Genomic DNA, 222,821 nt, shown 5'->3' with positions numbered 1-222,821 from the left:
AGGGGAAAATATTTGTAAAGGGGGATTTTGGGTTAAGTTTCGGCGGATTGGCCAGACATGAAGTTTTTGTTAAGAATGTAGGACGGGCACCAGTTGTTCACAATTTGTTCATGATTGTTGGGACGGGTTGAGATATGGTATAACTAGGTATACTATGTGGACAGCAGGCAATGAGGAATGCCAATACGCCGAGAGACGTTGGGAGATTTGAAGGAGGAACCGCAATGAAAAAATTCTGGAAAAAACAAGTGCCGGCCCTGGTTTTAGCCTTGATCATGGTGGCCGGCATGATACCCGCCGCTTTGGCGACGGGGGAGGGCGAAGGTGGCAGTGGAACTGGTGGAGAAGATTCCCCCCCCCCACATACTCACACCGCTAAAGCCGTCTGGTCTTTTAATTCCGAAGGGCATTATCATGAATGTACTGGCTGTGAGGATAAACTTGATTTTGCAGGACATACTTCATCCAAGTGGGCGGTAGTCGACGAGGAGATGCATGAGAAAAAATGTACTGTGTGTGGATATGTAATAGAAACAGGAACGCACAACATTTCTCAAACTGTTAGTGATAAAGATGATGCTACATGTTACCAAGCTGGCAAGGAATATTACGCCTGTACAGATGGCTGTGGATACAGAAAAGAGAAGACTATTCCTGCAACAGGGGCACATGTGGCTGCTGATGTTTGGACCTCTGATAATTCGCATCACTGGCATCCCTGTACAACGGCGGGCTGCACATACAAGGAATTTGGAAAAGCAGAGCACAGTTTTCCCAAAGGTATTTATGTAACGAGCGGAACAGAACATTGGCAGGTTTGCTCTATTTGTGATGGAACTTCTGCAAAGTCTCCGCATACACCTGACTCCACTGGCAAATGTACAGTTTGCAAACAACAGGTTTCTGGCGCTGTTTATACTGTAACATTTTACTATCCCACTTCCAGCTATCGCAGTACTTACAGCACTGTTAAAGCTGGCACGAATGGCTACCTGACATCTTCCGCTGTGAATGGTATTCCTCGGCCTTCCAGCTTTAAATATGATGGAAAGACTTATGAGTTCTATGGCTGGACGGATACTTACACTGATGATTTTATCTATACAGGCCGTCAGAGCAAGAAGTCCCCGACCAGCATTAAGATTACAAACAACAGCGTTGAGTTCTATGCCCTGTATACCACTGATGATGAAACGCAGATCACCTACACTGTGGACCCAGGCAAAGAGACCAGCTTTGACGAGGACGATTTCGAGAAGGTCTACAAGAGCCAGTACAGCGGAAGCCTGGAATATGTCGAATTTGACAGCATCAGCAGCAGTACTTATAAAAATTTCTCCGGCTCTATCTATTACGGCAGCAGCGAGTTGAGCCGGAGCGATTTGACGAGCAATAAATTTTATACTCAGGCAAAAGCCGGGCGGAACGACTACGAGATCGATGAGCTGTCTCTGGTCGCAGCCAAAGGCGCGGACGATGATGAAATCACGGTTTCTTTTACTGTTGAAGGCACAAGAGGGTCTGTGGACGGAACCCTGAAGCTGGTGGTCGGCGACAAGAAGGGCGACGGCGAGATCGTCTACAAGGTCGCGCCCGGCGGCACGGTGGACTTTGACGCGGACGATTTCAACGAGGCGTATCAGGACCTTTCCGGCAGCTCCAGCGACATCAAATATGTCAAATTCACCGCCACGAAGTCCTACACCAGCTTTGACGGCGCCATCAGCTGCGGCTCCAAGGACTTTGACAGGGATGACCTGAACGACGCTAAGTTCTATTACAGCAGCAAGTCCTATGGGGATTACGACCTGGATAAGCTGTCCTTCACGGCGGACAAAAAAGCTGACGACGGCGATTCCCTGAGCATCAGCTTCCGGGCCTACCGGAGCAGCGGCGACTATGAGGACGGCACGCTGAAGATCGTCATCGACGATGACGCCTCCGGCAGCGGCGACATCACCTACAAGGTGGCCGCGGGCAAGGAAGTGGACTTTGACGAGGACGATTTCAACGACTACTACCAGGAGGACGCTGACACCAGCAACGACATCAAGTGGGTCGAGTTCTCCACCACCGATACCCTCAGCAGCAGCGAGGGCACGATCTATTACGACTACGGCTACAGCGACCAGAAGTCCTTCACCAAGAGCACCATCGACGACTATAAGTTCTACTACGGCAGAAGCAGCTCCTCCGGCGACTACGCCCTGGACGATCTGTCCTTCGTGGCGGGCAAGAACGCCTCCGACCACACGGTGGAACTGTCCTTCCGGGCCTATTACAGCAATACCCGCTACGCGGACGGCACCCTGGTCATCCAGGTGGGCGACGGCGAGGATGCGGGCGACGTCACCATCAAGGTGAAGCCCGGCAAGTACACGGACCTGGATAAGACCGACTTCCAGTCCTACCTGCGCAGCAAGTGCGGCGACAAGAAGGCCACGGTGGATTATGTCCGCTTTGACCGGCCCAGCTCCAGCGTGTTCTCCGACCTGACCCTGTACAGCAACTACGGCAAGAGCAGCCAGACCTCCTTCTCCGCCTCCAGCCTCAACGGCTACACCTTCTACTACAATTCCAAGGACGCCACCGGCAGCAAGGAATACGGCCTGGACACCCTGACCTTCGCGGCAGACACCAGCTTCAAGGAATCGGTGAAGCTGACTTTCACCGTCTACGGTGACGATGATGAGGAAGAGGAAGGCACACTGGTGATCCAGCCCGACGGCGCGGCGGCCGGCACCTCCAACTATGTGGGCAGTGTCCGCTATAACATCACTTCCGGCAACCGGGTCCAGATCAACGCCAACGACATTGCCCGCTTCTTCAAGCGGAACGCCGGCACCAACATGCAGTATGTGACCCTTACCGGGGTCCCCTCCACCGGCAGCCTGTATTACAACTATTACAACACCAGCAAATACGGCACTTCCAGCCGGGCGCAGCTCACCGCCTCCAACTGCAGCGGCCAGAACTTCTACGCCAGCCCTACCAGCACCAGCCAGTTTGCGCTGACGGAACTGACTTATGTGCCCAGCGGCAAGAACTACTGCGCCACCATTCCCTTCACCGCTTACGGCGGATCCCGGTCCGTGTCCGGTGCGATTCTGATCAGCGTCACCTCTGCCGCAGTCTCCGAGGTCTACGGCGTGGTGCCCAAGGGCACGGCCATTACCTTCCCGACTTCTGATATCAGCAAGGCAGTCTCCGCCGCCACCGGCACCGCTCCCTCCAGCATCCAGCTGCTGAGCCTGCCCAGCTACACCGCCGGCACGGTGTACGTCGGCAGCGGGACCTCTACCGCCGCTGATACCAGCACCGCCTACGCCATCTTCAATGGGACCCAGTCCCTGCGGTTCGTGCCGTCCTCCAGCTACACCGGCAATGTGGAGATCCCCTATGTGGCGCTGAACAGCAGCGGCGCGGCGCTGGCCTCCGGCACCTTCTCTCTGGGCGTGGTGAAGGCCAAGAAGTCCTTCTCCGATGTGAACAGCTCTACCTGGTGCTACAAGTATGTGGCGGAGCTGTCAGACGCCAGCGTCATCGCTGGCTATGCCAATGGCAGCTTCAAGCCCAACAACACCGTTACCTACGGCGCGGCCCTGAAGCTCATTATGCTGGCGGCGGGATATCCCGAGCAGGCGCCTACCGTGAAGAACAGTCCCTTCAGCGGCTACCTCGCTAAGGCCCGGGCCGACGGCATCGTGACCCGCAGCAACGTGAACCTGTCCGCAACGATAACCCGCCAGCAGGTGGCCCAGCTGGCAGCTGGTGCCATGAAGCTGGATACCAGCAGCCTGTCCACGGTGCAGCCCTTTACTGACACCACGGACACCTCTGTTCGGGCGTTGAACGCCGCCGGTATCGTGGAGGGTTATTTCTCCAACGGCACCAGCACCTTCAAGCCCAACAACACCTTGACCCGCGGCCAGATCTCTGCCATCGTGTGGCGGATGCGGAACTACACCAAGTGATCCGCCGCAGGACAGAGCTTTGTGGATGATGAAAAGCGCGCGCCCTCTCGGGTGCGCGCTTTTCCTGTCATTGTGCCAGGAATTCGTTGGGGTCCACTGCGTCGCCATCCTGAGTCACGGAGAAGTGGAGGTGCGGCCCCTGGGCGGCCTCAGCCGCCGCTGTATCGCCCACGGCGCCGATGATCTGTCCGGCGGAGACCGATTCCCCCACCGTCACAGCGGGATCGGACTGCAGGTTGGCGTAAGTGGTCTGAAAACCGTCCGGGTGGTCGATGACCACTGTAGCGCCCATGAGGGCGTCCTCCGTGACTGCCATCACCGTGCCGGAGCAGGCCGCCAGCACCGAGTCGCCCAGGGCGGCGGCAATGTCGATGCCGTCATGGGTCCGCCAGTCCGCCAGAGTTTCGTTATACAGCAGCTCATCCACAGAGAAGGCGGTCACCACCTCCCCCTGCAGCGGCGAGATGACGAGCCGGGGCGCTTCCGCCATCACGGGCGTGTCGTCGATCTCCACCTCTGGCATGGGGGGCACGGCGGGGATCGGTTCCGGGGCGGCGGTCTCCACCACCGGCGGTTCCTCCGGCTCTGTGATCTCCGGCGCGGGGGCGGTCACTGGGGCATCCGGCTCCAGCTCCGGGGCCGGTTCGTCATCGTCCAGCAGCAGGAAATAGCCGCAGATCCCTACCACCAGCAGACAGACGGCCATAGTCACGTAAAATCCGGCACTGCCCAGGATAGTGTTCCATTTGTTGTCCATGTATGGTCCTCCCTCAAATTTGTATACCCGAGACGGCAGGCGCGTGATTCCGCTATTTTCTGGCATTGTCTGCCGGTATTTGGGCACAAGGGAAGTATGGACAGGAAATTCTGGATTTATACGGAACAGCGGACATAAAAGGACCCGGACGGCCAATGGCCGCCCGGGTCTCAGGCGATGGGATCATTTCAGGATCAGAGTCTTGCCGTCCATTTCTTCGGGGCAGGCCAGGCCCATCACGTCCAGCATGGTGGGGGCGATGTCCGCCAGGCGGCCGCCGCTCCGCAGCTCCGTGCCGGCGCCGCAGAGGATGAAGGGCACTAGATTGGTGGTGTGGGCGGTCATGGGGCTGCCGTCAGGCTCCACCATCTGCTCGGCGTTGCCGTGGTCGGCGGTGATCATGGCGATGCCGCCCATCTTCAGGGTCGCGTCCACCACGCGGCCAACGCAGGTGTCCACGGTCTCTACGGCCTTCACGGCGGCATCAAACACGCCAGTGTGGCCCACCATGTCGCAGTTGGCGAAGTTGAGGATGATAACGTCGTAGGAACCGGATTCGATGCGCTCCACGCACCTGTCGGCCACCTCCACGGCGCTCATCTCCGGCTGAAGGTCATAGGTCGCTACCTTGGGGGAGGCCACCAGGACCCGGTCCTCACCGGGGAATTGGGTCTCGCTGCCGCCGTTGAAGAAGAAGGTCACATGGGCGTACTTCTCCGTCTCCGCGATGCGGAGCTGGGTCATGCCCATCTGGCTGAGATACTCTCCCAGGCCGTTGCGGACGGAGCTGCGGGGATAGGCCACCTCCACGTTGGGCATGGTAGCGTCATACTCCGTGTTGCACACGAAAGTGACGGGGAAATACTGGCGGGTAAAGCCGTCAAAGTCCGGGTCCACCAGGGCCCGAGTGATCTCCCGCGCCCGGTCAGGCCGGAAGTTGAAAAAGATGACGCTGTCGTTGTCAGAGATGGTGCCGTCCTGTTCGCAGACCACAGGCTCCACAAACTCGTCGGTGACGCCGGCGGTGTAGGAATCCTTCACCGCCGCCACAGGCACGGGATTGAAGGCAGCGCCTTCACCGTACACCATGGCATCATAGGCCTGTTCCACACGGTCCCAGCGCTTGTCCCGGTCCATGGCATAGTAGCGGCCCATCACAGTCGCGATCTTGCCCACGCCGATCTCCCGGCAGGCTTCCACGGTCCGGGCCACAAAATCGGCGCCGGAGGTGGGGGACACGTCCCGGCCATCCAGAAAGGCGTGGATATAGACTCGCTCCAGGCCCTTTTGTTTCGCCAGCTTCAGCAGGGCAAAGAGGTGCTCCAGGTGGGAGTGGACGCCGCCGTCAGACAGCAGGCCCATCAAATGCAGAGCGGTGCCCTTTTCCAGGCAGGCGTCCATGGCGTGGTTGTAGGCGGGATTGGTGAAAAAGTCGCCGTCGGAGATGGACTTGGTGATGCGGGGAAGATCCTGGAACACTACCCGGCCGGCGCCGATATTGGTGTGGCCTACCTCGCTGTTGCCCATCTGTCCATCGGGAAGCCCTACGTCCAGCCCGGAGGCGGACAGCTCCGTGTGGGCGAATACCTGGAAGAAACCGTCCAACCGAGGCGTTTTGGCGGCGCGGACGGCGTTGCCGGCAGTGCTGCCGGAGAGGCCAAAGCCGTCCATAATGATCAAAGTAGTCGGGGTCTTGTTCATCAGAAAAATACCTCATTTCGCTGGTCAATACCAGCCCATGCAGCGGCTGTCTGAGCGGCAGCCAGGAAATACCCTCTCAGCCGGGACCTATGCGGGGAATGGATGAGCGGGCGGCAGGGAGGTCGAGGGAGAGCCTGCTTCCCCTCGAAGTTTTAGAGTCCGTACGATAGGCGTTGTACGCCGTCCGGGCGGGCCATTTCCTGCCGCGCTGCGTTGTTTCTCCTGAAAACGCACTGAGTATTCCCACGGCGAAACACCTTGATCAGCGGAAAAATCTCTCGCCCATCCGGCATCCCCCTTGCCTATCGGCACAGGTTTTATTCTTGATTTGCGGCGTTGATGATGTCCACGAACTGCTCTGGCTTCAGAGCGGCGCCGCCGATAAGGCCGCCATCGATGTCGGGCTGGGCCAGCAGCTCTGCGGCGTTCTTGGGATTCATAGAGCCGCCGTACTGGATGGTGACGCTGCGGGCGACCCGGGCGCCGTACATGGCGCGGATGGTGGCGCGGATGTTGGAGCACACCTCGCCGGCCTGCTCAGCAGTGGCAGTCTTGCCGGTGCCGATGGCCCAGATCGGCTCATAGGCGATGATGCAGCGGCGCAGCTTGTCGGCGGGAACATCGTGCAGGGCGCTCTTGACCTGCAGGGCGATCCACTCGTCGGTGATGCCGGTCTCCCGCTGCTCCAAGCTCTCGCCCACGCAGATGATGGGATTCATGCCGGCGTTCAGCACGGCGTGGACCTTCTTGTTGACCGTCTGGTCGGTCTCGCAGAAATACTGACGGCGCTCGCTGTGGCCAACGATAACGTACTTCACGCCCAGGTCTTTCAGCATGTTGGCGGACACCTCGCCGGTATAGGCGCCCTTCTCCTCAAAATAGACGTTTTCGGCACCCACGGAGATGCGCAGGTCCTTGAAGGCCTTGGCGGCGGTAGAGATGTTGCAGGCGGGAACGCAGATCAGCGTCTCGCACCACTTGGCGCGGGGCATGATCTTCTTGATGTCCTCGGCGAATTTCTTGGTTTCCGTAGCGGTCATGTTCATTTTCCAGTTGCCGGCGATAACAGTCTTGCGATATCTGCGATTCATGTCGTTCAAACTCCTTTATGTCTATATATGCATATCCATCTGCATTGAAAACTATTATTTTATAACGAAAATTGGGCTATTTGTCAAGCATTTTAGGGGAATTTATGACGCACTAGTAAAAAATCAGCGAAATTCGGACATGCGCCGGGGAAATCACGGCCTCAGGCGTCCAGCAAACAGGCAACGCCGGGCAGTTCCTTGCCCGCGTCGTCGCAAAGTCCGCTGTATTCAAGATGCCCTGTCGGGCATCTTGAACACCGCTTCCTTGCGCCTCCTTTTCAAGCGGCAAACGCTCCGCTGGTTTGCCGCTTGAGTACAGGGGATCATTGATCCAGCAGGCAAGCCACGCCGGGCAGTTCCTTGCCCTCTAAGAACTCCAGGCTTGCGCCGCCTCCGGTAGAGATGTGGGACATCTTGTCAGCGTAGCCCAGCTGCTCCACAGCCGCCGCGCTGTCGCCGCCGCCGATGATGGTGATGGCACTGGTCTTGCTGAGGGCCTCAGCCATAGCCTCGGTCCCCTTGGCAAAAGCAGGGAATTCAAACACGCCCATGGGACCATTCCAGATGACGGTACCGGCATCAGCCACGGCGGAGCAGTACAGGGCCACCGTCTCAGGGCCGATGTCCAAGCCTTCCCAGCCGTCGGGAATTTCGCCGGCTTTCACCACCTGGCTGTTGGCGTCAGGTGCGAACGCGTCGGCGCAGACAGTATCCACCGGCAGCAGCAGCTTTACGCCTTTGCCGGCAGCTTTCTGGATCATCTCTCTGGAGTAGTCGATCCAGTCCTCTTCCAGCAGGCTGTTGCCCACTTTGCCGCCCAGGGCGGCGCAGAAAGTATAGGCCATACCGCCGCCGATGATGATGGTGTCGGCGATCTCCAGCAGATTGTTGATGACGCCGATCTTGCTGCTGACCTTGCTGCCGCCCAGGATGGCTACCAGAGGGCGCTTGGGCTCGGCGATGGCGCCGCCCAGAAAGCTCAGCTCCTTCTGGATCAGGAAGCCGGACACGGCGGGCAGATATTCCGCTACGCCCGCGGTGGAGGCGTGGGCGCGATGGACTGCGCCGAAAGCGTCGGAAACGTAAACGCCGTCTGCTCCGGCCAAGTCGGCCAGGGCCTTGGCGGTGGCGGGGTCGTTCTTGGTCTCGCCCTTCTCCCAGCGGGTGTTTTCCAGCAGCAGGATCTGGCCGGGCTGCAAAGCGGCGGCCTTAGCCTGGGCGTCGGGACCCACCACATCGGCGGCCATGAGGACCTCCCGGCCCAGCAGCTCGCTGAGGCGCTTACCCACGGGGGCCAAGCTCAGCTTTTTCAGGGATTTCTTCCAGGCTTCCTCGGTGAGGGAAGCGGAGTCCTTGCCCTTTTCTGTCTGTTTCTTGACCCACTTTTCAAAGCTGGCCTCCGGCTTGCCCAGATGAGAGCAGGCGATGACGGCGGCGTTTTGGTCCAGCAGATATTGAATGGTGGGCAGGGCCGCCACGATGCGCTTATCGCTGGTGATCTCGCCGGTATCCTTGTCCTGGGGAACATTGAAGTCGCAGCGCAGCAGGACCTTCTTGCCGGCCACATCGATATCGCGGACAGTTTTCTTGTGATAGGTCATATGAAATCCTCCACTCTTTGTTGATTAGGAATTAGGAATGAGGAATTTCCTTTTGCCGGGAAAGCAGCGGCGCTCCAATTCCCTTTTTCCATAGAGGAGCTGCCGCCTGTGAGCGGCTGGATCAAAATTCCGCATTCCTAATTCCCAATTTTACTTGGCCATTTCGCCGGTGCCTTGCAGACCTGGAAAACCGTTCTGGCGCAGGGCTTCGTAGACGCAGACCGCCACGGTGTTGCTGAGGTTCAGGCTTCGAGCCTCGGATACCATAGGGAGCCGGATGCAACGGCTTCGGAACTGTTCCCGAAAGGCCAGGGGCAGACCGGCAGTCTCCTTGCCGAAGAAGAGCCAGCTGTCGGCCGTGAAGCGGGCCTCCTGATAGGAGCGGGGAGCCTTGGTGGTGGTGAGCCACAGGTCATTAACGGCTTCCGGATGGCGGGCGAAGAGCTCGTCCAGACCGGCGTAGTCCGCCACCTCCACCAGATGCCAGTAGTCCAGCCCGGCCCGGCGGACGGCTTTTTCCGAGATATCGAAGCCCAGGGGACGGACCAGATGGAGGCGGCTGCCGGTGGCGGCGCAGGTACGGGCGATGTTGCCGCAATTCTGGGGAATCTCCGGTTCCACTAAGACGATATTCAACATGGAAATCCCCCCATTTCGTGCAAGCGCATACTATTGTAATCCATTACCTGCGCAAATTCAACCATAATATGTGGAGAAATTCTGCTTTTTATTGAAAATTACCGGAGATCTGGCGAAAATTTTGCATAATGCCGAAAAATATATCTGCAGTTTGGGCAGTTCTGTTGCCTGCCACAAAAAAAGCGAAAAAGTGTGAAAGAATTCGGAGAATTTTCCCGGATAATTTCGTGAAAAACACTGGATTTCCGATAAAAATTTGATATAATGAATCTGCTGAACAACATCGACAAAGGAGGGGATGGATATGGTCCGCCCGCTGAGCGCCGTTTTCTTTATGGAGGAGGATCATGAGATCCCCGCTGGGTCCAAACCGCTGATGCTGGAAGCAGTTCTCTCTTGCCCGATCTTATCATGGATGAGCAGTCAGTTGCTGGCCGATGGCGTGCAGCGGTTTTTCATTGTCTGCGGGCCGCGGTTCGCGGAGGAGGCCAGGACCTGCATGCCGCCGGAGGCGGATGTGGTGGTCTCTGAGCAGCAGAGCGATCTGATGGAATTTTTGAACACGCCGGACCAGGTGCTGGTGCTTCCCCGGGCGGCCATGCCCATGGCGGAGGCTGGCCCCGGCTTTGCTTATGCCGCCCCCGGCTATGAGCTGCAGGCAGTGTGGAAAACGCGGATGACCAACGCCATCACTGCCGCGGAACTGGTGCCCGGCTGGCTGCCGGTCTTTGGGCCGGAGACCATTCAGGAGCTGGAGCCGCTGTATCGGGAGCGCTTCGGCGAAGGACCCAGGCACGAATGAATATCTGACATTTAAATAAAAACATGCAGAAAGAGGGCGTTTGGAATGATTTCTCACGGCAAAGATATCAAGGTTTTTTGCGGAAACTCCAATCCCAAGCTGGCACAGGAGATCTGCCAGCTGATGGGTACCAAGCTGGGTGAGTCTGAGGTAGGCACCTTCTCCGACGGCGAGATTTTTTCATCTCTGTATGAGACCGTTCGCGGCAGCGACGTGTTCGTGGTCCAGTCCACCTGCACCCCCGTCAACAACAACCTGATGGAGCTGCTCATTATGATCGACGCGCTGAAGCGCGCCTCCGCCGGACGGATCACCGCCGTGATGCCCTATTTCGGCTATGCGCGGCAGGACCGCAAGGCCAAGGCCCGGGACCCCATCACGGCAAAGCTGGTGGCCAACATGATCACCGCCGCGGGCGCTGACCGCGTGCTGACCATGGACCTCCACGCCGCTCAGATCCAGGGCTTCTTTGATATCCCCGTGGACAACCTGGCCGGCAACCCCATTTTTGTGGACTACTATGCCAAGAAGTTCGGCGACCGCTGCGAGGAGATGGTGGTGGTCTCTCCCGACGTTGGTTCTGTGTCCCGTGCCCGGGCCTTTGCCCAGAAGCTGCACATGCAGCTGGCCATCGTGGACAAGCGCCGCCAGAAGGCCAACCAGTGCGAGGTCATGAATGTTATCGGCGATGTGGCTGGCAAGGACTGCATCCTCTTTGACGATATGGTGGATACCGGCGGATCTTTGTGCAACGCCGCCAAGGCCCTGGTGGAAGTGGGCGGCGCCAAGAGCGTCCACGCCTGCGCATCTCACGGCGTTCTGTCCGGCCCTGCTCTGGAGCGTATCAACAGCAGCAACATCCAGGAGCTGGCGCTGCTGGACACGATTCCTGCCGTTGATGCCGCCAAGTGCCCCAAGATCAAGTACTTGTCTGTGGCACCCATGTTCTGCGAGGCTATTGAGCGCATTTATCAGGAGGTCTCTATCTCCAAGCTGTTCCGCTGAGAAAAGCGGCATTATGACATACTGCAAGGCGGGGAAGGCGACTTTCCCGCCTTTGTGGGCTATAACCGCCACAGTTGAAAAGACTCCAAAGGAGTCTTTTCAATGTAATGCCAGTGCGCAGCATTGCAGCCGTGTATGCGGCTTTCTGTGCCTTGCTTCATGGCAAACACATATGCAATTTGCGCGTCGCCGGACCATTGGTCCGGCGGTTGAAAAAGGGTCCTTACTCCGTTTCAACTATGTTGACGATATCAAGTTCTTTGAGGAGCGTTTTCTATGCTGTTTGGAAAACAGTCTGCCGCCGTAGACTGGCTGATCGTGGGCCTGGGCAATCCAGGCCAAAAATATGAGCATACCCGCCACAACATGGGCTTTCTCACTGTGGACCTGCTGGCGGAAAAAGCGGGTGTGAAACTGAACAAGGTGAAGTTCAAGTCCGCTTATAACATCCTGCGTTTTGCCGGGTGCAGATGTCTGGTAATGAAGCCTCAGACCTATATGAACCTCTCCGGCGAGGCGGTGCGGGAGGCGGCGCAGTTTTACAAGATCCCCGCCGGCCATGTGCTGGTGATCTATGACGACGTGTCGCTGCCTGTGGGCAAGCTGCGGGTGCGGCCCGCTGGCTCCGCTGGAGGCCATAACGGCATCAAGAACATTATTGCTCACCTGGGGACCCAGGAGTTCCCCCGGGTCAAGATCGGCACCGGCGCTCCCGGCGATGGCGGGGATATGATCGACTGGGTCATTGGCGTTCCCTCTCAGGCGGAGCGGAAAGTGCTGGTGGAGAGCTTTGAAAGGGCCATCCAGGCGGCGGAGTGCGTTATCGAGCATGGCTGCCAGCAGGCGATGAATCAATTCAATTAAGAGCCTGCCCATAAATGAGATGTGTGCGGCCTGATTTTTATGGATCAGTTTTAAGCTTGTTTCGGGCATGGGACGCTTTTTCGCGCCATAAACTTCAATATCGGGGAGCCCCGTCCCAGCGGGCGAGGACGCTCCCTTTTTGACATGACATTCCAAATTTTTTACAAGGAACAGCGCCATGGAACAATTCCTACAACAATTGAAAACCATTCCCGAGGTGGCGGAGCTGGTCCGCCGGGTCGAGGACGGCGGCTGCCCGGCGGCGGTAAGCGGTCTGCAGCCGGTGCAGCGGGCCTGTGTGGGCGCCGCCGTGGCGGCGGCTGCGGACCGTCCGGCGGTGTTTGTCTGCGGCGATGAGCGGGAGGCCCGCCAGTTGGCGGGGGACCTGCGGACCCTGACGGGGGTTGAGCCGGTGACGCTGCTGAGCCGGGAGTGGCAGTTCCGTCCCGGAGCCGTCAGCTCCCGGGACTGGGAGCGGAGCCGTCTGGCGGCGCTGTACGCCCTGGCCCAGGGAGAGGCGCGGGCAGTAGTGGCCACCGCTGACGCGCTGATGGCCCGGACGCTGCCGCCGGGGCTTCTGAAAAGCCTGGCCGTGACCCTGGAGGTAGGGGGCCGGACCGATCCGCAGCGGCTGGCGGACAGCCTGCTGGCGGCGGGCTATACCCGCTGCGGCCAAGTGGAGGGCGTGGGCCAGTTCGCCCTGCGGGGCGGCATCCTGGACGTGTTCTCCCCTCTGATGGAGCAGCCGGTGCGGTGCGAGTTCTTTGATGACGAAATCGACTCCATGGGCGTTTTCGACCCCGGGACCCAGCGGCGGACCGCCAATGTGGAGAAGGCCCTGCTGCTGCCCGCCGCCGAGGTACTGCCCCGCAGCGCTCCGGGCGGACTGGCCGGTCTGGGGGAGGCACTGCTGAAGCTGGCGTCAAAGCTGGAGAAAAAAACCCAGACTGGGGCCGCCGCGGCCCGCCTCCAGGAGGACGGCGAGCGGCTGAAAAACGGCGCGGAGCCGGGGGGGATGGACCGGTATCTGGCGGCCATTTACCCGGAGACCACGGCAGGCGTTCACTATCTGCCCGCCGACGCAGTGGTGTTTTTCTGCGAGAGCGGCCGGGTCGATGAGCGAGTGAAAGCCACACTGCTGCAGAACAAGCAGGATGTGGAGGCTCTGCTGGAAGCAGGCTTCATGGCGGGGGAACACGCCAAGCTGCTGCTGTCCGCCGAGGAGCTGTACGCCGCTCTTGAGGATTTCCCCACTGTGATGATGGATTCGCTGCCTACCTCCCGCTATCCTTTGCGGCCCAAGGGCCTGCTGGCAATGAGCGCCCGGCAGCTCAGCTCTTACGGCGGCAGCCTGGAAACGGCGGTTACGGACCTGAAGCATTACCGGGACAGCGGCAGCGCCGTGCTGGTGCTTTGTGCCGGAGAGAGCCGGGGGCGGAATCTCCACCGGCTGCTGGAAGAGCGGGGCATCCCCGCCGTGCTGGACCTGCGGAACGCCGCCATGCCCCAGCCGGGAGAGGTGCGAATTACCGTGGGAGCGCTGTCGGCAGGCTGTGAGTGGCCGTATCTGCGTCTGGCGCTGCTGACGGAGGGCCAGCTCACCACCCTGTCCCAGAAGAGAGCGAGGCTGAAGAAGGAATCCAACCGACAGAAGATCCAGTCCTACACGGATCTGACCCCCGGGGACCTGGTGGTCCACGTTCATCACGGCGTAGGCCGGTTTGCGGGCATCCAGCGGATGCCGGTGGACGGTGTGGAGAAGGATTACATCAAGATCGACTACGCCGGAGGCGACTGCCTGTACGTCCCAGCGACCCAACTGGACCAGGTGAGCAAGTACATCGGCGGCGGAGAGGATCAGGAACGAACCAAACTGAACAAGCTGGGCGGCACCGAGTGGGCCAAGCAAAAGACTCGAGCAAAAAAGGCTGTCAAGGACCTGGCCAAGGGCCTGACGCAGCTGTACGCCGAGCGGCAGCGCCGCCCCGGCTTCGCTTTCTCTCCGGATTCTCCCTGGCAGCGGGAGTTTGAGGAGGCATTTCCCTATGCCGAGACCGACGATCAGCTGCAGGCCATTGAAGAGATCAAGCGCGACATGGAAAAGCCGCGGCCCATGGACCGTCTGCTCTGCGGTGATGTGGGCTATGGCAAGACGGAGGTGGCCCTGCGGGCTGTGATGAAATGCATTCTGGACGGGAAGCAGGCAGCCATTTTGGTGCCTACCACTGTGCTGGCCCAGCAGCATTACGCCACTGCCAGCGGACGGTTCAAGGACTTTCCGGTAAAGATCGAGGTGCTGTCCCGGTTCACCGCCGCCAAGGAGCAAAAGCGCATCCTGGAGGCGGCCCGCACTGGCGGATTGGACCTGCTGATCGGGACCCACAAGCTCTTGCAGAAGGGCGTGGAGTTCCACGACCTGGGGCTGCTCATCATCGACGAAGAGCAGCGCTTCGGCGTGACCCACAAGGAGCGGCTGAAGGAGATGAGCCGTCAGGTGGATGTGCTGACCCTGTCTGCGACTCCCATCCCCCGGACGTTGAACATGGCCCTTTCCGGCCTGCGGGATATGAGCACCATCGAGGAGCCGCCAGCTGACCGTCAGCCAGTGCAGACCTATGTGTTGGAGCATGACTGGACCATTCTGGAGGATGCCATGCGGAAGGAACTGGCTCGGAGCGGGCAGATCTATTATCTTCACAACCGGGTCGAGACCATCGACCTCACCGCCTCCCGCATCCAGAAGCTGCTGGGGCCGGAGGTCCGTATTGTGACGGGCCATGGAAAGATGGGGGAGCAGGAGCTGTCCGGAGTCATGCAGGCCATGGTGGACGGCGAGGCGGACATCCTGGTCTGCACCACCATCATCGAGACCGGTATAGACATCCCCAACGTCAACACCCTCATCATCGAGGACGCGGACCGGATGGGCTTGGCGCAGCTCCATCAGATCCGGGGCCGCATCGGCCGCAGCGCCCGGCGGGCCTATGCCTACCTCACCTTCCGGCGGGGCAAAATTCTCCAGGAGACTGCCGCCAAGCGCCTCTCTGCTATCCGAGAGTATGTGGAGTTCGGCTCCGGCTTCAAGATCGCCATGCGGGATCTGGAGATCCGGGGTGCGGGCAACCTGCTGGGGCCGGAGCAGTCCGGCTACCTCATGAGCGTGGGCTATGACCTGTATCTGAAGCTGCTGGAGGAGGCGGTGCTGGAGGAACAGGGCCAGGAGAAGCAGATCGAAACGGAGTGCTCCGCCGATCTGACGGTCAACGCCAATATCCCGGACCGCTATGTCCCCGCCCCGGAGCAGCGGATGGATCTGTACCGGCGTATCGCCGCCATCCGCACCAACGAGGATGCTTCGGACCTGCTGGATGAGCTGCTGGACCGCTACGGCGAAGCGCCCAAGAGCGTGCTGGCGCTGCTGGATGTGGCTCTGCTCCGGGCCGCCGCCGCTAAGGCGGGGGTGTCGGACATCTCCCAGAAGAAGGATATGCTGAAGCTGACCCTGGGCGTGTTCCGGCCGGAAGCATTGGTGGCCGTGTGCAGCCTGAGCAAGTACAGGGGACGTGTCACCATTGCCGCCGGCGACACCCCGGCCCTGACGCTGAAGCTGAAGCCCGGCGCCGATGTTCTGGAAACGGCCCTGGCCTTGGTGGAGGACCTGAAGCTGGCGGGCGGCAGATCATCGCCAGAAAACTCTTAAAAACTAGGAATTAGGAGGTGGGAATTGCTGTGTTCCGCCTTTGGCGGATATGTTCTTAGAGGTTATCCCCAAATTATTCGCACCCCACTTGCATCACAGATTTCCACAATACTTTGTCGTTTTTCCCGAATAAGGCATAATAATGGACCTGTTGACAAAAAGAAAAACTGGGCAGAGAAAACACTGTCCCAGCCCAGTTTTTCTTTTTGTCGTCAGGCCCAACTTTTAACGATACGATGGTCTCCAGGAGTGCCGCTATGTCCACCTCACTGACCCGCTTCCGGAACGCTGACAGTGTGGACGCTCCGGACGGGCAACACCCATACTCCTTCATTTCTAGGAAATGACATTACAACTGCTCGAATTTATCATTGCGCCACTTGAGGGCAGCCTTTGTTCCGATTGTGTTAACTTTCTCAAAGAACTCACTCAATTCCGGCTCTTTGGCTCGTGACAATGCCCAAATTGCGGCGTCGCCACTTGTCATAATGGCTTCCTTCGCGCCCATATTATCGTAAATACGATTCAGAGTGCGTTTATTCAATTGCGGTGTGCCAAAGGGTAGGGCTGCGATACGCTTGGCCAATTTCAGAGTTTCCTCCTCCAATCTGTCATGCTGTACCACATAGGAAATCAGATTCCAATCCAGCGCCTGTTGTGCTGAGAAGTTCTCGCCGGTCAGCAAAATTCTGCGAACAACGCGCATATTCGTGATATATGGCAACAACAGATACATAGGAACCCCGCCAAATAAATTCTCTGGTTCACCAAATACGCCCTTATCAGAGGAAATAACAATATCGCAGGACATCGTAAAATCGAAGGCCCCTCCTAGGCAATAGCCCTGTACCATGGCAATCACGGGCTTCTCAATTTCCCAAATTGTCCGGAAAGTTTCATTTCCATTGGTAATATGCCCGCGCCATTCCTGTGCGGTAGAATAGGTGGAGACTTCAGGGGACAGATCAAATCCGGCAGAGAACGCACGCCCTGCTCCCTTTAGAATAATGACTCGGATGTTGTCATCTGCATCAGAATCTCTCAACGCTTCTCTAACTTCTCGCAACATCACATCGGTCAATGCGTTTAACTTTTCAGGACGGTTAAGGATAATCGTGGAAACAAATTGTTCTTTCTGATAAATAATTTGTGTAAATTCCATAATGCCCTGCCTCACTTCGTAATATTTTGTTCTTGAATGGTCTTGACCATTAATGGAATAATATCGTACAGATCTCCGCACAAAGCGTAGTTTGCTATTTTCATCATTGAGCAATCCGGATTTTTGTTAATTGCAATGATACACTTGCTACCTGTCATGCCGGCTTGATGCTGAATGGCACCAGAAATACCGCAAGCTATATAAATCATAGGCTTGACAGTTTTTCCGGTCTGACCAACCTGGTGATCATTAGAAATCCATCCGCTGTCCACCGCTGCGCGGGAAGCGCCTACGACACCGCCCAGTGCATTGGCTAGCTGCTGGATAAGCTCAAATCCTTCAGGGCCACCCAGGCCTCGACCACCAGATACAATGATATCCGCATCCACAAGATTCACATTCTTGGAGATATTTTTGATGATCTTCTTTATCTGTACACGAAGATTTTCGGCAGGAAGTTTGACTGGATAGTTTTCTACAATGCCATAACACTCTTTGGGATCAATTTTATTCATAACACCGGGACGAACTGTGGCCATTTGTGGACGATGCGTGGGATTGATGATGGTTGCCATGATATTTCCACCAAAGGCAGGGCGTGTCTGTTGTAGCAGTCGGCTTTCAGGGTCAATGGATAGTGCCGTGCAGTCCGCAGTTAAGCCAGTGTTCAACCGTGCAGCCAACCTAGGTGCCAAATCCCTTCCCACATTGGTGGCACCAAAGAGAAAAATGTCAGGCTTTTTCTCTTTGACAATCTCATCAAGAACGTTTGTGAAAGCATCTGTGGTATATGTCTCCAACAGTTCGTGTTCACAGTTATAAACTACGTCTGCGCCAAATGAGAACAGCAAACTTGTGTACTGAGTCACATCTTTGCCAAGAACAACTGCACACAGTTTCTGTTTTAGATCTGCAGCCAGCATTTTGCCAACGCCCAATAATTCAAGCGAAGTATTCTCAATTTTTTTATCTTTGATCTCAATAAAAACCCACACGTCTTTGCAAAGTTTTATATCAATAGACATTCTCAAGCCCTCCTTTTCAAGATGTGCTCGCCAAGCATATTATCAAATAGCTGCTTGACCATTTCTTCATTGGTACCCTCCAGACGAATACCTGACTTCCGCAGTTCCGGCGGGAAAGTACACTTTACATTAGTAGGAGAACTCTTTAGGCCAATTTTGTTGGCATCGATCTTCAGCTCTTCCTGAGACCAGTTGAGCACCTCAAATACACCACTATACGCTTGGAAAATACGTCTGAAATCGGGATAGCGAATCGGCTCCAAACCATGTACAACGGTAATTAATGCCGGCCCTGTTACTTCGACGATCTGCTGTTCGTCGTCCAACTCACGACACACCTCATAACGACTATCTCCAAGAACCTTGACGCTCCTAGCATAGGTTACCTGAGGGATGTTCAGGCGCTCGGCAATCTGAGGCCCAACTTGCGCAGTATCGCCATCGATCGCCTGACGACCACAGAACACTAAGTCATAATCCATAATCTTCTGAATTGCCGAGGAAATAACGTTGGCTGTCGCCCAGGTATCACTGCCCGCAAATGCACGATCACTGACAATTATGGCACTATCTGCACCCATGGCCAACGCTTCACGTACCGCGGCATCTGCCTGCTTTGGGCCCATGCAAATTACAGTGACCGTGGTTCCTAAATTAGCATCCTTCATCTTCAGAGCTACCTCAAGGGCGGCTCTATCATCGGGGTTAATGATACTGGGAACACCGTCACGAATTAATGTGCCGGTTTTTGGATCAAGCTTAACTTCCGTCGTATCAGGAACTTGCTTGATGCAGACTATTAATTTCATAATCAAACCACCCCTATATTATTTTAAGATCGTTCTAGCCAAAACCATACGTTGGATTTCGCTGGTGCCCTCGTAAATTTCTGTCAGCTTCGCATCACGCATCATACGTTCTACAGGATAGTCATTCATGTAACCATAGCCTCCGTGAATCTGAACGGCTTTTGTTGTGACAAACATTGCTACTTCAGATGCATATACCTTTGCCATTGATGCCTCAAAGGGGAACGATGAACTACCCTTATCCTTAGATACGGCTGCCCGATATACCAGCAATTGTGCGGCATCAATACGCATCTTCATATCAGTCAACATGAACTGAATGGCCTGATTATTACAAATCGGTGCACCAAACTGAACACGCTCCTTGGAATACTTCACAGCTGCTTCATATGCGCCTTCAGCAATACCAAGTGCCACAGAAGCAATGCCTAAACGGCCACAGTCCAGAGATTTCATGGCCAAGCGAAAACCCATGCCCTCTTTACCAATAATTGCTGTTTCAGGAACCACGACATTCTTCATGATCAACTCGCCCACAGGCAAGCCGCGCTGGCCCATCTTCTGTTCCGGTTTTCCTTTTGAGAAGCCTGGAGTATCGCAGTCAACCAGGAATGCAGTGATGCCTTTGGTCCCCAAACTCTTATTGGTAGATGCCATCACAATAGCAAAATCCGCCAGAGGGGCGCCGGTGATAAATGTCTTCGTGCCATTAATGATATAGTTGCTGCCATCTTTTATCGCCGTAGTACACAGACGACCGGGGTCAGATCCCGCTTCCGGCTCAGTTAGGCCGAAACACCCTTCCAACTCACCCTGCAAGAAGGGCTGAAGATATTTTTCCTTTTGCGCTGGAGTGCCGTAGTAATAGAGCATCTCAATAAGAAGGCCAGCCAGTTTAGCGCTCACCAGGGTTGCAGTGGACGTACATGCCTTGGCCACTTCCTCGCAGGCAATAGCATAGCAGACATGATCGCCACCTGCGCCACCCTCTTCGACGGGGATGGCAATGCCGTTGATATGCAACGCGGCAAGCTTTTTTATGTTGTCGTCGACGGTAGCTTCATAGCGATCCACAGCACCTGCTATCGGCCTGATTTCATTCTCTGTGAACCCGCGTATCGTTTTCCTGAACTGCTCCTGCGCTTTTGTCAATTCGAAATCCATGGTATCCCTCCGATATTAGATGTTAAACAGCCATGAGAAAAACTCTAAAAACACAGTAATAGTAAGGGATCCCGGCCATGGCTAAAACCGGAATTCACTCCACATTGTGAAAAGCGGGACCTTTTTTAGTAAAATTGACTCGCGAAAAAACTCAACCAGAAAGGGACTGGCCGCTATCTACCGACAGGAAATTATCCAGGACGTGATTCCGTTCACATCCCGAAGTGCCGCAGTATTCTGCGGCAAGCTGTTTACCGGTCTGAACGCTACGCTCGTTGCCGCGAACACAAAACAGAACAATCCAAGATCCTTTTCCAGGGATAAGTTCAAGTCGGAAAACCACTCCAAAGCCGACCCAGACTGTGCCCTGTACCACAAAACTGGAACAATGGGAAGAAAAACCGGGGCTGAATCCAATACAAAACGATTCCTGATGACTACAGGCTTTCTATTGACCGAGAATGTCCCCGATTCAAGTAGACTTATGCTCCGCGCACGGACTGCGGATGCCACGACTCCCAATTTAAAGCTTCTGGGCAGGAGTGCCTTTGGGCAGCTTTGCTCATCTCTCGATATTAAATGATTCCTTTTTCTCTTAATTCCGCAATCTTCGCCTCGTCCAGGCCGAAGATATCTTTGAATACCTCATCGTTATCACAACCCGCTACACCGCATGACTTATATGTGTCCACCATGCAATCGGATAGTTTTAGCGGGCTCCCTGGGAAAGGATACTTCCCCTCAATGCCAGGGACCTCCATCCATATAATCTGATTGCGAGATTTCACGTAATCGGACTCCAGTAGATCGCCGATGGTATTCAACTTCGAAGTGGGAATTCCTAAAGCTGATACCGCATCTTCCACTTCCTTGGCAGTATGTTTTGCAACCCATTCGCCTACCACAGCTTCTACTTCTTCAAAGTGGTCGCGTCTGTAATTTTGATCCCGGTACTCCGGCCGATTTAGCCGCTCATCACCGATCATATCAGCCAGCAGTATATAATGTGCACTAATACCAGCATGAATATATACGTAGCCGTCGCTGGCTTTGAAAACATTGGCCGGTGCAGAGGTAGGGTCGCCGCCGTTGCGCTTCCCAAAATTTGGAGTTGGGCCGTTTACAAAATATGTCGGGATCATGGATTCCAGATAGGGTACCATACAGTCCGTCATTGCTGTGTCAATATATTGCCCCTTGCCGGTTTTTTCTCTCTGCAACAATGCCATGAGAATAGCGATAAGATTGATGTATGCAGTAGTTACATCGGCCACAGGCGTACCAAAAGGTTTGGGACCCTTGCCGTAGGAAAAATTTTCATACATAACCCCTGCCATGGCAGTGGGAATTCCGTCAAATGCGGCCCGATCTTTTAACGGACCCTTCTGGCCAAAGCCGGAAATACTGGCAACGATCATTCTGGGGTTTAACTCCTGAATTTTTTCAAAGGACAAGCCCATACTGTCCATGATACCGGGCCTGAAATTATTAATAAGGACATCCGCTTTCTTAATCATTTCAATCAGGTATTGCTTGCCTTCCTCAGTTCTCAAATTCAGGGTTATGCATCGTTTATTTCTATTAAATGTCTGTGCATAGATGCTGGTCCCCTCAACGAAGGGGCGCAGACGACGATCTGGTTCTCCACCGGGCTTATCTATGCGGATAACATCCGCTCCCATGTCCGCCATCATCATGGCGCCATAAGGCGCTGCAATATATCGCCCAAGATCAATAACTCTAATTCCTTCTAATGCTTTTGTCATAGTTCCTCCTAGCATGTTGAGTTACGAAAATACAAATTTTGGAAGTAACTCTTTTTTTAATTCAGGTCTGAAAATGTAATCAAGACTTCTGATGATCGTATTTTGAATCTCTTCGTCTGTAAAGCCCAGTACATCCTGTGCAATCTGATACTCATCTTCCAGTGCAATCTCTCCTAAAACAGCAGGGTCGTCGGTATTCATCAAAACGGGAATTCCCATCTTGTATAGTTCGTGCAACGGGTGGTTCTCAATTTTATCAATTGCTCCAGTAAAAATATTGCTTATCAAGCATCCCTCTACCAATACTTGGTGATTCTTTAAGCACTGAAGCGCCTCTGCAGATTGCATGACCCGTGTTGCATGTCCGATGCGGATAGCGTTATTCTGTTCAATCGATTCGATAATGTTGGTGGGTGCGTAAATTTCTGCGGCATGGTTTGTCACGAACAGGGAGGCATTTCTTGCACAATCGAAATAGGGTTTAAATGGTGTCGGAGAATTGGTTTCTGCTCCGGCCAAATCAATGCCGTCAATGCCGTTATGAGCATATTTGACGCAAAATTCAGTCGCCTTTTCGCACAGTTCAGGAGGCATATCTCGGCCGATGATACCGATCATACCAATACGGATATCGTTATGCGCTTCTCCATAGCGAACACCTTCATGCACTGAGGAAATGATATCTTCGTAAGGAATCCCATTTTTCACCAGTGCCCCGGGATTAAAGCGCAGCTCCAGATATTTGATATTCTCTTTTGCCGCATCCTCAATGCATTCGATAATAATTCTGGTGAACGCTTCCTTATCTTTCAACACGGCACGAAGATAGGTAAAAGCGCGGATAAAACCAGAGAAATCCCGAGGCGCATCCTCTCTCAGTTCGATCTCCCGCCGGATAAAATCTTTTTCCCAAGAAGGCATTTCAACGCCGTTTTTTCTGGCAAGCTCAACATAAGTATTCACTCGCATACTGCCTTCAATGTGGCGATGAAGTTCCACCTTCGGCCAATTTGTAAACTTTGACATATTTCCTCCTATTCTGATTAACCAGAAGAGGAGCAGCCGTTTTGCAGATGATCCTCCTCTTGCACCAATATTAAGCCAGTGCTCATTTGGGAGTTGTGGCTTGGCAAGCAAAGGCAACCCAAATAGCCGCAAAAATACTGAAGGAGACTTTGATTTAACCCACACTGCCAGATAGGAAACAGATGTGATGAATTCATTAAAGCTAGGGCAAGTAAAACTCCGATTCGCTCACTGTGCATCACAATATTGCGTATAGCTACCCAAGAAGAAAACGAAGCAGGAAAAATTTCTGGAGATCATCGGCAAAATTATTCCATAAGATGGGTTGGCAAGCGTGATCGAGCTATGCTTGCCCCAAAGGCAGACGCAACCACCTGCCTTTGGGGATTGAAAATATGGCTCTTTTGAGGCATTTTCAGCACAGAGTCTAAAATATAATCACGTTTTCTAATAGCAAAGCCCAGAATGATTGATTGGTCAATGGATGCCTTAAATGCCCAGATAAGCAGTCTGGATATCTTTTCGCGCAAGAAGTTCTTTACCGCCGCCTTCCATCACAATGCGTCCGGTTTCAATGACATAGCCGCGGTGGGCAACACCCAAAGCCTGGACAAGATTCTGCTCAATCAACAAAATAGACAATCCGCTGTCGGCAAGATTCTTAATGATATTGAAAACCTCTTTCACCACGATGGGGGCAAGGCCCATAGACGGTTCATCCATGATAATAATCTTGGGATTCATAATCAATGCTCTGGAAATGGCCAGCATCTGTTGCTCACCGCCACTCAGAGAACCAGCTACCTGATTTTGGCGCTCCTTCAGAATAGGGAATCTCACATAAGCCTCTTCAATTTTTTCGTTGACATTGGCAGCGTTTTTATTTAGCCCACCCAACGCCAAGTTTTCTTTGACAGATAACTTTCTGAGAATACCTCTGCCTTGAGGAATATGTGAAATACCTAGAGACGCACGCTGATAAGGCTTATACTTGGAAAGATCTTCTCCCCGATAGGTAATGGTACCACTCTTGATTTTCTCCAGGCCAGAGATCAAACGCAGAAGCGTTGTTTTTCCTGCGCCGTTTGAGCCAACCAGAGACACAATCTCACCCTCGTTAACATGCAGGTTTACGTCAAAAAGCACCTGCAAATCGCCATAGCCTGCACATAGGTTATCAATACGTAAAATCTCCCCCATCATTCTCCTCCTATGTACGCCTGAATGACTTCGGACTTTGCTAGAATTTCCTCTGGCTTGCCCTCTGCCAGCCATGTGCCTTCGTTCAAAACCAGAACTCTATCACACAGAGATACTATTGCTTTCATCACATGCTCAATAAAGATTATGGTCAGGTTCAGCTCCTTATTGATGCGTCTTATCATTTCCACACTCTCGTTCATTTCCGTGATATTCAGGCCGCTCAAGGCCTCGTCCATCATTACCAGTTTAGGTTCCGTGGCCAAGGTCCTTGCAAAATCCAACCATTTGCGTTGCTCAATAGGCAACTTTGCTCCTAACAAATCCCGAACGCTATTTAACTCAGTGATTTTTAGGATCTCTTCCGTGTGCACTCTTGCTTCTTTAAAGTTGTACTTCTGCAAGGCAATCGCCAGAATATTATCATAGACCGTCATGTGACCGAAAGGCTTTGGCGTTTGGAACGTTCTGCCCAGACCCATACGTGCGCGATCTTTCACGTCCATCTTATTTGTGATAGGTTTCCCGTCAAAGAAAATCTCACCGGAATCCATTTTATAAACGCCGGTAATAAGATTGATTGTGGTGGACTTGCCAGAACCGTTGGGGCCAATCATACCCAAGATTTCGCCTTCATTTACATTAAAGCTGAGATGTTGAACTGCCTTTGTTCCGCCAAACGATATAGATAGATCCTTGATTGTCAAAATCTCACTCATGATACATCACGCTCCTTGTCCTTGTTACAAAGGGTTTTCTTCTTCCTGATATATGGAATGAGATGTTTAGAGAACAAGGATTCAATGCCGCCTGGCAGCACCAGGATAATGATAATCAGACCTAGTCCATAGAACAATTGCGCACCGCCATCAGGGAATACTCTCAATGCCACCTCACTCAAGGGAATCAATACAAACGCACCAATCAGAGGGCCAAAGAAAGTACCTATACCTCCAATAATTACGATAGAGCAGATTTTGATAGACAGATCCATGGAGCAGATGGTGGCCGGCTCAATGTAGGTAAAGAACAGTGCATACACAGCGCCGATTACGGATGTCATAACAGCACTCAACTGAAAGGAGCGAAGTTTAACCCTCATCGCGTCAATGCCTAAGGACTCTGCGGCATCTTGATCGCCCTTGATCGTACGCAGGTAGTAGCCAGATTTGGAGTTGATAAAAAGCCAGCATACAAGCATACAAAGAAGCAATACCACCAAAGCAATGTAATAATACGGAACGTTATTCGGAAATAGCAGGTTCAGTGGGTCTGGTTCGGAATAAGGAATGACCAGTCCCGAAGAACCATTAGTGATATCTTTGAAATACATTAACATGGTTCTAAACAATTCAATAAACACTATAGTGCTGATTGAAAAGAACGGCCCTCTGTATTTCAGAGTAATCCGACCCATGATCGTAGCAAAGATATAGCAGATCAGTATTCCGATTGGCATGGACAAAATCGGAGATATGCCAAAATTGATATACATCAAGAAACACGTGTATGCCCCAATTGCAATGAATCCTGCGTGACAGATGGAGACCATGCCACCATAGCCGGAAATAAGGTTCCAAGCATACCCCATAGAGGCAAACAACAGGCAGTTAATCAGCACGGACATAATGTAAAATGAGTTAAATACCATAGGAAGTAGGAGTGCAACCAGAAAAACAGGAATCAATACAAATAATGTGCTCTTCTTAAAAAACTGCCCTTTCAGAGTATCATTAATCATGCTACACGCTCCCCCCTCCCAAACAGGCCCTGAGGTTTGAATCTCATAACCACCAGGAACAAGATGAATGTTGCGGACTGACCTAACTCAGGAGCAACGAACACGCTGACTAATGCCTCTACAATGCCCAGCGCGATACCGGATATAAATGCGCCCCTGATATCACCCATACCGCCTAAGACAATGGCAATAAGAGCTGTGGATCCAAAAATGCTGCCGACGCCAATTGTAATGTTATACAGCGGGGACATGATTGTTCCTGCGATGCCCGTAAGCACAATACCAATAATCCATGCGGAGATAAATACAAACTTTGCGTTCACACCTAAAATCTGAGCGATCTCCTGACTTTCTGAGGTTGCACGCATGCATCTGCCATAAGAAGTTTTATTGATTACAAGTGCCAGTATAACGGTCAACAGTACTGATGTGCCAAAAGAAATCAGACGAATTGCTTGAGTGGTAATGCCTAAAACCGTATAGAATTTCATACGTAAATCAGAGAAAATGTTTAGAGGAGTTGTGCCAAATATCATAAGAGTGATGTTCTGCAACACGTACATCAAACCGATTGTAACGATAATAACTGACGCTGCATCTCGAAACATTACCTTTTCAATTGCAAGCTTAAAGCTAAGGTAGGCCAATATCGCCAAGACCAAAACAGAGAACGGAAGTGTAACGTATACGCCTGCATGAAACAGATTGCATGCCCACCATGCAACGTACATTCCCAGCATGATGAATGCGCTGCTGGCAAAGTTGATCATACGCATGACACCAAAAATAATTGTCGTTCCGACGGCAAGCAACGCGTATGTACCTCCCATAAGTATGCCATTTACCAAAGATTGAAAAATTGCCCAACCCATCGTCATTTCACCTCTCAAAATTCCCCTAGATAGCCATGGGCAAAGCGCTACAATAATAACAAGGGATTCCGGCCATGGCTAAAACCATAAAGACACTCTAATATTGTAGAAAGCGGGACCCTTTCTGGTAAAATTGACTTGTGAGAAAACTCTACCAGAAAGGGATTGCCACTACCTACCGACAGGAAATTATTCGGGACGTGACACTGTTTACATCCTAAAGTGCCGCTGTGTTCTACGACAAACTGCTTACGTATCTGGACTTCGCACAGCCCAGAGCGGCAACTGGATGGCAGGGCTTTTCGAAAAAAGTGATGGTCTGCGCACGCCTTTTTGCTTGTCTACGCCCCGTCTCATCTGCGGACCCGTCCCCGCTTTTCTTTTGGATGGTTTTGTTTAGCTCTCTTCCTTAGAAAATAGCGGGAGAAGGGTCCTTCCCCTGCTATAATCTTACCGGATAAACTGCTTTATCTGTTCCACTGAATCTCGGCAGATGCCAGGGCTTCAGGATATACGCAGGTAGGCCACAGTTCGCCATTGGCATCATACTGAAACTGAGCCATCTCAGTGGTAGAGTTGGGGCTGGTGCCCTTCTCATCGAAATACTGGATATCTGTGTAGTTGCCATCAGCATCGATTTTCGGGAACAGGGTATGGAATTCCAGTTCTTTCATGGCTTTGTTGTTGACCTGACGGTCATAAGACTTAGTCTCGTTCAGCAACTGGTGTAGCACCTGCATTTGAGAGTAGTAAGAGACCAAGAACTCACCGCCATAGTGACCATATTTATCGTAGCACATCGCTTTCAGTTCCTGGAACATCTCATCGTCTTCTGTGTTGGAAGCGTTGGGGTTGGTATGAGTGCCGGACAGGACCCCTTCCAGGACAGGACCGCAAGCCTCAATGAAAGTGGGGTACATAATGCCGGAACCACCACCGATAACCAAGGGATTGTAATTCATACCTTTGATAGTGGCAAAAAACAATTTGCCATCCTGATCCAAATTGATGGAGTGGAGCAGCTGGACATCCTTGTTTTTCAGAGCAGTAACAATAGAGGACATATCGGCAGTATCTGCAGGATATGCTTCGGAGTAAATCAGCTCATAGCCATCCATCGCACTATATCTTTTTTCAAAAGTTTCCATGTTCATACGGCCATAATCATTGTCAACGGCGACGCAGCCGATTCTGGAAGTATCTACGCCGTACTTTTCGGCCAGATAAGAAACGAACTGGGTTGTAACAGCAGCGGCCTTAGAGGAAACCTGTGCAATACCATAGATGTAGTCGCAACCCTGATCAAAGATGGAGTCAGCCTGAGAAGTGGTCAAAGCGGGACACTGCAGCTTAGACAGAGTGGCGATTGCAGGTGCGGTATAGGTAGAAGCCAGCGGGAACATAGCAAAATTAATTGACTCATCCTCCAGCGCGTTTTCAACAACAGTCTTCATTGCATTAGCATCGCTCATGTTATCGCAATACACTAGTTCGATGGGGGCACCATCCAGACCCTCAATGCCGCCATGATTATTGATTTGCTCAACAGCTAGGTCAAGAGCCTGAATCTGGAAAACAGCAGAGTTTGCGTTTGCGCCAGTTAGTGCGATAAACACAGCGACCCTGAAGGGTTCTACTTCTGTGTTGTACGCAACGTCAGCCGGCTTCTCTGGTTCAGCAACAGGTTCTCCCGCAGGTGCTTTGCCACAAGCGGTCATACTGACTAGCATGAAAAGTGCCAAAATGATAACTAGAAACTTTTTCATCTTCTTTTTCCTCCATTTTATTTATGATAACTACGGTGATTAATCATCGTAGCGATCATTCAACCATTTGAAAGCAGCCTTCATGCCTTGCTCTTCGCCGATTTTATTGAATTCTTGACGAACTTTGGGAACTATCAGCTTTGCCGCTAGGAAGGTATCCCATGACCAGGACCCCATAATTTTCATGCCTTGAATATCGGTAACTTTGTTGAGCATATGCTTGGTCAACTGCATAGTTTCCGTAGGCATCTTTGCTAACTTCTTCGCTATCTTCAAAGCTTCTGTATCCAGCTTGTCCACAGGAAATACTCTGCTGACAACACCCAACCGCAAGGCATCCTGTGCGCTGAACTTTTCTGCCAGCATCATAATTTCTTTTGCATTGCGAAGGCCCAGTAGAAATACATCTCGTGTTCCAGGTGTCAAGCAAAAACGCAGTTCTGTCTCCCCAAACACGGCATCCTCGGAACAGACGACAAAATCACCCAAGCTTGCTAGCTCAAATCCGCCTCCCAGGCAATATCCTTGTACTGCGAAGACAGTCGGTTTTGGGAAATCCCACAAATAATTATGGCACTCATCAGAACGTTTGAATGACAGCCACTGCCCCCATGCGTCGGAGTTTCCGTTTTTTGTGGATTCCCCGATGTCAAATCCAGCGCAGAACGACTTTCCGGCGCCTTTGAATAGAACGGCGTTGACTGTGTCATCCATCTCTATTTTCTTGAGAGCGTCCACAATTTCTTCCCAGGTATAATCGGTCAGTGCATTAAGTTTTTCGGGGTGGTTCAGTTCAATTACCGATACTTGGTCCCCAGCATCATATACTCGGATATCTTTATACTCCATAGCGTTTCCCTCTTTCCTATTGATGTTTTTCCCAATATTAAATTGACATCTTTCCCTCTATACTATGCCATATTTGCCAAGCATTGTCAATCTTTTTTATTATTTTGGTTGGATTTACATCGTTTAGATATGTAAATTGTTGTTATTAACCAAGTATTGTTGACATTTTTCCCACCAAATGGCCTTTTTCCCATTTAATGATGTTTTTCCCAGTCTCTTCCCATTCCATAGGATATATGCTAAAATGAATTAATTAATTAATTGGAAAGGGGCAAAAAAACATTGAAAGTTACTATTGATGATATTGTTAAAGAAACTGGCCTATCTAAGTCCACCATTTCTCGTGCGATTACCAACAAAGGATCTGTTAGCGAAGGTGCACGATTAGAAATCGATAAAGCTATCAGAAAATTGGGGTATAAGTCCAAACATGCGAGCCTCTTTGGATCAAAGGCCGTTGCAGTCATATCCCTGGACCTCTCCATAAGCTATGCACAGGCAACACATGTTCGATATATACAAACATTAACCCGATATTTCAAAGAACTGGGATGTGTTGTGTTTACCCTAGACTGCTGTGGCAGCCGGTCCACCATGGAGTATTATCTGAAAAAACTGACTCACAGTGAATTTTTGGGCATATTTATTTTGAGCTATGTCGGCTATTCGGATTTTAACGATGATATTCGCAACTCCAATTGTCCCATTGTGCTGATAAATCATTATCCTAATACTCTAAATCTAGACGTCGTAAGCATTGACAATTTCACTGCTGGATTGATAGGCGGTAGTCACTTTATCAAAAACGGCCACACTGATATCATGATTCTCAGTGGCACTTATGAATCTGCAACCTCGCGCAATAGAATTTGGGGGATTCGAGAGGCCTATAAAGAGAATGGAATGGTCATTAATGACTGCAACATTCTTCCAACTAACTTCACTTATGATGATGGTTACGAATTTGCTTTGCGTTTTCTACGTGGGGATTATTCCGCAACCGGTGTATTTTGTATGAACAGTACCCTAGCTTCCGGCATCATTGATGCGTTTGTTCTCGGCGGAAAACGAATACCCCAAGATTTAAGTATCATTTGCTCGGACTATCTTCCCGCTCCAAAGAAAAGCGGACTCGCACTTACTACGGTTTGTCTTGATGATGTAGCAATCGCAACCGCAGCAGCCGACCTAATGATGGAGCGAATTAGAAAACCTGACGACCCAAAACGGAACGTGGTTTTTTCGCCTATTCTTAGCGAGGGAAATAGCGTTCGAGATATTTCGAAAGGGAAATAGTGGTGGTTTTAGAATCCATGTATTTACCACATGAATGCTAATCAAGGGTCAAAAGAGTGTAAGAGAACAGTTGCTGGTCGGAATTCTGCGTCGACCACCTGACTTATCAAACCAAGCCGGGTAGTCAGAACAATTTACGTAGGTATGGTTCGCTGTTTGCTAACCGCGCAGATACTTGCCGATAGATTTATTGCAGTTCAGCCTGTAATAGGCAAGTGGTACCCCTTTTAGGTAAATAAACGCCATTTCGCTTTGCGTTATGCGGCGAGATAGAACGGTGCAAACGGCGGGAAAATGACAGATTGAGATGAAAGTTTTCATGATCTAACTGTCCTCTCAGCTCAAATACATTGCGAATGATTTTGGATACTCCTTTTTAAATGATCCCATTTTGAAATACTCTATGATTAAAATGGGAAATCACACCACTGTGCTTCTATATCTCTCCACCCCTGCATATACATGGAGGGACGACCTGGGGGAGAGGAAGTGGAAGCGATGAAATTACGGGCAGCCGCGCTGTGTTTTTTGCTGTGCCTGCTCCTGACCGCCTGCAGCGGGGAGCGGGAAGAAGGCCCGTCCCCTATTTTAGGCCGGGCGGCAGAGATCTCCGAGGAGGAGACGCTGCTGACAGTGGATGGCCGGGCGGTGCCGGGGTGGCGGTATCTGTATTGGCTGGCCTATACCTGCGACCGCATCCGGGATCGTTATCAGGAGACTGGCGGGACCCTGGACTGGCAGACTGCCGTTGCCGGCGGGACGCTGGCGGACTATGCCAAGGATCAGGCCCTGGCGGACACGGCCCTGTATGCCACCGTGGAAAACTGGGCGGATAAGTACGGCTGTACGCTGGCAGAGCCGGATCAGGAGATTCTGACCGCCCAATGGGAGGAACAGGCGGCGGAGCGGGGCGGCGAGGCGGCTTATCTGGCAGATCTTGCGTCTTTGGGCCTGGACCGCCAACGGGCAGAAGAGCTGGCTGGGGTCGGACTGCTGTACGGAAAGCTGTGGGGCCTTTCCGGTGAGGCGGACAGCCCTTTGGCACCGAAACAGGAGGACTTGATCCACTATGGGGAGGAACAGGGCGTTTTGACGGTGGACCGCATCTTGGTGGCTGCCGGGGAAGACAGGGAGGCCGCCCGGCAGCGGGCAGCCAAACTTTTTGCCCAGCTCAACGACGCAACAGACCAGGCAGCTGTGTTCAGTGATTTAGCGGCAGCGGGAGACGATCCTGCCGGTCCCCGTACGCTGCTGCCAGAAGAGAAGCTGTGGTCTGGTACGCTTTTGGATGCGGCCAAAGCGCTGGAGGAGGGGCAGTGTTCCGGCATTTTGGAGTCGGAAGAGGGCTTTTCCATCCTCCGGCGGCTTCCGCTGGATCCAGAGGCGCTGACAGAGGATTACTTCGATCACATGCTGCAGCGGGGAGCGGAGCAGGCGGTGGTGGAGACAGAGGCCGCTTACGGGGACCTGGATGCCGCCGCCTTTTACCAGGCGCTGGCGGATCTCCGCGCCGCAGGACGGAAAAGCTGAACAAAGGTATGTATCCGCTATTTTCGTCAAGGTGACGAAAATAGCGGATATTTTGTCAAATATTTAACAAATTTTATGAAAAAGCCAGATTTGCATTGACGCGGACGGAAAAAACCCCTATAATGAAATTCGCGAGGAGTTGATGGCTACGCAATTGATAAAATTTTGACAATTATGTCAGAGTTTTGACAATCACTGCTCGCTTGATTTTGTATCCGAGGCGGCGTGGACCGCCGTCAATCAAAAATTTAAGGAAAAATGGAGGAACACCCATGAAAGACCTGTACATCGTAAATTGCTGCAGAACCGCTATTGGTTCCTTTGGCGGCTCCCTGAAGAACACCCCCGCTGCCGAGATGGGCGCTATCGTCGTCAAGGAGGCTCTGAATCGTGCCGGTGTTAGCCCTGAGCAGGTGGACGAGCTGATGTTCGGCTGCATCCTGACCGCAGGCCTGGGCCAGAACGTTGCCCGCCAGGTCTCCATCAAGGCTGGTATCCCCTATTCTGTTCCCGCTTACACCGTGGGCATGGTCTGCGGTTCCGGTATGAAGTCCGTCATCGAGGGCGCCCGCTCCATCCTGGCCGGCGATTCCGATATCGTGGTCTGCGGCGGCACCGAGAACATGAGCGCCGCCCCCTATGCCGCTCCCGACGCCCGCTGGGGCGCCCGCATGGGCGACAAGAAGCTGGTGGACACTATGATCAAGGACGGCCTGTGGGACGCTTACAACAACTATCATATGGGCACCACCGCTGAGAACATCAACGACGTCTGGGGCATAACCCGCCAGGAGCAGGACGAGTTTGCCGCTGCCTCCCAGCAGAAAGCTGAGGCCGCCCAGAAGTCCGGCCGCTTCGACGACGAGATCGTGCCGGTGCCTGTGAAGGTCAAGAAGCAGGTCGTGGACTTCAAGGTCGACGAATTCCCCCGCGCCGGTGTTACCGCCGAGGGCATTTCCAAGCTGCGGGGCGCTTTCCCCGTAGGTCCCGAGTCCCCCGCTCCCCAGGTCGTGCACACCTTTGAGCCTACCGGTTGCAAGGAGACCGATGACAAGGGCCAGCAGCGCGTCACCGCTGCCAATGCCTCCGGCATCAACGACGGCGCCGCCGCCATCGTGCTGGCCTCCGGCGAGGCTGTGGAGAAGTACGGCCTGAAGCCCATGGTCAAGCTGATCGGCTGGGGCCAGGGCGGCGTCGATCCCAAGATCATGGGCGTTGGCCCTGTTCCCGCTTCCCGCGCTGCTATGGCCAAGGCCGGCGTCACCATCGACGACATCGACCTGGTGGAGGCCAACGAGGCCTTTGCCGCTCAGTCCATCGCCGTGGCTCGTGAGCTGGGCTTTGACATGAGCAAGGTCAACGTCAACGGCGGCGCCATCTCCCTGGGCCATCCCGTCGGCGCTTCCGGCGCCCGTATCATCGTGACCCTGGTCCACGAGATGATGAAGCGCCCCGAGGTCAAGAAGGGCCTGGCCACGCTGTGCATCGGCGGCGGTATGGGTACCGCTGTGGTCGTGGAGAAGTGCTGAGCTTCTGAAGCGTAATCGTTCAAGAAACGGACAAAACGCCCTGGCTTTCGCCAGGGCGTTTTTTATGGGCGGAGGCATGGAGCAGCCCTGACAAACAGCCGCCGCCTGAGATATCCGAGTCGGGAAAAGGCGAGGCCCGGCGGCTGAAGCCGCCGGGCTTTGTTCAGTCTTTTCGGATGGTAATGGCGTTCACCGGGCAGCCATTGGCGGCATCCCAAACACGGGAGCTCCGGGACGGCTGAGGCTGGGCGATGACGGCAGACGCTCTGCCCACCACCCGGAACACCTCCGGGGCAGCATAGGCGCACATCCCGCAGGCGATGCAGCGGGTTGGGTCGACGGTCACGGTCATAGGGCGGCTCCTTCCTTCTCTGAACTTCCTCTATTGTAATACAGAACGACGATTTCTCCAAGAAGTTTTTCAGGGAAATGCTTTTTCCGCAAAGCCCATTTTTTAAGATTGGAAAATTTGAGAGGAAACACCGGAAATTGTAACACTTTCTTCATTTACTTTGCGGGGAAAATGTGCTATGCTTACTGGTGTTATGTAGACTGAACGGCGTGAAACATATGGAGGTACATCATGAAGCAGCTTTCCCGCAAATTTTTGTCGATCCTGTTGGCTTTGACTCTGCTGGCGTCTCTGACCCTGCCTGCCGCCGCATCCGAGGCGCTGGGTGAGGATCTGACCAGCAAAGACACGCTGCTGAATCAGGAGACCCAGCTCTCCACCAACGTGTTCTGGAGCACGTCCCAGTCTGATCTGCGGACGGAGAACTTCATCACCTACGCCCCCAACGTCGACGTGACCCCCATTGTGACCTACGGCGATGTGCTGACGGACCGGAGCAAGGTCTCCGCCATGGCGAAAACGCTGGAGGAGGCCAAGGGCTACCGGGTGGTAGCGGGCATCAACGGCGACTTTTACAATGTGAACAACGGCCTGCCCATCGGCATCGTGGTGACTGATGGGCAGCTGCGCAGCAGCGATGCCGGGTACTACGCCATCGGCTTCCGGCGGGACGGCTCCGCCGTGCTGGGCAAACCGGGCGTCAAGGTGACCGCGGACCTCGGCTACGGCACCCCCACGGAGGTGATCCGGACCCTGGGCGGCGTGAACAAGGCCCGGGCGGCCACAGGCGGCATTTACCTCTATACGTATGATTTCAATGCCAAGCACACCACCGGCAACACGGAGGCCGGTGTGGACGTGGTCTGCACCGTGGAGGAGGGCCCCCTTGCCATCGGCGGGACCGTGACGCTGACGGTGGACCGGGTGGTGGAAACCACTACTGCCGCCACCGCCATCAACAAGGGTGAAGTGGTGCTGTCCGCCAATCTTCAGTCCAGCAGCTATTATGTGGACGCGCTGCGGAACATCCCTGTGGGCAGCGAGATCACTATTACCGTGGAAGCTGCCAGCAGCGAGTGGGAGGACGTAGAGTATGCCGTGGGCGCTCTGTATTCTCTGGTGGAGAACGGCGCCATAGTCTCCGGGCTTCAGGCCGGGTCCAATCCCCGCACCGCCGTGGGCCAGAAGGCCGACGGGACTCTGATCTTCTACACCATCGACGGCCGGAAGTCCGGCCATTCCATCGGCGCCTCCATGACCCAGGTGGCCCAGCGGATGATCGAGCTGGGCTGCGAGACGGCGCTGTGCCTGGACGGCGGCGGCTCCACCACCCTGGCCATCACGGAGCCGGACGAGACGGAGGCCAAGACCATCAACTCCCCCTCCGACAACGCGGAGCGGGCCGTGTCCAACCAGATCTTCCTGGTGGCGGACTGGGAGCCCAGCGGACGGCTGAGCCATTTCTATGTCAGCGCCGACTACAGCTACGTGCTGGCGGGCAGCAAGGTGAATATCTCCGCTGCCGCTGTAGACACCAATTTCATTCCCATGGAAAAGCGGTATGATCTGTGGGCCAGCGACGGTGACCTGGACGGCAATGTCCTGACCACGCCCAGCCGGGGCGGCGATATCACCGTCACCGCCGAGAGCGGCGGCAAGCAGGGCGTTACCACCGTCCACGCCATCAAGACGCCGGACGATGTAGCCATCCGGGACGCCAGCGGCAAGCTGCTGACTTCCCTGACTGCGGCGCCCGGCACCGTCACATCGCTGACCGCCACGGCGGCTTACAGCCACCTGCCCCTGAAGGCGGACCCGGAGGCCTTTACCTGGACGGTAGACGGCGGCATCGGCACCATTGACCAGTGGGGCCAGTTCTCCGCCACAGCACCCGGCACCGGGACCATCACCGTCTCCGCCGGCGGGCGCAGCGCGTCCATCAGCGTGACGGTCTCCAAGGCCGCGTACCGCACGGTGGAGGACTTTGAGGCGGAGTTCACCGCTTTGGCGGACAGCGGCATCAGTCTGAGCCAGAACCGCAATATGGAGCTGGTCCGCTATGGCAAGGCCTCCGGCAAACTGGACTATGACGCTTCCTCCGGCTTTGTGCAGGTACCGGTATCCTACGCCTTCCCCGGCACCTCCATGGTGACCTTCTGGGTCTACGGCGACAATTCCGGCAACGTGCTGGGCATTGAGACCATGGACGCCGCCGGCAATGTGACGAACACGGATCAGGTCACGCTGGACTTCACCGGCTGGATGCCGGTCCAGAGCGCCATGCCCGCCGGCACCACTGCCATCACCGGCCTGTACGTCCACGGCCCGGCCTATGTGGACGAGAACGGCGAGACCGCCTATCAGCCGGGCACCAGAGGTGCCATTTATCTGGACCAGTTCACAGCGGCATACAGCAGCCTGGACCAGACGGCGCCCGCAGTCACTGCCTCTCTGGATAACCAGAACTGGCAGGTGACGGCCACCGTGGAGGACAACGTGGACGGCCTGCTGCCGAAATCCGCCATTTCCGTATCCTACAATGGCGGTGCCTATGACTTCCTGTATGACCAGGCCACCGGCAGGGTGACGGTGGCCCTGCCCGGCCCCGGCGACAGCCACGCGGCCATGCGGGTCACCATTACCGCCAAGGACGGCTCCGGCAACATCGGCCGGGCATCTGTGGATGTGGAGCCTTACGGCGTGGCCCATCAGTTCACCGACATCAACGATTACTGGGCGGCCACCTATGTGGACCACCTGTACAACGCCGGTGTCACCACCGGCTATGACGACGGCACCTTCCGGCCCAACCAGAACATCACCCGGGCTCAGTTCGCCGTGATGCTGTACCGCTACCTGGGATTGGACGAGAGCAAGTACACCGGCGTGACCCTGCCTTTCGCCGACAATGACAAGATCGCGGCCTACGCCATTCCCGCCATCAAGGCGCTGTATTCCGAAGGGATCATCAACGGTTCCACCGGCAGGGACGGCAGGATGTATTTCAATCCCAACAGCTCCTTGACCCGCGCCCAGGCTGCCACCATGATCGGCCGGACCCAGTCCAAGGGCTATGCCACCGTCAGCCTGACCTTTACGGACACTGCCAAGATCCCCGCTTATGCCACCTACTACATCCAGACCATGGTGGCCCAGGGTATCATCGGCGGCTATACCGACGGCAGCTTCAGGCCCAACAACAACATCACCCGGGGCCAGATGGCGAAGATCCTGTACAATCTGATGTGATGGAACGATGAAAAAAATCCGGCGGCAACTTGCCGCCGGATTTTTTACTGCTTCTCCAAGCCTGTGTGGACCAGCCGGTAAAGGAACAGCAGGACCTGCTCCCGGGTACAGAAGCTCCGATACTGCTTTCGGCCCCGGGTGTCTCCCAGGATGATCCCGCCCAAGTCCGGGCCGCTTGCCCTTCCTCTGTCTGGATGCTGGGGGCCAGCCCGGCCCGGCTTTCCAGCCACGCGTCCGCCAGCTTATTAAAGGCTGCTTGATCCATGTCGTTCTCCTCCTCGTACTCTGGGCGGTAGGCTCCCAGCGTCTGCCAGGGTTCCCTGACCCGTCGCTGGACCTGATCGCCGTTGGCGTCATTTTCCAGGCCTGTGTTTCCCTCGATGGTCCGCAGGCGGCCGTTCGCCAGGACCCCTTCCACCAGACCGATATGCTGGGAAGAGGTCCGTTTCTTATCGAACCGCAGAAAGACCAGGTCGCCAGGAAGATATCCGCCGGCGGTCAGGAGGCTGTGGGCGCTGGCGTAGTCCAGCAGGGCGGCTGCAGCCAGGACCCAGGCTGCGCCATTTACAGTCCCGCACCCGGAGCGCCGGACAGCAGCCACAGCGCCGCCGCCCCGGCTGCGCTCCAAAGCAGCTTATCCACCAGGCTTTCCCAGCGCTTGCCAGGCTGCTGCTCCAGCGCGTCCACCTTGCTGTCGATAACATCCACTTTTTCTGAAATGCCCTTCTGCTGTTCCGCCATCACCGCTACTGAAGCGGCAATGCTGTGCAGGGTCTTTTGATTTTGCTCTACGGCGTCCATACGGTGTTTTAGGGAACGGATCTCATGCAGGTGTCCGTCCAGAGCAACGGCCACTTCCTCGTTCGTCATAGGCTCCCTCCTTTCATGATTTGGGGCGCAAGGGGGGCCTTTTGCATGGAGCTGTGCAAGGGAGCGGCGTTTTTGGCGGATACTGCTTGCTTTGGCTGAAATATTGCGCTATGATACCCTCAGTGGGCAAAGAATGACACGGCTTTCTGGGGCGATTTTGACCGCCGGCGGGCGTACTGTCCAGGGAGGCGGAACGAGGTGGAAAGGAAGGAAAAAGTCTATGCTGTATGGAACGACAAGGCACCTGGAGACCTATCGGGGGATACATCCTGGCGTTATGCGGGGATTGGAGCTTCTGCGGGACACGGATTTTTCCAGGCTGGAGGATGGCCGGTATGAGGTGGACGGAGAAAACTTGTTTTTCTTCATCCAGAGCTATGAGAACAAGCCAGTGAATGAGACCCCGGAATCCCACAGAAAGTACGTGGACATCCAGTACCTGATCTCCGGACAGGAACTGATGGGGATCGCTCCCCTGGAGGACATGACGGAGGTGGTGGAGGCCCGCCCTGAGGGGGACATCTGGCTGCACCACGGCCCTACGGACAAGATTCTGGTAACAGGGGATCGCTTTGTGGCCTTCTGGCCGGAGGATGCCCATGCGCCGGGCATCGCCGTGGACGAGCCGGAGCCTTGCCGCAAGTGCGTGGTGAAGGTGCGGGTCGGCTGAAATAAAAAAAGGACCGTGGAAGATCCCACGGTCCTTTTTTGTTGGAGGATGCCTGACTGTCAGGCCAGGTTTTTCTCAGTTTCCTTGTCAAACAGGTGGATGGATTCAGGACGGAAGGTGAAGTTCATCTGCGTGCCATAGGTGATGCCGCTCCGCAGCTCCTGGGGAAGGTCGCCGGTGGGGACCCGCAGGACCACGTCCTTGCCGTTGCTGGTGACATGCAGATAGTACTCGCTGCCCATCATCTCAGAGACCTCCACGGTACCGGACAGGATGCCGTCGCCGGAATCGGCGGTGAAACGGATGTGCTCCGGGCGAATGCCCAGGACCACGTCCTTGGCCTCGATGCCGGCCAAAGCCTTCTGAGTCTCATCGGTCAAAAGGATCTTGGTGCCAAATACATCGGCGTGGTAGGAACCCTCGCCGTCCTTCACCAGCTTGGCGTCGAAGAAGTTCATCTGCGGCGTGCCGATGAAGCCGGCCACGAAGATGTTAGCGGGATGGTCGAAAACCTCCTGGGGCGTGCCGATCTGCTGGATGTAGCCATCCTTCATGATGACGATGCGGTCCGCCAGGGTCATGGCCTCGGTCTGGTCATGGGTGACGTAGACGAAGGTGGTGTTGATCCGCTGGCGCAGCTTGATGATCTCGGCCCGCATCTCATTGCGGAGCTTGGCATCCAGGTTGGACAGGGGTTCGTCCATCAGCAGCACCTTGGGTTCCCGCACGATGGCGCGGCCAATGGCCACGCGCTGACGCTGGCCGCCGGATAGAGCCTTGGGCTTGCGGTCTAAGTACTGGGTGATGCCCAGGATCTCGGCGGCGTCTTTGACCCGCTTGTCGATCTCGTCCTTGGGTACCTTTTTCAGCTTCAAGGGGAACTCCATATTCTCCTTGACGGTCATGTGGGGGTACAGGGCGTAGCTCTGGAACACCATGGCGATGTCCCGGTCCTTTGGCTCCACATCGTTGACCAGGCGGCCGTCGATATACAGCTCGCCTTCGCTGATCTCCTCCAGACCGGCCACCATCCGCAACGTGGTGGACTTGCCGCAGCCGGAAGGACCCACCAGCACGATAAATTCCTTGTCGGCGATGTCCAGATCGAAATCATGGACAGCGGTGACGGCGTTGTCGTAGATCTTTTTGATGCCCTTCAGATTCACAGTTGACATGGTACATTGGCCGTGACTCCCGCGCCTCCGCGCTGAAGCCTCCCCGCCGCGTGAGCGAACGGGCTTACGGCAGGTCTCCACACTGCCGCACCGCCGGCCGGCGGTTTTTTCCTCCTTTTTGTTGGTGTCCGCCCCTATAAAAATGGAGTAGAGGACGGACCCTGGTTTTTGGGGGGACGCGTATTTGCAAGGTCCCGGCGGAAAGGCTGAGAGAGACACCCTTGACCTACGGCCAACGATTTTTTCACCAGCCAGCCCTCATTGGCTCAAAGAGCGCCGGAGACCACCTTGCCGTGGAAAATAACTGCCTTCAGCTCCAGATGTTTGTCCAAAACGGCGATGTTGGCCGTTTTGCCCACATCCAGGCTGCCGACCCGGTCATAGATTCTTAGGACCTTGGCGGGATTCACTGCTGCAGCGGTTACCGCGTCGGCCAGGGGGATGCCGAAGGAAACTGCCGTTTTGAGGCAGCCCATCAAGTCTGTGACGGAGCCCGCCAGAGTGCTGGGGTCGTGGGCCAGCGTGGCCCGGGGCCCCTTGACGATGATCTCCTGGCCGCCGAAGGGATACTGGCCGTCGGGCATGCCGGTGGCCCGGAGAGAGTCGGAAATCAGCACCATCCGCTCCGCGCCGAAGAGCCGGAAAGCGGCCCGCACCACGCTGGGGTGGATGTGGATGCCGTCGCAGATCAGCTCTGTCCGAACGGCGGGATGGTCAAAGGCTGCGCCCACTACGCCGGGCACCCGATGTGTGAAGGGTGGCATGGCGTTGAACAGGTGGGTGCAGTGGGTGGCGCCGGCGTCCATGGCGGCGCTGGCGGTGTCATAGTTTGCCGTGGTGTGTCCCACGGAGACCGTGATACCGTCCGCTGCGGCACCCTGGATAAACTCCATGGCGCCGGGCCGCTCAGGCGCCACGGTGACCAGCTTCACCAGCCCCTGAGCGGCTGTCTGGAGCCGCCGGAGCATGGGGAGGTCGGGATCGTGGAGCCAGGCGCCGTTCTGGGCGCCCTTTTTGGCTTCGCAGAGGAAGGGACCCTCCAGGTGGATGCCCTCCAAGTCCGCGCCGGGAACGCCCGCCGCCTTATGGGCGGCGGCAGTTTGGCAGATCTTGGTCAGCTGCTCCTCCAGCAGGGTCATGCCGGCGGGGCAGATCTGCGTTACGCCCCGGGACAGCTCATACTGGGCGATCCGTGCCAGGCCCTCGGCGCTGCCGTCAGAGAAGTCCTCGCCTACGCAGCCGTGGAAGTGAAGGTCTGTGAGGCCGGGAATCAAATAACAGCCCCCAGCGCTGACAGCGCCGGCCGCCTCCCGGGCGATCGTCTCCCCCTCGATGCATAGGTCTTTGGATACAAAGCCCTGCTGGGCATCAAATACCCGTGCGCCAGTTATCCGCATACAGCCACCCCCGCAGCCACCAGCTTGCTCAGCGCGGCCTTGTCGCCCACCAGGACCATGTCGTTGTGGAGCTGGAGGATGGAGGCAGGACACGCCGGCGTGATGGGACCGCAAAACGCGTTGTACACGGCGTCGGCCTTGTCGGCGCCGCTGGCGATTAGCAGGACCCGGCGGGCGGCCATGATGCAGCCGATGCCCATGGTCAGTGCCTGGCGGGGCACATCGTCGGCGCTGGCGAAGAACCGGGCGTTGGCGTCGATGGTGCTCTGGGTCAGATCCACCACATGGGTCTCCTTCACATAGCTGCCGCAGGGCTCGTTGAAGCCGATGTGGCCGTTGCGGCCCAGGCCCAGCAGCTGCAGGTCGGCATAGCCCAGGGAGCGGACCAGCTCGTCGTACCGGGCGCACTCAGCGTCAGGATCGGCGGCCAGACCGTCGGGCACATAGGTGTTGGCCACGTCGATGTCGATGTGGTCAAAGAAGTTGGTCTGCATAAAATAGCGGTAGCTCTGGTCATGGGTCGGGGGCAGGCCCTTGTACTCGTCCAGATTGACGGTGCGGACCTCCTTGAAGCTAAAGTCGCCCCGCTGGTTCCAGACGGTCAGCTGCTTGTAGGTGCCGATAGGGGTCGAGCCGGTGGCCAGGCCCAGCACGCAGTCCGGACGGCGGATGACCTCGGCGGAAATGAGGTTGGCGGCACGGCGGCTCATAGCTTCGTAATCCGCCTCCTGATAGATCCTCATAGTGGTTTCTCCTTCTGTTTCGCGATGGATTTCAGCAGTACTTGGCGATGGCGGCGGCGATCATGGCGGCCACCTCGTCCACCACGGCCTCATCGCCGGGGACCAGGGGCGCCAGCGGCAGACGGACAGAGCCGCAGTCGGGCCCGCCCTGCTTGCGGAGGACGGCCTTGATGACGGCGTACATGTTGCCATGGGCGGAGCACATCTTGTAGATGATGCGGCAGGCCTCATTCTGGACCTCCCGGGCTTCTTCCATTTTTCCAGCCAGGAACAGCTCCCGGATCTTCAGGAACAGCTCCGGCATGGCGCCGTAGGTGCCGCCGATGCCGCCGTCAGCGCCCATGGACAGGCCGCCCAGCAGCTGCTCGTCGGGGCCGTTGAACACGACGGCGCCTTCGTCCTTCCACATTTGGATATCCTGCACAGGCATGGAGGAGTTCTTCACGCCGATGACCCGGGGATTCTTCAGCATCTCCTTCAACAGTCCGGTGTTCAGAGCCACGCCGGCCAGCTGGGGGATGTTGTAGATGACGAAATCGGTGTTGGGAGCGGCGTCGGAGATGTCGTTCCAGTACTTGGCGATGGCGTGGTCAGGCAGGTGGAAGTAAATGGGGGGGATGGAGGCAATGGCGTCCACGCCCAGGGATTCGGCGTGAGCGGCCAGCTCCCGGGAGTCAGCGGTGTTGTTGCAGGCCACATGGGCAATGATGGTCAGCTTGCCCTTGGCGACGGCCATCACGTTCTCCAGCACCAGCTTGCGCTCCGCCACGGACTGATAGATGCACTCGCCGGAGGAACCGCCCACATACAATCCCTTGACGCATTTGTCCACGAAATACTGGGTCAGCTCGCGGACCGCCTGGGGATCGATGGCTCCCTCGGCGTCATAGCAGGCATAAAACGCGGGGAAAATGCCCTGATACTTGGCAATGTCTTTCATAGCGATCAAACGCTCCATTCTTTTTCAGTATACCGGGAAATCGCTGTTTGATACGTTTTTCCGATCATCCCTTCACAGCGCCCATGGTGATGCCCTGCGTGAAGTACTTCTGGAAGATCAGGAACACGATGATGATGGGGGCGGCAGCCAGGGCGGCACCGGCCATCAGCAAGCCCATATCCACAGAGGTCTCTGCCTGCATGGTGGCGATGCCCAGGGAAATGGTGTAGTTGGCGTTGCTGCTCAGCATGACCAACTGCATGAAGTAGTCGTTCCAGCTGTTGATGAAGGTGAAGATGGCCAGCGCGCCTACGCCGGGTTTGACCATGGGCAGGACGATGGTGGTGAAGGTGCGGATCTCGCCCGCGCCGTCAACCCGGGCGGCCTCCAGGATCTCGCCGGGAATGCCTTCTGCAAACTGTTTCATCAAAAATACGCCGAAGGGCCAGCCCACTGTGGGGAAGATGACGGCCCACAGGGTGTTCACCAGATGCAGAGCGGACATCTCGCGGATCAGCGGGATCAGGATGACCTGCTTAGGCAGGGCCATGGCGCACACGATCAGAGAAAACAGCAATGTACGGCCCACGAACCGCTTCTTGGCCAGGGCATAGCCGGCCATGGCGGCGGTAAGGCAGGTGAGGATCATGGCCATGACGGACATGAACACGGTGTTTACCAGCCAGCGGATAGCGCCGGGGACAGTGGGCCCCACGGAAAAGTATACAGTTTCGCCGGTGATGGCCCTGGAGAAGGGCACCGCCAGCTCCCACAGAGGCGCAGAGCGCATGCCGAACAGTTTATCGAAATTGGCTTTGGTCCACTCGGAGGGAAACCAAACGGGTTCTGTGGCGTAGATGTCCACGGCGGGTTTGAAAGCGCCAGTAATGATCCAGTACAGCGGGAACAGGAACAGGATTGCCAGCACGATCAGAACGACGACGCTGAGGATACGGTAAGCCTTGGTGCGGCCGGATGTGATCTTCATATCTCTGTCCCCCCCTTACTTTTCTTTCGCCAGCCGGAACTGCAGCGCAGAGAGCAGTCCGATGAAGATGGCCAGGATGACGCCCATGGCGTTGGCATAGCCGAAGTGGCCGGCCTGCTCCGTGAGCTTGAAGGCGGTGTAGTAAATGTAGTACATCACCGTGTTGGTGTCCGAGCCGCCCTGGGTCAGCAGCTGGATCAGGGCGAAGCACTGGAAGGAGTTGATGGTGGTGATGACCAGGATATACAGGGTCGTGGGCATGATCTGGGGCCACTTGATCTTCCAGAACACCTGCATGTTGGTGGCGCCGTCCACCTCGGCAGCCTCCACCAAGGACTGGTCCACGTTGCCCAGCGCGGAGACGTACAGCACGATAGGCTGGCCCACAGAGGTGGTGAACAGGATCAGAATGATGCACCAGATAGCGATCCCTGGCGTACCCAGGAAGTTGATGTTATCCTTGATCACGCCGGAGCCTTTCAGCACGGCATTGAACAGGCCGGTGTAATTGTCGAACATCCACTTCCACACCACGGTGACAGCCACGGAGCCAGTGACCACGGGCAGGTAGAAGATGCAGCGGAAGGCGGACAGGGCGGGGCCCTTCATCTTATAAATCGCGGAGGACACCCAGAGGGAAAATGCGCATACGGTGGGCACACTGACGATCACGATGAGGAAGGTATTCTTCAGCGACATCATAAACGTCTTGTCGTGGAACAGGTCCATAAAGTTCTGGAAGCCCACGAAGCTGCCAGGATCATTCATATTGGCGCTGGTCAGGCTGGTGTAGATGCAGATGAACATGGGGATGATGACGAAGCCAAGGAAGAAGATCAGACTGGGCAGCAGGAACATATAGCCGGAGATGGTCTCGCGCCGCACCAGCGCCCGGCTCATGGTGGATCTAGGCTGTTTTGCCAAAACGAATCTCTCCTCTCTCAAAAGCTGTATGCGGGTGGAGATGCGCATCACAGGCCGGCCATCGGCCGGTCATGCGCATCTCCATCCGGAAGAAAAGGAACGCCCCTCCCCCGTTACGCGCGGGGAAGGGGCGCGCAGCCCTTCTTAATGCGGGAAGTGGTTTTGGATGGATCTATCAGCCTTGGGCGGCGGCGTTGGCATTGGCCATGCGGGCGGCAATGGTCTCGTTGATATCAGCACCGTTGCCGATCTCCTGCAGCATGTTCCACCACTCGGTGCGCTGAGCGGCCCAGCCCTTGATGACGTTGTAGTAGTCGCCCATATTGGGGACCATGAGGGCGGCGTACTCGTTGAGCATCACATTATCGGAGACCTTGCTCAGGTCGGTGCCCTCGGCAGCGGTACGGGCGGGGAAGAAGGTGGAGGTAGACACGGCATCCTTGGTGTGCGCAGAGTCGCACATGAACTTGATAAACTGTTTGGCAGCGTCGATACGGGCGGCATCGCCCTTGTCGAAGATGCCGAAGCCCCAGATGCCGCCGCATAGCTCAGCAGGGCTGCCGTCGGGAGTGGGGAAGTTCATGTAGACGATCTCCTCACCGGTGACGGTCTTGCCCTCGCCGGTGTTGGCGTTGTTAGGATTGATCTGCTGGGCGCTGTTCCAGCAGAAGGCCATCTTCAGAACGCCCTGATAGAACTTGGCGATCTCGTCGCCGCCCTCCAGAGAGGCGTCAAAGGCGATGCCGTCCATGGCCAGCAGTTCCTCAATGGCCTGCACGTTCTTGGGATCGTCCCAGGTGTAGGCGGTGTGGTCGGCGTTGGTGTAGGCGCCGCCGTACATGTTGTTGATCAGAGCACGGGTTCCCTGGTCGCCGCCCTGGCCCTTGCAGTACACAGCGGCCACGGTGCCACCGAAGTGATCGTACAGAGCCGCCACGGCCTTCTTGAAGTTCTCAGTGCTCCAAGTGCGGTTCTCCAGGTCCAGGTACTGGTCAGCGCCGGCCGCCTTGAAGGCGTCCAGGTTGACGGCCATGCAGTGGGCGGTCATGCACATGGGATACTCATACATTTTGCCCTCGGCATTGATGCAGGGAGTCAGGGCGGCCGCGATCAGTTCGCTCTTGTCGGTGTCATCCAGCATGTCGGACAGGTCCACCATGTAGCCCTTGGCACCCCAGTTGGCCACCAGGCGCTCGGGACCTTCCATGATCAGGTCGGGCTGGTTCTTGCCGGTGATGGCGGTGTTGACCTTGTCGTCACCGTCAGCATAGGCCAGGTACTCCACCTTGACCTCGATGCCGGTCTCAGCGGTGAAGGCGTCGGTCAGGGCTTTGACGTTATCCTCCTGGCCCCAGCCGCCCACGGGGTAGACCCACAGGTCGATGGACTGCGTGGCTTCGGCAGGAGCGGGCTCGTCGGTCTCAGCGGGTTTGGTATCCTCTGCGGGGGCCTTGTTGCCGCCGCAGGCGGCCAGGCTCAAGACCATGGCCAGGCTCAGGACAAGTGCAAGAAACTTCTTCATAGATGTACGTCCTCCTTGATAAAATCCGATATCAGTAAATTTTAACTACGATATCATAAGCATTGTATAAAATGTTGTAGATATTGTCAATAGTATCTGGAAAAAATTTTCAAGGAACACAAGATTTAGATAAAAATTTTCAGAAAAAGGACGGATCTTGTCAAATATGCTTGGAGGAAAGGGCGTCAGCGACCCGTTCCCGGACCTGTTTGACAGAGCCCTCGCTCCGGCGGCAGACCTCGGTGAAGAGAATGTCCACCAGGAACAGCTGGGCTATGCGGGCGGGGACGGAGCCAAGCTGCAGCGGATTTTCATTGGCGCCGCACTGCAGGATGACGTCCGCCTGGGCGGCGGCGGGAGAGCGGGGGTAGTGGGTCACCAGGATCACCTTGCAGTGCCGGTCACGGGCCACATCCAGCAGGTCCATCAGATCCCTGGTGGCGCCGGAATAGGAGAAGAACAGGATCGAGTCCTCCTCCGTCAGAGTGGCGGCGGCGATCAGCTGCAAATGGGAGTCGATGATCGCCGTGAATCCCGGCATGGCGGTGGAGAACAGGTGGGCCGCCTCGGCGGCCATGATCATGGAGCCGCCCTGGCCCATGCACAGGACCCGCTTGGACCGGCACAAGATGTCGGCGGCGGCCACCACATTTTCCGGGCGGACCATGGACAGGGTCTGGGCGAGGGCGTCCACCTCCGCGCCGTACAGCTTTTGGCACAGGTCCGGCACCGGATCATCCGGCGAGATCTCGCCGGACAGGAACAGCTCACCAGTGTGCTGGGCTGCGGCGTTGGCCACCGCCAGCTTAAACGCGTTGTAGCCCTTGTATTTCAAGCGGCGGCAGAAACGGGAGACCGTTGCCTCCGCCACGCCGCAGGCCTCTGCCAAGTCCGAAATGGACATGAACTGGGTATCCCGCTGGTGGGCGACCACATAATCCGCCACCTTCCGTTCCGCGGTGGTGAGCTGGTAATACTCGCTGCTGATCCGTTCCTGAAGATTTCGCTGTCCAAAAGGCATGGAAGTGCCTCCTCTTACGTTTGATGTTTGCAAAAACCGGGGGCCGTCAGGCCCGATCCAAGATCTCGCCGATCATGGTGTCCACCATGATGAGCATTCGGGGCAGGTGGAAGGGACCCTTGAAGGTGGAGCCTTTGGTGGAAGGCATTGTGGGCAGGCCGTCCCGCCGCAGGTAGCCGTACCACTCGCCGTACTCCGGATCGGCAAAGTGGGCCTTGCAGTAATCCAAGGTCTTTTTGAACCACTCCAGATACGCTTCGTCGCCGGTGTCCCGATAGATCATCATGGAGGAGATCAGGATCTCGTCGTGGGGCCACCACAGCTTCATGTCGTGCTCATAGGCCTCGGGGGGCTTGCCCAGGCAGTCGGTAAAGTACAGCAGTCCGCCGTACTCCTTGTCCCAGCCAGCCTCAATGGCCCAGTCGAAGATCTGGACCGCTTTTTTCACCAGCTCCCGGTCGCCGGTGCGCTGGGCGTGCTCCAGCAGGAACCAGACGCCCTCAATGTCGTGACCAGGATTGACGGTGCGGCCCTCGGTGTAATACAGGCGGGGAGTGCCGTCCTCGGCCACGTTTTCCAGCACGCACTTCAACTCCGGGTGGACGTGGTATCTAAAGATCTCATCCACACAGGCCTGGGCGCGCTCCTCATACAGGGCCTTCCGCTCCGGGTCGACCCGCAGCATCACGCCAGTGACGTTCAGAATGATCATGGGCGTGCCGAAGGCGCGGCCGGTGCGGGTATCGGAAATGGTTTTGGGCCCCAGGCCCGTGGGGTCCGGCGCGCCGTGGGCCAGATTCCAGTACAGGTCATAGGCCCAGCGGGCGCGCTTTAAATGCTCCGCCTCGCCGGTGACGCCGTAGTACTCGGCGTTGGCCAGGGCGTAAAAGGCTTCGGAGAAATAATAGCGCCGCTGCCGCAGGGGTTGGCCGTCCTCGGTGACGGTGAAATACAGCCGGTTGCCCGCCTGGGGATTGCGGCAGTGGTCCTCCAGAAAGTCGATGCAGCTCTTGGAAGCTGCCAGCCACTCCGGTTTGGGACCGTATACGTGGCACAGATAGGCGAAGATCCATCCGCAGCGGCCCTGCATCCACACGCTTTTGTCAGTGGAGTAGATCTCGCCCTTCCGGTCCAGACAGGTGTAAACGCCGCCATGGGTCTTGTCCATTCCGTTTTTCAGCCAAAAATCCACGCAGGTATCCAGTTGGTCCTGGATCCAGGAACGGCTTTCCTGAAGCAATTGCCTTGTATCCAATGGAACACACCTCATTTCAAAAAATAGTCCGCGGTGCGCCGCGGGAGCACAAATCTATTCTAGCAAATGAGAAAGAAATTTTCAATAAAAATAAATCGTGAAAATAATTATCAATCCATGGTGACAAGCTGTCCGTGGTGTGATATGATACAAGAACATGAAGTGCCCGCTCTGATTTCTGATGTGGAGGTATGGAAGATGAATTGTTATGGAATCGAAGTGAACCCCCGCCATGTGCCTGAGCTGGACCCTGCCTTTGTCCCGCTGCACCAGTTCAACCAGGCGTTTTTGAAGGACGCGAAGAAGCCCCTGGGCCTGGCCGTTGAAAGGGCCGACGGGCAGATGGCCGTGTGCCAGACCTTTATCCACGGCACGGAGGAGCTGGCCCAGGCGGACCGCTACTACGTCAACCGGGTCGTCAAGACCATGCTCTGGATGAAGGGCGGCTTCAAGATCTACGTGTCCGGCGACCAGGGCATTTACGAATATCTGCGGGAGGCGTACAGCGCCGAAGGCTGTCAGGCCTTTGACTGGGACTATATGGCCAATGTCTTTGAGCATCCCTTTGAGGTGGTGCTGGTGGACCAGGTCCCCCAGGCCAAGGATTGCCCCAAGGCCATGGGCGGCCATCTGGAGGGCTGCCGCATCGGCTTTGACGCCGGCGGCAGCGACCGGAAGGTCTCCGCCGTCATCGACGGCGAGAGCGTTTACAGCGAAGAGGTGGTTTGGTTCCCCAAGGTCACGGCGGACCCGGATTACCACTATAACGGCATCGTCTCCGCCCTGAAGTCCGCCGCCGAGCATATGCCCCGGGTTGACGCCGTGGGCGTTTCCTCCGCCGGCGTGTATATCAACAACCGCACCATGAACGCCTCTCTGTTTCTGCAGGTCCCCAAGGACCTGTTCGACGCCAAGGTGAAGGACATCTATATCCGCGCCATCACCGATACCTTCGGCGATGTGCCGTACGCCGTGGTCAACGACGGCGACGTGTCCGCGCTGGCGGGCACCATGAGCCTGGAGGACAACAACGTGCTGGGCATCGCCATGGGGACCAGTGAGGCCGTGGGCTATGTGGACGACCAGGGCCGCATCACCGGCTGGCTCAATGAGTTGGCGTTTGTCCCCGTGGACGCCGCTCCCACCGCCATGCGGGACGAGTGGTCCGGCGACATCGGCTGCGGCGTGAAGTACTTCTCACAGGACGCGGTCATCAAGCTGGCTCCCGCCGCTGGCATCCATCTGGCGGAGGAGCTGTCTCCCGCCGAGAAGCTGAAGGAGGTCCAAAAGCTGATGGAGACCGAGGGCAGCCCCGCCGAGGCCATCTACCGCTCCATCGGCGTGTATCTGGCCCACTCCCTGGCGCTGTATTTCGATCTGTATCGCTTCAAGCATGTGCTGCTGCTGGGCCGGGTCATGTCCGGCCGGGGCGGCGATCTGATCCTCGCCACCTGCAAGAGCGTTTTGGCGGACGAGTATCCGGAGGTGGCCGCCGCCATCGATCCGACCCTGCCGGACGAAAAGTTCCGCCGCGTGGGTCAGTCAGCCGCCGCCGCCAGCCTGCCGGAGATCAAATAAGAAGGTGGAGAGACGCAATGAAAAAGCATATCATCTGCCTGGGCGACTCCAACACCCACGGCTACTGTGCCGACCCTAACGACTGCGCCGACCCCGCTCTGGCTCGCTTCAATGAGAACGAGCGCTGGACCTGCCTGCTGCAAAAGGCGCTGGGGGACGAATATTTGGTGGTGGAGGAGGGCCTCTCCGGCCGCACCACGGTCTTTGAGGACCCTCTGTATGAGGGATTGGACGCGATCCACTACCTATATCCCTGCCTGAAGAGCCACGAGCCGGTGAGTCTGCTCATCATCATGCTGGGCACCAACGATACCAAGGAGCGCTTCGGGGTCAACCCCTTTGCCATCGGGCTTGGGATGCGCCGCCTGATCCAGAAGGCCAAGACCGTGGACTGCTGGGGACCGGCTGGAAAGCCCAATATTCTGGTCATGGCGCCGCCCATTATCAGCGAAGGGGTCCTCACTTCTCCAGTGGCTGATGAAATGGGGACCATGGGGCCCTCCTGTGCGGAGAAATCCCGCCGGGTCCCGGCGGAATTCCGCCGGGTCGCCGCTGAGAATGGCGTCCATTTTCTGGATACCAACGAGGTGGGCTGCGAATTCAACCAGATCGATTTCATGCACCTGACAAAGGCCGGTCATGCCCGCTTGGCGGAAACGCTGGCCAAGCTGGTGCCGGAGCTGGTGTGAGCCGATGGCCTCGCCGTTGTTTGACCCGGAGCGGGGCATATGGCCCTGGCTGTGCCGTCTGGTGGATCTGCTGTCCCTGAGCCTGCTGTGGGCTTTCTGCTCCCTGCCGGTCGTCACGCTGGGTGCCGCCACCGCCGCCCTGTATGACGCGGCGGCCCGTGGGATACGGGGCGGGGACCGCTCTCCCTGGAAGCGCTTTCTGCGCACCTTCCGCCGGGAATTGGGAGTCTCTGCCGTGGTCACGGTGCTCTGGGGCGCGGTACTGGCGGCGCTGCTGGCCATCCTGCAGCTGCTCTGGCGGATGCAGGCGGCGGACGCAAAGGGGGAGGCGGTGCTGCTGGTCGCGTTCTGTGTGGCGTCGCTGCTGCCGCTGGGAGCCATGTGCTGGAGCTTTCCCCTGCTGTCGCGGTTCACCTTCCGCCCGATGGGACTGGTGACAGCGTCCCTGCGGTTTGCCATCGGCTATCTGCCCTATACGCTGGCGGTGGTGGTCGTGGCGGCCCTGGCGGCCGTCTCCATCTGGATGCTGTGGCTGCCGGTGATGGTGATGCCCTGCGCCGCGGCGCTGTTCTGGTCCCTGCCCATGGAGCGGGCGTTTCGCAAGTATATGCCGGAGACCGCTCCGAAGGACGGAGACAGCCTGGAAGGATCATAAGTTCATTCGTCAAAAGAGCGCCCGGACCGAGCTTCGGTCCGGGCGCTCTTGATACAGTCAACGCGGGTGAAAAGAAGAAAGTACTCCTTTTCAACCGACGGACCGCTGGTCCGTCGATGCGCAAAGCGCATATGCGTTTCCCATGAAGTCAGGCACAGAGGACCGCGTATGCGGCTATGCAATGCTGCTGTGCAACATTGCATGGAAAAGACTTTTTTAGGGTCTTTTCAACTGTGCCGACTATAAAAGACCGTAGAGCTGCTGCCCTCCGGCCTTTTGCGGCCTGCGTTACAGCCGGGTCACAACGGGGATGACCATGGGACTGCGCTTGGTGTTTTTGAACAGATAGCTGCTGACGGCAGACTTTACCGCGCCCCGCAGCTCGCCGTCGTCCCGCCCGCGCCGGCGGGAGATGGAATCCGCTGCGTCCATGGCCACGGTCTGCAGGTCCTTCATCAGGTCTCCGGACTCCTTCACATAGATGAAGCCCCGGGTTATGATCTCCGGCGGCGCCAGCAGGTCGCCGTTGTGGGAGGAGATGGGCAGCACGACCACCACCATGCCGTCCTCTGCCAGACGTTTGCGGTCCCGCATCACCACGGCGCCCACGTCGCCCACGCCGCTGCCGTCCACATACACCTCGCCGGAGGGTACGGTGCCGTTGAGCTTCAATGTCTTGGTGGTCATCTCAATGACGGAGCCGTTGTCCGCGATGGCGATGTGGCTGCGGTCCATGCCCATGTCCTGGGCAAGCTGGCTGTGGATCTGCAGCATCCGCTGCTCGCCGTGAAGAGGAATGAAGAACCGGGGCTTCGTCAGCGCGTGAATGATCTTCAGCTCCTCCTGGCAGGCGTGGCCGGAGACATGGAGCATATCGGCCTTGTTGTAGACCACCTTCACGCCCTTGCGGAACAGCTCGTTGACGACCCGGCCCACCGTCACCTCGTTGCCGGGGATAGCGGAGGCGGAGATGATGACCTTGTCTCCCGCGCCCAGCTCCACTTGCTTGTGGGTCGAAAAGGCCATGCGGTACAGGGCGCTCATCTCCTCACCCTGAGAGCCGGTGGTGACGATGACCTGCTTGTTTTTGGGAAGGCTCTTGATCTTGCTGATGTCCATCAGGGTGTTTTTGGGGACCCTCATATAGCCCAGCTCCGTGGAGACCTTCATCATGTTCTCCATGCTGCGGCCGGTGACGGCCACCTTCCGCCCGCACTGGGCGGCGGCGTCCAGCACCTGCTGGATGCGGTGGACGTTGGAGGCGAAAGTGGTGACGATGATGCGCTCATCGCAGTTCTGGAACTGGCGGGCAAAGGTGGCGCCCACCGTCTTTTCCGAGGGGGTGAAGCCGGGGCGCTCCACATTGGTGGAGTCGGCGCACAGCGCCAGGACCCCCTCCTTGCCCAGCTCGCCGAAGCGGGCCAGGTCGATCACCTCGCCGTCGATAGGGGTGGAGTCGATCTTGAAGTCGCCGGTATGGACCACGATGCCCATCTTGGTGTGGATGGCAAAGGCCACGGAGTCGGCGATGGAGTGGTTCACATGGATGAATTCCACGGTGAATTTGCCTGCCCGGACGGATTTGCCCGGGTCCACGGTGATGAGCTTGGTGGATTTCACCAGCTGGTGCTCCTCCAGCTTCAGCCGGATCAGTCCGGCGGTGAAGCGGGTGCAGTAAATGGGGATATTGACCTGCTTGAGCACATAGGGGATGGCTCCCACATGGTCCTCATGGCCGTGGGTTATGAACAGGCCCCGGATGCGGGCGCGGTTCTTGATGAGGTAGGTGACGTCAGGGATGATGGAATCGATGCCGTACATGTCGTCCCCGGGAAAGGCCATGCCGCAGTCCACCACGATGATCTCGCCGCCGTACTCATAGGCGGTCATGTTTTTGCCGATCTCGTTCAGACCGCCCAGGGGAATGATCTTCAGTTTTTCTGCCATAGTGATAGAAATACTCCTTTGTTTTGGATATGTAGAGGAGCCTCCGCAGAAAAAAGCGCATGGAAAAAACAGGCGTCCGTAGCCTGCGCGGCCCCGTTTCGCCGGCAGGGATTCGGTCACGTCATGTCCCGTTTCATATGAGGCTCTGGATCTATTTGACCGGGAGAAGCGCGTCTCACGGTAAAATACGAAAACAGCGGAGACGGATCACGTCTCGACGCTCAGCTGATATAGTATATCACCTTTTGGGGCATTTGTATACCAAAATTTTGGGCTATGTTCACTGTGCCTATAAACAGCGGAAAAGAACTTGACAAATCCTGCAAAAATGCATATGATGTGCACGTTAACATAATGCAGAGGAGGAGGATCATGCGGGCGACCATCAAAATGATCGCAGAGAAGGCGGGGGTCTCCATCGGCACCGTGGATCGGGTCCTTCACGACCGGCCGTACGTCAAGGAGGAGGTGCGGACCCGCATCCTTCAAGTGATGGAGGAGCTGGATTACCATCCCAACCGTATGGCCAGCGCTTTGGCCACCAGCGGCACGCCCCGGCGGCTGGCGGTGATCCAGCCGGAGTGGAAGGTCTACATCGGCGACGCGGTGGGGGCGGGCGTGACCCGCTTCCGGGAGGAGCACCGGGATTACAACGTCAGCGTCAATGTGCGGACCTATCCCCCAGAGGGGGAGGCCTGCCTGAAAATATTGGATGAGGAAGTGGGGAACGGTGCCCAGGCGGTGGCGCTCTGCGCGTCCGACAGCCGGGAGACCCGGGAGAAGCTGGCGGAACTGGCGGACAGGCATATCCCTGTGGTCACCTTCAACTCCGACATTCCCACCGCGCCCCGGCTGTGCTATGTGGGGGAGGACGCCCACCACGCGGGCCGGGTGGCGGGGGAGATCGCCGCCAAATTCCTGCGGCCCGGAGATCCCCTGCTGCTGGTCTACGCCGGCCCCGCCTACGCCGGACACAAGGCCCGGGCCGACGGTTTTCTGGAGCGGCTGGCGGATCTGGGTTTCCGCCGGGAGGATTGCCGGATCGCTGCGACCCATGACGACTATGACGAGACCCTGCGGGCCGTGGAGGCGGCTCTGGCGGAGGACCCGGACCTGGCGTATATCTACATGGCAAACTTCAGCGTCACCGCCTGCGTGGAGGCCATCCGCCGCCAGGGGCGGACGGGCAGGGTCCGCGTCCTGTCCCATGACAACGGGCCGGACATCCAGCGGTTTTTAAAAGAGGGTCTGGTGGACTTTACCATCGGCCAGGACCTGGCCTACCAGAGCTATCAGGCGCTGTCGGTGCTGTTTCGGGCCCTGACGGAGCACAAGCTGCCGGAGCGGGACTGCTTCTACTCCGACAGCCCCATCCTGAACGCCGAGACGCTCTGAGGCTTTTTCCACAGGGAAAGAGGGAAAACCATTATGGAACGGAACCGCGCCGTCACGCGCCCGGCCCTTTTCCGGATCGAACGGTCTAAGGACCGGTGATCCCACGGCGCCGCCCCTGTGGCGGCGCTGGTTTTTTTGGCGTGGCGGACGGTTTTTTTACATTTTCGTTGCACCCAACTTATAAAAATGATATACTATACACCTATTAGTATGCGTAGCATGCGGTATAAGGAGTGTTTGCCTATGAATAATAAAAAACTCTCCCGTCTGCTGGAACCGAATTTGAAGCTGTACTTTCTGTGCTTGGCGCTGTTTGCGGCGGCCGCCGTTCCGGTGAGCCCGGTGCTGGCGGCAGCGGAAGCGGCCGCTACAGTGATCCTGTACTTCTATTTTTCCAAAAGCAACCAGAAACGCCGTCAAAATGTGCTGCAATACATCGACAGCGTTACCGGCAGCGTGGACACCGCCAGCAAATCGACCTTGATCAATTCACCCTTGCCCATTATGGTGTTCCGGCCCGACACCGGGGAGGTCATCTGGAGCAACGAGGACTTCCTGCAGCTGGCGGGGGTGCGGGAGCACCTGTTTGAGATGAAGGTGGAGGACGCGGTGCCGGCCTTCCCTGTACAGTGGCTGCTGGAGGGAAAGCAGGAATGTCCGGAGCGGGTCCTGATGAACAACCGCCGCTTCCGGGTCTACGGCAGCCTGGTCCGGGCTAAGGGCCGCGGCGGAGAGCAGAATCTGGTGGCCACCACCTATTGGGTCGACACCACCGACGACGACCTGCTGCGGGAGACCTATACCGCGACCCGCCCAGTGCTGGCTCTGCTGATGGTGGACAATTACGAGGACCTGATGAAGGCCTGTGCCGACACGGCCCGCAGCGCCGTTTTGGCCCAGATCGACGAAAAACTGAACAACTGGGCGGCGGCAGGCGACGGTCTGCTGCTCAAGACCGAACGGGACCGCTACCTCTTCCTGTTTGAGGAGCAGTATTACGACCACTTCGCCGCAGAAAAGTTTTCCGTGCTGGATGCTATACGGGATATCAAGGTGGGGGAGGGCGTCCACCCCACGCTGTCCATCGGCATCGGCAAGGATGCTGACAGCATCCCAGAGCTGTATAAGAACGCCAATCTGTCTATGGAGATGGCCCTCAGCCGGGGCGGCGACCAGGCGGTAGTCCGGGGCCGTGTGGACTTTGCCTTTTATGGAGGCCGGGCCAAGACCACGGAAAAGCGCACCAAGGTCAAGTCCCGGGTCATGGCCAACGCCCTCAGCGAGCTGGTGGCCGACGCCACGGAGATCTATGTCATGGGCCACAGCTTTGCGGATATGGATGCTGTGGGCGCCGCCGTAGGCATCTGCTGCGCCGCCAGAAGGCAGGGGAAACGGGCGCAGATCGTGATTGATCTGGAGCACAACGCTTCAGAGGCCGTGCTGAAAAAGCTGCGGGCCATGCCAGAATACGCAGATGTGTTCATCTCCGGCAGCGACGCGTTCTTGAAGATGCGCCCCGGAGCTCTGCTGGTGGTGGTGGACACCAACCGGCCGGATATGGTGGAAAACCCCCAGCTTCTGGAGTCCTGCAACCGGGTCGCCGTCATCGATCACCACCGCCGCGCGGCCAAATATATCGAGAACGCGGCATTCAGCTTCCATGAGCCGTATGCCTCCTCCGCCTCCGAACTGGTGACGGAGCTGCTGCAATACATGGTGGAGCCGACGGATCTCCTGCGGGAGGAAGCGGAGGCGCTGCTGGCGGGCATCGTGCTGGACACCAAGCACTTCTCCCTCCGCACTGGCGGCCGCACCTTTGAGGCGGCGGCGTTCCTGCGCCGGGCGGGAGCCGACACGGCGGACGTCCAGCGCCTGTTCCAGAACGACCTGAGCGACATGGTCTCCCGTTACGACATTATCCGCCGGGCGGAGCTGTATCGGGAGGACATCGCCCTGGCGGTGGTGCCTCAGGACGGCGTGGAGCGGGTCACGGCGGCCCAGGCCGCCGACGAGCTGCTGACCCTCAAGGGGGTCAAGGCGTCCTTCGTGCTCTACCGCAGCGGCGAGGATGTGCTGATGTCCGCCCGCTCTCTGGGCGAGATCAACGTCCAGGTGATCCTGGAGGCTCTGGGCGGCGGCGGGAATTCCTCCACCGCCGGAGGCCGTGTCGCCGGCAGCGACGTGCTGGCCGTGCGAAGCCGGCTGACAGATGCCATCGACGCTTATTTCGAGAAATGAGACAGATGCCCATGAAAAAGTTCCTGGGAAATTTTTCGCGTGCATGGTGGTCATCGAAGCAGCCTTCTTTTTCGGCGGGGGACTGCTTTTTGACCTCTCCCGGCACTCTTAAGGCACCGGCGCGGTGATCGTTTTTTATAGCAGCAATTGTAATTTCCGTCTGGCTGAGCCAGGAGGAGCGGCTGGACGCCTTGGAAAAACGGCTGAAAGAATTGGAAGATCCAGAAAATAAGGAGAATGACAAATGAAAGTGATTTTACAGCAGGATGTGAAGGGCCAGGGCAAGAAGGGCCAGCTGGTGGAGGTTTCCGAGGGCTACGCCCGGAATTTCCTCCTGCCCCGGAAGCTGGCCATCGCCGCCACGACTGACGCTATCAACACCATGAACCTGAAGGAAAAGGCCCGGAAGGCTGAGGAAGCCCGCCAGAAGGCGGAGGCCGAGGCCACCGCCGAAAAGCTGAAGGAGTGCATGGTGAAGCTCACCGCCAAGGCCGGCGCAGGCGGCCGCCTGTTCGGGGCTGTGACCACCAAGGAGATCAGCGACGGATTGAAGGCCCAGTACGGCGTGGACATCCCCAAGCAGAAGCTGGTGCTGGAGGACCCCATCAAGGCCTTTGGCAGCTATCAGGTCAAGGCCAAGCTGGGCTTTGAGGTCACCGGCACGGTGTACGTATCCGTGTTCGAGGAGAAGTAAGGACCGGAAAAACGTGCGTGGCCCGCCGCCTGCCGGCGGGCGCCTGGCTGAGAAATTTCCTTTGGAGGTAAACGACAGATGGCCAACGAGGACTTGCTGCTGCGGCAGATGCCCCACTCCCTGGAGGGCGAGCAGGCGGTGCTTGGCTCCATGCTCATCGACGCGGGCTGCGTCAAGGACGTGATGGATAAGCTGCGCCCGGAAGATTTCTATCTGCGGCAGAACCGGGAGATCTTTGAGACCATCTATACCATGTTCTCCTACGCCAAACCCATTGACGGCATCACCGTCTGTGAGGAGATGCAGAAAACCGGCGTTTACGATCCGGATACGACCCGATCCTACCTGGCTCAGCTGATGGAGATCACGCCCACCAGCGCTAATGTGATGGAATATGTGGCCATCGTGCGGGATAAGGCGCTGCTGCGGAGCGTGGCCCAGGCGGCGGCAGAGATCACCGCCCTGGTGCAGGAGGGCATGGGAGAGGCCGGAGAGATCCTGGAGGCCGCCGAGCAGAAGGTGTATGCCATTCGCCGGGGCCAGGGGGCGCAGGCCATGGTGCCTCTGCGGCAGGTGCTGCCGGATGTGCTGGACCGCCTCAGTGAGATGAGCGAGAGCGAGAACCATCTGCCGGGCCTGTCCACGGGCCTTTCCGCCGTGGACCAGAAGATCACCGGATTGAACAAGTCGGACCTGATCCTGCTGGCCGCCCGGCCCGGCATGGGCAAGACCTCCTTTGCCCTGAACATCGCCCTGAACGTGGCCAAGGGAACCAAAAAGACAGTGGCGGTGTTTTCCCTGGAAATGTCCCGGGAGCAGCTGGCGACCCGCCTGCTGTCCTCCGAGGCGCTGGTGGAGAACAACCGGCTCAAGACCGGCAATCTGCGGGAGACCGACTGGGAGAAGATCGCTGGAGCCGCCACGGTGCTGACCAGACTGGACATCCGCATCGACGACAACCCCATGCTGACGGTGGCGGATATGAACGCCAAGTGCCGCCGCCTGGATGACCTGGGCCTGGTGGTCATCGACTATCTGCAGCTGATGTCCTCCGCCGGCGGCAGCAGCCGGGGCAATGAGAACCGCCAGCAGGTGGTCAGCGATATGTCCCGCATGCTGAAGATCATGGCCAAGGAATTGAATGTTCCCGTCATCTGCCTGAGCCAGCTCTCCCGCGCCAATGAGAAGCGGGATGACAAGCGGCCCATGCTGTCGGACCTCCGGGAATCCGGTGCCATCGAGCAGGACGCAGACATCGTGCTGTTCCTGTATCGGGATGACTATTATAATGAAGACTCGGAAAAGCACAACATCGCCGAGTGCATCGTGGCGAAAAACCGCCACGGCGAGACCGGCAAGGTGGAACTGCGCTGGATGCCGGAATACACGACATTCGCCACATTGGACAAACGGTATGATGACGAGGACTGACCTTTTGGAACAGGCCCCGGCGTACTGCCTGCCAGGATCTGGGGAGCGGGCGCTGTGTGCCGTCTCTGGAGGACTGGACTCCATGTGCCTTCTGCATATGTTGAACGCCTGGTGCGCGGAGCGGGGGGGCCAGGTGGTAGCCGCCCATTTCAACCACTGCCTCCGGGGGGAGGCGGCGGACAGGGATGAATCCTTCGTTCGGGAGACCTGCAAAACGTGGGGGATTCCCCTGACCGTGGGACGGGGGGAGGTCCGGGACTTTGCTAAGCAGGAAGGGCTTTCCGTTGAGGAAGCTGCCCGGACCCTGCGCTACGCCTTTTTGACCAAGGCGGCGGAGGCAGAGGGCTGTTCCCTGGTCTGTACTGCCCACCACGCCGATGATAACGCTGAAACGGTGCTGCTGAACCTCATCCGGGGAACGGGTCTGAAGGGCCTTGGCGGGATGGAGCGGCGGCGGGGAATTCTCTGCCGTCCGCTGCTGGATGTGACCAGGGCAGAATTACGGGAGTACGCAACTGCCTGGAGCGTCCCCCATATGGAGGACGAGACCAACGCCGACCCGGATGCCGCCAGCCGGAATTTCCTGCGGATTCAAGTGATGCCGCTTCTGCGGGAACTAAATCCCAAAACGGCAGAGCACATTAACAGAGCCGCTGCCTGGGCAAGGGAGGCAGACCACTATCTGGACGAACAGGCCCGGCGGACGTTTGTGGGGCTGGGTACCGGCCCTGGCTGGGTGTCCTTTCCCTGGGAGGATCTGCGGCTGGCGCCGCAGCCCCTTCGGCCCCGGCTGTTGTTGCTGCTGCTAGACCAGTTGGGGATTGGCCGCAAGGATTTCGGCGCCGTCCACCTCGATGCCATTTTTTCCCTGCAAAACGAGTGTTCCATAGACCTGCCTGGGGGCGTGACAGCCCGGCGGGAGCGGGGACGGCTGTTCCTGACGCGGTGGAAAGCCCTTCCCGGCATAGCGGCTCTGGAATGGGGAGTGCCTTTGACTTGGGGCGGCTATAGGCTGACTCTGCTGGACCGCCGGGAGGGGGAGGGCTTGTCCCTGCGCCTGCCCAGTCCGGAAGAGAGAGGCCGCCTGACCGTGGCCCCGGCCCCGCCGGGTGCGCGGCTGACCCTGCCGGGGGCCAGGGGGAGCCGGAGCGTGAAGCGGCTGTGCCTGGACCAGGGCATTGGCCTGGAAGAGCGAGACCGCCTGCCCGCTGTTTACGCAGACGGAAGACTGGCCGCCGTGTGGCGGCTGGGAGTGGATACGGAATTCCTGCCGGAGGGAGGACCCTGCCGGTTCATTCAAATCCAGAAAAAGACAGAGGAGAACGACCATGAGAAGTGAGATGGAAAACGACATCCTGAAGGTCCTGGTGACAGAAGAGGAGCTGAAAACCCGCATTGCAGAGATGGGCGACGCCCTGTATGATAAGTTCCAGGGGAAAAATCCGCTGTTCCTCAGTGTGCTGAAGGGTTCCTTCGTATTTATGGCGGATCTGGTGCGGGCCTGCCAGCTGAAGAGCGACGTGGAGTTTATTGCCGTCAGCTCCTATGAAAACGCCACTGTTTCCTCCGGCCGGGTCCATATCAACCATGACATCCAGCAGGATATTACCGGCCGGGACCTGATCGTCGTGGAGGACATTCTGGACTCCGGCAATACGTTGGCTTTTCTGAAGGATTACTTTATCACCAAGGGCGCGGCCTCCATCACCATTGTGACGCTGCTGGATAAGCCCTCCCGCCGCACCAAAGCCATCAATGCTGACCTGGCGGGCTTTGTGGTCCCGGACGAGTTCGTGGTGGGCTATGGCCTGGACTACTGCCAGCAATACCGCAACGTACCTTATATCGGCGTTTTAAAGCCGGAGGTCTATTCCGGCTGATGGGCCATAGCCCGCCACGGCCCCGCACAGCGGGGCGCCGGTCACGGCGCACGAGCGTTTCGCGGAGCGAAACCTCGGAACGGGCCGCATTTATTTCGGGCCGTTCCAGTCTGATAAAAGGGCTCCCGCCGGACTGTGTCCGGTGGGAAATGGGCTATGGCCTGGACTACTGCCAGCAATACCGCAATATACCCTATATCGGCGTGCTGAAGCCGGAAGTCTACGCGAAATAAATCCATCGCGATATCCCAAAGGAGGGACCTATTTGACGAAGCAGAATCGCATGTCCAATTTCAGCTTTATCTTTCTGGCGCTGGTCATTTTTCTGTGCATGAGCTGGCTGTGGCAGGCCAACGACCAGTCCGCCCAGCTGGAATACTCTCAGGTCCGGCAGCTGTTTTTGCAGGAGAAGGTGGAGGCATTCACCATCGACAGCGGCAGCAGGCTGACCATGACTCTGCGGGAGGAATTGAACGGCTCCGCCACCGTTCGGTATAAGCTGTATGATTTTCAGCTGTTTTACGACGATCTGAACGACCTGGTCCAGGACCAGTACGCCAAGGGCATTTTGAAGTCCTACGATTACCCGGAGCCTGCCTCCACCAACTGGCTGGAGATCATCCTTCCCTGGGTGCTGACATTGCTGGTCATGGGCGTCATGTTTTATGTTTTCGTCGTTCGTGCGCAGGGCGGCGGTATGGGAGCGGACCGCATGGCAAAGTTCGGTGCCGCCCGGACCCGAACCCTGAATGAGCAGGACAAAAAGGTGACCTTTGACGATGTGGCCGGCGCCGATGAGGAAAAGGAAGAACTTCGAGAGATCGTGGAGTTTTTGAAGGATCCCAAGAAGTATATCGCCCTGGGGGCGCGTATCCCCAAGGGCGTGCTGCTGGTGGGCCCTCCGGGCACCGGCAAGACCCTGCTTGCCAAGGCTGTGGCCGGGGAGGCGGGCGTGGGATTTCTGTCCATCTCCGGTTCCGACTTCGTGGAGCTGTATGTGGGCGTGGGCGCCAGCCGGGTCCGGGATCTGTTCGACCAGGCCAAGCGGACCGCCCCCGCCATCGTCTTTATCGATGAGATCGACGCGGTGGGCCGCCAGCGCGGCACGGGCCTGGGCGGCGGCCATGACGAGCGGGAGCAGACGCTGAACCAGCTTTTGGTGGAGATGGACGGCTTCGCCGCCAACGAGGGCGTGGTGGTGCTGGCAGCCACCAACCGGGCGGATGTACTGGACCCAGCCTTGCTGCGGCCTGGCCGCTTTGACCGGCAGATCTACGTGGGCCTGCCGGACATCAAAGGCCGGGAGGAGATCCTGAAGGTACACGCCAAGGGCAAGCCGCTGGCGGAGGACGTGGATCTAAGAAAGCTGGCCCAGGGCACGGCTGGTTTTACCGGCGCAGATCTGGAGAACCTTATCAACGAGGGCGCGCTGCTGGCGGGCCGCCAGGACCGCCCCATGATCACCATGGCAGATCTACGGGAGGCGGAGATCAAGGTTATTGCCGGCCCAGAGAAGCGGAGCCGGGTCATCCCCCAGCACGAGCGGGAGCTGACGGCCTGGCACGAGGCGGGCCACGCCGTGGTGATGCATGCGCTGCCGGACCAGGATCCTGTGAGCCGCATCACCATCGTGCCCCGGGGGCAGGCGGGCGGCATGACCATCTCCCTGCCGGAGGAGGACCGCTCCTACCTCTCCAAGCGGTATATGGAGGATCAGATCGTCGCCCTGTTGGGCGGTCGGGTCGCCGAAAAGCTGTGCCTGGGGGATATTTCCACCGGTGCCAGCAATGATATCCAGCGAGCCACCGCCATCGCCAGGAAGATGGTGGCCTGCTATGGCATGAGTGAGAGCATGGGGACTGTGGCCTTTGATTCCGGCCATGACGAGGTGTTCATTGGCCGCACCATGAGCCAGGGCCGCAGCTATTCCGAGGCCGTGGCCGCCCAGATCGACGAGGAGATCAAGACTGTGGTAGGCGCTGCCTATCAGCGGTGCGAGACCATTCTGCGGGAGCGGCGGGAAACGCTGGACACCGTGGCCCGGTATCTGCTGGAGCATGAGACCTTGGAGCGAGAGGAGTTCCTGCGGCTGGTGGACGGTGCGGCGGAGCCTGCCACGGGAGCCGGAAATTGACATATCGCACTGAGATCAGCAAGAGGGGCTGCCGGCAGGCAGCCCCTTATTTGGCTTTTTGCGGGCGATACCGCCAGAACGGCTACAAAATTTCACAAAGGATTTCGGCAAAATGACCAAATAAAATGTCTCTGATTCGAGGACAAATGTTTTACAAAAATGGAGAGCCAGTTTTGAAATGTCCATGAGAAAAGGACAAAAACGAAAAAAGCAGTGGAAAAAGTTTTGAAAACTGCGGAAAGGGGGAAATCTTTCTGTATATTATTCATCTTGCAAAGACGGACAGGAACCCATAAAATAGCTTTCATCTGGGAGACAGAAGGCTGTTTCCACTGAAATGGAGGATGAAAAGAATGAAAAAGCTCTTTGCACTTTTGCTGGCGCTGGTCATGACCCTGAGCCTGGCGGCCTGCGGCGGCGACAGCGGTTCCGAAGTCTCCGATGACGGCGCCAAGGTCATTAAGATCGGAATCTATGAGCCCTCTTCCGGCGCCAACGGCGCCGGCGGCAAGAAGGAAGTTCTGGGCATTGAGTACGCCAACTCCGTGACGCCTACCGTCACCATCGGCGGCGAGGAGTACCAGGTAGAGGTCGTGCCCGTGGACAACCAGTCCGAGAACGACAAGGGCGTTTCCGCCGCGCAGCAGCTGGTGAGCGCCGGCGTGGCCGTGGTGCTTGGCTCTTACGGCTCCGGTGTGTCCATGGCGGCGGCTCCCGTGTTTGAAGAGGCCAGCATTCCCGCCATCGGCTGCTCCTGCACCAACCCCGGCGTGACCCTGGGCAACCCCTACTACTTCCGTGTCTGCTATCTGGATCCCTTCCAGGGCAGTGTGCTGGCCAACCTGGCCAAGGACGAGTTTGACGCCAAGGTGGCCTATGTGTTCACCGAACTGGGCGACGACTACTCCGAGGGCCTGGGCGAGTATTTCAGCCAGGAGTGCGGCCGCCTGGGCATTCAGGTGGTAGCCGATAAGAACCCCGCCGGCAATACCGATATGTCCGGCTTCGTCAACGCCGCCAAGAACGCCGGCGCCGACGTGATTTTCGCGCCCACCTCTACCACCGTGGCCTCTCTGCTGATCGATCAGGCTGCCTCTGCTGGTATTCCTCTGATCGCCGGCGACACCTGGGATGACGCCGTTATCCTCCAGGCCGCCAGCAAGTCCGGTGCCGACGTGTATTTCTCCACCTTCTATGATGAAGGCGCTTCCCAGGCCGCCGCGGACTTTATGAGCGGTTTCCAGAGCTGGCTGAACGCCAACAGCGACAAGCTGTCCAACAACGGCGGCACGGATACGGTTTCCGCCGTCTCCGCTTTGGGCTATGACGCTTACATGGTGGCCATCGAGGCCATCAAGGCCGCCGACAGCACGGATTCCGCCACCATCAAGGACGCGCTGGCCAGCGTGACCTATACCGGCGTTACCGGCGACGTGAAGTTTGATGAAGAGGGCGATGTGGATAAGAACATCATCTTCATCAAGGGCGTGGATACAGACAAGGGCGAGTTCTACTCTGTGAAGGAGCAGGGCCTGAACGGCTGATCCGGCTGAAAAACAGCCTTTTGCAGGCAGCGGAGGGAAACTCCCTCCGCTGCCTCATGCGGCTATAAGGCCGCCGGCTTTCCAGGGGGCGGCGCGCGCCCCCGCCCGGTGGAAAACCGGCGCGCGTTCTAAAAGGAAGGAGAGAAGTATGCAAACATTTACCCAAACCATGCTGCCGACGCTGCTGGCGGGTATTTCCGCAGGCGGGCAGTACGCGCTGATCGCCCTGGGCTACACCATGGTCTATGGCATTCTGCGTCTGATCAACTTCGCCCACGGTGACATTTTTACCGTGGCGGGCTTCGTGATGTTTTACGCCATTACCGTTATGCCGGTGTATCTGGCGATTCCCTTTACCATCTTTGTAACAGTGCTGCTGGGCTTCACAGTGGAGCGCCTGGCCTATAAGCCTCTGCGCTCTGCCCCCCGGATGTCCGTGATGATCTCCGCCATCGGCGTCAGCTATCTGCTGCAGAATCTGATGTGGTATATCACCGGCGGCCAGCCGCAGCAGTATCCTGTCATTCCCTGGATCAGCGACAAGGTGGTGATCCTGGGCCAGGAGACCAAGCGGGTCACCGTCATCACACCGATTTTGACGGTGGTGCTGATCCTGATCTTGCTGCTGCTGATCAAGCGGACGAAGATCGGCCTTGCCATGCGGGCCGCTTCCCGGGATTTTGAGACGGCACGGCTCATGGGCGTGAAGATCAACGGCGTCATTTCCATGACCTTCGTCATCGGTTCGTTCCTGGCGGCGGTGGGATCCTTCCTGTTTTTCAGCAATTATTCCACAGTCAGCCCCACCGTGGGCACCATGCCGGGCCTGAAAGCCTTCGTGGCCGCCGTGTTCGGCGGCATCGGCTCCATCCCCGGCGCTGTGGTGGGCGGCTTCATCATCGGCATTTGCGAGAACATCATCCGGGCCCTTGGCTATTCTACCTTCAGCGACGCCTTCACCTTCGCGCTGCTGATCCTGGTGCTGTGCCTGAAGCCCACCGGCCTCTTTGGAGAGAAGCTGGAGGAGAAGGTATGATGAAAACAAAGAACAACAGCGCCAAGACCCTGCTGATGGGACTTGTGGTCATTGCCGTTCTGGCGGTGCTGTCCGTGGGCGCGGAAGCCATTGCCAACAGTGCCAGCAGCCTTTCCATTATGCTGGCGGTGCTGAAAAAAGCCACTGTGTACGCGCTGCTGGCGGTGTCCATGAACCTGTTGAACGGATTTACAGGCCTGTTCTCTCTGGGACAGGCGGGCTTCATGCTGGTGGGCGCATACACCTATGCCATCCTGACCATTCCTGCGGCCAAGCGCGCCGGCGTGTATCAGTATTATGACGGCGGCGTCGTCAAGTTCTCCATCCCGGAAGTTTTTTCCGGCGTTTTGGGCGAGAGCATCGGCCCTGTGGTGGGCATGGTGCTGACCCTGGTGATCTGCGGCCTTCTGGCGGCGTTTTTCGGCTGGCTGATCGGCCTGCCGGTGCTGCGGCTGAAAAGCGACTATCTTGCCATCGCGACCCTGGGCTTTGCGGAGATCATGCGGACGTTCATCCAGTTTGAGGGCTTCGCACCTCTGACCAACGGCTCCAACACCCTGCGGCAGTATACCACTTTCAAGCACCTGTATCCTTATGTCATTGTAGTGGGGATCTGCATTTTGATCCTGGTGCTTTTGATCAACAGCACCTACGGCCGCGCCTTCAAGGCCATTCGGGACGATGAGATCGCCGCCGAGGCCATGGGCATCAACCTGGCAAAGCACAAGATGATGAGTTTTGTCATCAGCTCTTTCTTCGCTGGCGTGGGCGGCGGCCTGATGGCGATGTATATGAGCAGCGTCCAGGCAAAGGGCTTTACCTCCGCCATGACCTATGAGATCCTGCTGATGGTGGTCATCGGCGGCATCGGCTCTATCAGTGGCAGCATCATTGCGTCCTTCCTGTTTATTGGATGCAGCGAGTGGTGGCTGCGGTTCCTGGACGATCCTGCCAACAACATCGGCGGATTGAGCCTGCTGGCTCCCGGCTTCCGCATGGTCGTGTTCTCTGTGTTCATCATGATCGTGGTGCTGTTTTTCCGCCGCGGCCTGATGGGCGACAAGGAGTTTCCGGATCTGTTCCGGCGGGGAAAGCGCCAAAAGAAGGGGGCGGCCGGTAAATGAGTGAGAATATGCTGAAAATCGAAAACGTCACCATGCAGTTCGGCGGCGTGGTGGCTGTGGACAATTTGAACCTGGAGATCAACAAGGGCGAGATCGTGGCCCTCATCGGCCCCAACGGCGCTGGCAAGACCACCGCATTCAATGTGGTAACCGGCGTGTATCAACCCACAAATGGCCGTGTATCCTTTTTGGGAAAAACCATCGTCCGCAACCACCCGCAGGGCAAAATGAAGAAGATCTACAAGGGGGAGCATCCGGAGCTGTACACCGGCAAATACAAGCTGGAGAGGCTGCCGGGAGAGGGTGACGAGGCCCTGGCCAAGCGCCGTGAGGCAGAAAAGGAGCGGGATCCTAATGTGTTCACCAGCCATGTGCTGGCCCCGACCCCGGACAAGATCACTAAGCTGGGCATGGCCCGCACCTTCCAGAACATCCGCCTGTGGAAGTCCCAGACGGTGTTCGACAACGTGCTGATCGCCAAGCACTGCCGCACCACCAGCAATGTGTTCTCGGCGACCTTCCGCATGAACCGGAAGGAGGAGGCGGCCCAGCGGGAGGAGGTCGCGCGCCTGCTGGAGATCGTGGAGCTGGACGACGTGAAGGACGAGCTGGCCACCAGCCTGCCCTACGGCAAGCAGCGGCGGCTGGAGATCGCCCGGGCCTTGGCGGCGGAGCCGAAGCTGCTGCTGCTGGACGAGCCGGCGGCGGGCATGAACCCCCAGGAGACCGACGAGCTGACCGCTTTCATCGGCCAGATCCGGGACCAATTCGATCTCACCGTGTTCCTCATCGAGCACCACATGGATCTGGTCATGGACATCTCCGACCGCATCTACGTCCTGGACTTCGGCAAGCTGATCGCCCAGGGGACCCCGGCGGAGATCCAAAACAATCAGCGTGTCATTGACGCATATTTGGGGGTGGCCGACGATGCTTAAAATTGAAAACCTCCATGTGGCCTACGGCGGTATCCAGGCCCTGCGGGGCATTTCTCTGGAGGTGCCCGACGGCAAGATCGTGACCCTGATCGGCGCCAACGGTGCGGGCAAGTCCACGACTCTGCGGACCATCACCGGTCTGGTGAAGGCCCAGTCCGGCTCCATCCAGTGGAACGGCGCGGAGCTGCTGGGCAAGCCCATTGACCGGATCATCAGCGCCGGTATCGCCATGAGTCCCGAGGGGCGCCGGGTGTTCCCGGACATGACGGTGCTGGAAAATCTGAAGATCGGCGCCTACCTCCGCAAGGACAAGGCGGAGATCGAAAAGGATATCCGGTGGGTCTACAGTCTGTTTCCCCGGCTGGAGGAGCGGTCCTGGCAGCTGGCGGGGACTCTGTCCGGCGGCGAGCAGCAGATGCTGGCCGTGGGCCGGGCGCTGATGTCCCGCCCCAAGCTGATGATGCTGGATGAGCCGTCCTTGGGCCTGGCGCCCCTGGTGGTGCAGGACATTTTCAAGATCATTCAGGAGATCAACCGCCAGGGGGTGACGGTGCTGCTGATCGAGCAGAACGCCAACATGGCCCTGAAGATCGCGGACCTGGCCTACGTGCTGGAGACCGGCAACATCACCATGAGCGGCACTGGCGCGGAGCTGTTGGCGGATGAGCGGGTCAAGGAAGCATATCTGGGCAAGCACAACTGAGCAAACGGCGGGGAGCAAGCGTTCCCCGCCGTTTTTGAGAAATGCCGCCGGTGACATCGTCAATACGTTTCCTGCGCGCCGCAGGCGCGGCGGCGCGGTGCGCCGCAAAAAAACGTTTCAAAGATTTTTATCAGGAAACAGGATTATCCGAAATCGTGGCGGGGCGCGGTATCAAAGCCCCGCTGGGCTACCAGCGCTTCGATCTCCTCAATGCAGTCGAAGTCGGAAGTGTCCTTCCGCAGGCAAGCGGCGATCTGCTCCAGAGTTCGATAGTCCTCGTTTTCTTGCTCCTGCAGCACATTGGCCCAAAAGGCCCGGTCCGGGGCCGGCGGGCAGCGGAACGAGACGCTGATCCGCTCCCGTTCCATCCATTTTGCCAGAGCCTGCAATAGAAGAAGTTGGTTATCCATAGGAAAGCCTCCTGAAAAAACCAGCAGTGCTGGTCAATTTAACCCTTATTATTACATAAAATAGCCTCAATGACAAGCACAACAGGTCAAAAGAGGCGCTTATGTATAAGACGAAAGCTCGAGATGGAAAATTGAATCTCTGTGGGACGAAAGTAGCCAAGCTACGGCTTGCCATGGTGCCCAAGTGTTCGCAGAAGAGCTTGGCGGACAAATTGCAGCTGCAAGGACTGGATTTCAGTAAGAATACAGTTCAATGCATTGAAAGCGGCAACCGCTTTGTAACGGACATTGAGCTGAAAGCGATTGCACAGGTGTTTGGCGTGACAACGGATGCGCTGCTGTCAGACCAATAGGCAGTGAGACAGTGTTATAGGACGCGAGAGATCTCAGATCTCCCGCGTTTTTTGAACCCTTCTTTCAAAAAGATCCGTTTGAACAAATAGACGCACTATAAAACATCCAAGAAGAAGGAAACGACGGTTATGGCCGCCGCCCTGCTGGCGGCGCTGCCCCTGTCCGGCTTCGGCGTCCGGCTGAACGTGATGGCGTTCATGTTCTGAAACAAGCTGAAAGAGGACCAGACACGTTCTGGTCCTCTTTTTTTGCGCGATTTTTCAAATCCGCGCATGAAAGCGGAAAAACCAGAAATCCTATTGGACGAGCGCAAATCATTTCGACCCTGAAAAGGAGTGAGCCTGTTTGAAAACTGGGATCCATAACACCTCCGAGATCGGACGGCTGAAAAAGGTGATGCTGCACCGGCCGGGCATGGAGCTGGAAAATCTGATGCCGGAGTATCTGGAGCGGCTGCTGTTTGATGACATCCCCTATCTGCGGGAGGCCCAGCGGGAGCACGACGCCTTTGCCGAGTGCCTCCGCGGCCAGGGCGTGGAGGTGGTCTATCTCACCGATCTGGTGGTAAATTCCCTGACCAGCGGCGAGGTGCGAAACGACCTCATCCGCCAGTTTCTGGAGGAATCCGGCGTGCAGGATGCCCGGACCCGGGAGATTCTGACGGACTTTCTGGGCAGGATGCCGGACAGGGAGATGGTCTCCACCATGATGGCCGGCGTCCGCAAGGACCAGCTTCGGATACAGAGCGGCAGACTGGGTGACCATCTTTCCGCCGTGGAGGACGGTTATCCCTTCGCCATCGACCCTATGCCCAACCTCTACTTTACGAGAGATCCCTTTGCCACCATCGGCACCGGCGTTTCCATCCATAAGATGCACACCGCGACCCGGAACCGGGAGACGCTGTTCGGTAAATTCATTTTTGAGCACAATCCGGAATATATGCATGCACCCCGCTGGTATGACCGGGGCGAGGCCAGCTCGCTGGAGGGCGGCGATATCCTGGTGCTCTCTCCGGAGGTGCTGGCGGTGGGCATCTCCCAGCGGACGCGGGAGGACTCCATCGATACCCTGGCAGAAGCGGTGCTGAACGGCCCGACGGGCTTCCAAAAGGTGCTGGCCTTCAACATTCCCAAGACCCGCTCCTTCATGCATCTGGACACGGTGTTCACCATGGTGGACCGGGACAAATTTACCGTTCACCCCAATATCCTCTCCAGCATCACGGTGTTCGTCATGGAGCTGGATGAGAATCGGAAGATGAAGATCCGCCAGGAGGATGGGCGGCTGGAGGATATTTTGAAGGAGCACCTGCATTTGGACAAGGTGACTTTGATTCCCTGCGGACAGGGCAGCGAGATCGACGCCGCCCGGGAGCAGTGGAGCGACGGCAGCAACACCCTGGCCATTGGCCCCGGTGAGGTGGTGGTATACTCCCGGAACTATGTCACCAACCGCTCATTGGAAGAGGCAGGCATCCGCATCCACACCATCCCCAGCGCGGAACTGAGCCGGGGCCGGGGCGGACCGAGGTGCATGAGCATGCCATTGTGGAGGGAAACGCCCTAGGAGGGGAGCAGGCTCCCCTCCTAACTACCCCACCACCAGTGATATCGGTCACTGGTGTGTTTGCCCCAAGGGCAAACAGATCGGGGAATTTTCGCCACGTACACGCCGCGGCGAAAATGATTTCAGTTGCTTCTTTTGCTGCTGCGAAAGGAAGAGAGAGGACCCGTGACTGCGCGGGAAGAAATGGGATGCTGGATAAGGATCAAGGGATAAGCGATATTCCGTCCATCCGGGTATTTCTTATCGCACTCCCAATCTAATTTGTAATTGAATGAAGAGGAGAACTGAACTATGGCAGTGAATTTGAAGGGCCGGAGCTTTTTGACGTTGCAGGACTTTACTCCCGCTGAGATCCGCTATCTGCTGGACCTGGGCCACGACCTGAAGGCCAAGCGCCGGGCGGGCATCTGTGAGCCTACCATGAAGGGCAAGCACATCGTGCTGCTGTTTGAAAAGACCTCCACCCGTACCCGCTGCTCCTTTGAGGTGGCGGCGACCCAGGAAGGCGCCCATGTTACCTACCTGGACGCGGGCAGCTCCCAGATGGGCAAAAAGGAATCTCTGGAGGATTCCGCCAAGGTCCTGGGCCGCTTTTTCGACGGCATCGAGTACCGGGGCTACGACCAGAAATGCGTGGAGGACCTGGCCAAGTACTCCGGTGTTCCCGTGTGGAACGGCCTCACCGACGCAGACCACCCGACCCAGATCCTGGCGGACATGATGACCATCGAGGAGCATTGTCACAAGCCCCTGAACCAGATCAAGGTGGTGTTCCCCGGCGATGTGCGGAACAACATGTGTTATGCGTGGATGATCGGCGCGGCCAAAATGGGAATGCATTTCGTGGGCTTGGGACCGGAAAAGCTGGCGAAGGAAATGGACCCGGAGATCGTGAAAACCACCTTCGCCACCGCCCGGGAGACCGGTGCGCTTATCGAGATCACCGACAGCCTGAAGGATCTGAAGGACGCCGACGTCATCTACGGCGACATCTGGGCCTCCATGGGCGAGGAAGCGCTGATCCCCGAGCGGGCGGAGCTGCTGTCTCCCTACCGGGTCACGGAGGAGACGCTGAAAGCCACCGGCAACCCCAATGTGCTGTATATGCACTGCCTGCCCTCCTTCCACGACTTTGAGACGAAGCTTGCCAAGGAGTGGAAGGAAAAGGGCGTGGACATCCGGGAGGTCACCGACGAGGTGTTCCGCTCCAAGCACTCTGTGGTGTTTGACGAGGCGGAGAACCGGATGCACTCCATCAAGGCCGTGCTGGTGGCCACCATCGGGAAGTAATGAGGAATTGGAGATCAGGAATGAGATGAAGAATAAAAGATCAGAGATATCCGGTCAACAGAATATCTCTGATCGCTTCACTCTCTGAAAGAGGTGTTGCGTTTTGAACAAGGCCAAATTTCATATGCCCACGGCCTATACCATCCTGTTCCTGCTGATCGTGCTGGTGGCCATCGCCACCTGGCTGATCCCGGCGGGGGCCTATGACTATGTGGAGGGCGTGCCCCAGGCAGGCACCTACCATGCTGTGGAACCGTCGCCTCAGGGCGTGGGCGCTGTGCTGAAGGCAGCGTTCAGCGGCTTTTACGACGCGGTGGACGTGTGCGTGTTCATCCTGATGGTGGGCGGCTTTCTGGGCGTGGTGATGAAGACCGGCGCGGTGGACGCCGGCGTGGCCGCGATCATCCAGCGGCTGGGCGGCAGAGAGAAGTGGCTCATCCCCATCCTGATGCTGCTCTTCGGCCTGGGCGGCACCACCTACGGCATGTGGGAGGAGACCATGGCCTTCTATCCCCTGCTGATCCCCGTGTTTCTGGCGGCGGGCTATGACGCGGTGGTGGGCATCGCCGTGATCCTGCTGGGAGCCGGAGCCGGCGTCATCAGCTCCACGGTGAACCCCTTTGCCACCGGCATCGCGGCGGGCTTCGCCGGGGTGTCCCTGGGAGAGGGCATTCTGCTGCGAGTGGTCCAGTGGGTCGTGTTCGAGGCCGCCGCCATCTGGTTCGTGATGGCGTATGCCGCCAAGGTGAAGAAAAATCCCTCCAAGTCCGTGGTGGGTGTGGGCGGCGGCAATATCAAGGTGTCCATGGACGAGGCCGTACCCTTCACGCCCAAACGGAAAGTCATCATGGCTCTGTTCACCCTGGCCTTTCTCATCATGGTGTACGGCGTCATCCCCTTTGACGAAATGGGCCTGCCCCTGCCGGTGCTGGGCTGGTGGTTCCCGGAGCTGAGCGCTCTGTTTCTGGTGTTCGGCGTGGTCATCGGCCTTATTGACGGCCAGCGGGAGAGCGAGATCGCCGAGACCTTCGTGGCAGGCTGCGCGGACCTGCTGGGCGTCGCCCTCATCATCGGCATCAGCCGGGGGATCACTGTGCTGATGAACGACGGCCGCATCACCGACACGGTGCTCCACTGGGGCGAGGACGCCCTGGCGGGAGCGGGGCCGGTCAGCTTTGTGCTGCTGGTGTATCTCATTTATCTGCCGCTCACCATCCTGATCCCCTCTTCCTCAGGGCTGGCCACGCTGTCGGTACCCATCATGGCGCCTCTGGGCCGGTTCGCGGGAGTGGGGGGAGACCTGGTGGTCACCGCCTTCCAGTCCGCCAGCGGTCTGGTGAACATCATCACGCCCACGGCGGCGGTGGTGATGGGCGCCCTGGCCCTGGGCCATGTGCCCTATGACAAATGGGTCAAATTCGTCTGGAAGCTGATTTTATACTTCCTGCTGCTGACCCTGGCCTTTTTGGCCGCCGGCGTGGCGCTGGGATAAGAACGCGGACGCATCAGCGTCCGCGTTCCTTCTTGTCAATGGCCCGCAGGGACGATTCCCCAGCGAAGCGGAACAGCGCGTCGGACATGACCTCCTCCGCCGTTTTTCCCACCTGCGCGCCGATCTTGCGGTAAAATTCGTAAAGATAGTCGTCCAGCATTAATTCCGTCTTTTTCATAAAGCATATCCCCCCTTCTATATCTGCAACACAATTATATTATCTATTATCATATAAATCAAGTCTGTTAAGCAATTAACTTTGCCCAATAGCCATGCTACCATATATGGAAAGGGGGCGGTATCGTGCGGAAAGAGAACAAGGAGAGATTTCGGGAACAATACCGCCTTCTGGGATTGCGTATTGCTTATTATCGGCGAAAAAAGGGACTAACGCAGGAGCAGCTGGCTGATATGGTGGACTGCAACACCAGTTTTATTGGGCAGCTGGAATCCAATAATAATGACCGCATTCACGCACCGTCTTTGTACACACTGTTTTGTATTGCGAAAGCGTTGGACATCCCCACCGCCAAGCTGTTTGAAGAATAAAAGGGACCACGCTGGGCCGCTCTCCGTAAGGAAGGCGGCCCAAGATGTTTGTTCAGGGATTTTTTAAGCTGGACTGGGACCGCTTATTGACTGGACCGGGCGCTGCTGTATTTTGCCATCGCCTTCTGCTGCGGCGCAGTGTTCTTTATGCAGCTCCAAGAGGATCGCTCCGCCTGGGAACTGGAGGACTGGCCATGCTGGTCGTGTGCGGCGTGGTGGCCCTGGGTGCGGCGGGCATAACGCTTATGCTGCCGCAAAAAAGCAGGCTGCGCTGTGCATGAAGGGATATTGGCCCAGTCAAAAACGATCATTCAGCCGGAAGGGCGGCACCCCATTGCGGAGCACCGCCCTTCCGGTGTTTTTCATTTTCTGGTCAGTCGTTCTTGTGCGCGTCCTCGTATGTACGCAGCGTGCCCTCCGTCATCAGAGACAGCTTGTGGAGCCGCTCATTCACCATGTCCCACATGCACATGGGCAGGTGGTCCCGGTGGCCCCGGTGCAGTGTGACGCACTCGAAGCAGTTGCCGTGGTGGGGGCAGGCCTCCTTGCAGGGGCAGTGGTCGCCGCTCTCCCGGACCTGCTTCAGAAATTCTTTTTTGATGGCCATGGCCTCCTCGTGGCGGCCCTCCCGATCCAGGTCGTTCTGCAAAATAGCCAGTTCGTTGCCGTCGATCTGCATAGTCCATCCCTCCCTTTCAAATCATTGTAAGGAATTTGTCATGGCCTGTCAAGATCAAAGCACTGCCCGGTTTTCTCCACAGGCACCGTGCAGGATTTGAACTCCGGGAACCGCTCCAAAAACTGTTTCGTAAAGCCAAACTCTCCCCACTGGTGCATGGGCAGGAAGCGGGCGATGTCCGCCAGTTCCAGGAAATATCGGGGCCCCCAGAAGCCCGATTCGCCCAGCCGGGGGTCCAGCGGCAGCATGGCCAGGTCAATGCGCCGCCCCCGCAGAGGCTCCGTGTACCGCTGGAAATTGACCTCCATGTTTCGGTTCCAGGCTTTGTCCTCGCCCTCCCAGTGCCACCAGTTCAGGTCCCCGGCGTGGAACAACGTCCGCCCATCCGCCGTGACCAGAAAGGCCACGCCTTCGTCGGTGGAGGGCAGCGTCTCCACCGAAACGCCAGACAGGGGAGAGACTATGTTGTTCCCACCCAGGGACAGGCATTTCCCGGCGGTCTCTTGGGAAACGCCCCATCGGGCCAGGTTCCGGGGGGACAGCCTGATGTCCTTTCCCAGCAAAAAGAGTATCTCCCGCGGGCCGTCGTTTAGGGCGAAAATGGCGGGCGAGAAGTGGTCCGGGTGGCGGTGGCTGACAAAGACCAGCAGGGGGATCTCCGGCCGCAGGGCCGGAAGCTCCCCCTTCCACCAGTCGAATAGCAGCGTCACTGACGGCAGCTCCACCAGGAAACCGCTGTGCGCTAAAAAGGTGACGCGCATCACAGATATTTTACTGCCGTGCCGTAGGCGATGACCTCAGCGGCTCCCTGCATCACGGCGGACGAGCCGTAGCGGATATTGATGACGGCGTCGGCGCCCAGAGCCGCGGCCTCGTCCACCATCCGCTTGGTGGCGATCTGGCGGGCCTCGTTCAGCATTTCAGTGTAGCCGGTGATCTCACCGCCCACCAGGGTCTTCATACCGGCCATAAAGTCCTTGCCGAAGTTTTTGGATTGGACCACGGTTCCCTTCACGATGCCAAGGGGTTCCAGTTCCTTTCCGGGAATGTAGTCAATATTCAGCAGCAGCATCTTCTTCTCCTCCTTGAATCTCTTCAAAACGTTTTTTTAATGCCAGCAGCGCCGGCAGGATCAACAGTAAACAGAATACGGCCAAGACCAGAAACAGGGCGAACGCCCACCCTGGCAGGTCCGGAATGAAGCAGAGGGACCCAAAACAGACGGCGCAGGCCGCCTGAAGCAGTCCGAACAGTACCACGCCCCGGACAGCGGAGCGCCTGCGGCGTTTCCGGCGCTCCTCAATATTGGCTGGCGTCATCTTCCTCACCTCCGTCGATCTCCCGCAGGCGCTGGCGCAGGGCTTTCAGGATACCCACGATCACCGCGCCGCCCACCACCAGCCAGCACAGCAGGGGGAACATGACGGCCACGCCCTCCCCGTGGTCCAGCAGGCCCATCAGACCAAGGACCATCACCACCAGTGGGACCATGTACAGGAGCACCAGCATCGTTACCACAATGGGCGCGATCTTCTTCCTAGTAGTTTTTCGCATCATCTTCCTCTCCTTTCCCAATCTCCCGGATGCGCTGGATCAGAGCCAGCACCACGCCGCCCGCCACCAGCAGGGGCAGCGCCGCCAGCACCAGCATCAATATCACGGGCGGCGCGCCGGCGGGATCGGCGAGGTATGCCCATAGAAACAGGGCGGCCAGGGCTGCCATCAGGGCCACCGTCAGCACAGCGATGACCACCGGAGCCACATACCGGATGCGGATGTCCTGCCTCTGCTTGTTTTGGAAGGTGGTGCCGGACTGCTCCATGGTCTCCATCTCCGCCAGGACGGCCCCGGCGTCCAGGTCCGCCAGCCGCTCCTGACAGCCTGTGAGGCGGTCACACAGCCGGATGGACTGCTCCAGATTGGCCCGGTCCCGCTCCAGCGTGATGAGATGGCGGCGCATACCGTCCCCCACGGTGTGGGTGCCAGCCTGCATGGCCCGGATCTCCTCCAGGGGCACGCCCAGCTTTCGCAGCAGCTTGATCCGCCGCAGGGCCTCTACTTCTACTTCACCGTAGTCCCGGTAACCGTTCTCGCTGTTCCGCCGTGGGGCCAGCAGGCCCTCTGCCTCGTAAAAGCGGATGTTTTTCTTTGTGATGCCCACCAGGGCTTCCACCTCGTTGATCTTCACGGGTCTCACCTCACTTCTGTGATTGACTATAGCGTATACCTTCCAGAAAGGGGAAGGTCAAGTGTTTTTAAAATTTTTTTCAGAAAGGTGGGAAGCGTTGCCGGGTTGTGGTATGATAATACCATGAAACAACATGAACTGACAACTGAAAATGTGCTCCCCCGCCTGCCGGAGCCGCTGCTGGCCTGGTACCGGGAAAACGCCAGGGACCTGCCCTGGCGGCGCACGAGGGACCCCTACCGCATCTGGGTGTCGGAGATCATGCTTCAGCAGACCCGCGTGGCGGCGGTCCTGGGCTATTATGCCCGTTTTTTGGAGGCGTTCCCCTCGGTGGAGGCTTTGGCTGCCGCCCCAGAGGACCGCTTGATGAAGCTGTGGGAGGGCCTGGGCTATTACAGCCGGGCCAGGAATCTGCAAAAGGCGGCGAGGCTGGTTGCGGAGCGGGGCAGCTTTCCGGACACCTACGAGGGCCTGCTGGCCCTGCCGGGCATCGGGGACTACACCGCCAGCGCCATTGCCTCGGCGGCCTTTGGCCGGCGGGAAGCGGCGGTGGACGGCAATGTTCTGCGGGCCGTGGCCCGGATCACCGACTGCCATGACGACATTCTGGATCCCAAAGTGAAAAAGGCGGTTCGGGACCAGGTGCAGGCCGTCATGCCGGAGGACGGAGAGAGCATCCGCATCTTCAACCAGGCTGCCATGGAGCTGGGGGCCACGGTCTGCGTGCCAAACGGTCCGCCCAGGTGCGGGGACTGCCCCGCCCGGGACTTCTGCCAGGGCCGCATCCGCGGCACGGCGGAGACGCTGCCGGTAAAAAAGCCCAAAAAGGCCCGGCGGGCTGAGGAGAAGACGGTGTTCCTCTTCCTGCGGGATGGAAAGACCGCCCTGCGGAAGCGCCCTGCCGCGGGCCTGCTGGCGGGATTGTGGGAGTTCCCCAACGTGGAGGGGACGCTGACTGAGGCCACCGCCCCGTCGGCAGTGGCCTCCTGGGGACTGGAGCTGAAGGCATGGAAGAACAGGCTGACCGCCAGGCATATCTTCACCCACGTGGAGTGGCACATGACGGGCTATACCCTGGAGGTGGCCGGGGAGGGGCCAGAGGACTTTGTTTGGGCCGACGCGGAAGGATTAAAGGAATACGCGGTGCCGTCGGCGTTCGCCCGGTACTACGCGGAAGCCATGGAACAATTAGGGATGAGGAGTTAGAAATTGTATGCGTGCGTGGATGGATTTTTGGCCTGCCTGCTGGGCTGATATACACGACAAAAAGAGCCGCCGGAGGGGCGGCTGAAAGGAGCGTTTTATGGGACTGCTGGTGGGGCTTCCGCTGAAGCTGTTTCATCTGCTGTTTGTGATCCTTCGGCTTTTATGGCCGCTGCTGCTGATCGCGGTGATCTGGTGGCTGGTCCGCCGCCGTCAGGGCCGCCCCCAGGGGGGCGGGACGGCCTCCGGCGCAAAAGAGCCGGAGTTCAAGGGGCCGGTGTATACTGTGGATTACGAGGAAGTGGACGAAGAGAAAAAGGACGGACAGTGAGATGGAGCTCGTCAATATTCTGCTGACTGCCTTGTTGCTGCTGCTTTTGCGGAAGCTGGTCTGGTGTCTGCGGTGGCTGTGGCGGTACTACCACGGGCAGGAGCCCCCGGCGCCCATCTCCTTTTTCCCCCGCCGGTCCGGCGAGACCTTCCGGGGGCACCTGCCGAAAGACGAAGACGAGGAGGAGTGACGATGCCGTCTTGGAAAAAGAGCGAGGACCCCTGGGACATGGAGCCAGGAAGGCCCGTTTCCACCGTGGAAACGCCGGAACAGGGGGAGTCCGCACCGAATAAGGGGCTGACGGCCTGGTACTGTGAGGATTGCCGGAAGCTGGCGGTGGACGTTCCGGAGACGCCGGAGTTCGGCTGTGCCGGAGAGAGCGCCTCGGAGACACAGCCGGACAGCCGGGAGGAAACGCCCCATGATCTGTAACATCTGTCCCCGCAACTGCGGCGCGGAGCGGACGGGGACGAAGACTGGCGGCTTCTGCCGGATGCCCAGCGTCCCGGTGGCGGCCCGGGCCATGCTCCACCAATGGGAGGAGCCGTGCCTGGTGGGGGACTGGGGCGCGGGCTGTGTGTTCTTCTCCGGGTGTAACCTGCGGTGCCGCTTCTGCCAGAATGGGACTATCTCTCAGGGAAACGTGGGCAAAACTCTGACAGCGAGGCGGCTGCGGGAGATATTTCAGGAGCTGATCGCTCAGGGGGCGGCCTGCCTGGACCTGGTGACCCCAACCCATTTCACCCCTGTCATTCTGGAGGCTTTGGGGAATGAGCCCTGGCCGGTGCCGGTGGTGTGGAACAGCGGCGGATATGAGAAGCCGGAGACGCTGTGGCTGCTGGAGGGGAAGGTACAGGTGTACCTGCCGGACCTGAAATACGCCCTGCCGGGGCCGGCTAAGCGATACTCGGCGGCGGAGGATTATTTTGACTGGGCCAGCGCTGCCATTTTGGAGATGTTCCGCCAGACGGGACCGTACCGCATGGCGAACGGGGCGTTGAAAAGCGGCGTGCTGATCCGCCACCTGATCCTGCCGGGAGAGCTGGAAAACACCCGGCGGGTTATCGACTGGGTGGCGGAGACCTTCCGTCCCGGCGACGTGCTGTTCTCCCTCATGAGCCAGTACACCCCTCAGCCGGGGGCTGCGGGGAACCTTGCCCGCCATGTGACGAAGGCGGAGTACCGGGCGGCGGTGCAGTACATGGAAAACTGTGGTATCGTGGATGGCTATACCCAGGAGCGGACCTCCGCGAAAGAGGAATATACCCCAGAGTTTGATTTGGGAGGCATTTGAATGAAACAGAAAACAGCACATGGAAAAGCGATCTGGGGCGTTGTGCTGGCGGCGGTTCTGCTCATCGCCGCCTGGGTGCTGTGGCCCCGGTCCCTGGCGGGGCTGCTGGATGCCTCCACGGAACTGCGGGTGACGCTCTCATCACAGCACGGGGAGCTTTTGGTGGAACCGGGAACGCCGGAGATGGAGGCCGTTCAGACGGTTCTGGAGCGGTACAGCTACCGGATGCGCTGGAGCGCAATACCCGGGCTTGATGTTTTTTTGGATGAGAGGCTGAGTGAGGGCGGTTTGAATATCACCCTGAAGGACGCCAAGGGAGGCGGCTTCCATTTTGGCGATGCGGGAAGCGAGTTCTGCTGTTTTCCGTCAGCCAGGCTCGCCTGCCTGAAAGGGCAGGCGGCAACAGGCTCTGCACTGCGCGGAGAATTGATGGCGGCATTGGATATCCACTAAAGGAGAATGGACATGGAATATAAAAAGAGACGCCCGTGGGCGTCTCTTTTTCACATTTATTTCCGATCTCCCAGCTTCCGCAGGGTCTCCATGGCCTCCTGAAATTCCTTTGCCATGGCGGAGGGGTTGCCCTGCAAAATGCGCAGGGACCGCTGGTAGGTCTTGGCGGTGCGGGCGCGGACACTGGCCTCCCGCTCCCGAACCCGCTGGATGGCCTCGGTCAGGTCCTGGCGGCGCTCATCCAGCGCTTCCGCCGTCAGGTCGGGGATGTCCGCCAGGTGCTCCCTGCAGACCTCCAGCGCTTCGGAGATGGTATGCAGGACCTCCAGCTTGGCATTGGTGCGGCGGCGGAGAGCGGACTCCAGCAGTTCCTGACGGCGCTGCTTCCGGGCCGTTTGGGCATCCCGGAGCTGGTCCACGCCTTCTTCCAGTCGGAGCTGCCAGACCTGTTTTTCCACCTCCGTCCGTTCCCGGAAGCGGCGGAGGTCATCCTCGGCAAAGGCAGCGGCCACCTCAGCCCGCTTGGCCAGACGGCGCAGATCCTCATTTTCCTCTGTGAGCTTGGTAAGGACCTCACGCAGGTCCAGAGCGGCCTGGACGGAGCGGACCACATCCACGGTAAAGACTACGGTAAGTCCCAGGGCCAGGGGGTCCACCAGCCAGGCAGGCACGTCCGCCAGCAGCCGCCCGATGGGCGGATGGACAAAGCGCACCAGCAGGATGGAGAAAAAGCCCCAGGCGATAGAGCTGGTGAGGCAGATGTGGCCGTTGAGGTTGAACCTTTGGCTGGAATAGTCCCAGTAGCGGACCTTGAAGATCTTCTCCATGGCGGCGCCCACCACATATTCCAGCACGGTGGCGGACAGCATGCCGAACAGCCAGATCAAAGGCAGGCTTCCCGCCACCGGCAGGGTCGTGAACAGGATGATGATAGCACCAGAACCGTAAATGGGCAGCAGAGGCCCCTGCAAAAAGCCCCGATTCACCCAGCGGCGCTGCCGGGCGGAGACATAACAGGACTCCCATATCCAGCCGCAGAAACAGTAGAAGAAAAACAGCAGGACCCATTGGCCCGTGGTGTAGACGTGCATAGTACCCTCCTGACAATTAGGAATGGGATATCAGATAAGCGTAAAAAGATACGAGATAAAAGACATTCTGTCAACCGGCCATCTCTTATCTTTTAAACCCTGTCTCATTTCCAATTCCTTATTTATTACGGTGTGATCCGAAAGTCTCCCTTTGCAGCGGCTTCAGCCCGGCGGCGCTTGTCCTCCGCCAGCACGTCCAGCATTTCACCAATGATTGGGTTGGACACCAGAAAGCCCTGGGGAGTCAGATGCCAGCGGCCATCTTCCTGTACGGCGTAGCCAGCCTCCCGGCACTGGGCCAGGAAGGGCAGAAAGCAGGTGAAGCGGCGGCGAAAGCGGGACTCAAATTCCCGGGGGTCCAGCCCTCGAACGGTCCGCAGACCCAGCATGATCCACTCCGTGTCCCGGTCCAGAGGCGGGATGCGCTCACTCTCCGACAGCAAGGGAGATCCGTTCTTTACGCCCTGGATATAATCCTCCAGATCTTTTTCATAAGCGTACCGCACACCGCCGAAGTCCGAGTGGGCGCCGGGGCCGAAACCGGCGTATTCCTCCAGCAGCCAGTATTTCAGGTTGTGGCGGGATTCCCGGTCCGGCAGGGCGAAATTGGAGATCTCGTATTGCCGATAGCCGTGGCGAGCCAAGTAATCCACTGTATGCAGATACATGGCCGCCTGTTCATCGTCTCCCGGCATGCCTGCGGTCTCCCGGCGGGCAAAGAGGGGCGTACCCTCCTCTACCTTCAGCCCATAGCAGCTCAGGTGCTCCGGGGCCAGCTCCACCGCCGCCGCCAGATTTTCCTGCCAGCGGTCCAGCGTCTGGTGGGGGAGACCGTAGATCAGATCCAGGGACAGGTTGTCGAAACCGGCTCTGCGAGCGGCTTCCACAGCGGCGCGGACCTGCTCCATGGTGTGGATACGGCCGATCTCCGCCAATTCTGCGGCGCAGGCGGACTGCATCCCCAGGGACAGGCGGTTGACTCCCACTTTGTGAAGGGCTTTCAGGATCTTCCAGTCCCCGGCGGAGTCCGGATTGGCCTCCAGCGTGACCTCTGCGTTTTTGGATACGCGATAGGCCTTGAACACCGTTTTCAAAAGCTTCAGGAGCCGTTCTTTTCCCAGATAGCTGGGGGTCCCACCGCCGAAATACACCGTATCCACCGTGTGTCCCGCGGCAAAGGGCGCCGTTTCCAGCAGATGGGCACAGAGGGCGGCGGTATAATCATCCATGCGGCTCTCACTGCCGGCAAGAGAATAGAAATCGCAGTAAGCACACTTTTGCTTGCAAAAGGGAATGTGGATATAAAGCCCCAGGGGCTTGCCAGGCGTTTTCATGCGGATTCCTCCTGAATGAGCTATGAGATAGTGTACCGCGTTTCGCCACCGTTTGCAAGCGGGGAGCGCCTGCAATAGCGGGAAGGGCGGCATCCCATAGGATGCCGCCCGCTTTTATGCCAAAGTTTCGATTTCCGCGCTGTCCGCCGGAGCGTCCTCCGAAGGAGAAGCAGGCGGCAGAGCATCAGCGTTTCCCTCCGGCGGCACTTCCTGTCCGGCATCCAGCGCCAGTTCATTCTCCGCCAGAGCTTCCTCTGGCTGCTCCGGCGGGTCCAGCAGGAACTCCACCAGACCCACCTGGCTGTTCTGGGGATAGGTGTTCACGACCCAGTCCGGGGTCTCGGTAAGGCCCCGCTCCTCCCAGAGCTGGGCCACGGCCTGGGCCACCTTATCGGCGCCGTCCTGTCCCCAGTAGCCGATGCGGACTGCCAGCTCCGTGCGGTCATTGTCCAGGGCGGTCTCCAGCAGGCTGTAAATGCCCTCCGGGCTGGTGGCATTCACCACGGCCTGGATCTGCTCCGCCGTCCGGCGATAGCCGATCTGAAGAACGACTTCATAGTATCCCCGCTGGGCCTGGCTGGAGGAGGTGATGTACGCCACAGCGTAAGCGCCCAGGGGCGTCTCCTGCTGGATCTCCACGGCGGCCCGCTCCAGCGTGTCCGCTACTGTCAGATCATCCTCAAAGTTATAGAGCCGCAGGGTCGCGGCCTCTGTATGCTGGCCGATGAGCAGCAGCAGGTCGTTGACGATATCCTGGTAGTTCTCCGCCCGCAGGGTCCCAGCGGCCTCGCTCTCCCAGAACTTGCTGCTGTGCGGTTCCTCCGTACTGTATTCCCGCTCCAAAAGGGAGGCACAGCCTGTCAGCAGGCACAGCGCCAGCGCCAGAAAAAGCCCCTGCGATATCCGCCGTTTGCCCATGGGCGCGCCTCCTTCCATACCGTCAGTCAGATACTTGGACCGCCGGACCTCACAATCCCAGGTCCTCGTCCACCAGGACGACCTCCGTCTTCATGCCCTCCATGGGAGCCCACAGGGTCACCAGCGCCCGGCAGACGCGGTCCGGGCTTTTGCAGTCATAGCAGCGGTCCAGCTTGACGGCGCAGGGGGTCCGCTTATTGAGCTGCCTGGCCCGCCGGGGTGCGGCTACATTTCGGGCGCGCCAGACGGCCTCGTCATATGTAGCGGCCAGCTTGTTGCGGCCGATCACAAAATAGACCTTTTCGTGGCCGAACATGGTGGCGGCCGCCCGGTTCCCAACACCGTCGATGTTGACGATCTCGCCAGTCTCCGCCAAAGCGTTGGCAGAGGAGAGGTAGATATCCGTCTGCATGGCCGCCCGCCGGGCAGGGCCTGCCTCCTGCTTCCAGTGCCAGATCACGGTGTTGTGCTTTTCCAGCAATTCATACAGACCCAGGGCGTTCAGCGTGGCAGAGCCGCCGAAGCCCACAGTTTTGCCGTCGATTGCCCCATCCAGATAGGCGGCGGCTTCAGCGCCGGTGGCAAAGGCCTGAACGGCAAAGCCCCGTGCGCGCAGGTTTTTCTCGACCGTTGAAAAATCCGTCATGTCAAATATCCTCCTTTTGGTATTCTCCAAAGCCCTCACCTAATACTTCATGGGCGTTGCAGACAATGAAAAAGGCCCGAGGGTCCGTTTCGTGAACAATGCGCTTGATCTGCACGATCTCCCGCTGGCGGAAGGCCACCATCAGCACCTGCTTTTCCGTGTTGGTATAGGCGCCCCGCCCATGTAGGATGGTCACGCCCCGGTCCTGCTCCTCCAGCAGCGCGGCGGTGATCTCCTGCCAGCCGTTAGAGATGATATATGCCACCTTAGCGGTGTTGGGACCGTACAGCACCGCATCCATGACCCGGGAAGAGACGAACAGCCCCACCGCGCCGTATAGCGCTGCGTCGATCCGGCCGAAGGTCAGGGCCGCCAGCGCCAGGACCACGCCATCCGGCACCAGCATCAGTTTTCCCAGCGGGAGCCAGGGGAGCTTTAGCTTCAGCAGCCGCGCCACGATATCCGTGCCGCCGGTGGTGGCCCCCTGGGAGAATACCAGACCGAAGCCCGCGCCCATCATGGCGCCGCCGCACAGGCAGGCCAGCATGGGGTCCATCGGCGCAAAAGTCCAGAAAGCGGCGATGAAGTCGATGGCGACGGAGCTGACCGCCATGGAGAACAGGGAGGACAGCAGCAGATGGAAGCCGATGAGCTTCCATCCCGCCAGAAACAGGGGGATGTTGATGAGAATGGTGAGAAGGCCCACGGAAAGCCAGGGTATCAGGGCGTTGATGACCTGAGCAATGCCGGTGACGCCGCCCATGGCCACCTGATTGGGGGCATAAAACCAGTCAAAAGCCAGAGCGAAGGCCAGGGACCCCGTTGTGATGATGCCGTAGCTTTTTAAAATGTTTTTCATAGCTCAATCCAGCAGGCCCAGCTGCTGCTCCTCGGAATCCTCCTGCCGCAGCAGCGCTCCGGCGGCAGGCACGGCCCGGACCCGGTAGCGGCTCTGGTTCACGATGGAGGTCTCTTCCAGAGGCTTTACCGTGTCCAGACGGTACTTGGGCTTCAGGTTCATCACTGCCACGCCCTGGGTTGTGCGGGTCGCCTTGGGAGCCAGCAGGGCGGTGTGGAAGATCAGGCAGCGAGGCTCTGTGGAGTACACCGCCAACTCCCCGTCTCCATCCAGCCGCCGGATGCAGGCCAGGGGAGATTTATCAGAGTAAGCCCCGGTGAGCTTGCGGCGGTTGGAGGTAGTCTTGTAGGCGGCGATATCCACCCGGGCTGCCTTGCCGTTTTCAAAAAAGAACAGCAGCCCGCCGGAATAGTCGCCCGGCAGCACGGCGTAGACCACGGCTTCCCCGGCATCCATGCCCAGCTTCACCGGCAGATAGTCGCCCAGAACGCTGGCCTTGGCATCGTCGAACTCGCCCAGGCGGGTCTTGTACACCTGGCACTTGTCGGTGAAGAACATGATCTCCGCGTTGGAGGTGGTCTCAAAGCTCTGGCGCAGGCCGTCGCCCTCTTTGTATTTCTGCTCGCTGTTCATCCGCAGGGAAGCGGGGGTTATCTTCTTGAAATAGCCTTCCCGGGAGAGGAAGATGCTGACCGGATATTCCTCGGCAGGCTCCTCCTCCGTATAGACCTCGATCTCATGACTGTATACGATGGAGGTGCGGCGGGGCTCGCCGTATTTTTTGGCAGCCTCATTCAGCTCGTCCACAATGATCTTCTTGACCCGCTGGGGGCTGTTGAGGGTCTCCTCCAGATCGTCGATCTCATCCCGCAGGGCGTCGGTCTCCCGGGTCCGCTTGAGGATGTACTCCTTGTTGATGTTCCGCAGCTTGATCTCCGCCACGTACTCCGCCTGGATCTGGTCGATGCCGAAGCCGATCATCAGATTGGGGATGACCTCGGCCTCCTCCTCTGTCTCCCGGATGATGCGGATGGCCTTGTCGATATCCAGCAGAATGCGCTTCAGGCCCTTTAGGAGGTGCAGCTTGTCCTTCTTTTTGCTCAGCACAAAGTAGAGCCGCCGCCGCACGGACTCCGTCCGCCAGGCAGTCCACTCCTCCAAGATCTGCCGGACCCCCAGGACCTGGGGGCTGCCGGCGATGAGAACGTTGAAATTGCAGGAGAAGGCGTCCTCCAGGGGCGTCTGCTTGTAAAGCTTGGCCATCAGCTTGTCCGGGTCCGTACCCCGCTTCAGGTCAATGGCCAGCTTCAAGCCGGAGAGGTCCGTCTCATCCCGCATGTCGGCGATCTCCTTGGCCTTGCCCGCCTTGATCAGCTCCGCTACCTTGTCCAGAATGGCTTCCACGGTGGTGGAATAGGGGATCTCATAGACCTCGATCAGATTTTCCTCTTTCACATAGCGGTACTTGGCCCGGACCCGCACGCTGCCCCGGCCCGTCTCATAGATGTCCCGGATGGCATTGGGGTCGCAGATCAGCTCGCCGCCGGTGGGGAAGTCCGGGGCCAGCAGGGTCTCCGTCAAATCACAGTTGGGATTTTTCAGGTAGGCCACGGTGGTGTCGCAGACCTCCTTCAAATTGAACCCGCAAAACTGGGAGGCCATGCCCACGGCGATGCCGCTGTTGGCAGACACCAGAATGTTGGGGAAGGTGGTGGGCAGCAGGGCCGGTTCCTTCATGGAGTTATCATAGTTGTCTACGAAGTCCACGGTGTCGCTGTCGATGTCCCGGAACAGCTCCTGGCAGATGGGAGTCAGCTTGGCCTCGGTATACCGGGGCGCGGCGCAGGACATATCCCGGGAATAGGTCTTGCCGAAGTTGCCCTTGGAGTCCACAAAGGGCGTCAGCAGAGCGCCGTAGCCCCGGGAGAGGCGCACCATGGTGTCATAGATGGCGGCGTCGCCATGGGGATTGAGCTTCATGGTCTGCCCCACGATGTTGGCGGACTTGGTCCGCGGCTTCGTCAAAAGCCCCATCAGGTACATGGTGTACAAGAGCTTGCGGTGGGAGGGCTTGAAGCCGTCGATCTCCGGGATGGCCCGGGAGACGATGACGCTCATGGCATAGGGCATATAGTTGGTCTCCAGGGTATCGGTGATGGGCTGCTCCACCACTGCCGCGTGAAGGCCCATGACGTTGGGATTATTCACTTTTGGCCGGTTTTCCTCCGGCTGCTTCTTCTTTGGCATAGTCTCATGATCCTTACTTGCAGATTCGGTTGCCGCGCCTCCGGACGCGGGGGACGTTCAGCCCTCCGGTGCGCTGGCTGTTCCAAAAGCGGCCTCTCCCCGCCCTGGACCCACGCAGATGGCTCGATCGCCGCCGTGAAAAGTGCCGGAGAGCGTATACGCCGCATAGTTTCTCCCTCTTTTTCCATTTCCCCGTGCTCTGTGGGGAATTGTGCATAATAAAAACTGCTCACAAATGGGAACGCTGAGGGAATTCCTGACATTAAAAAAGTCGCATGACGAACAAAAATCCGAACCCCAGACAGTCCAGGGCAACGAAAAAAAGCCCAATTCCCCGGGAAATGCGGCGGCGGTTCGCAGGGGTATCATCCGTTAGCCGGCGGTCTGTCTTGCAGGAATAGATACCGCCATCTTTGCGATAAAAAAACATACCGCACCCCAGGTCCGTGCAGACCATGGCCAGGCCCAGTGCCAGCAGGAAAACAAAGTCAATGCCGCACAGAAGCAAAAACATCAGATCCTCGCCTGCCACAGTTGTCCGCCTCCTTCCCCAGAGTCAGGAAATATCCGCCATTTCTAAATATTTGTAGCCATTTTCCGCGATGTGGTCCTTCCGCCCCTGCAGATTGTCGCCCAGGAGCAGGTCAAAGACGGCGGCGGTGCGCTCCACATCCTCCGGCATGACCCGGATCAGCCGCCGGGTCTCGGGATTCATGGTGGTCAGCCACATCATGTCCGGGTCGTTCTCGCCCAGGCCCTTGGAGCGGTCGATCTTGATCTTCTTCCCCTCCAGGTCCTTCACAATGTCATTTTTCTCCTTGTCGGAGTAGGCAAACCAGGTCTTGTCGCCGCAGTTGATCTCAAAAAGGGGGGTCTCCGCGATGTAGACGTACCCTTCCCGGATCAGCGTCGGCGTCAGGCGGTAGAGCATGGTCAAAATCAGCGTCCGGATCTGGAAGCCGTCCACGTCGCCATCGGTGCAGATGACCACCTTGTTCCACCGCAGGTTCCCCAGGTCGAAGGAGGCCATGTCCTTCACGTGCTTGTTCTGGACCTCCACGCCGCAGCCCAGGACCTTGATGAGGTCTGTAATGATCTCGCTTTTGAAGATACGGGCGTAATCCGCTTTCAGGCAGTTCAAAATTTTGCCCCGCACCGGCATGATGCCCTGGTACTCGGAATCCCGGGCCAGCTTGACGCTGCCCAGAGCGGAGTCGCCCTCCACGATGTAGATCTCCCGCTTGGTCACGTCCTTAGTGCGGCAGTCCACGAACTTCTGGACCCGGTTGGCGATGTCGATATTGCCGGAGAGCTTTTTCTTGATGTTCAGCCGCTGCTTTTCCGCACTCTCCCGGGAGCGCTTGTTGATGAGGACCTGTTCGGCGATCTTCTCCGCGTCAAAGCGGTTCTCGATGAAGTAGATCTCCAAATTGGAGCGCAGGAACTCCGTCATGGCCTCCTGAATGAACTTGTTGGTAATGGCCTTTTTCGTCTGGTTCTCATAGCTGGTCTGGGTGGAGAAGTTGTTGCTGACCAGCACGATGCAGTCCTCGATGTCCGCCCAGGTGATCTTGCTCTCATTCTTCTGATATTTGTTCTGCTCCCGCAGATACTTGTCGATGGCGGAAACGAAGGCGGATTTGGCGGCCTTTTCCGGGCTGCCGCCGTGCTCCAGCCAGCTGGAGTTGTGGTAGTGCTCGATGACATTCACTTTATTGGAAAAGCAGCAGGCCACGCTGAGCTTTACCTTGTACTCCGGCTTGTCCGCCCGGTCCCGGCCTTTCTTCTCCCCCTGCCAGAACACGGGAGAGGTGAGGCTGCCCTCGCCAGCCAGCTCCGCCACGTAGTCCGTGATGCCGTTTTCGTACAGGAACTCCGTCTCTTCGAACTTCCCCGGCTCCGTCTCGTTGCGGAATTTGAAGGTAATGCCTTCGTTCACCACCGCCTGGCGCTTCATCACGTCGGTGAAGTACTCCGCCGGGATGGCGATGTCCGTGAACACATCCAGATCCGGCAGCCAATGGGTGCGGGTGCCAGTCTTTTTGGCCTGGTTTTTGGGCAGGGGGGACTTGTTCAGTTCTCCCACGATCTCACCCCGCTCAAAGTGCAGGGCATATTCCTGGCCGTCCCGCCAGACGGTGACGTCCATGTACCGGGAGGCGTACTGGGTCGCGCAGGCGCCCAGGCCGTTGAGGCCCAGGGAGTATTCATAATTGTCGCCGGAGAGGTTGTCATACTTGCCGCCGGCGTACAGCTCACAGTATACCAGTTCCCAGTTGAACCGCTGCTCCTTCTCGTTCCAGTCCACCGGGCAGCCCCGGCCCATGTCCTCCACTTGGATGGAGCGGTCGGCAAAGCGAGTCACGGTGATGACCCTGCCATGGCCCTCCCGGGCCTCGTCGATGGAGTTGGAGAGGATCTCAAACACCGCGTGCTCGCAGCCGTCCAGCCCGTCGGAGCCAAAAATAACGCCGGGACGCTTTCGAACCCGGTCGGCGCCCTTCAGCGAGGAGATGCTTTCATTGCCGTAATCTTGCTTTTTTGCTGCCATAGTTCCTCCGCACAGGCAAAAACTGCCTGAAAAACAATATTATAAATATTGTATCACGGTTTAAATCCATGTTCAAGTACCGACTTCCGGCAGCGGCCTTTCCCGCCTTTTCCCGGCCATTTTCGGGAAAATGTTGTTGCGCAATATTTTCCATAATTACGATGTCACCTGGAAAAACCTTTATATTTCAGAGTTTTTCACATTCTCCACAGAGTTTTCCACACAGTTATGTCAACTCTAAAAAACGAAAAAAGTAAGTGAGCTGCACATGGAGACACAGCTGGAAAATCGGGAGATCGTGGCCGTGGAAATACTGGCTGCCGCCGCTGGCAGAAGTCGGAAGGACGTTCTGGCAGCGGGCCGCTCACACGCATCAAAACAGCACAGAATGACGCCGGCCCTTTACCGGCGGGCTGGGATGTGGTATCATAAACGAAACACCACATGTAACGGGCGGAGGGAGCCGGACATGAATCTGCAGCAGCTGTACTATTTTCAGAAGATCGCCGAGTGCCAGCAGTATACCCTGGCGGCCCGGGAGCTTCATGTCACGCAGGCCACGCTGAGCTACGCCATCACCAACCTGGAACAGGAGCTGGGGGCCAGACTGTTTGAGCGGAAGGGAAAGACCGTCAGCCTGACGCCCTGTGGGACAGCCTACCTGGACTGTGTGGGGGAAGCCTTACTGGCTCTGGAGCGGGGCAGACAGGCGGTGCGGGACACCGCCCTTGCCGCCAAGGCGATGGTGCGGATCTCCTATCTGGAATCCGTCAAGCATCTGATTCTGCGCCTGATGGCGGACATGTGCGCCGGAGGGGAGGATCCGGACCTTCGCTTTGAGCTGCTGCCCTCCAACGCCTCAGTGATCGAGCAGCAGCTCCTGCGGCGGGAGGCGGATCTGGGTGTCTCGACCCTGCCGGCGGCGGAGGGCATCGCCTCTCGTCTCATTGGCTATCAGGACAATGTGGTGGTCGTGCCGAAGCAGAATCCCTGGGCCTGCTTGGATGCTGTCTCCCTGGCGGACCTTGATCATCAGCGATTCATCGCTTATAACCGGGAGTGCCGGATCCGGGCGTACTACGACGGCATTCTGGACGCTGCCGGGGTCCGCCCCGAGATCTTTGCGGAATCCCGGTTCCACAGCAACATTTTGGATATGGTGTCCCTCGGGATGGGCATCGCCCTGGTCCCCCGGATGAAGCGGCTGAAGGAGCGCTATGACTTGGTGGCCCTGCCGATCCGGGACAGCATTGCGCCCCGGGCGATCTATCTGCTTTGGATCGCGGACACGGAACTGCCGCCGGAGGTGGAGGCTTTCCGGCGAAGCCTGCTGGAGAGCGGCGATCTGGCCCGCTATTTGTGATATGGGCAAGAAAATACCTCCCTGGAGCCATGCGCCAGGGAGGTATTTCATCGATCCGGAAGCGCACCTGCGTTTTCCGCGGGCGGTGGTCAGCGTTTTTTAGCCCCGCACCGCAGCTTTTTGAAAATGCCGGCGGAGGACAGCAGCATGCCCACGATGACGGCCAGCAGGAGCAGGGACATGGGGTGGGTCAGGATATCGCCCAGCAGGGCGGTGAAGCTGCCGCCCACGGTCATCACCGCCCGGCGGAAGTTCAGTTCGATGAGGTCCACCAGGATGATGCCCAGGATGGCGGGGGCCACCGGGAAGTGATACAGCTTCATCAGGTAGCCCAGAATGCCGAAGGCGATCATCCAGTAGACGTCCATCAGGCTGTTGTTGATGGAGAAGGCACCCACCACGGACAAAATGATGATGATAGGCATCAGGATGTACTTGGGGATCTCCACGATCTTGGCGAAGAGTTTGATGCCGGTAAAGCCCAGGATCAGCAAAAACACATTGCCCACGAACATGGCGCCGATGATATACCAGAACACATCAGAGGATTCCTTCATCATCAGGGGGCCAGGATTCAGACCGTGGATGTACATGGCGCCGATCATGATGGCGGTCACCGCGTCGCCGGGGATGCCCAGAGTCAGCATGGGGATGCAGGCGCCGCCGATGGCGGCGTTGTTGGCGGACTCGCAGGCTACCAGCCCCTCGATAGCTCCCTGGCCAAAGGGAGTCTCAGGATTTTTGGTGGACCACTTGGCATGGTCGTAAGCCATCAGAGCGGCAATATCGCCGCCGGTCCCCGGCAAGGCTCCTACAAAGGTACCCAGCAGGGAAGTGCGGATAGACAGCGGCAGGTATTTCAGAATATTTTTCCAGCCGGGGACGATCTTGTCCACCTTCTGCTTCACAGGCTGGACGGTGGGGTCCCGCAGCTGGATCAGCGCCTCGGACATGCCGAAAAGGCCGATCATCACCACCACGTAGTTGACGCCCAGCATCATATAGGTGTGAAAGGAGGAGCCAGAAGGGCCTGCCACGAACCGCAGATGGCCGGTTTGGCTGTCCAGCCCGATAAAGCCCACGAACACGCCCAAAGCGGCGGACATAACGCCCCTGGCCGGAGATTCACTGCCCAGACTGCCCACCAGCAGCAGGCCCATAACAGCCAGAAGGAAGTAGTCTCTGGGGGCGAAAGCCATAGCCACCTTGGCCACCTGAGGCGCGCCCAGAGCTAGAATCACAGTGCCGATAAAGCCACCCAGCACCGACTGCACTACCGTGATGCCGATGGCCTGTCCCGCCAGGCCCTTTTGGGCCAGCGGATAGCCGTCCAGTGCGGTGGCCACGGCGGCGGGAGCGCCGGGGATATTCAGCAAAATGGCGGAGCGTGAGCCGCCGTAGACGCCGCCGATGTAAATGCCGATCATGGCGGCCATGGCGGGCAAAACGTCCCAGGAATAGGTGAAGGAGATCAGCAGCGAGGCGGCCATGGTCACAGACAGGCCTGGCACTGCCCCGATATAGATGCCGAGAAACACGCCCACGCCCAGAAAGAGCAGGAGCTGGGGGTCCAGCAGTGCCCGAAGCATGTAATCCAGATGTTCCATAGATGCCTCCTTACAGCAGCTGGACCTTGAAGATGAACTGGAACAGGACCAGGATGCAGGCCAGCGTAACGGCGGAGATCACCAGGGCGCGGCCCTTACGGGCTTGGTTCAGCGTCATCATGGAGCCGGCCAGAAAGGCGAAGGTGGCGATGGGGAAGCCAACCAGCCCCAGCAGCACCGCGTACAGCAGGCAGTACAGAATGATCAGCCCCACCGCGCTCGGGAACAGGAAATGAAACAGCTCCCGGGCCTTTTGCCCCAGCGCCAGGCCCTTTTCCCAGCCCCGGGGGCAGCCCCGGATCTCAAAGCGGATCATCACGCTCATGGCCAGCAGGATCACCGAGGTGATCAGCGGCATCGTGCCCTCTCCGCTGAGGGTAGGGGCTTTCACAAAGATACGCAGCGAAGCCGCCAGACAGATCAGGCTGAACAAGGCCAGGACCGTCAAAAATCCGTTCTCGCCTTTTTCAAGGGATCTTTTTTTCATGGGAAATTCCCCTGTCAGGGCTTTGCGATGCCGAATTCCTCGGGAGAGACCTGAGCGGCGCCGGAATCAAACAGCAGCCAGGAGGTGACGCTGCGGTACTTCTGGAGGTACGCCGCCGCCTCCTCGCCGGACAGGCCCAGGGGGAAGCAGCCCTTGGAAGCGATCAACTCCAGGAAATCCGGGTCCTCGGCTGCCTGGGCAAAGACTTCGGTCAGCTTGTCCACCACGGCCTGATCGGTTCCATTCTTCACAAACACGCCGTAGAAGGGTCCCCAAGGCAGGTACTTGGAAAAGCCGGGATAGGCGTCCTGTACGGAGGGCACATCCTCATAGCCTGCCACGGGATCCTGGGCCAGCATACCCAGGATCCTGATGTCGCCAGAGGCGTAGAAGCTGGAAGCAGAGCCAAGAGAGGTGATGGTATAGTCAGCATTGCCGCCCATAATGGCGGTCATGCACTCGTTTTCACCGTCAAAGGGAACGATGATGGGATCGATGCCCACCACATCGGCAAACATAGAAGCGCACACCTCCGGCAGGCCGCCAGCGCCTGTGGTGGCCATGACCACCTCTTGAGGCTTCGCCAGAATGGCGTCCATCAGTTCCTCCAGAGTTTGATAGGGGGAGTCCTTGCTGACGGATACAGCAGCGTAGGTGGTGCAATACAGGATGATGGGCGTGAAATCGTCGTAGTCGATCTCGGCGGTCCCCATCACCTTGGCGATCTGGGGATTCTCCGCGCCAAACAGCAGCTCATAGCCGTCGGCGCTCTGGGCGTTGACATAGGTGGTGGAAACAGCACCGCCGGAGCCGGCCCGGTTGGTGAATACGATGTCGGTGCCCAGCAGCTCCTGGGCGGCGGCGCCGATAGAGCGGGCGGTGATGTCGCACACACCGCCGGCGGACCACATGATGGAACCTTGGATATCCTTGGAGGGATAGCTGTCCTCCTTGGCGGAGGGCGTGGTCCCGGTGGAAGAGCAGCCTGTCAGTGCCGCGGCCAGTACACAGACGCAGACGCAGGCGGTGAATACGCGTTTGAGATGTTTCATGGTGAATTGCCTCCTGAAATTTGGGCGTTTTTTGCCCCAATATGCCATAGAATAACAAATGGCGGAGGTCTTGTCCACAAAACTGTTTTTAATGATATATAAATTTCATCTATATTTAAGCAGCCTTTTCTGGTTTTTCTTGGAAAAACCAGCCGTATTTACGTGTGAGAGGCATTTTATACATAAAAAATGTCTATATGTTTTTAACTTTTGTAGAAAACTACTTCTCAATCAAAAGTGTTTCCGCTATAATGGAGAAAATGCACGCCCCAGCTGTCGGGGCAGAAGGAGGCCCTATGGAATCGTTCCGATACAACCCGCGCATTCGCGCTATGCGTCCCTCCGCGTCCATGGCTCTGATGGCCAAAGCCAGAGAGATGCAGAGGACCGACCCCTCCGTTATCGGGCTGGCGGCGGGAGAGCCGGATTTTCCGACCCCAGATCGGATCTGCATGGAGGCGATCCGGGCCATGTCGGAGGGCTATACCCACTATACGCCCGGTCCTGGCCTGCCAGAGCTGCGGCAGGCGATCCGGGACAAGCTGGCCCGGGACAACGACATTCACTGTGAGACGGAGGATATCCTTGTGACCCCTGGCGGAAAAAACGCCATCTTCCTGGCGGTCAACGCATTGCTGAATCCAGGGGACGAAGTTATTCTGTTGGACCCGTCCTGGGTCTCCTACGAGCCGATCGTCCTCTCCGCCGGCGGCGTTCCCGTCCATGTCCGGCTGGATTGGCAGGCATCCTACCGCGTCACTCGGGAGGCTTTGGAGGCGGCAGTGTCCCCCCGCACCCGCCTGCTGATCGTCAACTACCCCAACAACCCCACCGGCCGGGTCCTTACGCCTGCCGAGGCGGACGTTCTGGAGTCGTTTCTTCTGGACAACCCGCAGGTGGCGTTGCTGTCTGATGAGGTGTATGAGAAAATCTTGTTTGATGGGAATGTGACGGTCAGTATGGCCTCCCGGGAGCGTGTCCGGGAACGGGTCATAACAGTCAACGGCTTTTCCAAATGCGCGGCCATGACCGGCTGGAGATTGGGCTATCTGGCGGCGGATAAGCGCTTTATGGAGCCGATCTACAAGCTGCATCAGCACAGCGCCTCCTGTGTCAGCGGCTTTGTCCAGCGGGCTGCCGTTGTAGCCTTGGACTGTCAGCAGGAGATGGAGGAGATGCGCCGCATCTATCAGGAGCGGCGGGACTTGTTTGTGTCCGAGCTGAACGAGATCCCCGGCGTACACTGCGAAAGCCCCGCCGGCGCTTTCTATGCCTGGGCGATTTTTGATTATCCCGGGCTGGATTCCAACGGGATATGCACCTATCTCATGGATCACGCGGGCGTGGTGGGAATGCCGGGCAGCGAGTACGGCGAGCTTCGGGCCAGCAGTATGCGCTTTTCCTTCGCCAACGCCACGGAGGATATGGTGCGGGCCGGAGAGCGGATCAAGTCGGCGCTGCTGGAGCTGCCCAGGTGACACGGCATAGACGGGCTAGAAAAAGGACCGCCCGGGCGCTTAGCCCGGGCGGTCCTTTTTACTGCGTCAGCATTATGAACACGCCATAGATCACACTGGCCATAGTTCCGAATACGATGACTGGTCCCGCCACTAGAAACATCTTGGATGCCATGCCGGTGACGAAGCCCTCGCTTTTGAAATCTATGGCCGGAGACACCACCGCGTTGGCGAAACCGGTGATGGGCACCAGTGTTCCGGCACCGCCGTAGCGGGCCAGCTTGTTATAGAGGTTCAGGCCCGTCAGCAGAGCTGACAGCAGCACCAGGGTGCAGGAGGTAGCAGTGCCTGCATCCTCCTTGTCCAGGCCCGCTCCGGCCCAGCCGTTCTGAATGAGCTGCCCCACAACGCAGATGGCACCGCCGATCACGAAGGCAAAGAAGATGTCCTTAACAAGGGGCGACTTTTTTGCCTTCTGCTTCACATACTGCTGATAGTCCTTGGGCGACATGTCCATATGTGATCCCTCCCAAACGTTTTTCCTAGCCTTTCCGGCTGCGGGGAAATTATGCGGCGAATGACGGGAAAATCAAAAAATTAGGAAAATGGGCTTGACAGCCAGAGGAACCTTTGTTAAAATACACCTTGTTCTTGCGGGCATAGCTCATCTGGTAGAGCGCCACCTTGCCAAGGTGGAGGTAGCGAGTTCGAGCCTCGTTGCCCGCTCCAAAAAGGAAATCCCCATCCAGATAGGATGGGGATTTCCTTTTTGGAGCTTTCCCATTTTTGTCGAAGACAAAAATGGGCCGCTGCGGCGGGCTGATCAAAATCGTGCGGGAAAGAAACCCGCAAAGGCATCCCCTACACACCTCCTTGCGGAACGACAGGCAAACTCAGGCCTTCGCTTATGCGCACGATCAGAGATGGGGCAGGGCCCCGCAAATGCCCCAGGCGTTTGTGAGATGCCGGGAAGCGAGTCTGCGCTATCAGGGGCGCATCTCCTTGTAGCTTTTTTGAATGAGCGTTTTTCGTTCCCAACAGCTGCTCTTAAAGTAGAAAAAGCCTACAATGGCTGGAAAGATCGGTGAAAGCGCCTGCCCATAATAGATCCCTGAAAATCCCATATTGAGCGAAAAGGCAAAAAACCGACTCACGGGCAAACGCACGATGACTGCATCCAGCAGGGCGTTGAGCATGGCGATATTTGCCGCCCCTGCTCCAATGGCAAAGGAATCCAGGGTATACATGGCGGCATAGATCAAGCTGTTGATGCCGCAGCAGATACGAAGGTAGGAAACGCCAGCGTTCACCACTTCCTGGTTGGTACTGCCGAAAAGCAAAATCAGTTGTTCAGCAAAAAGCTGTACGCCAATGACCACAACCAGCGTTACGGCAATATTCATCGCTAAACCCATTTTTACCGTCTTTCGGGCACGCTCGATTTGTCCCGCCCCCATGCATTGGCCGACCATCGCCGTTACTGCCTGCCCGATGGCCCAGCAGTGCATACCGGCAAAGGTGTTGATCTGCAGGCCCACGCCGGAGGCGGCAGAAACAGATGTGCCAAATTGATTGAGCATCCCTGTTACCAGCAGATAAGCCGTGTTGACAACGACCATCTGGACCGCTGTGGGCAGACCGACCTTCAGAATGACGGCTAGCTTATCCCATTGGAACGTAAACGATCTGTGATTTTCCGCAGGAAAAAACACCTTGTGCCGCTTCAGATAGAACAGAGAAATCGCAAAAGAAATTCCTTGCGCCGTAATTGTTGCATAAGCGGCTCCCGCTGTGCCCATTCCAAAGGGCCCCACCCATATGACATCTAAAATGACATTGATGATGGTGGCAATCCCTACGAAACAGAGGGGAGATTTAGAATCCCCTAGCCCCTTGAGCACAGAGCAGACAGCATTGTACCCGAAGATAAACACAGTTCCGCAGCAAATGATTTTCATATAGTCACAGGCATCTTGATATGCGTCTGCCGGAACGTTTAACACCCGAAAAAGCGGCTGGTAGATTGCCAAACTTACAGCGGTTACAAGCAGGGAAGACACCAGCGAGAGCAAGGCCAGCGTTTGAAAGGACTCCGCCTGCCCCTTTTTATCGTCTGCCCCTTTGTATTGAGCGATCAGCACAGCTCCACCCATTGTCATACCAATACAAATTGAGTTGATGATATAACACAGCTTAGAAGCGTTATTGATCGCAGCAAGGCCCGTTTCCCCCACGATCTGGCCGACTACCAGCATATCCACCACATTGTAAAAAGCCTGCAAAATGTTTGCCATAAGCAACGGAAGGGCGAAAACGGCCAGCTTTTTCGGCACACTCCCAGTCAACAAACTATGTTCTTTTATCATTCATTTTTCCTCCAAAAGAGATAAGGGCACACAATATTGTGTACCCTCTGCATCACAGCCCATCATCAACAAGCATAGCAAAAGGCCACAGGTATAAACATTGCCTGTGGCCTAAGCAGTCAAGTACATATCGTTGATCTGATATAATCCATACACTTAAAAACAGCAAAGCTGTTTTTTGAGAGGGCAATGCCCGCTGTGCGCAAAGCGCAAGGTTATGGACTATGAAATCCAAATCAAGGCCGTTAAAAGGCCTGTCACAACGCCTGCGCTGTGACACTTGAAAAGCGGTTTACCACTTTATCAAGTTATTTGATTATAAAAGGGTACAAAAACCAAAGACAGTCTATTTCTGTCTTGGCCTTCTCACTTTATAGATCAACTTTCCGAAAAGGCTCCGCACAATGTTTCACGGTATAAACTTGTGTGGAGCCGGGATCAATGCAAAACTTCCCAAACAGCATTGTGCTCACCTCTCTCGTCAGCAACAAAAATTTTACACAGCGCATGCCTTCTTGTCAAGATAGAGGGCACCTTTTTGTAACATGAGCAGCCATTACTATAAGTTTGCAAGGTCCGACAAGGACCGGCAAACTTATTTTTTTATGCCTGGGAGGTGAAAAAGGTATGGCACGCTGCTATATTACGCGCTCCTACGAGGAGCGGCTGGCGATTCAAAGCCTGTGGGAAGATGGCGTCCAGGTGAAGAAGATTGCGGAGAAGCTGGGTGCCCCGCTGTCCTCCCTCTACTCTGAACTGCGGCGCGGCCAGGACGGAAGCAGGCTGCCGAACCAGCGCCTGCGGTACAGCGCGGACCTGGCGCAAATGCGGATTCAGCAATCCTACGAGCAGAGGGGACGCGGCAACGGCCAGGCACAGAAAGGGGCTGGAAACGGTGGCTAAGAAGTATTATCCCGGCGGGTTCCGGCTGACGCTGGGGACGGCGCGGGCGCTGGCTAACAAGGAGCTGGGAACGGCAAAGGGACTGGCGCAGACCGTCGGGGTGTCGGAGGGATTCTTCTCTATGTGCCTCGGAAAAATGCGGGTGCGCATCCAACCGGATATGCGAAACCTCAGTGGGCGGGTCATGCTGGCCCTGGATATGCAGGGCGCTGGCGGCGAAATCGTGAAGTTCTACGACCGGGAGACGCTGGAGGAGGACTACGACGAGGAGTACATCTACTCAAACAGGCTGGCGCGGGAGACCGTGCGGGACTGGGTTTTCAGCGGGAGCCTGGAGGGATGCCGCCAGCGCGTGGACGAAATCTGGAGCAAGGGTTAAGGAGGGAGCGGAATGTGTGACAAGGATTGCCGCCGCTTCGGGAAGTGTAAGGAGTGCCAGAAGTCCAAGGTGGAGCGGGGGTATCTTATCTGCACCATCGGGGACCGGCGCGGGACCCATGGCCGGTGCTTCACCTGCAAGCGGCTGGAGAAGTGCAAAAAGGCAAAGGAGGCGGCGGAGGCGTGAAGCCGATTCTGTTCAATGCCGAGATGACCCAGGCCGTCCGCGAGGGCAGAAAAACGGAGACGCGGCGGGTAATCAAGGAACTTATCAACATTGGCGATAGAGTGGATGGAAAACCCGCTAACGAACTCAAATTTTGGGTAAGTAAAGGGTCGGGTGCCCTTTATTACGATGACAATAACAGGCAGGTTACCATCAACGGGAAAGTGGTCTATTCGCCGTATGTGGGTTTTGGCGATTTCTATGTGCCGGAGCCGTGGCGCTGCATGGGGATGTTCGGAGAGACCGGGTATGCGGTCGGATTCAAGGACGGGGAAACCGTCCGGTTCATGTTCCGGGACAAGGACCGCGCCGAGAGGTGGGCCAAGTACGGGAATAAGCCGTTTGAACAGTGGCAATCCCCCTACTTCATGCCGCGGGAGGCCGCCCGGATTTTCCTCCGAGTGGAGGACGTGCGACCGGAGCGCCTGCAGAGCATAGAAACCGCGGAGATTGAAGCGGAAGGAATTGGACGGGAACCGCTTGACGAGGTGGGCGAAGAATTTTACCGAGGGATGTTCAGCGACCTGTGGGACAGCACCATCAAGGCGGCGGACCGCGACCTGTACGGCTGGGCGGCCAATCCCTGGGTGTGGGTCATCCAGTTTAAGCGTATCGGAGAGGGGGCGAGCGCGGAATGAAGTGCTATGTGGAGATGACGGAGGAGGAGTACGGCGACTTCCTCCAGTGGAAAACGGACCGGGCGAAGTATGACCGGGTGCTGTCCTCCGTGCAGAAGAAGTTCGAGCTGATGGCGAACAAGGCCACGTGGGCCATTGAGCCGGACCCGAAGAAAGAGGGCCGATGCAAAATCGTGGACCACGACCACGCGACGGAGCTGCTGGAAATGGCGAAGGACGTTCTCGGCGGATAGGGGGTGCGACAGGTGGCGGACCGCAAGAAATGGACCAGCGCGGAGCGGGAGGCGGTGTACCAAAAGACCGGCGGGCGCTGCGCCTACTGCGGGCAAGAAATCACCAGACAGGAAATGCAGCTGGACCACGTAAAGCCGGTGAAGCTCTATGAAGAATTGGACGGCGGCGCGGGGCTGAATGACCTGGAAAACATCCTCCCGGCCTGCCGGTCCTGTAACCACTATAAGCACACGTTCACGCTGGAGAAGTTCCGGGCCGCGCTGGAGCGGATGCCAGAGGTCCTGGAGCGGGACAGCGTGACATATCGGAACGCTGTGCGGTTTGGGCTGGTGCAGCCGACGCCGCACAAGGTCAGATTCTATTTTGAAACGATGAAAGCAGGAGATGGAACGTGATGGTAAAACTGAAACCTTGCCCATTCTGCGGAGGAAAGGCGGAGATAAGGGAATATTCCCAAGGCCACAGCGGGAACGGGGATTATACCGCGAGGTACAAGTGCGGGTGCGATAAGTGCAAGATTTTCTTTGACAAGGAATCACTATTCCGTCTGGTGGATGGTCAGCCAAAGTTTGAGAAAAACGGATTTGAGGATGCTACCAACGCATGGAACAACCGCCCGGAGATAGAGAACAGCGACGCGGAACAGGAGGGGCGGGAATGATGGAGAAAGTCTACATAGCCGGGAAAATCACGGGGGACCCGGAATACCGCATGAAGTTCGGGCGGGCCGCCCGCGCGCTGGAGATGACCGGGAATGTGGTCCTGAATCCGGCGACGCTGCCGAATGGTCTGAACCAGGCGGACTATATGCACATCTGCTTTGCCATGCTCGACTGTGCGGACAGGGCTGTGTTCCTCCCGGACTGGAACGAGAGCGAGGGGGCCATGCTGGAGCAAGCGTACTGTGCCAAGACCGGGAAGCCGGTGGCCTTTTTGGCGGGGGTGTGAAATGAAAATCGAGGAAGCTGTGAGAATCCTTGACCCGGCAACGACCGCCGCGGCCCTGTACGGCCTGCCCCACGACGAGGCCGTGGAGCTGGTGGAGGCCGCCTGCCGCCTGGCCGTTGATAACCTGCGAGAGAACCTGGAGGCAGCGGCGGACGCCTGCAGTCGGGCCGTTTCCTCAATCCGCGACCAGCTGCTGACGGAGGTGGAGCTGGAGCGGTGCCGGGCGTATGGGGTCAGGTGGGTAAGCCGGGACGATGTAGGGAAATGCTTTGTGAAGCTGTGGAAAGGTAAACCTATGTCGAGCGCGGGGTGTTATGTCGGGCGCGAGCAGGTTGCGCTTGTGCATGATGTATCTCTTTTTCCGAGCGTTCAACCGGGCGAATGCGTATGCGCCGAGCGGGCGGAGGAACAGCCGCTCACGCTGGAGGAGCTGCGCGAGATGACGATGCGGTGCGAGGGAATCTATATCGCAAACATCGACGGGAGGCCGCTTTTCCGGGAAAGGAAATACTGCGCCGCCGTCCTGGACATGGTGCCCACATACGGAGGCCCGGCGCATATCCAGGCAATCTATGGCGAAAAGCTCTCACTGTGGGAGGATGACTACGGGAAAACGTGGGTGGCCTATCGCCGCCCGCCGGTGGAGGTACAGCATGACGATGACGATTGAGCAAGCAATCAAATGGTGCGAGAGCCGGTATCAGGGCGCGTCAATGCCGGGCGCGGCGGCGGCGTATAAGATGTGCCTTGCCGCACTCCGCGCCCAGCAGGCGGCGGAGGCGGAGGAACAGCCGCTCACGATGGAGGAGCTGCGGAAGATGGACGGTCAACCTGTCTGGATTGAGTTCATCCCGGACGCGGACGGCGAACAGCTCAAAATGTGGGCGCTTGTGTCGGTGGACGAAAACGACGGGGAGGTATTCCTGCTCAACAGCATAGGCGGTTCGTCCGCCTATGAAGAAGTTTGGGCGGACATCCGCGCTATCTACCGCCGCCCGCCGGTGGAGGCGAGGGATGTTTAGCCCGATGGGGCCGAAGCGGTGCCCCTGCTGCGGCGGAATAGCGGAGATGCACTACACGTTCATCAGGTCATACTACTACATAAAATGCTGCACCTGCGGGTTGAGGACGATGCCGTACAAAGAAATGTATCTGGCGGAATACGCATGGAACCGCAGAGTGCCGGAAAAGAAGGTGGAAACAGGTGAAGGAAGAACAAATGGGACAGAAATGCAACGGGGACGGGATAGCGTGCGGGTCGAAGTCCTGCGAAAACTGCGGGTGGAACCCAAAAGAAGAAAGGATAAGAAAGGCGCTTATCCGCAGCGGGATGCTGGAGCGGGACAAGAACGGGCTGGAACGGCTGGTGCTCAAAAATTAAGGAGGATGTGAAATGCACCCGGAAACGGAGGGACAGGGCTTTGAGGTGTACGCGGACGGCGTGAAAATCGGAGTGGGCAGCCTGCCAGAAGCGACTATCTGCCCGGACGATGACCCGCCGGAGGGCTGGGAACCGCTGATTCTGCCGACGGAGCCGATGACCGTCACCGTGAAATTGAGGAAGGATGCGTTCTGCGCAGGCGGGCGGAAGCGGTTTATCAAGCTGTGCATGGGGGTCCTCGGAATGGACCGGAACAGCGCAACCTATCTGGCCGACTGTGTGGGCCGCATAAACAGAGAACGGAACCAGCTCCCCTATTCGGTCGCTTACCGGCGGCTGTTGTGGAAATGGGCGCTTTGGGGGCTATTCCAGGACGAAAATGGAGGTGTTCATGAGTGAAGCCAATCTATAAACCAAAAGGCGCGGCGGCGGAGTATGGGGAATACGCCGTAAACATCTACACCGGATGCCCGCACCGCTGCTACTACTGCTTCGCGCCGCAGGTCCTCCGCCGCGAGCGGGAGGCTTTTCACTCCCACGTGGAGCCGCGCAGGGACATTGTGGCGGAGGTAGCCCACCAGCTCAACATGGAGCAAATCACGGGGAAAACCATTCACCTGTGCTTTACGTGTGACCCGTACCCGACCGGCTACGACACCACGCCAACGCGGGAGATTATCAAGCTCCTAAAGGAGAGCGGGAACCACGTGCAGATTCTCACCAAGGGAGACGGGAGCCGGGACTTTGACCTGCTGGACGGTGGGGATTGGTACGGCATCACGGTTTCCGGCGGGGAGGCGGAAAGCTACCTGCGCGAGCCGAAAGCAATCAGGCTGTCAAAAAGAATGTCGGCGCTCATTGAAGCGAAAGAGCGCGGGATAAAAACCTGGGTCTCCTTCGAGCCGGTCCTGGTGGAATCCGATGTGCTGGAGATTCTGCGGACCTTCCACGGAAACTTTGACCGCGTGAAAATCGGGAAGCTGAATTACTGGCCGTCGGACATCAACTGGGCGGAGTTCGGGCGAAAGGCGGAGGCGCTGTGCCAGGAGCTGGGCCTGGACTACTACATCAAGGACAAGCTGCGGGCGGAGATGGAAAAAGCATGAGCGGCCCGCGGGCGGACTTCTCCAGGACCTGCGAGGGCTGCGGCCACGTGGTCAGGGAGCCGGAGAAAAGCGGCGAGCTGTGGGCAAGGTGCTTTGCGCCGGGGCCGTGCCGGGGGTACGTCGTCGGCCATGCGCACTATCTCCCCTATGTCCCGGCCTGGTGCCCGCTGATGCGGGGCGAGGCCGGGGCGCGGGCTGATACATTAAATAAATAGGAACGGGGGTGGTACGGGTGAAGCACTTGGGGGACATTACGAAAATCAGCGGGTACGAGGCCCCGGCGGTAGATGTCGTCATCGGCGGCTCACCCTGTTAGCCAGGACCTTAGTATTGCCGGGAAGCGCGCGGGACTGGCCGGGGAAAGGTCTGGCCTGTTCATGGAGCAAATCAGGGTAGTAAAGGAGCTTCGGGATGCGGACAGATTACGAGGGCGAACAGGTCAGCTTATTCGACCGCGATATATGGTGTGGGAGAACGTGCCTGGCGCGTTCAGCTCAAACGGAGGAGAAGATTTCCGGGCGGTCCTCGAAGAAACAATCCGGGTCGCCTGCCCGGACGCCCCCGACATTCCATTTTCTCGCGGGGGGGGGGTGGCCCCTGGCGGACGCCTGGTACGGAAGCGGATGGTCCGTTGCCTACCGAGTTTTCGATGCACAGTTTTGGGGAACGCCCCAGCGCCGCCGTAGAATCGCGCTTGTCGCAGATTTTGGAGGACAATCCGCTCCCGAAATACTCTTTGTCCGGGAAAGCGTGTGCGGGAATACGGCGGCGGGCGGCCACGAAGGGCCGGAAGCTGCCGCAGGAACTGGACGGCGCGCTGGAGAGGCAGGAGAAAATGGCTTGAATGGCCGGATGCTGGTATTTGAGAACCACGGGCAGGACAGCCGGGTGAAGGGACCGCTGGAGGTATCCCCCACCGTCTCGCAGAAATGGGGGACCGGCGGGAACAATGTGCCGCTGGTGATGGCGACGGGACAGGCAAGCGCAGAGATTGGGGAGGATGTGTGCCCAACACTAAACTGCAACCACGAACAGCCCATTGTGGCCGCCGTGGATTGCCGGAACGGGACAGAAAACACCAAAATAAGCGGATGCCTACAGTCGAGAGCGTCAGGCTGTGTTAATGCAAACAACGTGGTGCGGGTCGGGGGAACCGTCCGGCGGATGACGCCGATGGAGTGCGAGCGCCTGCAGGGATTCCCGGACGGATGGACGGACATAGGGGACTGGGTAGACAGCAAGGGCAAGAAGCGCAAGACATCCGACGCGGCGAGATACAGGGCGCTGGGAAACTCTATCGCCCTGCCGCCCTGGAAGTGGGTGCTGAAACGGCTGTGCGCCTGCTACGAGCGGGACGCCACAATGGCGAGCCTGTTTGACGGCATAGGCGGGTTCCCGCTGATATGGGAGCGGCTGAACGGGCCGGGGAGCTGCCTGTGGGCCAGCGAGATTGAGGAGTTCCCTATCGCCGTCACCATGCGGAGATTCGGAGAGGAGGGGTTCCATGAGCAGATGCAGAATGTGCGGCGCTGAAATCGACTGGATTCAGACGCCGGAGGGAAAGTATGTCGCGGTGGACCCGGAACCAGTCGTTGTCGCGGAGAACACGGGGACGGACGTTTTCTACACCGACGAGGGGCGGAAATTCGTGGGGACGGAAAGCGGCCTGCCGTGGAGGCCGGACCTGGAGGTGGGATTCGTCCCACACGTGCGGACCTGCGTTTATTTCAGGACGGGGCGGTGAAGCTGGATGGAAACTGTGCTGCTGGGTGACGCCCTGGAGCAGCTGCGGGGCCTGGAGGCAGAAAGCGCATATACCTGTGTAACCTCCCCTCCCTATTACAACCTGCGGGACTACGGCACGCCGGGGCAAATCGGGATGGAGGCCACGCCGGAGGAGTACATCGAGAAGCTGGTGGAGATTTTCCGCGAGGTGCGGCGGGTCCTCCGCCCGGATGGGACCCTGTGGGTCAACATGGGCGACAGCTACGCCACCAGGTCGGGGAACAATCCGCCGGGGAACACGCGGAACCGGTGCGGCCACACCGAGAAGCGGACGCCGAAGGGCTACAAGTACAAGGACCTGATGGGGATTCCCTGGATGCTGGCCTTTGCCCTGCGGGCGGACGGCTGGTATCTGCGGCAGGACATCATCTGGAGCAAACCGAACTGTATGCCGGAGGCCGTCGTGGACCGATGCACCAAGAGCCACGAATATATTTTCCTCCTGTCCAAGTCCCCGCGATACTACTTTGACGCGGCGGCCCTGCGGGAGCCGTGCGCCAGCCGGAAAGGGAACGCCAAAACCTTCCGCGGCGGCGGGGCCTACACCGGCGGGCGGTCCTTCCAGAACAGCGCGCGGGTGAAAAGGACGAGCCACGGGAACACGGCGAACCGGACCGGGACCAGGAACAAGCGGGATGTGTGGGCCGTCGCCACCGGCGGATTCAAGGGCGCGCACTTTGCCGTGTTCCCGGAAAGGCTGGTCGAGCCGTGCATCCTGGCAGGCTGCCCGGAGGGTGGGACCGTCCTGGACCCGTTCGCCGGGAGCGGGACAACCGGGGTCGTTGCGAAGCGGCTGCGCCGGAACTTCATAGGCGTAGAAATCAACGAGGATTACCGGGAGATGGCCGAAAAAAGAATATCCGCCACGGAGGCGGAATTTGAACAAATGACAATGTGAAAGAAGGGAAAACAATGCAAACGGTGGAAATCGTGATTACTGTTCGCAGGCCGAGGAGCTGGAAGCGGCGGGCGGCCAGGGTGTGGAGAGCCGTGCGGAAGCGCGCGGCCAAGGTCAACTGGGGGGCTGTGGCCTGGTATGGATTCCTGACCGTGGCCGGGGTGGTGCTGTACAAGGTCGGCGCTGCCTACGCCCTGAAAGAGCGCGGCTACTACGCCGTGGGCGGCGAGGCGCTGGCCCTGCTCCTCCCCGTGCTGTGGTACGCGGTGGGAACGACCATCCGGGACTTCATGCGGGACGTGAGAAGCTGGTGGTAAGCGGCGCCGAAGAAAAAGAAACCGCCCGCCAATGCAACGGCCTGGTGTGACCTGCACGACCGGCTGATGAACGATGTCTACATACGGCGGCGGGGGTGCGCCATGCGGCGCTGTAAGCACCTGCGCTGGCTGAATGACGAACGATGGAATCCCGGAAACGGGTCCAAATATCAAAAACGGAGGTTAAAAAATGGTTAGCATCAAGGGATTGGACAAGGCGAAGGTCCTGAAAGCGTTGTACGACAACAGCCACGTCGAGGGGATGGGGTTCGTGCACGCCGCCCCGGAGGGGACCGTCACCGAGGACCGCTGCAGGGAGCTGCTGGAGAAGAACACGGCCTATGACTACCTGTACGGGCGCGTGATGAAGGTGGACCTGGCCGGGGACGAGTTCGACGAGCGCCTGTATGACCGGGACTGTGGAGAGGGTGCAGCCCAGCGGGCGGTGGATTCCATCACGCAGGAGCGGGAGAGCGAGAAACACCAGGCGCAGGAGGACGAGAAGCCCAAGGAGGAAGCCGGGCAGAAGGACGGCGGGGCCAAGAAGGAAAAGAGCGTGGCGGAAAAGACGGAGAGCACCAAAAAGGCCGTCGAGAAAATCCTGGACATCCTGGTGGAGCTGCCGCCGGACGAGTGCGTTGCGGCGGTCATGTTCCTCAAACACTTCGTGCTGGGGCCGCTCACGACGGCGAGGCTGCCCCTGTCGCCGTTGGAGCCGCGGAGGCTGGACTACTCCGCCATGTTCTGGTGAAAAAAGAACGCCCTGCGTCAGCTGTGGGAGGCTGGCGCAGGGCGGACGCCCCGGAGGGCGCATCAAGTTGGACAAGCCTATTTTACCACACTCCGGGGGCACATACAAGAGCGAAAAAATCAACGCGCCGCGGCGCGTTTCGGGCTTGTATGGGGTAGTAATTTAACGACCACACCGGGGGGTGAAAAAGCATGAGGACGGTCTACCGGGAAAAACGGTATTTCTGCGGGGAATATCTGGATGCCTATATCTACCCAGTCTTTGGCCCGGCGGCAAAGGGCGGAAAGAGAATCAGGCGGAAGCCGTCCACCGAGGCACAGAAGAAGCTCAACCAGAGACACCGGGAGGAAAAGCTGGTCCGCCTGCTCCACGCGAATTTTACACCGGCGGACATGGAGATTCACCTGACCTACCGTGTCCAGCCGGAGAGTGACGAGGCGGCCAAGAAGGAGCTGACAAACTTCCTCCGGCGGGTCCGCCGGTACATGAAAAAGAACGGCCTGGGGGAGCTGAAATACATAGCCGTCACCGAGCGGGGGAAGCGCGGCGGGAGATACCACCACCACGTCACCATCGGCGGGGGAATAGACCGGGACACGCTGGAAAGTCTGTGGACCAATGGCTATGCCAACTCCCGGCGGCTGCAGTTCACCGAGGAGGGCCTGGCCGGGCTGGGGCACTACATCGTGAAATCCCCCGTGGGGAAAAAAGCGTGGACGGCCTCAAAGAATCTGGTGGACCCGGAACCGAGGACCAGGGACGGGCGCATATCCGGGAGACGGGCGCGGGAGCTGGCGGACAACATCCAGGACAGCACGCAGTTTGAAGCCCTCTACCCCGGCTATCTGCTGGCAAAGGCGGAGGCTTTCCACAACGACGTGAACGGCGGATGCTACCTTGTGGCCCGGCTCTACAGGCAGGACAGCAGCTTTGCGAAAAAACCGGCCATCCGGCGGCGGAATTAAGGGGGTGAGAGTTTGGGGAGACAGTACAGAGTTTGCCGCTTCTGCGGCGACCGCCTGGACGCGGGAGAAATCTGCGAGTGCAGGCGGGAGACCGAGAAAAAGGAGGAAAACGGAAAACATGAGCAGGTACATGGTGGAGCTGCCCGGCGGCGGGTGTGCCACGGATTCGGAAGCCCTGTCCGCGCTGGCGCGGGAGGCGAGACGGCGTAAAGTCAGCTATGGGATGCTGGTGGCGAACACCACCGAGGCCGAGCGGTATGCCATCATCCGGGACTACTGTCTGGAGAAGCGCCGGAAAGGCAGGCGGGCCGGGAATGGGGATTGATTTGCGGGACCTCTCCCCTGCCTACCAGGTCAAGGCCATGCAGCAGCTGGCGGAGCAAAACCGTCAGCGGGCGGCGGCCAAGGCGGAGCGGGAGCGCAAATATCACAACCAGAAGGACCAGCGGCCCACCGCGTCCGGCGGGGCCGTCCGGTTCGATTCCCGGAAAGAGGCGCGCCGGTATGACGAGCTGATTGCCCTGCTTCACGCCGGGCAAATCCGGGAGCTGCGGTTACAGCCGCAGTTCACCCTGCAGGAAGCGTACACCACGCCGGAGGGGGTCCGGGTCCGGGCCATCCGGTATCAGGCGGACTTCTCCTATCTGCGCCCGGAGCTGCGCCCGTACAGGACGGAGACCGGCGTGGAGGTCTGCGACTGGATTCTGGTGGTGGAGGACGTGAAAAGCCGGGCCACCAAGACGCGCGTGTACGAGATGAAGAAAAAACTCATGCGCGAGCGGTTTCAAATCGAGATTCAGGAGGTTTAAGCATGGAATTTCTGAAATTTATCTTCTCCAGCTTTTGGACCTGGCTGGGATTCCTGATTCTGCTCTCCGCCGCCGCCGGTGCTGTCAAATATGCGCTGGAGGGCCTGGGCGAGCTGGTGAGGGCGTTCAAGCGGAACCGGAAGGTGGAGGCGTGCCGCGTCGGGGAACACTGGAGCGTCAGCGTGGAGAACGCATCGAAAGAGGACGCCATGAACGCGCTCCTGGCCGCCCACGTGGGAGCGGATGACCCGGTGGAAGTGCTGGAGAACGACAAGAAGGGGGCGGCCTGGGAATGAAGCTGAAAAAAGTCGCCGCGCTGTGCAGCAGGCAGGGAGTGTTCCGCCTGTGCGACGAGGTGCGCGAGGGCGGCGAGGTCCGCCAGTGGCTGGGGGACGGCGTGGCCCTCTATCCCCTGGACGGACTGCCGCTGCTGGACGATGACAACCTGTGTACCATGTTCGACATCACCGAGAAGAAGCGGAAAAAGTGCTCCTTCCGCCGGGTGGAGGTGCCGGAATACCTGTGCCTGGACGACTGGGAGCAGGGGGAGCGGTGCCTGCATGACGACTGGCCCACGGTGGAGTATAACGGCTTTGTGGTGAAGCCGTTAAGCACGCGGGAGGGAATCGTGTTCATTCAGAACGCATACCTGGCCCCGCTGGAGGATATGGCCGACTATCTCCAGCTGTTCGAGCGGAGGACCGCGAGCGGGCGGACGTACATCGTGGCGAAGAACGGCCTGGAGCTAACGGCGGTCATCATGCCCATGGACACTATCAAGATGGGCTTTGTGGATAAGCTGGAGGAGCTGGCCCGGATGTGCCGCCTCACGGTGAACGCCATGGAGGAGCGGGAGCGGCGGGAGCAGGAGGCCAGACTGGCCGCCATCGTGGACCCTGGGCAAAAGGACCTGTTCGAGAATGACCAGGCCGCGGGCGGCGAGACATGAGCGGAGGAGCACAGAGCCTGACACCGGCCCAGGCGCTGAAACTTCTGGAGGATATGCGGCGCGTCGTTGAGAAGCTGCCGAAGGACGCGCGCGTTGGACGTATGTTCATCGTGAACGACGGCCAGGGGATTCTTCTGGACGGCGGGATTGAGGAAGCGGCGGCGGCCATGGGGAAAATCGCAAAAGAGTGCGAGGAGTGGCCCATGAAAGAACACTGGGAGGTGTCCCAGTTCCAGGTCGGGCCGCTGGTCATCGTGCAAATCAATCAGCGGGAATGTACCCGATGAAATCCGGGAGGAGTTAGAGTATCTGCCATGAAGAAAAAGCGGGCCATGCCGAGCTACTACGGCAAGAACATCCTCCAGCACGCGCAGAGGAAATTTTTCAAGCGTAAGGCGCTGGAGGCCAACCAGGAAAAGCTCCGCGAGCGGCCTGTGACCGCGGCGGAGCAGGCGGAGAAGAAATAAGCAATCAGGAGGCGGAGTTATGCGGCGCAAGGACGTGAAAACGATGATAGCGTATTATTTTGGGATTCCAGCCATGCGGGCGCTGCTGGACAGCGAGCGGGCGGAGCTGGAGGACCAATACAACAGCCTGCGCGGGTTGTCGTATGACGGCGTGCCGCACAGCTCCATGCCGGGGAAGCCCACCGAGGAGCTGGCCGCCCGGCTGGACGAGCGCAACGTCAGGAACCGGCTGGAGGAAATCGCGGTGAAGGACCGGGTGCTGCTGATGGACCGGGAGAACATCCAGGGGTGCATCGACGCGCTGGGCGGTAGGTGCAAAAAGCTGATTTTCGAGCGCCACCGGGATAGGTGCAGCTGGGCGAAGCTGGCGGTGCGCTACGGGAAGCCGGACAGCACGGTGCGGTGGTGGTACGACAGCGCGGTGGAGCGCCTGGGGGAAGCTCTGGAGGAGGTGCCCATGTACGACGAGATTCTGGCCCGCGCTTCGCGCGCGCGCGTATAGATGTTGCCGGGGTCCTCCCTGCCGCCCTGAACACGACGCCGGGGGCGGCGGGTCCGGGGCCGTCCGCCGGTCGGCGGGAGAGCTGCCGGAGGTCGGCGGGAAAGGGCCGATTTTGTGTTTTTGGTCCGGGGTCATTTTGCGCGTGATGCGGTCACTTCCGCGGACGCGGGAACCGCGCTGGAAAAACAATTTGCGAATAGGCAGGAAAAGCGCAAGAAAAAGCGCCCGGTCACACGGTCCGGGCGCTTTTTTAATTTTCCTCCCATGCGGGGGATGATGGGTCAAATTCTGCGCATAGCCACTCGGTAAGACCATTGTTGCAATCGTCGTTGCACCTGTTTTCTTTGTCCCTTGGGCAGATGTCGCATAGATGCTCCTGGATGTTGTTAAACACCATGGAAAGCTCGTAGGGGGAAAGCTGGCGGAGAACGTCAAGATTTGTTTTCGGAACCTGCATGGATGGAGCCTTGGAGGGAACGCCGGGAAACGGCGCGCCGTCGGGGTCGAAAGGGTCCAGGAGGGCCTTGCGGCGCTCCTCCTCGGTCCTGCAATCGGTCAGGTCCAGCACGGGGAAGGGCGGGTCGATGACCGGCGGCGGGGGTTTCAGGCCGCAATACTCGCCCTTGATATAGTTTTCGTCCGTCACCCAGGACCAGGGGCCGTATTCCCCGCCGTGGCCCGCGTCGGCGTAGGCCACCAGGGCGGCAAAAGCCTGTTCGCGGGTCAGGCCGGAAAACCGGCGGCGGATGCCGTCCGGGAAGGAGGAAACGCAGCTGTAGGGCAGGAAAACAGCGGTTTTATCGTCCATTGGATGCCTCCAGCTGTTACGGCATAAAGTCGTCAAAGACAACTTCTTCATCGGCGGAAATAGTCTCGCCGTCACCAGAAACGCCTATGAGCTTATCGTCGCCGCCGTTGCCGTAGAATGAGTGAATACCGCCGAACTTCTTTCGAGCGCGGGAGAGAATTTCCTTTTCGGACAGCTCCGTGCCGTCGCGGACGTTGATAACCACGGAAACAGTCACCGTGGCGTGACCAAATACAGTGATTTGCTTCATTGTGAGCTTTCCTCCTTTTGTGCCTCGCGGGCCATGCGCTCCTCCACGGCCTGGAGGATGTAACCTTGCAGGCTTTGGCCGGATGCGGCGGCGGCGGCGCGGATGGCCGTGCCGCGGGCCTTGATGGGTTTTAGGTAGATAATATCGCACTTTTCGTCATAGCGGGCGTTGGATGCCAGCTTCTTCTTGCTGGTGGGCATGATGATACCTCCTCCCGTGTTTTGTGTACGCATTATAGCACGGCTCCGTGCCGTTTTCAACCGTGTTGTTTTGCGGGCGGTCAAATATCTGTTTTGTGCGCGCCCTCCGCAGTGTGCGCCCATACGGTGACGGAGTAACCGGCCTTTCGCAGACCGGCGGCCATTTTGCGGTCGGCGGCCTCGTCGTCCATCCATACGGTGAGCGGCCAGCCGCGCTTGCTGTAGAGAATTTGATAACGCATTTTGTGTACCTCCCTGCGTGTGTTTTTTGTGCGTTCGCGTGCGTTTTGGGTTTTGTGGCCCATGAGCGCCCGCCCCGGTCGGGGCGGCTGGACTTGCACCAGCGGCGGCCTGGGGCCGTCGGCCTTGCGGGCTTATTGCTTTTTGGGGGATTCGCCTCCAAAATTCAACAGCGTAACGATTCCGCTGCGGTCGGTTTTGCACCCGCATAGCGTGTCCTTCACAAGTTTTCCATAAAGGCCGCAGATGCCGATGCACTCCGGGAAATGCTTGGTCCTTGCGTCGCTGTGAAAATTCGGACAGTGTACGCACCGCCTGGTGCCGCGCTTTTTCTCCACTTCTCCACCTCCGTTTTGCGGTCAGACTTTCTTCCAACCGGTCACTTCGGCGGCCCCGTAGAGGGAAACGAGGGCCTGCCTCACTTCGGGCGTGTCAATATATGCGCCCAGCGTGATGATGTCGCCGTAGTCGGTGATTGTGAAAAGCTCTATCGCTCCGAGAAAAGAAGAAAAGTACAGGTTTTTCCCGCCGGTCATTTTGTGTACCTCCGTTTTGTGATTTTGTGGGCGGTTTTGTGGCCCATGAGCGCCCGCCCCGGCGGGGCGGCTGGACTTGCACCAGCGGCGGCGGATGCCGTCGGCCTTGCGGGCTTTAGAACTCCTCAATGGAGCACCGGATAAGGTCCCAGGCGTACACCTCGATGCTGTCCGGCCTCAAATTGTCGTCGATATACAGGCTGTCCAGGTGCGGGGGCTTGTTTGTGTAGAGGGAAAGCACCTCCCTGGCCCATCGGACGGTTGCGGGCTTGAAACGGTCCGGCTCTCTGGCTGCAACGGTGGCGGCCACGCAGACGGCGACGGGGATGCGACCGTACTTTTTCACCACGTCCCAGAAAATGCTCTTGACTTTGGAAGTGGAAAGCTCTTTGCAGGCGTCCCTTGCAACATCCAGGAAAGCGAACCGGGCCGCCCTGCTGCCGTCGCCGTTGGCCTGCTTTTTCAGGTCCCGGATAAATTCTCTATCCAGCTTCATGTTTTTGCCCTCCGTTTTGTGGTTTTGGGTTTTGTGGCCCATGAGCGCCCGCCCCCGCCGAGGGCGGCTGGACTTGCACCAGCGGCGGCCTGGGGCCGTCGGCCTTGCGGGTCAATCGAAGCACATTTCGAGGCTGATTTTGTACTGCGCTTTGATTTGTTCGTAAGCGCGTTTTGTGACCGTGTAGCTGCCGTCCTTCTCGTCGTAGGTGATGCCGCGCCCGTGGAGCTTGGGAAGCCCGTCATGCAGGGGCCGGAGGAAGTAGTGCTTCCCGTAGTAGGCCAGCTCGGCGGAGAAGTCGCAGCCGGTCGGGGCGTGCTGGGTCTCGTAGTAGTAGGCGTACACGCCGGGCTTGTCGGCCACGGCGGCGGGGGCCTTGGCGGCCTCCATGGCCTCGTAGTCGGGGGCGTAGCCGTTAAGCTCGCCGGTTTCGGGGATGAAGCTGGAAGCGCACATATCCGGGATGAAGATTTGTGTGTTCGGGCCGGTCTGCTGGGCATAGCCGCCGGGGACCTTGGAAAAGGTGCCGGGAATTTTTCTCTCAATCGCTGCCATTGTGATGACCTCCGTTTTGTGGTTTTGGGTTTTGTGCCCATGAGCGCCCGCCCCGGTCGGGGGCGGCTGGACTTGCACCAGCGGCGGCGGATGCCGTCGGCCTTGCGGGCGTTTTGTGTTACTCCTGGGGGAAAAGCAGCTGGCCGTTGGCGGCGGCGGGCAGGTCCTCGGCGGCCTCCTCGGCGGCCTCCCTGGCGGCGATTCGCTCCACGTCCTCCATGACGCGCTGGACGAAGGGCGAGTTGTCGCCGCGGCGCTCCAGCTCCGCCCGGACGGCGGCGGGGTCGATGTCGGAAAAGTCGTCATCTTCCGCGCTGGCCGGTTCTGTGGTGGCCGGTTCTGTGTCGTCGGGCTTTTTGTCATAGGGGCCGGACTTGGGAACGCCCATCAGATACTCGGCGCGGTAGAGATAGCCCAGGGTCCGGGGGGCCTGCCAGGCACCTTCACGGGGGGACCAGCGGAAACCGTTTGCTTTCAGCTTGCGCCGGGTCTCCTCGTCGGGCTTGTCGTCGAAAAGGATTTGTACCCGGTTCACGTCCTCATTGGTCACGATTTGCCCGCCGTCAAACTCGACTTCAAAGTGTTCCATCTCGTCCACGCGGCGGAGGGCTTCCATGCGCTTTTTCACGCTGTTGATGGTGGCGTTGCGGTTGGAGAGGACGTAGGACGGGACCGGGAGGTGTCTCCCGCTGCTGTAGGGGTTGGCGTCCTGTTTGGCAAGCTCGGCGTCGATTTTGGCGGCGCGGTCGTCGTCCATGTCGGGGAATCCCTTCATGGTGCCGTGCTTCCTGTAGTGGGCGTTCATAGCCTTGTCGCGCTCCTGCTGGGCCTGGAGGGCGGCGAGCTTGGCCTGCAGCTTCTCCAGGGCGGCGGGGTCGTCGCTGCTGATGGTGTTGTTGCTGGCGGCGGAGGCGGCCCGGCTGGCGTAGTAATCCGCCTTTTTACTGGCCTGAACGGATTTGTTCATCTGCTGGTCGATTTTGGCAAGGTCGCGGCGGTGGTGGGCTTCGCTGTGGTGGCCTACCAAAATAGGCTGGCCCGGCGGGATATGGTCCATGATGGCGTGGGCGGCGCGGCTGGCGGCGGCGCTCTCGGCCTGCGCCTTGGCGGCGCGCTGCTCCAGGCGGTCAACGCGGGCCTCGCGGCGCTCCTCGTAGTCATTCCTTCCGATAGACATTTTGTGTACCTCCGTTTTGTGATTTTGTGGGCGGCGGTTTTGTGCCCATGAGCGCCCGCCCCGGCGGGGGGCGGCTGGACTTGCACCAGCGGCGGCGGATGCCGTCGGCCTTGCGGGCTGGGGGATTAGAACAGGGTCACGTTGTCGCCGTCGTTGGCGGACTTGACCAGGGCCGCGTATTTCTGCATCCGGTCATCCTGGGCGGCCTGGGCTTCAACGCGCTTCACCTTGTCGGCGTTCTTCATGGCGTCGGCCTGGGCGGCCTTGCGGCTGTGGGCGGTGGAGACGGCCAGACCATACACGGGATGAATGGCAAACCAGAGGGACCCGGCGCTGTAATAGTTATAAATGCCGTCGGTGTAACCGGTCATCTTGCAGGCTTCCGGCTGCTGGGTCTTTTCGTTGCGGCGGACGGTGGCGAACTCGCACTTTTTCCAGGGCTGCGGGGTGCGCTTGCCGGGGTGGATGGTCCAGGTCTCATAAACGCGGGCGGGCTTTTTGTGGGCCTCCTCCCGCCCCGGCTGGGGGTCCGGGGCCGGGAGCAAATCGAACTTGTACACGGGGACCAGGGCCGTGCAGGGGGCCGGGGCGGCGGGCTTCTCCGGCTCCACCTGGGGAGCGGGGGCGGCGGGCTTGTCCGCCGGGGCCGCCGCGCTGGGCTTCACCCAGTAGGCGGATTTTTTGCGGCTCCAGATGCCGCCCGCGGCCTTGATGGCGTCGGCGTGGGCTTCCGTGTCGCCGGTCAGCCAGACCACCGGCGCGCCGGTCTTTTCTCCCTTGACCGTCAGGACCACGCCGGGCAGGTTCTGCAGCTGGGCCTTGATGGTCTCAAGGTCGGCGGCGGGGGCGTTCTTCTCAACCTGGGAAAAGCTGTAGATGTAGGACAGCTTCTGGTAAAAGTGCGGGCTGTTTTCGGGGATGTCCTCCCCGGCCTCCTCGGCGGCCTCGACGGCGGCCCGGCTGGGCTTGTTGGTGTGCTTCCACAGGTAGCAGGAGAACAGCGGCTCGGCGTCGGGCTTCACGTGGTAGCCGCGGCGGGACCATTCCGGGATGGTGTGGAAGGGGAGGTCCCCGTGGTACGCGGTCAGGAGCTGCTGCAGCTGGTCGTCGGTCATTCCGCGGGCCTGGAGCGCGTTGGCAATAATCTTGGAGTTGTTCATGGATTCCCTTTCTGCCCTTCACCCTGGGCGGCGGGTCATTTTGATTTTTGGGGCTGTGCCCATGAGCGCCCGCCCCGGCGGGGCGGCTGGACTTGCACCAGCGGCGGCGGATGCCGTCGGCCTTGCGGGCTTTAGCGGACGGGGATGGCGGCTTTATAACCGGGCTTTTCCCAGATGTCGTATTGCTGGCCGCTTTCGTCCTGCACTCTGCGGGTGATGCTGTAGCCGTGGGACCTGCACCACTCCGGGCCGAAGTAGGTGCGGTCAACGGTGATGCCGTTATAATTTCTATCGCGGAGCTTGTCGCCAATCAAACGCATGGTTTCCATTGTTTTCTCCTCCTGGCCTCCTGGCCTGCTGTGATGTTTGGCACGGTTGCCGTGCCGTTTCTTTGTGCATTTTGCACGGTTGCCGTGCCGCCTGCCCTTGACATATCGCGCCGGGTGCGGTATCATAAGCGCGGCGACCGGGGCGGCGGCGAACTCGCCGCCCGCGGTCCTGGAACTGCGCCGGGGGTGTGCCTTGCTACGGGGTCCCCCGGCGCTTTACTGCTGGCGGGTCAGCTCCTCCAGCCGCTTTTTGAACTCCTCCAGCGTCTTGCACTCGTTAGCGAGAAGCAAGAGCCGAAGCCGTTCAGCGGCGCGGGCCTCCTGTACCAGCAGCTCGCTCGTGCTGGGCGTGCTCACGTTCACCTCCCCCTTCTGGACGCCTTGCGGCGGTTCGCTGGGCCGTCGGGCCGTGGCCGTCTGGCTTGGCTCGAATGATAGCGGGCGATTTTGGCGGCGTCAACCCCCCGAAAACCCTTCCCACGGTCCCCCTTTAGGGGGGACCTGGGAACTTTTTTTGCACAAATTTCCGGGCCGTTTTTCGTGCAGTTTGACGGTTTGGGGGGACTATAGGGGGGCAAGATATAGCAAAGCAAAACAAACGCAGAACGGGAAAGCCCCGGCAGGGTGTGAGCCTTGCCGGGGCTTTTTTCGTGCCCGGAATTTCCAGCCCAGAAACCGGGCCGGATGGGGGACTATAGGGGGCGTAATATAACCCAGGAAGAATAACCAGACCGTGCGCGTAAAACCCTTCGCCGCGGCGGCGGGGCCGGAAAATTTCCAGCTGGGGCCGCGCCGATGGAGACCGGCGGCGGATGCCGTCGGCGGGACCGGCAGCGGACCGGCGGACCGGGAGACCGGCGGACCGGGGGACCGGCAGCAGACCGGCGGCGGATGCTGTCAGCGGGACCGGGGGCGGAGTGTGGCCACACCGGCAGACCGGCGGCAGCTGGGGCGGATGCCGCCGGGGGCGAGCTGTCCGGCGGCGGGGATTTTCTCCGGGGAAAATTCCGTGAAAAAAATCCGTGAAAAAATCCGTGGGAAGCTCAAGCGGCGGCGGCAGGCGGGCCGCAGGGCATGACCGGCAGAACATCCGCCGCAACCGTGGCGGGGGCGGCTGGCGGAGGGGATGCACGGCGGCCAACTGGAGACGGGACCGGAACGGGACCGGGGCGGCGGCGGGCCGCAACTTTTCGCGGCGGCCTTGCAAAAGCGCCGCGGCGAGGGGTTTTATGCGCGCGGGAGGAGGATTATAACAAGCTATATACGGCCCCCCTATAGTCCCCCCAAAGGCCATGCAAGCGGGGCGGCGAACACTTGCAAAACACCGCCCAGCAGGCAGCGCCGCCCAGCAGGCCGCCCAGCCCAGCCCAGAATGGCCAGCCCAGGCAGGCACCGACCAGGGCGGGCACCAGCCCAGCAGACCAGCCAGCAGGCCGCCCAGCCCAGGCCAGCAGAGCCAGCCAGCCAAGAACCAAACGCACACGCACGCGCGAGATTCAAAACGCGCGCGCGAGCGGGCGAACTATACCGCGCGCGGGCGCGCGGGTCCTCCCGCGGGGCTGCTTTTGTCTGCGGGTTCGGGAGCGCAAAATTTTTTTAGGTGTGACCCTGTTTTTTCGCTTCCCCCAGAGGGGCCGGGAAAATGAAAGGGGGGTCAAAAAATCGGGGCCGGGGACCTGCGGCAGAAAAAATTTCAAAAAAATTTTTCTCCATTAGCAACTTCTGCAGGTTTTCCGTGGTATTTTGGTAGCGTGAATAGTTGGCCCGCGGCGGAAACGTCGCGGGTCTTTGCTTTGTCTGGAGGTGGGCGTGTGCCGAAGCGAAGCGAGAAGCGCGACACCGCCAGGGCCGAATATATTGCCCGTCGGAGCCGCAACGAGGATGTGAACCTGCGGGAATTGGCCGAGCAGATGGGCGTCAACTACAAGACCCTGCGGGACTGGAAAGCGAAGGACCGCTGGGACGATGCCATCCCGCCGAGGAAGCGGGGCGGCCAGCCGGGCAACCGGAACAGCAAGGGAAAGCGGAACGCCGCCGGGAGCCATAAGGGCGCGCCGGTGAGAAATAAGAACGCCGAGAAGGACGGGGCCTACAGCACCGTCTTTTTCGATGCGCTGACGGATGAAGAAAAGCAGTTCGTGGAGCGCACTCCGCTGAAAGGCCGGGAGGCGCTGGAGCACGAGATGAAGATACTCAAATTCCGGGAGAACAAAATCCTTTGCAAAATCGCGGACTATGAGCGCGCCCCGGAGGACGCTCTTTATACCAATAGTGTTCTGGATATGCGCGTCCCCGCCGGGAGAGGACCGGACAAGAAGGACGGGGCCAAGCAGCAGATGGGTATGTACAGCAAGGACAGCGCCTTTGCCCGCGTGCTGAAATTGCAGGAGGCGCTTTACAAGGTCCAGGGCCGTATCGCCAAAATCGCGGACAGCCTGCGGGCGGCGGAGGAGAACGAGACCCGCGTGGAGCTGGAGAGGCAGCGGCTTGAAATCATGCGGATGCGGGCGACCGGAACCGTGGATTCCCCGGACGCCGAGGAAGAAGAAACGGTCATCCCGGACGAGGAGCGCGAGGACATCCGGGAGACTGGAGGCGAACAGGTGTGAAGCTCTACACGGCAAACGTGGTGGCGGACTGGCTGGCCCTGACGCCGCGCCGGGTCCGGCAGCTGCGGGACGAGGGAGTTATCAGCGAGAAAGCGCCCGGCCTCTACGATATGAAATCCACGGTGGCGCGGTACATCATGTACCTGCGGAAAGGCTGCAAGGCAGACTTCAACGACGAGCGGGCGCTGCTGACCCGCGCCAAGCGCCAGGCGGCGGACATGGAGAACGAGCTGCGCCGGGGGAACCTCCACCGGACGGAGGACATCGAGAAGGGCCTGGCTACCATGTGCCTGAACATCCGGGGCCGCCTGTCGGTCCTGCCCGCGAAGCTGTCCGGGGAGCTGGCCCAGATGGGCGGCGACCGGGCGGGCATATTCGATAAGCTGAAAGGAGCCATAGACGAGGCGCTGGAGGACCTATCCAACTTCAACGTGGCGTATGCGGCAAAGGGCGGTAACGATGAAGAAGAAGGAGAAGAACCCCTGTGAGGGGTGCGTGTGGGGCCGGACCATCACGGAGGAAAAAATCTTCTGCCCGTTCCCGCGGTGCGTGAAAGGGACTATACCGCTGGTGGACAACAGGAAGGAGCGGGAGAAGCCGGATGGAGGAACAGGAGAAAAGGGCGTGGGTCGTTGAAATCGCACCGCATACGGCGGAGATGTTCGCGCGGTGCGCGGCGCTCCTGCGACCGCCGCCGGGGATGACCCTCTCCCAGTGGGCCGACACCTACCGTATGCTGTCGCCGGAGAACAGCGCAGCGCCGGGGCGCTGGCACACCGAGAACGCGCCATACCAGCGGGAAATCATGGACGCCATCGGAGACCCGCACATCCGCAAGGTTGTGATTATGAGCGCGGCACAAATCGGCAAGACGGCCATGCTGATGAATATGCTGGGATTCTATATGCACTACTACCCCGCCCCGGTCCTGGTGATGCAGCCGACCCTTGAAATGGGCCAGACGTTCAGCAAGGACTTCCTCGCGCCCATGATACGGGACACGCCGGTTCTGGCGCGCCTGGTGGACACCAAGAGCCGGTACAGCGGGAACACCATCCTGAAAAAGAATTTCCCCGGCGGCCATGTGACCATCATCGGGGCGAACAGCCCGGCAAGCCTGGCGAGCCGCCCCATCAAGGTGCTGCTGTGCGACGAGGTGGACCGCTACCCGGAGAGCGCCGGGACAGAGGGGGACCCCCTCCTGCTGGCCCAAAAGCGGCAGACGACCTTCTGGGACAAGAAAACCGTCATCGTCTCCACGCCGACCATTAAAGGCCATAGCCGCATCGAGACGGAGTTTGCGGAGACCACGCGGGAGGAGTGGACGGTGCCCTGCCCTGGGTGCGGGCATTACCAGCCCCTGACGTGGGGCCGCGTGAAGTTCGACAAGGACGACCTGGCAAAGCCAATCCTCTACGAGTGCGAGCGGTGCGGGGAGACCTTCGGAGAATACGAGTGGAAGAAGCAAGGGCAGCTGGGCCGCTTCCGGGCGGAGAACCCCGGCGCGGAGGCGCGGGGCTTCCATTTGAACACCCTGGCCTCCAACTTCTGCGGCTGGCATGAGGTGGTGGAGAAGTTCCTGCTGGCGCGGGAGCTGCAAAAACAGGGAGACCCGGAGAAAATGAAAACCTGGGTCAACACGGAGCTGGGGGAAACCTGGGAGGAGCCGGGCGACCGCGTGGACGACGCGGACCTGATAAACCGCCGGGAAATCTACGGTGCGGAGGTGCCGGACGACGTGCTGGTGCTGACCGCTGGCGTGGACGTGCAGGCGGACCGCTTCGAGGTGGAGGTGGTCGGCTGGGGCGTCGGCAAGGAGAGCTGGGGAATCCGGTATCAAAAGATACTGGGCGACACGCTGGAAAATCAGGTGTGGGCAGACCTGGACGCTTTCCTCCAGACGCGCTTCCACAAGAGGGACGGGACGGCCCTGCCGATTGCCGCCTGCTGCATCGACAGCGGCTACCGGTCCAATCAGGTGTACAGCTTCACGGTGGACAAGTTCGACCGCTATGTGTTCGCCATCAAGGGCAAGGGCGGCCAGGGCGTGCCCTACATCCGCAATCCGTCCAAGGACAACCGCGTTTCCACTCCCCTGTTCACCATCGGCGTTGACGCGGGAAAGGACTTCGTTTACCAGCGCCTGCGGGTGGTGGTAAAGGGCGCGAACTACTGCCACTTCCCGCTGGATGACGGGACCGGGTACGACGAGACGTACTTCAAGGGCCTTGCCAGCGAGATGAAGATTACCAGGTTCCAGAAAGGCAAGATGACGGTGGCCTGGGTGCTGCGGGACAAGGGGTACAAGCGGAACGAGCCGCTGGACCTGCGCAACTATGCCACCGCGGCCCTGGAGATATACAATCCCCCGCTGCAGAAACCGGAGCCGGGGTCGGAACAGAGGGCGCGCCGCGTAGGCAGGCGGGTCTTGAATCGAGGTGTTTGATATGGCCGTATTCAGCAAGAAGCTGTGCGAGACGAAGCTGAAAACCTGGCTGGACGCGGAGGAAGCCGTCGCCACCGGGCAGAGCTATCAAATCGGGACCCGGATGCTGACTAGGGCAGACCTGAAACAGATTCGGGAGCAGATGGAATACTGGGCCGGGAAACTGGCCGAGGCGGAAGCGGAGGAAGCGAGCGGGGGCAGAAACCGCGCGTATCGCTTCGTCATCCGTGACGTGTAGGGAGGGCGCGCATGGCAAAGCAAAATTTCCTGGACAAGTGTATTGCGGCGGTCTCCCCCGTGCGAGCGGTCCGGCGGGCCGCGGCGCGGACGGCCCTGGAGTTCGTCAACTCCGGGTACGGCAACTACGGCGCGAACACCACGAAAAAGAGTATGCGCGGCTGGATGTACTACGGCGGGAGCACCAAGGAGGACATCGAGGACAACATCGACGTGCTCCGCCAGCGGTCCAGGGACGCCTACATGGGAATCCCTATCGCCGCCGCCGCCCTGAAAACCCTGCGGACAAACGTGGTAGCCGGGGGCCTGATGCCGTCCCCGCAAATCGACGCGGACTTCCTGGGGCTGACCAACGAGCAGGCGGAGGCCCTGCAGGCCCAGGTCCTGCGGGAGTTCTCCCTGTGGGCGGACACGCCGGTTTGCGACGCGGACCGGATGGACAACTTCTACAAGCTCCAGCAGCTGGCCTTCCTCTCCTACCTGATGAACGGTGACGCTATCGCGCTGCTGCCGGTGAAGGAACAGCCGGGAAGCCCGTACAGCCTGCGGGTGCGCATCATCGAGGCGGACCGGGTGTGTTCCCCCAACGGCTATGACCGGCTGACGCCGTGCGTCGTGGCCGGGCGCGACGTGTACAGCATCGTGCAGGGCGTGGAGACGGACGAGAGCGGAACGGTGGTGGCCTACTGGATTTCCAACCGTCACCCGCTGGCAAGCCTGTCAACGCAGGCGGGGGCGCTGGAGTGGACGCGGGTGGAAGCCTACGGGGCCACGGGACGGCCCAACGTTCTCCACGTGATGAACCGCGAGCGGGCAGGCCAGCTCCGGGGCGTCCCCATCCTGGCCCCGGTGCTGGAGGCGCTGAAGCAGCTGGGCCGGTACACGGACGCGGAAATCACGGCGGCGGTCATCTCCGCCATGTTCACCGTGTTCATAAAATCGGCCACGGTGCAGAACGGCAAGCCCATCGGGGAAATGCTGCCGCCGGACGTGCTTATCGACGCGCAGGACCAGAGCAGCATCGAGCTGGGGGCCGGGGCCGTGGTGGCCCTCAATCCCGGAGAAGATGTAGAGTTCGCCGACCCAAAACACCCCAACAGTGGGTACGACACCTTCTTCAACGCTATGGTGGTTGAAATCGCGGCGGGGCTGGAAATCCCGCCGGAGGTGGTCCTAAAGCAGTTCACCAAGAATTTCAGCTCCGCACGCGGCTCCCTCAACGAGTTTTGGAGGACCTGCGGGATGATGCGGGATTGGTTCGCGGACGACTTCTGCCAGCCCATCTATGAAGCCTTTTTTGCAGAGGCCGTGGCGCGCGAGCGCATCAAAGCGCCGGGGTTCTTCGCGGACCCGGCCATCCGAAAGGCATACACGGATTGCAAGTGGAACGGCCCCTCCCGCACGGCGCTGAATCCGTCCCAGGAGGTGGAGGCGGCCATCAAGCGAGTGGACGCCGGATTTTCCACGGCGGAGGAGGAAACGGCCCAGCTCACCGGCGGGGACTATAACCGGAACATCCGCAAGCGGGTCATCGAGGCGCAGAGGAAGCGGGAGGTGGACGAGGCCGCCGCCCCGCCCGCCCAGCAGCAGACGGACCCGGAACAGCCGCCGGACAGCGGCGGGAATGAACAGCGAGAAGGGGGACAGAACAATGCCTAAAAAGTTTTGGGAGTTCCGAAACCAGGCGGGAACAGGAAAGGCGGAGCTGCTGCTGTACGGCGACATCTCCGACACCAGCTGGTGGGGGGACGAGGTAACGCCAAAGCAGTTTGCCCAGGAGCTGAACGACCTGGGGAACGTGGCTGAAATCGACGTGCGCATCAACAGCGGCGGCGGGGACGTGTTCGCCGCCCAGACCATCGGGAACCTGCTGGAGCAGAACGCGGCCTTTGTGACCGCCTACATCGACGGGCTGTGTGCGTCGGCGGCCACCGTCGTTGCCTGCCACTGCAACAAGGTCGTGGCGGCCAATGACAGCGCCTACATGGTCCACCCGGTCAGGATGGGCCTGTGCGGGTATGTGGACGCGGAGACGCTGCAGCAGTACATCGACGCCATCACCACCATCCGGGAGAACATCGTCACGCTCTACGCCAAGAAAACGGGCCGGGAGAAGGACGAGGTGGCCGGATGGATGGACGCCACCAGCTGGTGGACCGCGCCACAGGCAAAAGAAAACGGCTTTGTGGACGAGCTGACGGATGAAGGAGAGGACGTTGTTGCGGAGAACCGCAGCGGCGTCCTCTTTGTCAACAGCATCAGCATGAATCTCCCGTTCGACAAAGCGCCCAAGTTTGTGCAAGACAGTCTGGCGGCGGGGGCCGCCGGGCGTTCTGCAAATAAAAAACCGGCCAAGCCGGAAAACACCAAGGAGGAACAGGACATGGACACCATCAACACTGTGGACGACCTGCGGAACGCCTATCCTACGCTGGTCGGTCAAATCGAGCAGGCGGCGGCTGACGCCGCCACCAAGGCGGAGCGGGAGCGCATCCAGGGCATCGAGGACGCGGCCCTGCCCGGAAGCGAGCAGCTGACGGCGGAGGCCAAGTTCACCAAGCCCATGACCGTCAGCGACTTCGCCGTGGCGCTGGTGAAGAACGCCAAGGCCCAGGGGGCCACCTATCTGGCGGAGGTCAAGAAGGACGCCGAGGCCAGCGGCGTGAACAAAGTCACCAACACCCCGCCCGACGGCCAGGGCGGCGGAGACGAGTTCCTTGCCGCGCTCCAGGGTCTGGGCAAGAACAAGGACAAGAATCAGTGAGGAGGAAAAGGACATGAGCATGGATTTGGAAGTCAAGACCTTCCGGCATGACCCGGAATACTTCGAGGCGGGTCCCCACCCTATCGCCAAGACCGTGAAAACGACTTCGGCGGACGTTAAGGCCCACGCGCCCGTGCAGCTGGACGAGGGCGGGAAAATCAAGCCCGTGACGACCGGCGAGGAGGAGAGCGTGTACGGCATCGTGCCGGAGGCCGCTGCCAGCGGCGAGGAGGCCGTGGTGTACCTGACCGGCGAGTTCTTTGCCGACACCCTGGCGCTGGAGGAGAGCGTGACCGCGGCCAAGCTGGAGGCCCCGCTGCGGAAAATCGGCATCTTCCTGAAAGGGGTCAAGGCGGACCCTTGACGGGGGCTGACCGCGTAAGCATCCCCGCCCAAGGTCAGTCCCTCGAATTGGGCGAAAAGAAAGTGAGCGACCTTATCAGCCCCGAAACCAAAATCCAGTGGGACGGCACGGATGGCGTTGTCATCGGCACCCTCAAAAAGCTGGACGAGTGGACCGAGTGGGGCGCGCCGGACGGCGGGCATTTCTTCCCCGTGGAGCTGGACAGCCAGTACGAGGGAATGGAAATCACCGTGGAGGGCGTGAGCACACCGGAGAAAACGGCGGCGGAACGGCTGTGGATTCTGCAGGCGGACGAGGCGCACACCCAGCGCAAGAAATTCACATTCAAGGCGGAGGGGGAAGAAATCTTCACCCTTGACCTCTCGCAAGCCGAGCTTTCGGCCTGACGAGCAAATTCAACAGGAGGTAATTCAACTATGCCCAACGAAGTGAACATCTACACTCCGCGCTATCTGGCGGAGGTGGTGCGGCAGGCTCCCCCTGTCCGCACTTATTTTTTGGACACCTTCTTCACCAACATCGTGACCTTCCCCACCGAGCGGGTGGACATCGACCTGGTGAAAGGCGACCGGCGCATGGCCGCGTTCGTGCATCCCCGCGCGGGCGGCCAGGTCCTGCGGGACACCGGCTATGAGACCAAGAGCTACAAGCCGCCCCTTATCAACCCCTACGACCTGACCACCGCGGACAGGCTGATGGCCCGCCTGCCCGGCGAGGACCTGTACAGCGGAATGACCCCCGCCCAGCGGGCGGCGGAGAAGCTGATGGGCGAGTACAACCGCCTGAACGACGCGGCCACGCGCCGCGAGGAGTGGATGGCGGCCCAGGCCATCATCAACGGGGAAATCCCTGTTGTGGGCGAGGGCGTGAATGAGACCATCGACTTCGGCTTCACCAACACCGTGAAGCTCCAGGAAAACGCCGCGTGGGGCCAGAGCGAAGCAAAGCCGCTGGACGACCTGGGCGACTGGGTGGACAAGGTGCAGGTGAACGGCTTCGCCAATGTGGACCGGGCCATCTTCGGCAAGAAAGCTATCAAGCTGTTCCTGGCTGACCCGGAGGTGCAGAAGCGCATGGACAACCGGCGCTTCAACATCGGGGAAATCGCTCCCCGCGACCTGCCCAACGGCGTGCGCTACTACGGCCACCTGAACGACCCCAGCCTGGACCTGTACGGCTACAGCGAGGTGTTCCTGGACGACTGGACCAAGCCCGAACAGCCGGAGACCAAGCCCCTTGTGCCGGACAACGCCCTGGTGATGGCCCCTGCTGACCCCGGCTTCATGCGGGCCTACGGCGCGGCGACCTACCTCGACGACCGCGGCGCGTGGGTAACTGCGCAGACCGCCCGGCTGCTCCGCAGCTACGTGAAGCACGGCCCCGACCGCCGCTTCCTGGAGCTGCAGGCGCGTCCCCTGCCCATCCCCGACAAGGTGGACAGCTGGCTGGTGGCGTTCGTCTGCGACAACGACGGCTGACATGGGCGCGCTGTTCGACCTGGACCAGAACTACGGAGACGAGAAGCCGGAGAAGCGGAGAATCTTCAAGGACTTCGCCGCGGCTGACATCGACACGACCTTCTTCAACTGCGACGAGCACGCCGACCTGCACACGGTTGACGGGAAGGAAGTGCTGGTCATCCTGAACAGCTACGACGTGCGGGACCACTCCGCCCACTGGGAGGCCGGTGCAAAGCAGAACTTTGACACCGGCCTCTACAACCTGAACATGGTCATGTACATTCGGGTGAAGGACTACGGGCCGAAGCCGAAGCAAGGGAAGCTGCTGACACTGGATAAGCTCACCTACTCCATCCGTAAGTGCGACGACGAGGGCGGTATCTACCGCATGACGCTGGAAAGGGTGCGGCAAAGCTGATGGCAGAAGTCAGAACGCCGGTCACGGTGGACCTGAAAGGCCGGATGGTCACAATCGAAATCGAAGGGCTGGATACCGTGGAGCGGGCGCTGGGCGACCTGCGGGGCAGAACCCCGCAGGCGCTCAAAGTGGCCGTGAACCAGACGGCGAGAGAGGCCCGCAAGATGATGATTGCCGCAGCCAAGGCGCGGTACGTGGTGAACGCCGCCGGGCAAAGGCACCTGAACGACCTGAAACAGAAGAAAAAGGCCACCAACACCAATCCGGCGGCAACGCTGTTCATCTCCAAAATGCGGAACGACCTGGCCTACTTTGAGAACGTGCCGACCACCGTTTACAGCGGGATGAACGTCCGGCACGCGCCACAGTTCGTCAAGGCCCGCGTGCTTGCGGAATCCAGCTTGAAGGACCTGACGGGCAAGGGGAATTTGAGCAAGGGCTTCCTGGCCCAGTTCAAGTCCGGGCACGTCGGAATGGTCCAGCGCGTCATCGGCTCCAAGTCCAGCCACACGGTCACGGAGAGCGGCAGGCCGCGGTGGAGGAACGCCCAGGGGAACGTGGAAAAGCTCCAGACCATGGGCGCGCCCAGCGCGACGGCCATGCACAAGACGGTGTGGCCGGAGGTGCAGGAGGACGTGCGCTACTACCTGATGGCCCGCATCCAGGACCGCGTGGACTGGATTCTGGCGAGATACAGCTGACGAGGTGAACCATGAAAAACTATTCCAGCGAGGTTGAACAGGCGGGAATCGGGAGAACGCCGCAGCTGTGCCAGGACGCGCTTATCGAGATGCTGGAGGAGCTGTTCGACGGAAAGAAGTACGCCGGGCAGGAGGGGCGGAAGCCCCTGCGCATCATTCGACAGGACATCGACATCCCGGAGGAGTTCGACGAGGAAGTGGACACCGACGCCTGCGCCGCGCCCTACATCCGCGTCACCATGACCGGGGGCGAGATACCGGACGACGACAGCCCGCAGCTGGTGGAGTTCTCCCTGACCATCTGCGCCTATGACACCGGGACCAAGCGAGAGGGGTTCCGGGACGTGGCGAACATCAAGGAGGACATCATCCAGCGGATTTGCACGCGCCCCTACTTCGGAGGCGCGTTTACGATTCTGAAACCTATCGCCTGGGCCATCCAGCAGGACACCTCCCCGCCCTACTATTTCGCGGCGTGCGTGCTCACCTGCACGGCCCCGGCCCTCACGCAAGACACTGAAATGAAAGGAATGGTGTAACTATGGCGACCAAGAAAAAGGCGCAGACCACCGCCGCGGCCCCGGAGGAGCAGACGGCGGAGACCAAGACCACCCCGGCGGCCACCGCCACGGAGACCCCGGCGGCCCCCGCCCCGGAGACCACCGCGGCCACCACCCCGGCGGCCCCTGCCCCGGAGACCACCACCCAGGCCACGCCGGAGCAGGAGCGGGACGAGTTCGCGGACATCACGAATCCCTGCGTGTACTGCGGCCCCAGCGTGCGGGGCGTGGCGAGGCAGTACACCACGTACCAGGGCGGCATCCCGAAGGAGCTGAAAGCGTTCATCCGGGAGCACCCCCTTGTGCGTCGGCTTATCGTCCACCCTGGGAAGTTCGCCGTTGTCCGCCAGCGGCTGGAGACCCCCGGCACGGCGGAGGCCATCATCTACAAGAAGCTGAAAGCGGAGCTGTGAGAACAGCCCCGCTTCATCTCAAAGAACAATAGGAGGAAAAAGGCATGGCAGATACCTATAAGCATGGCGTATATGTCCAGGAGCAGGCGACGCGGCTTATCGCGCCTGTTCTCGGAACGGCGGGCCTGCAGGTCATCGTGGGCACGGCCCCGGTGAATATGCTGGCCGACCCGGCGGGGGCGGTGAACACTCCCCTGCTGGTTCAGAGCTACAAGGAGGCCGTGGCGGCTGTGGGGTACAGCGACGACTTTGCCGCGTACACCCTCTGTGAGAGCATCAGCGCCAACTTCCAGGTGGTGGGCACCGGGCCGCTGGTGCTTATCAACGTGCTGGACCCCAGCAACACGAAGTTCCAGGAGGAAGTGGCCGAGAAGGACATCGAGCTGGCCGACGACGTGGCTCTGGTGGAGGAGACCGGCCTGCTGCCGAAGGAGCTGAAAGTGAAAACCGGCGGGACGGAGGCAACCGACCTGACGGCGGACACCGACTACACCACGACGTTCAACAACGACGGCACGCTGACTATCCTGCTCACCAGCGCGGGGAAGGAAAAGCTGGAGGCCGACAGCGACGCCGCGGGGAAAATCAAGGTCAGCGGCAAGAAGCTGGACCCGTCCAAGGTCACGGCCCAGGACATCATCGGCACCGTGGACGTGGGCACGGGCAAGGAGACCGGCCTGGAGGTCGTCCGGCAAATCTATCCCAAGCTGGGCATGACCCCCGGCATCCTGCTGGCCCCCAGGTTCAGCGCGAAGCCGGAGGTGTCCGCGGCCCTGCAGGCCAAGACCCACGAAATCAACGGCGTTTTCTCCGCTGTGACCATCATCGACGTGGACAGCTCGGCGGAGGGCGCGACCAAGTACACCGACGTTAAGGAGCAGAAGGAGGGCCAGGCCCTGACGAACCCCAACGCTTTCCCCGTCTGGCTCTATGGCAAGGTGGGCGAGACCATGTACAGCGGCTCCACCCTGGCGGCGGCCCTGACGGCCTACACCGACGCGGTGAACGGGGACGTGCCAAACGTCAGCCCCAGCAACAAGACGCTCGCCATCAGCGCCGTGTGCCTGGCGGACGGCACGGAGGTCCTACTGGACCAGACCCAGGCCAACACCGTCAACAGCTTCGGAGTGGCGACGTTCCTCAACATGAACGGCTTCCGCCTGTGGGGCAACAACACCGCCTGCTATCCGGGCAACACGGACCCCAAGGACCGCTGGTTCTCCGTGCGCCGGTTCTTCTGCTGGTCTGCCAATACGTTCATTCTGACGTATTTCCAGAAGGTGGACGACCCCATGAACCCCCGGCTTATCGAGGCCATTGTGGACAGCGAGAACGTGCGCGGCCACAGCTTCGTGGCGCGGGACATCTGCGCCCGGTATGAAATCGAGTTCAACGAGGACGAGAACCCGACCACGGACCTGCTCAACGGCAAAATCACCTTCCATCAGTACCTGACGCCCTACGTCCCGGCGGAGGACATCGAGAACATCCTGGAGTTCGACCCGGATGCTCTGAGCGCGCTTTTCGCGTAAAGGAGGGACCAGAACATGATTAGCAATAACTACATCCCGGAGAAAATCAACGAATACAACGTGTATCTGGACGGCACCAAGATGATTGGTATTGCGGCGGCGGCCACGCTGCCGGAGGTCAATATGCAGACCAGCACCGTGTCCGGCGTCGGCGTCAACGGCGAAATCGACAGCCCCACCCTGGGCCAGTTCGAGAGCATGGAGCAGGAAATCCAGTTCAACACGCTGTACAGCTCCTGCGCGGATATGCTTTCCCCTTTGAGCGCCGTCAATCTGACGTTCCGCGCCGCGCAGCAGGTCTATGACAAAGGGACCGGCGGCGGGTACATCTTCAAGTCCCTGCGCATCGTGGAGATGGGCCGGGTCAAGAAGTTCAACCCCGGCAAGCTGGAAAAGGCCAACAGCATGGAGGCCGCTATCACCCTGGAGCTGACCTACATTCTGGTCGAGGTGGACGGCGCGCCCATCCTGGAAATCGACAAGCTGAACCAGGTGTACAAGGTCAACGGCGTGGATATGCTGGCCGACGTGCGCAACATGACCTGACAGAAGAATACAAAACCAGACCAGCCCGCCCCGGCCAGAAATCCGGGGCGGGCCTATTCTGCTATGAATGGAAGGAGATAAAAAATGCCGGAGGAAATCAAAATCGCGGAGACCGCGCCGGAGGAAGCGGCGGATATGGACGCGCGGGAATACGTCATCGAGCTGAAAAAGCCGCACATCTTCGACCGGAAGGAGTACGCGGAAATCGACCTGGGCGGCCTGGAGCGGCTGACCATCCAGGACGCCATAGACGCCCAGCAGGACCTTTTCGGCCAGCAGGACGTGGCAAGCTCCCTCCTGTGTGAAACCACGTCGTCCTTCGCTATGGAAATCGCGGCCAAGGCGAGCGGGCTGCCCATCGAGTTCTTCAAAACGCTGTCCATCGGCGCGGGCCGGAAGGTCAAGCGGGCCGTGCAGGCGTACATCCGCCGGTCCGGGAACAGCGAGGGGACCGTGCTGCGGCTGGACAAGCCCTATCACTTCCAGGGCGAGGTCTACCAGGAGTTCGACCTGTCCCCTATCGCTGACATGAGCATGATGCAGGAGAGCGCGGCGGAGAACGTGATGGCGCGGGAGGGCTTCGTCATCACGGAAAATTCCTTCAACTACCTGTATGCCTGCGTAATCGCCAGCATGGCGGTCAATAAGCCAAAGGAGCTGTTCACCGGCCTGCCCCTGTGTGAGCTGCTGAATCTGAAAGAGGCGGTCAACAACTCGGATTTTTTCGAGTAAAGGGCGGAATCAAAGCTCTGCGAAAAGCTGCTATCCGCCTGTCCGCCGCGACGATGACAAGCGTGGAGTTCTACATGAAGATGTCCGTGCGGGATTTCGTCGAGCTGAACAATGAGGTGGTGGAGGAATGGCGCGCAACGAAACACTAAAAACCGGCCCGCTGGTATGCAGCCAGCGGGCCGGAGGTTGTCAAAGAAGATATCCGTTCTGGTCGGTTTCTTCCCCTCTGCGATTGAAGAAGCGCGGTGGATTCACGCCGTCGTCCCGGACGTAGATGCACCTGCCGGAGGTGAGAGGGTAATCATCCTCGTATTCGTCCACCTCCGCATCGTCATCATGGTCGGGAAGATGGACGCTGAGGTTGACGCTGACGGGCCGGGGTCGGGCAGTTTGAAGAAGATGCTTGGCGGCCTGATAGCCAATGAGCCATTTGAACAATCCCATATTGCTCCCTCCCTGCCTAAAGCATAGCAGGGGCGGGAAAGAAAGTCAAGCGCGGAAGAAGGTGAAACGGTGGCAAAAGGAAAATATCTGCCGCTGACCATTCAAATTGCCGGGAGAATAGACAAAAGCCTGATATCAGCAATCAACGGAACAAACAACCGCATCGGAGACCTGGCCCGCGCGGTGAGCCGCATCGGCACGGCGGGCCTCGCGGCCATGGGCGCGCTTGCCACCGGGACCGTGGCGGCCCTGGCCCAATGCACGGACGCGGCCAAGGACTTTGAGGCGCAGATGGCCGACGTGGTGAAGTACGTGGGCGGCCTGGCCGACGCCAACGGCAAAATCAGCGGGAAGCTGGCGGAGAACGGCAAGACCTACGCGGAAAACTACAGCGCCATGACCGACGCCATTCTGGAATTGAGCACGCAAATCCCCATGACGGCGGAGGACCTGACCAGGCTGGCCGCTGCCGCCGGACAGTCCGGCAAGTCCATCAGCGACCTTATCCAGTACGACGACGAGGGGAACATCAGCGGCTTCCTGAAAGACGTTGCCATGATGGGAACGGCTATGGATATTTCCGCAGGCCAGGCGGGCGACTGGGCCGCCAAGTGGGAAAAGGCGTTCGGCATCAACCACGACCAGGTGATGGTGGTCTCCGACCAAATCAACTACCTGGGCGCGAACAGCGCCACGACGGCGGCGGAAATCGCCCAGGTGGTCAATGAGACCGCCGGACTGGGCCAGGTGGCAGGCATGGACGTGGCCAGCACGGCGGCCCTGGCGGACGCCATGCTGGCTATGGGCGTGGACACCGGCAAGGCGGCCAACTCCATCAGCCGGATGTACGTCAACTTGAGCAAAGGGTCCAGCGCCACAAAGGCGCAAAAGACCCAGTGGGAGGCCCTGGGCTTCACGGCGGAGGGCGTCGCCAAGATGATGCAGGAGGACGCCACGGGGACCATCCTGCAAGTGTTCGAGGCAATCCAGAACCTGGACGCTGACAAGCAGGTTGCGGCGTTGAGTACACTTTTCGGCCAGTGGGCCATCAAGGGCGCGGCGAAGATGACCGGGAATTTGAGCACCTTCACCGACGCGCTGGCTATGGTGAATGACCCCAGCCTCTACACCGGGAGCATGGAGCGGGAGTTCATCATCAAATCCAGCAACGCGGAGGCCATCGACACCATGATGTCCAATGCGTTCCAGGCACTAAAAATTGACGTGGGCACCGCTTTCCTCCCGGCCAAAAAGGAAATGAGCGTGGCCCTGATAGACTTCATCAACCAGCTGCGGGATATGCCGGAGCTGGGCGAGATTGCCCAAACGCTGGCGTCGCTGTTCAGCCAGGGCGTGGAGCTGGCCGGGAACGCGCTGGAGACCGCTCTGCCATACATCCAGCAGGCGCTGGACTACCTGCAGGACCACGGGCCGCAGGTGGTAAGCATCCTGAAAAACCTGGCTATCGCCTTTACCGCCATGAAGTTTGCGCCGGGCATCACCGGCCTGCTGGGCGGAGCGGGAAATCTGCTGCTGGGCACAAAGTCAGGCGGCGGGAACGGAAAGAGGACCGGCGGGCTGTTCGACATGGCCCGCAGGCTGTTCACAGGCGGACAGCGCGTGGGCGGCGTCCTGTCAAGCGGCCTGGCGTCCGCCGTGAGCGCCGGACCCATGACCACGCTGGCGGCCACCGGGAACACCATTCGGAACCTGGTGGGCGGCAGCGGCATCGGGCAGGGAATCGGAAACTACCTCGGCGGAATCGCAGCGTCGCTGGGCAACCTGAGAAACACCAGAATTGGCGGCGGAATCCTGGGCGGCCTGCGGGCCACCGGCGGCGCGATAGGAGAAGTCCTGTCCGGCATCTCCAGAGAAACCGGCCTGACCGGGCTGGTCACTGGCGGCGCGAACCTCGCACGGCGGGGCGCGGGCTGGGTAGCCGGAAGGGCAACCGGGCTGGCGCAGGGCGCGGCGGGGCTGGTGGGCCGTGTGGCCGGGTCCGCACCGGCGCAGGCCATCGGCGGCGCGCTGGGGAACGTGGGCAGCTTCCTGGGCGCTGGCATGGGCGCGCTGGGCAATATGTGGGGGCCGGTCGCCTCCGGCTTCGGCGGCCTGGTGTCCGGGGCGCTCCCCATCGTGGGCGTCATCTCCAGCATCATTGCCGTGGTGAGCCTCCTGGGGGACCACCTGGAGGATATACGCGGCATCATTCAGAGCGTATTCGGAGACACCGGCGTTGCCGTCTTTGATTCGTTCATCGGCGTGCTCCAGCAGGTGGGAGACTTCATCAACGGGCTGTTCCAGGACGGCGGCGTGGCGGCGGCGCTGGCCCCGCTGCGCGACGCCATCACGGGCCTGTTCGGGGAGAACGCCGGGGCAGCTTTCGACGGGCTGGTTCAAATCCTGCAATCCGTCATGGGCGTGGTCGGTCAGGTCGTCTCCTTCGCAAACACCTACGTCAAGCCCATCATTCAGGAAATTTTCAGCTTCATCACGCAGACGGTGGTGCCTATCCTGCTCCAGACCTTCACGGCGGCGGCCCCGACGATTTCCGCCATCCTGTCCAACCTGGGCAGCGCGGTGATGACGGTGGCCCAGATAATCGCCATGGCAATTCAGGCGGCCCTCCCTGTCATCGAGAACGTCATTTCCGTGGTCCTCTCTATCGCAAGCGTGGTCATTCCGGCACTTTTGGCCGGGTACGAGGCATTTAGCTCCGGGCTGGCTACTATCGTTTCGGCAATTCAAACCGTGTTCCAAGGCATCATCGACTTTGTGACCGGCGTGTTTACGCTGAATTGGCAGCAGGCGTGGCAGGGCGTCCAGGACATCTTCGGCGGAATTTTCGAGGGGCTGGGCGCGCTGATAAAAACGCCGCTGAACGCGGTCATCTCCATTGTGAACAAGGCCATTTCCGGCATCAACGGGCTAAACATCGACATCCCGGACTGGGTGCCGCTGATTGGCGGAAAGAAGTTCGGTCTGAACATCCCGGAAATCCCCATGCTGGCGCGCGGCGGCTTCACCAACGGGCCGAGCGTGGCAGGCGAGGCGGGGACCGAGGCGGTCATCAGCTTCCAGCGGGGCGTGCGGGCGCAGAACATCGAAATCTGGCGGCAGGCCGGGCGGCTGCTGGGGCTGGGGAACCGGCCCGCGGAGCTGCAAAGCCTACCGGCTGGCGCTGGCGGCGGCCCCGGATTCTCCTTCACGTTCGCGCCGCAGGTCGTCATCCAGGGCAACGCGGACCGGAACGTGATGGACCAGGCCATGATGGCGTCGGAGGAACGGTTCGAGGCATGGATAGAAGCCAACTTCGACCGGCTTTTGAGCCGGGCCGAGCGGGAGCGTGGCCGCCGGGCCTATGCGTGAGCGGAGGAAAGAACATGGCAACATACACCACAAAGAGCGGGGATATGTGGGATTCTATCGCCTATGAACAGCTGGGCAGCACGTCCCACACGGGCCTGCTTATCAGCGCGAACATGGAGTATAAGGACATCTACATCTTCTCCTCCGGGGTGGTGCTGACCCTCCCGGAAATCCCGCAGAACTTCAACAGCCTGCTCCCGCCGTGGAAGCGGAAGGGCTAACGGGGCCCCGCAAAGCCGCGGCGCTTTGCGGGGAGAGGACGAGCAACGGAATGGAGCGGATGCCCGGCGGACAGCCGGGCGGAGCGGAAAGGAGTTTGCGAGGACGAGATGATTGACCCTAACGCCGCCCGCCGGGCGTCGGTGGACATCACCATTGACGGCGCGGACATCACCAGCAGCATGAAGCCCTACTTCCTCTCCCTGACCTACACGGACAGCGAGGAGGACGAATCGGACAGCATCCAGCTCCAGTTACAGGACCGGGAAGGACTGTGGCTGCAGGACTGGCTGAACAAGGCGGTGGAGGCGTCGGCGGCGGCCAAGCTGTCCATCAGCGCGACCATCACACCGGAAAACTGGGGAAGCGGCGGCGGGTCCCTGCCCACGGGCAGCTTTGAGCTGGACAGCGTGGAAGCAGGCGGCCCGCCGTCCACCGTGACGCTGAAAGGGTCCTCCCTGGCCTATGGGTCCGCCATCCGGCAGACCAAGAAAACAAAAGCCTGGGAGAATTACACCCTGTCCGGTATCGCCAATGAGATAGCCAGTAACGGCGGGCTGTCCTGCGTGTACGAGGCGTCCAACAATCCGAGCTATGAGCGGAAGGAACAGACCAAAAAGAGCGACATCACCTTCCTGTCCGAGCTGTGCCACGACGAGGGCATCAGCCTGAAATGCACGGACGGGCAGCTGGTCCTCTTTGACCAATCCATCTATGAGGCCCTGCCTCCCGTGGCGTACATCCGGCGCAACAACGGGAGAATCCTCCCGGCGGCCCCGCGCGCATACGGGGCATACCGCCGGGACGAGAGCTACACGGCCTATGAGAGCTACCAGCTTTCCACCGGAGCGGCGGAGACCCAGTACGGGTCCTGCCGCGTCAGCTATGCGGACCCGGCCACCGGCAAGTGCATCGAGGGGATTGCCACGGCGGAGGGGGACGACGGGGAGAGCGAGCAGCGGCTGGAAATCACGGCGCGGGTGTCCAGCGCGGGCGAGGCAAAAGCCCTGGCCGAAAAGCACCTGCGGCTGCATAACAAGTTCAACCGCACGGCGTCCTTCACGCTGCCGGGGAACACGGCCCTTGTGGCCGGGGTCACGGTCATGCTGGAGGACTTCGGCGGCTGGTCCGGTAAGTACATGGTCAAGCAGGCCACGCACACCATCGACGGGAGCGGGTACACCACCAAGATTGACCTGCGGAAAGTCCTGTCCGGCGGCGAGAGCGGTTCCACCGGCGGCGACACCGGCGGCGAGGAGGAGGCCACCGCAGCAGCGGAGACCACCGGCCAGAGCTACACGGTGAAATCCGGGGACAGCCTGTGGGCCATAGCGAAAAAATACTATGGCAGCGGGGCCATGTACACCAAAATCTATGAGGCAAACAAGGACATCATCGGCAAGAACCCGAACCTGATTTACCCGGGACAGCAGCTTATCATTCCGTAAGGAGGAGACCATGTACGAGAGGCAGACCCAATTCCAGAACAACGACGCGGCCTTCTCCGTGATGGTGCGCGTGGGGACCGTGACCGCCGTGGACAACGTGAAGCGGCTGGCCCAGGTGTTCTTCCAGGACATGAACCTGCCCTCCGGCTGGATTCCCGTGCTTATCAACCGGGACTTCATCCCCGACTACGACGTGCCGCAGAAAACAGAGAAGCGGGGCGGCGGAGCCGGGGATGCGGCTTTTGAGGAGCACGACCACGATTTGATTATCAAGCCGTGGATGCCAAAGGTAAACGACCAAGTGCTGTGCCTGTATGAACCAATCCGGGACGGGCGCGGCTTTGTGCTGGGAGGGATTCAGGCGTGGCAGTAGTGGGCTACCTGGGGAAAAGCTCCAGAGAGGGAATCATCTTTTCCGTATCGGACGACGTGGTGCTGACGCTGGAAAACTTCAAGTGGTCCGGGTCCGCGCGCTACTCCGTCCACAACCGGCATAACTACCACGCGCTGACGGAGTACACCGGGATGGACCCGGACAAAATCACCTTCGAGATTCAGCTGCTTATCGAGCACGGCGTCAATCCACTGGAGCAGGTGGTGAAGCTGTGGACCTACGAGCGGGAGGGAATCGCCCTGGCGCTGACCATCGGAACGAAGTGCTACGGGAAATACAGGTGGAACATCGTCAGCCATGAGATGACGGCCAAATATACGGACCGGAACGGCGACATAGCGGGCGCTACGGTGTCCGTGACGCTACAGGAGTATTTGAGAACATGAGCAATACTTACACGGTATCAGCAGACGAGAACGGCGCGCTGGAGCTGGGCGCGGCGGAGACGGTGAAATCGGTCCTCCAGGCAATCAGGATAATCCTGACCACGCCAAAGGGGACCGTGCCGCTGTACCGGGACTTCGGCGTTGACATGGACTTCCTGGACCTGCCCGCACCGGCGGCGGAGCAGCAGGCGCGGATGGAGATTCGGGAGGCCATCGAAAAATGGGAACCGCGGGCCACGGTGAAGGACATCACCTTTGAGCGGGACGGGGCATCGGGCAAGCTGGTCCCGAAGGTGGAGGTGGAAATCAACATTGAGTAAGACACTGTACCAATTCATCCCCATGGACCCGGACGAAATCACGGCATGGATGACCGAGCAGTACGAGAGCATCACGGGCGTAACCGTCCAGCCGGGCAGCCCGGAGCGGCAGTTCATCCAGTGGGCGGCGGCGGTGGTGCTCCAGGAGCGGGCGCTTGCCAACTACGCCGCAAACCAGAACCTGCCCAGCCGGGCGGAGGGAAAGGACCTGGACGCGCTGGCCGAGCTGTTCTATGCCAAGGAAAGGCCGGGGGCAAAGGCGGCCACCTGCACCATGCGCTTCACCATCTCCGAGGCGCAGGAGTTCGCCGTGCTTATCCCTGGGGGGACCCGCGTCACTGACGCCAGCAGGACCCTTGTTTGGGAGACGGTGGAGGACATCTACGTGAACGCGGGGGACACCTACGCGGACGTGGAAATCCGCTGCCAGACCGAGGGGACGGCGGGCAACGGATTCGTGGCCGGGCAAATCAATACCATCGTTGACCTGTTCGCCTATTACATCTCCTGCGCCAACCTGACGGCATCGGACGGCGGCGGGGACGCGGCCACCGACGAGGAATTTTACGAGCTGCTGCGGTTGAGCATGGACGGCTACAGCTGCGCCGGGGCGCGGGGCGGGTACATCTACTTCGCAAAGCAGGTGGACACCAAAATAGCGGACGTTATCGCCGCCTCCCCCACGCCGGGGACGGTGAAGCTCTATGTGCTGATGGACGACGGGACCATAGCCACGGAGGAGACCAAGAAGAAGGTGCTGGAGGCGTGCAGCGCGGACGACGTGCGGCCCCTGACGGACCTGGTATCTGTGGAGGACCCGGAGAAGGTGAAGTACAACGTGACGCTCACCTACTACATCCAGAAGGACGAAACACAGTCCGCCGAGGACCTGGATGCGGCGGTAAAGGCCAAGGTGGACGAGTTCACCGCCTGGCAGAGCGCGAAGCTGGGGCGGGACATCAATCCGTCCCGGCTTATCTCCATGCTGATGCAGACCGGCATCAAGCGGGTGGAGCTGACAGAACCGGCCTTTACCTCCCTAAAGGACGGGAGCGGGACCGAAGCGCCGCAGGTGGCGGAGCTGGGGACCGTGACCGTTCAGAGCGGAGGGTATGAGGATGAATAACGGAATCACCAAGGACAATATGCTGTTCACCCTCCCGCCCGCGCTAAAGGAGGATGAATCCACCGAGGCGCTGGCGGAGGCCACCGCCGGGGCGCTGGTGAACAGGCTGGCGGAAACCGACCGGCTGCGTATCATCTGCAACATCGACAACCTGGAGGAGCCGCTGCTGGCGATACTGGCGCACGACTTCAAGGTTGACTGGTGGGACCCAAGCTACAGCCTGGAGGAAAAGAGGCAGACCGTCAAGGGAAGCTGGTTCGTCCACCGGCTGATGGGGACAAAGGCCGCCGTGGAGCGGGCCATCTCCGCCATCTACCCAGGGACAAAAATCCTGGAGTGGTTCGAGTACGGCGGAGAGCCGTATCACTTCCGGGTGGACATCAACGTGTCCAACGACCAGATAGATTCCGAGAAGCAGCGTCGGGTGCTGGAGCGGCTGAACTATTACAAGTCCCTGCGCTCCCACAACGACGGCATCACGTACTTTATCGAGGCCGCCCCGGCTATCGCAAAGGCGCGGGGGACGGTGCCGGGGCTGTGGGAGGAATACCACACGCCGCTGACGCTGCCGGTCCCGGAGCTGAAACCGACGGCCACGGTCCACCTGGGCGCGTTCTCCGCCATGCTGTGCGAGGGCTACACCGTCCATGCGGAGCTGACGCCGCCGGAGCTGCGAGGCACGGCGACGGTCAAGGCGGGCGCGGCGGCCAGTGTGGCCGAGGCGTACACCGTACCCATCGACATAGCCGGGTAAGGCAAAGATGTCAAAGACCGCCGCTGGACCGGGAGACCGGACCGGCGGCGGCCCGCGCATATTGAAAAATCACAAGGAGGAACATCTATGGCAAGCACGAAACGCTGGAACAAAGCTACCGTGCCGGAATCCGGCCAGGATATGCTGACCGAGTTCGCGGCGGGCCGGAGACTGAAAATCAGTTCGGCCTACGGGACCACGGCGGACGGGGACCCCGGAACGCCGGAGCCGGGCGGCAGGGACCACCCTCTGACCATCGAGAGCGTGACCAGGGCGGGCAACACCGTGACCGTGTGCATCCAAGTGACCAGCATCGGGAATCAGGAAGCCTACAAGCTGGAGCGGGTCAACATCTACGCCCAGGTGGGCGACACTTCGGGCGGCGAGCCGGAGGGCGAGGAGAAAATCCTGCTGACCGTGGAGGACGAGCCGGACGAGAGCGGCAACTGCGGCGTGACCATCCCGGCGGAGAGCGAGCAGCTTTACAGCTTCAAGCTGTACGCGGTGCTGACCGTCACCGACGGGGACCGGCTGGAGGTGAGCATCTCCACGGCGGGAATCGCCACGGTGGGGGCCATCCAGGACGCCATCGACGAGCACAGCAAGGACAAGGACGCTCACAAGGCGGCTATCGCCGCGGACATCGAGGAGCACAACCAGGACCCGGAGGCGCACCCGGCGCTGTCCGCCAGAATCGCCGCGGCGGAGAAGGCGCTGAACGGCTATCCCACGCTGACCGGGAACGAGGACCCGACGGCGGAGACCGAGGGCAAGGTGGGCCAGCACTACCTCAACCTGCAGACCGGCCAGGAGTGGGTATGCACCAAGGAGCAGGAAGGGAGCTACGTCTGGGAAAAGGTTGACCGGAAAAGTGGCCTCTGGGACACGCTGGACAGCGTGAAGAAAACCGCCGAGGAGGCAAAGAAGGTGGCCGACGGCGCGGCGGAGGCTATCGCCGCGGTGCAGAACACTATCTCCGTGGTGCCGTCCCAGGCCGCCGCGCTGACCTACAGCGGCGATAAGCAGAAGCCGACCTGGAACAACTTCTCCGAGGAGATGATGGACGTTACCTACGGGGACGGAAAGACCCCGGCGACCGAGTTTCAGGGCGAGACCAACGCAGGGACGTACAAGGCGTACTTCACCCCCAAGGGGGATTACACCTGGGCGGATAAGACCGCCAAGGAGAAGGAAGTCGAGTGGACCATCCAGCGGGCCACGATTGCCAGCACCCCCAGCGTGAAAACCCCGCTGACCTACAGCGGCGAGGAGCAGGCCCCGGAGTGGAACGACTACTCCGAGGACAAGCTGACCAAGACGGAGACGAAGCAGCGGGACGCCGGGGAATACTCCACCTCCTTCACCCCCAAGGACAACTATCAGTGGCCGGGCGGCGACACGGGGGCCAAGTCCGTCCAGTGGAATATCGCCAAGGCGGCGAACACCCTCTCCATCTCGCCCAGCACGGCGCAGGACATCCACGTGGGCGACCAGGTGGAGGTCACTGTGACCACCAACAGCGACGCCGACATCTCGGCGGAATCCAGCCAGCAACTTTTCGCCACCGTGAGCACGGACACGGCGCAGAAGAAAGTCACCATCACCGGCGCGGGACAGGGCAACGCGGTCGTGACCATCTCCAGCAAGGGCGCGAAGAACTACGCCGACGCGGAAGTGAAGCTGACCGTGAACGTCACGCGGAAGAATCCGACCTTTACCCTGAACCCGGACAGCAGTGTGAAGCTGAAAGTGGGGGCCAACGTGAAAATCAACGTGACCACGGACAGCGACGGGGCCGTGTCCGCCACCTCCGACGCGCCCGGCACGGCCACGGCCTCGGCGGCGGAAAAGGTCGTGACGATTTCCGGCGCTTCCGCCGGTGATACGCAGGTCACTATCAGCCTGGCGCAGACCACCAAGTACAACGGCGCGACCAAGAAGGTCAGCGTGAACGTGTACGAGCCGAAAATCTACGGCGTGACCTGGGACGGGAACAGCGGGACCAAGTGGACCCGGACGGACGCCGCCAAGAATTTCACCGACCCGACGCCCCACGTGAACAATGGGACGGCGGGCAGCAGCCCGTTCGACACCCTCCAGCCGTGGGCGGGAATGACCGTCGAGGCCAGGACCGGCGGGCAGATGGTGAAAATCCCGAAGTTCTGGTACAAGCTGGAGCAGAACGGGAAGGGCCTGCAAATCAGAATCGCGGCGGAGAAGGAGGACGGCTATTCCGTCTCTCCTGCCCACATGGACCGCAAGGACGGCAAGGGCGAGCGGGACGCTATCTACGTGGGCCGCTATCACTGTGCCAGCGACTGGAAAAGCAAGACGGGCGTGGCCCCGCAGGTGAGCAAGACCAGGGATGCGTTCCGGCAGGGCATCAAGACGCTGGGCGCGGGCTACTCCCAGCTGGACTTCGCAACGCGGTTCACCATCTGGCTGCTGTATATCGTGGAGTTTGCCGATTGGAACAGCCAGAAGGTCATCGGCAAGGGATGTTCCCTGACGAGTTCCAGCAGCTCCGCCGTGTTCAACATGGGCTACACGGACAACATGGGGTATCACACCGGGACCACGCAGAACAGCCGGGACAGCTACGGCGGGACGCAGTACAGGAACATCGAAGGGCTGTGGGACAACTGCTACGATTGGTGCGACGGCTGCTACTACGACGGCAACGGCCTGAACATCATCCTGAATCCGGCCAACTTCTCCGACACCGCGGGCGGGACCCTGGCGGGAAAGCCGTCCAGCGGCTGGCCGAGCGCGTTCACCGTCACGTCGGCGGGCGGATTCCCCATCTTCATTCCGACAGAGGCAAGCGGAAGCGAGAGCACCTATTCGTGCGACCGCTGGTACTTCAACGCCTCGTTCCCGTGCCTCTGCGTTGGCGGCTACTGCAGCCAGTACGGCGACTACGGCCTGTTCTACGTGCACTTCAACTCGGCCTCCTACACCAGCAGCAACATCGGCTCCCGCCTCCAGGAACTCCCCTAATGGGGGAGGGAGTGCAGAGGGAGGGGGCCGCAGCCCCCGCCCTTTGCATGGAAAAAACATGATATAACGGACCGCCCGGCGTGGGACCGCGCCGGGCGGAATTTTGAAATCCGCGCGAAAAACAGGGGTCCCCGGCCACGGGGCCGGGAAGGAAGCCCCTGGCGCGGTCGGGGTTATCTGTGCAGTACCGATGTTTTGGGTCGGGCCGTCGTGCGACAACTGGAACTTCAACGCCTCGAACCCGTGCCTCTACGTTGGCGGCAACTACAACCAGAACGGCAACTACGGCCTGTTCTACGTGAACTACAACACGGCCTCCAACACCAGCAGCAACATCGGCTCCCGCCACCTTCGGCGTCGCTCCGCCCCTCCCAACCGGGAAGGGCGGGAACTGCGTGGGACTTGCTAACCATCCTCAATTATTCACGGCACAGATAATCGCGCACCCCACGGTGAAGATAAGCTACAAGGGAGCGGGCGAGTACCCGCCGGGAAACCGGCGCGGGGAGAAAGTCCGTACAGCTAAAAGGAGGAGCACAAATCCCTATGCACAGGGTAGGACACCTGTTTGAACGGCTCATTTCAGATGAAAACCTACTGCTGGCAATCAACGAGGTGAACGCCTCGCACCACTGGCACAGTCACCACCGGCCCAACGCCTGCACGGCCTGGGTGGAGGAGACGAAGCAGGAGCGGGTCAAGGACCTGCGGAACATCATCCTGACGGGCTTTGAGCAGAAGCCGCCCAAGGTGACGCAGAGATGGGACCCAAGCGCCCGGAAGCAAAGAACGGTGAGCGAACCGGCCCAGTGGCCGGACCAATACATACACCACGCGCTGGTCCAGATACTCCAGCCCATCTTCATGCGAGGGATGGACCCGTACTGCTGCGGGAGCATCCGGGGCCGCGGCCCGCACCACGGGCGGCAGGCAATCGAGCGGTGGATGGTGAAGGACCCGAAAGGCACCAAGTACGAGCTGACCGGCGACATCTACCACTTCTACATGAGCTTGAAGCCGGAGGTGGTCATGGCGCGGATGCGGCAGCTTATCAAGGACCGGCGGGTGCTGGACCTTATCTGGAGAATCGTCAAGGACGGCGTGATGATAGGGGCCTACACGTCCCAGTGGTTCGCAAACACCGTCCTCCAGCCGCTGGACCAGCTTATCCGGCAGAGCGGATTTGCGGCCCATTACGTGCGGTACATGGACAACCTGACGATTCTGGGGCCGAACAAGCGGAAGCTGCGGAAGCTGAAAACGCTCATGGAGAACTGGCTGAACGCTCACCAGCTGCGGCTAAAAGGCGACTGGCAGATATTCAGGACGGTGCCGAAGGGCAGGAAGCCGGAGAAGCTGGAGGCCCCGCGCAACGGCGTGGAGCGAGAGCGGCGGCGGATGCCGGACGCCGTGGGCTACCGGTACGGGCGGGGCTACACCCTGCCCCGGAAGCACAACCTCCACCGCATCAAAAAGGCCGTGGCACGGTATCGGAAGCGGCGGGACGCCGGGAAGCGGATTCTGCCAGGGACGGCGCACAGTCTCATTTCAAAGCTGGGGCAGCTCAAACACTGTAATAACACCAACCTATACCGGGCCATTTTCCGAGGCGAGCGCATCCAGCGGGAGCTAAAGAGAATCGTCCGGGAAAACAGTAAAAAGGGGGAAATGACATGGAGTATGTATTTGGCACAGAGGGAGAGAAGGAAGTCCTCAAAACCAAGGGGAGCCACCACACGGACCTGACCGGCTACCGGGAGGTGGAGCACATCTACCCGGACCAGACCATCACGGACCATTTCCGGGTGGTGCGGAAGCTCAACAGCGCCGACGACGCGGAGGGCAACTGCTATGACTGGTATGAAATCGACCGGCACTACCGGACGGAGGACCGGACGGGGCCGGTGAAGGAGCAGGTCAAGGCGGTAAACACCGCCGCGGGAATCGCCTTTGTCACCATGGCGGAGGCGGGGAGCATCGACGACACCACCGCCGGAGAGCACACGGACCTGTTTTCTCCCTGGGCCTACCCGGTGGACTACAAGCAGGGCAACATCCGCCAGTACAACGGCGAGCTTTACCGGTGCGTCCAGGACCACACCTCGCAGGTGGACTGGACGCCGGACAAGACGGCCAGCCTCTGGACCAAAATCGCGGACCCGGCGGAGGAGTGGCCCGCCTGGGTGCAGCCCATCGGCGCGCACGACGCCTACAACCAGGGGGACAAGGTGAGCCACAAGGGCCAACACTGGACCAGCGACGTTGACGCCAACGTGTGGGAGCCGGGCGTCTACGGCTGGACGGAGGCCGAGGAATGAGCAATCTGCAAATCATTCAGGAGCTGTGCGGCATCTGTGATATGCAGAACAGGATCATCCGAGCGCAGAGCGACGCCCTGGCGCAGCTGGGGGCCGTGGTCATGGAGGAGGAGCGGGCGGAGGCGGCGGACCGCCTGACCGCCCTCCTCGGACGGGATGAAGTCCCGGACGAATACGAAATGGAGGAGTGAAGCCCTTGTACATCGACGCGAACACCATCATCACGGCTGGCAGCCTGCTGGCCGCCGTGTCTGCCCTGGCCGGTGTCATCTTCTACATCTACCGGCGGAGCGAGAATGACAAGAAGCAGAGCGAGGTCATCAACGCCGTGCAGAAGGAACAGACCCTTATCTGCTACGGCCTGAAATGCGTCCTGCAGGGCGTCATCGAGCTGGGGGCGGACGGCCCCTGCAAGGAGGCGCTGAATATGCTGGACAAGCACCTGAACAAGAGCGCGCACAAACCGGAATTTTGAAAGGAGAACCGACATGAAAGAGAAAGTCATCAACCGCCTGGTGAGCGTGAAATCCATCGTGACCATCCTCCTGACCGTGATGTTCGCTGTCCTTAGTTTCAAGGGCGAGGTGGACCAGAACTTCATGGTCATCTACACGGCGGTCATCACCTTCTATTTCAGCAAGGTGGACAAGACCGAGCCGACCGAGAAGGACGACCAGAAGAAGGACATCGACCCGGCGGAGCTGGGCGAGGCTGTGACCCAGGAAGTCATGGCGCGGCTTAATGTGAGCGCGCCCGTGGCCGTGGCCCAGGGGGACCGGGGCGACGGCGAGGACAGCGACCATGACCGGGCCTGATACGGCGCTGCTGTTCACCGTCTGCATGGCGGCCTGCCTGGCGCTGGGCTACTACGTGGGGGATAAGGACCGGAGGGACCGCAAGTGATAGGGATTATCGCCGGGTTCGCCGCCTGCTTCCTGCTGGGGATGGCGGCGGCCCTGCTGGCCGACCGCCTGCTGGGCGGGAGCAGAAAACGCCGGAGCGGCGGAAGAACACAGAACAAACAGGCAGGCCCGGCGGAGAAGAAGCCGGGCCTGCTGGACCGTATCGGGACTATGAACATCGTCCTGGTCCTGGTGGGGGCCGCCGTGCTGCTGTTCACGCTGAAAATGATAGAGCTGTACGAGCTGACGGGAGGCATACCGGACACGCTGGTTCAGTGTTTCTACTCCATGATGGGGTTCGAGTGCGGCATCCTGGGGTGGATTAAAACCGCAAAGGAAAAGCACCGGGAGCGGAAGCGGCGGCGGGAGGACGCAGAGAACGCCCCGCCGCAGGACGGCGGCCCGGTCGGATAGGAGGACACAATGGCGCTGACTGGAGCGAATAACGAGCAAAAAATCTGGAACTTCCTCACCGGGCACGGCATGAGCGAACAGGGGGCCGCCGGGATGATGGGGAACATCTACGCGGAGAGCGGCCTGCTGCCCAACAACCTGCAGAACACCGGGAACACCAAGCTGAAAATGACGGACGCGGAGTACACCGCCGCCGTGGACAGCGGGAGCTATACCAACTTCGCCAGGGATGGGCAGGGCTACGGCCTGTGTCAGTGGACGTTCTGGAGCCGCAAGGCGGCCCTGCTGGAGTACGCCAAGGCGGCGGGGAAATCCGTGGGGGACCTGGAGACGCAGCTGCTCTTTCTGATGAAGGAGCTGGGCGAGAGCTTCAAGAGCGTGCTGTCGGTCCTGAAATCCGCGGCCACGGTGCGGGAGGCATCCGACGCCGTGCTGCTGAACTTCGAGCGCCCGGCCAACACCGTAGAATCGGTCCGGGTGAAGCGGGCCGGGTACGGGCAGGGCTACTTCGACAAGTACGCCAAGAAACCGGCCACACCGGCCACCGGCGGCGGGACCACCGGCGGGAAAATCACCACAGGGAAGCAGCTGGCCCAGCGGGCCGAGGACGTGGCCCGGAACTATAAGACCCTGTATATCATGGGCTGTTTCGGCGCGCCCATGAACGAGGCCAACAAGAAGCGATACTGCAACAACCACACGTACAACAAGGCCGCGGCCAGGCAGAAGATGATTCAGGCGGCCAGCGCGGACACCTTCGGCTTTGATTGCGTCTGCCTTATCAAAGGGCTGTTGTGGGGCTGGAGCGGGGACAAGTCCAAGACTTACGGCGGGGCCGTCTACCAGGCCAACGGCGTGCCGGACATCGGCGCGGACACGATGATTGCCAGGTGCTCCGGGGTCTCCACCGACTTCTCCAACATCGAGGTGGGGGAAGCCGTCTGGCTGTCCGGCCACATCGGCGTGTACATCGGCGGCGGCCTGGCGGTGGAGTGTTCCCCCGCCTGGGAGAACCGGGTGCAGATTACGGCGGTCGCCAACATCGGGGCCAAGGCCGGGTACAACTCCAGGCGCTGGCTGAAACACGGGAAGCTGCCCTATGTGACCTATGACGGGACGACTTCCGGCGCGGCCCCGGCCCCCAGCGCGCCCAGCACCAGCACGCCGAAGCAGGAGCAGGTGGAGGCGGCCCAGTATTTCGACAAGGCCCAGGCGAGGGCCTACAAGGTGGACGCCAAAAGCGGGCTGAACATCCGCACCGGAGCGGGCACCGAGAAGAAAAGCATGGGCGTCCTGAAAAACGGGACCACCGTGCGCTGCTACGGCTACTACAACAAGGTGGGAAAAACCATCTGGCTGTATGTGGCCGTGAACGGCATCACGGGCTATGTCTGCAAGGACTGGCTGAAATAACAAGAGAACTCCCCCGGCGGCGGACCGTGTGCCAGCGCCGGGGGAGTTTTTCTGTTTATGGGGAACAGTGGCCGCAGGGGCTGTAACCTATGGAAATCAGGTAGTCCCTGGACTGGCTGGAGGTGGAGTAGTTTGCGGACGATATGCGGGGGACATCCCGGCAGGACGGGCGGTGGAACTTCATGGTGCTGGTGTTCAGGACGTAGGTGGCCGTGGTGTTCTGCTGGCCCTGGTTATCGTAGACCGTGCCGCCTCCCCCGCCGCCGGACCCTCCCCCGCCGCCGGACCCGCCGCCGCCGGAAAGGGTGAGCTGCTTGCGGTCAAGCTCTCTCCCGCACATGGTACAATACTGCGCCTTTATGACGACGGTGGAAGTGGATTCCTCCTCCACCGTCTCCCAGTTGCCGGGGATGCAGCCGATAACGGGGACGCTCTCTGTGACGGTCAGGCCGCAGCGGGAGCAGGTGTTCGTGCGCTCTCCCTCCTCCTGGCACGTGGGGCGGCGGGTGGTGTACCAATTCATGGAGTAGAAGCGGTGCCCCAGGGGTTCCCCCTTCGTCTCGCCGCAGACGGCGCAGATTTTGGGCGCGGTGCAGGTGGCGGAAATCCAGTCGTGCCCGGCGGTGGTCCCCCGCGTCTCGCCGCATCTGGCGCAGGTCTTTGGGGCCTGGCAGGTGGCGGCGGTCCACTGATGGCCCAGGGGTTCCCCCTCCGTCTCGCCGCAGGTGGCGCAGGTCCTGGGCGCGGTGCAGGTGGCCTCCTGCCAGTCGTGTTCATGGGCAGTAAAAGAAATCACTCCGCAGGCGCGGAGCAGGACGCAGAACAGGATAAAATACAAGGCCCATCGGAGCAGCTTTGAAGTCCGGCCAGACATGGCAATCCCCCTTTTGTAAAAAAAGATTATAAACTGTAAATCTTTATTACAGAATAATCCGCGAGATGTGCTATTGTCAAGGCGGAAGTGAGGGCGTGCTGTGAAAATATATGACTACGGCGGGCAAAAGAATATATCAGGGGACCGAATACACCAAATCAGGACCACCAAGAGACTGTCCCAAAACGAGCTGGCAGCCCGGATGCAGGTCAAGGGCGTGCTTATCGAGCGGGAGGCAATCAGCAAAATCGAGACGGGGGACCGGTTCGTGACGGACTATGAGCTGATGACCTTTGCGGAGGTCCTGGGCGTCACCATGAACTGGCTGACCGGAAAAGAATAAAAAAATTTGCCGTAGGCGTCAGCCTACGGCAATTCTTTTTTAGAACGGATGAACGATTGACATTCCCGATTATTCCAATTTATATTACTGGAAAAAGGGGGTGCCACCATGAATCACAAGGGAGCAACACACTTTTCCTGGGACCAGCGGCTGACGCTGGAGCGGATGCTGAAAAAGGGAATCCCGAAGCCGGTCATAGCGGACGCGCTGGGGAAATGCCTCCGGTCCATCTACTATGAAATCGAGCGGGGGAAATGTGTTCAAATGACGACGGATTATGAGTTTGTAGTGAAGTACAGCCCGGAACAGGCGCAGCGGAAGTACAAGGAGTTCCTGGCGGCGAAGGGGCCGGACCTGAAAATCGGGCATGACCACGCCCTTGCCCGACGGCTGGAGGAGCTTATCGCCGTGCAGCACTTCTCCCCCGGCGCGGCCCTGGCGGAAATCCGAAACAACGGCGAGGTCTACGACACGGAAATCTGCGAGACGACGCTGTACAACTACATCTACCGGGGGGACGTGTTCCTGGTGCTGGACGCCTCCCACCTGCACGACAAGGGGAAGCGGCACCGGAAAAAGCGGGACGGGGAAAAGGCGGCCCGCGCGGCCCGCGGCAACAGCATCGAGAAGCGCCCGCGGGAAATCGGGCGGCGGGAGCAGTTCGGCCACTGGGAGATGGACAGCATCATGGGGTGCAAGGGGTCCAAGAAAACGCTGCTGGTGCTGACGGAGCGGAGGACCCGCATGGGAATCGTCATGCTGCTGGAGGACCACACCGCGGCCAGCGTGGTCAAGGCCATCAACCGGCTGGAGCGGAAGTTCGGGCGGCTGTTCTATACTCTGTTCAAGAGCATCACGGTGGACAACGGCTGCGAGTTCCAGGACTTTGAAGGAATCGAAATCGCCCACCGGCGGAAGGGCAAGAGGACCATCGTTTTCTTCTGCCATCCCTATTCCGCCTACGAGCGGGGCAGTAATGAGAATATGAACAGGCTTATCCGCCGGTTCTTCCCGAAGGGGACCAACTTTGACGAGGTGACGAAGGAACAGGTGGCGGCGGCGGAACACTGGGTAAACCACTATCCGAGGAAACTGCTGGGGTGGAAATCGTCGGCGGCTCTGTTCGAGGAGGAGCTGGCCGCGGCCTGACCGGGCGCAGATAATACAGACGTTCTAAAAGCCGAGCGGGAGGCCCCGCCCGGCTGGTCGTCATGCCCATTTTATTGTGAAGTAGCACAAAATGGGAGGCGGCGGATTGTCTATTGTGCTGATTGTTCTTAATTATTGCAATTTGTTCTTGACATTAAGGCCTTTTTGTAACATGGCGTCAAGAGAAGAGACGGGTTATACCCGTCTCTTCTCTTGGCGCTTTCCTGGTTTGGCCCTGATAAGCTGGGCCGCTGCGGCGGGGCAATACCTTGTGCTTGCCGCACCTTGCTCCGCTTTTTCGCATAGGCTGTTCCGGGAAGGAGGAAGGCATCATGCGGACTGCGTGTGTCCTGCCGGAGCAGACAAAGAGCTATCTGCTTCGCTTTTACCAGATCCTGGACGATATGATCGGCGCCATGACTGGCGCGGAACTGACGGACAGCATCTCCCACAACTTCATCGTTCAGATGATCCCCCACCACCAGGCGGCTATTGAAATGAGCCGGAACGCTCTGCCCCATATCACCGGCTGTGCGCTGCGGCGCATCGCGGAGGGCATCATTACGGAGCAGACTCAAGGCATCGCCGCCATGCGGGCGGCCCTGCATCGCTGCGCTGCGCTGGAAAGCCCACCGGGAGATCTGGCGCTTTACCAGCGGCGGATGGACCTGATCTACGGAACGATGTTCCGGGAGATGGGCGGGGCGGCGGAGGTCAGCGACATCGCGGCGGATTTCATGAGGGAGATGATCCCCCATCATGAAGGGGCTATCCATATGGCAAAAAACGCTCTGCGATACGGCGTCTGCCCAGAGCTGGTGCCTATTTTGTGCACCATCATCTCCTCTCAGGAAAAGGGTGTGGAGGAGATGCGGGCGCTGCTGAGGCGAAGGAGCTGCTGAAAAAAGGCGCAGGCAAATGCCTGCGCCTTTGAATTGCTGCTTACTCTGCTTTGGGGTCCTCACTCTCGAACACGGCCTTCGCGCTGGCGGCGAGCCCCGCCAGACCCTGCAGTTCGCTGGGGATGATGATCTTGGTGGCCTTGCCGTCCGCCACCTTCTGCATGGCCTCCAGAGCCTTCAGCTTTACCACCTGGTCATTGGGGGCGGCGGCGTTCAGAAGCTTCAGAGAGTCAGCCAGGGCCTGCTGCACCTTCATGATGGCCTGTGCCTCGGCGTCGGCGGCCATGATCCGGGCCTCCTTCTCGCCCTCGGCCCGCTTGATGGCAGCCTCCTTGGCGGCCTCTGCCTTCAGGATGGCGGACTGCTTCTCACCCTCAGCCACCAGGATCTGGGACTGCTTGGTACCCTCGGCCTGGAGGATGGACTCGCGGCGCTCCCGCTCCGCTTTCATCTGCTTCTCCATGGCGTTCTGGATCTCCTTGGGCGGGATGATGTTCTTCAGCTCGACACGGTTGACCTTGATGCCCCAGGGGTCTGTGGCCTCGTCCAGGATGGCCCGCATCCGAGAGTTGATGATGTCACGGCTGGTGAGGGACTGGTCCAGCTCCATGTCGCCGATGATATTGCGGAGCGTGGTGGCGGTCAGGTTCTCGATGGCGTTCATGGGATGCTCCACGCCGTAGGTATAGAGCTTGGGGTCCGTGATCTGAAAATAGATGACGGTGTCGATCTGCATGGTGACGTTATCCTTGGTGATCACGGGCTGGGGGGCGAAATCCGCCACCTGTTCCTTCAGAGACACCTTTTTCGCGATACGCTCGATAAACGGGATCTTTAGGTGCAATCCCACGTTCCAGACCGCCCGGAACGCACCCAGGCGCTCTACCACATAGGCCCGGGACTGCTGGACCACCACGATGTTGCTGACAATGAGGATCAGCAGCAGGATCACCAGAATGATGACCGCGATTGTTCCTAAATTCATTATATTGTTCCCTCCGTCACTTTTATTTTTTCAACAAAGAGCTTGACGCCCTCTATTTTCACGATGCGGACCGGCATCTCCGCCGGGATCACCCCGCCGTCCGCGCTGCGGGCGGTCCAGGTCTTGCCCTCTATATAGACGGCGCCGGTGGAATTTTCATTGTCGATGGTCTCCGTCACCTTGCCAGTCTCTCCGACAACCCGGTCCAGATTGGTGGGGATTGCCCGGCCCGTGGTGAATTTCCTGACCAGGGGACGGGTCACAGCCAGTGCCAGGGCCGATACCGCGATGAAGGCGACGATCTGTGCCAACACGCTCAGGCCGCCGACAGCCGCCAGCATGGCCGCCAGAGCGCCGGCCACGAACCAAATAGACACCAGGCCCGCCGTGACCGCTTCCACCACGCCGAACACAACGATGGCGCCAACCCATATCATTGTCATCATATTGTCTGTTCCTCCTCTCACATGTCTTACGAACAGCAGGACCAGCAGCGCCGCCGCGGCCAGCGTTCCAAATCTGATCCCTTTGTTGCAGGGGGACAAGTTGCTGCAAAAATCCGCCAGAGCAGTTTTCAGCGTGGGGCTTTGGATAGGGGCTGGAATATTTGCCCTGCCATTCTGCCGCGGCCGCGGGACCTCCTCGTCGAACAGCTCGTTCATATTGACACCGTACCCTCAGTGGACAAAGGGAAACGCGGTTTTTCGGGGCATCTTGAGCGGCTGGCGGTGTTATCCTCGTTGCCGGGCGATAGCCCACCTAGGACAATGACGTCGCCAGCGTTGATTTTAACCGCTGGCAAGCGTGTTTCCCTTTATCCACTGAGGGTATGTGTTGCAGATGTAGATGATCTTCCCAATCTCGGGATAGCCCCGGCAGGATTCCCACTTGCTCACCGTCTGGCGGGAGACCTTCGGCTGGGCGGCAAATTTCTCCTGGGTCATTCCATTGCTCCGGCGCAGTTCCTGCAGCCGCTCTCCAAAGGCCATCTCATCCCCTCCGTACCTTTATTGTAGCAGAGGCCGCCGCTGAATTTCACCAACTCTGATTTGCGGCGGCAGAAAACGGGCAACTTGAAGTTTACACGCCTAAAAATCACGTCGGTGGAGCCTCCGTCTTTATCATACCATATCCGGATGGGAAAAAGAATTTCAATTTGGTTACAATCCAGGCGGAACGGGCGCTTCAAAATGGAAATGACCGATCAATTGGAAGCTGTCGCCGTACCTCATGTCATATGGAAGGGCGGCATATCATGCTGCGCCTCCCAAATTTCAGTTTGCTGCGGCACATCATATAAATTATATCACACCAGGCCGCCTGAGGCAAGAATGCTGTTTTTCCTTTGAGCGGCGGAACGCCTCTCCCACGCATTGCACATTTCTTTATTTCCTGTTATACTGAATATCAATATATTTGACTTTGATAAGGAGGTGCGCCTCATGATCCTGACGGTCCCCTGTCTGTTCGGGCTGGAAGCGCTGGTGGCGGATGAGATGAAGCGCCTGCAATTGCAAAACGTCCGGGCGGAGAATGGCCGGGTCCACTGTGAGGGCACCATGGCGGACATCGCCCGGCTGAACATCAACCTGCGCTGCGGCGCCCGGGTCCTGATGGAGCTGGGCAGTTTTCCCGCCAAGGACTTTGAGGCCCTGTTCCAGGGTGTGCTGGCCCTGCCCTGGGAGGACTACATCCCCCGGGACGGCGAATTTCCGGTGAAGGGCTACTCTCTGAATTCCACACTCCACTCCGTCCCCGCCTGTCAGGCCATCGTGAAAAAAGCGTCGGCCCAGCGGCTGGGGCGGGTCTACGGCTGTGAGACCCTGCCGGAGAGCGGCAGCCGCTATCAGATCCAATTCGCCATCATCAAGGACGTGGCCACGCTGTATCTGGACACCTCCGGCGAGGGCCTTTACAAGCGGGGCTATCGGGCGCGGAACATGGGCGCACCCCTGCGGGAGACCCTGGCGGCGGCCCTGGTGCTCCTGTCCCGCTACCGGGGCCGGGACCCCTTCTGCGACCCCTTCTGCGGCAGCGGGACAATCCCCATCGAGGCGGCGCTCATCGCCAAGAACCGCGCCCCGGGCCTGGACCGCAGCTTTTCCGCCCAAAAGTGGAAGAACATGGACAGCAAACTGTGGCTGGACGCCGCCGACGAAGCCATGGACCGGGAGTTCCATGGGACTTACGACATCTGGGGCGGCGACATCGATCCCGCCGCGGTGGAGCTGGCCCGCCACAACGCGGAGCTGGCAGGCGTGGAGGACTGCGTCCGCTTCGAAGCGGCGGACGCCGGGAAATTCCACCGGGACAGCGAATACGGCCAGCTGGTGACCAATCCACCCTACGGTGAGCGTCTGCTGGAGAAGAAGGAGGCGGAGGACCTGTACCGAACATTCGGACACGCCCTTCGGGCCCTGTCTCCCAAGTGGCGGGTCATCGTCCTCAGCTCCCACACGGAATTTGAACGGGCCTTTGGCCGCCCTGCCGACAAGAAGCGGAAGCTGTACAACGGGATGCTGAAGTGCGACGCGTTTTTCTATGGGAGGTAACGGGTTATGGAATATATGCCCAGGGGATGGAACTTCTTCCGCTTCATTTTGACACCCAGGGAGCTGGCAAAGGTGCTGGAGCCATTCCATTTGGTGCAATTCAACTGCCACGTCCCCGTGGGCTACCGGGAGATGCCGGCGGAGGAGTTCCTGGCCTCCTACCGCCGGCTGTACGGCAAGCTGTCCCGGGGCGAGGCGCTGTCTCATGAGGCGGATTGGCCTTTGATGAGGCACATCGGTCTCACCACGGATCTCGCCCGCTGTCCCTACGGCAGCGAGCACACCTATGAAGGGCAGCAGTTCCTCCTGCCGGTCTTTCCGGAACCCTGCGCCGCCTTGGCTCCCTTCGCCATGACCATCGACCCTGAAAGCCACTGGGTCAGCCTGCGGAACTCCTATGTGCAGTTTCCCCAAAACATCGTGGGCTATGAGGCGTTCTATCCCAAGGAGATCTCCCGTGGGGACAGCACCTGGCAGTCCACGGCCACTCTCTCCGGCTATCAGGACTTCCTGCTGCTGAAGGAACGGATCTCCGCCCTCTCCCGCGGCCTGCGGTTCCAGCTGGACGGGCAGTTCTACCGCCCATCCGTGAAGATCGGGCAGGCGGCGCAGAAGGACTTTCCCCGCTTTTACGCGATCTCCCAATTTACAAATAAATGAGGTATCGCCTATGCGCCACATCTTTATCATCAATCCCAAGGCCGGAAAAAAGGACCAGACTGCCCGGATCTACGCCATGGCGGACCGGATGCGGGAGCGGCACGGGCTGGAGTGCGCCTGCATGCTGACGGACCGGCCCGGCGGCGCCGCGGACATGGCCCGGAAGCTGGCGGAGACCGGCCAGCCGCTGCGGCTCTATGCCTGCGGCGGCGACGGCACCGTCCACGAGGTAGCCAATGGCATCGCGGGCTTTTCCAACGCTGCCATGACCTGTGTGCCTGCCGGCACAGGCAACGATTTCCTGAAAAATTTTGGCCCGGATATGGAGAAATTCCGGGATGCTGAAAATTTGTGGGATGGGGAGACGATTTCCCTGGACCTGATCGACTGCAATGGGCGGTACTGCGTCACCATCGCCTGCAACGGCATCGACGCCCGGGTCGCAGACAGCGTTCACCAGTTCAGCAGCTCTCCTCTGCTCAATGGCCGGGGCAGCTATCTGGCCTCAGTGGCGGTAAACTTCCTCTTTCGCCCCATCGGCCATCGCTGGACCGTCTGGCTGGATGGGGAAAAGGTGGAAGATGATTTTGCCCTGGTGTCCATGTGCAACGGCCGCTACTACGGCGGCGGCTCCACGCCCGTGCCGGAAGCCCGGATGGACGACGGCGTATTACATACGGTCCTGATCAAAAATGTCAGCAAGCTGACCTTTGCCCGGCTTTTCAATCCCTATTCTGCCGGAGAACATGCGAGATTGCCCCAGGAGCTGATCCGGGTGTCCACCGCCAGGGAAGTCCGCATCCAGGCAGAGGAGGACATCGTCTCCTGCCTGGACGGCGAGTGCTTCCGCGGCCGCCAGGTGGTCATGCGCCTGGCGGACAAGCGGCTGAGCTTCTTCGGACCCAGGGGCTGCGACCCCAACGCCACCGCCCAGTAGGGGCATTGCCGGAACATTTACAAATTCTTCATAACTTTTGTCAAAATCCCCCTTTACAAACTGAGACAACTGTACTATGATAACAGCGTTAGCACTCGAGAAGGTTGAGTGCTAACGCTGGATTTGCTTTCATAATTTTTTATATCATAAGGAGGAAACCCAAATGAAACTCACCCCGCTTGCTGATCGTGTGATCCTGAAGATGGTGGAGACCGAGGAGACCACCAAGGGCGGCATCATCCTCACCGGCAGTGCCAAGGAGAAGCCCTCTGTGGCGGAAGTCATCTCCGTCGGCCCCGGCGGCATGGTGGACGGCAAGGAAGTCACCATGACCGTGAAGCCCGGCGACAAGGTCATCACCAGCCAGTATGCCGGCACCAAGGTCACCCTGGAAGAGGTGGAATACGTGGTCGTTCGTCAGAACGACATTCTGGCGATCGTCGAATAATCGTTTTTGAGCAGCTTTTTCGCCAGAGGCGAAAATTATGAAAATTATTTTTTCCGCGGCGCGTACGTGGCAAAAATACCCTGACCCCAGCCGCCTTGGGCGGCGCCAGTTCGCAGACTGGCGAGGGGGAATCTAAAGGGGGGACGCAGTCCCCCGCTTTAAGAAATTTTGGAGGTAATCATTATGTCTAAGCTCATCAAGCGCGGCGACGAGGCCCGCAAGGCTCTGGAAAACGGCGTCAACGCCCTGGCCGATACCGTCAAGATCACCATGGGTCCCAAGGGCCGGAACGTGGTCCTGGATAAGAAGTACGGCGCTCCCCTGATCGTCAACGACGGCGTGACCATCGCCAAGGAGATCGAACTGGACGATCCTTTCGAGAACATGGGCGCCCAGCTGGTCAAGGAGGTCTCCACCAAGACCAACGACGCCGCCGGCGACGGCACCACCACCGCAACCCTGCTGGCCCAGGCCATGATCCACGAGGGCCTGAAGAACCTGGCCGCCGGCGCCAATCCCATCGTGGTGAAGAAGGGCATGTCCAAGGCTGTGGAGGCCGCCGTGGCTGAGGTGAAGAAGCAGTCCAAGTTTGTGGACGGCTCTAAGGACATCGCCCGTGTGGGCGCCGTCTCCTCCGGCGACGAGGCCATTGGCCAGCTGATCGCCGACGCCATGGAGAAGGTCTCCGCTGACGGCGTCATCACCATCGAGGAGTCCAAGACCGCCGAGACCTATTCCGAGGTCGTGGAAGGCATGCAGTTCGATCGCGGCTATATCACTCCCTACATGGCCACTGACATGGAGAAGATGGAGGCTGTCATTGACGACGCTTATATCCTCATCACCGACAAGAAGATTTCCGTCATCGCCGACATTCTGCCCCTGCTGGAGCAGTTGGTCCAGTCCGGCAAGAAGCTGGTCATTGTAGCCGAGGATGTGGAGGGCGAGGCCCTGAACACCCTGATCGTCAACCGCCTGCGCGGCACGCTGAACGTTGTGTGCGTCAAGGCCCCCGGCTTTGGCGACCGCCGCAAGGAGATGCTGCAGGATATCGCGACCCTGACCGGCGGCACCGTCATCAGCGAGGAAGTCGGTCTGGAGCTGAAGACCGCCGACATCTCTATGCTGGGCCGTGCCCGTCAGGTAAAGGTCACCAAGGAGAACACCACCATCGTGGACGGCGCCGGCGATTCTCAGGCCATCAAGGACCGTGTGGCTCAGATCCGCAGCCAGATCGCCAACACTACCAGCGACTACGACAGGGAGAAGCTGCAGGAGCGCCTGGCGAAGCTCTCCGGCGGCGTGGCCGTTATCAAGGTGGGCGCCGCTACCGAGACTGAGATGAAGGAGAAGAAGCTCCGCATCGAGGACGCCCTGAACGCCACCCGCGCCGCTGTTGAGGAAGGTGTGGTCGCCGGCGGCGGCACCATCTTCGTCAACGTGATCCCCGCCGTGGAGGCCCTGCTGGACACCGTGGAGGGCGACGAAAAGACCGGCGTCCGCATCATCGCCAAGGCCCTGGAGGCCCCCATCCGTCAGATCGCCGCCAACGCCGGCCTGGACGGCTCCGTGATCCTGGAGAAGGTCCGTTCCTCCGGCAAGAACGGCTACGGCTTCGATGCCTATAAGGAAGAGTACTGCGACATGGTCTCCGCCGGCATCATCGACCCCGCCAAGGTGACCCGCTCCGCACTGGAGAACGCGGCCAGCGTTTCCTCCATGGTGCTGACCACCGAGTCCCTGGTGGCCGACAAGCCCGAGCCTCCCGCGCCCGCGCCCGCTGCTCCCGATATGGGCGGCATGTACTAAGAGTTGACCGTTAAGCGCTGAGAACGCTGGGGCCGGCGGAAGCTGACCGGTGGATTTGCGCTTACGACAATAACTTAGAACAAGTGTTTATTCAGAAGGAAAAGGCCGCCGCTCACGGCAAGTGAGCGGCGGCCTTGTTCTGCGTTTCGGCACAAGGTCAGACTTGTCCCAGGATCTTGCGGATCATTCGTTCCACGCAGGAGGGATCGTCAAGCGCATACACATTCTTTTCCTCCAGCTGGGCCTGATCCATGGCCCATTGGCTGTGCAGCAGGCTGGACGGCGTGGCGGACATGATGAAAGAATTCAGCACGATGCGTTTTCCGCCTGCCGGCGGCGAGAGCCTTGCCTCCAGATCCTTGATGGTCTTGCAGAATTCTACCTTGCAGTGGTCCGGATTGACATACACCAGGCCCTTTGGGTCGATGAAGGAAATATACTGGACTTTCGCGGTGTCGATCCACAGGATGAAGTCGGGATAGAAGTTGCCCGCCTCAAAGAAACCGATGCCGGTCCTGCTCTGATTCCGAAGCAGGTACAGCGGCGTTTCCTTCAGCTCATCGCTGTGGCTGTCGGTGTATGCATTCAGGCGATCCATAAAGAGCATCTCGCCGCGGTTGAGCACATCCGGCGAAACCTGGATCTGCGGGTCGCTCTTTTCAAGGCAGATGAGGGGAGCATAGAGGTGGGGCTTGCAGTCCAGCAGCACCATCCTGCCGCGGAGAGCCTCTTTTTTATATGCGCCCAGCCCGTTGGATGCGCGGAGCGTGGCGGAGGTCTCTTCCAGGAAGGTCCCCAGGGCGTCGCCGGTGGTGTCCCATGGGTGCTGCCGCGTGTAGGTGATGTGATACGTACCCAAAAAGTTGCGGTCATTGATGTTCAGCGGGGCATATTCCAGCAGCGGCGCCTCCCAGCGCTCCTTTTCATATTTGAAGAATTTGTCCATATAGGACTTGAGGGCCATGATTGCGTAATCTGTGGCCGCCTCCAGCTTGGCGAGAGAATCGATCCGCAGATGTTCCCGCGGGATCAGCAGACCATACCAGCCGGCGGTCCGCAGGATCTCCATCAGCTTATTGGGAAGGATGCTGATGTTGAAGTACCGCTTTTCGCTTTTGTACTGTTCCAATTCCTCAAAGATGCGCCGGTGATCCAGCAGGGGGAGCATCTCGTCAGGGATGGTCAGTACGTCAGGTACGGATCTCAATTCAAAGCGAAACGATGAGTCGATGGTCTGGATCCTGCTGCGGCAGTCGATGGTCGTTTTGTTTCGGAGCAGATATTGCAGAAAGCCTGCGTCCGGCTTATCCAGGACCAGGCGGCGGGCCTGCTTTTTGAAGCTGGCGCCGTTTCTTACCTTGATGACATAGAGCGTTCTGTCCTTCACTGGCCGGCTGACCACCGGCAGATCAAAGTTCCGGATGCCGTCGTTGACAGGCGCACCTTCGCATTCCAGATAGCTCTTGAAATCCTCCATATACTGCGCCCTGACGCCGAATATGGAAAGGGTCTCCAGCAGCTCGATATGCCTGGGTGCATTTGCATGGACGTCCAGCCTGCGGGACCGCTTCAAGCAGCCGTTGTAGCCCTTCAGCCGGACGCCGCGCCCAAAGAGCTGGATGGCCTGGGAGCCTTCGCCCTTCGCAAAGTTGATGAGACCCATGGTGGAGACCCGCCAGCTGTTCCAGCCCTCTGTAAATTTTCGGGAGCCGAGCAGCACCTTGATGTTGGAGTCCTTGGCGTTGATGGCGCGAAACAGGGAGGCGGAGACGAATTCCTCCGTCTTGGCCGCAATGCCCCTCTTCTCGCAGTTTTTGATCAATCCGTCGGTGTCGCCGACGCTGATCACGCCGAAGTATTCTCCGTATCCGCCGATCTTCAGACCGATCTCGCCAGGCACCTGCCGGAGGTTTTCCATGTGCAGGCGCGGCTCGTCCACGTTCCCGCCGGCGTTGAACACCAGACGCAGAATGTCCGCGAAAATGGCCGCCGGATCGGGGGCGTTCCCGAAGAATTCCTTCAGCGCTTCAAAATCCTGAAAGAAGAGCTCGTTGTTGCTGCTGTCGATCAGGCCGGTCTCATCCTCCAGGACTGCACGGATATCATGGATGGCGGCGGCCCGGTCCCGGACGAAGCGATCCAGAAATTCCAGGATCTCTTCCATATCGGTCAGTTCATCCTTGGAGGTCTTGGCGGTGACCCGGTTGCCGACGAATACCAGCAGGGGCTTCTCGATCAGAAACGCCTGCAGCTCGTCCTGCTTTTCGTCAAACAGCTTGAGCTGCTGGTAAAAGGTCAGCAGGCAGCCGACCATGTACAGATGGAGCTGCGTCCGGTCGATGCCGCTCCGCAGATTGTAGATGCGGTAGTCCTTGCCGTACCCGTCCCCGTAAAAATACTTATAAGAATAGTCCATGAGGATGGATTTTCCGTACTCCTCCATCAGAGCGCGTTCCTCGTCCTTTTTGGAATTGGAGCGCAGCGCCTGCTTGAAGGTGGCAGAGTATTCAAAAGCGAAGCCGTCCGCGGACAGGCGGGTGCGGTAGTCATACCACGCGTTTCCGGAAAGGCCCCGATGGCCCTCGTCCACCAGCACCAGATTGTTCTGTCCAAAGCTGTCGACAGATACGGTTTTGACCTTGCCCTCCTCCTTCAGCTTGTTCATGTCGATGACGATCACATCGCTGCTGCGGGCCGTGATGCCGAAGTCCTTTTCAAACAGGGCGGCGGAGATGGAGGAGAGCGCAAGCTCCTCCAGGTGCTGGCTGCTCATGCCCTCGTTGGGCGCCAGTACGATCACCTTGTTGATGGCCAGCCTGCTGTTCAGCCGCCTGGCGCGCTTGAAATAATGCAGGTATTGCAGGATGTTCATGTGCATGAGCAGGGTCTTGCCGCTGCCGGTGGCGCACATGAATGCCAGCTTATTCAGCTTTTCAGACGTGTATGGCTCAAAATCGATCAGGCCCAGGGAGCTTTTCCGTATTTCCGCCAGCCAGGCGTTCAGATCGCCGCAAAACGCCTCCGCGTCCGTGAAATACCGGTCCAGATACATTTCTGTGAAGAGCAGCGCCACATATTGAAAGTACTTCCAGCGGAGCGCCCCCCGCTTCTCGCTGATCTGGCGGGTGTGGCGGCGGATGTTCTCGTCGTACAGCCGCAGCTTTTCCGCCGTGACGGCGGAGCCTTTCATCCTGCATACCAGGGCGATGTGATTGCAGAAAAAGGTGTTTCCGCTTTCGTCTACGCCTTCCAGCTCCGTGCTGTTCAGCTTCTCGCTGAGGGCGCTGAGGGAATCCAGCCGCAGCTCATGCAGAAAGTAGCGGAACAGAACCAGCTGGTCGTCAAACGGGGCTTGCCGGGCTTCTTTTTTCACCATGGCTCACATCTCCTCGAACATACGCTTTTTGAACTCGGTCTCGGTCATCTGCACCTTCCAGCTCTCACTGCCGATTCGCAGATTTTCCAGATTGCTGTCTCCGTTGACGAAGATCACATCGCAGTCATGGACCCCCGCACTTTTGCGGCAGGCGGTAAAGTACGCGTCAAGGGCTGCGTTGGATGCCAGGATATCATCTGTCACAGTCCGCCAGATGACCAGCGCCCGCCGGCCGTCAGGCAGGGTCCCTTCGATCCGCCGGAACGCATACGGCCCGCTGGTATCCCGCACCAGTTCCACGGCGCCCTCATAGGCGGGGGCCTCCGCCGGCTTGCTGAGATAGCAGGAGACGGCGGTCTGGCGGATCACCGTCAGACCGATCAAATAGTTGAAGGTCTCGCACAGGTCCACAGGCCGTTCCTGGCACACGTTTTTCTCGGTTATTTTCATGGTATAGGCAAAGGGATTTGAAAAGGCATCCACGTCCAGCAGGCTGTCCTGGCTCTCCAGGTCCACCATGTAGTGGATCAGATACTCCTCACCCAGCAGGGAGGCCAGCTGTCCGCCGTTGTCGGAGAGCTGGATATTGGAAAGGGCGTCCTCATAGCTTTCCAGCCGCATGTATTTGATGATCTGGGAAATGCCGTCGCCGCGGCTCTGCGGTCTGCCGTTTTTCCAGTCGGGGGCGTACACGACTTTTTTCATGCGGGGCAGGAGCACGCTGTTGAAGTGTTCGCCCATATCGGCCAGGATATATTTGCGGGGAGGATCCTCCGTGCGGCGGTTGAGATCCACGACGGCGTGGCCGGTGGTGCCGGACCCGGCAAAGTAATCCAGAACGATATCCCCGGCGCTGGAGCCGATGATGAGGTTGTCCTCCACGGTGTACAGGCTTTTGGGATAATCGAAGGGATTCCCGGGGATGATCTGCTCCAGCAGGTTCGTGCCCTTGGACGAGGCGTCATATCGTTCTCCGAACCAGAGGGATTTGGGGGTCGCCTCCTCGTCCGCGAAATCATACTGATAGACGGCGTATCCGCCGCCCTTCACCGCTTTGCAGAACAGGGCGCCGTTTTTCACGCCGGCCGCGCAGCTCTTGTAGCCCCACCTCCACCGGTATTTTTCTCCCTTGCTGCTGAGGGGCAGGATAGCAGTATATCCGTCCGCCGCATAGCTGGCGATGACGCGGTCCAAAAAGAGGTCGTCAAAGCTGTCTGTCGCCGCGTCATAGATCTGCCGGTACAGGTCCTCGGGAATGACCAGCAGCTCGTCCTTTTCCTTGGAGTAGAAAAAGGGGAAATACATATAGGGCCGCTCTTCCCGGAATTTTCCGGTGCCGGTCCGCTTCAGCGGCAGCTCCCGCAGCGCAGCGCCGTCCTTGGATTTTGCGAATTTTTTGGCCAGCGCCTCCTCGGAGAGGACAAAGTTATTGGTGGCCGCCAGCGCTTTGTTCCGGGCATATATCAGCGTGTAATCGTGGGCTTGGGCGATAAAGCCCTGATCCCGCCCCTTGGGATTGGTCAATATGGCGATGTTTGAAATGGCGTTGCCGCTGCCGAATACCTGATCCATGCAGGTGTTGAGATACCGCATTTCATAATCGTCGATGGCGGCTTCGATCACGCCGGTCTCGCACATCAATTCCCGCCCTTCCGCCAGCCGGGATTCCATCAGCGAGAGCCAGCTGGAATGTTCATAGCCATTCTTATACAGGATCTTGCTGGCGTCCGTGTTGTATGGCGGGTCGATGTATGTCAGCTGGACGCGGCCGCGATAGCGCTCCAGCAGCAGGCGGAGCGCCTGATAGTTGTCCGAGTGCAGCAAAACGCCGCTGGTCTGGGCGTCCAGATCGCCGATGCTCTCCAGCAGAGCGTCCTTGAACGCGCCTGAAAAGTGGGCGGTATCCACCGGCAGGTTCTGGTTTTGCCGCAGAAATTCCACCGTGGGCGGGTCGCTCCAGCCCTCCGCCTCGTCAATGGCGTACATGGCGGTCCACTCCTGGATCTGCGCCGTGTTTTTGGCGATCTCCGGCCAAAAGTCCTCGCCGATCTTATCCAGGGTCACGCACCAATTGGTCTCCACCACGAATTTCTTTTTCAGCCACAGCTTTTTCTGGAAATCCTCGATCTGGGCGAGAAAGTCGATGATGACCGCTCCAACGCGCTTGATGGCCTTAAGCTTTGCAAGGTAGGTCTCAGCCCGGGTCTCGTCACTAGTATCCAGGTCCTCCAGATGCATGATCTCACTCTTGATGTATAGATCCAGCTCCCGGCTCAGGAAGCCTCGCAGATCCTTGTGGATAAAGTAGTCAAAGGTGTTTTTCGCCACATAGCCCTTCAGATGCTTTTCCAGCGGAGTGGTGATCTCTTTGCCCTTGCCGATGGGGATCGGAGTCAGCAGCGGATTCAGCTCTGCGCGGCGGAGAGAGAGCAGCCAATTGGTGATGGCCGCGTAATTTTCCTCCGTGTACCGCTTTTTCTTATCCGCTGGGATGTCATAGACAAAGCGGATGACGATCTCCCCCGCCGCCGCGTCATATTCAAAGGTCTTGAGGCCCGGATGGCGTTCTTCATCCTCCTGAAAGAGCATAAAGACCCGCTTGCTGTCCCTGCTCTCCTGATTGTTGTTCTGCTCGGTGGTGGCGTCCACCAGGCGGAAGTGGACGGTGATCCCGTCGAACACAAAGGTATAGTCCTTGAAGTTCTCACTGGTCTTGATATAGTACTGGTCCTGGTTCGCCCAGTACAGCTTGACCTCCTCTCCCTCGTAGGGGATGGCGTAAACGCCCTCCTTATAGCGGCGCTTGGAGATAAAGTCGCCGTCCTCATAATAACGGCTGAAAAAGGTGTACAGCGCGGAGTACACATCCGTTTCCAGAGCGGTGAGGTCCGCCCCCTCCGTCAGGGCCTTTTGAAGCGCGCGGTATTTCTGCCCTGTGGGCGCGGACTCGGGGAGCGCCTCCGCGGAAAGGCCCATGGCGGCGGCACTTTTTTCGATCTCCGCCATCTGTGCGCGGATCTTTTCCCTGCTGTCCTGGGCAAAGGGCGCAAGGGTCTCCCGCACCATCTGAGGCAGACGGTCGGTCAGAAATTTTTCGATTTCCGCCTTGCGGAGGTTCATGACACGGTAAATGCCAAAGTCTAGGTCGGATTTGTCCAGCTCAAATATTTGCTTCAGCAGCGCTGAAAAGCGATCCAGTCTCTCGTTCATAGTCAAACTCCTGTCGTTGATTTGGGATCGGCCAGCAGCGTTACCAGAGCGGCCCGGATATGGTCCCACTGCTCCGGATGCTCCCGGATCAGGTCGTAAATGTCCGCAGGGATCTCCCGCCTGTATTTGGCTGCCAGATCGAAAAGAGCGCCCCGCCGGTCCTCATCCGAAGGGAGGCGGCGCTCCAGGACCTCCGCCATTTTTTCCAGCGTGTCCCGCGGAGGAGGGGCGGACGTCAGCGTTTCATAAAAGTAGGGTTTCTTGATCCCCACGGCCGTATAGAAGTCGGTCTTTTGCATCCCGGCGTCGTCAATGGCTTTCACAAGGTACGCGCCGAACTCGGATATTTCCCGCTTCCGCTTTCCCATCCGCGGTCCTCCTCCCTTCATATAAGTATGTTTGTAAATATACTAACATACTTTATAAGTTTCCACAAGCGTTTTTCGGGAAAATGTCCCACAATAAAAAAGAGCGTCCCCTCACAGCGAGGGGACGCTTGCATGACGCAAAGGAGATTTTGGCTGTCCGCTTTGTCAGGCGCGGACAGTTTTGGTCCGCCGGCGCGCTCACAAATTCGGTTCCAGCGGCTGCACGGAATAGCGCAGATGCAGGGGAGCGTGAGGGTACTGCCGGTTGAAGGCGCGGATGACCCGCTCGCAGACCATGCAGCTGTTTTCATAATTGGACTGGGGCAGCATCAGCACGAACTGGGATACGCTGCACCGGCAACGGCCACGCGACCCGTTGGGTCGTGCAGGCCGTGCGGAAGGGAACGCCGCCCGCCACGGCGGAGGAAGAGGCCCCAGAGGAGACCGAGGCTCCAATGGGGGCCGGGATGGAGGCTCCGACAGAAGCGGGGACAGATATCCCGGTGGAGAACGGAGCAGAGATCCCGGCAGAGACAGTCCCAACAGAGACGGAGGCAGAGACCGGGGCAGAAGCTCCGGCGGCGTAAAGGCGTAAAGCAGCCTGGAACCGCATAAAAAAACACGGTGTATCTTGCGATACACCGTGTTTTTGCGTACAGAGGAGATTACTGGGCGTCCTTAATGGCGGCCTGGGCGGCAGCCAGACGGGCGATGGGCACGCGGAAGGGGGAGCAGGACACATAGTCCAGGCCGGTGCGGTGGCAGAACTCCACGGAGGAGGGATCGCCGCCGTGCTCGCCGCAGATGCCCAGGTGCAGGTCGGGATTGGTGGAGCGGCCCAGCTTGGCGGCCATGGCCACCAGCTTGCCAACGCCGGTCTGGTCCAGCTTGGCGAAGGGATCGCTCTCATAGATCTTCTTGTCGTAGTAAGCGCCCAGGAACTTGCCGGCATCGTCGCGGGAGAAGCCGAAGGTCATCTGGGTCAGGTCGTTGGTGCCGAAGGAGAAGAAGTCGGCTTCCTTGGCCACCTCGTCGGCGGTCAGGGCGGCGCGGGGGATCTCGATCATGGTGCCGACCTTATACTGCATGGAGGAACCGGCCTCCTTGATAATAGCGTCGGCGGTCTCCACGACCACGTTCTTGACGTACTTCAGCTCCTTGACCTCGCCCACCAGGGGGATCATGATCTCGGGGACCATGTTCCAGTCAGGATGCTTGGCCTGAACAGCCAGCGCGGCCTTGATGACGGCGCGGGTCTGCATGGCGGCGATCTCGGGATAGGTGACAGCCAGACGGCAGCCGCGGTGGCCCATCATGGGGTTGAATTCATGCAGGGAGGAGATGATGGCCTTGATGTCCTCAACGGACTTGCCCAGATCCTCGGCCAGCAGAGCGATATCGTGCTCCTCGGTGGGGACGAACTCGTGCAGGGGGGGATCCAGGAAGCGGATGGTGACGGGGCAGCCCTCCATGGCCTCATAGATGCCTTCAAAGTCGCCCTGCTGCATGGGCTCCAGCACGGCCAGAGCGGCGACGCGCTGCTCAACGGTATCGGAGCAGATCATGCGGCGGATAGCGCGGATGCGGTCGCCCTCGAAGAACATGTGCTCGGTGCGGCACAGGCCGATGCCCTGGGCGCCGAATTTGCGGGCCTGGGCGGCGTCGTGGGGCGTGTCGGCGTTGGTGCGGACCTGCAGGCGGCGATACTTGTCGGCCCAGCCCATGACCCGGCCGAACTCGCCGCCGATGGTGGCGTCCACGGTGGGGATGGCGCCGTCATAGATGTCGCCGGTGGAGCCGTTCAGGGAGATCCAGTCGCCCTCCACATAGGTCTTGCCGGCCAGCTCAAACTTCTTGTTCTCCTCGTCCATCTTGATATCGCCGCAGCCGGAGACGCAGCACTTGCCCATGCCGCGGGCCACGACGGCAGCATGAGAAGTCATGCCGCCGCGGACGGTCAGGATGCCTTGAGCGGCCTTCATGCCCTCAATGTCCTCGGGAGAGGTCTCCAAGCGGACCAGGACTACTTTCTCACCGCGGGCGGCCCACTCCTTGGCGTCCTCGGCGGAGAAAACGATCTTGCCGGAGGCGGCGCCGGGAGAAGCGCCCAAAGCCTTGCCGATAACGGCGGCCTGCTTCAAAGCCACGGGGTCGAACTGGGGATGCAGCAGGGTGTCCAGAGAGCGGGGCTCGATCATGGCCACGGCCTGCTTTTCAGAGATCTGCCCCTCATCCACCAGGTCGCAGGCGATCTTCAGAGCGGCGGCAGGGGTGCGCTTGCCGTTGCGGGTCTGCAGCATATAGAGCTTGCCGTGCTCCACAGTGAACTCCATATCCTGCATGTCGCGGTAGTGATCCTCCAGGGTCTTGCACACAGTCTCGAACTGGGCGAAGGCCTCGGGAAACTTTTCAGCCATCTCAGCGATGGGCATGGGGGTGCGAACACCGGCCACCACGTCCTCGCCCTGGGCGTTGGTCAAAAACTCGCCGAACAGCTTCTTCTCGCCGGTGGCGGGGTTGCGGGTAAAGGCCACGCCGGTGCCGCAGTCGTCGCCCATGTTGCCGAAAGCCATGGACTGGACGTTGACGGCGGTGCCCCAGGAATAGGGGATGTCGTTATCGCGGCGGTAAACGTTGGCACGGGGATTGTCCCAGGAGCGGAATACGGCCTTCACGGCGCCCATCAGCTGCTCCTTGGGGTCGGAGGGGAAGTCCTGGCCGATCTTGGACTTATACTCAGCCTTGAACTGGCCGGCCAGCTCCTTCAGGTCCTCGGCGGTCAGTTCCACGTCCTGGGTCACGCCGCGCTCTTCCTTCATCTTGTCGATGAGCTGCTCAAAGTACTTCTTGCCCACTTCCATGACCACGTCGGAGTACATCTGGATGAAGCGGCGATAGCAGTCCCAGGCCCAGCGGGGATTGCCAGACTTCTTGGCCAGCACGTCCACCACAGTCTCATTCAGTCCCAGGTTCAGAATGGTGTCCATCATGCCGGGCATGGAGGCCCGGGCGCCGGAGCGGACGGAGACCAGCAGAGGATTTTCCATGTCGCCGAACTTCTTGCCGGTGATGCTTTCCATCTTCTCGATGTACTCCATGATCTCGCCAAAAATTTCGTCGTTGATCTTCTGGCCGTCCTCATAATACTGGGTGCAGGCCTCGGTGGTGATGGTGAAGCCCTGGGGAACGGGCAGGCCAATGTTGGTCATCTCGGCCAGGTTGGCGCCCTTGCCGCCCAGCAGTTCGCGCATGTTGGCGTTGCCTTCGGTGAACAGGTAACAATACTTTTTGCTCATTTTCATTCCTCCGTATTTTTTGTCGCTGCCAAAAGGCAGAAAAGCTAACTAGTTTAAACGTTTGCACAAAGTGACGATAATATTATAATCGGAAGATATCAGGAAAACAATGCATAAATATGATAAGAAAAGGCTTCTGAATTCCGCCATTTCAACGAAATCATGGCAAATTTGTATAAAAATCAAACAGGGCCTTCCGAAGAAGGTCCTGTTTGCAGGTAAACGATTAAAATCTGAAGCCTATTTCGGAGCAGCCGCTGTTCGAATATCCTGCTTTTTCCAGTCAGTCAAAGCTGCTATTCGCCAAGGTATGTAGAGTGTTTTGACGATTCACGGACAAATCGTACGCAGGCACGCTTCAGCGGAGGTCCTGTCCCAGAATATATTTTTGCAGGGGCTTGTACAGCACCGCCGCCAAGACCAGGGCGATGAGGGTGTTGGGCAGCATGTAGGAGCCGTTGTAGACCAGGGAGTAGAGGGAGGGGCTGGAGAAGGTCCAGTTCAGGAATTCTGTGGGGGCCACGATCTTATAAATGGTGACGCCGCTGATATAGTGGACAATGAAGCGGCCGAAACAGCCCACCACAGTACCCACGAACAGGCCCCACTTTTTACCCTTGAACAGTCCAGCCAGGCCCAGAGGCGTGAAAGCCACCAGATAGTCCAGCAGCATGGACTGCCAGCCCCAGGCGTAGGCCCCATCGAAGATCAGCTGCAAAAGGCCGAACACGAAGCCAGCCATCAATCCGGAGCGCCAGCCCCAGCGGATGGCGAAAAAGAGGATGGGGAACATGGCGGGGGTTATGGAGCCGCCGTTGGGGGCCTCGGCCAGCTTCACATAGCTGAGGACCTGGGCCAGGGCCACCATGAGCGCGCCCTCGCACAGCATCCGGACCCGCAGGTGCGATTTGTTCTGCATAAAGATACCTCCTGAGCATCCGCGGCGGAGCGGAAGGCCTGCTGCCCGCCGGGGATCAAAAAATACCGCAAGCCACCGAACGGGCTTGCGGTATGGAAAAACGAGCGACGTGCTCACTTCCTACGCCGGCATTACCCGGATCAGGTTCAAGGGACCGGAGGCGGCGCCGCCTCTGCATCTCAGCCAGGAATCAGCTCCCAGCGCCCCTGTGTTCGATTGTCATGCGGTTCAAGTGCAATCATATGCAAAAAACAGGAAAATGTCAATAGAAAATCTGTATTTCTTTTTTGCCGTTTTTATGGTAAAATCGAAAAAAACCAGAAAGGAAGTGCCGCTATGAGCCTGTTCGGCCTGCCTGAGAGCGATCCTGCCGCCGTCCGGGTCCGGGAGGCGGCTGCCCGGGGGACGCTGTCCCACGCGCTGCTGCTGACAGGCGGCGGCGACCGCCTTGCCGCCGCCCGCTTTGCCGCCGCGGCCATGGAGTGCGAGGCGGAGGGGAAACGTCCCTGCGGGCAGTGCCCCGCCTGCCGGAAGGTACTGGCGGATATCCATCCCGACGTGGTGACGGTCCGGGATGAGCAGCATAAGAACATCGCCGTGGACGTGGTACGGGCGATCCGCGCGGACGCCTATATCCGGCCCAACGAGGGGCGGCGGAAGGTCTATCTCTTTCCGGACTGCGCCCTGCTGACGGAGCAGGACCAGAACGTCCTTTTGAAGATCGTGGAGGAGGGACCGCCCTACGCAGCGTTCCTCTTCTGCGCGGAAAACGGGGCGGCGGTATTGCAGACCCTGCGCTCCCGCTGTGTGGAGCTGAAGCTCCGTCCGGTGGAGGAGCCTGCCGGAGAGACCTCGGCGGCGGGCGAGGAGCTGTGCCGGGCCATCGGCAGCCGCCGGAGGGGCGCGGCGGCGGAGCTGGCGGCGCGGCTGGAGAAAAAACGCCTGGCCCGGGAGGACCTGTCCGCCATGCTGGACCGGGCCGGGGCGGCCTTTGCGTCGGCGCTGCTGCTGCTCTATGGACGGCCCCCGGAGGAAACGGACAGGGAAATAGCGCCATTTCTCGCGAAAAACTTGACAAAAAACCAAATCATGTCCACAATAGAAGTGCTGCGGAAGTATCAGGGCGAGTGTGTCTATAACGTAGGCCCCGGCCACGTGCTGGGCGCCCTGGCAGCGGAATTGGAGGGTATCCTTTGACAGAAGTAATCAGCGTCCGTTTTCGGGGCGGATGCAAGAATTATTATTTTGACCCCAAAGGGGTCCAGGTGAAGATGGGCGACCAGGTGATCGTGGAGACCGCCCAAGGCCCGGAATTTGCCACCTGCACCGAGGGCAACCACGAGGTGGAGGATTCTGCCATCGTCAAGCCCCTGTGCGCCATGCTGCGGATGGCCACCGACAATGACCGCCGTGCCGTGGAGCACAACAAGAAAAAAGAGAGCGAGGCCTTTGACATCTGCGAAAAAAAGATCGCGGAGCACGGTCTGGAGATGAAGCTGGTGAACGTTTCCGCCAGCTTCGACGGCAACAAGATCATCTTTTATTTCACCGCCGACGGCCGGGTCGATTTCCGGGAGCTGGTGCGGGACCTGGCCGGCGTGTTCCGAGCCAGGATCGAACTGCGGCAGATCGGTGTGCGGGACGAGGCCAAGATGATCGGGGGCTTGGGCATCTGCGGGCGGCCCTTCTGCTGCTCCCAGTTTTTGGACAGCTTCCTGCCCGTCTCTATCAAGATGGCCAAGACCCAGAATCTCAGCTTGAATCCCACCAAGATCTCCGGCACCTGCGGTCGGCTGATGTGCTGTTTGAAATACGAGCAGAACGCCTATGAGGACGCCGCCAAGCGGATGCCCAAGGCGGAGAGCTTTGTCCAGACTCCCGACGGTCCCGGCAACGTGAAAAGCGTGGATCTGCTGCGGGAGACGGTGAAGGTCAGCCTGGACAGCGCGCCGGAGCCGCTGAAGTGTTATCACAACTGCGAGATCTGTGTGCTGCGGAACGGCAAGGGCAGCCGGGAGGGCATCGAGATCCCGGAGCGCCCTGCCCGCTATGTGGAGGAGCTGGAGGAAGAGGAATTCATGGCTCCAGTGCTGGCTACGCCTTACTATCACATGGACGCCTACCTGGAGGACGCTCCGACCCGGGAGAGGATGGGCACCGAAGGGGGCGAAAAGCCCCGCCGCCGCCACCGGGGCGGACGCCGCCGGAGCGGAAAGGCCGCCGACGGGACCAAGCCGGAGCAGTCCAAGGGCGGCGAGGAGAAAAAGGGGCAGCAGAAGTCCCGGCCTTCAAAGCCCCAGGCCCCTAAGCAACAGGAGCCCAAGCAGCCCCGGCTGGAGGCCAAGGCCGAAGGTGGGGAGACCAAGCGCCGCCACCGGCCCCATCATCGCGGCGGACGCCGCCGGAACAAGGGCGGCGAGAGCGGCCCGAAGAGCGAATAAACGGCAGAGAGGCGCTGAGGGCCTGGAAATTCCTGATGTGAGCGTTTTTGGAAACAGAAGACTGCCCGCCGCCCGCGCCGCGGGCGGCGGGCAGTTCAGTAATGGCGACGATGGGGGAAAGGAGACCGGTCCATGGGAAAATTCAGCGGCGTGCTGCTGGCCAGCGATTTTGACAACACACTGATCTATACGGAGGAGGCCCTCCGCACCGGCGTTCCGGTGCCGCCGCTGTCGGCGGAGAACCGGGCGGCGCTGGAGTACTTTATGGCGGAGGGCGGGGCCTTCTCCATCGCTACGGGCCGTGCCCTGGCCGCCTTTATCCGATATGCGGACATGGTCCCCATGAACGCGCCCGGCGTGGTGTGCAATGGCGCGGGATTGTATGACTTTGCCGCCGGTGCCTATTTGGAGACCGCCATGCTGGACGATCCCGCCCGCCGGCGTGGCCAGGCGGTGCTGGACCGCTTTCTGCCCGTGGCGGTGGAGGCCTATCATATCGACAATGTGATCCACGCCGTCCGCCCCAATGAGATAACCCGCCGGCATGAACATCTGACAAAGGTGGGTGTGACGGAGGCCCCTTCTTTGCTGGATGTGCCCCTGCCGCTGGGCAAGCTGCTGTTCGAGGCAGATCACGCCGTGCTGGAAGCCGTGAGGGACTATTTGGCCGCCCAAGGCTGGGCGGAGGACTATGAGCTGATCTTCTCTCAGGACACCCTGTTGGAGATGACCGCTCGGGGCGCGGACAAGGGCGGCATGGTCCGCCGCCTTGCGGCGCGGCTGGGCATCTCCATGGATCATATGTACTGCGTGGGTGACGAGGCCAACGACTTGTCCATGCTGACCATCGCGGCGGAGGGCTTCGCCCCCGCCAACTGCGCGGAGGCGGTGCGCTCCAGCGGCGCCACCATCGTATCAGACGCCCGGGAAAGCGCCCTGGCGGACGTGGTCGCGATCCTGGACAGGCGGTATTAAGAACCCGTACCGATAGGCGCTGCACACCGCGGAAAAGCGTATAAAAAGGCCGGCCCTACAGGCCGGCTTCATTTTTTGGAGGGATAGGGGGTCTGCTGGTCGGTTCGTCCCAGCAGATAATCCACACTGACATGGTAAAAGTCCGCCAGGGCGCAGAGCACCTGGGGCGGCAGCATCCTCTGGCCGCTTTCGTAATAGGCGTAGGTCCGCTGGGAGACGCCGGCTACCTCGCCCATCTGTGCCTGGGTCAGATCGTGGTCCTCCCGCAGGTCCCGTATCCGCTGATACATCGTCATCACCTATGGTTAGGATACGATAGAACAAATCGTTCTATTAACTTTTTGAATAATTTGTTCTAAACTTGACACATCCACCGTTTTTGTGTTACTGTACTAGACGGATAGTACAAGAAAAAACGGGAGGTGTATTCCTTGAAGTGGCTCTTTTCAAATGACGCGCCTATCTATACCCAGCTGATCCAGCAGATCAAGGTGGGGATCGTTTCCGGCGCGTTCCCACCGGGGGAGCGGCTGCCGTCGGTGCGGGATCTGGCCACGGAGGCTGGGGTGAATCCCAACACTATGCAGCGGGCGCTGATGGAATTGGAACGGGACGGACTGGTGTATACCCAGCGGACCGCGGGCAGATTTGTGACGGAGGACAAGAACATGATCGAACAGGCGAAACGGAGCCTGGCGGAGCGCCATCTCAAGACGTTTTTGACGGCCATGCTCCGGCTGGGCTTCCAGCGGGAGGAGATCATTGACCTGCTGCGGCAGGAGTCGGGAGAGGAGGGTATGACACATGTCGATTCTGGAGTGTAAAGACCTTTGCAAGAATTACGGCCGTGTTCCGGCGCTGGATCAGGTGAGCTTCACTGTGGAGCCAGGCCGCATCGTGGGATTGCTGGGGCCCAACGGCAGCGGCAAGACGACTCTCATCAAACTGGCCAACGGCCTGCTGACTCCCAGCAGCGGCGAGATATTGGTGTGCGGCATGGCGCCGGGGAAGGAGTCCCACGCCTGCGTCAGCTACCTGCCGGAGCGGACGGCCATTCCCACCTGGATGTCCGCCAGACAGCTGCTGGACTTCTATGAGGATTTTTACGCCGATTTTCGCCGGGACGCGGCGGAGGAGATGCTGGCCCACCTGAATATCCAGGCAGGGCAGCGCATCAAGCAGATGAGCAAAGGGACCCGGGAAAAGGTGCAGCTCATCATGGTGATGAGCCGGGCGGCGAAGCTGTATCTGCTGGATGAGCCTATTGGCGGTGTGGACCCCGCCACACGGGATTACATCCTCTCCACCATCATCGGAAACTACAATCCGGAGGCGGCGGTGGTCATTTCGACCCATCTGATCTCCGATGTGGAGAAGGTGCTGGACGAGGTCATCTTCATCAACCAGGGCCGCATGGTGCTCCAGTCTTCCGTGGATCAGATCCGGGAGGAGAAGGGCATGAGCGTGGATGAGCTGTTCCGGGAGGTATTCAGATGCTGAGAAAATTGATGAAGCACGAGTTCCGTGCCACCGGGCGGATCATGCTGCCCTTGTATTTGATCCTGATCGTGACGTCCTTCGGCGCCAATCTGACCACCCGGGGCCTGCTGTCCACGGAATACCGCATCCTGGATGTGCTGGGCGTGCTGCTGGTGATGGCTTTCGCCATTGCCATTGTGGCGGTCTGTGTCATGAGCATGGTGGTCATGGTCCAGCGGTTCTATAAGAACCTGCTGCAGGACGAGGGCTATGTGATGATGACCCTGCCGGTGTCCGTGCATCAGCAGATCTGGAGCAAGCTGATCGTCTCCGCCGTGTGGTTCGCCGCCACGGTGCTGATGATCATTCTGGCCTGCTGCATCGTGGCCTTCAACGTAGAGTTCGTTGATGAGTTCTTCCACTTCATAGGAGACATCTTCCGGGGGATTATGCGGGAGGACGCCTATTTCATCGCCAACGGCACTGCCTTCGCGGTGGAGGGGATCGTGCTGTGCTTCCTGGGCAGCTGCGCCATGTGCCTGCAATTTTACGCCGCTCTGGCGGTGGGCCACAGCTCTGCCAACCACAAGATGGTCTGGTCCGTGGGCATGTTCTTCCTCTTCCAGTTCGTGATACAGTTCCTGGGCTCCATGCTGGTGATCCTGGCGGATGGCACCGGGCTGGATGTTTTCCTGACAAACTTCCTGCCGCAGTTCAACGGCGTGGCCGCCATGCACGCGGTGCTGATCTTCTGCATCGTGCTGACGGTAATCTACGGCGCCATCTTCTACGCCGTCACCACGTTCTTCTTGAAAAAGCGCCTGAATCTGGAGTAAAATGTCCTTAACACCTGCACGGGCCGTGGGCGTGCCCCGGCTCGTGCATCCTGTTTTGGAGGAATGTATGCCCTTTTTGGAGACTGCGTTTGGAAAACTGCTGATGACCTTCGGCACCGCCATGGTGCCGGTGGTGGAGCTGCGGGGAGCTATCCCTGTGGGCGTCGCCGCGGGGCTGCCGCCCGCCGTGGCCTGTGTGGCGGCCATACTGGGAAACCTGCTGCCAGTACCCTTCATCATGCTGCTGGCCCGCCGCATCGCGGACTGGCTGCGGGGGACAGCCTTTTTTGGACCCAAGATCGACTGGCTGGAGCGCCGCGCCCACCTGAAGGGACGCATCGTGCGGAAATACCGCCTGCTGGGCCTGGTGATCCTGGTGGCCATCCCCCTGCCGGGGACCGGAGCATGGACCGGGGCCTTGGTGGCCTCGGTGCTGGACATCCGGATGCGCCACGCCATCCCCGCTATTTTCCTGGGGCTGGTGGTGGCCGGGATGCTCATCACATTTTTGACCATGGGATTGATCCGGCTGTTTTGACCGGAGAAGGAGCGTATCATGAAACGATCATTGACCATCTGCACGGCGCTGCTGTCGCTGTCCCTGCTGGCGGGCTGCGCCGTCACATCCCCCACGGACCCGAAGCTCCAGGAGGACTGGGACGACGCTGCGGACGAAGCGCAGGAGGACTTTTTGGAGGATATTCAGGACGCCCTGGAGGACGACGGGGAAAAGGCCCACCGCTGGAAGGTCCTGGACGCAGAGGGACAGGAGCTGTACACCGTCACAGACCCGGAGGCAGTGGCGGCGCTGGATGAAATGCTCAGTGACGATGGCTGGGGACGGCTGGAGAAGGAACCCGCCGATCCAGCTTACAGCTACGTTTACAGCCAGGAAAAGACCCTGCTGGCGGGCCAGGACCCGAACGCAGAGCGGGAGTACGAGGATCTGATGACCTTTACCGTCTTTGCCTCGGAGGACGCGCTGACCATGCAGATCCTGGGCGGACTGGAGGAGCTGTCGCTGATCCCTGGCATAGACTGGGAGGATGTGCTGACCTTTTCCGCTTCCATTCCAGCGGCGACGGCGGAGGCCCTGCGGGACCCCGCCCAATTTGCGGAATGACCGAGAGAAGAAAAGAGCGCCGGACGGCGCTCTTTTTTGATGCTTATTCGGCGGAAAAGACCTTGCGCCCGGCGCTCCACACCGTACGGACGGCGTTCCGCTGCCGCCGGTAGACGCACCGTTCCAGCCGCTCCGCCGCTGTCAGGGGACGGGGCTGAGGGAGCTGGCTGTCATCCAGCACGATAGCGTGGAGGGGATTTCCCGCCGCGAAGCCCGGCTGCTCGCCGAAGTACGACGCTCCGGCAGAGGTGGCCAGATACCAGCCCTCGGACACGGTGAGGAAGTCCGTCTGCCAATCGTCCAGGACCCGGCGGGCCTTGGAGGCCCGAATGGAGGCCGCCGTCACGTCGAACATGCTCAGATGGTCGCCTCCCGCGATGTCGCTGCCCAGGGCCACCTTGATCCCCTCGTTCAGCATGGCCCGGATGGGAGCCACACCGGAGCAGAGGTTCTGATTGGAGTCGGCACAGTGGACCACAGTGACGCCTGCGTCCCGGATGGCCCGCCGTTCCCGTTCGTCGCACCAGACGCAGTGGGCCATGACAGTGCGGCTGTTCCACATGCCGAATTTGGCATAGGTCTCCCAGTACTGGGGACAGTCTGGATGGAGCTGCCCCACCCAGTCCACCTCCGCCCGGTTTTCCGACAGGTGGGACTGCACCGGCAGATCCCGCTCAGCCGCCAGCTTTCCCAGGAAGGCCATCAGCTCATCAGTGCAGGAGGGGGTAAAGCGGGGGGTCAGGATGGGCTTGACATGCCGGAAGTCCCCACAGGCTTCCAGCCAGCGCAGCGTTTCTCGGATGGACACTTCCGTGGTCTCCTGCAGATTTTCGCCGCCGTTGCGGTCCATGTTCACCTTGCCCACATAACCGGTGACGCCCGCTTTTTCCAGCTCATCCATCAGGATGAGGGTCGCCTCGGTGTGGAGGGAGGAGAACATGCACACCCGGGTCGTGCCGTTTTCCACCAGCTCTCGGGCTAGCTGCCGGTAGACCGCCCGGGCGTAGTCCGGGTCGGCGAACCGGGCTTCGGTGGGAAAGGTATAGGTGTTCAGCCAGTCCAGCAGGGGCAGGTCCATGCCTGTGCCCAGCATGGGGTATTGGGGAGCATGGAGATGGAGGTCAGCGAAGGATTGGAGGATCAGGGCGTTGCCAAGATCCTCCACCGGGACGCCGGCGTACCGCTCCGGCAAGACGGGGAACACGCCGGAGATGACGCCGTCCTCAGCCACCAGATAGCCGTTTTCCGTAACATCCAGCCTGCCCAGGGCGGGGGCGGAGACAACGGTGCCCTTTAAGATCGTGATAGCCATACAAAACACCTCGACATAGTATTTCGACACAAAAGAAAAGGAGCGCCTGTCCGAACAGGGGTCCCCCGTCGGCCAGACACTCATAGCAGAGCCTTTGGCGGCTCCGTAGAAACTTTCGCGCCATATCAGCGAAACTATATGAGTCCTCTTGATTTGTATGCCGTTATTTACAAAATAGCACAGAATCCGGGAAAAGGCAAGATGATTTTATAACTTGCCGGGAAAACGCATGGGAAATAGGAAACTTCTGGCCTTTTGCCTATTTGGTGAAGAAGACAGTTTGCTATATATAGGAGCAATGGACGGCGCTATATATTGCTTATCTTCCGCTCGGAAAATAGCAAACTTTTTTTATGAGCTTATTGGACAAAGAGGCCGACTATTTCATGGAGCAACAATTCCATTTTGTTAGTCAATTTGACAAAGGAAAAAGTTATAAGCGTTAAAAAAAGTCTGAACGATAAAAGACTACACGAAATCATAGAGCAGGAAGCTGGTCTGCGCTCTGGCGCTGGAGGTTTGGCTGAAGAGAAAAGCAGATCCGAACGAAGCCGGCGGGTCTATAGGATGACGCGCCCGCTTTGATCCTTTGTCCCGGGCGGCGATGGCCGCCCGTTTTTTTCGCATCCGCACCTCTTTCGCCGCCGCTGCTTATACTGTCATACGGGCGGCGCTCCGCCCGAATCAGACAGAAGGCGTTGATGATATGCTTCGATCCTTACAGTGGGCGGCGCTGGGTACGGGATTTACCTTCCTGATGACGACCCTGGGCGCCGCCACGGTGTTTTTCTTTGCCGGGGAACCGAAGCCCCGGTTCCAAAAAGCCATGCTGGGCTTTGCCGCCGGGGTCATGACGGCGGCTTCCGTGTGGAGTTTGCTGCTGCCCGCCATCGACCAGGCGGCGGAGGAGGGGCGTTTTCCCGGCTGGCTGCCAGCGGCGGCGGGGATGCTGCTGGGCGTGGTGTTCCTGGCGGCGCTGGACGCCGTCCTGCCCTATCTGCGGCGCAGGGAGACCGACGATGCCTGGCGGCAGAACACCCTGCTGATGACAGCCATCACCCTACATAATGTGCCGGAGGGCATGGCGGTGGGGCTGGCCTTCGCCCTGGCCGCGTCTGGGGAGAATTTTGCCGGCGCGGCGGCGCTGGCCATGGGCATCGGAATCCAGAACTTCCCGGAGGGGGCCGCTATTGCCCTGCCCCTGCGGCAGGAGGGAAGCTCCCGGCGGCGGGCTTTTGCGGGGGGAATGCTGTCCGGTGTGGTGGAGCCGGTGTTCGGTATCCTGGTGGTGCTGATAGCAGGCTGGGCGCAGCCGCTGATGCCGTGGCTGCTGAGCTTTGCCGCCGGGGCCATGCTGTATGTGGTGGTAGAGGAGCTGGTGCCCCAGGCCCACAGCCGGGCGGGGACGTGCGGCTTCGTGGGGGGCTTCCTCATCATGATGGTGCTGGATGTGGCGCTGGGATAAGGGCGTCCAGGGAAAAATCAGATTCTTTCAAAAAAACCGACACGGTGTTTTTACGCCGTGCCGGTTTTTGTTATTCAGCCTTGGGCGGCTCGATCAGAGTGTAGTTCCCGGACCGGATCAGGTCCGCCAGCTCAAAGGTGTCGGCGGGCAGAGTGTCAGACAAAATGCCGCTGCGGGCGATATCCGGGGTCTGGTGGCAGTCGGACCCGGCGGTCTGGAGCAGGCCGAACTGCTCGGCATAGGCTTTTGCCCAGTCGTTGTGGCTCTCGTGCCGGGGATGGGCGTTGATGACCTCCACGCCGTCCAGATAGCAGGCAATGGCGGGGGTGCACTTCTTCCGGTAGGGGTGGGCCTGGATCAGCAGGGCACCGGCTTCCCGGGCCAGCTTGGAGAATTCCACTACGCTCATTTTCAGGTTGCGGGGCATGTCCCGCAGCAGCTCGTCCGGCCAGCCGTAAAGCAGGTAGTCGTTGTCGCATTCGTCAAAGCGCAGCTCCGCACCCTTGTAGACCCGGATGCCCAGCTCGCCGCAGGCGTCCTCCATGCGGTGGAAGCCGTCCAGGAACTTTTCCAGCAGGCCGTCGGTGCAGGTGAGGTCCAGATCCAGATACTTCACCGTGTCCCGGTTGTAGTGGTCAGTGACGGCGATGGCGTCATAGCCTGCCTCTTTGTATGCCTTTGCCAGCACGGGTGCCGTCAGGTGGCCGCATTTGCTGGTGTGAGTGGTGTGAAGATGTGTTTCGATCTTGTACATGCAAATCCGCTTCTTTCTGTTGGATATTAAACCCCAGTGAACAAAGGGCGGCGCGGGTTTTCGGGGCATCTTGAGCGGCTGACAGGTACGCCGCCCTTTGCTCACTGAGAATGTTCGCAAACGTTTTCAATAATATAGAGATACCACGAAAAACTCCCCGCTGTCAAGAGGACAGGGGGAGTTTGTTGCTTTTATGCCAGCAAAATGGGAAGCCCTGTGAGATAGCGCCGCAGCACGTCGAAAGCGTGGTTACTGGCGAGGTCCTGGATGCGGTCCCGGCGGCGTCCGCCCAGGTCCAGCGGGCGGCAGAAGGTGCCGTCCGGCGTGGACAGGCCGATGTAAACGATGCCCACGGCCACGCCCCGCTCATCGGGATCCGGTCCCGCCACGCCGGTGACGGACACGGCGATGTCCGCGCCGGTGATCCGGCGGGCGCCCTCCGCCATGGCCCAGGCAGTCTGTTCAGACACGGCACCGTATGTATCCAGCGTCTCCTGGGGCACGCCCAGTACCGCCGCTTTCACGCTGGTCCAGTAGCTGACCACACCGCCCCGGTAAACGGAGGAGACGCCGGGCAGGGCAGTGAGCCGCTCCGCGATCCGGCCGCCGGTGCAGCTCTCAGCGGTGGCCAGGGTCAATCCCCGCTCCTTCAGCAGCTTCACACAGGCGTTTTCCAGGCCGGGAACGTCCACACCGTACACATAGTTTCCCAGAAAATCAGTGACCTCCTTCACCACAGGGGCCAGCATGGCCTCCGCCGCTTCCTGGCTGGCGGCCTTGGCGGTGGCCCGGAGGCGTACCTCGCTGGGCTTGGCGTAGGTGGCCAGGGAGGGATTCTCCATATGGGACATCTTCTCCCGCATCAGCTCCTCCATGGGGCTTTCCCCCAGGCCAAAGGTCATAATGTCGTGGGAGACGATGATCTCGCTGGAAAGGCCCCGCAGATAGGGGAGGACATGGTTTTCCAGCATGGTCCGCATCTCAAAGGGCGGACCGGGCAGCATCAGCACATGGACGCCGCCTGCCTCAAAAGCGCAGCCTGGGGCAGTGCCAACAGGATTGTCGAACACAGTGCAGTTTTCTGGCAGCTCCGCTTGCTGGACATTGTTGGAGGGCATATTCATATGGACGTTTTTTTCAAAGAAGATCTTGAGACCGTCGAGGATGTCCTGATGCAGCACCAGGGGCCTGCCGAAGGCCTCGCAGATGGTCTGCTTGGTCAGATCGTCGTAGGTGGGACCGAGGCCGCCGGTGGTAATGATGATGTCCGCCCGCCGGCGGGCGATATCCAGCGCTTCTTTCAAGCGCAGGGGATTGTCCCCCACAACGGTGTGCCAAAAGACGTTGACGCCCACAGAGGACAGGGCCTGGGAGATATCCTGGGCGTTGGTGTTGGCGATGTTGCCCAGGAGCAGCTCGGTGCCTACGGCAATGATCTCAGCGGTGTGTGACATAGCGATACCCTCTTCTTTGAAATTAGGAGTTAGGAATGAGAAGTTAGAAATTTCGGCGTCCAGTTTTGCTGGACAGATTGGAACCATTCCGCAAAAGGCGGAATCCAACAATTCCTAATCCCTAACTCCTAATTCCTCATTTATTACGGCTTCACCCTGACCCAGCTCTCGCCTGCCAGGGCCTTTGCCACCAGAGCGTCCACGTCCAGAGCGGATTCCGCTTTCCGCACGTCCTCAATGTTGGGCCGGGTGCAGGGATGGCGGGGGGTAAACACCGTGCAGCAGTCCTCGTAGGGCAGGATGGAGGTGTCGTAGGTCCCGATCTCCCGGGCGATACGGATGATCTCCACCTTGTCCATACCGATGAGAGGCCGCAGAACGGGCATATCGGCGACGTCATCGGTGACGGCCAGGGCCATCATGGTCTGGCTGGCTACCTGACCCAGGGATTCGCCGGTGATGAGGGCCTTGGCCCCGGCCTTTTTCGCCACGGCCTGGGCCAGCCTCATCATAAACCGCCGCATGATGAGGGTGAAATACTCCTCCGGGCAGTTCTTGCGGATCTCCTCTTGGATCTCGGTGAAGGGGACGATGTGAACGATCATCCGGCCGCAGTAAGCCGTCAGCAGACGGGCCAGCTCCAGCACCTTGTCCTGAGCCTGCTGGGAGGTGTAGGGCGGGGAGACGAAGTGGACCATCTCCAGCTCCACGCCCCGGCGGGCCATCATCCAGGAGGACACAGGGCTGTCCAGTCCGCCGGACAGCAGGCTGACGGCGTGCCCTCCCATACCCACCGGCAGGCCGCCGGCGCCGGGCAGGGCGGGGGCATGGACGTAGGCGTACTTCTCCCGGATCTCTACGAACACCGTCAGCTCCGGATCGTGGACGTCCACCGCCACATGGGGAAACAGCTCAGCCAGATCGCCGCCCACGGCCTGGCTGAGCTGGATGGAGTTCATAGGGTACTGCTTGTCCGCCCGCTTGCTCTCCACCTTGAAGCTCTTTGCCCTGGCGAATTCGTCCGCCAGATAGGTCCTGGCGGTGTCCACAATGGCCTCCACTGTCTTTTCACAGGGGACGGCCCGGGCTACGGACACTACGCCGAACACCTGTCCTGCGGCCCTGTAAGCCGCCTCCATGTCGCAGTTGTCCGTAGTTGGCTCCACATAGATGGTGCTCTGGCGGATATACACCTGAAAGCTGCCGCAGCTTTTCAGTCGCCGCCGGACGTTGGACACCAGCTTGTCCTCAAAGGACCGGCGGTTCAGGCCCTTCAGCACCACTTCTCCCAGCTTCAGCAGCAGCATTTCATTGTTGTTTATCATGGGACGCTCCCTCCTATATGGTCGATGAACTTAAAAAATCGCAAACAATTTTTCTTGCGGGCTGCGCCCACCGCACGCAAAAAGCGTGCGGTTATTTGATTACCCCCGGTGGAAAAAGGGCAACACGCCTGCCAACGGCCAAGATCAACGCTGGCGGCGTCGTCCTAGGTGGGCTATCGCCCGGCAACGAGGATAACGCCGCCAGCCGCTCATGATGCCCCGAAAAACCGAGTTGCTCTTTGTCCACTGAGGGTATAAAAGCATGATAGCACATTTCCCGCCGAAGGGAAAGAGCATTTTCACAAAATCTTTCCTGGGCCGCCGGAAACGAAAATGGCATAAAAAGTATTGATTTTTGCCATGCAATGATGTATTTTGCAAGTGGATAAAACCTTGAAACCGTTGCACTGCAACGGTTTCAGCCGTTTTATAGAGAAAAGCTTAATGTGACATACAAGTGTAACAAAAATTACCAAAAATGCCGCTGCGGAGATTAGGCTGCCACCTTATTATCTACCTGCGGCGGCGGAGACTTTGAAAAACAAAAATGTGACACACAACTGTAACAAAAGAGGAGAGACAACTATGCAGGGATACATCGTCAACCGCCCTGACGAGGGCGCCATGGACCGCATTTTACAAAAAAATTTTCAAAATGCGGCGGGGGCTGTTCTTCGGCTGGCCTGGCAGGCCGGGCTGCTGCGGGATGAGATCCAGCGCCTGACCTGGGACCAGGTGGACCTGCCGGACCAGCTTCTGCTGCCGGACCGGACGGTGCCGCTGGCGCCGGAGCTGGCGGACTGGCTGGCGGCTCTGCGGGACAGCCGGGACGGCCGCTCAGAGACGGTAGTGCTGTCGGACCGGGACCGCCGTCCTCTGATGCCCCAGTCCATTTCCCGGCTGGCCCGGCGGGCGCTGGACGAGGAGGGCCAGACCGCCGTGCGCCTCATCGACCTGCGTCACGATTTTCTGCTGCGGCAGCTGGAGACCCACAACTGGCAGTATGTCTCCCGCGTCACCGGCGTGGAGGCAGCGGCCCTGAAGGTACATTTCGCGGCGTATTTAGAGGAAAAGACGGTTTCGACCCGGATTCGCCGGAAAGCTCCTGCCGAGATTGACGAATTTGCCCTCTGGAAGCTGCTGCGCTCGGAGCGGACGACCCCGGCGGGGGTCGCCCTGTGGCTCACGTGGCAGATGGGACTGCGGCTGGGGGAGATCGTGACTCTGACCTGGGAGCAGGTGGATGGCCGGTGTATTCGCCTGCCGGACCGGGAGGTCCCCCTCACCAGCGGCGTGGAGGCCATTTTCAGGGACCTGCGGGGCGAGGGACCAGCCAGCGGCCCGGCGCTCCGCGCGCCCCGCAGCGGCCGGGCCTATGAATGGACCCGCCTGTCCAAGCTGGTGCGGGCGGCGTTGGTGCGGGGCGGATTGGATGACCTGACCCTCCGGGACCTGCGGATGGACTGCCAGCTCCGTACCGGCGGCGAGAGCCAGATCCTGACACTTGCCCGGCGGTGCGGCTCCGTGACCCGCGCCCAGGTGGCGGAGCTGATGGGTGTGTCCAAGTCTGCGGCCTACGACCGCCTCCACCAGCTGGTTTGCCGGGGGAAGCTGACCCAGGTGGGGGCCAGGTATTACCTGCCGGAGGCCGTGGTGCCGCCGGAGCGCCACGAGGCGGCGGTGGTATCCTATCTGGAGCGGGAGGGCTTCGCCTACCGCCAGGATGTGGCTCGCCTTCTGGGCATCGATCCCCGCCAGTGCCGCTCGGTGCTGCGGCGGATGGTGGACAAGGGTCTGCTGACCCTGTGCCGCCAGCGCTACACGCTGCGGGAGGACGCGGTGGCGGCCTCGTCCGGCGGCGGCACATCTATGGTGTGACCCTTGAAAATGTTACAACTATTTTCACAAAAATACCACAAAAACACGCCGTTTATCAATCAAATTACAACCCGGCCAAATCAATAGACAAATCCCGCCGGGCCTGTTACATTGAGGGTGCGAAAGGCGAAAGAGAGGCCGGCCCCGGCATAGATACGGATATCTGGCTAGCCGCTGTATGTGCGCCGGAGACGGCGGACCGGACGGCTTTCGCAAAATCAAGGCGGCTCTTCACCGCCGAAAATCTAAAAGGAGGAAAAACCATGAAGAAGTTCCTTTCCCTGGTGCTGGCTCTGGTGATGACCATGTCTCTGGTCACCGTCAGCGCCGGCGCGAAGGAGTTCACGGACGACGACAAGCTTACTTATGAAGAAGCCGTCAACGTGGTCTCCGAGATTGGCGTTGTCGACGGTTATACCGACGGCAAGTTCAATCCCACCAACGTCCTGACTCGTCAGGCCGCCGCCAAGATCATCTGCAACATGATCCTTGGCCCCACCACCGCAGCTGAGCTGCACGCGGACACCGCCCCCTATAAGGACGTGCCCCTGACCAGCGAGTTCGCTGGCTACATTGCCTACTGCCAGAAGGAAGGCATCATCAGCGGTTATGCCGACGGCACCTTCCGTCCCGGCAACACCCTGACCAGCTATGCTTTCATGAAGATGCTGCTGGGCGCCCTGGGCTATGACGCCACCACCGAGCAGTACACCGGCCCCAACTGGTCCATCAACGTGGCCAAGAAGGCCATCAACATCGGCCTGACCGCCGGTCTGGAGAGCGAGTTCAACGGCGTTAAGGCCGTGACCCGTGAAGAGGCCTGCCTGTATGCCTTCAACACCCTGCAGGCCGACCTGGTCGAGTATGAGACCGTTGTCAGCACCGTCATCAACGGCGAGCGGGTCAACGTGGGCAGCACCATCGCCAAGGCCCAGCGCTGGAACAACTCCGCCACCAAGATCGAGAACATCAAGGAAGATGACTACATCCAGTTCGCCGAGCAGTACTTCACCAAGCTGAAGAAGCTGGACGACACCGACGACTTTATGCGTCCCGCCCACACCTGGACCTACAACAAGGCCGAGCTGGGCACCTATGTGGACAAGGATAAGCTGGTCGAGTCCTACACCTCCGGCGTTACCGGCCGCGACGTGTATGATCTGCTGAAGTCCGCCACCATCCGCGACAACGATCTGGAGTGCTGGATCGACGGCGCTGAGAACAAGGACATCACCAAGGACCTGCTGGTCCGCAAGAACGAGAGCGATCTGGAAGGCTCCGGCAACGGTGTTCTGACCGAAATCTATCTGGACACCGACGACGAGATCATCACCATCGTCTCCATCAACACCTATCTGGCCAAGGCTACCTCTTCTTACAATGAGAAGAAGGAGAGCGTCGCCCTGCGCGTCTTCGAGACCAGCGCCAACGGCACCAGTAAGGACGTGGATCTGGTGGACGTGCCCGCCATCGAGAACGTGGAGAAGGACGAGTACTATCTGGTCAACATGTCCGAGAAGAACAGCACGAAGCTGGAAGTCGTGGAGCTGTTCGACGTGGAGATCCTGTCTGATTCCACCGTTACTAAGTTCAGCCAGAAGAACGAGGACGATAGGGCCGAGGGCAAGCTGACCAAGCTGACCACCGGCGGCACCGAGTACAAGAACAACGAGAAGGCATATTATGACTTCAACAATGTTCTGGACCAGTACAACGACTCCCGCCTGACCGACATGACCTATAACGTGTTCCTGGATCAGTACGGCTACTTCATCGGCGTGGACCTGTTCGACGGCGTGAAGAACTATGTCTTCATCACCGGCTACGACATGAACAAGAGCAACCTGTCCATCAAGACCGCTGACGCCGCTGCCATCTTCACCGACGGCACCATGAAGGTCATCGAGGTCAACGTGCAGGACACCAACAAGAACATCGACAAGCTGGACGGCGTTAAGGACGATGGCCAGTCCGGCAACGAGCTGTTCGACCTGTGGACCTCTAACACTGTGGGCTGCATCAAGGCGGACAACACCGACGGCAACCGTCAGCTGAACCGCTGGTATACCTACACCGTGGACGACGGCGTGTACACCCTGAAGCCCGCTACCCGCATGATCGCCAGCGACCTCAAGGACATCAAGGGTGCCGAGGAAACCACCAACGATGACGGCACCAAGGATTACAAGGCCGTTATCAACTGCTCCAATGTCCGTCTGGACGGCACCACGGTCGATCATACTGGTACTACCCCTGAGGGCACTGTCACACATGAAGAGGGTGGCCGCGCCTATGGTGAGGACGCCTCCGTGTTCATCACCGTGGACGCTGATGACGTGAGCACCTCCAAAAATGGTGACCTCGATGCCATCACTGAGGTCACTGGCGTTTACACCGGCGTCCAGGATGTGGACATCGAGATGACCACCAAGGATCAGAAGGGCATTGCCCACAGCATCTACACCCTGTTCGACAGCGACAACTACATCATCGCCTCCATCATCCTGGGCGACGCCAACGGCGCTGTTGCCAACTACGCTTACGTTCTGTCCGGCGCCAAGAGCGAGGCCCGCATCGACGGCGTTTATTACTGGGAGTTCAAGGCCATCCTGGACGGCGAGGTCAAGACCCTGACTGTCAAGAGCGAATTCTCCGACACCATCCTGGATCTGGACAAGAACCACGTGCAGGAGCTGCGCTTCGACGGCGACTATGTGGTTGCCATTGACGACGTGGACGCCAAGGATATCTACACGGATAACTCCGAAAAGATTGATGACGAGCGCATCTACGACATTGGCCACGACAACGAGACGACGACCAACAAGAAGGGTGAGACTGTTCCCAAGTATCACGATGGCTGCACCTATGAGGACGGCAAGTGCGACTTCCTGAACACCCGTCTGACGGCTGTTGCTCCCGAAGAGGCTACGCCCGAAGTGATGAACGCAACCAGCAACTACATCTATCTGCAGGGCCGCACCATGTACACCAGCGATGACGACCAGGGCCTGACCTTCACCAAGGACGCCAAGGCTGTTGTGATTCAGGAGACCAACGGCGATTGGGACGAGGAGGAGTATGATTCCGTGTCCGCTGCCGTCGCCGCTCTGGATGATCCCTTCACCGACACCAAGGAGCTGGAGTTCGGCGGCCGCATCGTGGCCATCCTGAATTCCAACGGCGTTGCTGAGTGGGTCGTTATCATCAGCGATACCGAGGTCGAGACTGGCACCACCAAGCCCGTGGTTTCCAGCGGCGATCTGGATAAGATCGAGTATGCTGACAAGAAGCTGACTGTCACTCTGACTGAGGCTGCTGCGAAGGATACTGCTTACACTGTGACACTGTCTCAGGTCAACGGCGGCGAGATCGTGGAGCTGAACACCTATAAGATCACTGTTGATAAGGATGCTACGACTGGCGAGCTGGAGATCGGCGCGCTGGCCACTGGCAACCAGTACAAGCTGACCTGCGGTGATTACAGCACCCTGATTATTGCCTGATTTGATCCGCTGATCGAATCGCGCGATTCCTCATAACAAAAAGGCCCCCGGGCTTCGGCCCGGGGGCCTTTTCTTGCTCCTGCCCAGGCCGCAAAAAAAAAGACCGCCCCCGGCGGTCCCCCTTGACAAAACGCTGGATTGTGGTATCATAAAAACAGAAAGGGCCAGCCGATCAGCGGTTCAGCCCTGACGATGAGGATTTGTTAGGTAATAAACCCAAGAAACCGTCACTTGCCAGAGTGGCGGTTTCTGCTTTTTACGATGATCGTGACTGTGAAGGTCCCGATATGTAACGTAATACGCATGGCTTCACCTCCCCTCTGGGGTGGTGTGGCCAAACCGCCAACCGTAATGACTATGCCCTTTCCGGCCCCTCGCGGGGCATTTTTATCATAACAAAATCCACAGAAAATGTCAAATCCCGGAAAACCGCCATTCCCGCAAATCTCCATCCCTTGCCCCTTTTCGTGCAACGGCGGGCCGGGGCCGCCAGTGGTAGAAATCGAAAAAGGAGGTCCAATATGGGCAAAACTGCCAGTGGGAGGCCCAGGACTGGGTCCTGCGGGAGGACTTCAACGGGGACAATCATGCGGTGGAGGCGGCACTCACCGCCCTGGCGGAGCGGGATGCGGCGCTGGAGAGCCTCATTGGCCGCTGCGGCAACTGCAAGCTGTTTTTGGACACCTATGTGGCTGACGGCGCGGCCGAGTTAGACAAATCAGAAAAAATGCTTAAATTTTAGGCATCCGGGCCGTGACTGCCCATTGTTCCCGGCCCGCCGCCCCGGTAGGATAAGGGAGAACGGAGAGATCATGCTCGTCCCAGCAGGGCGGCATTCTGAAAGGCCCGTTCGGCGGAGCCTTCAAACAGGGCGCAGAGACGGGCGGCGTCAGCCAGCAGATCGTAGCGCATCCCGCTGTCCAGCCAGTCCAGGCTGCCTCCGATCAGGACGCACTTATAGTACCGGATCAGCAGCGTCTTGTCCTCGGGCCGGAGGTCCAGCCCCGCGGCGGCGTAGTCCACGTACTCCGTCACGGTGTACAGCGCGATCCGGTCCAGCGCGGACAGAAAGCTCTCCCGCTGGACGGAGCGGTAGATGTGCAGAATGGCTTTTTTGTAGGAGCAGCAGTATTGGATCACCAGCCGGATGCAGTCCTCCAGGGATTCGGACCGGGCGTGGTCCCGGATCAGCTCGTCGGCCCGCTCCTTCACGATCTGGCCCAGCAGGCTGGGGATGTCCTGAAAGTGGTAGTAGAAGGTGTTGCGGTTCACACCGCAGCGCTCCACCAGCTCCTTGACGGTGATCTTGTTCAGGGGCTTTTCTTCCAATAGCTGGCCCAGCGTGTCGGCCAGCAGGGCTTCTGTTCGGTTCATGATCGCTCCCCCATATGATGATGCTAATTGTATTTTTAATAATCTATTATAACTGATTTCCGGCCGCATATCAACAAGAAACGGAGGAACTTTCCATGTATTCTCGCATCCCCAAGCGGGCCGCAGCCCTGGCTCTGGCTCTGATAACAGCCGTCGCGCTGGTCCCCAGCGCCGCCGCCGTGGGTGACGGCGTGACGCCGACCTATGACGAGGCCTACTATGCCACCACGGATTACTACGGCAATCTGACGAAGGGCAGCGTGGTGAAGAGCTATACCCTGAACGGCGCGGATTCCCTGACGGATCATGGTACATATGACGAGGTGGTGAACCTCACCGACGGTACCGCTCCCGTGACCCGGGACGGGACCACGGAGTTCCGTTTCAGCGGAGGCAGCGCCCCCGCTCACTTCTATTTTGAGGGCAGGACGGCCCAGCCCTTCGCGGAGCTGCCCTGGACCATCGCCGTCTCCTATACCCTCAACGGCGTGGCTGCCCGGGCGGAGGACCTGGCGGGCAAGACCGGCGTGGTGGAGATCAAACTGGATATCCTGCCCAATGAGAGCGCCAGCGAGTATGCCCGCAACAACTATACCCTGGAGGCCGCCGCTATGTTCAACCAGGATGACATTCTGTCCCTGGAGGCCCCTGGCGCCCAGGTGCAGCTGATCGGCAACCTGCGGGCGGTGCTGTTCGTAGCCCTGCCCGGCGAGGAGCAGCACTTCACCATCCGGGTGGGCAGCGAGGACTTCTCCTTCGGCGGCATGACCTTTATGATGGTGCCTGCCACCCTGGCCCAGCTGGAGGAGATCGCCAAGCTGAGCCAGCGGAAGGACGATCTGGAGGAGGATTATAACAAGCTGTCTGGAAGCTTGGACACGCTGCTGGAATCCTTTTCGGAGCTGGGCGGCAGCCTGCGGGCTACCGCCGACGGTCTGGATGAGCTGAATCAGGCCCGGGACACCATCTCCAGCGGCAAGGACCAGATCTACGCCGACGGTGACAAGGTGCTGGAGGACCTGGAGCATCTGAACGGCTCTCTGAACACCCTGCCGGGTCATCTGGACGATGCTGACGACGCAGTGACGGAGGTGACCGGCTCCCTGTCTGATCTGACCGATGCCGCCGTAGGGCTGGAGGATGAGCTGGAGGATCTGGACGGCTGCCTGAAGGACCTGCAAAAGGACGTGCGGGACATCCGCAGCGGCACTGGCAGCATGCAGAGCAATCTGAAGAAGCTGGGCGAGGACCTGAAGCGGCTGCAGGCCAGCCTGGACGAGATCCGGGATACCCTGAAGCTGCTGGATATCCGCATCAACGGCGGTATCATCTCTGAGCTGCCGAAAGCGGTGCAGGAGAAGATCAAAGTCCAGGGCCAGCGGCTGGATGATGTGCTGACGCAGGTGCGGGGATTGGAGCAGGCTTTCGCTGCTGCGGCAGGGACGAATGACAAGGGAGAAGTCAACAGCACCGTTACGTATGAAAACTTCCAGATGGCGGCGATTTCCGCCAGTGGGCAAGATCCAACGGCTGTAAAGCGGCTGATCGCGGGCGGGGACACCATTGTGGCTGGCGTGAAGGCGGCGAATCCCAATGCGACTGATGCGGAGATACAGGCGGCGCTTGCGGCGAATCTTGGCGCCGAAAACACTGCGGGCTATTTCAAAGCAAAGCAGATGGAAGCAGTTATGCAGCAGGTCTATACCGCTGTCTGCGGCGGCGTAGATCAGCCCATGACCAAGGCGGACTTTTTCACAGCCATGCTGATGCTGAACGATATCAACGCCCTGCCAGCGGATCAGCAGACCCCGGAGAATATCGGCAGGATCCTGGCCGGGAAGAACACCTATGCCCAGACCGGCAAAATGCTTTCAGAATTGAACGGCGACCATGACCTCTCAAAGGTCACCGGCCTGCTGGAAAACCTCAGCAGCCTGCTGGAGCATTTGGGCAGCGGCGGTCTCACTGGCGACCTCAGCGAGCTGGTAGGCAAGACCGACACGACCCTGGGCCATCTGGACGGCACGGCGAACGTGGGCCGGGACCTCATCGATCGGGCCAACGACATCCTGGATGAGCTGGAGGATCTGGACGACACCATCAACGACCAGGTTCCCGGTCTGCGGGATACCCTGCGGGACACCAAGACCCTGGTAGGGGATATGGTGACCACCATCGACGATACCCACGGCTTTTTGACCTCCTTCCGCTCACTGATGAAGAAGTCCGGCAGCCAGTTGGACGAGGGGACCCGGAAAAGCCTGGAAAACCTGGCGGCGACCCTGCGTAAGACCGCCCGCAGCACCGATGCGGTGGGGGATGTGAAGGTGGCCAAGGACGCCGTGACCGGCATCATCGAGGACACTTGGCACGAGTACACCGGCGACGTCAACAACCTGCTGCTGATGGATGCCACCGCACAGGCCCAGTCTCTCACCTCCCCGGAAAATCCGGCGCCCACCAGCGTCCAGATCCTGATCCGCACTCAGGAGATCAAGGCGGAGGAGGCTGACACGGAGACCAGCGGGACCGCCCAGGCCCAAAGCACCACCTTCTGGGGCCGGGTGAGCCGGATGTTCCAGGATCTCTGGGATACCATCACCGGTATTTTCCATTAAAACAACAGCCCACCGCCCAGGCGAGGTTCGGCGGAAGACCCGCCTTATCCTTGGGCGCGCGTGTTTATTGACGGCTTTTCCGCCGTCCCGCGCAAAATCCTGAAAACGGAGTGTGTTCCCTGTGCTTGAAAAAATCGCCCATTGGCTGACCCGAAAGCCCAAGCTCGTGGCGCTGGCGGCCGTGCTGCTGATGATCCCGTCGGTCATCGGCTTTGCCGCGACGCGGGTCAATTACGATATCCTTTCCTATCTGCCTGCAGACCTGGAGTCCGTCCAGGGCGAGCGGCTGCTGGAGGAGCCATTCCACATGGCCGCCACCAGTATGCTCATCGTGGAGGGGATGCCCGCTGGCTATACCAACGACCTCATCAACGAGATCAAGAAAGTCCCCGGTGTCAGCAGCGCCGTGTGGCTGAGCAACATGGTGGGCATCCAGATCCCCACGGACATGATCCCCGCCAACTTCCGGGATATGTTCTTTTCCGGCGACGCCACCATGCTCATCATCCAATATGAAAAGGGCGGCGCCACCGACGAGACCATGGCCGCCATTGCCCAGATCCGCTCCATCTGCAATGAGCGGTGCTTTCTGGCGGGCTTTTCCGTGGTGATGAAGGACACCAAGGACCTGATGGACAGTGAGCTGCCTATCTTCGTGGGACTGGCGGTGGTGCTGGCGCTGGCCGCCATGCTCCTGACGCTGGAATCCACAGTACTCCCCTTCCTGTTCCTGGGGGGCATCGGCATCGCCATCCTCTATAACTTCGGCACCAATATTTTTCTGGGGGAGATATCCTATATCACCAAGGCCATTGCGGCCGTTTTGCAGCTGGGCGTGTCCATGGACTACTCCATCTTCCTCTACCACCGCTACGAAGAGGAACGGGCGAACTACGACGACAACCGGGACGCCATGGCCAAGGCCATCGTGGCGGCTTTCACCTCCCTCTCCGGCAGCAGCCTGACCACCATCGCTGGCTTCCTGGCCCTGTGCTCCATGCGGCTGACTCTGGGACGGGACATCGGCCTTGTGATGGCCAAGGGCGTGGTACTGGGCGTGGCCACGGTGGTGCTGATATTGCCGGCGCTGGTGCTGCTGTTCGACAAGCAGATCGAAAAGCACAAGCACAAAAGCCTGCTGCCCAGCTTTGACAGGGCCAATGCCACGATCCTCCACCACCGGAAGCTGTTTTTCGTCCTCTTTCTGCTGATGTTCATCCCGTCTATCTATGCCCAGAACCACGCGGAGATCTACTATAAGCTGGATGAATCCCTGCCGGAGAATCTGCCCTCCATCGTGTCCAACGAGAAGCTGAAGGACGAATTCGACATGGCGACCTCCCACTTCATCATCCTGCGGGACGATATCTCCGCCGCGGATATGAATACCCTGGAAAACGATATCCGGGATGTGGACGGCGTGACCTCTGTGGTCTCCTACCATGCCATGCTGGGCACCGGCATCCCGGATTTCTTTATTCCGGAGGCAGTGCGGGATATGCTGAAGCAGGGCGGCTATCAGATGATGATGGTGAACTCCAGCTATGCCACCGCCTCGGACCAGGTGGCGGAGCAGCTGGAGACCCTGAATGGCATCCTAAAGACCTATGACCCGAACGCCATGATCACCGGCGAGGGCGCCATGACCAACGACCTGATCGAGACCACCGCCGTGGACTTCAGCGTGGCCAACGATCTGTCCGTGGCGGCCATCTTCCTCATCGTGGCGGTGGTGTTTAAGTCCCTGTCGGTGCCGCTGGTGCTGGTGGCGGCCATCGAGCTGGCCATTTTCATGAACCAGGGGGCCTCCTACTTCACAGGAACCGCCGTGCCGTTCATCGCCCCCACCATCATCAGCTGCGTCCAGCTGGGCGCCACGGTGGACTATGCGATCCTGATGAGCACGCGCTTCCAGGAAGAGCTGCGGAAGGGAAAGGATCGGCTGGAGGCTATCCAGATCGCGGCTACCACCTCCGATTCTTCCATCATCACCAGCGCCTTGGTGCTGTTCTGTGCGACCCTGGGCGTGTCCTTCGCCTCCATTGATCTGATCGGCTCCATCTGCACCATGCTGGCCCGAGGCTCCCTGATCTCCGCCGTCATGAGCATGGTGGTGACGCCCTGTGTTCTGTGCGTCTGCGAGCCGCTGTTCAACAAGACCAGCCTCCACTGGCGCACGGTCCCGGAGAAAAAGCGAAAACTCCCTGTAAAGAAGCAGGAAAGCACTTCAGAGGAGCGGCCCCTGGCCGGCACAAAGAAGCAGTGAGGTCCTATTCACAACAAAAAAACCGCCCCCAAGCTATTGGGGACGGTTTTTTATGCGGGAAAAGGGAGGGACACGCCGCAGGAAGCATTCCGCGGCGGCGCGTCTTTGAGGTGGCGCGCTGCATTCTAAACGCGCCGCTCAAAAGAGGGGAAAAAGAAGCGTAAGTATTGCTGAGGGATATTTTAATGTCAGCCCATCATCAGATTGGGGACGAACATGGACAGGGGCTGGAAGAAGGTCACCAGCATCAGCACCAGCACCATCATGGCATAGAAGGGCAGGCAGGCCTTGGTGGCTTCCTCGATCTTGATGCGGCCGATGGAGCAGCCGGCGAACAGGGCGGCGCCCACGGGGGGCGTGCACAGGCCGATGGCCAGGTTCAGGATCAGCATGGCGCCGAACTGTACGGGAGCCATGCCCAGCTGGGTGGCCACAGGCAGCAGGATCGGGGTCAGGATCAGGATCAGGGGGCCCATATCCATGATGCAGCCCAGGACCAGGCACATCACATTGATGAGCAGCAGGATGACCACCTTATTGTCGGAGATGCCCAGCAGCAGGTTGGTGACCATGGTGGGGATCTTCAGATAGGCCAGCAGCCAGCCGAACATGGAAGCGGTGGAGATCAGTGCCATGACCATGGCAATGGTCCGCAGGGACTTCCGCAGGATATTGCCGAACTGGCGCAAGGGGATCTCACGGTAGACGAAGAAGGTGACGATGAAAGCGTACACCACGGCCACGGCGGCGGATTCGGTGGCGGTGAACCAGCCGAAGATGACGCCGCCCACGATGATGATGCAGGTCATCAGGCCCAGCAGGGCGTCCTTGGTGGCCTTCCAGATCTCCTTAGGAGACAGCATGCGGCCCTTGGGATAGTTGCGCTTGCGGGCGATGATGGCGGTCATGATCATCAGGGCCACGCCCAGCAGAATACCGGGGATCAGGCCGCCCATGAACAGCTGGCCGATGGACACGCCGCCGCCGGCCGCCATGGCGAACAGGATCATGTTGTGGGAGGGGGGGATCATCACGCCCTGGCAGGAGGAGGTCACCGTGACGGCCACGGAGAAGTCCTTGTCATAGCCGGAGTCGGTCATCATGGGGATCAGGATGGAGCCGATGGAGGAGGTGTCCGCCACGGCGGAGCCGGAGATGCCGCCGAAGAACATGGACGCCAGAATATTCACCTGGGCCAGGCCGCCCCGCATCCAGCCCACAAAGGCGTTGGCCAGGGTTATGAGCCGGCGGGAGATGCCGCCCTGGCCCATGATCTCACCGGCCAGGATGAAGAAGGGAATGGCCAGCAGCGAGAAGGACTGCACGCCGTTGACCATTCTCTGGAACAGCGTGGCCAGGGGAATGTTGAGGTACAGGGCCGTCAGCACGGAGGAGATGCCCAGAGTAAAGGAGATGGGCATCCGCATCATCAGCAGGATCACAAAGGAACCCAACATGATGGCAATGGCAATGGTGGTGTCAGGCATTGGTATCCTCCTCTCCGGCGCCGTTGGGATCGGCAAAGATCTTTTTCTCCTGTTTTGCGGCCACCAGGATGGCGTTCAGCAGCACCAGGGTCCCGGACAGGGGCAGGATGATATACAGCACGGCGCTGGGCAGCTTGGTGGCAGGCATGGTGGACAGCTTCGTCATGTTCATGATGACTGCGCCGAAATACACCATGGCGCCGCCGAAAGCGGCGATCAGGATGTGATTGACGGTCTCCAGTGCGCTGATGGCCTTTTCAGGCAGCTTGGCGGTGAACATCTCGATGCTGATGTGGATCTTTTCCAGCACGCCGATGGCCATGCCGATCAGACTGAACCAGACCAGCATCAGCGTGGCGACCTCCTGGGTCCAGGGAAAGCCCTGCTTGAAGATATAGCGCAGGATCACATCGATAAAGACGATGATGGTCAGGATCACCATGCAGATAATGGCAAACCATTCCAGGGCTTTGAATAACAGACGGCATAGTTTCCGCAAAAAGTCCATAAGGTCTCTCCTTTCGATCATTTATTGGATAAAGGGGGCGGCCTGTGGGCAGGCCGCCCCCTTGTTCACATGGATCAGCCCAGGGCCTGGACGCGCTCCACGATGGCCTTCTGCTCGTCATTCAGGAAGGAGTCATACATGGGGGCGACGGCATCCTGGAACGCCTTCAGCTCGTCCTCAGTCAGGGTCGTCAGGGTGCAGCCCTTTTCCAGAGCGATCTCGGCGTTCTTGGCCTCGGAGGCCTCCCAGGCGTCACGGTGCCAGACCTCGGCTTCCTTGGCGCAGTCGAAGATGATCTGCTGATCCTCGGCGGACAGCTTATCCATGGTCTGCTTGGAGGCCAGGATCATGTCAGGCATGTAGGAGTGGCCGTCATAGGTCCAGTAGGGAGCGACCTCCCAGAAGGACATCTCGATGTAAGAGGTCATGTTGTTCTCGGCGCCATCCACCACCTTGGTCTGGATGGAGGAATAGGTGTCGTTGAAGGGCAGGCCCACGCCGGCGGCGCCCAGGCAGTCCATCAGGGTCAGCATCAGCTCGGATTCAGACACGCGGATCTTCATGCCGGCCATGTCGGCGGGGGTGTGGATCTCCTTCTGAGAGTTGAAAAAGTTGCGGGAACCGGGATGCAGATAGGTGATGCCCACCAGGTTGTTGGCCTTGAAGGTCTCAAAGACCTCCTGGCCGATCTCGCCGTCCAGGACCTCGAACAGGTGGTCCACGCTGGTGTACTCATAGGGCATCTGCAGGGCGTTCATCAGAGGGGCGAACTCGGCGGAAGCGCCGGAGGACACACGGGTAAAGTCCAGGCCGCCGAACTGGCACTGCTCGATGGTGGAGCGCTCGTCGCCCAGCTCGCCGGCGAAGTGGCACTCAATGGTGATACGGCCGTTGGTCTTTTCGTTCACCAGATCGGCGAACATCTGGCAAGCCTGGCTGGTGATGTGCTCAGCGTTGTGGCTGTTGGCCAGACGCAGGACCATGGTCTCGGTGCTGGGGGCTGCAGGGGTCTCGGGAGTCTCGGTTTTGGTGTCGTCAGCGGGGGCGTCGGTCTTGGCGTCGCCGCCGCAGGCGGTGCAGAGAGCCAGCAGCACGCAGACTGCCAGCAAAGATGCAAGGAACTTCTTCATAATGCTCTTCCTCCATTAAAAAATTGGATTTTCATGAGGTCTGAATCCTTCTGCCCTTATTTTAACGAAGAAGGAAATGTGAAGAAACCGTAAACTCTTGCGGTTACTCTGTCTATTTTTTGACAGACATCAAAAACTTTGCTGCGATTTTGTGCAAAATAGACAGGGACGGGCTTTCAGCCCGTCCCTGCGGTCCTTGTTCTCGTTATTTTTCACGTCCTGCAGTTGAACGGTAGACAGATGGCGTGCAGCCTGTCGTCCGCTTAAAGACTTTGGCAAAATAATTGGGGTCCGAATATCCCACCGAGCGGCCCACCTCACTGACAGCCATCTCCGTGGATTGCAGCCGTCTTTTGGCCCGCTCGATCCGGTAAGCGGTGAAATAATCCAGAAATGTCTTGCCGGTGGCGGCCTTGACCTGGCGGGAGAAATAGAAGGGACTCATCCCCATGCCCTCCGCCGCGTCCTCCAGGGAGACGTCCTCTGTGTAGTGCTGCCGGATCCATACGTTCAGCGCCGTCTGAAAAGGGGACTCCTTCTGGTCTGGCTCCGGGAGCACGGCGAAAAATTTTTGCAGCGTCTCCCGCAGGCCCGTCTCCGTAACGGGCTTCAGCAGGTATTCCTCCGCCCCGGAGCGCAGAGCGCCCACGGCGTAATCAAACCGGTCGTAGGCCGTTAAAAACACCACATGGGTCTCCGGCTGCCGCCGCTTGATGACGTCTGCCGCTTCCAATCCATTTTTCACCGGCATTTCGATATCCATGAAAATAAGCTGAGGCTGCATCCGCTCTGATTTCAAAATGGCCTCGTTGCCGTCGGAGGCGGTCTCGATCAGGGCTCCGTCTCCCAGGAGCCCTCTCAGCCGGGAGGCCATGGCCTCCCGGCTCTTCGCTTCATCCTCCGCGATCAGGATCTTGATCATGGCTGCTTCCCCTCTCCGATGATGATCCGGGCGGTGGTCCCAATACCGGGGATGCTGAACACATCCAGCCGTCCGCCGCTCAGCTCCATCCGCTCCCGTATGTTATCCAGTCCCACGGACTTGTGCCGTGTTTTCACAGGGGGCCGGCTGCTGTCAAAGCCGCAGCCGTTGTCTGTGACGGTCAGCGTCACGCCCCGCCGCCCCTGCCAGGCCCGGACCCGGATGTGGCCGCCGCCTGGGCAGGACCGCAGCCCGTGGAGAATGGCGTTTTCCACCAGCGGCTGCAAAATGAACTTGGGGACGATCACATCTCCCAGCGCCGGGTCGGCGGTCACCTCCATGGTGATGCGGTCGCCGTACCGGGTCTCCTGCAGCTCGATGTAATCCTGCAAAAGCCGAAGCTCCCGCTCCAGAGGTACCAGCTTTTCGTCGCTCTCCAGCGAGTAGCGAAAGAAGCTGGACAGCCGCATGATCAAATTTTCCGACAGCGGCGCCTTCTCCTCCCGGGCCAGCGCTGCGATGGTGTTCAGGGTATTGAACAGAAAGTGTGGATTGATCTGGCTTTGGAGCTGGGCGAAGCGGCCCTCCTGGAGGCGGCGCTGCATCTGAACCGCCTCCACCTCCTTTTCCAGCAGGTGCTTTTCCATCTCGGCCTGTTTTTCCATGCTGTCGATGGTGCTGCGGATCTCCAGCTGCATCTGGTTGAAGGAGCGGGCCGTGCGGCCCAGCTCATCCATGCTCCGGATATCCAGCGGCGGCGCGTCATAGCAGCCGGTGCTGATGGCGTCCGCCGCGCGGCCCAGGTCCGTCAGGGGCTGAAGGATGCTCCGGGTAAACAGCAGCAGCGCCAGAACCGTCAGAATGGTCACCACCAGCAGGAATCCGGCAAACCGCTGGATGCTGTGGTCGTTGGCCGCGGCGATCTGATTCCACTGCTCGCCGCCCTGGACCATGCGGCCGTGGAGCAGGTCCCGAGTATATCCGTCGATATATGCCGCCTGGGTCTTTAGGGACAGATATTCATCAATGAGCAGATCCTGGTCGTTGATCTGCAGCAAAATCGCTTGGGAGTTCCGGTAATGCTCCATGGCATTGCAGATGGCCCGCTTCAAGGCATATTCCTCCGGCTGATCCATCTGCCAGTCGGGCCGCAGCTTTTCCAGGCAGCGGTCCGTGGCGGCGATGGCCTTTTGATAGCTGGCCTCTGCGTCCAGAATGGGGCGGATGTACGCCTCCAGACATACGTTCTCCGCTGAAAATGCGTCCATGAAGCCGGTGATATCAATGTATTCGTTCATAATGACGTCGGATTTTCGGCTGAAGGACTGTAATTGCAGCATGGCCGCCACCACCAAAAACCACAGGGCGGCCAGCAGCGTTCCCATCAGCAGCATGCACTTCAGCCTGATCGACATGCGGCACCACAGCTGTCTGATATGTTCCATATGGTAAGCTCCTATTGTTCGGATATGCAGAAAGGATTATCTGTATTATATAAAAAAACCGGAGCTGGCGCCGCTGTTTTTTTGCATAAAAGTTCGGCGGTTATTTTGGACATGTTGGAAAAACGCATGTTATTTCCCGGAACGGAGGGGAACAGAAGGGCAGCGCGGACCTGCCCGCGCTGCCGGCTCAGTTTCCTTAAACAGAAAAGCAGAAGAACTTTAGTTCCTCTGCTTTTCTGCTGCATGTCCCGCGGGGGCACTTTTTGCCTGCTGACTGAGGGCGGCTCATGGCGCATTCTCGTCAGGTCCCAGCCAGCGGGCCAGGGCTTCCAGCAGTCTGCCGATCTCAATGGGCTTGGATACATGGTCCACCATGCCTGCCTCCTTGGCCCGGCGGATATCGTCGGCAAAGGCGTCGGCGCTCATGGCCACGATGGGGATCTGCTGCAGGTCCTCCCGGTTCGGAATGGCCCGAATGGCCGTAGCGGCCTCATAGCCGTTTTTCCGGGGCATTTGGATGTCCATGAAGATCAGACTGTAATATCCGGCGGGCTTTTCTGCAGTCATCTCCACGGCCTCCTGGCCGTCATGGGCCATTTCCACCTGGAGGTTCACGGAGCTCAGCAGCTCCGCCGCGATCTCCCGGTTCAGCTCGTTGTCCTCTGCCAGCAGGACCCGGCGCCCGCCGTAATCCTGTTCCAGGAGCTGGTCGGTCTCCAGAGCCGCCGCATCCTGCGGCTCTGCCGCGTCCAGCGGCCTTGGCGCAGTATTTTGAAGGATCAGATAGAGCTGCACCGTGAATGTGGAACCGGCGCCCGGCTGGCTCTCCACTTTGATGGAGCCGTTCATCATCCGCACGATGTTGTTGGTGATGGCCATGCCCAGGCCGCTGCCCTCAATGTGCTGCTTGTCTGAATCCTGGGAGCGGCTGAACGGCTCAAAGATCCGATCCAAAAATGACTGCTCCATCCCCACGCCGGTATCCTTCACCACAAATTCATAGCAGCCCCAGCCCGAAATGACGGAAGGCTCCTCCCGGACGCTGAGAAAAATGGTGCCGCCCGCCGGCGTGAATTTCACCGAGTTGCCCAGAATATTGACCAGGGCCTGCCGCAGGCGCAGGGAATCACCGATCACGGCCGTGTGCGTCAGACAGGGGGCATCTGTCTGCAGCGTCTGTCCCTTTGCGGCGATCTGGGGATTCATGATCGTCACAACGTTCCTCAGCATTTCCGCCAGGTCAAAAGGCTGCTCTGCCAGGGACAGTTTCCCGCTTTCGATCTTGGACATGTCCAGCACATTGTTGATAAGGGCCAGGAGATGCTTGCTGGACACGGTGATCTTGTTCAGGCAGTCCAGCACGCGGTCCTTTTCATCGATGTGCATCACCGCCAGGGAGGTCATCCCCATGATGGCGTTCATGGGTGTGCGGATGTCGTGGGACATGTGGGTCAAAAAGTCGCTCTTGGCTCTGCTGGCGCTTTCGGCCATTTCCAGAGCCTCCTGCAGCGCCGCCTGGCTCTCTAATTCCCGGGTCTTCAACTCCGTTACGTCTTGCACCGCCAGCAGGACCATTTCCGCCAGGCCCCGCTCCCGGCGGATGCACAGGGCAGACACGTTTTCCCAGGTGCCATTTTCCTGGTTCGCCCGGTACTCGTATTGCAGGTAGGGAGTGTCCGCCTGCAGACTCTCCTGCAGAGCCTTCTGGTTCAGAAGTCTGCGCCCCCGTCCACCGACATTCTGCTGCGCGGCGCTCAGGTCATTCAGCAGCTGGCTGTATCTGCCCTGACGGGGCAGCCCCGGTGCCGCGCCCTTCAGATATTTATAGGTGTCCTTTTTCAGATCCACCACCAGGAATCGGTTGAACAGGTGGGTGACGCTGTTCACGATATCGGAGATATCCTGATTTTCCTGTTCCAGCTTTTTCCGCTTGCGGTGGTAGATCAGCATTTGGATCGCAAAGTACAGCAGGAGCACCGCCAGCACCGCCAGCAGGCGGATGCTCACAGTCTGGGCCGTTTTGGTCATTTCCGCGAACACCGACGCGGGGAAGGCCAGGATCAGGATCCAGTCGTTGTATTGCATGGGGAGGAAGACGGCGTTCCCGGCGGTGCTGCCGCCAGTGGTGTAGGCGACGTTGCAGACCTCACGGCCCTGAAATGCCTTCAGCACCTGTTGGTACGCGTTGGGGGAGACGCGGTCCCGCAGATTCTCCAGAAGGTTTTCCGCTTTTTCGCTTCCTCCGGCATAGATGACTGTGCCGTCCGGAGCGCAGATATAGCTTTGGGCGGTAACGTTAAAAAAGTTGGCGTTGATCAGGTTTTCCATACTGCTCTGCCGGTATACGCCGGTAAGAACACCCGCCGCCGCGCCGTCCTGGTAAATGGGTGCATAGAAGATGGCCAGCGTTTCGTGGGTTATGCGGGAGTTCTGGACGATGCACACGCCAGTGCCGCCCCGCATCCCCTGAATGAAGTAATCCCGGTCGGACACGTTGGCGGTCCCGGCTGTGGCGTTCATGCAGGTGCCCTCGGCGTTGGTGAACTCCACATAGTCAAAGCTGGACTGCTCCTCCAGAACGGCCAGCAGCTCCTGGGTCATCCCTTCCGCAGGCATGGATTGAGCCGCCAGATAGGCTATGGTGGAGATGTTGCTCTGGGCGCTGACCATCCGATCCTCCAGGTGCCTGGTGATCTGGTGGGCGGCGCCTTCCATATAGACGGCGTTCTGCCTCGTCACATGCTGATTGCTGGCGTACATAAAATAGGAGAAAGCCAATACGGTTACGACGCTCAGTATCAGCACACAGGTGACTTGGCCCAGTGAGGATATTCGCTGTTCCTTGATCCCGCGGCTTTTCGCTGCCTCCTTCATGTTTTGGTCCTTTCCGGCCCTTGCGCAAATTTCCGCTATTTCCCCGGGAAGCTGGCCGCTTGGACAGCCCCTGGCGGACGGATGGGCCTTTGTGTCCTCCGGTGGGACGAATGGCGGCATGGCCTGAACGCTTATGGAGCGCAGACCCACTCATGGTCAGCCGCAAATTTCGCGGCGACCTGTTCCCGCACAAACGCGTCCAATTCCTGATTGAAAAAGCTGTACGCGTCATGGTGCAGCAGGCGGTTCTCCTTGTGGATGACCCGGTAGCAGGTCCGTTCCGGCGGCGGCTGGATCAGGCGGTGGCAGTGTATACCGCCGGACAGGACCAGATTTCTGGCGACCGACGCGGACGCGATGGCCCAATAGGAGGAGCCAAGCAGGTATTGCCGGATCAGGGATGCTTTGTCTAAAATAATACGGGGATTGTACAAAAGACCAAACCAATATTGATGCCAGGACGCGTAATCGCTGCTCCAGTTGAAATACAGCTCCATGTTGGGTGCCAGCGTTTTCACATCCACATATTCGGGATAGCTGTCATCCTGGGCGGCGCACAGAAAATACATCGGCTCTGAAAAAAGCGCCGTGTTCAAAACGGCCTCGTCATCCATGCTGTGGCTGCTGAGGCTGATATCCACCGTTTGATTTGCCAGATGGCGGAAAATGCCCTCGATCTGAAGGGTCTTGATGGTCAGATGGAGATTGGGATGGGCGGAAAAGATCTGCCGGTAAAACGCCGGGAAGATATAGGCGCTGTAACTGTCCACACATCCCAGTGTGACGTACAGCTGCTCGTCCGTGGCCTTGAAATTGCAGGTCTCCAGGTAAACGTCCCGCCATTTTTCCGCGATGGGGATAAAGGCCTTGCCCCGGTCCGTGAGGGTCAGTGTGGTTTTTCCCTTGTTCCGCTCCATCAGGCGGCAGCCCAGTTCCTCCTCCATAGCCTTCAGGCGATGGCTCACCGTTGATTGGGACAGATACAGCAGCCCCGCCGTTTTGCTGATGTTCCGGCTGGCTGTGAGAGACAGAAAGACCTCCATATCCTGATAATCCATGGGTTCTCCTCCCCGACATATTTGCCGCTGCTGCGGCAAATATGAATTTTTCCGATATTATATCGTATATTTCGCTGTTTTTCAAGCCGCAAAAAGTGTGTTAATTTGGTGAAAACGGCGACACCTCCGCCGCCGGAACAAAAAGAGAAAGGAAGAAACTTATGGAAAACAGCAACGAAAGCAAAAAAGCCATGAGCCTTGGCAAAAAGTCGATCATCGGCCTGGTCGCCGGTCTGATCATCGGCGCGATCCTCTGTTTTGTCCCTGCCAGCACCTTCCGGGACTCCTTCCTGATAGGAACAGTTTTCAAGATCATTGGCACCGGATACCTGAACCTCATCAAAATGACCATCGTTCCCTTTGTGTTCGCGTCCCTGGTCATGGGCATTTCCTCGGCCACCGATGTGCGCCAGGTCGGGCGTATCGGTTCCAAGATCCTCATCATTTACATGGCCACAACGGTCGTCGCCTCTATTTTCGGCATCCTGGGCGGCATGATCCTCAAGCCCGGCGTGGGTGTCAATCTTGGCTCCTTTGATCTCAGCACGGAGTACAGCCAGGTGCAGACCTCCTTCGCTGACGTCGTCCTGGATTTCATCCCCACCAACGTTGTCGGCTCCTTTGCCGACGGCAAGATGATCCACATCGTGGTATTCGCGGTGTTCGTCGGCATTGCTATCAGCCTGATCGGGGAAAAAGCGGAGCCTGTGAAAAAGTTCAACGAGTCCCTGGCCAATGTGATGCTGAAGATCGTCAACATCGTCATGAGCTTGACGCCCTATGGCGTTTGCTGCCTGATGGCCTCCACCGTGGCTAACCTGGGCTTTGACATCATCGTGACCCTTGCCAAGTACTGCGCCAGCGAGATCTTCCTGTTCTTCCTGTTCGGCTTTGTGGTGTATGGTTTGATGTTCCGCATGATGACCGGCCAGAGCTTCTTCAAGCTGCTGAAGAAATACAGCAAGATCGCCCTGGTCCCCTTCTCCACCTCTTCCTCCAACGCCACCATCCCCTATTCCATCCAGTTCTGCCGCAGCGTGGGCGTGTCTGAAAAAGTCGCCGCCTTCTCCATCCCTCTGGGTGCCACGCTGAATATGGACGGCACCGCCATCATGCAGGGCATGACCTTCGTGTTCGTCTCCCAGCTGTATAACATTGAGCTGACGCTGCCGATGCTGGTCACCATCATCATCACCATCACCCTGGCTACCATTGGCTCTCCCGGCATGCCCGGCGTGGTCATGGTCACGCTGACCCTGGTGCTCCAGTCCGTCGGCTTCCCGCTGGAAGCCATCGCCATCATCGTGGCGATCGATAAGTTCCCCGATATGTTCAAGACGGTCCTGAACGTCCTTGGCGACGCCATCGACACCATTATCGTCGCCAAGAGTGAGGGTGAGTTTGACGCCGATGTCTTCAACGATCTGAAGCAGGGCGAAGTGACACTGTAAGAAAGCGAGGCCCAGACATGGAGATTCACAGTGAATTTTTGGATGCGCTGACGCCGTCCTCCATTCGCAGCATTACCGCGAAGATCCGCGATAAAGCCAGCGAGGGGATACAGGTGATCTCTTTCGCGGGCGGACTTCCCAGCAAGGAGTTCTTCCCCATTGAGGACATCCGGAAGATCAACGATCAGATCTTTGACGAGGAGGGCGGTGATTCTATCCAGTACGCCGCGTCCGACGGCTACGATCCTCTGCGCAAATACCTGGTGGAATTCATGAAGCGCTATCAGGTGACGGATATTGATTACAAAAACATTCTCATCACCAGCGGTGCGCAGCAGGGCCTTGCCTATCTGTCCAAGGGCCTGATCACGCCGGGCTCCGTGGTGGTGGTGGAAGGGACCTCCTATCCTGGGGCGCTGGATACGTTCCGCGCCTATGGCGCCAGCATCGTGGGCGTTGAGATGGACGGGGACGGCATGCGGATGGACCGGCTGGAGACCGTTCTGCGGGAAAATCAGGGAAAGGTCCCCTTCATCTATACCATCGCCGATTTCCAAAATCCCACCGGATGCAGCATGTCCCTGGAACGCCGGAAGCAGCTGGTGGAGCTGGCGGAGAAGTATGACACCTTCGTGGTGGAGGACGGGCCGTACAGCCTTATCTCCTTTAACGGAGAGGTGATGCCCGCCATCAAGAGCTTTGACCGGTACGGGCGGGTCATCTATTCCGGATCCACCTCCAAGACCATTGCGCCGGGACTGCGGATCGGCTGGCTCATCGCAGACCACGCGAGCATTCAAAAACTGGTCTATCTGAAGATGCGCGACGATCTCCAGGTGAACAACATTGCCCAGCGCCAGGTCTATCACTACATGAAGGACTGCGATTTTGACGGACATCTCCGCATGGTGACCGACGTTTACCGCCGCCGCCGCGATGTCATGGCTAAGGCCGTGAAGGAGAGCTTCCCCGCGGGGACCAAGCTCCTCCTTCCCGGCGGCGGTCTGTTCATGTGGGTCGAGCTTCCGGAAAAAGCCGATACGCTGGAGATGTTCGACTATGTGTTCCAAAAGAACATCGCCTATGTGCCGGGCGTGTTTTTCCGCCCGGATGGCAGCGGCAAAAACACGATGCGCCTGAATTTCTCCACGACCAGCGAAGAGACGATCCAAAAGAGCATCCCCATCCTGGGCGAAATGATCTGCCAATATCTTGAGACACACGCATAAAAACCGCACCCACCCTTCACAAATGTCCCCGCCAGCTTTTGGGCCGGACGGGGACATTTCTTCGTTTCCGGCCTAACAAAGCCGCTGATTGTGGGAATTTGACGGAAATTGGCCGATGAAAGTGCAACATTTCTGTGGATTGGCAAATGATTTTTATATGACATATGTGATATATTGATTACAAGGATCTGAAAGGTATGACCAATATTGACTGCGCGATTCATGAAACATACATGGCGCTTGCGTATGGAGAGGAAACGGCGCCTGCCGGCATGTGTGAAGAAGCCTGGCAGGCATTATCGATCTGCGGGATTGGCGGGCTTGCCCGCAAGGCGCGTTTTTGAATTTGAATCTCATAATGATCACAATCATCATAAACAGTAAGAGGGGAGTATGACGACATGGAAGCAAAGGTAGACGCAAAGACGGAACGGGTCAGGATCTGGGAGGAGCTGCTGAAGGTGGCCAAGCCGGATTCTAAATTCAGCTGGCAGTTCTCAGAGTTTATCTGCGATTATGAGGGCAGCGAGCAGGGGACCGCGCTGTTGACCGCCACCGAAATGTACAAAAACGCCAAGGTCATTTTCATCACGCCTGACAACAACCTGGAGACGCTGCGGGAACAGGCGTTTCGGGACAAGAAAACGGTGGTCATGACCAACTATGGCATAACCCGGGGCTTCTTCCTCATTGCGCCCGGTCAGATCCCGGAGGGGAAGGAGGAAGTGGCCTCTCTGCTGGACGGCGTTTCCCGCTATTGGAAGCACCAGACCTTGGCGCAGCTGAAGCAGTCTGTGGGCCACATCGACATGATGGTCACTGGCGCTTCCGCCATTACTCCCAGCGGCATCCGCTTCGGCAAGGGCCACGGGTACTTTGACCTGGAATGGGCCATGCTCTCCAGCAAGGGGATCGCGGACAACAGCACTGTTATCATCGGCGCCGGACACGACTGCCAGGTGGCTGACGTGCCTGTCACCGTGGAGGAGTATGACACTGCCATCGATTATATTGTCACGCCGACCCGCATCATTGAGACACGCCACGAGTTCCCCCGGCCCAGCAAGGGGATCATCTGGAGCCGCCTGGCTCCCGGGATGCGGGAGCAGATCCCGCCCGTTCAGGAGCTGTGGTGCGAAGTTCACTGCAAATGAGCAACGAAAGCCGACAGCCCCTGCTGGAGCTGCGGGGGATCACCAAGATATTCGGCGGCGTTCCGGCCAACGATTCCATTGACCTGACCCTGCACCGGGGAGAGGTGCTGGCCCTTTTGGGAGAGAACGGCGCCGGCAAGAGCACCTTGATGAATATCATATACGGAATCTACCGCCCCGACGCGGGACACATCCTGGTGAAGGGAACGGAGCGGAAGATCAGCTCGCCCAAGGATGCCATGGCCTGCGGCATCGGTATGGTGCATCAGCACTTTATGCTGATCGGCCGGTTCAGCGCTGTGGAGAATATCTGCCTCATCAGCGCCGGCGGAGCGCTGTCTCTGCTGGATCAGAAGAAGGTCCGGGATTCTCTGGAGGAATTGAAGGGGCGCTACGGAATCGAGGTGGACCTGGACTGCCCCGTAGAGCAGCTGAGCATCAGCATGCAGCAGAAGATCGAGATCCTGAAGCTGCTGTATACCGGCGCGGATATCCTGATCCTGGACGAGCCAACGGCGGTGCTGCTGCCCCAGGAGTGCGGGTCTCTGTTTGAGATCATCCGCCACATGACGGAGCAGGACAAGGGCGTGATCTTCATCAGCCACAAGCTGGATGAGGTGATGGAGATCAGTGGCCGGATCGATGTGCTCTCCCATGGCAGGGTCACTGGTCACGTCAACACCGCGGAGGCAGACAAGGACCTGATCGTGCGGATGATGTCCGGCGACAATGTGCCGGATATGAGCGGCTACATCAAAAAGGAGCCGCGCGGGGAGATCGCCCTGTCATGCGGCGGGCTGGAGGCCTTTGATGACCGCAGGGTCCAGACGCTGAACGGCGTGGAGCTGACTGTACACCGGGGAGAGATCGTCGGTGTGGCCGGCGTGGAGGGCAACGGGCAAAACGAACTGGCCGAGGTGCTGGCGGGCGTTCGCCGGGCCTCTGCGGGCCGCATCGAGGTGGACGGAAGGGAGATGGACCTTTCCGACCCCGCCGGGTTCATTGAGTGTGGGATCGGGTATATCCCCTCGGACCGGAACACGGTGGGCACGGTTCCGGATTTTCCGCTGTATGAGAACTGGCTGCTGCGAAACCGGAGCTATCCGCAAAAGCGGGGTCTCATCGATCTTCATGCCGTGCAGGAGCAGGCGTCCCAGGCCATGGCGGATTTCGACGTCCGCACTACCGGCTGTCTGGAGCGCAGTGCCAACCTCTCCGGCGGAAATCTGCAAAAATTTATTCTGGCTCGGGAGCTGAAAAATGATCCCAAGGTCCTGATCTGCTCCTACCCGACCAGAGGCCTGGATGTGAAGGCGGCCTGGTTCATCCGGAGCCAGCTCACAAAGGCCAAAGAGCGGGGGACCGGCGTGGTGCTGTTCTCCGGCGATCTGGACGAGCTGTTTGCCATCTCTGACCGCATCGTTGTGCTATACCGCGGCAAGGTGGTGGGCCAGCTGCGGCCGGAAAAGACCACGACCCAAGAGGTCATTTTGTTGATGATGGGGGGAAAGCCATGAGCGTTTTGACTGAGATGAGTGCGTCCTTTCAGAAAAGCGTGACCCATTATCGCGGCGCCAGCGGGATCCGGAAAGCGGCCATTCTGCTTTTGAGCGTAGTGGCTGCCATGCTGATCGGCTCTCTCCTGATCCTGGCGGTAGGCGCGGATCCTTTGGAGGCCTACTACTATATGCTGCTCCGGCCCCTTTCCTCCATCACCTCCATTGGCGAGGTAGCCATGTATTTTACACCGCTGCTGCTGGTGGGCCTGGGGGTGTCCGTCACCTTCCACGCAAAGCTCAGCAATTTGGGCGGCGAGGGACAGATGCTGTTTGGCGCGCTTGGCATGACCGTCGTGGGCGTGCCTCCCGTAGGCAGTTTTTTGGGGATATGGTCTCTGCCGGTCGGGATCCTGCTGGGCATTTTGATGGGCGCGCTCTGGGCGGCAGTGGCTGGCTTTTTTCGGGTCCGCTTCAATGCCAGTGAGATCGTGGTGACTCTGATGCTGAACTACATTGCGGAGCAGTTCATCAGCTACATCGTGTTTTATCCGCTGCGAAGCGGCGCGGAGCCGCAGTCCGCCAAGATCGCCTGTGCGCTGCCGAAAATATACCAGGGGTCCCGCATCAACTGGGGCGTTGTGGTCGCGCTGATATTGGCGGCAGTCTATGGCGTGATGATCCGCCGGACCAGATTTGGCTACCATCTCCGGGCGCTGGGCGGCAGTGAACGGGCGGCGGAGTACAGCGGCGTGCGGAAAAAACGCTACTATTTCCTAGCTATGCTCATCAGCGGCGCCTTTTGCGGGTTGGCCGGCGCCATCCAGATCAGCGGAAACACCATGCGGCTCATGGAGGGCGTTGCCGGTGACGTTGGCTTCAGCGGCATCGTAGTGGCCATGCTGGGCAGCATGAACCCTGTGGGCGTTGTGCTTGCGGCGCTGTTTATGGCCTTGCTGTCAGCGGGCTCTGTGACCATGCAGGTGAAAACCGGGATCCCGGCATCCTTCACCAGCGTGCTGGAGGCGCTGATCGTGCTGTTCATCCTGCTGGGCATGGCTGTCAGCGCGGCTCAGAGCAAACGAAAGAAGGTGAACACGGCCAGATGAGCGGGACGACGAGTTTTTTTTCTTCCGCCTTTTTGGCGGCCTTGTTTTCCTCCGGCGTTCGTCAGAGCATTCCCCTGATCTACGGATCCGTGGGGGATACCGTTTCTGAGCGGGCGGGCGTCATGGGGATCTCCTTGGAGGGAGAAATGCTTTTTGGCGCGTTTTTCTCCTACCTCTTTGCCTTGCGGACCGGCAGCCTCTGGACCGGCGTTTTGATGGGCGCCCTGTCGGGAATGCTCAGCAGTCTGATCGTGGCGGTCTGGTCGGTGCTTTTCCGGCAGGATCAGTCCATCATTGGCATCATGTTCAACATTTTGGCCATGGGCTTCACCAATTTCCTCAACCGGGCCATCTTCGGCACCTCCAATGCCAATATCAGCATTGAGACGTTTCAGCCCATCACCATTCCCGGACTTTCCAAGATCCCGCTGATCGGGGAGATATTCTTTCATCAGGACATATTGGCATACCTGTCCGTGGTGTTGGCGGCGGCGGTATTTTTCATGCTCCGCCGGACAAAGCTGGGCCTTCAGCTGGCAGCCGTGGGGGAAAATCCTCGGGCGGCGCAGGCCTCCGGAATTCAGGTATACCGCCTGCGGATCCTGGCCTACATGTTCTGCGGCTTTGCGGCGGGGATCGCCGGCGCGTCGCTGACTCTGGGCTCTGTGGGGACTTTTACGGAGTCCATTTCCGCCGGCCGGGGCTTTATCTGTCTGGCCATCGTGATCCTGTCCCGGTGGGATCCCCTGGCGGCTGTGGCGGCCAGCTTTGGATTCGGCTCTATCCAGGCGCTGCAGATCCGCCTGCAGGTCCAGGGCTCTGCTCTGCCTTATCAGGTGCTGGTGGCGCTGCCCTATCTCATCACGGTGCTGGTGCTGGTGCTGGCCGGACACAATATCCGTGCTCCCCGGGAGCTGGGCGTTCCCTTTGAAAAGGAGAGCCGATGACGATGTATCTTCCCTGCGGCAGCAGGAAGTAATATTTTCAGGAGGTATTGAAACAACTATGAAACGCATGTTTGCTCTTGCACTGACCTTGGCGCTGACCCTGAGTCTGACTGCCTGCGGCGGCACCAAAACCGAGACCGGCAGCAATGATGCCGATCCCGCCGAAACCAGCGGCGATGACCGTACTACGGTCACAAAGATTGCTGTGCTGCTGCCCGGCTCCATTACCGACGAGTCCTGGAACCAGACCGCTTACGAGGGCCTGATGCAGATCGAGGAAATGGGCTACGAGACCGCCTACACAGAGAATGTCGGCTCCAACGACATGGAGGCTGTATTCAGAAACTACTGCGAAGAGGGCTATGATTTCGTCATTGGCCATGGCGCCCAGTATGGCGACGCCTGCTGTCGTGTGGCGGAGGACTATCCCAGCGTAAACTTCTTTATTACCGGCAACGCGCCTGAGGATGTGGCCGCCGAGGAGCTGCCCGCCAACATCATGTTCGGCGACTACCGGGAGTGCGAGGGCGCCTATGTCTGCGGCGTCGTGGCCGCGCTGATGACCGAGAGCGGTAAGGTCGGCTATGTGGGCGGCGGAAACAACACGACCCAGCAGTCCGATAAGAACGCCTTTATCGAGGGCGTGGCCAGCGTGGATCCCAACGTGGAGGTCAAGACCGTGATCACCGGCACCTTCGACGACTCTGCTCTGGGTAAAGAGACCGCCATCGCCATGATGGAGGACGGCGTGGATGTGATCCTTCAGACCTGCGACCATACCGGCCTCGGCGTTTTGGAGGCGTGCAGTGAGAAGGGGATCTACTGCCTGGGTTACACCACTGACCAGTCGACCCTGGTATCCGACGGCTTGTGCCTGACCTCCATGCTCATCGACATTCCCTATATGATCTCCAATCAGATCGACCTCATCAAGGCCGGCGGCTATGGCGGACAGTCCTATCCCGGCCTGCATGACGGCGTGGTGAGCATGGCGCCCTTTAGTGATCAGGTACCCGCAGAGGTGGCGGAGCAGGTCAACGCCGTGGTGGATCAGATCAAGTCCGGAGACCTGACTATAACCCCCAATTACAGCGAGAACTGATCGAAAAACGCCAAGGCCCCGAACATATCCGTCAGAACGCCTTTCCCGCGGATCTCCCGGCGGAGGTGTCACTTTATGACAGCGGTCCAAGGCATCCCTTCGGCTTTTGGCGCTTTTAGGGGAGCGGCGATGCTAGTCATTTTATCAGCCCGAAAAGAGGACCGGCGCCCAGTTTGCCGGCCCTCTTTTTCGTTTACCGTCTGCTGGCCTGAAAATATTGGGCCGCCTGCCATGCCGCCTGGGAAGAGCGCCGCGGTCAGCTGTGTGTCTTTCCTTTTGGCGATGCATTTTGATCCGGTGTTTTGGCGGATTTTCCGTGCTTGCACCGCCGGGTTTGGCAGATCACGCTTGAGACTGGCAGGACCCCAATTGTTGTTGATTTTTTCCAACATTTCATGTATATTCATTCCTGACATCATTTAGGCGAGCCGCACCGGAAAAACCGTGAAACGGACGCTTGCGTTTCTGCCGTGTTTGGCGATGCGGGCTTTTTCTGGCGGCAGCCTTGCGCCTGCGACGGCCCGGCTCTGAAAAGCTTGGCGTATTGTTTTATTGGCTGCGGTACAAACTGCGAACATAATTGCTGAGAGGTGAGAACCATGCGTGACGATCAGGAGATGCTGGCCCGGCTGGGAGAGCTGCTGGCCATTGAGAGCGTGGCCGGCGTGAACTGCTCCGAGGAAGCTCCCTATGGCACCGGTCCTGCCGCGGCGCTGGACTATGTGCTGGGGCTGTGCGCCTCCCTGGGCTTCCGGACGAAAAACTGCGATGGTCAAGTGGGCTGGGCGGAGATCGGTGAGGGCAGCGAGATGGTGGGCGTTCTCTGCCACCTGGACGTGGTCCCTGCCGGCGAAGGCTGGGATCATGAACCCTACGCCTTGACGCTGACGGAGAATGGCCGGGCCTATGGCCGGGGCGTCATAGATGACAAGGGACCCGCCATGTGCTGCGTTTACGCCATGAAGGATATTTTGGATTCCGGGGTTTCGCTCAAACGCCGCATCCGGATCATTTTCGGCCTCAGCGAGGAGACCGGCAGCTGGGAGGACATGGCGTATTACGTCGAACACGAGGAAGCTCCCGTTTTCGGCATCACGCCCGACGCGGATTTCCCCGCCATCTATGGCGAAAAGGGCATTTTGACGGCGGAACTGCGGATGCCGCTGAAGAACAGCGGCCTGCTGGCCGCCTCCGGCGGCACCGCCGCCAATGTGGTACCGGCTCGTTGCTCTGTGACCTACGCTGGCGCAGACGGACAGCCGATCACGGTGCGGGCGGAGGGCAGGCCCGCCCACGGCAGCCTCCCTGAGGACGGCGTCAACGCCATTTCCGCGGTCATGGAGAAGCTGGCCGCGGTGCCGGAGCTGAACAGCCCCTTCGTGGATTTTTACCAGACTCACATCGGCTGGGACTATTACGGAGGGAAGATGGGCTGCGGCCTGGAGGACGGCAAGAGCGGCAGGCTGACCCTCAACGCGGGGGTCCTGACAGTGGACGGCGAGGACCTGCTTTTGAAACTGAACATCCGCGAACCGGTGACCTTCACCACTGAAGAGGTCATGGGACCTGTCCGGGCGGCGGCTGCCGCCTGGGGGATGACGGCGGTCCTGATCGAGGAGAATCCGCCCATCTATATGGACCGCGACGGTCCAGTCATCACCGCACTGCTGGAGGTGTACCGGGAGATGACCGGCGATCTGGAGAGCCAGCCCGCCGTGATCGGCGGCGGCACCTACGCCCGGGCGATGAACGGCATCGTGGCATTCGGCCCCATGCTGCCCGGCCGCGAGCTGACGGAGCACATGAACAACGAATACGCCCTGGTGGAGGACCTGTATCTGTGCAGGGCCATCTACCGCAGGGCGTTGGAAAAACTGGCGGGGGAGCTTTGATAAAAAATGGATCGCTGCGTGTTTGCTGCTGGAGGCATATATAAAATGTGTGTCGCTGGCAGGCGGACATTTGTACAAATACGCAATTGACATTCCTGCTTTAACGTGATAATGTAAAGCTACAATTGAAAAACGGCATAGGAAGTTCTTAGGGGAATGGCGAAAGCCTGCCGAAGGAGTAAAACTCTCAGGCGCCCGGAGACGGGCGGGGACTAAGGATGGATGTGGCTCTGGAGAAGCTCATTTTGAGTACCGAAGGTGCAAGGCGGTCTGGCCGCTGAATCTCTCAGGTAAAAGGACAGAGATGTGTTCCGCTGGCGGTCCGGCCGCCGGAGGAGGCTGCTGATTTGTCCGGGAGCCGCGTCATTCTGCGCGGCTCCCGTTTTTTGCCGTTTTCTGAAAGCGAGAGAGGAAGAAAGATCATGGGAATTTTTAACAGCATTGTATCGTTTATCTCCGGACCACTGAACGACTTCGCGTGGATGTACACCTTCCTGCCTTTTGCCATCCTGGGCGGTGCGTTTCTGACGGTCCGCAACGGCGGCATTCAGTTTACCCGCTTCGGCCATGCCATGAAAAACACGGTGGGCAAGATCTTTCAGAAGCAGGAGGCAGGCGAGGGAGCCGTGACGCCCCGGCAGGCGGTGACCACCGCCCTGTCCGCCACCGTGGGCACGGCAACATCGTGGGTACCTCTCAGGCCATCGCCCTGGGCGGCTACGGTGCGGTGTTCTGGCTGTGGCTGGCGGCCCTGGTGGGCATGATCACCAAATACTCTGAGATCGTGCTGGCCATCAAGTACCGGGAGCGGGACGACAAAGGCGATTGGGTCGGCGGTCCCATGTATTACATCTCCAAGGGCCTGGGCAAAAACTGGAAGTGGCTGGCGGTGCTGTTTGCCGTGTTTGCGACCCTGGCCTCCTTCGGCATCGGCAACATGTCTCAGGTCAACAGCATCACCGGCTCTGTTATCGGCGCTGTCACCGCCTTCACCGCCATCTCCGCTCAGACGGAGCTGATCTTGAAATGGGTCCTGGGCATCGGTCTGGCGGTGCTGATCGCCGTGATCCTGCTGGGCGGCATCAAGCGCATCGGCTCTGTGACGGAGATGCTGATCCCCTTCATGAGCATATTCTACATTCTTTTTACCCTGATCGTGGTGATCGTCAACATCGGCAGCCTGGGCGACGCCTTTGTCAAGATATTCAGCACCGCTTTCACGCCTCAGGCCATGTTCGGTGCCTCCACCGGCATCGTTCTGAAGCAGACCATCATCTGGGGCCTGCGGCGCAGCGCCTTTTCCAATGAGGCGGGCCTCGGCTCTGCGGCCATCGCTCATGCGGCAGCTGACACTAAAGGCCCCGTGCAGCAGGGTCTGTACGGCATCTTTGAGGTCTTTGCCGACACCATCGTCATCTGCACCCTGACTGCCATGACCATCATCGTCAGCGGCATCGACATCGGCTTCGGCACCAAGCCCGGCAGCGAGCTGATCACCGCCGCCCTGGCCACGGTATTCGGCGAGAAGTTCGCCGCCCTGTTTGTGGCTGTGGCCCTGATGCTCTTCGCCTTCTCCACAGTGCTGGGCTGGTCCCTGTACGGGACCCGCTGTGTCCAGTACCTCTTTGGCAGCAAGGGCGTTCGGGCCTTCCAGGTGATCTTCATCGTCGTGGTAGTGGTTGGCTGCGTGTCCCCCCTCAGCTTTGTGTGGGATGTGGCGGATACCTTCAACGGCCTGATGGCCATCCCCAACTTCATCGGCCTCTTCGCCCTGTCCGGCGTGGTGGCCGCCGAGACCAAGAAGTACTTCGGCGACAAGAGCAACCTGCAATGATGAAATGGAAAAGCGCCGCCCGCTTTCTGTGGGCGGCGCTTTTGCCTGCGCCGCTTTTCCCTGATAAGGACAAATGTGCGCTATGGAGAGATGGCTGATTTGTAAAAACATGCAATTGACATTCTTTCGGCGGGGTGTTAAGGTAATACTACAACTGAAGAACGGCATGTGAAGTTTTTAGGGAAATGGCGAAAGCCTGCCGAAGGAGTAAAACTCTCAGGCACCCGGAGTGGCCGGGTGGGGACTAAAGACGGATGTGGCTCTGGAGAAGCTCAATGACGAGTACCGAAGGTGCAAGGCGGCCTGGCCGCTGAATCTCTCAGGTAAAAGGACAGAGTAGAGAAGCGCGGGCGCTTTTGCGCGTGTGCTGTCTTGCTTTTCCAGAGCGGCTGTTGCCGCTCTTTTTATTTTCTGGAGGAGAGACTGCATCATGATCCAATCTATCGAAAACGCGCTGTATCCCATCGTATGCGACATCAACAACTATCTGTCCAGCTATATCCTGGTTTTTCTGCTGATCGCGGTGGGCCTGTGGTATTCCGTCAAGACCGGCTTCGTCCAGGTCCGCTGCTTCGGCGAGGGCATGCGGAGGGTTTTTGGCAACCTGTCCCTGCGGGGCGGCAGGCAGGAGAGCGGCATGAGCTCCTTCCAGGTGCTGGCCACCGCCATCGCCGCCCAGGTGGGTACCGGCAACATCGTGGGCGCTTCCGGCGCGATCCTCACCGGCGGCCCCGGCGCCATTTTCTGGATGTGGATCATCGCTTTCTTCGGCATGGCCACCATTTACGCGGAGGCGACCCTGGCCCTGGCGACCCGGAAAGTGGACGAGGACGGCACCATCCATGGCGGCCCTGTCTACTACATCACCACCGCCTTCAAGGGGGCCTTCGGCAAGTTTCTGGCGGGCTTCTTCGCTGTGGCCATCATTCTGGCCCTGGGCTTCATGGGCTGCATGGTGCAGTCCAACTCCATCGGCTCCACCTTTGAGACGGCCTTCGGCATCCCCGCGTGGATCGTGGGCGTGGTGCTGGTGGTCATCTGCGGCGTGATCTTCCTGGGCGGCGTACAGCGGCTGGCTGCTGTCACAGAGAAGATCGTGCCCGTCATGGCCGCCATCTTCCTGCTGGGCGGCCTGGTGGTGCTCGTCGCCCGGATCAAGTATGTGCCCGCCACCTTCGGCATGATCTTCAAGTATGCCTTCCAGCCCCAGGCCATCATTGGCGGCGGCTTTGGCTACGCCATCAAGACTGCCGTCAGCCAAGGCGCCAAGCGGGGATTGTTCTCCAACGAGGCCGGTATGGGCTCCACGCCCCACGCCCATGCTCAGGCCAATGTTGCCGATCCTCACGATCAGGGCGTGGTAGCCATGATCGGTGTGTTCATCGATACCTTTGTGGTGCTGACCCTCAACGCCCTGGTCATCATCTCCACTCTGTACACCAGCGACGGCATTCTGGCAGGCGGCTATACCGGTGCCGTCACGGAGACCATCGGCAAGGCCAATCTGGCCCAAACGGCCTTCGGCGTGGTGTTCGGCGAGAATTTTGGCGCCATCTTCGTGGCGGTGTGCCTGTTCTTCTTCGCCTTTTCTACGGTGCTGAGCTGGAATATGTTCGGCAAGATCAATGTCATTTATCTTTTTGGAAAGAAGGCCGCCAAGGTCTACTCCGCCATTGCGCTGGTGTTCATCTTCCTGGGGACCCTGATGAGCAACGACCTGGTGTGGGAGCTGACCGATATGTTCAACAACCTGATGGTCATCCCCAACGCCATCGCCCTGTTTGCCCTCACCGGCATCGTGACAAAGGTCGTGGGCAGACACAAGTCCCTCAAATAAAAGCTGTGAGCGCAAGCCGCCGCTCAGCCGGACGGCGGCTTTTTATAGTCGGCACAGTTGAAAAGAAGCACAAGCTCTTTTTCAACTGTGCTGACTATGTACGGTGGGAGGCGGGGCCGGAGCGCGAAGGCCCTGGCTGCCGTAGGGCAGGGTGAAGGCGGGGATTCCCTCCGCCGGGGGAGCCAGGGCGTACATGGGGAAGAAAAAGACCAGTCCCTCCGCCGTCAGATAATAGTTCTGGGCATTGAAAGAGCGGCGCAGGCTTTTGCGCCACCCTTCCCGGTACCGGGCCGCTCCCGCCTGCTCCCGCCGCTGGATCTCCGCAACGGCCAGCTCCCGCAGCCGCCGCTTCCAGGGACTGCGGGGCGGGAAAAAGTCTGCCAGCGGCACGGGATATCCCGCCGTCAGGTCCCAGGTGTCCCCACGGCGGGTCAGCAGGGGCGGCCCCGCCAGGGCGGGTTCCCGGGACTGGGTATACAGGCTCCAAAAGCCGCCCTCGTTGTAAGTCACCCGATAACCCAGCTCCGCCCGGAAGAAGGGGAGCGGGGAGCTGGCGGCCAGAGCGGCCCGGTATTCCGCCTCAGCCTGGGGCAGCAGACACCGCTCGCAGTAGCGGAGATAGGCCCGGCACTGGGCCTGATAGTAGCGGTGGATCCGGCGGGACACGGCGTCTGCCAGCGGCTCCGGCCGGGGCACCGAAACTGCCGCTGTCAGCACTGGAACGCCCTCCACCGTCCACTCCCGCTCCGCGGTGAATGGCTCTGTGTGTAACTCCGCCAGCGACACTCTCATGGGGCGCACTCCTCTCCATTCTTTGCCCCAGCCTATGCGGAGGGACAGGGCAAGGTGCGGCGGATATTCGCTGCGAAAATTTTGCCGGGAAGGGCCTTTACTTTCACGCACTGCAATGCTAAAATATAAATTATGCGGATAACAGGGCGGCGCGGAGCCGCAGCCTAGAAGGAGTGTTCAACATGGTCAAGATCGGCAAAAAAGAGAAGAACGACCAGCTTTACAAGGCTATCCTGCAGTTGAAGGACGAGCAGGAGTGCTATGACTTCTTCCAGGACCTGTGCACGGTTTCAGAGCTGCGGTCCATGGAGCAGCGGTTTGAGGTGGCCTCCCTGCTGGACGACGGCATGATCTACAACGAGATCCTGGAGCGCACCGGCGCCTCCAGCGCCACCATCAGCCGGGTGAACCGCTCCCTCAGCTATGGCACCGGTGCTTATGCCAAGCTATTTGAGCGGACCAAGGCCAAGAAGAAATGAGCAGCTACGACGCATTGGCCTCCAGTTATGACGGCCTGATGGCTGACGGCAGTTACCGGAAGCGGGCGGCTTTTTTGGAGCGGCTGTTTCAAAAAAGTGCCATCCCCGTCCGCACGGTGCTGGACCTGGCCTGCGGCACCGGTACCATCGCTTGTCTGCTGGCGGCGCGGGGCTATGAGGTGACCGCCACCGACGGCTCCGAGGAAATGCTGACTCAGGCGATGAGGAAAGCGGCGGCCCTTCCCGGGCGGCCGCCTTTGTTCGTGCATCAGGCCATGCCCCGCCTGCGGCTGCCTGAGCCGGTGGACGCGGCGGTATCGACCCTGGACTCCCTGAATTACCTGACCCGGGAGCGGGACATCCAGGAGACGTTCCGCCGGGTTTTCCGCTGGCTAAAGCCCGGAGGACTGTTTGTTTTTGACGTCAATTCCCCCTATAAGCTCCGGCGGATGGACGGGCAGATGTATATGGACGAGACGAAGGACAGCTTCTGTGTCTGGCGGACGTTTTTCTCTGAGAAGAGCCAGATCTGCACCTATCAGGTGGACCTCTTCCGCCAGCAGGTGGACGGCGCCTGGGAGCGGGACTTTGAGGAGCACCGCGAGCGGGCCTGGAGCGAGGAGCAGCTGCGGACGTTTTTGGCCGGCGCGGGCTTTGCGCGGATCACGGTGCGGGGTGATATGACCCGCCGGCCGCCCCGGAAGGACGAGGACCGCTGGATCGTGACGGCGGTGCGGCCCGGGCAGGCGTGACACGGAGAGCTGATTTCGATACGGGGCCCTGTGGACTGGGAACGGTGGAGCGTGCCGCCCGGTTTAGAGGCCTTGCGGCGGGATATAAAGGAGCGTTTGAAAATGAGCGATCAATTGGTGCGGGCCATCAGCAGAGATGGCTGCGTGAAGGCGGTGGCGGTATCGACCCGGCAGCTGACGGAGCGGGCGCGGCAGATTCACAAGACTCTGCCTGTGGCCACAGCGGCCCTGGGCCGGGCCTTGGCGGCGGTGTCCATGATGGGCAACGCACTGAAAGGCGACGGTGCCAGTGTGACGCTGCAGATCAAGGGCGGCGGCCCGCTGGGGACCGTTCTGGCAGTGTCGGACAACCAGGGCAATGTCCGCGGCACCGTGGACCAGCCCCAGGTGGACCTGCCTCTGCGGCCGGACGGCAAGCTGGACGTGGGCGCCGCTGTGGGCTGCGACGGGACCCTGACTGTGATCCGGGACCTGAACATGAAAGAGCCCTATGTGGGCAGCGTGGGATTGCTGGGCGGTGAGATCGCCGAGGACCTGGCGGCGTATTTCGTGGAATCCGAGCAGATCCCCACGGCCTGCGGCTTGGGTGTGCTGGTGGACCGGGATCAGAGCGTGCTGGCGGCAGGCGGCTATCTCATCCAGCTGCTGCCGGGGGCCGGCGAGGACGTCATCGCCAAGCTGGAGGGCGGCATCATGGCCGCCGGGTCCGTGACAGGTCTGCTGACGGAGGATGACGGCGCAGAGTCTCTGCTGCGGAGGGTCATGTCGGATTTTGACCTGGAGATCCTGGAGAGCAGCCCCATCGAATACCGCTGCTATTGCAGCCGGGAGCGGATGGAGCGTGCGCTGGTGAGCCTGGGCCCCGACGAACTGCGGGCCATTATCGACCAGCAGGGCGGCGCGGAGCTGTGCTGCCAGTTCTGCGATAATGTGCAGCGATTCACCGAGGAGGACCTGGAAAAACTGTTGGCGGGCATGACGAAAAAAAGTTGAATTTTTTGCGATTTTGGGTTGACAGATGGGCGCCTTTTGCGTATAATAACTTTTGCCGTCTGACGAGTGCGGCAGCTTGGGAGCATAGCTCAGCTGGTTAGAGCACCTGCCTTACAAGCAGGGGGTCACTGGTTCGAGTCCAGTTGTTCCCACCAAAGTTATATGGCCCGGTAGTTCAGTTGGTTAGAACGCTAGCCTGTCACGCTAGAGGTCGACGGTTCGAGCCCGTTCCGGGTCGCCATCTCCCACGAGATGGGCAGCCATCTCGTGGGTCCCTTCAGGGGTTGCGATTCCCCGGCCGCGCCTTCCGGCGGGTCGAAAGATTTGCCCAGATAGCTCAGTTGGTAGAGCAGTGGACTGAAAATCCACGTGTCGCTGGTTCGATTCCGGCTCTGGGCACCACCTGCGGGCATAGCTCATCTGGTAGAGCGCCACCTTGCCAAGGTGGAGGTAGCGAGTTCGAGCCTCGTTGCCCGCTCCAGATCGATGCCCACACGAAAGTGTGGGCATCGAAATCTCAAATAAATGTGGACTTTTTTTGGTGGTGCGCATATAATATAGATGTCCCCGATGGTGACATAGCCAAGTGGTAAGGCAAGGGTCTGCAAAACCCTGATTCCCCGGTTCAAATCCGGGTGTCACCTCCAT

At 59.3% G+C, this 222,821-nt stretch carries 227 protein-coding genes, 6 tRNA genes, 3 pseudogenes and 4 riboswitches; of the genes and pseudogenes, 148 read left to right on the top strand and 88 right to left on the bottom strand.

From position 1 onward, the window contains the following. Positions 1–1,007 precede the first annotated feature (1,007 nt). Positions 1,008–3,974, top strand: coding sequence for an S-layer homology domain-containing protein (locus Q0Z69_RS01180; RefSeq protein WP_298029017.1), 2,967 nt, complete (start codon positions 1,008–1,010; stop codon positions 3,972–3,974). A gap of 67 nt (positions 3,975–4,041) precedes the next feature. Here the strand turns inward: Q0Z69_RS01180 and Q0Z69_RS01175 are convergent, their stop codons facing one another. The 5 genes from Q0Z69_RS01175 to Q0Z69_RS01155 all read right to left on the bottom strand — a co-directional run bounded on the left by Q0Z69_RS01175 (position 4,042) and on the right by Q0Z69_RS01155 (position 9,763). Continuing rightward, entirely contained in the window at positions 4,042–4,731 is a 690-nt protein-coding gene (locus Q0Z69_RS01175; RefSeq protein WP_298029011.1) for a M23 family metallopeptidase, read from the bottom strand. A gap of 183 nt (positions 4,732–4,914) precedes the next feature. Beyond that, positions 4,915–6,432 (bottom strand): 2,3-bisphosphoglycerate-independent phosphoglycerate mutase, encoded by a 1,518-nt coding sequence (gene gpmI, locus Q0Z69_RS01170; protein ID WP_298029009.1) that lies wholly within the window; start codon positions 6,430–6,432, stop codon positions 4,915–4,917. 317 nt (positions 6,433–6,749) lie between these two features. After that, positions 6,750–7,523, bottom strand: a complete 774-nt coding sequence (tpiA, locus tag Q0Z69_RS01165) for a triose-phosphate isomerase (protein ID WP_298029007.1) — start codon at positions 7,521–7,523, stop codon at positions 6,750–6,752. 323 nt (positions 7,524–7,846) lie between these two features. Then, entirely contained in the window at positions 7,847–9,124 is a 1,278-nt protein-coding gene (gene pgk / locus Q0Z69_RS01160) for a phosphoglycerate kinase (RefSeq protein ID WP_298029005.1), read from the bottom strand. A 150-nt stretch (positions 9,125–9,274) separates the two neighbouring features. Then, the gene (locus Q0Z69_RS01155) at positions 9,275–9,763 is read right to left on the bottom strand and encodes a tRNA (cytidine(34)-2'-O)-methyltransferase (RefSeq protein WP_298029003.1); all 489 of its coding nucleotides are present in this window, start codon (positions 9,761–9,763) and stop codon (positions 9,275–9,277) included. A gap of 304 nt (positions 9,764–10,067) precedes the next feature. On the opposite strand from Q0Z69_RS01155, the gene Q0Z69_RS01150 reads away from it, so the two are divergent. The 4 genes from Q0Z69_RS01150 (at position 10,068) to mfd (ending at position 16,134) form a co-directional block, all read left to right on the top strand. Beyond that, the gene (locus Q0Z69_RS01150) at positions 10,068–10,565 is read left to right on the top strand and encodes a hypothetical protein (RefSeq protein WP_298029001.1); all 498 of its coding nucleotides are present in this window, start codon (positions 10,068–10,070) and stop codon (positions 10,563–10,565) included. Between the two features lie 45 nt (positions 10,566–10,610). Continuing rightward, positions 10,611–11,570, top strand: coding sequence for a ribose-phosphate pyrophosphokinase (locus tag Q0Z69_RS01145; RefSeq protein WP_298028999.1), 960 nt, complete (start codon positions 10,611–10,613; stop codon positions 11,568–11,570). A gap of 276 nt (positions 11,571–11,846) precedes the next feature. Continuing rightward, complete coding sequence (pth, locus tag Q0Z69_RS01140; protein WP_298028997.1) at positions 11,847–12,434, top strand: aminoacyl-tRNA hydrolase; 588 nt, start codon at positions 11,847–11,849, stop codon at positions 12,432–12,434. Between the two features lie 178 nt (positions 12,435–12,612). Continuing rightward, positions 12,613–16,134 carry a transcription-repair coupling factor gene (gene mfd / locus Q0Z69_RS01135; protein WP_298028995.1) on the top strand — a complete coding sequence of 1,174 codons (3,522 nt, stop codon included), beginning with the start codon at positions 12,613–12,615 and terminating at the stop codon, positions 16,132–16,134. Positions 16,135–16,483: 349 nt separating this feature from the next. On the opposite strand, the gene Q0Z69_RS01130 is transcribed toward mfd, so the two are convergent. From Q0Z69_RS01130 to Q0Z69_RS01075, 12 genes are all read right to left on the bottom strand, one after another. Next, positions 16,484–17,296: an enoyl-CoA hydratase/isomerase family protein gene (locus Q0Z69_RS01130; RefSeq protein ID WP_298028993.1), complete on the bottom strand. Its 813-nt coding sequence runs from the start codon at positions 17,294–17,296 to the stop codon at positions 16,484–16,486. A gap of 11 nt (positions 17,297–17,307) precedes the next feature. Then, positions 17,308–18,321 (bottom strand): electron transfer flavoprotein subunit alpha/FixB family protein, encoded by a 1,014-nt coding sequence (locus Q0Z69_RS01125; RefSeq protein ID WP_298028988.1) that lies wholly within the window; start codon positions 18,319–18,321, stop codon positions 17,308–17,310. Positions 18,322–18,323: 2 nt separating this feature from the next. Next, positions 18,324–19,130, bottom strand: coding sequence for an electron transfer flavoprotein subunit beta/FixA family protein (locus tag Q0Z69_RS01120; protein WP_298028986.1), 807 nt, complete (start codon positions 19,128–19,130; stop codon positions 18,324–18,326). An 18-nt stretch (positions 19,131–19,148) separates the two neighbouring features. Then, complete coding sequence (locus Q0Z69_RS01115) at positions 19,149–20,294, bottom strand: acyl-CoA dehydrogenase family protein (protein ID WP_298028984.1); 1,146 nt, start codon at positions 20,292–20,294, stop codon at positions 19,149–19,151. A gap of 575 nt (positions 20,295–20,869) precedes the next feature. Next, the gene (locus tag Q0Z69_RS01110) at positions 20,870–22,060 is read right to left on the bottom strand and encodes a CaiB/BaiF CoA-transferase family protein (protein ID WP_298028982.1); all 1,191 of its coding nucleotides are present in this window, start codon (positions 22,058–22,060) and stop codon (positions 20,870–20,872) included. 21 nt (positions 22,061–22,081) lie between these two features. After that, entirely contained in the window at positions 22,082–23,086 is a 1,005-nt protein-coding gene (gene add, locus Q0Z69_RS01105; protein WP_298028980.1) for an adenosine deaminase, read from the bottom strand. 489 nt (positions 23,087–23,575) lie between these two features. Further along, the gene (locus tag Q0Z69_RS01100) at positions 23,576–24,286 is read right to left on the bottom strand and encodes an ABC transporter ATP-binding protein (RefSeq protein WP_367272192.1); all 711 of its coding nucleotides are present in this window, start codon (positions 24,284–24,286) and stop codon (positions 23,576–23,578) included. Next, positions 24,286–25,005: an ABC transporter ATP-binding protein gene (locus Q0Z69_RS01095; RefSeq protein ID WP_298028978.1), complete on the bottom strand. Its 720-nt coding sequence runs from the start codon at positions 25,003–25,005 to the stop codon at positions 24,286–24,288. The genes Q0Z69_RS01100 and Q0Z69_RS01095 overlap by 1 nt, the downstream gene beginning before the upstream one ends. Beyond that, positions 25,002–26,027, bottom strand: a complete 1,026-nt coding sequence (locus tag Q0Z69_RS01090) for a branched-chain amino acid ABC transporter permease (RefSeq protein WP_298028975.1) — start codon at positions 26,025–26,027, stop codon at positions 25,002–25,004. Before Q0Z69_RS01090 ends, Q0Z69_RS01095 begins: the two co-directional genes overlap by 4 nt. Then, entirely contained in the window at positions 26,024–26,905 is an 882-nt protein-coding gene (locus Q0Z69_RS01085; RefSeq protein WP_298028973.1) for a branched-chain amino acid ABC transporter permease, read from the bottom strand. Before Q0Z69_RS01085 ends, Q0Z69_RS01090 begins: the two co-directional genes overlap by 4 nt. Before the next feature lie 461 nt (positions 26,906–27,366). Further along, positions 27,367–28,665, bottom strand: a complete 1,299-nt coding sequence (locus tag Q0Z69_RS01080; RefSeq protein ID WP_298028971.1) for an ABC transporter substrate-binding protein — start codon at positions 28,663–28,665, stop codon at positions 27,367–27,369. A gap of 39 nt (positions 28,666–28,704) precedes the next feature. Continuing rightward, complete coding sequence (locus tag Q0Z69_RS01075) at positions 28,705–29,514, bottom strand: enoyl-CoA hydratase/isomerase family protein (protein ID WP_298028969.1); 810 nt, start codon at positions 29,512–29,514, stop codon at positions 28,705–28,707. A 282-nt stretch (positions 29,515–29,796) separates the two neighbouring features. Here Q0Z69_RS01075 and Q0Z69_RS01070 point away from each other — a divergent pair, with 282 nt between their 5' ends. From Q0Z69_RS01070 to Q0Z69_RS01060, 3 genes are all read left to right on the top strand, one after another. After that, positions 29,797–30,810: a LacI family DNA-binding transcriptional regulator gene (locus tag Q0Z69_RS01070; protein ID WP_298028962.1), complete on the top strand. Its 1,014-nt coding sequence runs from the start codon at positions 29,797–29,799 to the stop codon at positions 30,808–30,810. A gap of 498 nt (positions 30,811–31,308) precedes the next feature. Next, entirely contained in the window at positions 31,309–32,340 is a 1,032-nt protein-coding gene (locus tag Q0Z69_RS01065) for a hypothetical protein (RefSeq protein WP_298028959.1), read from the top strand. Between the two features lie 272 nt (positions 32,341–32,612). Beyond that, positions 32,613–33,869, top strand: coding sequence for an acetyl-CoA C-acetyltransferase (locus Q0Z69_RS01060; RefSeq protein WP_298028957.1), 1,257 nt, complete (start codon positions 32,613–32,615; stop codon positions 33,867–33,869). A 163-nt stretch (positions 33,870–34,032) separates the two neighbouring features. Here Q0Z69_RS01060 and Q0Z69_RS01055 read toward each other — a convergent pair whose 3' ends face one another. After that, a complete protein-coding gene (locus Q0Z69_RS01055) occupies positions 34,033–34,221 on the bottom strand; it encodes a ferredoxin (RefSeq protein ID WP_298028955.1) in 189 nt (62 codons plus the stop codon). A 231-nt stretch (positions 34,222–34,452) separates the two neighbouring features. Here Q0Z69_RS01055 and Q0Z69_RS01050 point away from each other — a divergent pair, with 231 nt between their 5' ends. Beyond that, entirely contained in the window at positions 34,453–37,470 is a 3,018-nt protein-coding gene (locus Q0Z69_RS01050; protein WP_298028953.1) for an S-layer homology domain-containing protein, read from the top strand. Here the strand turns inward: Q0Z69_RS01050 and Q0Z69_RS01045 are convergent. Continuing rightward, entirely contained in the window at positions 37,427–38,071 is a 645-nt protein-coding gene (locus tag Q0Z69_RS01045; RefSeq protein ID WP_298028951.1) for a CHAP domain-containing protein, read from the bottom strand. The two genes, Q0Z69_RS01050 and Q0Z69_RS01045, sit on opposite strands and share 44 nt — an antisense overlap. After that, positions 38,035–38,340: a hypothetical protein gene (locus tag Q0Z69_RS01040; RefSeq protein ID WP_298028948.1), complete on the bottom strand. Its 306-nt coding sequence runs from the start codon at positions 38,338–38,340 to the stop codon at positions 38,035–38,037. The genes Q0Z69_RS01045 and Q0Z69_RS01040 overlap by 37 nt, the downstream gene beginning before the upstream one ends. A gap of 220 nt (positions 38,341–38,560) precedes the next feature. Here Q0Z69_RS01040 and Q0Z69_RS01035 point away from each other — a divergent pair, with 220 nt between their 5' ends. Beyond that, complete coding sequence (locus Q0Z69_RS01035) at positions 38,561–39,010, top strand: YhcH/YjgK/YiaL family protein (RefSeq protein ID WP_298028946.1); 450 nt, start codon at positions 38,561–38,563, stop codon at positions 39,008–39,010. A 59-nt stretch (positions 39,011–39,069) separates the two neighbouring features. Here the strand turns inward: Q0Z69_RS01035 and Q0Z69_RS01030 are convergent, their stop codons facing one another. The 9 genes from Q0Z69_RS01030 to Q0Z69_RS00990 form a co-directional block, all read right to left on the bottom strand. Beyond that, complete coding sequence (locus Q0Z69_RS01030; protein WP_298028938.1) at positions 39,070–40,185, bottom strand: ABC transporter ATP-binding protein; 1,116 nt, start codon at positions 40,183–40,185, stop codon at positions 39,070–39,072. A 266-nt stretch (positions 40,186–40,451) separates the two neighbouring features. Continuing rightward, positions 40,452–41,582, bottom strand: a complete 1,131-nt coding sequence (gene nagA, locus Q0Z69_RS01025; protein WP_298028936.1) for an N-acetylglucosamine-6-phosphate deacetylase — start codon at positions 41,580–41,582, stop codon at positions 40,452–40,454. After that, positions 41,573–42,325: a glucosamine-6-phosphate deaminase gene (nagB, locus tag Q0Z69_RS01020; protein ID WP_298028934.1), complete on the bottom strand. Its 753-nt coding sequence runs from the start codon at positions 42,323–42,325 to the stop codon at positions 41,573–41,575. Before nagB ends, nagA begins: the two co-directional genes overlap by 10 nt. Before the next feature lie 31 nt (positions 42,326–42,356). Further along, complete coding sequence (locus Q0Z69_RS01015; protein WP_298028931.1) at positions 42,357–43,265, bottom strand: dihydrodipicolinate synthase family protein; 909 nt, start codon at positions 43,263–43,265, stop codon at positions 42,357–42,359. 64 nt (positions 43,266–43,329) lie between these two features. Continuing rightward, positions 43,330–44,253, bottom strand: a complete 924-nt coding sequence (locus Q0Z69_RS01010) for a carbohydrate ABC transporter permease (RefSeq protein ID WP_298028929.1) — start codon at positions 44,251–44,253, stop codon at positions 43,330–43,332. A gap of 15 nt (positions 44,254–44,268) precedes the next feature. Next, complete coding sequence (locus tag Q0Z69_RS01005; protein ID WP_298029023.1) at positions 44,269–45,153, bottom strand: carbohydrate ABC transporter permease; 885 nt, start codon at positions 45,151–45,153, stop codon at positions 44,269–44,271. A gap of 199 nt (positions 45,154–45,352) precedes the next feature. Further along, positions 45,353–46,699, bottom strand: coding sequence for an ABC transporter substrate-binding protein (locus Q0Z69_RS01000; RefSeq protein ID WP_298028927.1), 1,347 nt, complete (start codon positions 46,697–46,699; stop codon positions 45,353–45,355). Positions 46,700–46,859: 160 nt separating this feature from the next. Beyond that, positions 46,860–47,720, bottom strand: coding sequence for a MurR/RpiR family transcriptional regulator (locus tag Q0Z69_RS00995; RefSeq protein ID WP_298028921.1), 861 nt, complete (start codon positions 47,718–47,720; stop codon positions 46,860–46,862). Between the two features lie 46 nt (positions 47,721–47,766). Beyond that, complete coding sequence (locus Q0Z69_RS00990; RefSeq protein ID WP_298028919.1) at positions 47,767–48,975, bottom strand: AGE family epimerase/isomerase; 1,209 nt, start codon at positions 48,973–48,975, stop codon at positions 47,767–47,769. A 198-nt stretch (positions 48,976–49,173) separates the two neighbouring features. Between Q0Z69_RS00990 and Q0Z69_RS00985 the strand changes: the two genes are divergently transcribed. From Q0Z69_RS00985 to Q0Z69_RS00975, 3 genes are read left to right on the top strand one after another with little or no spacing between them, the layout of a single operon-like run. Further along, a complete protein-coding gene (locus Q0Z69_RS00985) occupies positions 49,174–50,553 on the top strand; it encodes an ROK family protein (protein WP_298028917.1) in 1,380 nt (459 codons plus the stop codon). A 17-nt stretch (positions 50,554–50,570) separates the two neighbouring features. Then, positions 50,571–51,242: a GDSL-type esterase/lipase family protein gene (locus tag Q0Z69_RS00980; RefSeq protein ID WP_298028915.1), complete on the top strand. Its 672-nt coding sequence runs from the start codon at positions 50,571–50,573 to the stop codon at positions 51,240–51,242. Positions 51,243–51,246: 4 nt separating this feature from the next. Beyond that, entirely contained in the window at positions 51,247–51,897 is a 651-nt protein-coding gene (locus Q0Z69_RS00975; protein WP_298028913.1) for a DUF624 domain-containing protein, read from the top strand. A gap of 288 nt (positions 51,898–52,185) precedes the next feature. Here Q0Z69_RS00975 and Q0Z69_RS00970 read toward each other — a convergent pair whose 3' ends face one another. After that, complete coding sequence (locus Q0Z69_RS00970) at positions 52,186–53,844, bottom strand: ribonuclease J (protein WP_298028911.1); 1,659 nt, start codon at positions 53,842–53,844, stop codon at positions 52,186–52,188. Between the two features lie 372 nt (positions 53,845–54,216). On the opposite strand from Q0Z69_RS00970, the gene Q0Z69_RS00965 reads away from it, so the two are divergent. From Q0Z69_RS00965 to Q0Z69_RS00910, 13 genes and pseudogenes are all read left to right on the top strand, one after another. Continuing rightward, positions 54,217–55,239: a substrate-binding domain-containing protein gene (locus Q0Z69_RS00965; RefSeq protein WP_298028908.1), complete on the top strand. Its 1,023-nt coding sequence runs from the start codon at positions 54,217–54,219 to the stop codon at positions 55,237–55,239. 243 nt (positions 55,240–55,482) lie between these two features. Further along, complete coding sequence (locus Q0Z69_RS00960) at positions 55,483–57,477, top strand: DHH family phosphoesterase (RefSeq protein ID WP_298028906.1); 1,995 nt, start codon at positions 55,483–55,485, stop codon at positions 57,475–57,477. 244 nt (positions 57,478–57,721) lie between these two features. Further along, positions 57,722–58,171: a 50S ribosomal protein L9 gene (gene rplI, locus Q0Z69_RS00955; protein WP_298028904.1), complete on the top strand. Its 450-nt coding sequence runs from the start codon at positions 57,722–57,724 to the stop codon at positions 58,169–58,171. A 78-nt stretch (positions 58,172–58,249) separates the two neighbouring features. After that, entirely contained in the window at positions 58,250–59,602 is a 1,353-nt protein-coding gene (gene dnaB, locus Q0Z69_RS00950) for a replicative DNA helicase (RefSeq protein WP_298028902.1), read from the top strand. After that, complete coding sequence (gene tilS, locus Q0Z69_RS00945; RefSeq protein WP_298028895.1) at positions 59,586–60,941, top strand: tRNA lysidine(34) synthetase TilS; 1,356 nt, start codon at positions 59,586–59,588, stop codon at positions 60,939–60,941. The genes dnaB and tilS overlap by 17 nt, the downstream gene beginning before the upstream one ends. Beyond that, positions 60,931–61,482: a hypoxanthine phosphoribosyltransferase gene (hpt, locus tag Q0Z69_RS00940; RefSeq protein WP_298028893.1), complete on the top strand. Its 552-nt coding sequence runs from the start codon at positions 60,931–60,933 to the stop codon at positions 61,480–61,482. Before tilS ends, hpt begins: the two co-directional genes overlap by 11 nt. 149 nt (positions 61,483–61,631) lie before the next feature. After that, positions 61,632–61,715, top strand: a pseudogene (locus Q0Z69_RS16815) (hypoxanthine phosphoribosyltransferase); the annotation flags it as partial. Between the two features lie 32 nt (positions 61,716–61,747). After that, the gene (ftsH, locus tag Q0Z69_RS00935) at positions 61,748–63,616 is read left to right on the top strand and encodes an ATP-dependent zinc metalloprotease FtsH (protein ID WP_298028891.1); all 1,869 of its coding nucleotides are present in this window, start codon (positions 61,748–61,750) and stop codon (positions 63,614–63,616) included. Between the two features lie 353 nt (positions 63,617–63,969). Continuing rightward, a complete protein-coding gene (locus Q0Z69_RS00930) occupies positions 63,970–65,160 on the top strand; it encodes an ABC transporter substrate-binding protein (RefSeq protein ID WP_298028889.1) in 1,191 nt (396 codons plus the stop codon). A 148-nt stretch (positions 65,161–65,308) separates the two neighbouring features. After that, complete coding sequence (locus tag Q0Z69_RS00925) at positions 65,309–66,196, top strand: branched-chain amino acid ABC transporter permease (protein ID WP_298028886.1); 888 nt, start codon at positions 65,309–65,311, stop codon at positions 66,194–66,196. Beyond that, complete coding sequence (locus Q0Z69_RS00920) at positions 66,193–67,320, top strand: branched-chain amino acid ABC transporter permease (RefSeq protein WP_298028884.1); 1,128 nt, start codon at positions 66,193–66,195, stop codon at positions 67,318–67,320. The genes Q0Z69_RS00925 and Q0Z69_RS00920 overlap by 4 nt, the downstream gene beginning before the upstream one ends. Continuing rightward, positions 67,317–68,258, top strand: coding sequence for an ABC transporter ATP-binding protein (locus tag Q0Z69_RS00915; RefSeq protein ID WP_298028882.1), 942 nt, complete (start codon positions 67,317–67,319; stop codon positions 68,256–68,258). Before Q0Z69_RS00920 ends, Q0Z69_RS00915 begins: the two co-directional genes overlap by 4 nt. After that, positions 68,251–68,961 (top strand): ABC transporter ATP-binding protein, encoded by a 711-nt coding sequence (locus Q0Z69_RS00910; RefSeq protein ID WP_298028880.1) that lies wholly within the window; start codon positions 68,251–68,253, stop codon positions 68,959–68,961. The genes Q0Z69_RS00915 and Q0Z69_RS00910 overlap by 8 nt, the downstream gene beginning before the upstream one ends. 143 nt (positions 68,962–69,104) lie before the next feature. Here the strand turns inward: Q0Z69_RS00910 and Q0Z69_RS00905 are convergent, their stop codons facing one another. Next, on the bottom strand, positions 69,105–69,371 hold the full coding sequence (locus Q0Z69_RS00905) for a hypothetical protein (protein WP_298028878.1): 267 nt from the start codon (positions 69,369–69,371) through the stop codon (positions 69,105–69,107). 101 nt (positions 69,372–69,472) lie between these two features. Here Q0Z69_RS00905 and Q0Z69_RS00900 point away from each other — a divergent pair, with 101 nt between their 5' ends. The 4 genes from Q0Z69_RS00900 to Q0Z69_RS00885 all read left to right on the top strand — a co-directional run bounded on the left by Q0Z69_RS00900 (position 69,473) and on the right by Q0Z69_RS00885 (position 74,076). Next, on the top strand, positions 69,473–69,724 hold the full coding sequence (locus Q0Z69_RS00900; protein ID WP_298028876.1) for a helix-turn-helix domain-containing protein: 252 nt from the start codon (positions 69,473–69,475) through the stop codon (positions 69,722–69,724). A 346-nt stretch (positions 69,725–70,070) separates the two neighbouring features. Next, a complete protein-coding gene (arcA, locus tag Q0Z69_RS00895; RefSeq protein ID WP_298028874.1) occupies positions 70,071–71,294 on the top strand; it encodes an arginine deiminase in 1,224 nt (407 codons plus the stop codon). 291 nt (positions 71,295–71,585) lie between these two features. Continuing rightward, positions 71,586–72,584, top strand: a complete 999-nt coding sequence (gene argF / locus Q0Z69_RS00890) for an ornithine carbamoyltransferase (protein ID WP_298028872.1) — start codon at positions 71,586–71,588, stop codon at positions 72,582–72,584. A gap of 103 nt (positions 72,585–72,687) precedes the next feature. Beyond that, positions 72,688–74,076: a YfcC family protein gene (locus Q0Z69_RS00885; RefSeq protein WP_298028868.1), complete on the top strand. Its 1,389-nt coding sequence runs from the start codon at positions 72,688–72,690 to the stop codon at positions 74,074–74,076. A gap of 13 nt (positions 74,077–74,089) precedes the next feature. Here Q0Z69_RS00885 and Q0Z69_RS00880 read toward each other — a convergent pair whose 3' ends face one another. Continuing rightward, on the bottom strand, positions 74,090–74,254 hold the full coding sequence (locus tag Q0Z69_RS00880; protein ID WP_298028866.1) for a hypothetical protein: 165 nt from the start codon (positions 74,252–74,254) through the stop codon (positions 74,090–74,092). A gap of 125 nt (positions 74,255–74,379) precedes the next feature. On the opposite strand from Q0Z69_RS00880, the gene Q0Z69_RS00875 reads away from it, so the two are divergent. Further along, on the top strand, positions 74,380–74,625 hold the full coding sequence (locus tag Q0Z69_RS00875; protein WP_298028864.1) for a helix-turn-helix domain-containing protein: 246 nt from the start codon (positions 74,380–74,382) through the stop codon (positions 74,623–74,625). Between the two features lie 44 nt (positions 74,626–74,669). Further along, complete coding sequence (locus Q0Z69_RS00870) at positions 74,670–74,906, top strand: hypothetical protein (RefSeq protein ID WP_298028862.1); 237 nt, start codon at positions 74,670–74,672, stop codon at positions 74,904–74,906. A gap of 92 nt (positions 74,907–74,998) precedes the next feature. Here the strand turns inward: Q0Z69_RS00870 and Q0Z69_RS00865 are convergent, their stop codons facing one another. From Q0Z69_RS00865 to Q0Z69_RS00840, 6 genes are read right to left on the bottom strand one after another with little or no spacing between them, the layout of a single operon-like run. Further along, positions 74,999–75,304: an LPS biosynthesis protein gene (locus Q0Z69_RS00865; protein ID WP_298028860.1), complete on the bottom strand. Its 306-nt coding sequence runs from the start codon at positions 75,302–75,304 to the stop codon at positions 74,999–75,001. 38 nt (positions 75,305–75,342) lie between these two features. Further along, complete coding sequence (locus Q0Z69_RS00860; protein ID WP_298029021.1) at positions 75,343–76,065, bottom strand: MBL fold metallo-hydrolase; 723 nt, start codon at positions 76,063–76,065, stop codon at positions 75,343–75,345. After that, complete coding sequence (locus Q0Z69_RS00855; RefSeq protein ID WP_298028858.1) at positions 76,065–76,376, bottom strand: YbjQ family protein; 312 nt, start codon at positions 76,374–76,376, stop codon at positions 76,065–76,067. Before Q0Z69_RS00855 ends, Q0Z69_RS00860 begins: the two co-directional genes overlap by 1 nt. Then, a complete protein-coding gene (locus Q0Z69_RS00850) occupies positions 76,357–76,623 on the bottom strand; it encodes a hypothetical protein (protein ID WP_298028856.1) in 267 nt (88 codons plus the stop codon). Before Q0Z69_RS00850 ends, Q0Z69_RS00855 begins: the two co-directional genes overlap by 20 nt. Then, the gene (locus tag Q0Z69_RS00845) at positions 76,604–76,861 is read right to left on the bottom strand and encodes a hypothetical protein (protein WP_298028854.1); all 258 of its coding nucleotides are present in this window, start codon (positions 76,859–76,861) and stop codon (positions 76,604–76,606) included. Before Q0Z69_RS00845 ends, Q0Z69_RS00850 begins: the two co-directional genes overlap by 20 nt. Then, positions 76,842–77,492, bottom strand: a complete 651-nt coding sequence (locus Q0Z69_RS00840) for a MerR family transcriptional regulator (protein WP_298028851.1) — start codon at positions 77,490–77,492, stop codon at positions 76,842–76,844. The genes Q0Z69_RS00845 and Q0Z69_RS00840 overlap by 20 nt, the downstream gene beginning before the upstream one ends. Positions 77,493–77,615: 123 nt before the next feature. On the opposite strand from Q0Z69_RS00840, the gene mutY reads away from it, so the two are divergent. From mutY to Q0Z69_RS00810, 6 genes are all read left to right on the top strand, one after another. Continuing rightward, on the top strand, positions 77,616–78,698 hold the full coding sequence (mutY, locus tag Q0Z69_RS00835; protein WP_298028850.1) for an A/G-specific adenine glycosylase: 1,083 nt from the start codon (positions 77,616–77,618) through the stop codon (positions 78,696–78,698). 97 nt (positions 78,699–78,795) lie between these two features. Next, a complete protein-coding gene (locus Q0Z69_RS00830) occupies positions 78,796–79,026 on the top strand; it encodes a hypothetical protein (RefSeq protein WP_298028848.1) in 231 nt (76 codons plus the stop codon). A 1-nt stretch (position 79,027) separates the two neighbouring features. Further along, a complete protein-coding gene (locus Q0Z69_RS00825; RefSeq protein ID WP_298028846.1) occupies positions 79,028–79,216 on the top strand; it encodes a hypothetical protein in 189 nt (62 codons plus the stop codon). Between the two features lie 2 nt (positions 79,217–79,218). Beyond that, positions 79,219–79,458: a hypothetical protein gene (locus tag Q0Z69_RS00820; protein ID WP_298028844.1), complete on the top strand. Its 240-nt coding sequence runs from the start codon at positions 79,219–79,221 to the stop codon at positions 79,456–79,458. Continuing rightward, entirely contained in the window at positions 79,448–80,320 is an 873-nt protein-coding gene (locus tag Q0Z69_RS00815; protein WP_298028843.1) for a 4Fe-4S cluster-binding domain-containing protein, read from the top strand. The genes Q0Z69_RS00820 and Q0Z69_RS00815 overlap by 11 nt, the downstream gene beginning before the upstream one ends. Further along, entirely contained in the window at positions 80,321–80,773 is a 453-nt protein-coding gene (locus tag Q0Z69_RS00810) for a hypothetical protein (protein WP_298028841.1), read from the top strand. A gap of 56 nt (positions 80,774–80,829) precedes the next feature. On the opposite strand, the gene Q0Z69_RS00805 is transcribed toward Q0Z69_RS00810, so the two are convergent. From Q0Z69_RS00805 to Q0Z69_RS00770, 8 genes are all read right to left on the bottom strand, one after another. Continuing rightward, positions 80,830–81,864 carry a putative ABC transporter permease gene (locus Q0Z69_RS00805; protein ID WP_298028839.1) on the bottom strand — a complete coding sequence of 345 codons (1,035 nt, stop codon included), beginning with the start codon at positions 81,862–81,864 and terminating at the stop codon, positions 80,830–80,832. Positions 81,865–81,989: 125 nt separating this feature from the next. Beyond that, a complete protein-coding gene (gene hemW, locus Q0Z69_RS00800; RefSeq protein WP_298028837.1) occupies positions 81,990–83,198 on the bottom strand; it encodes a radical SAM family heme chaperone HemW in 1,209 nt (402 codons plus the stop codon). 114 nt (positions 83,199–83,312) lie between these two features. Continuing rightward, complete coding sequence (locus Q0Z69_RS00795) at positions 83,313–84,116, bottom strand: hypothetical protein (RefSeq protein ID WP_298028835.1); 804 nt, start codon at positions 84,114–84,116, stop codon at positions 83,313–83,315. A 49-nt stretch (positions 84,117–84,165) separates the two neighbouring features. Next, complete coding sequence (locus tag Q0Z69_RS00790) at positions 84,166–84,762, bottom strand: lactate utilization protein (protein ID WP_298028833.1); 597 nt, start codon at positions 84,760–84,762, stop codon at positions 84,166–84,168. 1 nt (position 84,763) lies between these two features. After that, positions 84,764–85,621, bottom strand: coding sequence for a YitT family protein (locus tag Q0Z69_RS00785; RefSeq protein ID WP_298028831.1), 858 nt, complete (start codon positions 85,619–85,621; stop codon positions 84,764–84,766). A 3-nt stretch (positions 85,622–85,624) separates the two neighbouring features. Then, positions 85,625–87,868 carry a DNA topoisomerase (ATP-hydrolyzing) subunit A gene (locus Q0Z69_RS00780; protein ID WP_298028829.1) on the bottom strand — a complete coding sequence of 748 codons (2,244 nt, stop codon included), beginning with the start codon at positions 87,866–87,868 and terminating at the stop codon, positions 85,625–85,627. A gap of 262 nt (positions 87,869–88,130) precedes the next feature. Further along, entirely contained in the window at positions 88,131–88,400 is a 270-nt protein-coding gene (locus Q0Z69_RS00775) for a hypothetical protein (RefSeq protein ID WP_298028827.1), read from the bottom strand. 24 nt (positions 88,401–88,424) lie between these two features. Continuing rightward, positions 88,425–90,419: a type IIA DNA topoisomerase subunit B gene (locus Q0Z69_RS00770; protein ID WP_298028824.1), complete on the bottom strand. Its 1,995-nt coding sequence runs from the start codon at positions 90,417–90,419 to the stop codon at positions 88,425–88,427. 469 nt (positions 90,420–90,888) lie between these two features. On the opposite strand from Q0Z69_RS00770, the gene Q0Z69_RS00765 reads away from it, so the two are divergent. Beyond that, positions 90,889–91,782 carry a LysR family transcriptional regulator gene (locus Q0Z69_RS00765; protein WP_298028821.1) on the top strand — a complete coding sequence of 298 codons (894 nt, stop codon included), beginning with the start codon at positions 90,889–90,891 and terminating at the stop codon, positions 91,780–91,782. Between the two features lie 89 nt (positions 91,783–91,871). On the opposite strand, the gene Q0Z69_RS00760 is transcribed toward Q0Z69_RS00765, so the two are convergent. From Q0Z69_RS00760 to Q0Z69_RS00750, 3 genes are read right to left on the bottom strand one after another with little or no spacing between them, the layout of a single operon-like run. After that, a complete protein-coding gene (locus Q0Z69_RS00760) occupies positions 91,872–93,389 on the bottom strand; it encodes a tripartite tricarboxylate transporter permease (RefSeq protein WP_298028818.1) in 1,518 nt (505 codons plus the stop codon). A 10-nt stretch (positions 93,390–93,399) separates the two neighbouring features. After that, a complete protein-coding gene (locus Q0Z69_RS00755) occupies positions 93,400–93,876 on the bottom strand; it encodes a tripartite tricarboxylate transporter TctB family protein (RefSeq protein WP_298028815.1) in 477 nt (158 codons plus the stop codon). A gap of 14 nt (positions 93,877–93,890) precedes the next feature. Then, positions 93,891–94,928, bottom strand: a complete 1,038-nt coding sequence (locus tag Q0Z69_RS00750; RefSeq protein ID WP_298028812.1) for a tripartite tricarboxylate transporter substrate binding protein — start codon at positions 94,926–94,928, stop codon at positions 93,891–93,893. A gap of 296 nt (positions 94,929–95,224) precedes the next feature. Here Q0Z69_RS00750 and Q0Z69_RS00745 point away from each other — a divergent pair, with 296 nt between their 5' ends. Then, positions 95,225–96,406 carry a pyridoxal phosphate-dependent aminotransferase gene (locus Q0Z69_RS00745; RefSeq protein WP_298028808.1) on the top strand — a complete coding sequence of 394 codons (1,182 nt, stop codon included), beginning with the start codon at positions 95,225–95,227 and terminating at the stop codon, positions 96,404–96,406. A gap of 58 nt (positions 96,407–96,464) precedes the next feature. Here Q0Z69_RS00745 and spoVAC read toward each other — a convergent pair whose 3' ends face one another. Next, complete coding sequence (spoVAC, locus tag Q0Z69_RS00740; protein WP_298028806.1) at positions 96,465–96,902, bottom strand: stage V sporulation protein AC; 438 nt, start codon at positions 96,900–96,902, stop codon at positions 96,465–96,467. Positions 96,903–97,038: 136 nt separating this feature from the next. Between spoVAC and Q0Z69_RS00735 the strand changes: the two genes are divergently transcribed. Further along, positions 97,039–97,114, top strand: a tRNA-Gly gene (locus Q0Z69_RS00735). Between the two features lie 257 nt (positions 97,115–97,371). Here the strand turns inward: Q0Z69_RS00735 and Q0Z69_RS00730 are convergent. After that, a complete protein-coding gene (locus Q0Z69_RS00730; protein ID WP_298028804.1) occupies positions 97,372–98,751 on the bottom strand; it encodes an MATE family efflux transporter in 1,380 nt (459 codons plus the stop codon). Between the two features lie 627 nt (positions 98,752–99,378). Between Q0Z69_RS00730 and Q0Z69_RS00725 the strand changes: the two genes are divergently transcribed. The 29 genes and pseudogenes from Q0Z69_RS00725 (at position 99,379) to Q0Z69_RS00585 (ending at position 112,008) form a co-directional block, all read left to right on the top strand. Further along, positions 99,379–99,654 (top strand): hypothetical protein, encoded by a 276-nt coding sequence (locus Q0Z69_RS00725; RefSeq protein WP_298028802.1) that lies wholly within the window; start codon positions 99,379–99,381, stop codon positions 99,652–99,654. Further along, on the top strand, positions 99,647–100,033 hold the full coding sequence (locus Q0Z69_RS00720; protein ID WP_298028800.1) for a hypothetical protein: 387 nt from the start codon (positions 99,647–99,649) through the stop codon (positions 100,031–100,033). Before Q0Z69_RS00725 ends, Q0Z69_RS00720 begins: the two co-directional genes overlap by 8 nt. Before the next feature lie 12 nt (positions 100,034–100,045). Further along, positions 100,046–100,219: a hypothetical protein gene (locus Q0Z69_RS00715; protein ID WP_298028798.1), complete on the top strand. Its 174-nt coding sequence runs from the start codon at positions 100,046–100,048 to the stop codon at positions 100,217–100,219. Further along, the gene (locus tag Q0Z69_RS00710) at positions 100,216–100,896 is read left to right on the top strand and encodes a hypothetical protein (protein ID WP_298028795.1); all 681 of its coding nucleotides are present in this window, start codon (positions 100,216–100,218) and stop codon (positions 100,894–100,896) included. Before Q0Z69_RS00715 ends, Q0Z69_RS00710 begins: the two co-directional genes overlap by 4 nt. After that, a complete protein-coding gene (locus tag Q0Z69_RS00705; protein WP_298028793.1) occupies positions 100,893–101,129 on the top strand; it encodes a hypothetical protein in 237 nt (78 codons plus the stop codon). The genes Q0Z69_RS00710 and Q0Z69_RS00705 overlap by 4 nt, the downstream gene beginning before the upstream one ends. Positions 101,130–101,141: 12 nt before the next feature. After that, positions 101,142–101,525 carry an HNH endonuclease gene (locus tag Q0Z69_RS00700; protein WP_298028791.1) on the top strand — a complete coding sequence of 128 codons (384 nt, stop codon included), beginning with the start codon at positions 101,142–101,144 and terminating at the stop codon, positions 101,523–101,525. Beyond that, positions 101,525–101,791: a hypothetical protein gene (locus tag Q0Z69_RS00695; protein ID WP_298028789.1), complete on the top strand. Its 267-nt coding sequence runs from the start codon at positions 101,525–101,527 to the stop codon at positions 101,789–101,791. The genes Q0Z69_RS00700 and Q0Z69_RS00695 overlap by 1 nt, the downstream gene beginning before the upstream one ends. After that, positions 101,788–102,078 carry a DUF4406 domain-containing protein gene (locus tag Q0Z69_RS00690; RefSeq protein WP_298028787.1) on the top strand — a complete coding sequence of 97 codons (291 nt, stop codon included), beginning with the start codon at positions 101,788–101,790 and terminating at the stop codon, positions 102,076–102,078. Before Q0Z69_RS00695 ends, Q0Z69_RS00690 begins: the two co-directional genes overlap by 4 nt. A gap of 1 nt (position 102,079) precedes the next feature. Further along, positions 102,080–102,748 (top strand): hypothetical protein, encoded by a 669-nt coding sequence (locus tag Q0Z69_RS00685; protein ID WP_298028785.1) that lies wholly within the window; start codon positions 102,080–102,082, stop codon positions 102,746–102,748. Beyond that, positions 102,732–103,100: a hypothetical protein gene (locus tag Q0Z69_RS00680; protein WP_298028783.1), complete on the top strand. Its 369-nt coding sequence runs from the start codon at positions 102,732–102,734 to the stop codon at positions 103,098–103,100. Before Q0Z69_RS00685 ends, Q0Z69_RS00680 begins: the two co-directional genes overlap by 17 nt. Before the next feature lie 109 nt (positions 103,101–103,209). Further along, positions 103,210–103,470 (top strand): hypothetical protein, encoded by a 261-nt coding sequence (locus Q0Z69_RS00675; protein ID WP_298028781.1) that lies wholly within the window; start codon positions 103,210–103,212, stop codon positions 103,468–103,470. 1 nt (position 103,471) lies between these two features. After that, positions 103,472–103,858 carry a hypothetical protein gene (locus tag Q0Z69_RS00670; protein ID WP_298028779.1) on the top strand — a complete coding sequence of 129 codons (387 nt, stop codon included), beginning with the start codon at positions 103,472–103,474 and terminating at the stop codon, positions 103,856–103,858. Continuing rightward, the gene (locus tag Q0Z69_RS00665) at positions 103,855–104,565 is read left to right on the top strand and encodes a radical SAM protein (RefSeq protein ID WP_298028777.1); all 711 of its coding nucleotides are present in this window, start codon (positions 103,855–103,857) and stop codon (positions 104,563–104,565) included. The genes Q0Z69_RS00670 and Q0Z69_RS00665 overlap by 4 nt, the downstream gene beginning before the upstream one ends. After that, positions 104,562–104,780 carry a hypothetical protein gene (locus Q0Z69_RS00660; RefSeq protein WP_298023602.1) on the top strand — a complete coding sequence of 73 codons (219 nt, stop codon included), beginning with the start codon at positions 104,562–104,564 and terminating at the stop codon, positions 104,778–104,780. The genes Q0Z69_RS00665 and Q0Z69_RS00660 overlap by 4 nt, the downstream gene beginning before the upstream one ends. A gap of 72 nt (positions 104,781–104,852) precedes the next feature. After that, complete coding sequence (locus tag Q0Z69_RS00655) at positions 104,853–105,251, top strand: DNA cytosine methyltransferase (RefSeq protein ID WP_367272186.1); 399 nt, start codon at positions 104,853–104,855, stop codon at positions 105,249–105,251. 166 nt (positions 105,252–105,417) lie between these two features. Then, positions 105,418–105,885: pseudogene (locus Q0Z69_RS00650) on the top strand (DNA cytosine methyltransferase); the annotation flags it as partial. A 42-nt stretch (positions 105,886–105,927) separates the two neighbouring features. Further along, positions 105,928–106,053: pseudogene (locus Q0Z69_RS00645) on the top strand (C-5 cytosine-specific DNA methylase); the annotation flags it as partial. Between the two features lie 16 nt (positions 106,054–106,069). After that, the gene (locus Q0Z69_RS00640) at positions 106,070–106,309 is read left to right on the top strand and encodes a hypothetical protein (protein WP_298028772.1); all 240 of its coding nucleotides are present in this window, start codon (positions 106,070–106,072) and stop codon (positions 106,307–106,309) included. 6 nt (positions 106,310–106,315) lie between these two features. After that, positions 106,316–107,248 (top strand): site-specific DNA-methyltransferase, encoded by a 933-nt coding sequence (locus Q0Z69_RS00635; protein ID WP_298023608.1) that lies wholly within the window; start codon positions 106,316–106,318, stop codon positions 107,246–107,248. Between the two features lie 14 nt (positions 107,249–107,262). Continuing rightward, a complete protein-coding gene (locus Q0Z69_RS00630) occupies positions 107,263–107,565 on the top strand; it encodes a hypothetical protein (RefSeq protein ID WP_298028770.1) in 303 nt (100 codons plus the stop codon). Between the two features lie 190 nt (positions 107,566–107,755). Continuing rightward, positions 107,756–108,316: a hypothetical protein gene (locus tag Q0Z69_RS00625; RefSeq protein WP_298028767.1), complete on the top strand. Its 561-nt coding sequence runs from the start codon at positions 107,756–107,758 to the stop codon at positions 108,314–108,316. A 191-nt stretch (positions 108,317–108,507) separates the two neighbouring features. Further along, positions 108,508–109,281 carry a hypothetical protein gene (locus Q0Z69_RS00620; protein ID WP_298028764.1) on the top strand — a complete coding sequence of 258 codons (774 nt, stop codon included), beginning with the start codon at positions 108,508–108,510 and terminating at the stop codon, positions 109,279–109,281. 118 nt (positions 109,282–109,399) lie between these two features. Next, complete coding sequence (locus Q0Z69_RS00615; RefSeq protein ID WP_298023620.1) at positions 109,400–109,606, top strand: hypothetical protein; 207 nt, start codon at positions 109,400–109,402, stop codon at positions 109,604–109,606. Further along, entirely contained in the window at positions 109,596–110,090 is a 495-nt protein-coding gene (locus Q0Z69_RS00610; protein ID WP_298028762.1) for a DUF1064 domain-containing protein, read from the top strand. Before Q0Z69_RS00615 ends, Q0Z69_RS00610 begins: the two co-directional genes overlap by 11 nt. Positions 110,091–110,092: 2 nt before the next feature. Further along, positions 110,093–110,386: a hypothetical protein gene (locus Q0Z69_RS00605; RefSeq protein WP_298028760.1), complete on the top strand. Its 294-nt coding sequence runs from the start codon at positions 110,093–110,095 to the stop codon at positions 110,384–110,386. Further along, a complete protein-coding gene (locus Q0Z69_RS00600; RefSeq protein ID WP_298028758.1) occupies positions 110,383–111,039 on the top strand; it encodes a hypothetical protein in 657 nt (218 codons plus the stop codon). The genes Q0Z69_RS00605 and Q0Z69_RS00600 overlap by 4 nt, the downstream gene beginning before the upstream one ends. Continuing rightward, positions 111,036–111,326, top strand: coding sequence for a hypothetical protein (locus Q0Z69_RS00595; RefSeq protein WP_298028755.1), 291 nt, complete (start codon positions 111,036–111,038; stop codon positions 111,324–111,326). Before Q0Z69_RS00600 ends, Q0Z69_RS00595 begins: the two co-directional genes overlap by 4 nt. Before the next feature lie 27 nt (positions 111,327–111,353). Beyond that, positions 111,354–111,506 carry a hypothetical protein gene (locus tag Q0Z69_RS00590; protein ID WP_298023637.1) on the top strand — a complete coding sequence of 51 codons (153 nt, stop codon included), beginning with the start codon at positions 111,354–111,356 and terminating at the stop codon, positions 111,504–111,506. 19 nt (positions 111,507–111,525) lie between these two features. After that, complete coding sequence (locus Q0Z69_RS00585) at positions 111,526–112,008, top strand: hypothetical protein (protein ID WP_298028753.1); 483 nt, start codon at positions 111,526–111,528, stop codon at positions 112,006–112,008. A gap of 250 nt (positions 112,009–112,258) precedes the next feature. Here Q0Z69_RS00585 and Q0Z69_RS00580 read toward each other — a convergent pair whose 3' ends face one another. The 11 genes from Q0Z69_RS00580 to Q0Z69_RS00530 all read right to left on the bottom strand — a co-directional run bounded on the left by Q0Z69_RS00580 (position 112,259) and on the right by Q0Z69_RS00530 (position 118,116). After that, entirely contained in the window at positions 112,259–112,816 is a 558-nt protein-coding gene (locus Q0Z69_RS00580; protein WP_298028751.1) for a hypothetical protein, read from the bottom strand. A 16-nt stretch (positions 112,817–112,832) separates the two neighbouring features. Further along, on the bottom strand, positions 112,833–113,066 hold the full coding sequence (locus Q0Z69_RS00575; protein WP_298028749.1) for a hypothetical protein: 234 nt from the start codon (positions 113,064–113,066) through the stop codon (positions 112,833–112,835). Next, the gene (locus tag Q0Z69_RS00570; RefSeq protein ID WP_298028748.1) at positions 113,063–113,266 is read right to left on the bottom strand and encodes a hypothetical protein; all 204 of its coding nucleotides are present in this window, start codon (positions 113,264–113,266) and stop codon (positions 113,063–113,065) included. The genes Q0Z69_RS00575 and Q0Z69_RS00570 overlap by 4 nt, the downstream gene beginning before the upstream one ends. Before the next feature lie 80 nt (positions 113,267–113,346). After that, entirely contained in the window at positions 113,347–113,508 is a 162-nt protein-coding gene (locus Q0Z69_RS00565) for a hypothetical protein (protein ID WP_298028746.1), read from the bottom strand. Between the two features lie 357 nt (positions 113,509–113,865). Next, positions 113,866–114,042 (bottom strand): hypothetical protein, encoded by a 177-nt coding sequence (locus tag Q0Z69_RS00560; RefSeq protein WP_298028744.1) that lies wholly within the window; start codon positions 114,040–114,042, stop codon positions 113,866–113,868. A 115-nt stretch (positions 114,043–114,157) separates the two neighbouring features. Continuing rightward, complete coding sequence (locus Q0Z69_RS00555) at positions 114,158–114,538, bottom strand: hypothetical protein (protein ID WP_298028742.1); 381 nt, start codon at positions 114,536–114,538, stop codon at positions 114,158–114,160. A gap of 111 nt (positions 114,539–114,649) precedes the next feature. Then, positions 114,650–115,093: a hypothetical protein gene (locus tag Q0Z69_RS00550; RefSeq protein WP_298028740.1), complete on the bottom strand. Its 444-nt coding sequence runs from the start codon at positions 115,091–115,093 to the stop codon at positions 114,650–114,652. A 118-nt stretch (positions 115,094–115,211) separates the two neighbouring features. After that, complete coding sequence (locus Q0Z69_RS00545; RefSeq protein ID WP_298028737.1) at positions 115,212–116,270, bottom strand: DUF3560 domain-containing protein; 1,059 nt, start codon at positions 116,268–116,270, stop codon at positions 115,212–115,214. A gap of 125 nt (positions 116,271–116,395) precedes the next feature. Continuing rightward, a complete protein-coding gene (locus Q0Z69_RS00540) occupies positions 116,396–117,430 on the bottom strand; it encodes a hypothetical protein (protein ID WP_298028735.1) in 1,035 nt (344 codons plus the stop codon). Between the two features lie 131 nt (positions 117,431–117,561). Next, a complete protein-coding gene (locus Q0Z69_RS00535; protein WP_298023664.1) occupies positions 117,562–117,759 on the bottom strand; it encodes a hypothetical protein in 198 nt (65 codons plus the stop codon). 216 nt (positions 117,760–117,975) lie between these two features. Beyond that, on the bottom strand, positions 117,976–118,116 hold the full coding sequence (locus Q0Z69_RS00530; protein WP_298028733.1) for a hypothetical protein: 141 nt from the start codon (positions 118,114–118,116) through the stop codon (positions 117,976–117,978). Between the two features lie 376 nt (positions 118,117–118,492). On the opposite strand from Q0Z69_RS00530, the gene Q0Z69_RS00525 reads away from it, so the two are divergent. From Q0Z69_RS00525 to Q0Z69_RS00440, 18 genes are all read left to right on the top strand, one after another. Further along, on the top strand, positions 118,493–118,837 hold the full coding sequence (locus Q0Z69_RS00525; protein WP_298028731.1) for a hypothetical protein: 345 nt from the start codon (positions 118,493–118,495) through the stop codon (positions 118,835–118,837). A gap of 733 nt (positions 118,838–119,570) precedes the next feature. After that, on the top strand, positions 119,571–120,368 hold the full coding sequence (gene terS / locus Q0Z69_RS00520) for a phage terminase small subunit (RefSeq protein WP_298028729.1): 798 nt from the start codon (positions 119,571–119,573) through the stop codon (positions 120,366–120,368). Then, the gene (locus Q0Z69_RS00515; protein WP_298023676.1) at positions 120,365–120,856 is read left to right on the top strand and encodes a hypothetical protein; all 492 of its coding nucleotides are present in this window, start codon (positions 120,365–120,367) and stop codon (positions 120,854–120,856) included. Before terS ends, Q0Z69_RS00515 begins: the two co-directional genes overlap by 4 nt. Further along, positions 120,828–121,004, top strand: a complete 177-nt coding sequence (locus tag Q0Z69_RS00510; RefSeq protein ID WP_298028727.1) for a hypothetical protein — start codon at positions 120,828–120,830, stop codon at positions 121,002–121,004. The genes Q0Z69_RS00515 and Q0Z69_RS00510 overlap by 29 nt, the downstream gene beginning before the upstream one ends. Continuing rightward, on the top strand, positions 120,970–122,814 hold the full coding sequence (locus tag Q0Z69_RS00505) for a phage terminase large subunit family protein (RefSeq protein WP_298028725.1): 1,845 nt from the start codon (positions 120,970–120,972) through the stop codon (positions 122,812–122,814). Before Q0Z69_RS00510 ends, Q0Z69_RS00505 begins: the two co-directional genes overlap by 35 nt. Before the next feature lies 1 nt (position 122,815). Continuing rightward, complete coding sequence (locus Q0Z69_RS00500; protein WP_298028723.1) at positions 122,816–123,052, top strand: DUF6148 family protein; 237 nt, start codon at positions 122,816–122,818, stop codon at positions 123,050–123,052. 11 nt (positions 123,053–123,063) lie between these two features. After that, positions 123,064–124,710, top strand: coding sequence for a phage portal protein (locus Q0Z69_RS00495; RefSeq protein ID WP_298028721.1), 1,647 nt, complete (start codon positions 123,064–123,066; stop codon positions 124,708–124,710). Then, a complete protein-coding gene (locus Q0Z69_RS00490) occupies positions 124,703–125,815 on the top strand; it encodes a head maturation protease, ClpP-related (protein ID WP_298028718.1) in 1,113 nt (370 codons plus the stop codon). The genes Q0Z69_RS00495 and Q0Z69_RS00490 overlap by 8 nt, the downstream gene beginning before the upstream one ends. 13 nt (positions 125,816–125,828) lie before the next feature. Next, a complete protein-coding gene (locus Q0Z69_RS00485) occupies positions 125,829–126,179 on the top strand; it encodes a hypothetical protein (protein ID WP_298028714.1) in 351 nt (116 codons plus the stop codon). A gap of 62 nt (positions 126,180–126,241) precedes the next feature. Then, positions 126,242–126,565 (top strand): hypothetical protein, encoded by a 324-nt coding sequence (locus tag Q0Z69_RS00480; RefSeq protein WP_298028711.1) that lies wholly within the window; start codon positions 126,242–126,244, stop codon positions 126,563–126,565. 30 nt (positions 126,566–126,595) lie between these two features. After that, the gene (locus tag Q0Z69_RS00475) at positions 126,596–127,657 is read left to right on the top strand and encodes a major capsid protein (RefSeq protein ID WP_298028708.1); all 1,062 of its coding nucleotides are present in this window, start codon (positions 126,596–126,598) and stop codon (positions 127,655–127,657) included. 1 nt (position 127,658) lies between these two features. Then, entirely contained in the window at positions 127,659–128,057 is a 399-nt protein-coding gene (locus Q0Z69_RS00470; protein WP_298023705.1) for a hypothetical protein, read from the top strand. Next, a complete protein-coding gene (locus Q0Z69_RS00465; RefSeq protein WP_298028706.1) occupies positions 128,057–128,758 on the top strand; it encodes a hypothetical protein in 702 nt (233 codons plus the stop codon). Before Q0Z69_RS00470 ends, Q0Z69_RS00465 begins: the two co-directional genes overlap by 1 nt. A gap of 11 nt (positions 128,759–128,769) precedes the next feature. Then, entirely contained in the window at positions 128,770–129,297 is a 528-nt protein-coding gene (locus Q0Z69_RS00460; protein WP_298028704.1) for a hypothetical protein, read from the top strand. A 2-nt stretch (positions 129,298–129,299) separates the two neighbouring features. Then, positions 129,300–129,731 (top strand): hypothetical protein, encoded by a 432-nt coding sequence (locus tag Q0Z69_RS00455; RefSeq protein ID WP_298028702.1) that lies wholly within the window; start codon positions 129,300–129,302, stop codon positions 129,729–129,731. Positions 129,732–129,775: 44 nt separating this feature from the next. Further along, a complete protein-coding gene (locus Q0Z69_RS00450; RefSeq protein ID WP_298028700.1) occupies positions 129,776–131,263 on the top strand; it encodes a phage tail sheath family protein in 1,488 nt (495 codons plus the stop codon). A gap of 15 nt (positions 131,264–131,278) precedes the next feature. Further along, positions 131,279–131,809, top strand: a complete 531-nt coding sequence (locus tag Q0Z69_RS00445; RefSeq protein ID WP_298023718.1) for a phage major tail tube protein — start codon at positions 131,279–131,281, stop codon at positions 131,807–131,809. An 84-nt stretch (positions 131,810–131,893) separates the two neighbouring features. Beyond that, positions 131,894–132,541, top strand: a complete 648-nt coding sequence (locus Q0Z69_RS00440; protein WP_298028698.1) for a phage tail assembly protein — start codon at positions 131,894–131,896, stop codon at positions 132,539–132,541. A gap of 189 nt (positions 132,542–132,730) precedes the next feature. Here Q0Z69_RS00440 and Q0Z69_RS00435 read toward each other — a convergent pair whose 3' ends face one another. Next, entirely contained in the window at positions 132,731–132,985 is a 255-nt protein-coding gene (locus Q0Z69_RS00435; RefSeq protein WP_298028696.1) for a hypothetical protein, read from the bottom strand. A 69-nt stretch (positions 132,986–133,054) separates the two neighbouring features. On the opposite strand from Q0Z69_RS00435, the gene Q0Z69_RS00430 reads away from it, so the two are divergent. From Q0Z69_RS00430 to Q0Z69_RS00350, 16 genes are all read left to right on the top strand, one after another. After that, entirely contained in the window at positions 133,055–136,354 is a 3,300-nt protein-coding gene (locus Q0Z69_RS00430) for a phage tail tape measure protein (RefSeq protein ID WP_298028693.1), read from the top strand. Between the two features lie 14 nt (positions 136,355–136,368). Further along, positions 136,369–136,575 (top strand): tail protein X, encoded by a 207-nt coding sequence (locus Q0Z69_RS00425; protein WP_298028691.1) that lies wholly within the window; start codon positions 136,369–136,371, stop codon positions 136,573–136,575. A 108-nt stretch (positions 136,576–136,683) separates the two neighbouring features. After that, positions 136,684–138,021, top strand: a complete 1,338-nt coding sequence (locus Q0Z69_RS00420; protein ID WP_367272184.1) for a LysM peptidoglycan-binding domain-containing protein — start codon at positions 136,684–136,686, stop codon at positions 138,019–138,021. A 10-nt stretch (positions 138,022–138,031) separates the two neighbouring features. Continuing rightward, the gene (locus Q0Z69_RS00410; protein ID WP_298023731.1) at positions 138,032–138,394 is read left to right on the top strand and encodes a hypothetical protein; all 363 of its coding nucleotides are present in this window, start codon (positions 138,032–138,034) and stop codon (positions 138,392–138,394) included. Next, the gene (locus Q0Z69_RS00405; protein ID WP_298028689.1) at positions 138,385–138,801 is read left to right on the top strand and encodes a phage tail protein; all 417 of its coding nucleotides are present in this window, start codon (positions 138,385–138,387) and stop codon (positions 138,799–138,801) included. The genes Q0Z69_RS00410 and Q0Z69_RS00405 overlap by 10 nt, the downstream gene beginning before the upstream one ends. Beyond that, complete coding sequence (locus tag Q0Z69_RS00400) at positions 138,798–139,121, top strand: GPW/gp25 family protein (protein ID WP_298023738.1); 324 nt, start codon at positions 138,798–138,800, stop codon at positions 139,119–139,121. The genes Q0Z69_RS00405 and Q0Z69_RS00400 overlap by 4 nt, the downstream gene beginning before the upstream one ends. After that, complete coding sequence (locus tag Q0Z69_RS00395; RefSeq protein WP_298028687.1) at positions 139,114–140,247, top strand: baseplate J/gp47 family protein; 1,134 nt, start codon at positions 139,114–139,116, stop codon at positions 140,245–140,247. Before Q0Z69_RS00400 ends, Q0Z69_RS00395 begins: the two co-directional genes overlap by 8 nt. Further along, positions 140,240–141,001, top strand: a complete 762-nt coding sequence (locus Q0Z69_RS00390; protein WP_298028685.1) for a phage tail protein I — start codon at positions 140,240–140,242, stop codon at positions 140,999–141,001. Before Q0Z69_RS00395 ends, Q0Z69_RS00390 begins: the two co-directional genes overlap by 8 nt. Before the next feature lie 87 nt (positions 141,002–141,088). After that, the gene (locus Q0Z69_RS00385; protein WP_298028683.1) at positions 141,089–144,001 is read left to right on the top strand and encodes a hypothetical protein; all 2,913 of its coding nucleotides are present in this window, start codon (positions 141,089–141,091) and stop codon (positions 143,999–144,001) included. A 546-nt stretch (positions 144,002–144,547) separates the two neighbouring features. After that, complete coding sequence (locus Q0Z69_RS00380; protein ID WP_298028681.1) at positions 144,548–145,747, top strand: reverse transcriptase domain-containing protein; 1,200 nt, start codon at positions 144,548–144,550, stop codon at positions 145,745–145,747. Beyond that, complete coding sequence (locus Q0Z69_RS00375; protein WP_298028680.1) at positions 145,675–146,319, top strand: carbohydrate-binding protein; 645 nt, start codon at positions 145,675–145,677, stop codon at positions 146,317–146,319. The genes Q0Z69_RS00380 and Q0Z69_RS00375 overlap by 73 nt, the downstream gene beginning before the upstream one ends. Next, positions 146,316–146,510, top strand: coding sequence for a hypothetical protein (locus Q0Z69_RS00370; RefSeq protein WP_298023756.1), 195 nt, complete (start codon positions 146,316–146,318; stop codon positions 146,508–146,510). Before Q0Z69_RS00375 ends, Q0Z69_RS00370 begins: the two co-directional genes overlap by 4 nt. Before the next feature lie 5 nt (positions 146,511–146,515). Further along, positions 146,516–146,794 (top strand): branched-chain amino acid ABC transporter permease, encoded by a 279-nt coding sequence (locus Q0Z69_RS00365; RefSeq protein ID WP_298023759.1) that lies wholly within the window; start codon positions 146,516–146,518, stop codon positions 146,792–146,794. Positions 146,795–146,807: 13 nt separating this feature from the next. Further along, positions 146,808–147,134 carry a hypothetical protein gene (locus Q0Z69_RS00360; RefSeq protein ID WP_298028678.1) on the top strand — a complete coding sequence of 109 codons (327 nt, stop codon included), beginning with the start codon at positions 146,808–146,810 and terminating at the stop codon, positions 147,132–147,134. 84 nt (positions 147,135–147,218) lie between these two features. Next, the gene (locus Q0Z69_RS00355; protein ID WP_298028676.1) at positions 147,219–147,635 is read left to right on the top strand and encodes a hypothetical protein; all 417 of its coding nucleotides are present in this window, start codon (positions 147,219–147,221) and stop codon (positions 147,633–147,635) included. Positions 147,636–147,644: 9 nt separating this feature from the next. Continuing rightward, entirely contained in the window at positions 147,645–149,048 is a 1,404-nt protein-coding gene (locus Q0Z69_RS00350) for a phage tail tip lysozyme (RefSeq protein WP_298028674.1), read from the top strand. A gap of 55 nt (positions 149,049–149,103) precedes the next feature. Here Q0Z69_RS00350 and Q0Z69_RS00345 read toward each other — a convergent pair whose 3' ends face one another. After that, positions 149,104–149,922: a hypothetical protein gene (locus tag Q0Z69_RS00345; protein WP_298028672.1), complete on the bottom strand. Its 819-nt coding sequence runs from the start codon at positions 149,920–149,922 to the stop codon at positions 149,104–149,106. Between the two features lie 100 nt (positions 149,923–150,022). Here Q0Z69_RS00345 and Q0Z69_RS00340 point away from each other — a divergent pair, with 100 nt between their 5' ends. The 3 genes from Q0Z69_RS00340 to Q0Z69_RS00330 all read left to right on the top strand — a co-directional run bounded on the left by Q0Z69_RS00340 (position 150,023) and on the right by Q0Z69_RS00330 (position 152,316). Continuing rightward, complete coding sequence (locus Q0Z69_RS00340; protein WP_298028670.1) at positions 150,023–150,265, top strand: helix-turn-helix domain-containing protein; 243 nt, start codon at positions 150,023–150,025, stop codon at positions 150,263–150,265. A gap of 108 nt (positions 150,266–150,373) precedes the next feature. After that, positions 150,374–151,414: an IS30 family transposase gene (locus Q0Z69_RS00335; protein ID WP_298028668.1), complete on the top strand. Its 1,041-nt coding sequence runs from the start codon at positions 150,374–150,376 to the stop codon at positions 151,412–151,414. Between the two features lie 332 nt (positions 151,415–151,746). Continuing rightward, the gene (locus Q0Z69_RS00330) at positions 151,747–152,316 is read left to right on the top strand and encodes a DUF305 domain-containing protein (RefSeq protein WP_298028666.1); all 570 of its coding nucleotides are present in this window, start codon (positions 151,747–151,749) and stop codon (positions 152,314–152,316) included. A 40-nt stretch (positions 152,317–152,356) separates the two neighbouring features. Here the strand turns inward: Q0Z69_RS00330 and Q0Z69_RS00325 are convergent, their stop codons facing one another. From Q0Z69_RS00325 to Q0Z69_RS00315, 3 genes are all read right to left on the bottom strand, one after another. Continuing rightward, the gene (locus tag Q0Z69_RS00325; RefSeq protein WP_298028664.1) at positions 152,357–153,301 is read right to left on the bottom strand and encodes an SPFH domain-containing protein; all 945 of its coding nucleotides are present in this window, start codon (positions 153,299–153,301) and stop codon (positions 152,357–152,359) included. After that, positions 153,301–153,963 carry an NfeD family protein gene (locus tag Q0Z69_RS00320; protein ID WP_298028662.1) on the bottom strand — a complete coding sequence of 221 codons (663 nt, stop codon included), beginning with the start codon at positions 153,961–153,963 and terminating at the stop codon, positions 153,301–153,303. The genes Q0Z69_RS00325 and Q0Z69_RS00320 overlap by 1 nt, the downstream gene beginning before the upstream one ends. Before the next feature lie 126 nt (positions 153,964–154,089). Beyond that, a complete protein-coding gene (locus Q0Z69_RS00315; protein ID WP_298028660.1) occupies positions 154,090–154,290 on the bottom strand; it encodes a helix-turn-helix domain-containing protein in 201 nt (66 codons plus the stop codon). A gap of 453 nt (positions 154,291–154,743) precedes the next feature. Here Q0Z69_RS00315 and Q0Z69_RS00310 point away from each other — a divergent pair, with 453 nt between their 5' ends. The 5 genes from Q0Z69_RS00310 (at position 154,744) to groL (ending at position 159,707) form a co-directional block, all read left to right on the top strand. Next, positions 154,744–155,853, top strand: coding sequence for a class I SAM-dependent RNA methyltransferase (locus tag Q0Z69_RS00310; protein WP_298028657.1), 1,110 nt, complete (start codon positions 154,744–154,746; stop codon positions 155,851–155,853). Between the two features lie 6 nt (positions 155,854–155,859). Then, the gene (locus Q0Z69_RS00305; RefSeq protein WP_298028655.1) at positions 155,860–156,513 is read left to right on the top strand and encodes a hypothetical protein; all 654 of its coding nucleotides are present in this window, start codon (positions 155,860–155,862) and stop codon (positions 156,511–156,513) included. Positions 156,514–156,523: 10 nt separating this feature from the next. Then, positions 156,524–157,450: a diacylglycerol kinase family protein gene (locus Q0Z69_RS00300; RefSeq protein WP_298028653.1), complete on the top strand. Its 927-nt coding sequence runs from the start codon at positions 156,524–156,526 to the stop codon at positions 157,448–157,450. Positions 157,451–157,613: 163 nt separating this feature from the next. After that, the gene (gene groES / locus Q0Z69_RS00295) at positions 157,614–157,898 is read left to right on the top strand and encodes a co-chaperone GroES (RefSeq protein WP_298028650.1); all 285 of its coding nucleotides are present in this window, start codon (positions 157,614–157,616) and stop codon (positions 157,896–157,898) included. 183 nt (positions 157,899–158,081) lie between these two features. Continuing rightward, on the top strand, positions 158,082–159,707 hold the full coding sequence (gene groL / locus Q0Z69_RS00290; protein ID WP_298028648.1) for a chaperonin GroEL: 1,626 nt from the start codon (positions 158,082–158,084) through the stop codon (positions 159,705–159,707). Positions 159,708–159,864: 157 nt separating this feature from the next. On the opposite strand, the gene Q0Z69_RS00285 is transcribed toward groL, so the two are convergent. The 4 genes from Q0Z69_RS00285 to Q0Z69_RS00270 form a co-directional block, all read right to left on the bottom strand. After that, positions 159,865–163,083 (bottom strand): DEAD/DEAH box helicase family protein, encoded by a 3,219-nt coding sequence (locus Q0Z69_RS00285; RefSeq protein WP_298028645.1) that lies wholly within the window; start codon positions 163,081–163,083, stop codon positions 159,865–159,867. A gap of 3 nt (positions 163,084–163,086) precedes the next feature. Continuing rightward, a complete protein-coding gene (locus Q0Z69_RS00280) occupies positions 163,087–166,293 on the bottom strand; it encodes a site-specific DNA-methyltransferase (protein WP_298028643.1) in 3,207 nt (1,068 codons plus the stop codon). A gap of 2 nt (positions 166,294–166,295) precedes the next feature. After that, complete coding sequence (locus Q0Z69_RS00275; RefSeq protein ID WP_298028642.1) at positions 166,296–166,661, bottom strand: hypothetical protein; 366 nt, start codon at positions 166,659–166,661, stop codon at positions 166,296–166,298. 198 nt (positions 166,662–166,859) lie between these two features. Next, entirely contained in the window at positions 166,860–166,997 is a 138-nt protein-coding gene (locus tag Q0Z69_RS00270; RefSeq protein ID WP_298028640.1) for a hypothetical protein, read from the bottom strand. Between the two features lie 56 nt (positions 166,998–167,053). On the opposite strand from Q0Z69_RS00270, the gene Q0Z69_RS00265 reads away from it, so the two are divergent. Next, a complete protein-coding gene (locus tag Q0Z69_RS00265) occupies positions 167,054–167,248 on the top strand; it encodes a hypothetical protein (RefSeq protein WP_298028638.1) in 195 nt (64 codons plus the stop codon). A 78-nt stretch (positions 167,249–167,326) separates the two neighbouring features. Here Q0Z69_RS00265 and ppdK read toward each other — a convergent pair whose 3' ends face one another. Together ppdK and thiT are read right to left on the bottom strand one after the other, a co-directional pair. Then, positions 167,327–169,957 carry a pyruvate, phosphate dikinase gene (gene ppdK / locus Q0Z69_RS00260; protein WP_298028636.1) on the bottom strand — a complete coding sequence of 877 codons (2,631 nt, stop codon included), beginning with the start codon at positions 169,955–169,957 and terminating at the stop codon, positions 167,327–167,329. 358 nt (positions 169,958–170,315) lie between these two features. Continuing rightward, positions 170,316–170,876, bottom strand: coding sequence for an energy-coupled thiamine transporter ThiT (thiT, locus tag Q0Z69_RS00255; protein ID WP_298028634.1), 561 nt, complete (start codon positions 170,874–170,876; stop codon positions 170,316–170,318). A 100-nt stretch (positions 170,877–170,976) separates the two neighbouring features. Beyond that, positions 170,977–171,094, bottom strand: a riboswitch (TPP riboswitch). Between the two features lie 118 nt (positions 171,095–171,212). Here thiT and Q0Z69_RS00250 point away from each other — a divergent pair. The 3 genes from Q0Z69_RS00250 to Q0Z69_RS00240 all read left to right on the top strand — a co-directional run bounded on the left by Q0Z69_RS00250 (position 171,213) and on the right by Q0Z69_RS00240 (position 174,292). Next, positions 171,213–172,073, top strand: coding sequence for a DNA polymerase III subunit delta' (locus Q0Z69_RS00250; RefSeq protein ID WP_298028632.1), 861 nt, complete (start codon positions 171,213–171,215; stop codon positions 172,071–172,073). After that, positions 172,070–173,317: a stage 0 sporulation family protein gene (locus tag Q0Z69_RS00245; RefSeq protein ID WP_298028630.1), complete on the top strand. Its 1,248-nt coding sequence runs from the start codon at positions 172,070–172,072 to the stop codon at positions 173,315–173,317. Before Q0Z69_RS00250 ends, Q0Z69_RS00245 begins: the two co-directional genes overlap by 4 nt. A gap of 132 nt (positions 173,318–173,449) precedes the next feature. Beyond that, entirely contained in the window at positions 173,450–174,292 is an 843-nt protein-coding gene (locus Q0Z69_RS00240) for an HAD-IIB family hydrolase (protein WP_298028628.1), read from the top strand. A gap of 68 nt (positions 174,293–174,360) precedes the next feature. Here Q0Z69_RS00240 and Q0Z69_RS00235 read toward each other — a convergent pair whose 3' ends face one another. Then, complete coding sequence (locus Q0Z69_RS00235; protein WP_298028626.1) at positions 174,361–174,582, bottom strand: helix-turn-helix domain-containing protein; 222 nt, start codon at positions 174,580–174,582, stop codon at positions 174,361–174,363. A 141-nt stretch (positions 174,583–174,723) separates the two neighbouring features. Here Q0Z69_RS00235 and Q0Z69_RS00230 point away from each other — a divergent pair, with 141 nt between their 5' ends. From Q0Z69_RS00230 to Q0Z69_RS00210, 5 genes are all read left to right on the top strand, one after another. Continuing rightward, positions 174,724–175,116, top strand: coding sequence for a GntR family transcriptional regulator (locus Q0Z69_RS00230; protein WP_298028624.1), 393 nt, complete (start codon positions 174,724–174,726; stop codon positions 175,114–175,116). Next, positions 175,097–175,792 carry an ABC transporter ATP-binding protein gene (locus tag Q0Z69_RS00225; RefSeq protein WP_298028622.1) on the top strand — a complete coding sequence of 232 codons (696 nt, stop codon included), beginning with the start codon at positions 175,097–175,099 and terminating at the stop codon, positions 175,790–175,792. The genes Q0Z69_RS00230 and Q0Z69_RS00225 overlap by 20 nt, the downstream gene beginning before the upstream one ends. Continuing rightward, entirely contained in the window at positions 175,786–176,607 is an 822-nt protein-coding gene (locus Q0Z69_RS00220; protein ID WP_298028620.1) for a hypothetical protein, read from the top strand. The genes Q0Z69_RS00225 and Q0Z69_RS00220 overlap by 7 nt, the downstream gene beginning before the upstream one ends. Before the next feature lie 67 nt (positions 176,608–176,674). After that, positions 176,675–177,145, top strand: coding sequence for a small multi-drug export protein (locus Q0Z69_RS00215; RefSeq protein WP_298028617.1), 471 nt, complete (start codon positions 176,675–176,677; stop codon positions 177,143–177,145). Between the two features lie 18 nt (positions 177,146–177,163). After that, positions 177,164–177,730: a hypothetical protein gene (locus Q0Z69_RS00210; protein ID WP_298028615.1), complete on the top strand. Its 567-nt coding sequence runs from the start codon at positions 177,164–177,166 to the stop codon at positions 177,728–177,730. 43 nt (positions 177,731–177,773) lie between these two features. Here the strand turns inward: Q0Z69_RS00210 and Q0Z69_RS00205 are convergent, their stop codons facing one another. After that, the gene (locus Q0Z69_RS00205; protein WP_298028613.1) at positions 177,774–179,042 is read right to left on the bottom strand and encodes an amidohydrolase family protein; all 1,269 of its coding nucleotides are present in this window, start codon (positions 179,040–179,042) and stop codon (positions 177,774–177,776) included. A gap of 63 nt (positions 179,043–179,105) precedes the next feature. Further along, positions 179,106–179,204: riboswitch (purine riboswitch) on the bottom strand. 544 nt (positions 179,205–179,748) lie between these two features. Between Q0Z69_RS00205 and Q0Z69_RS00200 the strand changes: the two genes are divergently transcribed. Further along, positions 179,749–180,507 (top strand): ZIP family metal transporter, encoded by a 759-nt coding sequence (locus Q0Z69_RS00200; protein ID WP_298028611.1) that lies wholly within the window; start codon positions 179,749–179,751, stop codon positions 180,505–180,507. A 70-nt stretch (positions 180,508–180,577) separates the two neighbouring features. Here Q0Z69_RS00200 and Q0Z69_RS00195 read toward each other — a convergent pair whose 3' ends face one another. The 3 genes from Q0Z69_RS00195 to thiI all read right to left on the bottom strand — a co-directional run bounded on the left by Q0Z69_RS00195 (position 180,578) and on the right by thiI (position 184,040). Then, positions 180,578–181,261, bottom strand: a complete 684-nt coding sequence (locus Q0Z69_RS00195) for a PHP domain-containing protein (RefSeq protein WP_298028609.1) — start codon at positions 181,259–181,261, stop codon at positions 180,578–180,580. A 191-nt stretch (positions 181,262–181,452) separates the two neighbouring features. Then, complete coding sequence (locus Q0Z69_RS00190) at positions 181,453–182,715, bottom strand: competence/damage-inducible protein A (RefSeq protein ID WP_298028605.1); 1,263 nt, start codon at positions 182,713–182,715, stop codon at positions 181,453–181,455. 143 nt (positions 182,716–182,858) lie between these two features. After that, complete coding sequence (gene thiI / locus Q0Z69_RS00185; protein WP_298028603.1) at positions 182,859–184,040, bottom strand: tRNA uracil 4-sulfurtransferase ThiI; 1,182 nt, start codon at positions 184,038–184,040, stop codon at positions 182,859–182,861. Between the two features lie 17 nt (positions 184,041–184,057). On the opposite strand from thiI, the gene Q0Z69_RS00180 reads away from it, so the two are divergent. The 4 genes from Q0Z69_RS00180 to Q0Z69_RS00165 all read left to right on the top strand — a co-directional run bounded on the left by Q0Z69_RS00180 (position 184,058) and on the right by Q0Z69_RS00165 (position 190,166). After that, a complete protein-coding gene (locus tag Q0Z69_RS00180; RefSeq protein WP_298028602.1) occupies positions 184,058–184,255 on the top strand; it encodes a hypothetical protein in 198 nt (65 codons plus the stop codon). A 370-nt stretch (positions 184,256–184,625) separates the two neighbouring features. Continuing rightward, the gene (locus Q0Z69_RS00175; protein ID WP_298028600.1) at positions 184,626–185,918 is read left to right on the top strand and encodes a DNA glycosylase AlkZ-like family protein; all 1,293 of its coding nucleotides are present in this window, start codon (positions 184,626–184,628) and stop codon (positions 185,916–185,918) included. A gap of 263 nt (positions 185,919–186,181) precedes the next feature. Then, positions 186,182–189,424, top strand: coding sequence for an S-layer homology domain-containing protein (locus Q0Z69_RS00170; protein WP_298028598.1), 3,243 nt, complete (start codon positions 186,182–186,184; stop codon positions 189,422–189,424). 592 nt (positions 189,425–190,016) lie between these two features. After that, entirely contained in the window at positions 190,017–190,166 is a 150-nt protein-coding gene (locus Q0Z69_RS00165) for a hypothetical protein (RefSeq protein WP_298028596.1), read from the top strand. Positions 190,167–190,234: 68 nt separating this feature from the next. Here Q0Z69_RS00165 and Q0Z69_RS00160 read toward each other — a convergent pair whose 3' ends face one another. Then, positions 190,235–190,798 (bottom strand): TetR/AcrR family transcriptional regulator C-terminal domain-containing protein, encoded by a 564-nt coding sequence (locus Q0Z69_RS00160; RefSeq protein ID WP_298028594.1) that lies wholly within the window; start codon positions 190,796–190,798, stop codon positions 190,235–190,237. 95 nt (positions 190,799–190,893) lie between these two features. On the opposite strand from Q0Z69_RS00160, the gene Q0Z69_RS00155 reads away from it, so the two are divergent. Together Q0Z69_RS00155 and Q0Z69_RS00150 are read left to right on the top strand one after the other, a co-directional pair. Continuing rightward, positions 190,894–193,416, top strand: coding sequence for a hypothetical protein (locus Q0Z69_RS00155; protein WP_298028591.1), 2,523 nt, complete (start codon positions 190,894–190,896; stop codon positions 193,414–193,416). A 121-nt stretch (positions 193,417–193,537) separates the two neighbouring features. Then, positions 193,538–195,682 (top strand): RND family transporter, encoded by a 2,145-nt coding sequence (locus Q0Z69_RS00150; protein WP_298028589.1) that lies wholly within the window; start codon positions 193,538–193,540, stop codon positions 195,680–195,682. A gap of 188 nt (positions 195,683–195,870) precedes the next feature. On the opposite strand, the gene Q0Z69_RS00145 is transcribed toward Q0Z69_RS00150, so the two are convergent. The 7 genes from Q0Z69_RS00145 to Q0Z69_RS00115 form a co-directional block, all read right to left on the bottom strand. Beyond that, complete coding sequence (locus Q0Z69_RS00145) at positions 195,871–197,169, bottom strand: TRAP transporter large permease (protein WP_298028587.1); 1,299 nt, start codon at positions 197,167–197,169, stop codon at positions 195,871–195,873. Continuing rightward, positions 197,162–197,677: a TRAP transporter small permease gene (locus Q0Z69_RS00140; protein ID WP_298028585.1), complete on the bottom strand. Its 516-nt coding sequence runs from the start codon at positions 197,675–197,677 to the stop codon at positions 197,162–197,164. The genes Q0Z69_RS00145 and Q0Z69_RS00140 overlap by 8 nt, the downstream gene beginning before the upstream one ends. A 74-nt stretch (positions 197,678–197,751) precedes the next feature. Beyond that, positions 197,752–198,807 (bottom strand): TRAP transporter substrate-binding protein, encoded by a 1,056-nt coding sequence (locus Q0Z69_RS00135; RefSeq protein WP_298028583.1) that lies wholly within the window; start codon positions 198,805–198,807, stop codon positions 197,752–197,754. Positions 198,808–199,012: 205 nt separating this feature from the next. Next, a complete protein-coding gene (locus tag Q0Z69_RS00130; RefSeq protein WP_298028581.1) occupies positions 199,013–199,729 on the bottom strand; it encodes a helix-turn-helix domain-containing protein in 717 nt (238 codons plus the stop codon). Next, entirely contained in the window at positions 199,726–201,174 is a 1,449-nt protein-coding gene (locus tag Q0Z69_RS00125) for a sensor histidine kinase (RefSeq protein ID WP_298028579.1), read from the bottom strand. Before Q0Z69_RS00125 ends, Q0Z69_RS00130 begins: the two co-directional genes overlap by 4 nt. Positions 201,175–201,459: 285 nt before the next feature. Further along, positions 201,460–204,048 (bottom strand): hybrid sensor histidine kinase/response regulator, encoded by a 2,589-nt coding sequence (locus tag Q0Z69_RS00120; RefSeq protein ID WP_298028577.1) that lies wholly within the window; start codon positions 204,046–204,048, stop codon positions 201,460–201,462. Positions 204,049–204,179: 131 nt separating this feature from the next. After that, positions 204,180–205,106 carry a LysR family transcriptional regulator gene (locus Q0Z69_RS00115; protein ID WP_298028575.1) on the bottom strand — a complete coding sequence of 309 codons (927 nt, stop codon included), beginning with the start codon at positions 205,104–205,106 and terminating at the stop codon, positions 204,180–204,182. A 161-nt stretch (positions 205,107–205,267) separates the two neighbouring features. Between Q0Z69_RS00115 and Q0Z69_RS00110 the strand changes: the two genes are divergently transcribed. The 8 genes from Q0Z69_RS00110 to Q0Z69_RS00075 all read left to right on the top strand — a co-directional run bounded on the left by Q0Z69_RS00110 (position 205,268) and on the right by Q0Z69_RS00075 (position 213,594). Beyond that, positions 205,268–206,557: a dicarboxylate/amino acid:cation symporter gene (locus Q0Z69_RS00110; protein ID WP_298028573.1), complete on the top strand. Its 1,290-nt coding sequence runs from the start codon at positions 205,268–205,270 to the stop codon at positions 206,555–206,557. A 17-nt stretch (positions 206,558–206,574) separates the two neighbouring features. Further along, positions 206,575–207,786, top strand: coding sequence for a PLP-dependent aminotransferase family protein (locus Q0Z69_RS00105; protein ID WP_298028571.1), 1,212 nt, complete (start codon positions 206,575–206,577; stop codon positions 207,784–207,786). A 197-nt stretch (positions 207,787–207,983) separates the two neighbouring features. Beyond that, a complete protein-coding gene (locus Q0Z69_RS00100) occupies positions 207,984–208,130 on the top strand; it encodes a hypothetical protein (protein WP_298028569.1) in 147 nt (48 codons plus the stop codon). A 57-nt stretch (positions 208,131–208,187) separates the two neighbouring features. Next, a complete protein-coding gene (locus Q0Z69_RS00095; RefSeq protein WP_298028567.1) occupies positions 208,188–208,940 on the top strand; it encodes a 5-formyltetrahydrofolate cyclo-ligase in 753 nt (250 codons plus the stop codon). After that, a complete protein-coding gene (locus tag Q0Z69_RS00090; protein WP_298028564.1) occupies positions 208,937–210,457 on the top strand; it encodes an ABC transporter ATP-binding protein in 1,521 nt (506 codons plus the stop codon). The genes Q0Z69_RS00095 and Q0Z69_RS00090 overlap by 4 nt, the downstream gene beginning before the upstream one ends. Continuing rightward, the gene (locus Q0Z69_RS00085; RefSeq protein WP_298028561.1) at positions 210,454–211,545 is read left to right on the top strand and encodes an ABC transporter permease; all 1,092 of its coding nucleotides are present in this window, start codon (positions 210,454–210,456) and stop codon (positions 211,543–211,545) included. Before Q0Z69_RS00090 ends, Q0Z69_RS00085 begins: the two co-directional genes overlap by 4 nt. Beyond that, on the top strand, positions 211,542–212,492 hold the full coding sequence (locus Q0Z69_RS00080; RefSeq protein WP_298028560.1) for an ABC transporter permease: 951 nt from the start codon (positions 211,542–211,544) through the stop codon (positions 212,490–212,492). The genes Q0Z69_RS00085 and Q0Z69_RS00080 overlap by 4 nt, the downstream gene beginning before the upstream one ends. Positions 212,493–212,550: 58 nt before the next feature. Then, positions 212,551–213,594, top strand: a complete 1,044-nt coding sequence (locus tag Q0Z69_RS00075; protein ID WP_298028558.1) for a BMP family protein — start codon at positions 212,551–212,553, stop codon at positions 213,592–213,594. Between the two features lie 68 nt (positions 213,595–213,662). On the opposite strand, the gene Q0Z69_RS00070 is transcribed toward Q0Z69_RS00075, so the two are convergent. Beyond that, positions 213,663–214,001: a hypothetical protein gene (locus Q0Z69_RS00070; protein ID WP_298028556.1), complete on the bottom strand. Its 339-nt coding sequence runs from the start codon at positions 213,999–214,001 to the stop codon at positions 213,663–213,665. Positions 214,002–214,193: 192 nt separating this feature from the next. On the opposite strand from Q0Z69_RS00070, the gene Q0Z69_RS00065 reads away from it, so the two are divergent. The 4 genes from Q0Z69_RS00065 (at position 214,194) to Q0Z69_RS00050 (ending at position 219,157) form a co-directional block, all read left to right on the top strand. After that, positions 214,194–215,486, top strand: a complete 1,293-nt coding sequence (locus Q0Z69_RS00065; RefSeq protein ID WP_298028553.1) for a Sapep family Mn(2+)-dependent dipeptidase — start codon at positions 214,194–214,196, stop codon at positions 215,484–215,486. Between the two features lie 220 nt (positions 215,487–215,706). After that, positions 215,707–215,798, top strand: a riboswitch (glycine riboswitch). A 110-nt stretch (positions 215,799–215,908) separates the two neighbouring features. Further along, entirely contained in the window at positions 215,909–216,250 is a 342-nt protein-coding gene (locus tag Q0Z69_RS00060) for a hypothetical protein (RefSeq protein ID WP_298028549.1), read from the top strand. Then, complete coding sequence (locus tag Q0Z69_RS00055; protein WP_298028546.1) at positions 216,172–217,320, top strand: sodium:alanine symporter family protein; 1,149 nt, start codon at positions 216,172–216,174, stop codon at positions 217,318–217,320. Before Q0Z69_RS00060 ends, Q0Z69_RS00055 begins: the two co-directional genes overlap by 79 nt. Before the next feature lie 252 nt (positions 217,321–217,572). After that, a riboswitch (glycine riboswitch) is annotated at positions 217,573–217,665 on the top strand. An 85-nt stretch (positions 217,666–217,750) separates the two neighbouring features. Then, positions 217,751–219,157, top strand: a complete 1,407-nt coding sequence (locus Q0Z69_RS00050; protein ID WP_298028543.1) for a sodium:alanine symporter family protein — start codon at positions 217,751–217,753, stop codon at positions 219,155–219,157. A gap of 81 nt (positions 219,158–219,238) precedes the next feature. Here Q0Z69_RS00050 and Q0Z69_RS00045 read toward each other — a convergent pair whose 3' ends face one another. Beyond that, positions 219,239–219,949, bottom strand: a complete 711-nt coding sequence (locus Q0Z69_RS00045) for an RsiV family protein (protein ID WP_298028540.1) — start codon at positions 219,947–219,949, stop codon at positions 219,239–219,241. A 182-nt stretch (positions 219,950–220,131) separates the two neighbouring features. On the opposite strand from Q0Z69_RS00045, the gene Q0Z69_RS00040 reads away from it, so the two are divergent. The 8 genes from Q0Z69_RS00040 to Q0Z69_RS00005 all read left to right on the top strand — a co-directional run bounded on the left by Q0Z69_RS00040 (position 220,132) and on the right by Q0Z69_RS00005 (position 222,820). Further along, positions 220,132–220,428: a YerC/YecD family TrpR-related protein gene (locus Q0Z69_RS00040; protein ID WP_298028537.1), complete on the top strand. Its 297-nt coding sequence runs from the start codon at positions 220,132–220,134 to the stop codon at positions 220,426–220,428. After that, positions 220,425–221,180: a class I SAM-dependent methyltransferase gene (locus Q0Z69_RS00035; protein WP_298028535.1), complete on the top strand. Its 756-nt coding sequence runs from the start codon at positions 220,425–220,427 to the stop codon at positions 221,178–221,180. The genes Q0Z69_RS00040 and Q0Z69_RS00035 overlap by 4 nt, the downstream gene beginning before the upstream one ends. 102 nt (positions 221,181–221,282) lie before the next feature. After that, on the top strand, positions 221,283–222,173 hold the full coding sequence (gene hslO, locus Q0Z69_RS00030) for an Hsp33 family molecular chaperone HslO (protein ID WP_298028532.1): 891 nt from the start codon (positions 221,283–221,285) through the stop codon (positions 222,171–222,173). Positions 222,174–222,251: 78 nt separating this feature from the next. After that, positions 222,252–222,328, top strand: a tRNA-Val gene (locus tag Q0Z69_RS00025). A 9-nt stretch (positions 222,329–222,337) separates the two neighbouring features. Continuing rightward, positions 222,338–222,414, top strand: a tRNA-Asp gene (locus Q0Z69_RS00020). Between the two features lie 85 nt (positions 222,415–222,499). Continuing rightward, positions 222,500–222,575: transfer RNA gene (locus Q0Z69_RS00015), tRNA-Phe, on the top strand. Between the two features lie 3 nt (positions 222,576–222,578). Next, positions 222,579–222,654 (top strand) — tRNA-Gly (locus Q0Z69_RS00010). Positions 222,655–222,745: 91 nt separating this feature from the next. Beyond that, positions 222,746–222,820, top strand: a tRNA-Cys gene (locus tag Q0Z69_RS00005). The last annotated feature ends 1 nt before the right edge of the window (position 222,821 follow it).

The sequence above is a fragment of the uncultured Dysosmobacter sp. genome, assembly GCF_947631165.1.
Classification (GTDB): domain Bacteria; phylum Bacillota; class Clostridia; order Oscillospirales; family Oscillospiraceae; genus Oscillibacter.
Note: the sequence above shows the minus strand (reverse complement) of the source record. Positions and strands in the feature narration are given on the sequence as shown.

What these genes read in the sequence shown, in the direction of transcription:
- Q0Z69_RS01175 (WP_298029011.1), bottom strand. Translation starts at nt 4,731, where the DNA reads ATGGACAACAAATGGAACACTATCCTGGGCAGTGCCGGATTTTACGTG.
- gpmI (WP_298029009.1), bottom strand. Translation starts at nt 6,432, where the DNA reads ATGAACAAGACCCCGACTACTTTGATCATTATGGACGGCTTTGGCCTC.
- tpiA (WP_298029007.1), bottom strand. Translation starts at nt 7,523, where the DNA reads ATGAATCGCAGATATCGCAAGACTGTTATCGCCGGCAACTGGAAAATG.
- pgk (WP_298029005.1), bottom strand. Translation starts at nt 9,124, where the DNA reads ATGACCTATCACAAGAAAACTGTCCGCGATATCGATGTGGCCGGCAAG.
- Q0Z69_RS01155 (WP_298029003.1), bottom strand. Translation starts at nt 9,763, where the DNA reads ATGTTGAATATCGTCTTAGTGGAACCGGAGATTCCCCAGAATTGCGGC.
- Q0Z69_RS01150 (WP_298029001.1), top strand. Translation starts at nt 10,068, where the DNA reads ATGGTCCGCCCGCTGAGCGCCGTTTTCTTTATGGAGGAGGATCATGAG.
- Q0Z69_RS01145 (WP_298028999.1), top strand. Translation starts at nt 10,611, where the DNA reads ATGATTTCTCACGGCAAAGATATCAAGGTTTTTTGCGGAAACTCCAAT.
- pth (WP_298028997.1), top strand. Translation starts at nt 11,847, where the DNA reads ATGCTGTTTGGAAAACAGTCTGCCGCCGTAGACTGGCTGATCGTGGGC.
- mfd (WP_298028995.1), top strand. Translation starts at nt 12,613, where the DNA reads ATGGAACAATTCCTACAACAATTGAAAACCATTCCCGAGGTGGCGGAG.
- Q0Z69_RS01130 (WP_298028993.1), bottom strand. Translation starts at nt 17,296, where the DNA reads ATGGAATTTACACAAATTATTTATCAGAAAGAACAATTTGTTTCCACG.
- Q0Z69_RS01125 (WP_298028988.1), bottom strand. Translation starts at nt 18,321, where the DNA reads ATGTCTATTGATATAAAACTTTGCAAAGACGTGTGGGTTTTTATTGAG.
- Q0Z69_RS01120 (WP_298028986.1), bottom strand. Translation starts at nt 19,130, where the DNA reads ATGAAATTAATAGTCTGCATCAAGCAAGTTCCTGATACGACGGAAGTT.
- Q0Z69_RS01115 (WP_298028984.1), bottom strand. Translation starts at nt 20,294, where the DNA reads ATGGATTTCGAATTGACAAAAGCGCAGGAGCAGTTCAGGAAAACGATA.
- Q0Z69_RS01110 (WP_298028982.1), bottom strand. Translation starts at nt 22,060, where the DNA reads ATGACAAAAGCATTAGAAGGAATTAGAGTTATTGATCTTGGGCGATAT.
- add (WP_298028980.1), bottom strand. Translation starts at nt 23,086, where the DNA reads ATGTCAAAGTTTACAAATTGGCCGAAGGTGGAACTTCATCGCCACATT.
- Q0Z69_RS01100 (WP_367272192.1), bottom strand. Translation starts at nt 24,286, where the DNA reads ATGGGGGAGATTTTACGTATTGATAACCTATGTGCAGGCTATGGCGAT.
- Q0Z69_RS01095 (WP_298028978.1), bottom strand. Translation starts at nt 25,005, where the DNA reads ATGAGTGAGATTTTGACAATCAAGGATCTATCTATATCGTTTGGCGGA.
- Q0Z69_RS01090 (WP_298028975.1), bottom strand. Translation starts at nt 26,027, where the DNA reads ATGATTAATGATACTCTGAAAGGGCAGTTTTTTAAGAAGAGCACATTA.
- Q0Z69_RS01085 (WP_298028973.1), bottom strand. Translation starts at nt 26,905, where the DNA reads ATGACGATGGGTTGGGCAATTTTTCAATCTTTGGTAAATGGCATACTT.
- Q0Z69_RS01080 (WP_298028971.1), bottom strand. Translation starts at nt 28,665, where the DNA reads ATGAAAAAGTTTCTAGTTATCATTTTGGCACTTTTCATGCTAGTCAGT.
- Q0Z69_RS01075 (WP_298028969.1), bottom strand. Translation starts at nt 29,514, where the DNA reads ATGGAGTATAAAGATATCCGAGTATATGATGCTGGGGACCAAGTATCG.
- Q0Z69_RS01065 (WP_298028959.1), top strand. Translation starts at nt 31,309, where the DNA reads ATGAAATTACGGGCAGCCGCGCTGTGTTTTTTGCTGTGCCTGCTCCTG.
- Q0Z69_RS01060 (WP_298028957.1), top strand. Translation starts at nt 32,613, where the DNA reads ATGAAAGACCTGTACATCGTAAATTGCTGCAGAACCGCTATTGGTTCC.
- Q0Z69_RS01055 (WP_298028955.1), bottom strand. Translation starts at nt 34,221, where the DNA reads ATGACCGTGACCGTCGACCCAACCCGCTGCATCGCCTGCGGGATGTGC.
- Q0Z69_RS01050 (WP_298028953.1), top strand. Translation starts at nt 34,453, where the DNA reads ATGAAGCAGCTTTCCCGCAAATTTTTGTCGATCCTGTTGGCTTTGACT.
- Q0Z69_RS01040 (WP_298028948.1), bottom strand. Translation starts at nt 38,340, where the DNA reads ATGACGAACGAGGAAGTGGCCGTTGCTCTGGACGGACACCTGCATGAG.
- Q0Z69_RS01035 (WP_298028946.1), top strand. Translation starts at nt 38,561, where the DNA reads ATGCTGTATGGAACGACAAGGCACCTGGAGACCTATCGGGGGATACAT.
- Q0Z69_RS01030 (WP_298028938.1), bottom strand. Translation starts at nt 40,185, where the DNA reads ATGTCAACTGTGAATCTGAAGGGCATCAAAAAGATCTACGACAACGCC.
- nagA (WP_298028936.1), bottom strand. Translation starts at nt 41,582, where the DNA reads ATGCGGATAACTGGCGCACGGGTATTTGATGCCCAGCAGGGCTTTGTA.
- nagB (WP_298028934.1), bottom strand. Translation starts at nt 42,325, where the DNA reads ATGAGGATCTATCAGGAGGCGGATTACGAAGCTATGAGCCGCCGTGCC.
- Q0Z69_RS01015 (WP_298028931.1), bottom strand. Translation starts at nt 43,265, where the DNA reads ATGAAAGACATTGCCAAGTATCAGGGCATTTTCCCCGCGTTTTATGCC.
- Q0Z69_RS01010 (WP_298028929.1), bottom strand. Translation starts at nt 44,253, where the DNA reads ATGAAGATCACATCCGGCCGCACCAAGGCTTACCGTATCCTCAGCGTC.
- Q0Z69_RS01005 (WP_298029023.1), bottom strand. Translation starts at nt 45,153, where the DNA reads ATGAGCCGGGCGCTGGTGCGGCGCGAGACCATCTCCGGCTATATGTTC.
- Q0Z69_RS01000 (WP_298028927.1), bottom strand. Translation starts at nt 46,699, where the DNA reads ATGAAGAAGTTTCTTGCACTTGTCCTGAGCCTGGCCATGGTCTTGAGC.
- Q0Z69_RS00995 (WP_298028921.1), bottom strand. Translation starts at nt 47,720, where the DNA reads ATGCCTTTTGGACAGCGAAATCTTCAGGAACGGATCAGCAGCGAGTAT.
- Q0Z69_RS00985 (WP_298028917.1), top strand. Translation starts at nt 49,174, where the DNA reads ATGAATTGTTATGGAATCGAAGTGAACCCCCGCCATGTGCCTGAGCTG.
- Q0Z69_RS00980 (WP_298028915.1), top strand. Translation starts at nt 50,571, where the DNA reads ATGAAAAAGCATATCATCTGCCTGGGCGACTCCAACACCCACGGCTAC.
- Q0Z69_RS00975 (WP_298028913.1), top strand. Translation starts at nt 51,247, where the DNA reads ATGGCCTCGCCGTTGTTTGACCCGGAGCGGGGCATATGGCCCTGGCTG.
- Q0Z69_RS00970 (WP_298028911.1), bottom strand. Translation starts at nt 53,844, where the DNA reads ATGGCAGAAAAACTGAAGATCATTCCCCTGGGCGGTCTGAACGAGATC.
- Q0Z69_RS00965 (WP_298028908.1), top strand. Translation starts at nt 54,217, where the DNA reads ATGCGGGCGACCATCAAAATGATCGCAGAGAAGGCGGGGGTCTCCATC.
- Q0Z69_RS00960 (WP_298028906.1), top strand. Translation starts at nt 55,483, where the DNA reads ATGAATAATAAAAAACTCTCCCGTCTGCTGGAACCGAATTTGAAGCTG.
- rplI (WP_298028904.1), top strand. Translation starts at nt 57,722, where the DNA reads ATGAAAGTGATTTTACAGCAGGATGTGAAGGGCCAGGGCAAGAAGGGC.
- dnaB (WP_298028902.1), top strand. Translation starts at nt 58,250, where the DNA reads ATGGCCAACGAGGACTTGCTGCTGCGGCAGATGCCCCACTCCCTGGAG.
- tilS (WP_298028895.1), top strand. Translation starts at nt 59,586, where the DNA reads ATGATGACGAGGACTGACCTTTTGGAACAGGCCCCGGCGTACTGCCTG.
- hpt (WP_298028893.1), top strand. Translation starts at nt 60,931, where the DNA reads ATGAGAAGTGAGATGGAAAACGACATCCTGAAGGTCCTGGTGACAGAA.
- Q0Z69_RS00930 (WP_298028889.1), top strand. Translation starts at nt 63,970, where the DNA reads ATGAAAAAGCTCTTTGCACTTTTGCTGGCGCTGGTCATGACCCTGAGC.
- Q0Z69_RS00925 (WP_298028886.1), top strand. Translation starts at nt 65,309, where the DNA reads ATGCAAACATTTACCCAAACCATGCTGCCGACGCTGCTGGCGGGTATT.
- Q0Z69_RS00920 (WP_298028884.1), top strand. Translation starts at nt 66,193, where the DNA reads ATGATGAAAACAAAGAACAACAGCGCCAAGACCCTGCTGATGGGACTT.
- Q0Z69_RS00915 (WP_298028882.1), top strand. Translation starts at nt 67,317, where the DNA reads ATGAGTGAGAATATGCTGAAAATCGAAAACGTCACCATGCAGTTCGGC.
- Q0Z69_RS00910 (WP_298028880.1), top strand. Translation starts at nt 68,251, where the DNA reads ATGCTTAAAATTGAAAACCTCCATGTGGCCTACGGCGGTATCCAGGCC.
- Q0Z69_RS00905 (WP_298028878.1), bottom strand. Translation starts at nt 69,371, where the DNA reads ATGGATAACCAACTTCTTCTATTGCAGGCTCTGGCAAAATGGATGGAA.
- Q0Z69_RS00900 (WP_298028876.1), top strand. Translation starts at nt 69,473, where the DNA reads ATGTATAAGACGAAAGCTCGAGATGGAAAATTGAATCTCTGTGGGACG.
- argF (WP_298028872.1), top strand. Translation starts at nt 71,586, where the DNA reads ATGGCAGTGAATTTGAAGGGCCGGAGCTTTTTGACGTTGCAGGACTTT.
- Q0Z69_RS00880 (WP_298028866.1), bottom strand. Translation starts at nt 74,254, where the DNA reads ATGAAAAAGACGGAATTAATGCTGGACGACTATCTTTACGAATTTTAC.
- Q0Z69_RS00870 (WP_298028862.1), top strand. Translation starts at nt 74,670, where the DNA reads ATGTTTGTTCAGGGATTTTTTAAGCTGGACTGGGACCGCTTATTGACT.
- Q0Z69_RS00865 (WP_298028860.1), bottom strand. Translation starts at nt 75,304, where the DNA reads ATGCAGATCGACGGCAACGAACTGGCTATTTTGCAGAACGACCTGGAT.
- Q0Z69_RS00860 (WP_298029021.1), bottom strand. Translation starts at nt 76,065, where the DNA reads ATGCGCGTCACCTTTTTAGCGCACAGCGGTTTCCTGGTGGAGCTGCCG.
- Q0Z69_RS00855 (WP_298028858.1), bottom strand. Translation starts at nt 76,376, where the DNA reads ATGCTGCTGCTGAATATTGACTACATTCCCGGAAAGGAACTGGAACCC.
- Q0Z69_RS00850 (WP_298028856.1), bottom strand. Translation starts at nt 76,623, where the DNA reads ATGACGCCAGCCAATATTGAGGAGCGCCGGAAACGCCGCAGGCGCTCC.
- Q0Z69_RS00845 (WP_298028854.1), bottom strand. Translation starts at nt 76,861, where the DNA reads ATGATGCGAAAAACTACTAGGAAGAAGATCGCGCCCATTGTGGTAACG.
- mutY (WP_298028850.1), top strand. Translation starts at nt 77,616, where the DNA reads ATGAAACAACATGAACTGACAACTGAAAATGTGCTCCCCCGCCTGCCG.
- Q0Z69_RS00830 (WP_298028848.1), top strand. Translation starts at nt 78,796, where the DNA reads ATGGGACTGCTGGTGGGGCTTCCGCTGAAGCTGTTTCATCTGCTGTTT.
- Q0Z69_RS00825 (WP_298028846.1), top strand. Translation starts at nt 79,028, where the DNA reads ATGGAGCTCGTCAATATTCTGCTGACTGCCTTGTTGCTGCTGCTTTTG.
- Q0Z69_RS00820 (WP_298028844.1), top strand. Translation starts at nt 79,219, where the DNA reads ATGCCGTCTTGGAAAAAGAGCGAGGACCCCTGGGACATGGAGCCAGGA.
- Q0Z69_RS00815 (WP_298028843.1), top strand. Translation starts at nt 79,448, where the DNA reads ATGATCTGTAACATCTGTCCCCGCAACTGCGGCGCGGAGCGGACGGGG.
- Q0Z69_RS00810 (WP_298028841.1), top strand. Translation starts at nt 80,321, where the DNA reads ATGAAACAGAAAACAGCACATGGAAAAGCGATCTGGGGCGTTGTGCTG.
- Q0Z69_RS00805 (WP_298028839.1), bottom strand. Translation starts at nt 81,864, where the DNA reads ATGCACGTCTACACCACGGGCCAATGGGTCCTGCTGTTTTTCTTCTAC.
- hemW (WP_298028837.1), bottom strand. Translation starts at nt 83,198, where the DNA reads ATGAAAACGCCTGGCAAGCCCCTGGGGCTTTATATCCACATTCCCTTT.
- Q0Z69_RS00795 (WP_298028835.1), bottom strand. Translation starts at nt 84,116, where the DNA reads ATGGGCAAACGGCGGATATCGCAGGGGCTTTTTCTGGCGCTGGCGCTG.
- Q0Z69_RS00790 (WP_298028833.1), bottom strand. Translation starts at nt 84,762, where the DNA reads ATGACGGATTTTTCAACGGTCGAGAAAAACCTGCGCGCACGGGGCTTT.
- Q0Z69_RS00785 (WP_298028831.1), bottom strand. Translation starts at nt 85,621, where the DNA reads ATGAAAAACATTTTAAAAAGCTACGGCATCATCACAACGGGGTCCCTG.
- Q0Z69_RS00780 (WP_298028829.1), bottom strand. Translation starts at nt 87,868, where the DNA reads ATGCCAAAGAAGAAGCAGCCGGAGGAAAACCGGCCAAAAGTGAATAAT.
- Q0Z69_RS00770 (WP_298028824.1), bottom strand. Translation starts at nt 90,419, where the DNA reads ATGGCAGCAAAAAAGCAAGATTACGGCAATGAAAGCATCTCCTCGCTG.
- Q0Z69_RS00765 (WP_298028821.1), top strand. Translation starts at nt 90,889, where the DNA reads ATGAATCTGCAGCAGCTGTACTATTTTCAGAAGATCGCCGAGTGCCAG.
- Q0Z69_RS00760 (WP_298028818.1), bottom strand. Translation starts at nt 93,389, where the DNA reads ATGGAACATCTGGATTACATGCTTCGGGCACTGCTGGACCCCCAGCTC.
- Q0Z69_RS00755 (WP_298028815.1), bottom strand. Translation starts at nt 93,876, where the DNA reads ATGAAAAAAAGATCCCTTGAAAAAGGCGAGAACGGATTTTTGACGGTC.
- Q0Z69_RS00750 (WP_298028812.1), bottom strand. Translation starts at nt 94,928, where the DNA reads ATGAAACATCTCAAACGCGTATTCACCGCCTGCGTCTGCGTCTGTGTA.
- Q0Z69_RS00745 (WP_298028808.1), top strand. Translation starts at nt 95,225, where the DNA reads ATGGAATCGTTCCGATACAACCCGCGCATTCGCGCTATGCGTCCCTCC.
- spoVAC (WP_298028806.1), bottom strand. Translation starts at nt 96,902, where the DNA reads ATGGACATGTCGCCCAAGGACTATCAGCAGTATGTGAAGCAGAAGGCA.
- Q0Z69_RS00730 (WP_298028804.1), bottom strand. Translation starts at nt 98,751, where the DNA reads ATGATAAAAGAACATAGTTTGTTGACTGGGAGTGTGCCGAAAAAGCTG.
- Q0Z69_RS00725 (WP_298028802.1), top strand. Translation starts at nt 99,379, where the DNA reads ATGGCACGCTGCTATATTACGCGCTCCTACGAGGAGCGGCTGGCGATT.
- Q0Z69_RS00715 (WP_298028798.1), top strand. Translation starts at nt 100,046, where the DNA reads ATGTGTGACAAGGATTGCCGCCGCTTCGGGAAGTGTAAGGAGTGCCAG.
- Q0Z69_RS00705 (WP_298028793.1), top strand. Translation starts at nt 100,893, where the DNA reads ATGAAGTGCTATGTGGAGATGACGGAGGAGGAGTACGGCGACTTCCTC.
- Q0Z69_RS00695 (WP_298028789.1), top strand. Translation starts at nt 101,525, where the DNA reads ATGGTAAAACTGAAACCTTGCCCATTCTGCGGAGGAAAGGCGGAGATA.
- Q0Z69_RS00690 (WP_298028787.1), top strand. Translation starts at nt 101,788, where the DNA reads ATGATGGAGAAAGTCTACATAGCCGGGAAAATCACGGGGGACCCGGAA.
- Q0Z69_RS00685 (WP_298028785.1), top strand. Translation starts at nt 102,080, where the DNA reads ATGAAAATCGAGGAAGCTGTGAGAATCCTTGACCCGGCAACGACCGCC.
- Q0Z69_RS00680 (WP_298028783.1), top strand. Translation starts at nt 102,732, where the DNA reads ATGACGATGACGATTGAGCAAGCAATCAAATGGTGCGAGAGCCGGTAT.
- Q0Z69_RS00675 (WP_298028781.1), top strand. Translation starts at nt 103,210, where the DNA reads ATGCCGTACAAAGAAATGTATCTGGCGGAATACGCATGGAACCGCAGA.
- Q0Z69_RS00670 (WP_298028779.1), top strand. Translation starts at nt 103,472, where the DNA reads ATGCACCCGGAAACGGAGGGACAGGGCTTTGAGGTGTACGCGGACGGC.
- Q0Z69_RS00660 (WP_298023602.1), top strand. Translation starts at nt 104,562, where the DNA reads ATGAGCGGCCCGCGGGCGGACTTCTCCAGGACCTGCGAGGGCTGCGGC.
- Q0Z69_RS00655 (WP_367272186.1), top strand. Translation starts at nt 104,853, where the DNA reads ATGTCGTCATCGGCGGCTCACCCTGTTAGCCAGGACCTTAGTATTGCC.
- Q0Z69_RS00640 (WP_298028772.1), top strand. Translation starts at nt 106,070, where the DNA reads ATGAGCAGATGCAGAATGTGCGGCGCTGAAATCGACTGGATTCAGACG.
- Q0Z69_RS00635 (WP_298023608.1), top strand. Translation starts at nt 106,316, where the DNA reads ATGGAAACTGTGCTGCTGGGTGACGCCCTGGAGCAGCTGCGGGGCCTG.
- Q0Z69_RS00630 (WP_298028770.1), top strand. Translation starts at nt 107,263, where the DNA reads ATGCAAACGGTGGAAATCGTGATTACTGTTCGCAGGCCGAGGAGCTGG.
- Q0Z69_RS00625 (WP_298028767.1), top strand. Translation starts at nt 107,756, where the DNA reads ATGGTTAGCATCAAGGGATTGGACAAGGCGAAGGTCCTGAAAGCGTTG.
- Q0Z69_RS00620 (WP_298028764.1), top strand. Translation starts at nt 108,508, where the DNA reads ATGAGGACGGTCTACCGGGAAAAACGGTATTTCTGCGGGGAATATCTG.
- Q0Z69_RS00615 (WP_298023620.1), top strand. Translation starts at nt 109,400, where the DNA reads ATGAGCAGGTACATGGTGGAGCTGCCCGGCGGCGGGTGTGCCACGGAT.
- Q0Z69_RS00610 (WP_298028762.1), top strand. Translation starts at nt 109,596, where the DNA reads ATGGGGATTGATTTGCGGGACCTCTCCCCTGCCTACCAGGTCAAGGCC.
- Q0Z69_RS00605 (WP_298028760.1), top strand. Translation starts at nt 110,093, where the DNA reads ATGGAATTTCTGAAATTTATCTTCTCCAGCTTTTGGACCTGGCTGGGA.
- Q0Z69_RS00600 (WP_298028758.1), top strand. Translation starts at nt 110,383, where the DNA reads ATGAAGCTGAAAAAAGTCGCCGCGCTGTGCAGCAGGCAGGGAGTGTTC.
- Q0Z69_RS00595 (WP_298028755.1), top strand. Translation starts at nt 111,036, where the DNA reads ATGAGCGGAGGAGCACAGAGCCTGACACCGGCCCAGGCGCTGAAACTT.
- Q0Z69_RS00590 (WP_298023637.1), top strand. Translation starts at nt 111,354, where the DNA reads ATGAAGAAAAAGCGGGCCATGCCGAGCTACTACGGCAAGAACATCCTC.
- Q0Z69_RS00585 (WP_298028753.1), top strand. Translation starts at nt 111,526, where the DNA reads ATGCGGCGCAAGGACGTGAAAACGATGATAGCGTATTATTTTGGGATT.
- Q0Z69_RS00580 (WP_298028751.1), bottom strand. Translation starts at nt 112,816, where the DNA reads ATGGACGATAAAACCGCTGTTTTCCTGCCCTACAGCTGCGTTTCCTCC.
- Q0Z69_RS00575 (WP_298028749.1), bottom strand. Translation starts at nt 113,066, where the DNA reads ATGAAGCAAATCACTGTATTTGGTCACGCCACGGTGACTGTTTCCGTG.
- Q0Z69_RS00570 (WP_298028748.1), bottom strand. Translation starts at nt 113,266, where the DNA reads ATGCCCACCAGCAAGAAGAAGCTGGCATCCAACGCCCGCTATGACGAA.
- Q0Z69_RS00565 (WP_298028746.1), bottom strand. Translation starts at nt 113,508, where the DNA reads ATGCGTTATCAAATTCTCTACAGCAAGCGCGGCTGGCCGCTCACCGTA.
- Q0Z69_RS00560 (WP_298028744.1), bottom strand. Translation starts at nt 114,042, where the DNA reads ATGACCGGCGGGAAAAACCTGTACTTTTCTTCTTTTCTCGGAGCGATA.
- Q0Z69_RS00555 (WP_298028742.1), bottom strand. Translation starts at nt 114,538, where the DNA reads ATGAAGCTGGATAGAGAATTTATCCGGGACCTGAAAAAGCAGGCCAAC.
- Q0Z69_RS00550 (WP_298028740.1), bottom strand. Translation starts at nt 115,093, where the DNA reads ATGGCAGCGATTGAGAGAAAAATTCCCGGCACCTTTTCCAAGGTCCCC.
- Q0Z69_RS00545 (WP_298028737.1), bottom strand. Translation starts at nt 116,270, where the DNA reads ATGTCTATCGGAAGGAATGACTACGAGGAGCGCCGCGAGGCCCGCGTT.
- Q0Z69_RS00540 (WP_298028735.1), bottom strand. Translation starts at nt 117,430, where the DNA reads ATGAACAACTCCAAGATTATTGCCAACGCGCTCCAGGCCCGCGGAATG.
- Q0Z69_RS00535 (WP_298023664.1), bottom strand. Translation starts at nt 117,759, where the DNA reads ATGGAAACCATGCGTTTGATTGGCGACAAGCTCCGCGATAGAAATTAT.
- Q0Z69_RS00510 (WP_298028727.1), top strand. Translation starts at nt 120,828, where the DNA reads ATGAAGAAGAAGGAGAAGAACCCCTGTGAGGGGTGCGTGTGGGGCCGG.
- Q0Z69_RS00505 (WP_298028725.1), top strand. Translation starts at nt 120,970, where the DNA reads ATGGAGGAACAGGAGAAAAGGGCGTGGGTCGTTGAAATCGCACCGCAT.
- Q0Z69_RS00500 (WP_298028723.1), top strand. Translation starts at nt 122,816, where the DNA reads ATGGCCGTATTCAGCAAGAAGCTGTGCGAGACGAAGCTGAAAACCTGG.
- Q0Z69_RS00495 (WP_298028721.1), top strand. Translation starts at nt 123,064, where the DNA reads ATGGCAAAGCAAAATTTCCTGGACAAGTGTATTGCGGCGGTCTCCCCC.
- Q0Z69_RS00490 (WP_298028718.1), top strand. Translation starts at nt 124,703, where the DNA reads ATGCCTAAAAAGTTTTGGGAGTTCCGAAACCAGGCGGGAACAGGAAAG.
- Q0Z69_RS00485 (WP_298028714.1), top strand. Translation starts at nt 125,829, where the DNA reads ATGAGCATGGATTTGGAAGTCAAGACCTTCCGGCATGACCCGGAATAC.
- Q0Z69_RS00475 (WP_298028708.1), top strand. Translation starts at nt 126,596, where the DNA reads ATGCCCAACGAAGTGAACATCTACACTCCGCGCTATCTGGCGGAGGTG.
- Q0Z69_RS00470 (WP_298023705.1), top strand. Translation starts at nt 127,659, where the DNA reads ATGGGCGCGCTGTTCGACCTGGACCAGAACTACGGAGACGAGAAGCCG.
- Q0Z69_RS00465 (WP_298028706.1), top strand. Translation starts at nt 128,057, where the DNA reads ATGGCAGAAGTCAGAACGCCGGTCACGGTGGACCTGAAAGGCCGGATG.
- Q0Z69_RS00460 (WP_298028704.1), top strand. Translation starts at nt 128,770, where the DNA reads ATGAAAAACTATTCCAGCGAGGTTGAACAGGCGGGAATCGGGAGAACG.
- Q0Z69_RS00455 (WP_298028702.1), top strand. Translation starts at nt 129,300, where the DNA reads ATGGCGACCAAGAAAAAGGCGCAGACCACCGCCGCGGCCCCGGAGGAG.
- Q0Z69_RS00450 (WP_298028700.1), top strand. Translation starts at nt 129,776, where the DNA reads ATGGCAGATACCTATAAGCATGGCGTATATGTCCAGGAGCAGGCGACG.
- Q0Z69_RS00445 (WP_298023718.1), top strand. Translation starts at nt 131,279, where the DNA reads ATGATTAGCAATAACTACATCCCGGAGAAAATCAACGAATACAACGTG.
- Q0Z69_RS00440 (WP_298028698.1), top strand. Translation starts at nt 131,894, where the DNA reads ATGCCGGAGGAAATCAAAATCGCGGAGACCGCGCCGGAGGAAGCGGCG.
- Q0Z69_RS00435 (WP_298028696.1), bottom strand. Translation starts at nt 132,985, where the DNA reads ATGGGATTGTTCAAATGGCTCATTGGCTATCAGGCCGCCAAGCATCTT.
- Q0Z69_RS00425 (WP_298028691.1), top strand. Translation starts at nt 136,369, where the DNA reads ATGGCAACATACACCACAAAGAGCGGGGATATGTGGGATTCTATCGCC.
- Q0Z69_RS00420 (WP_367272184.1), top strand. Translation starts at nt 136,684, where the DNA reads ATGATTGACCCTAACGCCGCCCGCCGGGCGTCGGTGGACATCACCATT.
- Q0Z69_RS00410 (WP_298023731.1), top strand. Translation starts at nt 138,032, where the DNA reads ATGTACGAGAGGCAGACCCAATTCCAGAACAACGACGCGGCCTTCTCC.
- Q0Z69_RS00400 (WP_298023738.1), top strand. Translation starts at nt 138,798, where the DNA reads ATGAGCAATACTTACACGGTATCAGCAGACGAGAACGGCGCGCTGGAG.
- Q0Z69_RS00390 (WP_298028685.1), top strand. Translation starts at nt 140,240, where the DNA reads ATGAATAACGGAATCACCAAGGACAATATGCTGTTCACCCTCCCGCCC.
- Q0Z69_RS00385 (WP_298028683.1), top strand. Translation starts at nt 141,089, where the DNA reads ATGGCAAGCACGAAACGCTGGAACAAAGCTACCGTGCCGGAATCCGGC.
- Q0Z69_RS00380 (WP_298028681.1), top strand. Translation starts at nt 144,548, where the DNA reads ATGCACAGGGTAGGACACCTGTTTGAACGGCTCATTTCAGATGAAAAC.
- Q0Z69_RS00375 (WP_298028680.1), top strand. Translation starts at nt 145,675, where the DNA reads ATGGAGTATGTATTTGGCACAGAGGGAGAGAAGGAAGTCCTCAAAACC.
- Q0Z69_RS00370 (WP_298023756.1), top strand. Translation starts at nt 146,316, where the DNA reads ATGAGCAATCTGCAAATCATTCAGGAGCTGTGCGGCATCTGTGATATG.
- Q0Z69_RS00360 (WP_298028678.1), top strand. Translation starts at nt 146,808, where the DNA reads ATGAAAGAGAAAGTCATCAACCGCCTGGTGAGCGTGAAATCCATCGTG.
- Q0Z69_RS00350 (WP_298028674.1), top strand. Translation starts at nt 147,645, where the DNA reads ATGGCGCTGACTGGAGCGAATAACGAGCAAAAAATCTGGAACTTCCTC.
- Q0Z69_RS00345 (WP_298028672.1), bottom strand. Translation starts at nt 149,922, where the DNA reads ATGTCTGGCCGGACTTCAAAGCTGCTCCGATGGGCCTTGTATTTTATC.
- Q0Z69_RS00335 (WP_298028668.1), top strand. Translation starts at nt 150,374, where the DNA reads ATGAATCACAAGGGAGCAACACACTTTTCCTGGGACCAGCGGCTGACG.
- Q0Z69_RS00330 (WP_298028666.1), top strand. Translation starts at nt 151,747, where the DNA reads ATGCGGACTGCGTGTGTCCTGCCGGAGCAGACAAAGAGCTATCTGCTT.
- Q0Z69_RS00325 (WP_298028664.1), bottom strand. Translation starts at nt 153,301, where the DNA reads ATGAATTTAGGAACAATCGCGGTCATCATTCTGGTGATCCTGCTGCTG.
- Q0Z69_RS00320 (WP_298028662.1), bottom strand. Translation starts at nt 153,963, where the DNA reads ATGAACGAGCTGTTCGACGAGGAGGTCCCGCGGCCGCGGCAGAATGGC.
- Q0Z69_RS00315 (WP_298028660.1), bottom strand. Translation starts at nt 154,290, where the DNA reads ATGGCCTTTGGAGAGCGGCTGCAGGAACTGCGCCGGAGCAATGGAATG.
- Q0Z69_RS00310 (WP_298028657.1), top strand. Translation starts at nt 154,744, where the DNA reads ATGATCCTGACGGTCCCCTGTCTGTTCGGGCTGGAAGCGCTGGTGGCG.
- Q0Z69_RS00305 (WP_298028655.1), top strand. Translation starts at nt 155,860, where the DNA reads ATGGAATATATGCCCAGGGGATGGAACTTCTTCCGCTTCATTTTGACA.
- Q0Z69_RS00300 (WP_298028653.1), top strand. Translation starts at nt 156,524, where the DNA reads ATGCGCCACATCTTTATCATCAATCCCAAGGCCGGAAAAAAGGACCAG.
- groES (WP_298028650.1), top strand. Translation starts at nt 157,614, where the DNA reads ATGAAACTCACCCCGCTTGCTGATCGTGTGATCCTGAAGATGGTGGAG.
- groL (WP_298028648.1), top strand. Translation starts at nt 158,082, where the DNA reads ATGTCTAAGCTCATCAAGCGCGGCGACGAGGCCCGCAAGGCTCTGGAA.
- Q0Z69_RS00285 (WP_298028645.1), bottom strand. Translation starts at nt 163,083, where the DNA reads ATGGTGAAAAAAGAAGCCCGGCAAGCCCCGTTTGACGACCAGCTGGTT.
- Q0Z69_RS00280 (WP_298028643.1), bottom strand. Translation starts at nt 166,293, where the DNA reads ATGAACGAGAGACTGGATCGCTTTTCAGCGCTGCTGAAGCAAATATTT.
- Q0Z69_RS00275 (WP_298028642.1), bottom strand. Translation starts at nt 166,661, where the DNA reads ATGGGAAAGCGGAAGCGGGAAATATCCGAGTTCGGCGCGTACCTTGTG.
- ppdK (WP_298028636.1), bottom strand. Translation starts at nt 169,957, where the DNA reads ATGAGCAAAAAGTATTGTTACCTGTTCACCGAAGGCAACGCCAACATG.
- thiT (WP_298028634.1), bottom strand. Translation starts at nt 170,876, where the DNA reads ATGCAGAACAAATCGCACCTGCGGGTCCGGATGCTGTGCGAGGGCGCG.
- Q0Z69_RS00250 (WP_298028632.1), top strand. Translation starts at nt 171,213, where the DNA reads ATGAGCCTGTTCGGCCTGCCTGAGAGCGATCCTGCCGCCGTCCGGGTC.
- Q0Z69_RS00240 (WP_298028628.1), top strand. Translation starts at nt 173,450, where the DNA reads ATGGGAAAATTCAGCGGCGTGCTGCTGGCCAGCGATTTTGACAACACA.
- Q0Z69_RS00235 (WP_298028626.1), bottom strand. Translation starts at nt 174,582, where the DNA reads ATGTATCAGCGGATACGGGACCTGCGGGAGGACCACGATCTGACCCAG.
- Q0Z69_RS00225 (WP_298028622.1), top strand. Translation starts at nt 175,097, where the DNA reads ATGTCGATTCTGGAGTGTAAAGACCTTTGCAAGAATTACGGCCGTGTT.
- Q0Z69_RS00220 (WP_298028620.1), top strand. Translation starts at nt 175,786, where the DNA reads ATGCTGAGAAAATTGATGAAGCACGAGTTCCGTGCCACCGGGCGGATC.
- Q0Z69_RS00215 (WP_298028617.1), top strand. Translation starts at nt 176,675, where the DNA reads ATGCCCTTTTTGGAGACTGCGTTTGGAAAACTGCTGATGACCTTCGGC.
- Q0Z69_RS00210 (WP_298028615.1), top strand. Translation starts at nt 177,164, where the DNA reads ATGAAACGATCATTGACCATCTGCACGGCGCTGCTGTCGCTGTCCCTG.
- Q0Z69_RS00205 (WP_298028613.1), bottom strand. Translation starts at nt 179,042, where the DNA reads ATGGCTATCACGATCTTAAAGGGCACCGTTGTCTCCGCCCCCGCCCTG.
- Q0Z69_RS00200 (WP_298028611.1), top strand. Translation starts at nt 179,749, where the DNA reads ATGCTTCGATCCTTACAGTGGGCGGCGCTGGGTACGGGATTTACCTTC.
- Q0Z69_RS00195 (WP_298028609.1), bottom strand. Translation starts at nt 181,261, where the DNA reads ATGTACAAGATCGAAACACATCTTCACACCACTCACACCAGCAAATGC.
- Q0Z69_RS00190 (WP_298028605.1), bottom strand. Translation starts at nt 182,715, where the DNA reads ATGTCACACACCGCTGAGATCATTGCCGTAGGCACCGAGCTGCTCCTG.
- thiI (WP_298028603.1), bottom strand. Translation starts at nt 184,040, where the DNA reads ATGATAAACAACAATGAAATGCTGCTGCTGAAGCTGGGAGAAGTGGTG.
- Q0Z69_RS00180 (WP_298028602.1), top strand. Translation starts at nt 184,058, where the DNA reads ATGGTCGATGAACTTAAAAAATCGCAAACAATTTTTCTTGCGGGCTGC.
- Q0Z69_RS00175 (WP_298028600.1), top strand. Translation starts at nt 184,626, where the DNA reads ATGCAGGGATACATCGTCAACCGCCCTGACGAGGGCGCCATGGACCGC.
- Q0Z69_RS00170 (WP_298028598.1), top strand. Translation starts at nt 186,182, where the DNA reads ATGAAGAAGTTCCTTTCCCTGGTGCTGGCTCTGGTGATGACCATGTCT.
- Q0Z69_RS00160 (WP_298028594.1), bottom strand. Translation starts at nt 190,798, where the DNA reads ATGAACCGAACAGAAGCCCTGCTGGCCGACACGCTGGGCCAGCTATTG.
- Q0Z69_RS00155 (WP_298028591.1), top strand. Translation starts at nt 190,894, where the DNA reads ATGTATTCTCGCATCCCCAAGCGGGCCGCAGCCCTGGCTCTGGCTCTG.
- Q0Z69_RS00145 (WP_298028587.1), bottom strand. Translation starts at nt 197,169, where the DNA reads ATGCCTGACACCACCATTGCCATTGCCATCATGTTGGGTTCCTTTGTG.
- Q0Z69_RS00140 (WP_298028585.1), bottom strand. Translation starts at nt 197,677, where the DNA reads ATGGACTTTTTGCGGAAACTATGCCGTCTGTTATTCAAAGCCCTGGAA.
- Q0Z69_RS00135 (WP_298028583.1), bottom strand. Translation starts at nt 198,807, where the DNA reads ATGAAGAAGTTCCTTGCATCTTTGCTGGCAGTCTGCGTGCTGCTGGCT.
- Q0Z69_RS00130 (WP_298028581.1), bottom strand. Translation starts at nt 199,729, where the DNA reads ATGATCAAGATCCTGATCGCGGAGGATGAAGCGAAGAGCCGGGAGGCC.
- Q0Z69_RS00125 (WP_298028579.1), bottom strand. Translation starts at nt 201,174, where the DNA reads ATGGAACATATCAGACAGCTGTGGTGCCGCATGTCGATCAGGCTGAAG.
- Q0Z69_RS00120 (WP_298028577.1), bottom strand. Translation starts at nt 204,048, where the DNA reads ATGAAGGAGGCAGCGAAAAGCCGCGGGATCAAGGAACAGCGAATATCC.
- Q0Z69_RS00115 (WP_298028575.1), bottom strand. Translation starts at nt 205,106, where the DNA reads ATGGATTATCAGGATATGGAGGTCTTTCTGTCTCTCACAGCCAGCCGG.
- Q0Z69_RS00110 (WP_298028573.1), top strand. Translation starts at nt 205,268, where the DNA reads ATGGAAAACAGCAACGAAAGCAAAAAAGCCATGAGCCTTGGCAAAAAG.
- Q0Z69_RS00105 (WP_298028571.1), top strand. Translation starts at nt 206,575, where the DNA reads ATGGAGATTCACAGTGAATTTTTGGATGCGCTGACGCCGTCCTCCATT.
- Q0Z69_RS00100 (WP_298028569.1), top strand. Translation starts at nt 207,984, where the DNA reads ATGACCAATATTGACTGCGCGATTCATGAAACATACATGGCGCTTGCG.
- Q0Z69_RS00095 (WP_298028567.1), top strand. Translation starts at nt 208,188, where the DNA reads ATGGAAGCAAAGGTAGACGCAAAGACGGAACGGGTCAGGATCTGGGAG.
- Q0Z69_RS00090 (WP_298028564.1), top strand. Translation starts at nt 208,937, where the DNA reads ATGAGCAACGAAAGCCGACAGCCCCTGCTGGAGCTGCGGGGGATCACC.
- Q0Z69_RS00085 (WP_298028561.1), top strand. Translation starts at nt 210,454, where the DNA reads ATGAGCGTTTTGACTGAGATGAGTGCGTCCTTTCAGAAAAGCGTGACC.
- Q0Z69_RS00080 (WP_298028560.1), top strand. Translation starts at nt 211,542, where the DNA reads ATGAGCGGGACGACGAGTTTTTTTTCTTCCGCCTTTTTGGCGGCCTTG.
- Q0Z69_RS00075 (WP_298028558.1), top strand. Translation starts at nt 212,551, where the DNA reads ATGAAACGCATGTTTGCTCTTGCACTGACCTTGGCGCTGACCCTGAGT.
- Q0Z69_RS00070 (WP_298028556.1), bottom strand. Translation starts at nt 214,001, where the DNA reads ATGAATATACATGAAATGTTGGAAAAAATCAACAACAATTGGGGTCCT.
- Q0Z69_RS00065 (WP_298028553.1), top strand. Translation starts at nt 214,194, where the DNA reads ATGCGTGACGATCAGGAGATGCTGGCCCGGCTGGGAGAGCTGCTGGCC.
- Q0Z69_RS00060 (WP_298028549.1), top strand. Translation starts at nt 215,909, where the DNA reads ATGGGAATTTTTAACAGCATTGTATCGTTTATCTCCGGACCACTGAAC.
- Q0Z69_RS00050 (WP_298028543.1), top strand. Translation starts at nt 217,751, where the DNA reads ATGATCCAATCTATCGAAAACGCGCTGTATCCCATCGTATGCGACATC.
- Q0Z69_RS00045 (WP_298028540.1), bottom strand. Translation starts at nt 219,949, where the DNA reads ATGAGAGTGTCGCTGGCGGAGTTACACACAGAGCCATTCACCGCGGAG.
- Q0Z69_RS00040 (WP_298028537.1), top strand. Translation starts at nt 220,132, where the DNA reads ATGGTCAAGATCGGCAAAAAAGAGAAGAACGACCAGCTTTACAAGGCT.
- Q0Z69_RS00035 (WP_298028535.1), top strand. Translation starts at nt 220,425, where the DNA reads ATGAGCAGCTACGACGCATTGGCCTCCAGTTATGACGGCCTGATGGCT.
- hslO (WP_298028532.1), top strand. Translation starts at nt 221,283, where the DNA reads ATGAGCGATCAATTGGTGCGGGCCATCAGCAGAGATGGCTGCGTGAAG.